The sequence below is a fragment of the Enterobacter sp. UPMP701 genome, from assembly GCF_053709515.1.
Genome location: NZ_JBSKJN010000006.1, coordinates 1 through 226,114 on the forward strand (window position 1 = coordinate 1; position 226,114 = coordinate 226,114).

The 226,114-nt window shown below is 56.0% G+C and carries 228 protein-coding genes, 8 tRNA genes, 1 other RNA gene, 3 pseudogenes and 1 other annotated feature (1 of these 241 cut by a window edge); of the genes and pseudogenes, 97 read left to right on the plus strand and 143 right to left on the minus strand.

Annotated elements, in window-relative coordinates:
* Positions 1 to 138 precede the first annotated feature (138 nt).
* The 3 genes from clpB to rluD form a co-directional block, all read right to left on the minus strand.
* Positions 139 to 2,712, minus strand: coding sequence for an ATP-dependent chaperone ClpB (gene clpB / locus ACWKXT_RS14260; protein ID WP_454532688.1), 2,574 nt, complete (start codon positions 2,710 to 2,712; stop codon positions 139 to 141).
* A 129-nt stretch (positions 2,713 to 2,841) separates the two neighbouring features.
* Complete coding sequence (gene yfiH, locus ACWKXT_RS14265) at positions 2,842 to 3,573, minus strand: purine nucleoside phosphorylase YfiH (protein ID WP_454532689.1); 732 nt, start codon at positions 3,571 to 3,573, stop codon at positions 2,842 to 2,844.
* Entirely contained in the window at positions 3,570 to 4,550 is a 981-nt protein-coding gene (rluD, locus tag ACWKXT_RS14270) for a 23S rRNA pseudouridine(1911/1915/1917) synthase RluD (RefSeq protein WP_454532690.1), read from the minus strand. The genes yfiH and rluD overlap by 4 nt, the downstream gene beginning before the upstream one ends.
* Positions 4,551 to 4,681: 131 nt before the next feature.
* On the opposite strand from rluD, the gene bamD reads away from it, so the two are divergent.
* From bamD to pheA, 4 genes are all read left to right on the plus strand, one after another.
* Complete coding sequence (gene bamD, locus ACWKXT_RS14275; RefSeq protein ID WP_454532691.1) at positions 4,682 to 5,419, plus strand: outer membrane protein assembly factor BamD; 738 nt, start codon at positions 4,682 to 4,684, stop codon at positions 5,417 to 5,419.
* Positions 5,420 to 5,687: 268 nt separating this feature from the next.
* Entirely contained in the window at positions 5,688 to 6,029 is a 342-nt protein-coding gene (raiA, locus tag ACWKXT_RS14280) for a ribosome-associated translation inhibitor RaiA (protein ID WP_008502470.1), read from the plus strand.
* 110 nt (positions 6,030 to 6,139) lie between these two features.
* Positions 6,140 to 6,265 (plus strand) — a sequence feature (Phe leader region).
* The gene (gene pheL, locus ACWKXT_RS14285; RefSeq protein ID WP_100249759.1) at positions 6,141 to 6,188 is read left to right on the plus strand and encodes a pheA operon leader peptide PheL; all 48 of its coding nucleotides are present in this window, start codon (positions 6,141 to 6,143) and stop codon (positions 6,186 to 6,188) included. Its footprint overlaps the feature before it by 48 nt.
* Before the next feature lie 30 nt (positions 6,266 to 6,295).
* Positions 6,296 to 7,456, plus strand: coding sequence for a bifunctional chorismate mutase/prephenate dehydratase (pheA, locus tag ACWKXT_RS14290; protein WP_454532692.1), 1,161 nt, complete (start codon positions 6,296 to 6,298; stop codon positions 7,454 to 7,456).
* On the opposite strand, the gene ACWKXT_RS14295 is transcribed toward pheA, so the two are convergent.
* The 3 genes from ACWKXT_RS14295 to aroF are packed head-to-tail and all read right to left on the minus strand — an operon-like array spanning position 7,453 to position 10,588.
* Positions 7,453 to 8,325: an SMP-30/gluconolactonase/LRE family protein gene (locus ACWKXT_RS14295; RefSeq protein WP_454529086.1), complete on the minus strand. Its 873-nt coding sequence runs from the start codon at positions 8,323 to 8,325 to the stop codon at positions 7,453 to 7,455. The genes pheA and ACWKXT_RS14295 overlap by 4 nt on opposite strands.
* 60 nt (positions 8,326 to 8,385) lie before the next feature.
* Positions 8,386 to 9,507, minus strand: coding sequence for a bifunctional chorismate mutase/prephenate dehydrogenase (tyrA, locus tag ACWKXT_RS14300; protein WP_454532693.1), 1,122 nt, complete (start codon positions 9,505 to 9,507; stop codon positions 8,386 to 8,388).
* 10 nt (positions 9,508 to 9,517) lie between these two features.
* Positions 9,518 to 10,588: a 3-deoxy-7-phosphoheptulonate synthase AroF gene (gene aroF / locus ACWKXT_RS14305; RefSeq protein ID WP_008502474.1), complete on the minus strand. Its 1,071-nt coding sequence runs from the start codon at positions 10,586 to 10,588 to the stop codon at positions 9,518 to 9,520.
* Between the two features lie 215 nt (positions 10,589 to 10,803).
* Between aroF and ACWKXT_RS14310 the strand changes: the two genes are divergently transcribed.
* The 4 genes from ACWKXT_RS14310 (at position 10,804) to ACWKXT_RS14325 (ending at position 13,579) form a co-directional block, all read left to right on the plus strand.
* Complete coding sequence (locus tag ACWKXT_RS14310) at positions 10,804 to 11,178, plus strand: DUF2799 domain-containing protein (protein WP_454532694.1); 375 nt, start codon at positions 10,804 to 10,806, stop codon at positions 11,176 to 11,178.
* A 153-nt stretch (positions 11,179 to 11,331) separates the two neighbouring features.
* Complete coding sequence (locus ACWKXT_RS14315) at positions 11,332 to 11,868, plus strand: YfiR family protein (RefSeq protein ID WP_454532695.1); 537 nt, start codon at positions 11,332 to 11,334, stop codon at positions 11,866 to 11,868.
* On the plus strand, positions 11,861 to 13,081 hold the full coding sequence (gene dgcN, locus ACWKXT_RS14320; RefSeq protein ID WP_454529120.1) for a diguanylate cyclase DgcN: 1,221 nt from the start codon (positions 11,861 to 11,863) through the stop codon (positions 13,079 to 13,081). Before ACWKXT_RS14315 ends, dgcN begins: the two co-directional genes overlap by 8 nt.
* A gap of 12 nt (positions 13,082 to 13,093) precedes the next feature.
* Positions 13,094 to 13,579, plus strand: coding sequence for an OmpA family protein (locus tag ACWKXT_RS14325; RefSeq protein WP_454529121.1), 486 nt, complete (start codon positions 13,094 to 13,096; stop codon positions 13,577 to 13,579).
* Positions 13,580 to 13,582: 3 nt separating this feature from the next.
* Here ACWKXT_RS14325 and ACWKXT_RS14330 read toward each other — a convergent pair whose 3' ends face one another.
* From ACWKXT_RS14330 to ffh, 7 genes are all read right to left on the minus strand, one after another.
* Positions 13,583 to 14,953 carry a PepSY-associated TM helix domain-containing protein gene (locus tag ACWKXT_RS14330; protein ID WP_454532696.1) on the minus strand — a complete coding sequence of 457 codons (1,371 nt, stop codon included), beginning with the start codon at positions 14,951 to 14,953 and terminating at the stop codon, positions 13,583 to 13,585.
* 39 nt (positions 14,954 to 14,992) lie between these two features.
* Positions 14,993 to 15,397, minus strand: a complete 405-nt coding sequence (locus ACWKXT_RS14335; RefSeq protein ID WP_454532697.1) for a DUF2946 domain-containing protein — start codon at positions 15,395 to 15,397, stop codon at positions 14,993 to 14,995.
* A gap of 131 nt (positions 15,398 to 15,528) precedes the next feature.
* Positions 15,529 to 15,876 carry a 50S ribosomal protein L19 gene (gene rplS, locus ACWKXT_RS14340; RefSeq protein WP_002914145.1) on the minus strand — a complete coding sequence of 116 codons (348 nt, stop codon included), beginning with the start codon at positions 15,874 to 15,876 and terminating at the stop codon, positions 15,529 to 15,531.
* Between the two features lie 43 nt (positions 15,877 to 15,919).
* Positions 15,920 to 16,687 carry a tRNA (guanosine(37)-N1)-methyltransferase TrmD gene (gene trmD, locus ACWKXT_RS14345; protein WP_003863138.1) on the minus strand — a complete coding sequence of 256 codons (768 nt, stop codon included), beginning with the start codon at positions 16,685 to 16,687 and terminating at the stop codon, positions 15,920 to 15,922.
* Positions 16,688 to 16,718: 31 nt separating this feature from the next.
* Positions 16,719 to 17,258: a ribosome maturation factor RimM gene (gene rimM, locus ACWKXT_RS14350; protein ID WP_454532698.1), complete on the minus strand. Its 540-nt coding sequence runs from the start codon at positions 17,256 to 17,258 to the stop codon at positions 16,719 to 16,721.
* Between the two features lie 15 nt (positions 17,259 to 17,273).
* A complete protein-coding gene (gene rpsP, locus ACWKXT_RS14355) occupies positions 17,274 to 17,522 on the minus strand; it encodes a 30S ribosomal protein S16 (RefSeq protein ID WP_022649067.1) in 249 nt (82 codons plus the stop codon).
* A 116-nt stretch (positions 17,523 to 17,638) separates the two neighbouring features.
* Positions 17,639 to 19,000, minus strand: coding sequence for a signal recognition particle protein (gene ffh / locus ACWKXT_RS14360; protein WP_014884878.1), 1,362 nt, complete (start codon positions 18,998 to 19,000; stop codon positions 17,639 to 17,641).
* A gap of 166 nt (positions 19,001 to 19,166) precedes the next feature.
* Here ffh and ACWKXT_RS14365 point away from each other — a divergent pair, with 166 nt between their 5' ends.
* Together ACWKXT_RS14365 and ACWKXT_RS14370 are read left to right on the plus strand one after the other, a co-directional pair.
* Positions 19,167 to 19,958: a cytochrome C assembly family protein gene (locus tag ACWKXT_RS14365; RefSeq protein WP_014884879.1), complete on the plus strand. Its 792-nt coding sequence runs from the start codon at positions 19,167 to 19,169 to the stop codon at positions 19,956 to 19,958.
* A gap of 19 nt (positions 19,959 to 19,977) precedes the next feature.
* Entirely contained in the window at positions 19,978 to 21,264 is a 1,287-nt protein-coding gene (locus tag ACWKXT_RS14370; RefSeq protein ID WP_032644905.1) for an HlyC/CorC family transporter, read from the plus strand.
* Positions 21,265 to 21,314: 50 nt separating this feature from the next.
* Here ACWKXT_RS14370 and grpE read toward each other — a convergent pair whose 3' ends face one another.
* Positions 21,315 to 21,908, minus strand: coding sequence for a nucleotide exchange factor GrpE (grpE, locus tag ACWKXT_RS14375; protein ID WP_008502499.1), 594 nt, complete (start codon positions 21,906 to 21,908; stop codon positions 21,315 to 21,317).
* Between the two features lie 122 nt (positions 21,909 to 22,030).
* On the opposite strand from grpE, the gene nadK reads away from it, so the two are divergent.
* The 3 genes from nadK (at position 22,031) to bamE (ending at position 25,133) form a co-directional block, all read left to right on the plus strand.
* On the plus strand, positions 22,031 to 22,909 hold the full coding sequence (gene nadK, locus ACWKXT_RS14380; protein WP_008502500.1) for an NAD(+) kinase: 879 nt from the start codon (positions 22,031 to 22,033) through the stop codon (positions 22,907 to 22,909).
* Between the two features lie 85 nt (positions 22,910 to 22,994).
* Complete coding sequence (gene recN, locus ACWKXT_RS14385) at positions 22,995 to 24,656, plus strand: DNA repair protein RecN (RefSeq protein WP_454532699.1); 1,662 nt, start codon at positions 22,995 to 22,997, stop codon at positions 24,654 to 24,656.
* A gap of 138 nt (positions 24,657 to 24,794) precedes the next feature.
* Complete coding sequence (bamE, locus tag ACWKXT_RS14390) at positions 24,795 to 25,133, plus strand: outer membrane protein assembly factor BamE (RefSeq protein WP_008502502.1); 339 nt, start codon at positions 24,795 to 24,797, stop codon at positions 25,131 to 25,133.
* A 95-nt stretch (positions 25,134 to 25,228) separates the two neighbouring features.
* Here the strand turns inward: bamE and ACWKXT_RS14395 are convergent, their stop codons facing one another.
* Positions 25,229 to 25,516: an RnfH family protein gene (locus tag ACWKXT_RS14395; protein WP_454529128.1), complete on the minus strand. Its 288-nt coding sequence runs from the start codon at positions 25,514 to 25,516 to the stop codon at positions 25,229 to 25,231.
* Positions 25,506 to 25,943 (minus strand): type II toxin-antitoxin system RatA family toxin, encoded by a 438-nt coding sequence (locus ACWKXT_RS14400; RefSeq protein WP_205626239.1) that lies wholly within the window; start codon positions 25,941 to 25,943, stop codon positions 25,506 to 25,508. Before ACWKXT_RS14400 ends, ACWKXT_RS14395 begins: the two co-directional genes overlap by 11 nt.
* 156 nt (positions 25,944 to 26,099) lie before the next feature.
* Here ACWKXT_RS14400 and smpB point away from each other — a divergent pair, with 156 nt between their 5' ends.
* The 8 genes from smpB to ACWKXT_RS14440 all read left to right on the plus strand — a co-directional run bounded on the left by smpB (position 26,100) and on the right by ACWKXT_RS14440 (position 31,811).
* Positions 26,100 to 26,582, plus strand: a complete 483-nt coding sequence (gene smpB, locus ACWKXT_RS14405; protein ID WP_008502505.1) for an SsrA-binding protein SmpB — start codon at positions 26,100 to 26,102, stop codon at positions 26,580 to 26,582.
* 89 nt (positions 26,583 to 26,671) lie between these two features.
* Positions 26,672 to 27,035, plus strand: a transfer-messenger RNA (tmRNA) gene (gene ssrA / locus ACWKXT_RS14410).
* 270 nt (positions 27,036 to 27,305) lie between these two features.
* Complete coding sequence (locus ACWKXT_RS14415; RefSeq protein ID WP_454532700.1) at positions 27,306 to 27,545, plus strand: DinI family protein; 240 nt, start codon at positions 27,306 to 27,308, stop codon at positions 27,543 to 27,545.
* A gap of 478 nt (positions 27,546 to 28,023) precedes the next feature.
* Entirely contained in the window at positions 28,024 to 29,556 is a 1,533-nt protein-coding gene (locus ACWKXT_RS14420) for a flagellin N-terminal helical domain-containing protein (protein ID WP_454532701.1), read from the plus strand.
* Between the two features lie 226 nt (positions 29,557 to 29,782).
* Positions 29,783 to 29,890, plus strand: a complete 108-nt coding sequence (locus ACWKXT_RS14425; RefSeq protein ID WP_454532808.1) for a YnaM/YnfT family protein — start codon at positions 29,783 to 29,785, stop codon at positions 29,888 to 29,890.
* A 236-nt stretch (positions 29,891 to 30,126) separates the two neighbouring features.
* Entirely contained in the window at positions 30,127 to 30,306 is a 180-nt protein-coding gene (locus tag ACWKXT_RS14430; protein WP_012906750.1) for a type II toxin-antitoxin system HicA family toxin, read from the plus strand.
* 21 nt (positions 30,307 to 30,327) lie between these two features.
* Positions 30,328 to 30,738, plus strand: a complete 411-nt coding sequence (locus ACWKXT_RS14435; RefSeq protein WP_454532702.1) for a type II toxin-antitoxin system HicB family antitoxin — start codon at positions 30,328 to 30,330, stop codon at positions 30,736 to 30,738.
* 113 nt (positions 30,739 to 30,851) lie between these two features.
* Positions 30,852 to 31,811, plus strand: a complete 960-nt coding sequence (locus ACWKXT_RS14440) for a glycosyltransferase family 2 protein (RefSeq protein WP_454532703.1) — start codon at positions 30,852 to 30,854, stop codon at positions 31,809 to 31,811.
* Positions 31,812 to 31,818: 7 nt separating this feature from the next.
* On the opposite strand, the gene ACWKXT_RS14445 is transcribed toward ACWKXT_RS14440, so the two are convergent.
* From ACWKXT_RS14445 to ACWKXT_RS14550, 22 genes are all read right to left on the minus strand, one after another.
* Positions 31,819 to 32,421 carry a tail fiber assembly protein gene (locus tag ACWKXT_RS14445; RefSeq protein WP_454532704.1) on the minus strand — a complete coding sequence of 201 codons (603 nt, stop codon included), beginning with the start codon at positions 32,419 to 32,421 and terminating at the stop codon, positions 31,819 to 31,821.
* Positions 32,421 to 33,971, minus strand: coding sequence for a phage tail protein (locus ACWKXT_RS14450; protein ID WP_454532705.1), 1,551 nt, complete (start codon positions 33,969 to 33,971; stop codon positions 32,421 to 32,423). The genes ACWKXT_RS14445 and ACWKXT_RS14450 overlap by 1 nt, the downstream gene beginning before the upstream one ends.
* Before the next feature lie 2 nt (positions 33,972 to 33,973).
* Entirely contained in the window at positions 33,974 to 34,528 is a 555-nt protein-coding gene (locus tag ACWKXT_RS14455; RefSeq protein ID WP_454532706.1) for a phage tail protein I, read from the minus strand.
* Entirely contained in the window at positions 34,518 to 35,435 is a 918-nt protein-coding gene (locus ACWKXT_RS14460) for a baseplate assembly protein (RefSeq protein WP_454532707.1), read from the minus strand. The genes ACWKXT_RS14455 and ACWKXT_RS14460 overlap by 11 nt, the downstream gene beginning before the upstream one ends.
* Positions 35,410 to 35,772 (minus strand): GPW/gp25 family protein, encoded by a 363-nt coding sequence (locus ACWKXT_RS14465; protein WP_454532708.1) that lies wholly within the window; start codon positions 35,770 to 35,772, stop codon positions 35,410 to 35,412. Before ACWKXT_RS14465 ends, ACWKXT_RS14460 begins: the two co-directional genes overlap by 26 nt.
* A 38-nt stretch (positions 35,773 to 35,810) precedes the next feature.
* Positions 35,811 to 36,923, minus strand: coding sequence for a contractile injection system protein, VgrG/Pvc8 family (locus ACWKXT_RS14470; protein ID WP_454532709.1), 1,113 nt, complete (start codon positions 36,921 to 36,923; stop codon positions 35,811 to 35,813).
* A 1-nt stretch (position 36,924) separates the two neighbouring features.
* On the minus strand, positions 36,925 to 37,140 hold the full coding sequence (locus ACWKXT_RS14475) for a tail protein X (protein WP_368525051.1): 216 nt from the start codon (positions 37,138 to 37,140) through the stop codon (positions 36,925 to 36,927).
* The gene (locus ACWKXT_RS14480; RefSeq protein WP_454532809.1) at positions 37,115 to 37,576 is read right to left on the minus strand and encodes a phage tail protein; all 462 of its coding nucleotides are present in this window, start codon (positions 37,574 to 37,576) and stop codon (positions 37,115 to 37,117) included. Before ACWKXT_RS14480 ends, ACWKXT_RS14475 begins: the two co-directional genes overlap by 26 nt.
* A 5-nt stretch (positions 37,577 to 37,581) precedes the next feature.
* Positions 37,582 to 39,300 carry a hypothetical protein gene (locus ACWKXT_RS14485; protein ID WP_454532710.1) on the minus strand — a complete coding sequence of 573 codons (1,719 nt, stop codon included), beginning with the start codon at positions 39,298 to 39,300 and terminating at the stop codon, positions 37,582 to 37,584.
* Positions 39,301 to 39,414: 114 nt separating this feature from the next.
* Positions 39,415 to 39,702, minus strand: coding sequence for a phage tail assembly protein (locus ACWKXT_RS14490; protein ID WP_454532711.1), 288 nt, complete (start codon positions 39,700 to 39,702; stop codon positions 39,415 to 39,417).
* A gap of 64 nt (positions 39,703 to 39,766) precedes the next feature.
* Positions 39,767 to 40,273 carry a phage major tail tube protein gene (locus tag ACWKXT_RS14495; RefSeq protein WP_194386659.1) on the minus strand — a complete coding sequence of 169 codons (507 nt, stop codon included), beginning with the start codon at positions 40,271 to 40,273 and terminating at the stop codon, positions 39,767 to 39,769.
* Complete coding sequence (locus ACWKXT_RS14500) at positions 40,270 to 41,739, minus strand: phage tail sheath family protein (RefSeq protein ID WP_454532712.1); 1,470 nt, start codon at positions 41,737 to 41,739, stop codon at positions 40,270 to 40,272. Before ACWKXT_RS14500 ends, ACWKXT_RS14495 begins: the two co-directional genes overlap by 4 nt.
* Before the next feature lie 38 nt (positions 41,740 to 41,777).
* Positions 41,778 to 42,401: a phage baseplate assembly protein V gene (locus ACWKXT_RS14505; RefSeq protein ID WP_454532713.1), complete on the minus strand. Its 624-nt coding sequence runs from the start codon at positions 42,399 to 42,401 to the stop codon at positions 41,778 to 41,780.
* Complete coding sequence (locus ACWKXT_RS14510; RefSeq protein WP_454532714.1) at positions 42,394 to 42,948, minus strand: hypothetical protein; 555 nt, start codon at positions 42,946 to 42,948, stop codon at positions 42,394 to 42,396. Before ACWKXT_RS14510 ends, ACWKXT_RS14505 begins: the two co-directional genes overlap by 8 nt.
* A gap of 8 nt (positions 42,949 to 42,956) precedes the next feature.
* On the minus strand, positions 42,957 to 43,619 hold the full coding sequence (locus ACWKXT_RS14515; RefSeq protein ID WP_454532715.1) for a hypothetical protein: 663 nt from the start codon (positions 43,617 to 43,619) through the stop codon (positions 42,957 to 42,959).
* Position 43,620: 1 nt separating this feature from the next.
* Positions 43,621 to 43,977, minus strand: coding sequence for a head-tail joining protein (locus ACWKXT_RS14520; protein ID WP_454532716.1), 357 nt, complete (start codon positions 43,975 to 43,977; stop codon positions 43,621 to 43,623).
* Positions 43,977 to 44,315, minus strand: coding sequence for a DUF2190 family protein (locus tag ACWKXT_RS14525; RefSeq protein WP_454532717.1), 339 nt, complete (start codon positions 44,313 to 44,315; stop codon positions 43,977 to 43,979). The genes ACWKXT_RS14520 and ACWKXT_RS14525 overlap by 1 nt, the downstream gene beginning before the upstream one ends.
* 72 nt (positions 44,316 to 44,387) lie before the next feature.
* Entirely contained in the window at positions 44,388 to 46,508 is a 2,121-nt protein-coding gene (locus ACWKXT_RS14530) for a ClpP-like prohead protease/major capsid protein fusion protein (protein ID WP_454532718.1), read from the minus strand.
* Positions 46,456 to 47,976 (minus strand): phage portal protein, encoded by a 1,521-nt coding sequence (locus ACWKXT_RS14535; RefSeq protein ID WP_454532719.1) that lies wholly within the window; start codon positions 47,974 to 47,976, stop codon positions 46,456 to 46,458. The genes ACWKXT_RS14530 and ACWKXT_RS14535 overlap by 53 nt, the downstream gene beginning before the upstream one ends.
* 8 nt (positions 47,977 to 47,984) lie before the next feature.
* A complete protein-coding gene (locus ACWKXT_RS14540; protein WP_048221188.1) occupies positions 47,985 to 48,200 on the minus strand; it encodes a hypothetical protein in 216 nt (71 codons plus the stop codon).
* On the minus strand, positions 48,197 to 50,314 hold the full coding sequence (locus ACWKXT_RS14545; protein WP_454532720.1) for a phage terminase large subunit family protein: 2,118 nt from the start codon (positions 50,312 to 50,314) through the stop codon (positions 48,197 to 48,199). The genes ACWKXT_RS14540 and ACWKXT_RS14545 overlap by 4 nt, the downstream gene beginning before the upstream one ends.
* A gap of 3 nt (positions 50,315 to 50,317) precedes the next feature.
* Positions 50,318 to 50,821, minus strand: coding sequence for a DUF1441 family protein (locus tag ACWKXT_RS14550; protein ID WP_194386679.1), 504 nt, complete (start codon positions 50,819 to 50,821; stop codon positions 50,318 to 50,320).
* Between the two features lie 764 nt (positions 50,822 to 51,585).
* Here ACWKXT_RS14550 and ACWKXT_RS14555 point away from each other — a divergent pair.
* On the plus strand, positions 51,586 to 52,080 hold the full coding sequence (locus tag ACWKXT_RS14555; protein WP_454532721.1) for a hypothetical protein: 495 nt from the start codon (positions 51,586 to 51,588) through the stop codon (positions 52,078 to 52,080).
* A gap of 62 nt (positions 52,081 to 52,142) precedes the next feature.
* Here ACWKXT_RS14555 and ACWKXT_RS14560 read toward each other — a convergent pair whose 3' ends face one another.
* From ACWKXT_RS14560 to ACWKXT_RS14610, 11 genes and pseudogenes are all read right to left on the minus strand, one after another.
* Complete coding sequence (locus ACWKXT_RS14560; RefSeq protein WP_454532722.1) at positions 52,143 to 52,928, minus strand: lytic polysaccharide monooxygenase; 786 nt, start codon at positions 52,926 to 52,928, stop codon at positions 52,143 to 52,145.
* A 154-nt stretch (positions 52,929 to 53,082) separates the two neighbouring features.
* Positions 53,083 to 53,619 (minus strand): hypothetical protein, encoded by a 537-nt coding sequence (locus ACWKXT_RS14565; RefSeq protein WP_454532723.1) that lies wholly within the window; start codon positions 53,617 to 53,619, stop codon positions 53,083 to 53,085.
* Positions 53,620 to 53,632: 13 nt separating this feature from the next.
* A complete protein-coding gene (locus ACWKXT_RS14570) occupies positions 53,633 to 54,262 on the minus strand; it encodes a glycoside hydrolase family 19 protein (protein WP_454532724.1) in 630 nt (209 codons plus the stop codon).
* Positions 54,259 to 54,555: a phage holin family protein gene (locus ACWKXT_RS14575; protein ID WP_148576951.1), complete on the minus strand. Its 297-nt coding sequence runs from the start codon at positions 54,553 to 54,555 to the stop codon at positions 54,259 to 54,261. Before ACWKXT_RS14575 ends, ACWKXT_RS14570 begins: the two co-directional genes overlap by 4 nt.
* Entirely contained in the window at positions 54,552 to 54,956 is a 405-nt protein-coding gene (locus ACWKXT_RS14580; RefSeq protein ID WP_454532725.1) for a putative holin, read from the minus strand. Before ACWKXT_RS14580 ends, ACWKXT_RS14575 begins: the two co-directional genes overlap by 4 nt.
* 159 nt (positions 54,957 to 55,115) lie before the next feature.
* Positions 55,116 to 55,754: a hypothetical protein gene (locus tag ACWKXT_RS14585; protein WP_454532726.1), complete on the minus strand. Its 639-nt coding sequence runs from the start codon at positions 55,752 to 55,754 to the stop codon at positions 55,116 to 55,118.
* Positions 55,755 to 55,773: 19 nt separating this feature from the next.
* Positions 55,774 to 56,119: pseudogene (locus ACWKXT_RS14590) on the minus strand (phage holin, lambda family).
* Between the two features lie 137 nt (positions 56,120 to 56,256).
* Entirely contained in the window at positions 56,257 to 56,523 is a 267-nt protein-coding gene (locus tag ACWKXT_RS14595; RefSeq protein WP_454532727.1) for a hypothetical protein, read from the minus strand.
* A gap of 351 nt (positions 56,524 to 56,874) precedes the next feature.
* Positions 56,875 to 56,949, minus strand: a tRNA-Gly gene (locus ACWKXT_RS14600).
* Positions 56,950 to 56,953: 4 nt separating this feature from the next.
* Positions 56,954 to 57,029 (minus strand) — tRNA-Thr (locus ACWKXT_RS14605).
* Positions 57,030 to 57,107: 78 nt separating this feature from the next.
* Positions 57,108 to 57,184, minus strand: a tRNA-Leu gene (locus ACWKXT_RS14610).
* Positions 57,185 to 57,300: 116 nt separating this feature from the next.
* Here ACWKXT_RS14610 and ACWKXT_RS14615 point away from each other — a divergent pair.
* Complete coding sequence (locus ACWKXT_RS14615; protein ID WP_454532728.1) at positions 57,301 to 58,104, plus strand: DUF3800 domain-containing protein; 804 nt, start codon at positions 57,301 to 57,303, stop codon at positions 58,102 to 58,104.
* 299 nt (positions 58,105 to 58,403) lie between these two features.
* Here ACWKXT_RS14615 and ACWKXT_RS14620 read toward each other — a convergent pair whose 3' ends face one another.
* The 5 genes from ACWKXT_RS14620 to ACWKXT_RS14640 all read right to left on the minus strand — a co-directional run bounded on the left by ACWKXT_RS14620 (position 58,404) and on the right by ACWKXT_RS14640 (position 62,720).
* Complete coding sequence (locus ACWKXT_RS14620) at positions 58,404 to 59,186, minus strand: antitermination protein Q (RefSeq protein WP_454532729.1); 783 nt, start codon at positions 59,184 to 59,186, stop codon at positions 58,404 to 58,406.
* Complete coding sequence (locus ACWKXT_RS14625; RefSeq protein ID WP_454532730.1) at positions 59,183 to 60,154, minus strand: toprim domain-containing protein; 972 nt, start codon at positions 60,152 to 60,154, stop codon at positions 59,183 to 59,185. The genes ACWKXT_RS14620 and ACWKXT_RS14625 overlap by 4 nt, the downstream gene beginning before the upstream one ends.
* The gene (locus tag ACWKXT_RS14630; RefSeq protein ID WP_454532731.1) at positions 60,151 to 61,770 is read right to left on the minus strand and encodes a DEAD/DEAH box helicase; all 1,620 of its coding nucleotides are present in this window, start codon (positions 61,768 to 61,770) and stop codon (positions 60,151 to 60,153) included. Before ACWKXT_RS14630 ends, ACWKXT_RS14625 begins: the two co-directional genes overlap by 4 nt.
* A gap of 427 nt (positions 61,771 to 62,197) precedes the next feature.
* Entirely contained in the window at positions 62,198 to 62,491 is a 294-nt protein-coding gene (locus ACWKXT_RS14635; RefSeq protein ID WP_454532732.1) for a hypothetical protein, read from the minus strand.
* 1 nt (position 62,492) lies between these two features.
* Positions 62,493 to 62,720, minus strand: a complete 228-nt coding sequence (locus ACWKXT_RS14640) for a transcriptional regulator (RefSeq protein WP_047345111.1) — start codon at positions 62,718 to 62,720, stop codon at positions 62,493 to 62,495.
* A gap of 124 nt (positions 62,721 to 62,844) precedes the next feature.
* Here ACWKXT_RS14640 and ACWKXT_RS14645 point away from each other — a divergent pair, with 124 nt between their 5' ends.
* From ACWKXT_RS14645 to ACWKXT_RS14700, 12 genes are all read left to right on the plus strand, one after another.
* Positions 62,845 to 63,546 carry an XRE family transcriptional regulator gene (locus ACWKXT_RS14645; RefSeq protein ID WP_454532733.1) on the plus strand — a complete coding sequence of 234 codons (702 nt, stop codon included), beginning with the start codon at positions 62,845 to 62,847 and terminating at the stop codon, positions 63,544 to 63,546.
* A 191-nt stretch (positions 63,547 to 63,737) separates the two neighbouring features.
* Complete coding sequence (locus ACWKXT_RS14650) at positions 63,738 to 63,959, plus strand: hypothetical protein (protein ID WP_230278572.1); 222 nt, start codon at positions 63,738 to 63,740, stop codon at positions 63,957 to 63,959.
* A gap of 60 nt (positions 63,960 to 64,019) precedes the next feature.
* The gene (locus ACWKXT_RS14655; protein ID WP_454532734.1) at positions 64,020 to 64,286 is read left to right on the plus strand and encodes a hypothetical protein; all 267 of its coding nucleotides are present in this window, start codon (positions 64,020 to 64,022) and stop codon (positions 64,284 to 64,286) included.
* Positions 64,287 to 64,772: 486 nt separating this feature from the next.
* Positions 64,773 to 64,991, plus strand: coding sequence for a hypothetical protein (locus ACWKXT_RS14660; protein WP_454542697.1), 219 nt, complete (start codon positions 64,773 to 64,775; stop codon positions 64,989 to 64,991).
* Positions 64,984 to 65,349 (plus strand): hypothetical protein, encoded by a 366-nt coding sequence (locus tag ACWKXT_RS14665; RefSeq protein WP_454532810.1) that lies wholly within the window; start codon positions 64,984 to 64,986, stop codon positions 65,347 to 65,349. Before ACWKXT_RS14660 ends, ACWKXT_RS14665 begins: the two co-directional genes overlap by 8 nt.
* On the plus strand, positions 65,342 to 65,596 hold the full coding sequence (locus tag ACWKXT_RS14670) for a hypothetical protein (protein ID WP_454532736.1): 255 nt from the start codon (positions 65,342 to 65,344) through the stop codon (positions 65,594 to 65,596). The genes ACWKXT_RS14665 and ACWKXT_RS14670 overlap by 8 nt, the downstream gene beginning before the upstream one ends.
* Complete coding sequence (locus ACWKXT_RS14675) at positions 65,568 to 65,789, plus strand: ParE family toxin-like protein (RefSeq protein ID WP_023332562.1); 222 nt, start codon at positions 65,568 to 65,570, stop codon at positions 65,787 to 65,789. The genes ACWKXT_RS14670 and ACWKXT_RS14675 overlap by 29 nt, the downstream gene beginning before the upstream one ends.
* Complete coding sequence (locus tag ACWKXT_RS14680; RefSeq protein ID WP_454532737.1) at positions 65,786 to 66,199, plus strand: hypothetical protein; 414 nt, start codon at positions 65,786 to 65,788, stop codon at positions 66,197 to 66,199. Before ACWKXT_RS14675 ends, ACWKXT_RS14680 begins: the two co-directional genes overlap by 4 nt.
* A 59-nt stretch (positions 66,200 to 66,258) precedes the next feature.
* On the plus strand, positions 66,259 to 66,777 hold the full coding sequence (locus ACWKXT_RS14685; RefSeq protein WP_454532811.1) for a hypothetical protein: 519 nt from the start codon (positions 66,259 to 66,261) through the stop codon (positions 66,775 to 66,777).
* Between the two features lie 115 nt (positions 66,778 to 66,892).
* On the plus strand, positions 66,893 to 67,204 hold the full coding sequence (locus ACWKXT_RS14690) for a hypothetical protein (RefSeq protein WP_454532738.1): 312 nt from the start codon (positions 66,893 to 66,895) through the stop codon (positions 67,202 to 67,204).
* A complete protein-coding gene (locus tag ACWKXT_RS14695) occupies positions 67,194 to 67,403 on the plus strand; it encodes a hypothetical protein (protein ID WP_000050710.1) in 210 nt (69 codons plus the stop codon). The genes ACWKXT_RS14690 and ACWKXT_RS14695 overlap by 11 nt, the downstream gene beginning before the upstream one ends.
* Positions 67,358 to 68,530 (plus strand): Arm DNA-binding domain-containing protein, encoded by a 1,173-nt coding sequence (locus ACWKXT_RS14700; protein ID WP_454532739.1) that lies wholly within the window; start codon positions 67,358 to 67,360, stop codon positions 68,528 to 68,530. Before ACWKXT_RS14695 ends, ACWKXT_RS14700 begins: the two co-directional genes overlap by 46 nt.
* 35 nt (positions 68,531 to 68,565) lie before the next feature.
* Here ACWKXT_RS14700 and ACWKXT_RS14705 read toward each other — a convergent pair whose 3' ends face one another.
* From ACWKXT_RS14705 to ACWKXT_RS14730, 6 genes and pseudogenes are all read right to left on the minus strand, one after another.
* Entirely contained in the window at positions 68,566 to 69,033 is a 468-nt protein-coding gene (locus ACWKXT_RS14705) for a hypothetical protein (protein WP_046387562.1), read from the minus strand.
* Position 69,034: 1 nt separating this feature from the next.
* Positions 69,035 to 69,574, minus strand: coding sequence for a Panacea domain-containing protein (locus tag ACWKXT_RS14710; protein WP_033146325.1), 540 nt, complete (start codon positions 69,572 to 69,574; stop codon positions 69,035 to 69,037).
* A gap of 604 nt (positions 69,575 to 70,178) precedes the next feature.
* Positions 70,179 to 70,466, minus strand: a pseudogene (locus tag ACWKXT_RS14715) (P2 family phage major capsid protein); the annotation flags it as partial.
* Positions 70,463 to 70,694: pseudogene (locus tag ACWKXT_RS14720) on the minus strand (phage regulatory CII family protein); the annotation flags it as partial. The pseudogenes ACWKXT_RS14715 and ACWKXT_RS14720, both read right to left, overlap by 4 nt.
* A gap of 45 nt (positions 70,695 to 70,739) precedes the next feature.
* Complete coding sequence (locus ACWKXT_RS14725; protein ID WP_024908330.1) at positions 70,740 to 71,054, minus strand: DUF1493 family protein; 315 nt, start codon at positions 71,052 to 71,054, stop codon at positions 70,740 to 70,742.
* Complete coding sequence (locus tag ACWKXT_RS14730; protein ID WP_454529131.1) at positions 71,054 to 71,500, minus strand: STM2901 family protein; 447 nt, start codon at positions 71,498 to 71,500, stop codon at positions 71,054 to 71,056. Before ACWKXT_RS14730 ends, ACWKXT_RS14725 begins: the two co-directional genes overlap by 1 nt.
* Before the next feature lie 309 nt (positions 71,501 to 71,809).
* Between ACWKXT_RS14730 and ACWKXT_RS14735 the strand changes: the two genes are divergently transcribed.
* From ACWKXT_RS14735 to ACWKXT_RS14770, 8 genes are all read left to right on the plus strand, one after another.
* Positions 71,810 to 72,277: a hypothetical protein gene (locus tag ACWKXT_RS14735; RefSeq protein WP_454532740.1), complete on the plus strand. Its 468-nt coding sequence runs from the start codon at positions 71,810 to 71,812 to the stop codon at positions 72,275 to 72,277.
* Positions 72,278 to 72,766: 489 nt separating this feature from the next.
* The gene (locus ACWKXT_RS14740) at positions 72,767 to 73,123 is read left to right on the plus strand and encodes a hypothetical protein (RefSeq protein ID WP_028014145.1); all 357 of its coding nucleotides are present in this window, start codon (positions 72,767 to 72,769) and stop codon (positions 73,121 to 73,123) included.
* A 969-nt stretch (positions 73,124 to 74,092) separates the two neighbouring features.
* The gene (locus ACWKXT_RS14745) at positions 74,093 to 84,187 is read left to right on the plus strand and encodes a BapA/Bap/LapF family large adhesin (protein ID WP_454532741.1); all 10,095 of its coding nucleotides are present in this window, start codon (positions 74,093 to 74,095) and stop codon (positions 84,185 to 84,187) included.
* An 80-nt stretch (positions 84,188 to 84,267) separates the two neighbouring features.
* A complete protein-coding gene (locus ACWKXT_RS14750) occupies positions 84,268 to 85,671 on the plus strand; it encodes a TolC family outer membrane protein (protein WP_454532742.1) in 1,404 nt (467 codons plus the stop codon).
* Positions 85,668 to 87,863, plus strand: coding sequence for a type I secretion system permease/ATPase (locus ACWKXT_RS14755; RefSeq protein WP_454532743.1), 2,196 nt, complete (start codon positions 85,668 to 85,670; stop codon positions 87,861 to 87,863). The genes ACWKXT_RS14750 and ACWKXT_RS14755 overlap by 4 nt, the downstream gene beginning before the upstream one ends.
* Positions 87,864 to 87,873: 10 nt before the next feature.
* Positions 87,874 to 89,043, plus strand: coding sequence for an HlyD family efflux transporter periplasmic adaptor subunit (locus ACWKXT_RS14760; RefSeq protein WP_454529182.1), 1,170 nt, complete (start codon positions 87,874 to 87,876; stop codon positions 89,041 to 89,043).
* Positions 89,044 to 89,294: 251 nt separating this feature from the next.
* A complete protein-coding gene (locus ACWKXT_RS14765) occupies positions 89,295 to 89,594 on the plus strand; it encodes a type II toxin-antitoxin system RelE/ParE family toxin (protein WP_063408809.1) in 300 nt (99 codons plus the stop codon).
* 10 nt (positions 89,595 to 89,604) lie between these two features.
* The gene (locus tag ACWKXT_RS14770) at positions 89,605 to 89,952 is read left to right on the plus strand and encodes a HigA family addiction module antitoxin (RefSeq protein WP_454532744.1); all 348 of its coding nucleotides are present in this window, start codon (positions 89,605 to 89,607) and stop codon (positions 89,950 to 89,952) included.
* A 1-nt stretch (position 89,953) separates the two neighbouring features.
* Here ACWKXT_RS14770 and ACWKXT_RS14775 read toward each other — a convergent pair whose 3' ends face one another.
* Positions 89,954 to 90,685 (minus strand): helix-turn-helix domain-containing protein, encoded by a 732-nt coding sequence (locus tag ACWKXT_RS14775; RefSeq protein WP_454532745.1) that lies wholly within the window; start codon positions 90,683 to 90,685, stop codon positions 89,954 to 89,956.
* A gap of 97 nt (positions 90,686 to 90,782) precedes the next feature.
* Here ACWKXT_RS14775 and ACWKXT_RS14780 point away from each other — a divergent pair, with 97 nt between their 5' ends.
* Positions 90,783 to 91,202 (plus strand): nuclear transport factor 2 family protein, encoded by a 420-nt coding sequence (locus ACWKXT_RS14780; RefSeq protein WP_454532746.1) that lies wholly within the window; start codon positions 90,783 to 90,785, stop codon positions 91,200 to 91,202.
* A gap of 45 nt (positions 91,203 to 91,247) precedes the next feature.
* On the opposite strand, the gene ACWKXT_RS14785 is transcribed toward ACWKXT_RS14780, so the two are convergent.
* The gene (locus tag ACWKXT_RS14785) at positions 91,248 to 92,429 is read right to left on the minus strand and encodes an aminotransferase-like domain-containing protein (protein WP_454532747.1); all 1,182 of its coding nucleotides are present in this window, start codon (positions 92,427 to 92,429) and stop codon (positions 91,248 to 91,250) included.
* Positions 92,430 to 92,448: 19 nt separating this feature from the next.
* The gene (locus tag ACWKXT_RS14790; RefSeq protein ID WP_454529141.1) at positions 92,449 to 93,336 is read right to left on the minus strand and encodes a LysR substrate-binding domain-containing protein; all 888 of its coding nucleotides are present in this window, start codon (positions 93,334 to 93,336) and stop codon (positions 92,449 to 92,451) included.
* A 68-nt stretch (positions 93,337 to 93,404) separates the two neighbouring features.
* Between ACWKXT_RS14790 and ACWKXT_RS14795 the strand changes: the two genes are divergently transcribed.
* On the plus strand, positions 93,405 to 94,037 hold the full coding sequence (locus ACWKXT_RS14795; protein WP_454529142.1) for a short chain dehydrogenase: 633 nt from the start codon (positions 93,405 to 93,407) through the stop codon (positions 94,035 to 94,037).
* Here ACWKXT_RS14795 and ACWKXT_RS14800 read toward each other — a convergent pair.
* The 7 genes from ACWKXT_RS14800 to ACWKXT_RS14830 form a co-directional block, all read right to left on the minus strand.
* Complete coding sequence (locus ACWKXT_RS14800; protein ID WP_454529143.1) at positions 94,031 to 94,765, minus strand: class I SAM-dependent methyltransferase; 735 nt, start codon at positions 94,763 to 94,765, stop codon at positions 94,031 to 94,033. The genes ACWKXT_RS14795 and ACWKXT_RS14800 overlap by 7 nt on opposite strands.
* 102 nt (positions 94,766 to 94,867) lie before the next feature.
* Entirely contained in the window at positions 94,868 to 96,247 is a 1,380-nt protein-coding gene (locus ACWKXT_RS14805; RefSeq protein WP_454532748.1) for an amidohydrolase family protein, read from the minus strand.
* A complete protein-coding gene (locus tag ACWKXT_RS14810) occupies positions 96,240 to 97,205 on the minus strand; it encodes a carbamate kinase family protein (protein ID WP_454532749.1) in 966 nt (321 codons plus the stop codon). The genes ACWKXT_RS14805 and ACWKXT_RS14810 overlap by 8 nt, the downstream gene beginning before the upstream one ends.
* The gene (locus tag ACWKXT_RS14815) at positions 97,202 to 98,752 is read right to left on the minus strand and encodes a xanthine permease (RefSeq protein ID WP_454532750.1); all 1,551 of its coding nucleotides are present in this window, start codon (positions 98,750 to 98,752) and stop codon (positions 97,202 to 97,204) included. Before ACWKXT_RS14815 ends, ACWKXT_RS14810 begins: the two co-directional genes overlap by 4 nt.
* Before the next feature lie 11 nt (positions 98,753 to 98,763).
* Complete coding sequence (locus ACWKXT_RS14820; RefSeq protein WP_454532751.1) at positions 98,764 to 100,179, minus strand: oxamate carbamoyltransferase subunit AllG family protein; 1,416 nt, start codon at positions 100,177 to 100,179, stop codon at positions 98,764 to 98,766.
* Positions 100,179 to 101,720: an acyl-CoA synthetase FdrA gene (gene fdrA, locus ACWKXT_RS14825; protein ID WP_454532752.1), complete on the minus strand. Its 1,542-nt coding sequence runs from the start codon at positions 101,718 to 101,720 to the stop codon at positions 100,179 to 100,181. Before fdrA ends, ACWKXT_RS14820 begins: the two co-directional genes overlap by 1 nt.
* A gap of 107 nt (positions 101,721 to 101,827) precedes the next feature.
* Positions 101,828 to 102,433, minus strand: a complete 606-nt coding sequence (locus ACWKXT_RS14830) for an ankyrin repeat domain-containing protein (RefSeq protein ID WP_454529149.1) — start codon at positions 102,431 to 102,433, stop codon at positions 101,828 to 101,830.
* A 320-nt stretch (positions 102,434 to 102,753) separates the two neighbouring features.
* On the opposite strand from ACWKXT_RS14830, the gene ACWKXT_RS14835 reads away from it, so the two are divergent.
* Positions 102,754 to 103,683 carry a LysR substrate-binding domain-containing protein gene (locus tag ACWKXT_RS14835; protein ID WP_217480492.1) on the plus strand — a complete coding sequence of 310 codons (930 nt, stop codon included), beginning with the start codon at positions 102,754 to 102,756 and terminating at the stop codon, positions 103,681 to 103,683.
* Here the strand turns inward: ACWKXT_RS14835 and ACWKXT_RS14840 are convergent.
* Positions 103,680 to 103,838: a YqaE/Pmp3 family membrane protein gene (locus tag ACWKXT_RS14840; RefSeq protein ID WP_014884952.1), complete on the minus strand. Its 159-nt coding sequence runs from the start codon at positions 103,836 to 103,838 to the stop codon at positions 103,680 to 103,682. The genes ACWKXT_RS14835 and ACWKXT_RS14840 overlap by 4 nt on opposite strands.
* A 178-nt stretch (positions 103,839 to 104,016) precedes the next feature.
* Between ACWKXT_RS14840 and ACWKXT_RS14845 the strand changes: the two genes are divergently transcribed.
* From ACWKXT_RS14845 to ACWKXT_RS14855, 3 genes are all read left to right on the plus strand, one after another.
* A complete protein-coding gene (locus ACWKXT_RS14845; RefSeq protein WP_080330201.1) occupies positions 104,017 to 104,316 on the plus strand; it encodes an ArsR/SmtB family transcription factor in 300 nt (99 codons plus the stop codon).
* 9 nt (positions 104,317 to 104,325) lie between these two features.
* Positions 104,326 to 104,847: a rhodanese family protein gene (locus ACWKXT_RS14850; protein WP_454532753.1), complete on the plus strand. Its 522-nt coding sequence runs from the start codon at positions 104,326 to 104,328 to the stop codon at positions 104,845 to 104,847.
* A gap of 79 nt (positions 104,848 to 104,926) precedes the next feature.
* Positions 104,927 to 105,106 carry a hypothetical protein gene (locus ACWKXT_RS14855; RefSeq protein ID WP_454529151.1) on the plus strand — a complete coding sequence of 60 codons (180 nt, stop codon included), beginning with the start codon at positions 104,927 to 104,929 and terminating at the stop codon, positions 105,104 to 105,106.
* Between the two features lie 38 nt (positions 105,107 to 105,144).
* Here the strand turns inward: ACWKXT_RS14855 and stpA are convergent, their stop codons facing one another.
* On the minus strand, positions 105,145 to 105,549 hold the full coding sequence (gene stpA, locus ACWKXT_RS14860; RefSeq protein ID WP_454532754.1) for a DNA-binding protein StpA: 405 nt from the start codon (positions 105,547 to 105,549) through the stop codon (positions 105,145 to 105,147).
* Between the two features lie 495 nt (positions 105,550 to 106,044).
* Between stpA and alaE the strand changes: the two genes are divergently transcribed.
* Entirely contained in the window at positions 106,045 to 106,494 is a 450-nt protein-coding gene (gene alaE / locus ACWKXT_RS14865) for an L-alanine exporter AlaE (RefSeq protein ID WP_454529153.1), read from the plus strand.
* A gap of 32 nt (positions 106,495 to 106,526) precedes the next feature.
* Here alaE and ACWKXT_RS14870 read toward each other — a convergent pair whose 3' ends face one another.
* On the minus strand, positions 106,527 to 106,871 hold the full coding sequence (locus ACWKXT_RS14870) for a DUF2002 family protein (RefSeq protein ID WP_023308923.1): 345 nt from the start codon (positions 106,869 to 106,871) through the stop codon (positions 106,527 to 106,529).
* A gap of 160 nt (positions 106,872 to 107,031) precedes the next feature.
* On the opposite strand from ACWKXT_RS14870, the gene ACWKXT_RS14875 reads away from it, so the two are divergent.
* The 13 genes from ACWKXT_RS14875 (at position 107,032) to leuA (ending at position 121,784) form a co-directional block, all read left to right on the plus strand.
* Positions 107,032 to 107,358, plus strand: a complete 327-nt coding sequence (locus tag ACWKXT_RS14875) for a DUF883 domain-containing protein (RefSeq protein WP_023308924.1) — start codon at positions 107,032 to 107,034, stop codon at positions 107,356 to 107,358.
* A 242-nt stretch (positions 107,359 to 107,600) separates the two neighbouring features.
* Positions 107,601 to 107,840: a glutaredoxin-like protein NrdH gene (nrdH, locus tag ACWKXT_RS14880; RefSeq protein ID WP_454532755.1), complete on the plus strand. Its 240-nt coding sequence runs from the start codon at positions 107,601 to 107,603 to the stop codon at positions 107,838 to 107,840.
* Entirely contained in the window at positions 107,837 to 108,247 is a 411-nt protein-coding gene (nrdI, locus tag ACWKXT_RS14885; protein WP_454532756.1) for a class Ib ribonucleoside-diphosphate reductase assembly flavoprotein NrdI, read from the plus strand. The genes nrdH and nrdI overlap by 4 nt, the downstream gene beginning before the upstream one ends.
* Entirely contained in the window at positions 108,220 to 110,364 is a 2,145-nt protein-coding gene (gene nrdE, locus ACWKXT_RS14890) for a class 1b ribonucleoside-diphosphate reductase subunit alpha (protein ID WP_454532757.1), read from the plus strand. Before nrdI ends, nrdE begins: the two co-directional genes overlap by 28 nt.
* 9 nt (positions 110,365 to 110,373) lie before the next feature.
* Entirely contained in the window at positions 110,374 to 111,333 is a 960-nt protein-coding gene (nrdF, locus tag ACWKXT_RS14895; protein ID WP_454529156.1) for a class 1b ribonucleoside-diphosphate reductase subunit beta, read from the plus strand.
* 333 nt (positions 111,334 to 111,666) lie between these two features.
* Positions 111,667 to 112,878 (plus strand): glycine betaine/L-proline ABC transporter ATP-binding protein ProV, encoded by a 1,212-nt coding sequence (proV, locus tag ACWKXT_RS14900; protein WP_454532758.1) that lies wholly within the window; start codon positions 111,667 to 111,669, stop codon positions 112,876 to 112,878.
* A complete protein-coding gene (gene proW, locus ACWKXT_RS14905; protein ID WP_454529157.1) occupies positions 112,862 to 113,926 on the plus strand; it encodes a glycine betaine/L-proline ABC transporter permease ProW in 1,065 nt (354 codons plus the stop codon). Before proV ends, proW begins: the two co-directional genes overlap by 17 nt.
* A 9-nt stretch (positions 113,927 to 113,935) precedes the next feature.
* Positions 113,936 to 114,931, plus strand: a complete 996-nt coding sequence (proX, locus tag ACWKXT_RS14910) for a glycine betaine/L-proline ABC transporter substrate-binding protein ProX (protein WP_454532759.1) — start codon at positions 113,936 to 113,938, stop codon at positions 114,929 to 114,931.
* Positions 114,932 to 115,137: 206 nt separating this feature from the next.
* Positions 115,138 to 116,322, plus strand: coding sequence for an MFS transporter (locus ACWKXT_RS14915; RefSeq protein WP_080330192.1), 1,185 nt, complete (start codon positions 115,138 to 115,140; stop codon positions 116,320 to 116,322).
* Positions 116,323 to 116,637: 315 nt separating this feature from the next.
* The gene (mprA, locus tag ACWKXT_RS14920) at positions 116,638 to 117,168 is read left to right on the plus strand and encodes a transcriptional repressor MprA (protein ID WP_429057692.1); all 531 of its coding nucleotides are present in this window, start codon (positions 116,638 to 116,640) and stop codon (positions 117,166 to 117,168) included.
* 127 nt (positions 117,169 to 117,295) lie between these two features.
* Positions 117,296 to 118,468, plus strand: a complete 1,173-nt coding sequence (gene emrA / locus ACWKXT_RS14925) for a multidrug efflux MFS transporter periplasmic adaptor subunit EmrA (RefSeq protein ID WP_045909303.1) — start codon at positions 117,296 to 117,298, stop codon at positions 118,466 to 118,468.
* 16 nt (positions 118,469 to 118,484) lie between these two features.
* Positions 118,485 to 120,032: a multidrug efflux MFS transporter permease subunit EmrB gene (gene emrB / locus ACWKXT_RS14930; RefSeq protein WP_454532760.1), complete on the plus strand. Its 1,548-nt coding sequence runs from the start codon at positions 118,485 to 118,487 to the stop codon at positions 120,030 to 120,032.
* A gap of 96 nt (positions 120,033 to 120,128) precedes the next feature.
* The gene (gene leuA / locus ACWKXT_RS14935; RefSeq protein WP_454532761.1) at positions 120,129 to 121,784 is read left to right on the plus strand and encodes a 2-isopropylmalate synthase; all 1,656 of its coding nucleotides are present in this window, start codon (positions 120,129 to 120,131) and stop codon (positions 121,782 to 121,784) included.
* Here leuA and ACWKXT_RS14940 read toward each other — a convergent pair.
* The 19 genes from ACWKXT_RS14940 to mltB form a co-directional block, all read right to left on the minus strand.
* Positions 121,771 to 122,535 (minus strand): AraC family transcriptional regulator, encoded by a 765-nt coding sequence (locus ACWKXT_RS14940; protein WP_454532762.1) that lies wholly within the window; start codon positions 122,533 to 122,535, stop codon positions 121,771 to 121,773. The two genes, leuA and ACWKXT_RS14940, sit on opposite strands and share 14 nt — an antisense overlap.
* A 54-nt stretch (positions 122,536 to 122,589) precedes the next feature.
* Positions 122,590 to 123,105 (minus strand): S-ribosylhomocysteine lyase, encoded by a 516-nt coding sequence (gene luxS, locus ACWKXT_RS14945; RefSeq protein ID WP_454532763.1) that lies wholly within the window; start codon positions 123,103 to 123,105, stop codon positions 122,590 to 122,592.
* A gap of 153 nt (positions 123,106 to 123,258) precedes the next feature.
* Positions 123,259 to 124,803, minus strand: a complete 1,545-nt coding sequence (gene gshA / locus ACWKXT_RS14950) for a glutamate--cysteine ligase (protein ID WP_454532764.1) — start codon at positions 124,801 to 124,803, stop codon at positions 123,259 to 123,261.
* 83 nt (positions 124,804 to 124,886) lie between these two features.
* A complete protein-coding gene (locus tag ACWKXT_RS14955; RefSeq protein WP_008499541.1) occupies positions 124,887 to 125,315 on the minus strand; it encodes a YqaA family protein in 429 nt (142 codons plus the stop codon).
* Positions 125,312 to 125,878, minus strand: coding sequence for a fructose-1-phosphate/6-phosphogluconate phosphatase (gene yqaB / locus ACWKXT_RS14960; protein WP_252034207.1), 567 nt, complete (start codon positions 125,876 to 125,878; stop codon positions 125,312 to 125,314). The genes ACWKXT_RS14955 and yqaB overlap by 4 nt, the downstream gene beginning before the upstream one ends.
* 126 nt (positions 125,879 to 126,004) lie before the next feature.
* A tRNA-Arg gene (locus tag ACWKXT_RS14965) sits at positions 126,005 to 126,081 on the minus strand.
* 29 nt (positions 126,082 to 126,110) lie between these two features.
* Positions 126,111 to 126,187 (minus strand) — tRNA-Arg (locus ACWKXT_RS14970).
* Positions 126,188 to 126,216: 29 nt separating this feature from the next.
* Positions 126,217 to 126,293: transfer RNA gene (locus ACWKXT_RS14975), tRNA-Arg, on the minus strand.
* Positions 126,294 to 126,357: 64 nt separating this feature from the next.
* Positions 126,358 to 126,434: transfer RNA gene (locus ACWKXT_RS14980), tRNA-Arg, on the minus strand.
* A gap of 4 nt (positions 126,435 to 126,438) precedes the next feature.
* Positions 126,439 to 126,531, minus strand: a tRNA-Ser gene (locus ACWKXT_RS14985).
* A gap of 342 nt (positions 126,532 to 126,873) precedes the next feature.
* A complete protein-coding gene (gene csrA, locus ACWKXT_RS14990) occupies positions 126,874 to 127,059 on the minus strand; it encodes a carbon storage regulator CsrA (protein WP_000906486.1) in 186 nt (61 codons plus the stop codon).
* Between the two features lie 241 nt (positions 127,060 to 127,300).
* On the minus strand, positions 127,301 to 129,928 hold the full coding sequence (gene alaS, locus ACWKXT_RS14995) for an alanine--tRNA ligase (protein WP_454532765.1): 2,628 nt from the start codon (positions 129,926 to 129,928) through the stop codon (positions 127,301 to 127,303).
* Between the two features lie 131 nt (positions 129,929 to 130,059).
* A complete protein-coding gene (recX, locus tag ACWKXT_RS15000; RefSeq protein WP_454529165.1) occupies positions 130,060 to 130,560 on the minus strand; it encodes a recombination regulator RecX in 501 nt (166 codons plus the stop codon).
* Positions 130,561 to 130,628: 68 nt separating this feature from the next.
* Complete coding sequence (gene recA, locus ACWKXT_RS15005) at positions 130,629 to 131,687, minus strand: recombinase RecA (RefSeq protein ID WP_028014189.1); 1,059 nt, start codon at positions 131,685 to 131,687, stop codon at positions 130,629 to 130,631.
* 89 nt (positions 131,688 to 131,776) lie between these two features.
* Entirely contained in the window at positions 131,777 to 132,274 is a 498-nt protein-coding gene (gene pncC / locus ACWKXT_RS15010) for a nicotinamide-nucleotide amidase (protein WP_454532766.1), read from the minus strand.
* 129 nt (positions 132,275 to 132,403) lie between these two features.
* A complete protein-coding gene (locus ACWKXT_RS15015) occupies positions 132,404 to 133,282 on the minus strand; it encodes a metal ABC transporter substrate-binding protein (RefSeq protein WP_454532767.1) in 879 nt (292 codons plus the stop codon).
* A gap of 14 nt (positions 133,283 to 133,296) precedes the next feature.
* A complete protein-coding gene (locus ACWKXT_RS15020; RefSeq protein WP_454532768.1) occupies positions 133,297 to 134,157 on the minus strand; it encodes a metal ABC transporter permease in 861 nt (286 codons plus the stop codon).
* Positions 134,154 to 134,807, minus strand: a complete 654-nt coding sequence (locus ACWKXT_RS15025; protein WP_454529169.1) for a metal ABC transporter ATP-binding protein — start codon at positions 134,805 to 134,807, stop codon at positions 134,154 to 134,156. The genes ACWKXT_RS15020 and ACWKXT_RS15025 overlap by 4 nt, the downstream gene beginning before the upstream one ends.
* Before the next feature lie 257 nt (positions 134,808 to 135,064).
* Positions 135,065 to 136,165, minus strand: coding sequence for a lytic murein transglycosylase B (gene mltB, locus ACWKXT_RS15030; protein ID WP_200882512.1), 1,101 nt, complete (start codon positions 136,163 to 136,165; stop codon positions 135,065 to 135,067).
* Positions 136,166 to 136,418: 253 nt separating this feature from the next.
* Here mltB and srlA point away from each other — a divergent pair, with 253 nt between their 5' ends.
* From srlA to gutQ, 7 genes are all read left to right on the plus strand, one after another.
* Complete coding sequence (gene srlA / locus ACWKXT_RS15035; protein ID WP_454532769.1) at positions 136,419 to 136,982, plus strand: PTS glucitol/sorbitol transporter subunit IIC; 564 nt, start codon at positions 136,419 to 136,421, stop codon at positions 136,980 to 136,982.
* A complete protein-coding gene (gene srlE, locus ACWKXT_RS15040; protein ID WP_454532770.1) occupies positions 136,979 to 137,938 on the plus strand; it encodes a PTS glucitol/sorbitol transporter subunit IIB in 960 nt (319 codons plus the stop codon). Before srlA ends, srlE begins: the two co-directional genes overlap by 4 nt.
* A 12-nt stretch (positions 137,939 to 137,950) precedes the next feature.
* Entirely contained in the window at positions 137,951 to 138,313 is a 363-nt protein-coding gene (gene srlB / locus ACWKXT_RS15045) for a PTS glucitol/sorbitol transporter subunit IIA (RefSeq protein WP_023308951.1), read from the plus strand.
* Positions 138,314 to 138,327: 14 nt separating this feature from the next.
* Positions 138,328 to 139,107: a sorbitol-6-phosphate dehydrogenase gene (gene srlD / locus ACWKXT_RS15050; RefSeq protein ID WP_454529171.1), complete on the plus strand. Its 780-nt coding sequence runs from the start codon at positions 138,328 to 138,330 to the stop codon at positions 139,105 to 139,107.
* 67 nt (positions 139,108 to 139,174) lie between these two features.
* A complete protein-coding gene (gene gutM / locus ACWKXT_RS15055; protein ID WP_454532771.1) occupies positions 139,175 to 139,534 on the plus strand; it encodes a transcriptional regulator GutM in 360 nt (119 codons plus the stop codon).
* Between the two features lie 63 nt (positions 139,535 to 139,597).
* Positions 139,598 to 140,371, plus strand: coding sequence for a glucitol operon DNA-binding transcriptional repressor SrlR (srlR, locus tag ACWKXT_RS15060; protein ID WP_023333192.1), 774 nt, complete (start codon positions 139,598 to 139,600; stop codon positions 140,369 to 140,371).
* A complete protein-coding gene (gene gutQ / locus ACWKXT_RS15065) occupies positions 140,364 to 141,329 on the plus strand; it encodes an arabinose-5-phosphate isomerase GutQ (protein ID WP_454529173.1) in 966 nt (321 codons plus the stop codon). Before srlR ends, gutQ begins: the two co-directional genes overlap by 8 nt.
* On the opposite strand, the gene norR is transcribed toward gutQ, so the two are convergent.
* Positions 141,326 to 142,840 carry a nitric oxide reductase transcriptional regulator NorR gene (gene norR / locus ACWKXT_RS15070; protein ID WP_454532772.1) on the minus strand — a complete coding sequence of 505 codons (1,515 nt, stop codon included), beginning with the start codon at positions 142,838 to 142,840 and terminating at the stop codon, positions 141,326 to 141,328. The two genes, gutQ and norR, sit on opposite strands and share 4 nt — an antisense overlap.
* Before the next feature lie 187 nt (positions 142,841 to 143,027).
* Here norR and norV point away from each other — a divergent pair, with 187 nt between their 5' ends.
* Together norV and norW are read left to right on the plus strand one after the other, a co-directional pair.
* Positions 143,028 to 144,476, plus strand: a complete 1,449-nt coding sequence (gene norV / locus ACWKXT_RS15075) for an anaerobic nitric oxide reductase flavorubredoxin (protein WP_454532773.1) — start codon at positions 143,028 to 143,030, stop codon at positions 144,474 to 144,476.
* Complete coding sequence (gene norW / locus ACWKXT_RS15080; RefSeq protein WP_454532774.1) at positions 144,473 to 145,606, plus strand: NADH:flavorubredoxin reductase NorW; 1,134 nt, start codon at positions 144,473 to 144,475, stop codon at positions 145,604 to 145,606. The genes norV and norW overlap by 4 nt, the downstream gene beginning before the upstream one ends.
* A gap of 77 nt (positions 145,607 to 145,683) precedes the next feature.
* On the opposite strand, the gene ACWKXT_RS15085 is transcribed toward norW, so the two are convergent.
* The 4 genes from ACWKXT_RS15085 to ACWKXT_RS15100 all read right to left on the minus strand — a co-directional run bounded on the left by ACWKXT_RS15085 (position 145,684) and on the right by ACWKXT_RS15100 (position 150,623).
* Positions 145,684 to 146,706 carry a HoxN/HupN/NixA family nickel/cobalt transporter gene (locus ACWKXT_RS15085; RefSeq protein WP_454529177.1) on the minus strand — a complete coding sequence of 341 codons (1,023 nt, stop codon included), beginning with the start codon at positions 146,704 to 146,706 and terminating at the stop codon, positions 145,684 to 145,686.
* 1 nt (position 146,707) lies between these two features.
* Positions 146,708 to 148,924: a carbamoyltransferase HypF gene (hypF, locus tag ACWKXT_RS15090; RefSeq protein WP_454532775.1), complete on the minus strand. Its 2,217-nt coding sequence runs from the start codon at positions 148,922 to 148,924 to the stop codon at positions 146,708 to 146,710.
* Between the two features lie 6 nt (positions 148,925 to 148,930).
* Positions 148,931 to 149,476 carry an electron transport protein HydN gene (hydN, locus tag ACWKXT_RS15095; RefSeq protein ID WP_008499565.1) on the minus strand — a complete coding sequence of 182 codons (546 nt, stop codon included), beginning with the start codon at positions 149,474 to 149,476 and terminating at the stop codon, positions 148,931 to 148,933.
* A 133-nt stretch (positions 149,477 to 149,609) separates the two neighbouring features.
* Positions 149,610 to 150,623, minus strand: coding sequence for a LacI family DNA-binding transcriptional regulator (locus ACWKXT_RS15100; protein ID WP_454529179.1), 1,014 nt, complete (start codon positions 150,621 to 150,623; stop codon positions 149,610 to 149,612).
* Between the two features lie 213 nt (positions 150,624 to 150,836).
* On the opposite strand from ACWKXT_RS15100, the gene ascF reads away from it, so the two are divergent.
* Together ascF and ACWKXT_RS15110 are read left to right on the plus strand one after the other, a co-directional pair.
* Positions 150,837 to 152,288: a PTS cellobiose/arbutin/salicin transporter subunit IIBC gene (gene ascF / locus ACWKXT_RS15105; RefSeq protein WP_454532776.1), complete on the plus strand. Its 1,452-nt coding sequence runs from the start codon at positions 150,837 to 150,839 to the stop codon at positions 152,286 to 152,288.
* Between the two features lie 18 nt (positions 152,289 to 152,306).
* Entirely contained in the window at positions 152,307 to 153,731 is a 1,425-nt protein-coding gene (locus ACWKXT_RS15110; RefSeq protein WP_454532777.1) for a 6-phospho-beta-glucosidase, read from the plus strand.
* Positions 153,732 to 153,797: 66 nt separating this feature from the next.
* Here ACWKXT_RS15110 and hycI read toward each other — a convergent pair whose 3' ends face one another.
* The 9 genes from hycI to hycA form a co-directional block, all read right to left on the minus strand.
* The gene (gene hycI, locus ACWKXT_RS15115; RefSeq protein WP_454532778.1) at positions 153,798 to 154,271 is read right to left on the minus strand and encodes a hydrogenase maturation peptidase HycI; all 474 of its coding nucleotides are present in this window, start codon (positions 154,269 to 154,271) and stop codon (positions 153,798 to 153,800) included.
* Positions 154,264 to 154,674, minus strand: coding sequence for a formate hydrogenlyase maturation HycH family protein (locus tag ACWKXT_RS15120; protein WP_454532779.1), 411 nt, complete (start codon positions 154,672 to 154,674; stop codon positions 154,264 to 154,266). The genes hycI and ACWKXT_RS15120 overlap by 8 nt, the downstream gene beginning before the upstream one ends.
* Entirely contained in the window at positions 154,671 to 155,438 is a 768-nt protein-coding gene (locus ACWKXT_RS15125) for an NADH-quinone oxidoreductase subunit B family protein (protein ID WP_454529650.1), read from the minus strand. Before ACWKXT_RS15125 ends, ACWKXT_RS15120 begins: the two co-directional genes overlap by 4 nt.
* Positions 155,438 to 155,980, minus strand: a complete 543-nt coding sequence (locus tag ACWKXT_RS15130) for a formate hydrogenlyase complex iron-sulfur subunit (RefSeq protein ID WP_454532780.1) — start codon at positions 155,978 to 155,980, stop codon at positions 155,438 to 155,440. The genes ACWKXT_RS15125 and ACWKXT_RS15130 overlap by 1 nt, the downstream gene beginning before the upstream one ends.
* Before the next feature lie 133 nt (positions 155,981 to 156,113).
* A complete protein-coding gene (gene hycE / locus ACWKXT_RS15135) occupies positions 156,114 to 157,823 on the minus strand; it encodes a formate hydrogenlyase subunit HycE (protein ID WP_014885003.1) in 1,710 nt (569 codons plus the stop codon).
* Between the two features lie 15 nt (positions 157,824 to 157,838).
* Positions 157,839 to 158,762, minus strand: a complete 924-nt coding sequence (locus tag ACWKXT_RS15140; RefSeq protein ID WP_454529648.1) for a respiratory chain complex I subunit 1 family protein — start codon at positions 158,760 to 158,762, stop codon at positions 157,839 to 157,841.
* A 1-nt stretch (position 158,763) separates the two neighbouring features.
* Positions 158,764 to 160,578, minus strand: coding sequence for a formate hydrogenlyase subunit 3 (hycC, locus tag ACWKXT_RS15145; RefSeq protein ID WP_454532781.1), 1,815 nt, complete (start codon positions 160,576 to 160,578; stop codon positions 158,764 to 158,766).
* A complete protein-coding gene (locus ACWKXT_RS15150; RefSeq protein ID WP_151412407.1) occupies positions 160,575 to 161,183 on the minus strand; it encodes a 4Fe-4S binding protein in 609 nt (202 codons plus the stop codon). The genes hycC and ACWKXT_RS15150 overlap by 4 nt, the downstream gene beginning before the upstream one ends.
* Before the next feature lie 70 nt (positions 161,184 to 161,253).
* A complete protein-coding gene (hycA, locus tag ACWKXT_RS15155) occupies positions 161,254 to 161,721 on the minus strand; it encodes a formate hydrogenlyase regulator HycA (protein WP_454529646.1) in 468 nt (155 codons plus the stop codon).
* A gap of 211 nt (positions 161,722 to 161,932) precedes the next feature.
* On the opposite strand from hycA, the gene hypA reads away from it, so the two are divergent.
* The 10 genes from hypA to ACWKXT_RS15205 all read left to right on the plus strand — a co-directional run bounded on the left by hypA (position 161,933) and on the right by ACWKXT_RS15205 (position 171,866).
* Positions 161,933 to 162,283, plus strand: a complete 351-nt coding sequence (gene hypA, locus ACWKXT_RS15160; RefSeq protein WP_454529645.1) for a hydrogenase maturation nickel metallochaperone HypA — start codon at positions 161,933 to 161,935, stop codon at positions 162,281 to 162,283.
* Between the two features lie 3 nt (positions 162,284 to 162,286).
* Positions 162,287 to 163,150: a hydrogenase nickel incorporation protein HypB gene (gene hypB, locus ACWKXT_RS15165; RefSeq protein ID WP_454532782.1), complete on the plus strand. Its 864-nt coding sequence runs from the start codon at positions 162,287 to 162,289 to the stop codon at positions 163,148 to 163,150.
* Entirely contained in the window at positions 163,141 to 163,413 is a 273-nt protein-coding gene (locus ACWKXT_RS15170; RefSeq protein WP_061097260.1) for a HypC/HybG/HupF family hydrogenase formation chaperone, read from the plus strand. Before hypB ends, ACWKXT_RS15170 begins: the two co-directional genes overlap by 10 nt.
* Before the next feature lie 3 nt (positions 163,414 to 163,416).
* Positions 163,417 to 164,538: a hydrogenase formation protein HypD gene (gene hypD, locus ACWKXT_RS15175; protein WP_454532783.1), complete on the plus strand. Its 1,122-nt coding sequence runs from the start codon at positions 163,417 to 163,419 to the stop codon at positions 164,536 to 164,538.
* Positions 164,535 to 165,545: a hydrogenase expression/formation protein HypE gene (gene hypE / locus ACWKXT_RS15180; RefSeq protein ID WP_454532784.1), complete on the plus strand. Its 1,011-nt coding sequence runs from the start codon at positions 164,535 to 164,537 to the stop codon at positions 165,543 to 165,545. Before hypD ends, hypE begins: the two co-directional genes overlap by 4 nt.
* 64 nt (positions 165,546 to 165,609) lie before the next feature.
* Positions 165,610 to 167,682 carry a formate hydrogenlyase transcriptional activator FlhA gene (flhA, locus tag ACWKXT_RS15185; RefSeq protein ID WP_454529640.1) on the plus strand — a complete coding sequence of 691 codons (2,073 nt, stop codon included), beginning with the start codon at positions 165,610 to 165,612 and terminating at the stop codon, positions 167,680 to 167,682.
* Between the two features lie 151 nt (positions 167,683 to 167,833).
* Positions 167,834 to 168,832 carry an ABC transporter substrate-binding protein gene (locus tag ACWKXT_RS15190; RefSeq protein ID WP_454532785.1) on the plus strand — a complete coding sequence of 333 codons (999 nt, stop codon included), beginning with the start codon at positions 167,834 to 167,836 and terminating at the stop codon, positions 168,830 to 168,832.
* A complete protein-coding gene (locus ACWKXT_RS15195) occupies positions 168,832 to 169,869 on the plus strand; it encodes a FecCD family ABC transporter permease (protein ID WP_039274321.1) in 1,038 nt (345 codons plus the stop codon). Before ACWKXT_RS15190 ends, ACWKXT_RS15195 begins: the two co-directional genes overlap by 1 nt.
* Entirely contained in the window at positions 169,869 to 170,630 is a 762-nt protein-coding gene (locus ACWKXT_RS15200) for an ABC transporter ATP-binding protein (protein ID WP_454529638.1), read from the plus strand. Before ACWKXT_RS15195 ends, ACWKXT_RS15200 begins: the two co-directional genes overlap by 1 nt.
* 15 nt (positions 170,631 to 170,645) lie before the next feature.
* Positions 170,646 to 171,866 carry an MDR family MFS transporter gene (locus ACWKXT_RS15205; RefSeq protein WP_454529637.1) on the plus strand — a complete coding sequence of 407 codons (1,221 nt, stop codon included), beginning with the start codon at positions 170,646 to 170,648 and terminating at the stop codon, positions 171,864 to 171,866.
* A gap of 5 nt (positions 171,867 to 171,871) precedes the next feature.
* Here ACWKXT_RS15205 and ACWKXT_RS15210 read toward each other — a convergent pair whose 3' ends face one another.
* Positions 171,872 to 172,216, minus strand: coding sequence for a nitrous oxide-stimulated promoter family protein (locus ACWKXT_RS15210; RefSeq protein ID WP_454529636.1), 345 nt, complete (start codon positions 172,214 to 172,216; stop codon positions 171,872 to 171,874).
* Between the two features lie 175 nt (positions 172,217 to 172,391).
* Between ACWKXT_RS15210 and ACWKXT_RS15215 the strand changes: the two genes are divergently transcribed.
* A complete protein-coding gene (locus ACWKXT_RS15215) occupies positions 172,392 to 172,622 on the plus strand; it encodes a SymE family type I addiction module toxin (protein ID WP_454529635.1) in 231 nt (76 codons plus the stop codon).
* 113 nt (positions 172,623 to 172,735) lie between these two features.
* Positions 172,736 to 175,297: a DNA mismatch repair protein MutS gene (mutS, locus tag ACWKXT_RS15220; protein ID WP_454532786.1), complete on the plus strand. Its 2,562-nt coding sequence runs from the start codon at positions 172,736 to 172,738 to the stop codon at positions 175,295 to 175,297.
* Positions 175,298 to 175,392: 95 nt separating this feature from the next.
* Here mutS and ACWKXT_RS15225 read toward each other — a convergent pair whose 3' ends face one another.
* From ACWKXT_RS15225 to ACWKXT_RS15235, 3 genes are read right to left on the minus strand one after another with little or no spacing between them, the layout of a single operon-like run.
* A complete protein-coding gene (locus ACWKXT_RS15225; RefSeq protein ID WP_058686071.1) occupies positions 175,393 to 175,614 on the minus strand; it encodes a non-oxidative hydroxyarylic acid decarboxylases subunit D in 222 nt (73 codons plus the stop codon).
* 10 nt (positions 175,615 to 175,624) lie between these two features.
* Entirely contained in the window at positions 175,625 to 177,052 is a 1,428-nt protein-coding gene (locus ACWKXT_RS15230) for a non-oxidative hydroxyarylic acid decarboxylases subunit C (protein ID WP_454532787.1), read from the minus strand.
* Positions 177,042 to 177,644: a non-oxidative hydroxyarylic acid decarboxylases subunit B gene (locus ACWKXT_RS15235; RefSeq protein WP_454527382.1), complete on the minus strand. Its 603-nt coding sequence runs from the start codon at positions 177,642 to 177,644 to the stop codon at positions 177,042 to 177,044. Before ACWKXT_RS15235 ends, ACWKXT_RS15230 begins: the two co-directional genes overlap by 11 nt.
* Before the next feature lie 171 nt (positions 177,645 to 177,815).
* On the opposite strand from ACWKXT_RS15235, the gene ACWKXT_RS15240 reads away from it, so the two are divergent.
* Complete coding sequence (locus ACWKXT_RS15240) at positions 177,816 to 178,223, plus strand: MarR family winged helix-turn-helix transcriptional regulator (protein ID WP_023308984.1); 408 nt, start codon at positions 177,816 to 177,818, stop codon at positions 178,221 to 178,223.
* Here the strand turns inward: ACWKXT_RS15240 and ACWKXT_RS15245 are convergent.
* Positions 178,220 to 179,107, minus strand: coding sequence for a LysR family transcriptional regulator (locus tag ACWKXT_RS15245; RefSeq protein ID WP_454532812.1), 888 nt, complete (start codon positions 179,105 to 179,107; stop codon positions 178,220 to 178,222). The genes ACWKXT_RS15240 and ACWKXT_RS15245 overlap by 4 nt on opposite strands.
* 108 nt (positions 179,108 to 179,215) lie before the next feature.
* Here ACWKXT_RS15245 and ACWKXT_RS15250 point away from each other — a divergent pair, with 108 nt between their 5' ends.
* Both ACWKXT_RS15250 and ACWKXT_RS15255 read left to right on the plus strand, forming a co-directional pair.
* Entirely contained in the window at positions 179,216 to 180,418 is a 1,203-nt protein-coding gene (locus tag ACWKXT_RS15250) for an MFS transporter (protein ID WP_454532788.1), read from the plus strand.
* Positions 180,415 to 180,792 carry a DUF4440 domain-containing protein gene (locus ACWKXT_RS15255; protein ID WP_454532789.1) on the plus strand — a complete coding sequence of 126 codons (378 nt, stop codon included), beginning with the start codon at positions 180,415 to 180,417 and terminating at the stop codon, positions 180,790 to 180,792. The genes ACWKXT_RS15250 and ACWKXT_RS15255 overlap by 4 nt, the downstream gene beginning before the upstream one ends.
* 52 nt (positions 180,793 to 180,844) lie before the next feature.
* Here ACWKXT_RS15255 and rpoS read toward each other — a convergent pair whose 3' ends face one another.
* From rpoS to cysG, 13 genes are all read right to left on the minus strand, one after another.
* Positions 180,845 to 181,837 carry an RNA polymerase sigma factor RpoS gene (gene rpoS / locus ACWKXT_RS15260; protein WP_008499600.1) on the minus strand — a complete coding sequence of 331 codons (993 nt, stop codon included), beginning with the start codon at positions 181,835 to 181,837 and terminating at the stop codon, positions 180,845 to 180,847.
* 59 nt (positions 181,838 to 181,896) lie between these two features.
* Entirely contained in the window at positions 181,897 to 183,021 is a 1,125-nt protein-coding gene (gene nlpD / locus ACWKXT_RS15265) for a murein hydrolase activator NlpD (RefSeq protein ID WP_454532790.1), read from the minus strand.
* A gap of 116 nt (positions 183,022 to 183,137) precedes the next feature.
* Positions 183,138 to 183,764: a protein-L-isoaspartate(D-aspartate) O-methyltransferase gene (locus tag ACWKXT_RS15270; RefSeq protein WP_028014237.1), complete on the minus strand. Its 627-nt coding sequence runs from the start codon at positions 183,762 to 183,764 to the stop codon at positions 183,138 to 183,140.
* Complete coding sequence (surE, locus tag ACWKXT_RS15275; protein ID WP_028014238.1) at positions 183,758 to 184,519, minus strand: 5'/3'-nucleotidase SurE; 762 nt, start codon at positions 184,517 to 184,519, stop codon at positions 183,758 to 183,760. The genes ACWKXT_RS15270 and surE overlap by 7 nt, the downstream gene beginning before the upstream one ends.
* Positions 184,500 to 185,549 carry a tRNA pseudouridine(13) synthase TruD gene (gene truD, locus ACWKXT_RS15280; protein WP_454532791.1) on the minus strand — a complete coding sequence of 350 codons (1,050 nt, stop codon included), beginning with the start codon at positions 185,547 to 185,549 and terminating at the stop codon, positions 184,500 to 184,502. Before truD ends, surE begins: the two co-directional genes overlap by 20 nt.
* Entirely contained in the window at positions 185,546 to 186,025 is a 480-nt protein-coding gene (ispF, locus tag ACWKXT_RS15285; protein ID WP_043956768.1) for a 2-C-methyl-D-erythritol 2,4-cyclodiphosphate synthase, read from the minus strand. Before ispF ends, truD begins: the two co-directional genes overlap by 4 nt.
* Positions 186,025 to 186,735, minus strand: coding sequence for a 2-C-methyl-D-erythritol 4-phosphate cytidylyltransferase (gene ispD / locus ACWKXT_RS15290; RefSeq protein ID WP_454532792.1), 711 nt, complete (start codon positions 186,733 to 186,735; stop codon positions 186,025 to 186,027). Before ispD ends, ispF begins: the two co-directional genes overlap by 1 nt.
* Before the next feature lie 19 nt (positions 186,736 to 186,754).
* The gene (gene ftsB, locus ACWKXT_RS15295) at positions 186,755 to 187,066 is read right to left on the minus strand and encodes a cell division protein FtsB (RefSeq protein WP_003862095.1); all 312 of its coding nucleotides are present in this window, start codon (positions 187,064 to 187,066) and stop codon (positions 186,755 to 186,757) included.
* Between the two features lie 79 nt (positions 187,067 to 187,145).
* On the minus strand, positions 187,146 to 187,472 hold the full coding sequence (locus ACWKXT_RS15300) for a DUF3561 family protein (RefSeq protein ID WP_080330142.1): 327 nt from the start codon (positions 187,470 to 187,472) through the stop codon (positions 187,146 to 187,148).
* 58 nt (positions 187,473 to 187,530) lie between these two features.
* Positions 187,531 to 188,136, minus strand: a complete 606-nt coding sequence (gene cysC / locus ACWKXT_RS15305) for an adenylyl-sulfate kinase (RefSeq protein WP_080330141.1) — start codon at positions 188,134 to 188,136, stop codon at positions 187,531 to 187,533.
* Positions 188,136 to 189,560, minus strand: coding sequence for a sulfate adenylyltransferase subunit CysN (gene cysN / locus ACWKXT_RS15310; RefSeq protein WP_454532793.1), 1,425 nt, complete (start codon positions 189,558 to 189,560; stop codon positions 188,136 to 188,138). The genes cysC and cysN overlap by 1 nt, the downstream gene beginning before the upstream one ends.
* Positions 189,561 to 189,569: 9 nt before the next feature.
* The gene (gene cysD / locus ACWKXT_RS15315; protein ID WP_006811770.1) at positions 189,570 to 190,478 is read right to left on the minus strand and encodes a sulfate adenylyltransferase subunit CysD; all 909 of its coding nucleotides are present in this window, start codon (positions 190,476 to 190,478) and stop codon (positions 189,570 to 189,572) included.
* 9 nt (positions 190,479 to 190,487) lie between these two features.
* Positions 190,488 to 191,837: a siroheme synthase CysG gene (cysG, locus tag ACWKXT_RS15320; RefSeq protein ID WP_454532813.1), complete on the minus strand. Its 1,350-nt coding sequence runs from the start codon at positions 191,835 to 191,837 to the stop codon at positions 190,488 to 190,490.
* 246 nt (positions 191,838 to 192,083) lie between these two features.
* On the opposite strand from cysG, the gene ACWKXT_RS15325 reads away from it, so the two are divergent.
* Complete coding sequence (locus ACWKXT_RS15325) at positions 192,084 to 193,127, plus strand: aminopeptidase (protein ID WP_454527389.1); 1,044 nt, start codon at positions 192,084 to 192,086, stop codon at positions 193,125 to 193,127.
* Between the two features lie 71 nt (positions 193,128 to 193,198).
* On the opposite strand, the gene cysH is transcribed toward ACWKXT_RS15325, so the two are convergent.
* Genes cysH through cysJ form a run of 3 tightly spaced genes read right to left on the minus strand, consistent with a single transcriptional unit; the run spans position 193,199 to position 197,466 of the window.
* Positions 193,199 to 193,933, minus strand: a complete 735-nt coding sequence (gene cysH, locus ACWKXT_RS15330; RefSeq protein ID WP_032675427.1) for a phosphoadenosine phosphosulfate reductase — start codon at positions 193,931 to 193,933, stop codon at positions 193,199 to 193,201.
* A 15-nt stretch (positions 193,934 to 193,948) separates the two neighbouring features.
* A complete protein-coding gene (gene cysI, locus ACWKXT_RS15335; RefSeq protein ID WP_454527390.1) occupies positions 193,949 to 195,661 on the minus strand; it encodes an assimilatory sulfite reductase (NADPH) hemoprotein subunit in 1,713 nt (570 codons plus the stop codon).
* Positions 195,661 to 197,466, minus strand: coding sequence for an NADPH-dependent assimilatory sulfite reductase flavoprotein subunit (gene cysJ / locus ACWKXT_RS15340; protein WP_454527391.1), 1,806 nt, complete (start codon positions 197,464 to 197,466; stop codon positions 195,661 to 195,663). The genes cysI and cysJ overlap by 1 nt, the downstream gene beginning before the upstream one ends.
* A 306-nt stretch (positions 197,467 to 197,772) precedes the next feature.
* Between cysJ and queD the strand changes: the two genes are divergently transcribed.
* A complete protein-coding gene (gene queD / locus ACWKXT_RS15345) occupies positions 197,773 to 198,135 on the plus strand; it encodes a 6-carboxytetrahydropterin synthase QueD (RefSeq protein WP_010434567.1) in 363 nt (120 codons plus the stop codon).
* A gap of 30 nt (positions 198,136 to 198,165) precedes the next feature.
* On the opposite strand, the gene queE is transcribed toward queD, so the two are convergent.
* Genes queE through ACWKXT_RS15360 form a run of 3 tightly spaced genes read right to left on the minus strand, consistent with a single transcriptional unit; the run spans position 198,166 to position 201,158 of the window.
* Entirely contained in the window at positions 198,166 to 198,837 is a 672-nt protein-coding gene (queE, locus tag ACWKXT_RS15350) for a 7-carboxy-7-deazaguanine synthase QueE (RefSeq protein WP_023333236.1), read from the minus strand.
* 54 nt (positions 198,838 to 198,891) lie between these two features.
* Positions 198,892 to 199,599 (minus strand): N-acetylmannosamine-6-phosphate 2-epimerase, encoded by a 708-nt coding sequence (locus ACWKXT_RS15355; protein ID WP_454527393.1) that lies wholly within the window; start codon positions 199,597 to 199,599, stop codon positions 198,892 to 198,894.
* The gene (locus ACWKXT_RS15360) at positions 199,599 to 201,158 is read right to left on the minus strand and encodes a PTS transporter subunit EIIC (RefSeq protein ID WP_454532794.1); all 1,560 of its coding nucleotides are present in this window, start codon (positions 201,156 to 201,158) and stop codon (positions 199,599 to 199,601) included. The genes ACWKXT_RS15355 and ACWKXT_RS15360 overlap by 1 nt, the downstream gene beginning before the upstream one ends.
* A 165-nt stretch (positions 201,159 to 201,323) precedes the next feature.
* Between ACWKXT_RS15360 and ACWKXT_RS15365 the strand changes: the two genes are divergently transcribed.
* Positions 201,324 to 202,148, plus strand: coding sequence for a MurR/RpiR family transcriptional regulator (locus ACWKXT_RS15365; RefSeq protein WP_454532795.1), 825 nt, complete (start codon positions 201,324 to 201,326; stop codon positions 202,146 to 202,148).
* A 357-nt stretch (positions 202,149 to 202,505) separates the two neighbouring features.
* Positions 202,506 to 203,615 carry an SDR family oxidoreductase gene (locus tag ACWKXT_RS15370; RefSeq protein WP_454527396.1) on the plus strand — a complete coding sequence of 370 codons (1,110 nt, stop codon included), beginning with the start codon at positions 202,506 to 202,508 and terminating at the stop codon, positions 203,613 to 203,615.
* Positions 203,616 to 203,668: 53 nt separating this feature from the next.
* On the opposite strand, the gene eno is transcribed toward ACWKXT_RS15370, so the two are convergent.
* The 5 genes from eno to rlmD form a co-directional block, all read right to left on the minus strand.
* On the minus strand, positions 203,669 to 204,967 hold the full coding sequence (gene eno, locus ACWKXT_RS15375) for a phosphopyruvate hydratase (protein ID WP_006811784.1): 1,299 nt from the start codon (positions 204,965 to 204,967) through the stop codon (positions 203,669 to 203,671).
* An 82-nt stretch (positions 204,968 to 205,049) separates the two neighbouring features.
* The gene (gene pyrG, locus ACWKXT_RS15380) at positions 205,050 to 206,687 is read right to left on the minus strand and encodes a glutamine hydrolyzing CTP synthase (RefSeq protein ID WP_028014254.1); all 1,638 of its coding nucleotides are present in this window, start codon (positions 206,685 to 206,687) and stop codon (positions 205,050 to 205,052) included.
* A gap of 223 nt (positions 206,688 to 206,910) precedes the next feature.
* A complete protein-coding gene (gene mazG / locus ACWKXT_RS15385) occupies positions 206,911 to 207,702 on the minus strand; it encodes a nucleoside triphosphate pyrophosphohydrolase (protein WP_454527397.1) in 792 nt (263 codons plus the stop codon).
* A gap of 66 nt (positions 207,703 to 207,768) precedes the next feature.
* The gene (relA, locus tag ACWKXT_RS15390) at positions 207,769 to 210,000 is read right to left on the minus strand and encodes a GTP diphosphokinase (RefSeq protein WP_008499628.1); all 2,232 of its coding nucleotides are present in this window, start codon (positions 209,998 to 210,000) and stop codon (positions 207,769 to 207,771) included.
* A gap of 51 nt (positions 210,001 to 210,051) precedes the next feature.
* Positions 210,052 to 211,350 carry a 23S rRNA (uracil(1939)-C(5))-methyltransferase RlmD gene (gene rlmD, locus ACWKXT_RS15395; RefSeq protein ID WP_454527398.1) on the minus strand — a complete coding sequence of 433 codons (1,299 nt, stop codon included), beginning with the start codon at positions 211,348 to 211,350 and terminating at the stop codon, positions 210,052 to 210,054.
* A gap of 57 nt (positions 211,351 to 211,407) precedes the next feature.
* Here rlmD and barA point away from each other — a divergent pair, with 57 nt between their 5' ends.
* Positions 211,408 to 214,167 carry a two-component sensor histidine kinase BarA gene (gene barA / locus ACWKXT_RS15400; protein ID WP_454527399.1) on the plus strand — a complete coding sequence of 920 codons (2,760 nt, stop codon included), beginning with the start codon at positions 211,408 to 211,410 and terminating at the stop codon, positions 214,165 to 214,167.
* 48 nt (positions 214,168 to 214,215) lie between these two features.
* Here the strand turns inward: barA and ACWKXT_RS15405 are convergent, their stop codons facing one another.
* From ACWKXT_RS15405 to syd, 8 genes are all read right to left on the minus strand, one after another.
* Entirely contained in the window at positions 214,216 to 215,355 is a 1,140-nt protein-coding gene (locus tag ACWKXT_RS15405) for a glycerate kinase (protein ID WP_454532796.1), read from the minus strand.
* 77 nt (positions 215,356 to 215,432) lie between these two features.
* Complete coding sequence (gudD, locus tag ACWKXT_RS15410; RefSeq protein WP_454527401.1) at positions 215,433 to 216,770, minus strand: glucarate dehydratase; 1,338 nt, start codon at positions 216,768 to 216,770, stop codon at positions 215,433 to 215,435.
* 15 nt (positions 216,771 to 216,785) lie between these two features.
* Entirely contained in the window at positions 216,786 to 218,126 is a 1,341-nt protein-coding gene (locus tag ACWKXT_RS15415) for an enolase C-terminal domain-like protein (protein WP_454527402.1), read from the minus strand.
* On the minus strand, positions 218,126 to 219,481 hold the full coding sequence (gudP, locus tag ACWKXT_RS15420; RefSeq protein WP_454527403.1) for a galactarate/glucarate/glycerate transporter GudP: 1,356 nt from the start codon (positions 219,479 to 219,481) through the stop codon (positions 218,126 to 218,128). The genes ACWKXT_RS15415 and gudP overlap by 1 nt, the downstream gene beginning before the upstream one ends.
* 293 nt (positions 219,482 to 219,774) lie before the next feature.
* Positions 219,775 to 220,224 (minus strand): flavodoxin, encoded by a 450-nt coding sequence (locus tag ACWKXT_RS15425; RefSeq protein WP_454527404.1) that lies wholly within the window; start codon positions 220,222 to 220,224, stop codon positions 219,775 to 219,777.
* Positions 220,225 to 220,248: 24 nt separating this feature from the next.
* Positions 220,249 to 221,025 (minus strand): tRNA pseudouridine(65) synthase TruC, encoded by a 777-nt coding sequence (truC, locus tag ACWKXT_RS15430; protein ID WP_454527405.1) that lies wholly within the window; start codon positions 221,023 to 221,025, stop codon positions 220,249 to 220,251.
* Positions 221,022 to 221,351 carry a YqcC family protein gene (locus ACWKXT_RS15435; RefSeq protein WP_023309024.1) on the minus strand — a complete coding sequence of 110 codons (330 nt, stop codon included), beginning with the start codon at positions 221,349 to 221,351 and terminating at the stop codon, positions 221,022 to 221,024. Before ACWKXT_RS15435 ends, truC begins: the two co-directional genes overlap by 4 nt.
* A 631-nt stretch (positions 221,352 to 221,982) precedes the next feature.
* Positions 221,983 to 222,528 carry a SecY-interacting protein gene (gene syd, locus ACWKXT_RS15440; protein WP_454532797.1) on the minus strand — a complete coding sequence of 182 codons (546 nt, stop codon included), beginning with the start codon at positions 222,526 to 222,528 and terminating at the stop codon, positions 221,983 to 221,985.
* Positions 222,529 to 222,597: 69 nt separating this feature from the next.
* On the opposite strand from syd, the gene queF reads away from it, so the two are divergent.
* The 3 genes from queF to ACWKXT_RS15455 form a co-directional block, all read left to right on the plus strand.
* Positions 222,598 to 223,440, plus strand: a complete 843-nt coding sequence (gene queF / locus ACWKXT_RS15445; protein ID WP_454527407.1) for an NADPH-dependent 7-cyano-7-deazaguanine reductase QueF — start codon at positions 222,598 to 222,600, stop codon at positions 223,438 to 223,440.
* Between the two features lie 115 nt (positions 223,441 to 223,555).
* Complete coding sequence (ppnN, locus tag ACWKXT_RS15450) at positions 223,556 to 224,920, plus strand: nucleotide 5'-monophosphate nucleosidase PpnN (RefSeq protein ID WP_454527408.1); 1,365 nt, start codon at positions 223,556 to 223,558, stop codon at positions 224,918 to 224,920.
* A 514-nt stretch (positions 224,921 to 225,434) separates the two neighbouring features.
* On the plus strand, positions 225,435 to 226,114 hold the 5' portion of the coding sequence (locus ACWKXT_RS15455; protein WP_080330115.1) for an HAAAP family serine/threonine permease. 616 nt of this gene lie beyond the right edge of the window; 680 of the gene's 1,296 nt are visible here — the first part of the coding sequence; its start codon is at positions 225,435 to 225,437; its stop codon lies beyond the right edge, outside the window.

Genomic DNA, 226,114 nt, shown 5'->3' on the forward strand with positions numbered 1-226,114 from the left:
ATTCTGAGGCTGCAAGAATAAAGTGAAAATTATTTACTGACTGCTCATTTTCCAGGCAAATCACATCCCAGACCTCAATTCTCGCCTGGTTTTTAAACAAAAACGAGCCGCAAGCGGCTCGTTTTTGCGTTTTGTGACTTACTGCACTGCCACAATGCGATCGTCGTTGGCTTCCAGACGGATAACTTTGCCTGGGATCAGCTCTCCGGAGAGAATCTGCTGCGCCAGCGGGTTTTCGATCTGCTGCTGGATAGCACGTTTCAATGGACGCGCACCGTATACCGGATCGTAACCATTCGCGCTCAGCAGCTTCAGCGCCTCGTCGGAGATATGGATTTCATATCCACGCTCTTCCAGACGTTTGTACAGACGTTGCAGCTGAATCTGCGCAATAGACGCGATGTGTTTCTCACCCAGAGGATGGAATACCACCACTTCATCAATACGGTTGATGAACTCCGGACGGAAGTTATGGCTCACCACACCCAACACCAGATCTTTCATATGGCTATAGTCCAGTTCACCGAAACGTTCCTGAATCAAATCGGAACCCAGGTTCGAGGTCATGATGACTACCGTATTACGGAAGTCGACCGTTCTCCCCTGCCCATCGGTCAGACGACCATCATCCAGGACCTGAAGCAGGATGTTGAACACATCAGGGTGCGCTTTTTCCACCTCATCCAGCAGGATGACGGAATAAGGACGACGGCGCACCGCTTCCGTCAGGTAACCGCCTTCTTCATAACCGACATATCCCGGAGGCGCACCGACCAGACGCGAGACGGAGTGTTTTTCCATAAACTCGGACATATCGATACGCACCATCGCGTCATCGCTGTCGAACATAAAGTTAGCCAGCGCTTTACACAGTTCTGTTTTACCGACGCCGGTTGGCCCCAGGAACAGGAACGAACCAATCGGGCGATTAGGATCGGAAAGCCCTGCGCGGCTACGACGAATAGCGTTGGAAACCGCTTCAACCGCTTCGTTCTGGCCAATAACGCGATTATGCAGATCCTGCTCCATGCGCAGCAGTTTTTCACGTTCCCCTTCCAGCATGCGCGCCACGGGAATACCGGTCCAGCGAGCAAGCACTTCGGCAATTTCCGCATCTGTCACTTTATTACGTAACAAACGCATCGTTTTGCCTTCAGACTGCGTCGCGATCTCAAGCTGTTTCTCCAGCTCAGGGATTTTGCCGTACTGCAGTTCAGACATACGTGCCAGGTCACCGACACGACGCGCCTGCTCAATAGCAATCTTTGCCTGTTCCAGTTCTGCTTTGATCGTCTGGGTGCCGGAAAGGGAAGCTTTCTCGGCTTTCCACTCTTCTTCCAGCTCAGAATACTGGCGCTCTTTATCGTCCAGCTCTTCGTTAAGCATATCCAGGCGTTTCTTACTCGCCTCATCAGACTCTTTCTTCAGCGCCTGCTGTTCCAGCTTGAGCTGAATGATGCGGCGGTCGAGTCGGTCCAGCTCTTCCGGCTTCGAGTCAATCTGCATACGAATGCTCGAAGCCGCTTCATCAATCAGGTCGATCGCTTTATCCGGCAGCTGGCGGTCAGCGATATAACGATGAGAAAGCGTCGCCGCGGCAACGATGGCCGGGTCAGTAATCTGCACGTGGTGGTGCAGCTCATAGCGCTCTTTCAGACCACGCAGGATCGCGATGGTATCTTCAACGCTTGGCTCGGCAACAAACACTTTCTGGAAACGACGTTCAAGAGCGGCATCTTTCTCAATATACTGGCGATACTCATCAAGCGTAGTGGCGCCGACACAGTGAAGTTCACCACGCGCCAGCGCAGGTTTCAGCATGTTCCCGGCATCCATCGCGCCGTCCGCTTTACCGGCTCCAACCATGGTATGCAGTTCGTCGATAAACAGGATGACGTTGCCTTCCTGTTTCGCCAGGTCGTTAAGCACGCCTTTGAGACGCTCTTCGAACTCACCGCGGTATTTCGCACCGGCCACCAGCGCGCCCATGTCCAGCGCCAGCACGCGGCGGCCTTTCAGGCCTTCCGGCACTTCGCCGTTCACGATTCGCTGCGCCAGCCCTTCAACGATGGCGGTTTTACCGACACCAGGCTCACCAATCAGTACCGGGTTGTTTTTGGTACGACGCTGCAGCACCTGAATCGTACGGCGGATCTCTTCGTCACGGCCGATAACCGGATCAAGCTTGCCCTGTTCGGCACGCTCGGTCAGATCGACCGTAAATTTCTTCAAGGCCTGACGTTGGTCTTCGGCTCCCTGATCGTTCACGCTTTCACCTCCACGCATTTTCTCAATCGCCTGAGTCACATTGGCGGTGGTTGCACCGGCAGATTTCAGCAGGTCGGTCAAGGTACCGCGTGATTCAAGCGCCGCCAGAACAAACAGCTCTGACGAAATAAAGTTGTCCCGACGTTTTTGCGCCAGCTTGTCGCAAAGGTTCAACACGCGTACCAGATCCTGCGACGGTTGCACGTCGCCGCCGGTACCTTCTACCTGTGGTAAACGGCTCAGCGCCTGATCGATAGCGGTGCGTAACTGGCCAGCATTAATGCCAGCGGACGTTAATAAAGGACGTACCGATCCCCCTTCCTGATTCAGCAAGGCACTCATTAAATGAAGAGGTTCGATAAATTGGTTGTCGTGCCCCAGTGCGAGGGACTGGGCATCGGCGAGAGCAAGCTGGAATTTATTAGTAAGACGATCCAGACGCATAACTCCTCCCATAACAGGTCAAATTTGCTACTGGAGATTAAATGAGGTCATCCCTCAATTATTCAAGGTTAATGACCTGAATTATGTGAAAAGAAAACGGCACGTGCCGGATCGTCTTGATTCTTTAGGTTATATCAGCCAAATGAAACTTGCCATACGCCCCGTCGTCTTGTCGCGGCGATAAGAGAAAAAATCATCCTTTTCGGTGAAGGTACAGCGATCTCCGCCGAAGATCTGGGTCACGCCAGTATTATTCAGGCGCTGGCGGGCAAGCTGATAAATATCGGCCAGATATTTATCTCCCGAGGGCAGGAAAGCTTCCACTGCTTGCGGATCTTTTTCCATGAATGCTTCACGAACCTCTGGCCCCACTTCAAAAGCACGAGGGCCAATGGCCGGGCCAAGCCAGGCCATGATATTGGCTGGCTCATCATTAAAGCAGGCAATGGTCTCTTCCAGCACACCTTCACACAGGCCACGCCAGCCCGCGTGCGCTGCTGCCACCTCCGTACCAGCACGGTTACAAAACAGCACTGGCAGACAATCGGCGGTCATCACCGCACAAACGGTTCCCGGCGTATTACTGTACGAGGCATCAGCGCGTTTAAAAGCATAGGGCTCCCCCGTCAACTTCAGCACTGCTTTACCATGAACCTGTTCCAGCCAGACCGGTTTCGACGGCAGGTTACCCGCAGCAAACAGACGCTTACGGTTCTCTTCAACGTGTTCCAGGTTGTCGCCGCAGTGCGCACCGAGGTTCAAAGACGCCCACGCGTCCTGGCTTACGCCACCGATACGGGTTGAACTGCAGGCAGCCACGCTCTCAGGCAGTGGCCACGCCGGGACAATCAGTTTGGTCATAACCAGTCCACTTGATCCTTATGTTCTTCAAAATCAGCACGCATGGCGTCAATAAGTTCCACCATATCCTGCGGGATAGGCGCATGCCATTCCATCTGAATTCCTGTAATCGGATGATACAGACGCAGCATGGTCGCGTGCAGTGCCTGACGATCGAATTTACGCAGTACGCTGATGAACTCATCCGACGCGCCTTTTGGCGGACGCGGACGACCGCCGTACACCTGGTCCCCCACCAGCGGATGGGTAATGTGCGCCATGTGCACGCGGATCTGGTGAGTACGACCGGTTTCCAGGCGCAGGCGCAGGCGCGTATGAATACGGAAGTGCTCCATAATGCGATAGTGCGTTACCGCCGGTTTACCCATCGGATGCACCGACATATGGGTACGTTTCGTCGGGTGACGGCTGATTGGCTCTTCTACCGTGCCGCCAGCGGTCATGTGCCCAATCGCCACCGCTTCATATTCGCGGGTGATTTCACGCAGCTGCAGCGATTCCACCAGACGGGTCTGAGCAGGAACCGTTTTCGCCACCACCATCAAACCGGTGGTGTCTTTATCCAGACGGTGAACGATGCCGGCGCGCGGGACATCCGCGATCGGCGGATAATAATGGAGAAGTGCGTTAAGCACCGTACCGTCAGGATTTCCCGCGCCCGGATGAACAACCAGATCGCGCGGCTTGTTGATCACCAGAATGTCATCATCTTCATAGACGATGTCCAGTGGGATATCCTGCGGCTCGAAGCGGATTTCCTCTTCGATTTCAGCATTGATGGCAACTGCTTCCCCACCAAACACTTTCTCTTTTGGTTTGTCCCAGATCTTGCCGTTTACCAGCACGCGCTGGTCAAGGATCCATTCTTTTATGCGTGAACGCGAATAATCAGGGAACAATTCGGCCAAAGCCTGATCTAAGCGTTGACCGAGCTGATTTTCGGAGACTGTTGCGGTGAGTTGTACTCGTTGTGCCATAAACTGCTTCTTTGTTTAACGTTGGGTTTTACGGCTTTGCCGTTTAATATAGTGTGCTATTGTAGCTGGTCTTAATCGGGAGCAGGAACAGAGTTTCTCCCGGACAAACATTTGAGGAAAGTCAAAACGTCATGACGCGCATGAAATATCTGGTGGCAGCGGCCACGTTGAGCCTGGCTTTGGTGGGCTGCTCCGGTTCGAATGAACAGGTCCCTGACAATCCGCCGAATGAAATCTATGCGACTGCACAACAAAAGTTGCAGGACGGTAACTGGAAACAGGCGATAACGCAACTGGAAGCGTTGGATAATCGCTATCCATTTGGTCCGTATTCGCAGCAGGTACAGTTAGATCTTATCTACGCCTACTATAAAAATGCCGACCTGCCGCTGGCTCAGGCAACTATCGATCGTTTCATGCGTCTGAACCCGACTCATCCTAACATCGACTATGTGGTGTACATGCGCGGCCTCACCAACATGGCGCTGGACGACAGTGCTCTGCAGGGCTTCTTCGGCGTGGATCGTTCCGACCGTGATCCGCAGCACGCGCGTGATGCCTTCAATGACTTCTCCAAACTGGTGCGCGGCTATCCGAACAGTCAGTACGTGACCGACGCCACCAAACGTCTGGTGTTCCTGAAAGATCGTCTGGCGAAATATGAATACTCCGTTGCGGAATACTATACCCGCCGCGGCGCATGGGTTGCCGTGGTTAACCGCGTAGAAGGTATGCTGCGTGATTATCCGGATACTCAGGCTACGCGTGACGGCCTGAAGCTGATGGAAAATGCTTACCGTCAGATGCAGATGACCGCTCAGGCTGAAAAAGTGGCGAAAATCATCGCCGCCAACAGCAGCAACACCTGATATTACCTCAAGGCAAAACGGCAGCCCGAAAGCTGCCGTTTTTTTATTCATTTCAGAGCGTCGCTGAAGCGCTTTAGCCTCAACACATCCAGTCAACTATGGCCCCAATTTTTGCCTTCGACAAGGTAAATCTCACCTCTTCCTGTCCTGCCTCACAAAAAAGATTCCCTGACAAAAACCGACAAAATAACGTGATCTAAATCACACATTTTGACATTGGGTCGGGTATGCTGGAATCACCAAGACGGAAAGACAAGAGGTAAAATTTATGACAATGAACATTACCAGTAAACAAATGGAAATTACTCCGGCAATTCGCCAGCACGTCGCAGACCGTCTCGCCAAACTGGATAAATGGCAAACACATTTGATTAATCCACATATCATCCTGTCCAAGGAGCCGCAGGGTTTCATCGCTGACGCAACTATCAATACTCCAAACGGCCATCTGGTCGCCAGCGCAAAACATGAGGATATGTACACCGCTATTAACGATTTGATCAACAAGCTGGAACGGCAGCTCAATAAAGTGCAACACAAAGGCGAAGCCCGTCGCGCCACTACATCGGTGAAAGACGCAAGCTTTGCGGAAGAAGTTGAAGAAGAGTAATCCTTTAAATTGAGTGTACCGCCAACGCGCCTTCGGGCGCGTTTTTTGTTTTTTATTGACAGGGTGAAAACAGTGCGGGTACCTTAACGGTATCAATCACAGGATGACTTTATGAAACTCACGCCGTTCTTCTTCGCATTCTTTTTTACCTTCCCCTGAACGGGAGGCGTTTCGTCGTGTGATAAAGAATGCGAAGACGAACAACAAGGCCTCCCACACCGGGGGGCCTTTTTTATTGATAACGATAAAATGAGACAGGCAACACTATGACACCGGAAAACCCGTTACTGGATTTGCGCGTAAAAATCAGCGCGCTGGACGAGAAATTACTGGCGCTGCTGGCCGAACGCCGCGCACTCGCCATCGAAGTGGGCAAAGCCAAGCTGGACTCCCATCGTCCGGTACGTGATATCGACCGCGAGCGCGATCTGCTGGAGCGTCTGATCCAGCTCGGTAAAGCGCATCACCTCGATGCCCACTACATCACCCGGTTGTTCCAGCTCATCATTGAAGATTCCGTTCTCACCCAGCAAGCGTTGCTCCAGCAGCATCTGAACAAAACCAACCCGCACTCTGCACGCATCGCCTTCCTCGGGCCAAAAGGCTCCTACTCCCATCTCGCAGCGCGCCAGTACGCAGCCCGCCATTTCGAAGAGTTTATTGAAAGCGGCTGTGCGAAGTTTGCCGACATTTTCAATCAGGTTGAGACCGGCCAGGCGGATTACGCCGTCGTACCTATTGAAAACACCAGTTCCGGCGCGATTAATGACGTCTACGATCTGCTCCAGCACACCAGCCTGTCGCTGGTCGGCGAGCTGACGATCCCTATCGATCACTGCGTGCTGGTCTCCGGCTCAACCGACCTGAGCAAGATCGAAACGGTATACAGCCATCCACAGCCGTTCCAGCAGTGCAGCCAGTTCCTGAACCGTTATCCGAACTGGAAAATTGAGTACACCGAAAGCACCTCGGCGGCGATGGAAAAAGTGGCGCAGGCTAACTCCCCAACCGTCGCTGCGCTCGGCAGCGAAGCGGGCGGCGCGCTGTATGGTTTACAGGTGCTGGAACGCAACCTGGCAAACCAGACGCAAAACATCACCCGCTTCGTGGTGCTGGCCCGCAAGGCAATCAACGTGTCAGACCAGGTGCCAGCGAAAACCACGCTGCTGATGGCCACCGGCCAACAGGCCGGTGCGCTGGTTGAAGCCCTGCTGGTACTGCGTAATCACAACCTGATCATGACGAAGCTGGAATCACGCCCAATCCACGGTAACCCGTGGGAAGAGATGTTCTATCTTGATATTCAGGCCAACCTGGAGTCTGCCTCCATGCAAAAAGCCCTGCGCGAGCTGGGCGAGATCACACGCTCCATGAAAGTGCTGGGCTGCTATCCGAGCGAAAACGTCGTACCGGTCGATCCGAGCTAACGTTCGAAGAAGCGGCTTTTCTTCATCCCTGCCACACTCACCGGCAGGGTGAAGATGGCGCCAGAGAGCGGGTACTTCGCCACCTCCTCCGCGTCCATATTTTCCCGCGTGGTAGTAATGAACAGCGTTTTCATATCATCGCCGCCAAAGCAGACCATCGTCGGGCAGCGTACCGGCAGTCGATACTCTTCCAGTTGCTCCCCTTGCGGTGAAAAACGTGCGATACGCCAGCCGTCAAACAGTGCGCTCCAGTAACAGCCTTCCACATCCATCGCCGCACCATCCGGTATCCCTTCCCCCTCTTTAAACTGACGAAACACCTCGCGCCTGCCGGGTTCGCCCTGCTCATCAAGCGGCGTACGATAGATCACACCGTTTGGCGTATCTGAGGTAAACATCCACTGCTTATCCGGGCTAAACGCTAAGCCATTATGCCCGTGGATATCACACTGGATCACTTTCGGCGTCAGGTCGTTATCAATACGCATCAGCAGGGCACCGTTGTAATCCCCCGGCCCCCAGAACGTACCCGCATAGAACCGCCCCTGATGGTCAGTGCCTCCATCGTTAAAACGGGCTAACTGCGGGTTAGAGGGGTTATCGCATACCTTGCGCTGCAGGAGACCATGCTTATCGGCAAGCCAGATACCGTTGCGCATGGCGACGATAAAGCCGCCACGCTCTCTCAGAGCAAAGCAGCCTACCTCTTCATGGAAGGACAGCACGGTATGTTCCTCCGCCGGCAGATGGTAGCGGTGGATCTCTCCTTCCAGAATATCGGCCCAGTAGAGCGCCTGCTCTTCGGCGCTCCACGTCGGGCATTCGGGCAGATGCCCGGTGTAATTCAACAGCAGCTGCGGTTCGGCCATGACAGTTCCCCAAAATGAAAAAAGCCAGCATTGCTGGCTTTCAGTATATACATCATCGCATTACTGGCGACTGTCATTTGCCTGGCGCAACAGCGTCCGGCTCTCACTCTGGAAACGCTGCGCGTAATCGCCAAACCAGTGCTCGACCTTGCGGAAGCTGTCGATAAACGCCTGCTTGTTTCCGTGCTCCAGCAGCGTAATGGCTTCGCCAAATCGCTGATAGTAGCGCTTGATCAGCGCCAGGTTGTTTTCGGAAGACATAATAATGTCGGCATAAAGCTGTGGATCCTGCGCAAACAGACGACCGACCATCGCCAGCTCCAGACGATAGATAGGTGAAGAGAGCGCCAGAAGCTGTTCAAGCTGCACGTTCTCTTCCGCCAGATGCAGGCCGTAGGCAAACGTCGCAAAGTGGCGCAGCGCCTGAATGAACGCCATGTTCTGATCGTGCTCGACCGCGCTAATGCGATGCAGCCTCGCGCCCCAGACCTGAATCTGCTCCAGGAACCACTGGTAGGCTTCCGGCTGACGACCGTCGCAGTAAACCACCACCTGCTTCGCCAGGCTACCGCTGTCCGGGCCAAACATCGGGTGCAGACCCAGCACCGGGCCGGTATGCGCAGCCAGCATCGCCTGCAGCGGACCATTTTTGACGGAGGCCAGATCCACCAGGATGCAATCTTTCGGTAAAGGAGGAAGCTTCCCGACGATCTGCTCCGTCACGTGGATGGGCACGCTGACGATAACCATCCCGGCATCTTTCATCAGTTCCGGTGCTCGCGCCCAATCCTCTTTTTCCAGAATGCGCACCTGATAGCCAGAAAGCGTCAGCATTTTCTCGAACAGGCGCCCCATCTGTCCTGCCCCGCCGACAATGACTACCGGACGCAGGGACGGACAGAGGGTTTTGAAGCCCTTGTCGTTTTCACTGGAATAGGACTCCCGCATCACGCGACGCAGAACATCCTCAATCAAGTCCGGCGAAACGCCCAGCGCCTGCGCCTCTTTACGGCGGGAGGCGAGCATAGAGGCCTCACGCTCCGGAACGTAAATCGGCAGGCCGTATTTACTTTTAACCTCGCCGACCTCAGCAACCAGGGCCATGCGGCGCGCCAGCAGATCCAGCAGCGCCTTATCCACTTCATCAATTTGATCGCGCAGTGCGGTCAATTCAGCAACCATAACTACCCTCTTAAGCCAGACGCGTCGCCAGCTGGCCGCTTAAATCTTTATGGATCTCTCGCAGCAGCGCATCGGTGGTTTCCCAGCTGATGCAGGCATCCGTCACGGAGACGCCGTGCTTCATCGCGCTGCGCGGCTGTTCAGATGACTGATTGCCTTCATGAATATTGCTCTCAATCATCAGCCCGATAATAGAACGGTTGCCGTCTTTGATCTGCGCGACCACGGATTCCGCAACCGCAGGCTGGCGACGGTAATCTTTATTCGAATTACCATGACTGCAATCTACCATCAGTGCCGGGCGCAGTCCCGCCTGCTCCATCTCTTTTTCACACTGCGCCACGTCCGCCGGACTGTAGTTAGGTGCTTTCCCGCCGCGCAGGATCACGTGACCGTCCGGGTTGCCCTGCGTTTGCAGCAGGCAAACCTGGCCCGCCTGGTTGATACCGACGAAACGGTGCGGCATGGCGGCGGCGCGCATGGCGTTGATGGCGGTAGCCAGGCTGCCATCGGTGCCGTTTTTAAAGCCAACCGGCATCGACAGGCCAGACGCCATCTCGCGGTGGGTTTGCGACTCAGTGGTACGCGCACCAATTGCAGACCAGCTGAACAGATCGCCCAGGTACTGCGGGCTGTTTGGATCCAGCGCTTCGGTTGCCAGCGGCAGCCCCATGCTGACCAGCTCCACCAGCAGACGACGCGCAATCTTCAGGCCAGCTTCCACATCAAACGAGCCATCCATGTGCGGATCGTTAATCAATCCTTTCCAGCCAACGGTCGTACGTGGCTTCTCAAAATAGACGCGCATTACCAGGTAGAGGCTATCGCTGACCTCCTCCGCTAATGCTTTAAATCGACGGGCGTACTCAATGGCGGTTTCAGGATCGTGAATGGAACAAGGCCCACAGACCACCAGCAGACGCGGATCGCGGCCGGCGATGATGTCAGAAATGGTCTGGCGTGAGTGCTCAATCTGAGCCTCCTGCGCGACGCTCAGCGGAAATTCTGCTTTCAGTTGATCCGGGGTAATCAAAACCTGTTCGTCAGTGATATGTACGTTGTTCAGCGCGTCTTTTTGCATGATAGCGATCCTGTAAAGCTCGTTTGCGATAGTTGTTTTCCTCAATGAGGTGAAGCAACGATACCATAACAAGTAAAGATTTCAATCCAAAATACGTAAATATTACTTTACACCTCTCAATTTAAAGCAAAAACAGACCGCCATATATGTAAAGTTTAAATTACACAGCGGTTTTTCAAGCGCCAGGCTATGCTGAAGAAAAAAGGAGAATGGCTATGCGCTCAATTGCTCTCGTGCTGTTGTCGCTGTTTTTATCGGGCTGCCAGATTAATCCTTACACATTCCAGCCCGACTGGACGAGCCCTGACTGGTTCAGTACGGGTAAAGAAGACGCAATGAATGGTTCGCCGGTTAAAGATAACCAGACCCTGGCCGATAGTTTTAACGACCCCCACGTTGATCGTAGTGAATATCTTCGCGGCTATGCTGATGGCCAGCAGAAAGTGTGTGAAGAAGGTTTTATTCATGCCTGGGGATTAGCGGGCAAATCTTTTCCCGCCAGTTGTGATACCGTTGAAAATGCAGCGAAACTGCATGATTCATGGCAAAAAGGATTAGATGAAAGCATGCGTTCCAGCAGGCTTAATTAAGTCTTTTTTTATTCGCCATGAAATAAACAACTGTAGGATTTAGCTTAGGTCAGCATTACGCTATTTCTGACATAATGACGGCTTTGATAAACAATGGTATTCTGCCCGCAACTCTTATGGACATCTATTTCCGGAGCGACGTGGCGGATTCTGGTGAGAAATTCATACTTGATCTCTTTTTTCCGACTCACTCTGGTGCTATTGCTGTTCCTTATGGTGGGCCCTGCCGCGGCAGGCACACTTACGGAAACGGATAAATCGATACGTTCGATTGTCTCAGGGATTGTGAGCTACACGCGATGGCCGTCACTCACTGGGCAGCCTAAACTCTGCATCTATGCCTCTTCTCATTACACGCATGCGCTCAGCAGCAAGGATGGGCAAAACGAGTTACCTTATACGCCCGTTATTGTTCGTAACGATCGGGAAGCTCTGGCCGCGACGTGCGATGCTGTTTATTTCGGGGCGGAACCACCTGCAAAACAACTTGAATTAATAAGTCAATATCAGGGCAGAGCATTGCTATTAATCTCAGAGCAAAATCCGGAATGTGTTATTGGCAGTGCCTTTTGCCTGATAATCGATCGCGGCCAGGTACGGTTCTCCGTCAACCTGGATGCATTGACGCGCAGTGGTGTAAGAGTCAATCCGGATGTATTAATGCTTGCACGGAATAAGCAGCATGGATAAAGATTTCACGACGACACCGCGTCCAACGTTTAAAAGAACGCTCAGACGAATCAACATGATAAGCGTCATCATCACGATGACGTTAATATGGCTGCTGCTCTGTTTTGCCTCCGTCGTAACATTAAAACAATATGCGCAAAAGAATCTAGAATTAACCGGCGCCACAATGAGCCACAGCCTGGAAGCCTCGCTGGTGTTCAACGACTCGCTGGCGGCCAACGAAACGCTCGCCGCCCTGGGTAAGCAGGGACAGTTCGCCGTGGCGGAAGTCATCAACGTGCATAATAAGCGTTTTGCTTTCTGGTCCTGGAACCCGAAGGATAATAACGACACGCTGGGGGCGCTGGTCAGCCGCTGGCTTTTCCCCGTTCCTGTTTCACAGCCCATCCTGCACAATGGCGCGAAGATCGGTGAAATTCGTCTTACCGCGCGTGACAGCCTTATCAGCCATTTCATCTGGATGTCGTTCGCCGTTCTCACCGGCTGTATTCTTTTTGCTACCGTCGTCGCACTTACCATTACTCAGTCTCTGCATCGCGGCATGGTCACGGCGCTGCAAAATATCACCGACGTTGTGCATGACGTCCGCACAAACCGCAACTTCTCCCGCCGGGTGAAAGATGGGCGCATTGAAGAATTCCATCAGTTTGGAGAAGACTTCAACAGCCTGCTGGACGAGATGGAGGAGTGGCAGCTAAAGCTCCAGGCGAAAAACGCCCAGCTGCTTCGTACCGCCATGCACGACCCGCTCACCGGTCTTGCTAACCGCGCTGCGTTTCGTAACAGCATTGCGGCATTAATGAATGACCCCTCGGCAAAAACAAACACTGCCCTGCTCTTCCTTGACGGTGATAATTTTAAGTTTATTAACGACACCTGGGGACACGCGGCAGGCGACTGCGTGCTGATTGAAGTCGCCAGCAGGATGATGGAGTTTGGCGACAAACGTCATCAGTCATATCGCCTTGGCGGTGACGAATTCGCCATGGTGCTGTATGGCGTGCATTCTGAACCAGAGGTTCAACACATTTGTGCTGCGTTAGCGCGGCAGTTTATCCGTCCGTTTGATCTGCATAACGGACAAAAAGCATCGATGTCACTCAGCATTGGCTTTGCTCTGGCGTGGGAAAATGCCTCCGTGGAAGCTTTACTGGAGAAAGCCGACCGCAATATGTACCAGGTGAAAAACCAGCGTACAAAAACAATAAGTTAGAAAGGAAATTCTATGTTAAAACGATACTTCGCGCCGTTAGTCCTGGCCTCAATGGTTCTGGCAGGCTGTCAGTCGCCTCCTCAAGGCAAATTTACTCCTGAGCAAATCGCGGCGATGAAGTCATACGGTTTTAACGAACTGAACGGCGACTGGTCGCTTGGTATGTCGGACACTATCCTCTTTGATAAGAATGACGCCAGACTGCGCCCGGAAAGTGAAAAACAGATCCAGTCCATGGCTTCTCGCCTGGCACAAACCGGCCTGAACCACGCTCGAATGGACGGACACACGGATAATTACGGGGAAGCAAGCTACAACGAAGCGCTGTCATTAAAACGCGCCAATGCCGTGGCCGACGCCTGGGCGAAAGGGGCGAATATCCCGCGCAGTAATCTCACCACGCAGGGATTAGGTCAAAAATACCCGGTTGCGAGCAACAGCACCCCGCAAGGGCGCGCTGAAAACCGCCGCGTCGCAGTGGTTATCAGCACGCCATAGGGGTTATTTAGCGGATGTTTCGGCGAGCGCCACCCTGGTTGCCGCTCGCCAGCGCAGCCAGTCCACCAGAACAAACAGCGCCAGGCTCACGCCCATGACCGGCAAAGCCAGCCCCAGCAGTACGCTGATTATCACCGTAACGGCTCTCCCCCATCCTGACAGCGCCAGCCAGCTCTGACAAAGCGTCTGCACCGGGTTCACTGCAGACTGCGCCGGACGACGCATCCACCACATCCGGTATCCCCAGATGATAAGCACACACAGGGCAAGACCGAACGCAATGAGCAGCAGCTGATTCACCAGCCCGAATAAGATCCCCATATGGAAATCCACACCCCAGCGGGTCAGCTTTGCCATTAGCGGGAAATCCTCGAATCGGGTGCTGTCCAGCACCTGCATCGTAGTGGGATCAACCGCAACGGCGTCCACCTGAGTCGGCCAGCTGCGGTCGATTTCCGTCACCGTCCAGGCGCGATCCATTGTTTTCGCCGGGCGGATCTCCAGCCGGTTGGCATCGATTCCCGCCTGACGCGCCGCGCTTAATACGCCATCAAACTGCGTCAGATCCATCGCCATTTCTGGCATCATCATTCCGCCGTGATGGCCTCGGTGTTCGGCGTGTTCATCCATTATTTCCGGCGCACCGGAAAGGGTGGTATTTACCTGCGGCGTCAGCCAGTTCATCTCAGCGCGCAGCTTATCTACGTTCCCCCCAGCCCATTGAGACCAGGTCAGGCCGGTTGCAGAAAACAGCAGCATGCCTCCCAGTAATATCCAGCCCAGGGTGACATGCACCCGACGACGGTTCTGGAAGCGATTGTTGATCCGCCGTTTTGGTCGGGTATAAAACCACAGGGCAATACCGCCCAGTGCGGCAACCCACATCCAGGAAGCGGCCAGTTCGCTATAGAGCCGCCCGATATCGCCCAGCATCAGAGAGGTATGCAGATAATCAATGGTCTGACGCAGCGGTAAAATCCCGCTGGTGCCGTATACCGTCATATCACCCAGCACCGCCAGGCTTACCGGATCGATAAAGATCGCCCGGTTTTCCGAGGGCCCAAGCGCAGGGTCAGCAAACATCACGCGGGTGGTTTCACCTTCAGCCAGCCCCGGGCGAACCGCGTGTAAGCGCGCATTTGAACCAACGGCTTTTTCTGCCACGGCAATTTGTTCTGCCAGCGGCTTCGGCTCACCCACGGAATTCGTGTGGAGCGCGTGGCGGTAGAGCGCATTCTCCAGCTGTGGAGTCGCCACATACAGCGTACCGGTCAGCGCGGCAAAGAAGATAAACGGGCCGACAAACAACCCGATGTAGAAATGGAGGCGACGCAGCAGGTTTCCCCATGCCGCGCGCGGCGTGCAGGTAGTCATACTTTTCCTTTTTAAGGCAAAAAGTTATCGATTTCGTTTTTAAAGGGAAAAAGCAGACTGCCGCGGCGGCGCGCGGGTATCAGGGTAAAGCCAGGGGAAAAAGTGCCAGTGGCTGACCACCTGGCGCGGTGGCTTAATGCGAAACCTCTGCAGCACCACGCAGAGCAGGACGATCAGCGCCAGCATCACGCCAGGGACATGCGCTAACAGGACGCAATAGCCGCACGCTTCCGCATGGTCGACAGGCATCGTGTGCGGCATATCGCTATGATGCTCATCCATCGACATCATACTCATGTCATGGTGCATGCCCGGCATGGCGCTCATGGGATCTTTTTGCAGCGAGACGGAGATAAGCGGCGCCACCACGATCAGCAGGATCGCAAACAGCGCGGTCAATGCCGCTGCGCGTTTCCATTTATGCTGATGCAGTACGTTATCCACTTACCCTCCACCTGAGAGGCGAACATTGTAAATGATTTATGACGGAAGGGTTAACACGAGCGGTGCGATGGGATAAAAAAGGGCCAGCCTTTCGGCCAGCCCTTTCTAACAGGATGTCGCTTAAGCGAATCTTAGTTCAGACGCTCTTTAATACGAGCAGACTTACCAGTACGCTCACGCAGGTAGTACAGTTTAGCTTTACGTACAGCACCACGACGTTTAACAGCAATGCTGTCAACTACCGGAGAGTGAGTCTGGAAGACACGCTCAACGCCTTCGCCGTTGGAAATTTTACGAACAGTGAATGCAGAGTGCAGACCGCGGTTACGAATAGCGATAACCACGCCCTCGAATGCCTGCAGACGTTTTTTGGAACCTTCAACAACCCATACTTTCACTTCCACGGTGTCACCTGGACGGAAGGAAGGTACGTCCTGCTTCATCTGCTCTTGTTCAAGTTGCTTAATAATGTTGCTCATAATTTAATCTCTTATCCTGGGTAAACTGATATTCGGGAGCGTATTACGCTTTCCCATCATGTTCATGCTGCTGGTGCGCGTGTTCAGTTTTGAACTCGGCCAGCAACTTTGCTTGCTCTTCAGTCAGAGCCAGGTTTTCCAGAAGTTCAGGTCTTCTAAGCCAGGTTCGGCCCAGCGACTGCTTCAAACGCCAGCGACGTATCTCGGCATGGTTTCCAGACAGTAACACCGCCGGTACTTCCATCCCTTCTAACACTTCAGGACGAGTATAGTGTGGACAGTCCAGCAATCCATCGGCAAAGGAATCTTCCGTTGCCGAAGCTTCATGGCCCAGTACCCCCGGAATGAACCGGGCGACGGAGTCAATCAGCGTCATTGCGGGTAACTCACCACCGCTGAGAACGTAATCGCCGATAGACCATTCTTCGTCAATCTCGGTTTGAATTACGCGCTCATCTATCCCTTCGTAGCGACCACAGACCAGAATCAGCTTTTGATTCGTCGCCAGTTCGCTCACGCCCGCTTGATCAAGCTTGCGTCCCTGAGGTGACAGATAAATCACCTTTGCGCCTTCACCTGCCGCGGCTTTTGCTGTGTGAATGGCGTCCCGCAAGGGTTGCACCATCATTAGCATCCCCGGTCCGCCGCCGTAAGGACGATCGTCCACGGTACGGTGCCGGTCATGAGTAAAGTCACGAGGACTCCAGCTCTGGATGCTCAGCAGGCCATTCTTTACTGCCCGGCCAGTTACCCCGTAATCGGTAATCGCGCGGAACATTTCAGGAAACAGGCTAATTATGCCAATCCACATAGCGCCGTCTTTTACCGTTTATCCGGAGAATTTAAAAACCAGGATCCCAATCTACTTCAATCGTTTGAGTAGTGAGATCGACTTTCTTGATAACCTGTCCATCGAGGAACGGAACCAACCGCTCCTTGATGCCAAATGCATCTTTCAGGTTTGCCTTAATGACGAGAACGTCATTTGACCCGGTTTCCATCATATCGATGACTTTCCCCAGGCTGTAACCTTCAGTGGTGACTACCTGGCAACCCATAAGGTCTTTCCAGTAGTAGTCGCCTTCTTCCAGCTGTGGCAACTGCGACGAATTCACGACAATTTCACAATTAGTCAGCGCATTCGCGGCATCACGATCGTCAATGCCTTTCAGCTTGATGATGATGTCCTGATTGTGGTGACGCCAGCTTTCCAGCTCGACCTCTTCCCACTTACCGGCTTTCTGGATAAACCAGGGCTGGTAATCAAAAATGCTATCAGCGTCTTCAGTGGAGGAAAACACTCTGAGCCAACCACGGATACCGTAGCAAGAACCCATTTTTCCCAATACGATCGGTTCAACAGGTGCTTTATTGCTCATCATGACCACCGTGACAGATTAAGCTGCTTTGTTTGCTGCTTTGATCAGCGTAGCAACGCGATCGGAAACAGTAGCGCCCTGGCCAACCCAGTGAGCGATACGATCCAGATCCAGACGAGTTTCTTCTTCTGCGCCAGAGGCCAGTGGGTTGAAGAAACCAACGCGCTCGATGAAGCGACCGTTGCGTGCATTACGGCTGTCAGTCACAACAACCTGGTAGAACGGACGCTTTTTAGCGCCGTGACGTGCTAAACGAATAGTTACCATAACATCCTCTTGTGTGAATAAAACAACCGGGCCCCATCGAGGAACGGAGCCCGGGTGTCATATTAAAAGCCCGAAAATTTTACTCATTTTCGGGCAAAAAGCAATCTCAAAAGCGATTAACGCCCTGGAAAACCGGGAGGCATCATCCCTTTCATGCCGCGCATCATCTTCGCCATGCCGCCTTTCTTCATTTTCTTCATCATGCGCTGCATGTCGTCGAACTGTTTCAGAAGGCGGTTAACGTCCTGCACCTGCATGCCGCAACCGGCTGCGATACGGCGTTTACGGGAACCTTTGATGATGTCCGGGTTAGCGCGCTCTTTCAGCGTCATCGAGTTGATGATCGCCTCCATACGCACCAGCACCTTGTCATCCATCTGCGCTTTCACGTTGTCAGGGATCTGGCCCATGCCCGGCAGCTTGCCCATCAGGCTGGCCATGCCGCCCATGTTTTTCATCTGACGCAGCTGCTCAAGGAAGTCAGTCAGATCGAAACCGTCGCCTTTTTTCAGCTTGCTGGCGAGCTTTTCAGCCTGCGCGCGGTCAACCTTGCTCTCGATATCTTCGATCAGCGACAGCACGTCGCCCATGCCGAGGATACGCGAGGCGATACGGTCCGGGTGGAACGGTTCGAGCGCTTCAGTTTTCTCGCCCACGCCGAGGAATTTAATCGGCTTACCGGTGATGTGACGAATGGAGAGCGCCGCACCGCCGCGGGCGTCACCGTCTACTTTGGTCAGCACCACGCCGGTTAATGGCAGCGCTTCGTTAAACGCTTTCGCGGTATTCGCCGCATCCTGACCGGTCATGGCATCGACAACGAACAGGGTCTCTACCGGGTTGATAGAGGCATGCACCTGTTTGATCTCGTCCATCATCGCTTCGTCAACGTGCAGACGACCGGCGGTATCCACCAGCAGCACGTCGTAGAACTTCAGCTTCGCCTCTTTCAGCGCGGCGTTAACGATGTCAACAGGCTTCTGGGCCACATCGGACGGGAAGAAATCCACGCCGACCTGCTCGGCCAGCGTTTCCAGCTGTTTGATTGCCGCCGGGCGATAGACGTCCGCCGAAACAACCAGCACTTTTTTCTTGTGCTTTTCTCGCAGGAATTTACCCAGCTTACCGACGCTGGTGGTTTTACCCGCGCCCTGCAGACCCGCCATCAGCACCACGGCCGGTGGTTGAGCTGCCAGGTTAAGCACCTGATTCTCTTCGCCCATCGCCGAAACCAGTTCATTACGAACGATTTTGACGAACTCCTGACCCGGCGTCAGGCTCTTGTTAACTTCATGACCAACCGCCTTCTCTTTAACGCGGTTGATAAAATCACGAACAACCGGCAACGCCACGTCTGCTTCCAGCAGCGCCATGCGCACTTCGCGCAGCGTTTCCTTGATGTTCTCTTCAGTAAGGCGTCCGCGGCCGCTGATGTTGCGCAGCGTGCGCGACAAACGATCGGTTAAATTATCAAACATTGTCTCTCGCCTGAGTAGAAACGTTGGGTCGCATCGAGCGACACATACACAGAATTTTGCCGGAGTATAACATGAAGGCGCCTTTGTTGTTATGCAACGGTTGGAGCAGGCGTCACGTAACGTTATACTGCTTCTCTTTCTTATTAAGACAACTGTCGATGCCTATATGCCTGTTTTCGCACTGATCGCCCTTGTTGCCTACTCTGTCAGCCTTGCGCTGATCGTTCCTGGACTGCTGCAAAAAAACAGCGGCTGGCGACGTATGGCTATTCTTTCGGCGGTTATCGCACTGATAAGCCACGCGTTTGCGCTGGAATCACGCATCATCCCCGGCGACGGCAGCGTGCAAAATCTGAGCGTCCTCAACGTCGGCTCGCTGGTCAGCCTGATGATCTGTACGGTAATGACCATCGTCGCGTCTAAAAATCGCGGCTGGCTGCTGCTGCCGATTGTCTATACCTTCGCGCTGATCAATCTGGCTCTCGCTACCTTTATGCCTAATGAATTCATTACGCATCTGGAAGCTACTCCGGGGATGCTGGTGCATATCGGCCTGTCGCTCTTTGCCTATGCGACGCTGATTATTGCGGCGCTTTACGCCATGCAGCTCGCCTGGATTGACTACCAGCTGAAGAATAAAAAACTGGCGTTTAACCATGAAATGCCGCCGCTGATGGTCATCGAGCGTAAGATGTTCCACATCACCCAGGTGGGCGTGGTGCTGCTGACGTTAACCCTCTGCACCGGCCTGTTCTACATGAAGAACCTGTTCAGCGTGGAGAATATCGATAAAGCCGTGCTCTCAATCATCGCGTGGTTTGTCTATATTGTCCTGTTATGGGGCCATTATCATGAAGGCTGGCGCGGTCGCCGCGTGGTCTGGTTCAACGTCGCGGGTGCGGGCATTCTCACCCTTGCCTATTTTGGCAGCCGCTTCATACAGCAATTTGCTGGCTAAGTAACAAAAGGAGTTCCCCCTGGAACACATCTCTACCACCACGCTGATCGTTATCCTGATCGTCATGGTGGTCATCTCCGCCTATTTCTCCGGCTCGGAAACCGGCATGATGACCTTAAACCGCTACCGGTTACGTCATCGTGCTAAACAGGGTAACCGTGCCGCCCGTCGTGTTGAAAAACTGCTCCGCAAGCCGGATCGGCTGATAAGCCTGGTACTTATCGGCAACAACCTTGTCAACATTCTGGCCTCTGCCCTCGGCACTATCGTCGGGATGCGCCTGTATGGCAACGCTGGGGTCGCGATTGCCACCGGCGTGCTGACGTTTGTGGTGCTGGTGTTTGCCGAAGTGCTGCCGAAAACCATCGCAGCGCTTTACCCGGAAAAGGTGGCCTACCCGAGCAGCTTCCTGCTGGCGCCGCTGCAGATCCTGATGATGCCGCTGGTCTGGCTACTGAACATGGTGACGCGCGTTTTGATGCGGATGGTAGGAATTAAAGCGGATGTCACTATCAGCAGTGCGCTCAGTAAAGAGGAACTGCGCACCATCGTGAACGAATCCCGCTCGCAGATCTCCCGGCGCAATCAGGACATGCTCCTGTCGGTGCTGGATCTGGAGAAGGTGAGCGTTAATGACATCATGGTACCGCGCAATGAAATCGTCGGGATTGATATTAACGACGACTGGAAAGCCATCGTCCGTCAACTGACGCACTCCCCGCACGGGCGCATCGTGCTCTATCGCGACTCGCTGGATGACGCCATCAGCATGCTGCGCGTTCGCGAAGCCTACCGTCTGATGACCGAGAAAAAAGAGTTCACTAAAGAGGTGATGCTGCGCGCCGCCGACGAAATTTACTACGTACCGGAAGGAACACCGCTCAGCACGCAGCTGGTGAAATTCCAGCGCAACAAGAAGAAGGTCGGACTGGTAGTCAATGAGTACGGCGATATTCAGGGCCTGGTGACGGTCGAAGATATTCTGGAAGAGATTGTCGGAGACTTTACCACGTCAATGTCGCCTTCCCTCGCGGAAGAGGTCACCCCGCAAAACGACGGTTCGGTGCTGATTGACGGTAGCGCAAACATCCGTGAACTCAACAAAGCCTTTAACTGGCATTTGCCGGAAGATGAAGCTCGTACCATGAACGGGATGATTCTGGAAGCGCTGGAAGAGATCCCGGCGGCGGGCACGCGGGTGCGCATTGAGCAGTACGATATTGATATCCTGGACGTGCAGGACAATATGATCAAGCAGGTGAAGGTGCTGCCCGTCACGCCACTTCGGGAAAGTATTGCCGAATAAAATGTAGGCCGGGTAAGGCGAACGCCGCCACCCGGCCTACAGGTAGCAAATTAGGCTTTCGCTTTCGCCACGGTCACCATTGCAGCGCGAATGGTACGGCCGTTCAGGGTATAACCTTTCTGCATCACGCCCAGCACTTTACCGGCTTCAATCTCTTCAGATTCCACCATCGCAATGGCCTGGTGAACGTTTGGATCCAGCGGGACGTCGGTATCAGCAATCACTTCCACGCCAAACTTACGCACCACGTCGAGCATGGATTTCAGCGTCAGTTCGATACCTTCGATCATCGCCGCGTTGTCCGGATTCGCTTTGTCAGCGACTTCCAGCGCGCGATCGAGGCTGTCGATGACCGGCAGCAGTTCGTTGACGAATTTCTCCAGCGCAAATTTATGCGCCTTCTCAACGTCCTGCTCGGTGCGACGACGCAGGTTTTCCATCTCCGCCTTGATGCGCAGAACACTGTCGCGTTCGCGATTCTGTGCTTCTACCAGTTGGGCTTCCAGATTCGCAATTTTTTCATCGCGCGGGTCCACCTGCTCAGCAGATGCGTCTGGCTCTACAGCCTCAACTTCATCGTGCTGTTCCGTGATAATTTCTTCAGGGGCTTGCCCCTCAGGCGTTTTCTGTTCTTTACTACTCATGAATTTCTCCGCGTTTTTCTGCATTCATCTCGCTAACTTCGCTTATTATGGGGATCAGTTTCCTGGATTCAAGGGAACAAGAGAGATTGTCATCATTCATCAGGCACAAGGACCTCCAGAAAATGAATAATCATTTCAGGTGTATTGGGATCGTCGGGCATCCGCGTCACCCTACCGCATTGACGACACATGAAATGTTGTATCGCTGGTTGTGTAGCAAAGGCTATGAAGTGATGGTCGAGCAGCAGATTGCGCAGGAGCTGCAGCTGAAGAGCGTCAAAACCGGCACGCTGGCGGAAATTGGCCAGCAGGCCGATCTCGCCGTGGTGGTGGGCGGCGACGGCAACATGCTCGGCGCGGCGCGCACGCTGGCGCGTTATGACATCAAGGTCATCGGCATCAACCGTGGCAATCTCGGCTTTTTAACCGACCTCGACCCGGACAACGCGCAGCAACAGCTGGCCGATGTGCTGGAAGGTCACTATATCAGCGAAAAACGCTTTTTACTGGAAGCGCAGGTGTGCCAGCAGGACTGTCAGAAGCGCATCAGCACCGCGATTAACGAGGTGGTGCTTCATCCCGGTAAAGTGGCGCACATGATTGAGTTTGAAGTTTATATCGACGAAATCTTTGCCTTCTCCCAGCGTTCTGACGGGCTGATTATCTCCACCCCAACCGGCTCAACCGCCTACTCGCTTTCTGCGGGCGGCCCGATCCTGACGCCCTCTCTGGATGCAATTACCCTGGTGCCGATGTTCCCGCACACGCTCTCCGCCCGCCCGCTGGTGATAAACGGCGACAGTACGATACGCCTGCGCTTCTCGCACCGCCGTAACGACCTGGAGATCAGCTGCGACAGCCAGATTGCGCTGCCGATCCAGGAAGGTGAAGATGTTCTTATTCGCCGGTGTGATTACCACCTGAATTTGATTCACCCGAAAGATTACAGCTATTTCAATACATTAAGCTCGAAGCTTGGCTGGTCAAAAAAATTGTTCTGATTTTGCATCCAGGACTTTACTGTATAAAAAACCAGTTTATACTGTATGAAAACACAGTCATGGTTTTTCATACAGGAAAACAATTATGCTGGCACAACTGACCATCAGCAACTTTGCCATTGTTCGTGAGCTTGAGATCGATTTCCACAGCGGCATGACGGCGATCACCGGGGAAACCGGTGCGGGTAAATCCATTGCCATTGATGCCCTCGGCTTGTGCCTTGGCGGCCGTGCAGAGGGCGACATGGTGCGCATGGGCGCAAACCGTGCTGACCTGTGCGCGCGTTTCTCTCTGAAAGACACCCCTGCGGCCCAGCGCTGGCTGGAACAGAATCAGCTCGAAGATGGACGTGAGTGTTTACTTCGCCGCGTGATCAGCAGCGACGGACGCTCGCGTGGCTTTATCAACGGCACGGCAGTCCCGCTCTCTCAGCTCCGCGAACTCGGCCAGCTGCTTATCCAAATTCACGGTCAGCACGCGCACCAGCAATTAGTCAAACCAGAACAGCAGAAAGCGCTGCTTGATGGCTATGCGGGTGAGTACGCACTTACTCAGCTTATGGCGGAGCACTATCGCCAGTGGCATCAGAGCTGCCGCGAGCTCGCCCAGCATCAGCAGCAAAGCCAGGAACGCGCCGCGCGTGCAGAGCTACTGGCGTACCAGCTTAAAGAGCTGAACGAATTCAACCCACAGGCGGGTGAGTTTGAACAAATTGACGAAGAGTACAAGCGCCTCGCCAACAGCGGCCACCTGCTCTCAACCAGCCAGAATGCCCTCAGCATGCTGGCAGATGGCGAAGACGTTAACCTTCAGAGCCAGCTGTATAACGTCCGCCAGCTGGTCACCGAACTGGTCGGCATGGACAGTAAGGTTTCTGGCGTCCTGGATATGCTGGAAGAAGCGGCGATTCAGATCTCCGAAGCCAGTGACGAACTGCGCCACTACTGTGAACGTCTGGATCTCGACCCGAACCGTCTGTTTGAGCTGGAACAGCGCATTTCCCGTCAGATCTCACTGGCGCGCAAACACCATGTTACGCCGGAAGAACTGCCAGGCTTCTACCAGTCTCTGCTGGAAGAACAGCAGCAGCTTGACGATCAGGCGGACTCACAGGAAACCCTCTCTCTGGCCGTGAATCTGCATCATCAGCAGGCGCTGACCACTGCGAAGAAACTGCATGAGATCCGTCAGCATTACGCTCAGGAACTCAGCCAGCACATCACCGACAGCATGCATACGCTGGCGATGCCGCACGGTGTGTTCACTATTGATGTTCGCTTTGAAGAGAACCACCTGACGGCAGAAGGTGCGGATCGCATCGAGTTCCGCGTTACCACCAACCCGGGGCAGCCGCTGCAGGCTATTTCTAAAGTTGCCTCAGGCGGTGAACTGTCGCGTATTGCACTGGCGATTCAGGTGATCACCGCGCGTAAAATGGAAACCCCGGCGCTGATTTTCGATGAAGTGGATGTCGGCATCAGCGGCCCAACGGCGGCGGTGGTGGGTAAACTGCTGCGCCAGCTGGGCGAATCAACGCAGGTGATGTGTGTCACCCACCTGCCTCAGGTTGCGGGCTGTGGTCATCATCACTTTATCGTCAGCAAAGAAACCGATGGCGAAATGACCGAAACGCACATGAGGCCGCTGGATAAACGCGCGCGCCTGCAGGAGTTGGCACGCCTGCTCGGTGGTAGCGAAGTCACGCGTAATACACTTGCGAACGCGAAAGAACTGCTGGCGGCGTAAACTTTTTCGGGATCTCAGAGTCATACAGAACAACAAAAACGCCGCCAGACCGGTTTCAAAGTGGGGCAAGGTCTATTATCATCGGCATATTACATATGAGCCGCGTTCTGCTCGGGCCCGAAAAGGAATCAAATCACTATGCGTTGTAAAATGCTGACCGCTGCTGCAGCGGTTCTTCTGATGTTGACCGCAGGCTGTTCCACTCTGGAGAAAGTGGTTTACCGTCCTGACATCAACCAGGGGAACTACCTTACCCCTAACGATGTGTCCAAAATCCGCGTGGGGATGACACAACAGCAGGTCGCTTATGCACTGGGAACCCCGATGATGTCCGATCCGTTCGGCACTAACACCTGGTTCTATGTATTCCGTCAGAAGCCGGGCCACGAAGATGCGACCCAGCAGACCCTGACTCTGACCTTCAGCAGCGCTGGTGTGTTGACTAACATCGACAATAAACCCGCCCTGACCAAGTAATCAGAAGTCAGAAATGCAAAAAGGTGCTCAATGAGCACCTTTTTTGTTTTCTTTATCCCCTCGCCCCTTTGGGGACAGGGTGAGGGGAAAACTCGCTACTTAGCCGATTTCTCCGCGCGCTGACGACGCAGCTCTTTCGGGTCTGCAATCAGCGGACGATAAATCTCCACCCGGTCGCCCTCTTTCAGCACGTCGCCAGGCTTCACCGGACGGCTGTAAATCCCGACCTTATTTTTCGCCAGGTCGATTTCGCTGCGAAGCTCAAGGATGCCGGACGCGCGGATAGCCGCTTCTACGGTCGCCCCCTCTTCCAGCGTCACGCGCTGCAGATACTGCTTCTCCGGCAACGCGTACACCACTTCCACAGCGATCTTATGCGACACTGTAAACCTCTTTGGCGCGAGTCGTGAACGCCTGAACCATATTCGACGCCAGCTCTTTAAAGATGCGGCCAAACGCCAGCTCAATCAGCTTATTGGTAAATTCAAAGTCCAGATGGAACTCAATGCGGCAGGCGTCTGCACTCAGGGGCGTAAATTTCCAGCCACCCATCAGTGATTTAAAAGGACCATCCACCAGATGCATCAAAATACTCTGATTGTTGGTCAGCGTATTGCGGGTGGTGAACGTCTTGCTGATCCCCGCTTTGGAGACATCCACCGCCGCGGTCATCTGCGTCGGGCCAGACTCCAGAACGCGGCTCCCGGTACATCCCGGAATAAACTCTGGATAAGACTGAACGTCGTTCACTAACTGATACATTTGTTCCGCGCTGTAGGGAACAAGCGCAGTACGGCTAATCTGAGGCATAGCATTTTCCATGGTCACACAACGGACAAATAATAACATTTATCACCTGTTAAAAAAACGCTAAGCCTCATCTCGTGCTAAGATAGCGCGTTAGACCTCACAGGACGCAATGAGGTGACTTTTTGAAATCAGATTACCGACGGCTTTACGACACTTATGACGAAGAAAAAAGCACATAAACCAGGCTCGGCGACCATTGCGCTCAACAAGCGTGCTCGCCACGAGTATTTTATTGAAGAAGAATTCGAAGCTGGCCTTGCGCTGCAGGGCTGGGAAGTCAAATCGCTGCGCGCCGGGAAAGCCAACATCGGCGACAGCTACGTGATCCTGAAAGATGGCGAAGCCTTCCTGTTCGGCGCGAACTTTACGCCGCTGACCGTCGCCTCGTCACACTACGTATGTGACCCAACGCGCACCCGCAAACTGCTGCTGAACAAGCGCGAGCTGGAATCCCTCTACGGACGCATTAACCGTGAAGGTTTCACCGTGGTCGCCCTGTCGCTGTACTGGAAAAACGCCTGGTGCAAAGTGAAAGTTGGCGTCGCGAAGGGTAAAAAACAGCACGACAAGCGCACTGACCTGAAAGAGCGCGAGTGGCAGCTCGACAAAGCGCGCATCATGAAAAATGCAGGACGTTGATTCTGCGCACTTATTGTACTATTCAATAAGTTAGCGTTCCGGGCTGGTATCCAGGAGGAGAAATCTGGTATACTTAGCTCAACACTATTGGGGCTGATTCTGGATTCGACGGGATTTGCGAAACCCAAGGTGCATGCCGAGGGGCGGTTTGCCTCGTTAAAAGCCGCAAAAAAATAGTCGCAAACGACGAAAACTACGCTTTAGCAGCTTAATAACCTGCTCTGAGCCCTCTCTCCCTAGCTTCCGCTCTTAAGACGGGGATCAAAGAGAGGTCAAACCCAAAAGAGATCGCGTGGAAGCCCTGCCTGGGGTTGAAGCGTTAAAACTAATCAGGCTAGTTCGTTAGTGGCGTGTCTGTCCGCAGCTGGCGTGCGAATGTAAAGACAAACTAAGCATGTAGTACCGAGGATGTAGAAATTTCGGACGCGGGTTCAACTCCCGCCAGCTCCACCACTTTTGACAGGACTGCAACCGGACAGTGGCAATAAAAACAGCCACTTACGGACACTGACCAGACAGTGCGCAGACCGAGAAAAGACAAAAATATGCACGTGAAATGCACGTGCACTTTAAATGAACCCCAGATCTCACGGTCTGGGGTTTTTCTATTTGTAACTAAGGGTAACAAAAAACCCTACCCCTTTCGCGCTCCGCTCACCTTGACACTGTTTATTTTTACAGTAAAAATACTGTATACAACCACAGTGGTTTTCAGGAGGCTTTATGTTCGTTGAACTGGTTTATGACAAACGCAATGTAGAGGGGCTTGAAGGGGCCAGAGAGATTATCCTGGCAGAGCTGACGAAGCGAGTGCACCAGATTTTTCCTGGCGCTGAAGTGAAGGTGAAGCCGATGCAGGCGAACGCTTTAAATAGCGACGCCAGCAAAAGCGATCGGGAAAAGTTGAACCGCATGCTGGAGGAAATGTTTGATGAGGCTGATATGTGGCTGGTCAGTGATTAACAAGACATTTAATCGCGTATAAAGCTTAAATAATAAAAAAATGCCTGCACCAACGCAGTGACAGGCAGGATATAACTAAGGCTAGTTCATCACTTATCTACAGGCAGACCGATGATGTGCTTCGCATTTCTTTTTGTGCGTATATATCAACCTCCAACGACAGAGGTGCAAACACTAACATTTTATAGGTTACATTATTCATTGAACGGTGCAATATTTAATCCACACATCTAACCCTTGAATAGGATTAATGTTCATGCATTTTCCTCAGCTTAGCCTTTGTCATATCAGATTCCATGCCACCCTCACAATCAAAACCAAGTTATAACGACAAAAATAGTTTCATTTCCCAGTTTTAAATAAATGCAAAAAAAATTTTAGTGATTCTTCCATCCCTCCGATTGATAAGTTATGCGCATTTTGAAACGCATAACCCTTGCAACTGCTTTGCAGAATTTTCAATTTTCAGGAGATTATTATGGCCCAGGTCATTAATACCAACGCACTGAGCTTGATGGCTCAGAACAATCTGAACAAATCCCAGTCATCTCTGGGTACCGCTATTCAGCGTCTCTCTTCCGGGATGCGTATTAACAGTGCAAAAGACGATGCAGCAGGTCTGGCGATTTCTAACCGCTTCACCTCTTCTATTCGCGGTATGACCCAGGCGGCGCGTAACGCCAACGACGGTATCTCCCTGGCGCAGACCACCGAAGGCGCTCTGGAAGAAGTGACCGAAAACATGCAGCGTATCCGCGAGCTGACCGTGCAGGCGAAAAACGGCACTAACTCCGCAAGCGACCTGGACTCTATCAAGAAAGAGATTGGTACCCGTCTGGAAGAGATCAGCCGAGTGGCGGAAACCACCAACTTCAATGGCGTGAAAGTCTTTGACGGTTCTAAAGAAAAAATCACGATTCAGATCGGTGATAAAGATGCAGACACGATCGATATCAATCTGAGCAAGTTGGATATGGAAACCCTGGGCCTGGACGAGTTCATGGCTGACTTCGCTGGAATTGGTATTACGGTGGATGGCGCAGGTATTACAGCAGCGAGCCAGTTTGAAGGCAAGGGAACCGACGCCCCGGCAAACACTGAATATGGTGCCGATAAAATTGGCGTTACTGATCCAGCTGTTGCAAGTAAAAATTATAAATTAATTACTGCTGACCGCGACGCAATGATTACCACGGCGACTGGTGTTACTGGTAACCTCTCAGATAAACAAGTTCTCACGTACGAAGACAAAGACACTGGTCTGACACGTTTCTTTGTAGCAAACAAAGTGACTGGCGAGGCACAGGAAGTCGATATTACCTTCAAGGTTACCGGTGCTGCCGGGGCCGAGGAAATTGAAAAAGATGCTATTACCGCAGGTGGCGTGCTGAATGCTGCTGATACCGACATGCTGCTGGATGGTCCGACGAAACTGGGCACTGCTACGCGCGTTAAAGCCGGTGATACTATTAATTCAAATGGAACTGACATTACTCTTGATAAGGACATGCTGGAAGCCATTTCAACCGAGGTGTTTGGTGAAGACATGGTAACCTCCGGCATGCGCATGTTCTCTGTTGAAGGCGCTGATCCAAATACTTTCTATGCCATCAACAAAGCGGGCGAAGTCAAAGTATTCGAACTGGATGCTGATGGGTCAGTGACTACGGGCAGTGTTGACGATGCTCGATATGCTGATGCTGATCAAATTGCTAAAGAATCCAGCCGTCTCGCTTCTGAAGATCTGCTGGGGCGAATGGATGATGCTCTGACTACCGTTGCAGATTTCCGTGCCGACCTGGGTGCCGTTCAGAACCGCTTCAGCTCCATCATTGCGAACCTGAATACCAACATCATCAACACCACCGAAGCGCGCTCCCGTATTCAGGACGCTGACTTCTCCGTGGAAGTGTCCGCCATGAGCCGTGCAAACATCCTGCAGCAGGCAGGTGTGTCCGTACTGGCCCAGGCTAACCAGGTTCCGCAGAACGTGCTGTCCCTGCTGCGTTAATCCGTAACAAACCACCTTACATTGTCATTACGCGCGTGCCTCACGCGCGGTTGCCCTCCTCCCCCGGAGGGCTTTTTTATTAGTTATCAAGCATTTTGTAGTTATATATATCTGCATACATTGACATCCCATATCATCCCGCTTTCTTTCGGAAATTTATTTTTAGTCAGGAACGTTTGTGACCCCAGGCAGTCTAAATAAGCACACTTATCAAAAAGGATTAACCATGACAGCATTCATAATTACTTCTATCGTGGCAGTAGTTCTTGGGTTGATGATATTGAGTCTCATCAAAGTCGGCATTATTACATCGAATAACCCTGATAACTTTTAATCTTTTTATCTATCAATACTGTCTTTTAGGACAGAGAAATTCTTATTAAGGATGCAGACAGCAAGATTGCCAATGCATTCTATGCACCACATATCTAGGTAAAATGTCTTCACCCTCAATTGCTGCTTACACTTCTCTTCTGCCGTTTGCATTTAATAACCCCAATAACCCCGCATTGACACTCAATCAATACGGGGTTATTATAACTCCATCAAGACAACACAGAGATCCGGAGGATGGATAGCAGGAATGCAATAGCAATGATTGAAGCCGACGGGTGGTATCTGGTGAGAGTTAAAGGCAGTCATCACCAGTTCAAACACCCAACGAAAAAGGGGCTGGTTACGGTAAAGCATCCACAGAAAGACATCCCGTTACCAACACTGAAAAGCATCAAAAAACAGGCGGGGCTCTGAGCCCCCCTACTGGAGGTTTGCATGTTGTACCCTGTTGCTATTGATAAAGGCGATTCATCCTTCGGCGTTCGCGTACCTGATATTCCTGGCTGCTTCTCTGGCGGTGATGATTATCAGGACGCGATTGAAAGCGTGCGCGAGGCGATAGAAGCTCACATTGAATTACTGGTTGAGGACGGCGAAAGCGTACCTGAGGCAACTACAGTAGAAAACTGGTTATCCGATCCTGAATACTCCGGTGTGGTATGGGCTTTGGTTGAAGTAGACATTACACGCCTGATGGGCAAAGCGGAAAAAATAAATGTCACGCTTCCCTCATTGCTGATCCGTCGTATCGATCAGTTCGTGGCCGCGCATCCGGAATACGGGAGCCGTTCTGGTTTCCTCTCCCGCGTCGCAGCGGATAAAGTAATTAGTCGAGACAAACATTAAGCCTCGAGTGAGGCTTTTAATTTATTTGCTTACGAGGCTGCTCAGTTAGCATTAAGTAATGAAGCACTGGCGAATATTCTGCAATAATGCGTGAATTTGGAGCAAAATTTAGAATGGATAAGATTAAGTTAAGCGTTATAGTACCATGTTATAATTCACGTGATTTCATTGCTGAATGCCTTCAGTCGATTCTTCCTTTTTTGTCGAATGCGGTTGAACTAATTGTTGTTAATGATGGTTCTACTGACGACAGCGCTAATATCATTGAGCGCACTATACAAACATATAAAGATAAACTCATCACAATTATTCATCAAGATAATGCAGGTATTTCCGCCGCAAGGAACGCAGGGATAGAAATTGCGAAAGGTGAATATATAGCCTTGTTAGATTCCGATGATTTTTTTCACTCTGATTTCTGGTCTGAAGTGTTGCCTTTGATAAATGACTCAACCATCGATATAGTAGAGTTCAATGCTGAACAATTCGATGGTGAAATAACCAATGTAGTTGAACATATTGACTGTTCAGTTTTCACAGGAAGAGTTGATATCGCTTCTGTAACAGAATTATCTCCAGCATTCAAAAGATCCAAATGGTACCCTTGGGCAAGGGTTTATAAAACTGCATTATTCCATGAATTTGATATTAAATTTCCCACAGGCCGACTCTATGAAGATATGAGCACAGTCCCGGCTATTTATTTGCATAGCAAAGTTATTTATGGCCTTAACAAATCCTTAATCTGGTATCGCTATCATAAAAAGAGTATAACCCAAACTTTCAGACAGAAAGATATAGTTGATTTAGTTTACGCAGTAAAATTACTTTCATTGCAGGCAAAAGATAATGCAGAGATAAAACGAGCCCTTTTCCCTACCGTGCAAAGAATATTCAATCTTCTTAAATACATGTTGGTAAAAAACAAAGGCGCAAGACTTCCTTTCGCAGAACAGAAAGCCCTGCGCCGTGCTTTGCTAAGCTTTATTGGAAACTTTAAGGTATCTCGTAAAGTTCAAATATTAATATTGCCGTTGTACCTAAATACGATTATGCGCTTTAGGAAAAAATAGCATTCATTCATTGGGTTGGTTTTAACGGCCAGTCAGGTTCGTTTGGGTTAACCCTATTTAATAGCACTCTGTATTTTCTCCACTCATCAAGACTAGAGACTTCTTCTTCGGTAGCCATATCTAGTTCTATCGCATCCTGAAGCAATGAGATCACATTGCTTGCCTGCGATAACAATTCCATTTTTTTGTGAAGTGCTACTTCGAAAACATCAACTTGTGCAGGCGTGATTTTACCGCCTTCCAGAATGAAGGCCCCACCTAATGCATTTTCACCTGCGTCTAAAAATTCAATTGGCACATCTTCAGGTGCAATTTCCTGAACGACCTGGTTGATAGGAAAAATTGCACTCGCATCGTATGAAAAATGAATAATTTCCTTTGTGTCTGGATTATATGAGACCTTGAGGTTTTTGTCAGAAAGACTTTTTAACCAGTCATACCAATCATTACCGTCATCATCCTTTAGGAATACAATATTAAACCCCGGACATTTTGCTAAAAAGTACCGTTCCATTTCAGCTTGTGGCAGTTCGGCAATCTCATCTGCCGTATATCTTTCAAACTCTACCAAAGGGTCGTATTTTTTAAATATACTTGATTGCTTTGTCATTAAACCACCTGCGCTGTATACCAATTGCCGTTGATGTTGTATTGAAGATAACGATATTGAACCGCTGTATAATTTGATTGTTGCTGCACAGCAGTAACGACTGCACCATTCGGTGCATACGCAAAGTTATTATCGTTATTACCATTATTTGCTGTTCCTGGTGAAGCCAGCCGGATCCCTCCTTGCAAGAAATTGGCAGCAACCCATGCAGACGGAGCATAAGGGCTTAAGTCCTGCTGTGGTGGAGGGTTGTTAGGTGAAAACACGCGCACACCAGGCGTATCGTAAACACCCCCACTAGCAACAACTGCATTAGGCCCAACAAGTGTTCCATCAGGTTGAAGATAAAGTGCGTTGCCTCCGCCAGCACGTATGCGGAGGGTTTTATCATCGCCAACATAAATAAGCCCTGCCTCTGTATTATCCGAGTTGAAAAACCACAGATGCTTATTCCCTGAGCCTCGAATGTAGATTGCATTTTGACTAAGTTCTGTAGAGCCGTTATATGCCTTTATAGAGCTGGGCGCTGTAATTGTATTACTTCCGGAATCGTACTGGACAACTCTAAAATACCGCCACCCAATGTTTACTCCATCGTCTTCGCGTATGCCGACAAATGTTGTTGAATTTGTATAGCTTACAAATTGGATTAATGGTCTGTTTACCCTTCCACCCTGTGCTGGACTGGTGGCACAAACAACATCGATATAATAATAATCCTGATTCAGAAACGGAGGGTTATTGGTGCATCCTCGCGTGTCGATAAACAATGATTCTCCAACTACAAACGGATAAGTCGCAAAATCAATCGCACCATGATTTGCTTCGGATTTAAAATTGCCCTTGTAACCAACCGGCACCAGAGCATTATTGTTGCTGTTATCTGCCGTGTTACGTGTTGCCGCCGTTCCCAGCTCCAGATTCGCGCGCGCCAGTTCTTTATCCACCACATCAGAAAGATTATTTTCTTTTTGCAGGGCATTAACGATACGAGGGTCATCCCCGGCGGCGACAGTGTTCTTCTCTGTGCCGACATCCAGAACAGCGGCCCCTTTCAACCCAATATTTTTCCGTGATTCACCGGCGTCATTCACATCACCCAGGTTCGCATCCTGGCGAAGGAACAATCCATCTCCGGTGGCAACCTTGAGCTCGATATCTGCCGTTTCCGATACGGCAAGCCTGAACTGCAGTCTGACGCTGATGCCGCTTGCCGGCTTCTCAATCGCAGCACAGTTCGCCACGGCATAGAGTTCGCCCGCATCAGTCAGCAGACCAACCTCGCGGACCACAAAGCCTCCCACACCCGCAGGCAGCACAAGCTGCGCAATAAACTGGTTTGCCTGGTCAGGTGAGACCTGCAATGCTGAAATCGCCGCCCGATAAACTTCATGGACAAGAGTGGTTAACGCCGGATCAGGTTTGACCGCCTGGCCGTTACCGTCGCCCACAACAAAATCTTTAATAATGACGGGTTTCCCGGTCGCTGAAGACTGCGCCTCCAGTTCCTTGCCCCTGTTGGTCAGAATACTGTAATACTTCTCAGCCATCGCTAAGCTCCTGCCTCAATCTCAACATCGATCCAGGCGGTGACAGCACCGCCCGTATAATAAGTTCCCTTTGCGCCAAGGTCCGCAATCACGTCTATGGTGGTCAGCAGACTGCGCAGGTTTTTGGCTTTATCAACCTGGCGCCGTATACGCTGATACAGCGCATCATCAATTTCCTGAATGCTGTAAACCTCGACACGGAATGTGTAAGGGGCTTTGCGGGGTTCGTCCTCCCACCACTCCACGACGGTCGTCGGCAGGCTGACGGCGCTCAGTGAACGCCTGACCGCGCCGGCGGTACCACGGTGCTGATGAACGTACGCGGCATCCTTAATCACCTGACGCTTCTCAGCCTCGCTCCAGGCGTCTTCCCACGAGTCCACCGCAAATTCCCAGGCCAGCCAGGGCAGCAGATGCGCCGGACAGGTGTCGGGATTTTTCACCTTGCGTACCATACTGGTGTCCAGCGCCACGATCTGCTCTGTGCTGGCCTGCTCCTGTGCCCGTTCGGGGTAAAGTGCTGAAGGAGGAAGCAGGGATCGGAATTTATCCTCCATGATTAGCTCCCTGACGTGTGACGTTTATCGCGCTGCACCAGGGAGCCTGCCCCGGTACCGCTTCAAGATCCGCCGCCGGACTCACCAGCCTGACTCTGGACACGCCGGGCTGCTGAAGTGCTGCGTAGATAGCGGATAGCGGCACGATGGCATTTATGCGATGGGAAAGCTGTGTATAGCTCGTCAGCGCGCTGATGGCATTTTCCAGTACCGTCTGCGCATCCGGTCCGTCAGGTATATCGAGTTCTGCCGTTACCGCATAACCGGCAATGGTGGCACTTTTGACACTGACATAGTCAGTCAGCGGTCTGACCTCATCAGCACTCAGTTTATTCATTACTGTTTCAATCAGGATAAGACCGGCCTCCCCGTTCCCGGTTCGGGAGAGGACATAGACATCCACCTCCCCGGGGCGGTTATGGGTCTCTGGGCCGTAGGCGTCCGCGTCAAGCACATCGTTGTCTGCGGACTTGGCATGAAAACGGTACGCGTTACGTGCACCTGCCGTATTGAGCTGCGCCCAAGAAAGCTGTATGCGCTCGCGGAAAGCATCATCGCTTTCATAAACAGGCTCAACGGGGGGAACGGCCTCCGGATCGCCGGGGTCAATGACCAGGCGTGAAACGTTAAAGGCCGCGCCTATCTGGTCGAGATCGTTCCCTCTGGCGCTGGCAAGGAAAACGGCCCGCACCGCATCATTAACGCGCTGAAAGGCCAGCGTCAGCTGATAGGCGTTGACCTCCCCCTGCTTATATGCCGGGTCGGATTCAACCAGCGCATCAAACTCCGGATCCAGTTCACGCAACCGCGCCAGCCAGCGGGTAAAAATATCACCGGCATCCGGTACCACAATGGCATCCGGGACCGCCAGCGCGGAAAGGTTAATTACGTCGTAACTGTTTGCCATAAATTGGTATACCTCCGGTGCTGACGGGAAGATTATTCTCTTTGTTGATCCCCTCAATATCCACAACACACCCCGTTTCCTCTGCCGGGAAAGTGACCATCACCCGCGTGACCCGCAGGCGTGGTTCCCAGCGGGCCAGGGCAGAAGCCGTCGCCGCGATAATGCGCAGACGGGTCAGATCGTCACGGGGATTGTCCACCAGCGAAAACAGGTCGCTGCCGTAATCACGCACCAGGACACGGCTGCCGAGAGGTGTGGAGAGGATATCGCTGACCGACTGGCGCAGATGATCGCTGCCGGACAGGCGCTTACCCGTCCGGCTGTTTACACCGTTCATATCTTTTTTCCGTATCAGGACCGCCGTGCGGCGGAGAATTAACCGAAGTAGTCCGGGCCCGTTTTATCCTTGCCGGATTTTTTAGAAGATTTGGGTTTGTGAATATCAACCACAAGGTTGTAGGTGTAGCTGAACCCGGCAGCCGTCAGGGAAAAGGCGAGAGATTCAACCACCCAGGCGCGATCTTCCCGTTCGCCAAAGCCGGACGTGGCCACGCCGGATTCTGCCGTGAGGGGAACATGTTTCGGTCGGCACGGGCCGGTAACCGTCATCTTCTGCTCATTGCGGCGGGCCTGCGTCTTTCTGGATTTTGCCTGCTGGTCGGCGGTTGCCTTTGCCGGCTGGGTATACGGATTCGCCATCGAGGGGCCGTCATGGTCAACGGTGGTGGTTTTGGTCTTTCCGTCCACTTCATCGTAATACCGGACACCGATTTTTCCCGATGACTTACCCTCTTTGCCGGAAGCTTTCCCCGTCGAGCTGCCCCGCTCTCCCTCACTGTATGACCAGTTCGAGACTTCGTCCGGTGTGATAACCAGTGTGCCGGTTTGCCTGCCGGATGCGTTCGCCGTCGCCCCCTGGCGGAGAAAGAGCCAGTAACCGCCGGAAGGTTTGCTGACTGCATTCCAGGTCCGGGCAAGCCGGGTCAGCAGGTTCGCATCCGATTCTGCCACCTGGTCAACATGGTCAATATGGATATCGGCGAGCTCCGCGGCTACTTTTGACTTCAGCCCGTTTTCCGTGGCGATGGTCCTGACCAGATCCGCCAGACGAATGTTATCCCAGCTGCGTGTTTTCTGGCTGAGCACATCACCGGGCTGTTTTTGCGCGTTCATAGGTGCGGCGGTGGCATAAATCTCGATACGCCGCGGCGGACCGCTGCTGCTGACGCCCGAGACCACGAACCAGCCCTTATCCACCAGCTGGTCGTTAAACCCCAGCGCCACGCGCAGCCGTGCCCCTTTAACAGGCAGAGGCAACGTTTCGGACAGCAGCGTGATCTTCAGCTCATCCGCCTTTGCCGTGGCGCCGCCGTAATCCGTCAGTGTCAGCTCTGCCAGGCTTTGCTGCAGTGCGCGGGTAATATCTTTCCCCTCGGCGCTGACGCTGAAAGCAGGTGCATATTCCGGTTTAACAATCTGTTCAGTCATATTAATCCCACAGGCTGAAAGCGGACGCCTGAACCGGCGGAGCCAGGTCAGGCAGGGTGATAAAGAGACCTGACGGGTAAACCGCACCGATGTCTGCCAGCCCTGGATTTGCTTCAAGCACCTGCGTCACACTGTAAGAAAGGTTTTCCGTGCCGTAATGCGTCGCGCAGACTGCATCAAGCACATCACCGTCACGGGTTTGATATGTCGTCGGCATAATGTTTCAGCGTCATCGTCCAGTTTTTATTTCGGTGGCCACCGCCTGGCAGGAAACGGCTGGTCGTGTCGGAGAAGTCGATAACCACCCACCAGCCCAGCACATCCCCTTCGCCGCTGACCAGCTGCTGCGGCTTATTCTGATCCGCAAGGTCGAAGAGGTCGTTGACGGCATCCACCCCCTTTCGAAAGAAGGCATGCGACTCACCTTCGAGCCGGACCGTACGCCCGGGCTTGCCGGTATACTGCAGTATATCCTGTTTACCGATCCGCTCCTGCTCGCTCCAGCGCCAGCTGGCCTCCCGGGTCAGCTGGCTGTACGCCGTGGTATCAATGGAGAAGGCAAAATCGCCCAGCATCATCATTACCCGGGCGGCCTGGGCACCACGCGCCGCGCTGGCCCCTGCCTGCCCGAAATCCTCAAAAACAGGAATGATTTCACTCACCAGATCTGCCCTCCGTCCAGCAAGCTGTTGTTACCATTAAAAGCCGGGCTGCTTTTCGTCATACCCTCGACCTCATCAGCAATCGCACGCTCGTCCTGCCCGGGTGCACCATGAATTTCAAACCGGTATTCAAAGCGGCGATTATCTGTCAGCTGTCGGGGTGCGGCGGGAGCATCTGCTGAATCCAGCTTCTGCAGCAACATATCCCAGCGGTCTTCAGCCTCTGAAACGCCACTCCCCTGCCGGTCCTGCGGTGCAGTCACTGCAGGAGGGGAAACCTGCTCTGGGGTCATAAAGCCATTCTGGCCGAACAGCGCCCCGCTGTTCTCCGGTGGAAGATACTTATCAAGGGCGGTATTGAAAGTGTCCTCGTCGTCACGGATAAAGCCCCGGGTATCACGGTACGATTTTTTCACATCGTCCGGCAGATCCGGCTTTTCTTTAAGCTGCTGTTCGAACCACTCTCCCTGGCCGTTGCGCTGCGCCGTCATGCGGGCGATATCGACCGAGCCGGTCATGGCCAGCGATTTGAGCACATCCCGCTGATCGCTTCGCTCATCCGGCAGCAACCAGGACAGTTTTTTCGCCAGCGCATACGCCACTTTTCCGACGAAAACGATCCCCTGCCCGAACGTCAGCACGCCGGGGTAGAGGTCATTACGCAGAAAACTGACGATGCGCTTGATCCCCCCGCCTTTAAACCACTCCGCCATATCGTCAGTCAGACGGCGGATATCCGGCGCCAGTTCATTACCGAGCTGGCCGGAGATTTCCGCCAGCGCAGAAGAGAAGACGGTCTGCAGAATGGTAATAGCGCGGTTGCCCTCCATCGCACCTTCAGCCCCCTCTTTCGTGACGAGGTTATACCGGCGCTGCTCGTCCATCAGATCGCGGTAACTCTTCCCGGACTGCTTCAGCAGCATCAGGAGTTTGCTGGCCTCGCCGCCAAACAGCGAATCCAGCGCAAATGAAGCTTTCGACTCATCCTGCAGGCTGAGCGCGCGCTCAACGATTTTTTCAAACTGTGCCATATCGCTGAGCCCGGCCAAATCCCCCGCCTTAAACCCGAGCGTCTCAAATGCGTCCTGCAGCGAGCCCTGCTTACCGTTCTGCTTGTATTCCCCCGCCTTGTGCAGATACTCCTCAAACAGATCGCCGATATTCTCGCCGTTCATGTCGTACTGTTTTGCGAGGGTGTCCCAGGCATCAAAAGTCGGGATGTCCACGCCATAGCTTTTCGCCACGCCCGCACGCCGGGCCGTCTCCGCATTGGTGGCCGCCGGAGCTATCAGGGTGCCCAGCGCGGAAGCCACCACCCCACCGCCGCCGATCGCCAGCCCCGGCGCCACCATGCCGCCCAACTGTCCGGCAATCCCCAGCCCGCGGCGAAACAGGCCTTTACCGGCCCCCTTAAATGCTGCCAGCCGCTGCGCCTTCTGCATCTGCTGGTTCAGCTTCTGCTGTTCGGCTTCGGTTTTACGGATTTCACGGGACACATCGCTGTAACGCCGTTTAAGATCGCCCAGGCTTTGTCCGGCCAGCTTTGCCCGTTTGATTTCCGCCGCCAGCTTTGCCTGGTCTTTGGTCAGTTTTTCTGACTGCTTTCCGACGTCCTTCAGGCTCTTTTGCAGGCCGTTCGCTGAACGATTCCATGAGCTGTCGATATTGCCGCCAAACGTAATGACGGCCTTAAGGTTCTGGCTTAGTCCGGCCACGATTTACCGCCTCCACTTCGTCGGTGAGAAAATCAGAAAACACGCTGAACGGCATATCCAGGTATTCCGTCATGGGAAAATGCAGGCGCCGCCCGAGAAAGCGTATCGCCCGGATCAGGCTTCTTTCGGTCGCTCCCCGGGCGGGAGCATAAAAACATTAAATGCGTCCAGCAGCTGCGCATAATCTGCCGCCGTCAGCTGCCAGATATCCTGCTCACTGAGGTTGCACAGCAGCGCAATCATCCGCGCCTCTTTTTCTTCTTCGCTGCCCCGATCCTTGGAAAAAGCAATGCGATCGCGCACCAGCGGCTCGCGCAGCGTCACCTGTTCGAGCTGACTGCCGTTATCGAGCGACACGGGGGAATACAGTCTGATAACACGTGTTTCACCAGGAAAACTCATAACACACTCCAGAAAGTAAAAACGGCCCGCAGGCCGTTACAGAGTTATATAAAAGAAGAAAGGCTCAGAGACGGACTTTCGCCGCCAGGCCGGACAGCACATCCACGCCATTCACCCGGCGCGAGAAGCGCTCCGTATCAATTTCAAAGAGCTCGCGGCCGTCTTTGGTCTGGCGGTAATAGCTCACGGCGATGTCCACTGTGACGGCATTTTCGGACAGGCTGTCCTTGCCCCGCGCATCCGGCGTGACGGACTGTACAAAGCCCTCGATCTCCTCGATAGTGCCCAGCGCGGTGCCATTCGCCAGATAGCCCTGATAGGCCGTAAAGCGCGGGCGACTCCCACTGACAAAACCAAAGGCGGTCACCATGTCCACGTCAACACCGTAAAACTTCAGCTGGCAGGTCAGCGCCTCCATGCCGTCATCCACGGGAGAGGGGGCGTCCTGTGCGCCGGTGCGCAAATCGGTTTTGACGATGGACAATGCCGGCGGCGTGAATTCATGTGCGCCCTGAATGCGGATCCCCTGCCGGAAGAAGGTCCAGACGCGTAACGTGTTTTTTTCGCTCATGCTGCCAGCATCTCCTCAAGCGCATAGTTGTTATTCACCCGGACGCGCAGGCTGATAAGCTCAGTCGGCGATTTCGGACCAAAGTCATAGTTGATGTACAGCACACCCGCCGCCATGCTCTCCGCGGTGTTAAGCTCCTCATCCAGCCAGGCACGACCGCCGAAAATGGCACCGAGGCCGATCAGCTGACGCATATAGGCGTTGATGGTGCCGATGATGTCGTCGGCGTTTTCCCGGTCGAGCGGGCGGTCAACGTATTCCAGCATTGTTTCCTGAATGCTGTCCTCGATGACGTCTGCAGTGCGGCGAACAGATTCAAAGCGCCACTGGGGATTGGTTCCGCACAGGCGGTTACCCCAGTGCTTAAACCCGGCACGGCGGATAATAGTGGAGACGTTCTGCATGTTGAGCAGGTTCGCATCGCAGTTTTCATCGCCGAGAATGAACTCGTCGACCTGCTCCACGCCGAGGATATTGTTGATGTCCTGGTTGGATTTGCTCCACCACCAGCCCTTCTCAAAGTCGATACGGGCGCGCAGTCCCGCCGCAAACGCTGAATACGGGCGGTAGACCAGCTGGCCGTCGGCATTGCTGACCTGAACGCGCGGGCGCAGCAGCTCAGTGCGCATGCCATAGGACTGACGCCTCTGGACCACTTCCTGCAGCGTGGCACCAGACGCACAGTCAACATACGCCACCGCCCGTAGCTTGCCGGCAACGGTTTCCAGCGCCTTGCCCACGGCATCATCTTCACTGAAGCCCGGCGCGATGACGATACGGGGCTGGTACGTTGTGACCGATTTCGCCGATGACAGCGCGCCTATACCTGCCAGCACCGCAGCCCGCTGTTTCGCGGCGTCAGCGTCTTCAGCTACACGCACCACTACCGTCAGGGCATTGCGCTGATCGTTGATTTCGGTCAGCGCTTGTTTCAGCGAGCCCTTCTCACCCAGGCGGGAGAGCATCGTGGTACCGACAATTGCCACCGGCGTATTCAGCGGGAACGGCTCATCCTCGCCACCGGACAGCTGCAGGCTGAACGGCGTGACAATACCGCTGCCGGTACCCTTCGCGGTCACTTTCACATCCGCCACCGCGCTCACGGCCGTGACCACCTCTGCTGGCGTTGCCTTCAGCTTGCCGGATTCATCACAGCCCAGTGTGATGGTCAGCTTTAAAGAGGTCGCATCCCAGACAGCTGACGTCGCCACCTCAGCAGGATTTCCCGCATCAGGGACGCCGGCTACCGCGTCAACCACCACGACATTGCCCGCCCTGCCTTTAACCGTCGCAGCAAAATCCACAACGTTATCCAGGATGGGTGTTCCGACGGTACCGCCTGCCGGAATACCCGCTGATGCATCCGGCGCGGTACCCACCAGGCCAATAATCGCCGTCTGGATCGTCGTGACCGCGACCGTACCGGATGTTAGTTCGATCGTTTCCACACCATGTAAATTCGCCATTCATTTTCTCCAGGCATAAAAAAACCTGCCGCGGCAGGTCACATTTTTTGATTGGGGGGATTCGTGGTACCGCCGCCGTCACCATTTTCTTTATGGTCATGGCCATTGTAAGTTTCGCGGATCCCGCTCATTTTCCCGGTACCGTCTGAAATCTCCTGTGTCGCACCGATATTTCCGGCCACGTTCGTGTCGGCGTTTATCTGCGTTTTCCCCTGTACCGTCAGGGTGTCGGTGATTTCCACCGGGCCGTCCAGCGTACCTTTCCCGATGATTTTGTAGGTGCCACCCTCCGCCAGGGTAATGGTCAGGGCATGCGCGTCACGGTCATAGCGAATCTCGGTACCGTCGCCGTATCGGGTGATATGTTCGCTGTCACTGCCCTCCGGTACCGGCAGCGCGCCGGTATTCCATCCGGGAAACACCCGGCCATTATTCAGCTCCCCCGCCTCCGAGAGCACCGTGACCGCGTCCCCCACCGCATACGGATTGGAGTCAGCCCGGTTTGCACCAGAAAATCCCTGACAGAGCGGCAGCCAGGTGGTAACGATGTCGCCCAGATCTATCCGGCATTTCGGAATACCGTCGTGTTTCACCGAATGAATAACCCCGCGCCGGACGATATTCGCCAGGCGGCGCTGTAAATCGCCCTCAATATCACTCATCGGGTTTCGCCTCGTAAATCAGCTGATAATCGTCCACATGCGCGCGACCGATTTCCGGAGCCTTACCCAGCCAGGCCGCTTTCAGCGGGGCATTCAGCTGTGCAAACGGATCCGCACCAAAGGCGGCTGACTGTGTGAAGGAGATTCGCCAGACCAGGTAATCATCCATGCGCGGATCAAACTCATCGCGTGCCGCATCAATAAAGACGGCTGGATCCAGATGGGTCAGGCCAAACTGCTGGCCGTCAATCCACTGCGTGATATCTGCGGCCGCCGTGCGCAGGAAAATTTCCGGGCGACTGACACCTGCCCCGGCTGCATCCACCACCACGAACAAATCGCAGGACAGATTCACGTTGAGCTGCCCTTCATTGCCGCCGCCCTGCTCCCAGCCGTTAATGGAGAAATAGACCGCCGGGGTGGTCAGTCCGGTAAATCGGGGGACATTTTTTTCCGGATAGGCATCGGCGTCGCGCACCCAGTCAATTTTTTTCAGCGCGCCGGTGACAGCATCGTGATACTGCCCCAGCAGCAATGGCTCAGCCATGGTTCACCTCAGACAGAAATACGGGCTTTCACACGCCCGCGCAGATCGGTTTCAAAGTGATGCATAAAAATCTCCATCGCCTCCGCAAAGGCGTTATCCTCGATGTAGTTCAGCATCGGCTCATAAATATCAATTTCCGCTTCGCGGGTCCGTCGGGTGTCAGGATCGCGAATGACCACCGTGCGCCTGTTCTCCCGACGGGAGCGTGCCACTTCACCGTTTTCATACGTGCGCGGTGAAAGCAGACTCCCTTTTGGGGCAAAACCCGCGTTTTCCGCCTGGCGCCGCGCCTTAATAAACCGTCCGGTGGATTTATCCCGCCGGGTATGGTGTGGCCTCAACCGCCCGTTAATCCGGCCTTTCAGGTCTTTTACCTTGATGGCATTGAGACCAAACCAGAGACGAAAATTATCCAGTTGTGACTGAGAGCTGCGATCAAGACGAAAGGAAAGCAGACGCCGGCGCACCAGCTCCAGACTGCGGGGGGCCAGCCCGTCTTTCAGGTCTGCCATCGCTTTTTTACGCAAGGTGGCGGCGGTACGTTTCAGGGCGCGAGAGTACGCCGCCCGAAACTGTTTATGGGTGGCACCGATGTGCTCCGCTATCCGCCAGATGGCATCCACATCGATATCGACAGGCAAATCCCGTCGCAGTCTGGACTCACGCGCCATGTCAGCTCCACTTATTGATGTCCGGCTGCACCTTACCCGGTGCGCCATACGCCAGCGTGACGCGGGTGCGGCCTTCTTCATCAGCCCCGACGTGCGTCACACGATAAGCCGTGCCGTTGATCTCAACGCTGTGATGCTTCTCAAGCCCCGCGATATCGGCGGTCATCGCGCTGAAGGCCGGAGAGCGATCCTGAATTTGCCCCCCGCCGGGCACATCAACCGGGGCATCAGGCGTCTCGAAAATCACGGTAACAGGACGCAACTCAGCGTCGACAGACAGGACGGCGGGCACCTCTTCGGCAAATGCCCGGGAGATCCGGGCATCTGCTTTTAACAGGCGTTGACGAAATCGGTTCATCAGAACCCCAGACGCACGCGGGTTTCGGTTTCGCCGGGGTTGTTGGTGATCCACGCCGTGCCCGCCACCACCAGCGCATCGTCGGCAGGCTTCACCGCCGTCAGCAGCCCGACATCGTTAAGGTACAGTTTTGTGCCACGCGGCCAGGTTTCGTCCGCCACTTTAGGCAGCACAAAGACCCCCGTGGTATGCAGAACGCCTTCCCCGCCATCCGGGATATCCCCGTGCGCCACGCCCATAAACTGCCCGACCGCCACCGGATCGCCGGATTTCACGTCCTTACCCGTGCTGTTACTCCAGTCCATCGTGGTGCCGTCCTGATAATAATTTGTCGCCATCGTTATTCTCCGCAAAGCTACGGGGCGACACACGCCGCCCCCGGATATAAAAAAACCGTCAGAAGACGGTTGTTATTTTTTGGTCACTTTCACCATGCCGCGGTGATCAAGCGCGGCCACCCCGGCATCGATGCGCACCTTGAAGGCGGCACCGTCAACGGTGAAGCCCTGCTGCTGCTCCAGATACGGGGTGTCGATGCCGTCGAGATAGGCTACCTCAATGGTGTCGCGTCCCTTCGCAGCCGCCAGGTAGTAATCCGTCGGGCTGCTGTCATCCAGTCGCGCCTCAGAAAGTACCGTGGCGAAGTTCTGGATCGGGTTGGAAATGCCGCTGTTGGCATCCGCACCCGGCACGCTGGCCGATTTGATCAACTGATTCGCGCGTGACTCAATCGCCACCGGCGTCAGCATAAAGGCCGGGCGAATGTTCAGGCGGCGATCACCGGATTTCTGCAGCAACATCGCCTGGCGTGCAGAATCCAGCCCTTCGATACTCAGGTCAGCTGCCACCAGGTTGCCGTGATCGGCATGGAACAGCGGCTTGCCGTCCGACATTTTCGGGTTGCTGGTCAGCACCGCCCATACCAGATCGCCGATGGTGGCACGCGCCGCGCCGCCCATCGCCATTGGAATGCGGGTCAGCATGTCCAGGTCATCGTTGATGATGGTCTGGCGGTCAAGGCTGAACAGTTCGCCGTAGGTTGCCAGGGCAATCGGTTCGCCGCGATCCTTCAGGGTGACATATTTATATTCCGCCCCGGCACGCACCTTACGCAGGGTCGGGAAGGCTTCCAGGCCGACGCGATGCGCGGTTTTGAAATCGGTCAGCGTGCCCTTGCGTGTCCACTGGTCAAAGGTTTCACTGGCTTCATCCCAGCCCATCAGCGCCGCCTTGTGCGCCACATCCATCAGGATATTGCCGAAATCGCTGCTGCTGTGGGTGAACGCCAGGCCGACCATCGCCAGCGGCGCCGCATGACCGGAAATGCCAATTCCACGATCCACCAGGGAGGCGCGAGCCAGCTCACGCAGGGTATAGCCGTTGTAGGCGTTATCTTTTTCAGCCTGCGCATAACCCGCACGGGTCATGATAGCCGCGCGGATGGAGTCACCGACCAGATTACCGTTACCGGCGTGGAGGTGAATGGCACCCGGACCGGCGCTCGGGGTGGTGCCCGCCGCCAGCGCCTGCAGCAGTTTATCGCGGGCCTTTTCGGCGTTGCAGGTGAAGTCGGCAATACACTCCGCCTTCAGCGTCGCGAAGGCCGGGAACGCCTCAAACACGGCAGAGACGGAATTCACACGCTCCGCGTTCGCCGTCTGCATCTGCTGCTGCAGCTGCTGGGCCAGCGCGGTGATATCGATGTTTGCCATCTGAGGGGCGGGCTGTTGTGGTGCTGGCGGGTTAAGGTTCGCCTGTACCGGCGCGGGCTGCTGTACCGGAGCCGGCTGCTGTGGCTGATTCACCGGAGCTTCGGCGCGCGGCGCAAAAAGGGATTTAATCTGTTCTGGCATATTCTGGTAATCCTTCAGTTTATTTTCATTCACACAGGCCGCGGCCTGCAGTTCAGGTTCGAGGGTGTCGGCAAAGCCTTTTTCCACCGCCTCGGCACCGTTAAGCCAGGTCTCCGCTTTCAGCATCGCTTCCAGCTCCTCCTGCCCCAGTCCGGTTTTGTTCATGTAGGCGCTGAGCATCAGTGCTTCATTCCGGTCAAGCCAGTCGGCATAGTCGCGCATGTCGTCAGAATCCCCGGCGATGCCGCCCCAGGGTTTGTGGACCATGATCCAGGCATTTTCCGGCATGTGCACCGTGGCGCCGGGCAGACAGACAATCATCGAGGCCATACTGGCCGCCACGCCGTCCACCCAGATATCCACCTTTGCCTTCAGCCGCGACAGGGTGTTGTAGATGGCAAAGCCCTGCATCACATCACCGCCGGGGCTGTGGATATGCAAATCCACCGCGCTGGCCTCAAACACCCCCGCCTCCTTACAGTCAGAGACGAACTGCTGGGCAGTAATGCCCCATCCGCCAATCACGTCATAAAGGAATATTTCGACGCGACCGGCAGACAGCGCGCGGATTTCATACCAGCACTGACCATTTGCCGCATCAACACCCGCCAGGCTGGCGTGAGGGTTAATCATCATCGACCGGCTCACGCCGGGTATCGCTTGTTTTTGCCGTTGCATCTGGCATCGCTCCTTTGTCGTTGGCGGCGTCGGAATCAAACACCAGCCCGTGTTCACGGTTAAATTCAGTTTCACGCAGTCGCTGGCGCTTAACCTCCTGCGGATTTTTACCCCGGGCCCGTGCCCATTCCGCTTCAGTACCCGCGCCGCCACGAACAATGGCTTTCCACGCGTTGGCCTCTTTACCTGGATCAATCCAGGGCATCACCGGCCCGAGATAAAGCGCGTTATAGAGAGAATTCGGATCCACATCCGGCGGGACTTTGATACCGCTCAGTAACGCCATCGCCAGCCATGCGCGGTAAACGGGGCGGCTGTGCTGACCGACAAACCACTGCTGCAGAACGTTGTACCCTTCGAAGCTCTCCACCAGCTCCTGGCGCTGGGAGCTGTAGGTGCCGTTGTAATCCCGGGCAATGCTGGAATAGCTGCCGCGCGTACCTGCGGCCACGGCCCGCATCTGCCCGTTGCGGAATTCGTACAGGTGAACGTTCGGGCGGTTTGACTCCACCATGCCCAGGTCTTCGCCGGGACGGAGTTCGTCGTAGATCATGCCCGGCGCGATATCGTAGTGACGCTGACCCCCGGGCGTTGAAAACTCACTTTCATCCCCGAGAGACTGCGCATCGCCACGCTTGATATAGAACCCCAGCGCGGCGGCAATACGTGCCGCAACACGCTCGCTCTCTTCATAATCCTTGATGTCCGAAAGACGGGTAATAACCCCGTGGATAAGGCTGATACCACGCAGCTGGTGCAGGCGCTTGCGCTGCGCCAGGTGAAGCATGTTGTCAGCGGAGACAGTTTTCAGGTCGGCGCTGAACCGCGTCATGTTTGCCGGGTGATATTTGTAAACCCGGTACCCCACAGGACGCCCCCACTCGTTCACGATGATGCCCTGGCGAACCTGCTGGCCTGCGGTGCTGTTAAGGTTGAACGGCACAAAATCCGCCTCCAGCATTTCCAGAGAAAACGGTACCGACGTGGCATGCTGCAGACCCGGCACATTCCCCCTGACCAGTTGCGTGAACACTTCCCCGTCGCGCAGCGCAGAACGCAGCAACAGACGTTCGGCCTCCGGGCGGGTAAACATGCCGGTGACCTCAGGACGCACAGACCATTCCGCCCAGAGCGCCGAAAGCTGCCCGGCGAAATCGGAATGGAGATTGCCCTCCAGATCGAGTGGCTGCGGCTCAACATGGATGCCGTGAGCACCAATCACCCTGTCTTCCATTTTGTCGAACAGGCCGATGACCAGATCGTGGTTTTCATCGAGCCACCTGGCCTGCTCCCGCAGGGACTGGCCTGCAGCAAACACAGAGGTGTCCGCTGACTGGCTTTGTTTTTTCGCCTTGTGCAGGCGGGACGCACTTGCCGCTTCATACGCATTGAGCCGGAGACGATCCCGCGCGCGTGCCGCCGCCCACCCCGGCGCCAGCGCACCCAGTGTTTTTTCAAGAATGCCCATAGAACGCCTTACAGAAAGTTAGCGAGTTTGTACGAACCACCACGGCTGTTGACCGCCCGCCAGCGACGCTCCCAGTATTCGAGCTCGTCGCGCAGCGCTTTCGGGTCGTGGTTGGTAATGGCACGACCGTTTACGCCGGTAAAGGAGATACTCTTGCCGTCCAGCGAATCCTGGTAGGCCTGGCGCACCATCAGCAGCGTTCTCCAGATGTCGTCTTTCGTCACAGCCAGCCTCCCTTACCGGAAGATCCCAGCCAGCTGCCGGACAGTCCGGCGCCCTTTTCAGGTTCAGCCTGGACAGGCGACTGAACAGGTTTTGTTTTTTTCACGGTTATCTCCCGGGGGCGTTCCCCTTCATAAATATTTGGATTGAGATCCTGCGGCTCCGCCCATGCAGGTGGCTTTTCCCAGTCCCGGATTTTTTCGTAGCCGCGCAGAACCGCAACGGCATGGGCATAACAGAACAGGTCAAAGGCTTCGTTGGCGCCCTTGCCGGGCTTGCGCCATTTGCCGTCCACACCGCGCTCTTCGTAGGTCAGTTCCTCGTAGAACCACTCCCCCAGCCAGTCGGGGAAATGGATATAGCCCGCACCTGGCGTTTCGCGATCGAGGTTGTTGCTGAGCTGGTCCTTGAGCAGGTCGGTCTGCAGCAGATACACCGGCACCTCACCGCGCGCATCAGCACGACGGTCGCTGCGTTCGGTATTATTCGGGTGAGTTTTGGTGATAATTTTCTGGCGCTTTGTGCTGTCGCCCTTGACCAGGTAAACACGTTTACCCAGGCCGTCACGGCGGCACTGTCGCCAGAATTTATAGGCGTTATCGGTCACGCCTTCTTCACCGCCGCTGTCGACGGCCATTGCCAGCACCGGCATACGCCGCGTCGGGTCAGACTGCAGCGCATACGTTTTTTCCAGCACATCGGAAACCAGCAGCTGCCAGTCCTCCGGATACGCGCCGGGGTGAATCGGCTCCGCCTCGCCATGCTCATTGCAGCGCAGCGACTGGCGGATGTTGTAGCGATCCACCAGCCAGCGTTCACCGTTTTCGCCATAGCCGATAATCTGCACGACGAAACGGCGTTTTTTTCCGCCCTGGACGTCAACGGCCGCCAGCAGGAAACGCACCTTAGGCGGGACCAGGCGTTTACCGTAATCCTCCGCACGCAGCATCAGCGCATCGGCGCGTCGCTGTTCGCTGGCCGATCGCGGCAGATACGGTAGCCCCCAGTCGGTATTGATCACCGCCTTGAGGGTTTCTTCGCTGCCGGTGGCCTCATACTCCTGCTCAGCTGTCAGCAGCTTGTACACCAGCTGCGCCCAGGTCTGATACGCAGCTGCGGGTCCTTCCATCCAGAACGATGCAATGCGCGAACGGCGTGGCTCACCGGAAATATTGCCGTCACGGTCAATACTCTGACCTTCACGCAGCCAGACGCCCACCCCGTTAAGCTCGCGCTTTTTATCTGCGGTGATAACGCTGCTGCAGTGCGGGCAAAGCAGATGAGCCGACTCACTGGCTTTTACCGGATCCGGTTCATCGCGATAGCCGGTCATCGCCTCCATCGCGGGCTGGAAATACTCACCACAGTGCGGGCACGGCCAGTACCACCGACGGCGATCACCACGGTTGTACAGAGAAAGTGCACCAGTCGTTGGTGGCGCTTCATGGGGAGATTTACGGCGCCATTTACTGTCGCGAATGTCCCGGCCTGGCGAACACTCCACCAGCGTCATCCCGGCGGACATAAAGGTCGTGGTACGTTTGGAAGCCAGGGTAAAACCGTCACCCTCGCCGTCGATATCCTCAGGGAAGCGGTCATAGTCCGTGAGCGCCACACATTTGAAATCTGACGAGGACATGATGTTGATGGAAGGCCAGCCAATCTTGAGATAGTTCCCCGCCAGAAAGGTACGATCATGCACGTTGTTGTCGTTTCGCAACGGGCTCAGGCGCTTCGCCACCTCAGGACTGACACGGAAGGTTCGCGCCAGGCGCTTTTTCGAGTGTTCCCGGGCTTTCTCTTCGGTCATCTGAACGACCAGCATATCGGACGGGTCACAGACAATGTTGTAGACCACCCACCCATCCACCAGTCCTATCGTTTTCCCCGTACGTGCCGGACCAACAAACACCACCGCATCGTATTCACGCATAGCGAGACAGTTCATCGGCTCAATCACATAAGGAGCGACAGCAGGATCCCACGGTACCGAGTTACCAGCCCCCATCGGGACACGCATAAATTTCTGAACCGCCTCAGCCACAGGCATACGGCGCGGGGCTTTGAGAATGGCGGAAGCGTTACGCCTGACTTCCGCTGCCGTGGCCTGTCGCATGACTTACTCCTCTTCTGGCATATCCTCCTGTTCCGGTGAGTCGGCCTGCTCAACTTTGAGGGCTATCTGATCGCGCAGATCGTCAATAACCTGCTGAACCCTGACAACTGCTGACGGGGTCATAGCGCAATCTCGCTCAAGAATATCGGGTAACGTCTCCAGCACCTGAACCATCGCTTTCGCCATGGAGGAAAACTCTCGGGTGACTTCGGATGCCGGGATCAGCTCCCCGGTTTCCTGCTGAAACTTGAGCCTTTCGCGCTCTGACTGAAACCAGGCTTTACGATCCGGGGGAAGCATTTTGTCGACGTCCACCAGCTCGGACGGTGTGGTGCTTGTCAGCAGCTCCCGCAAAATATCGGTGATGGCATAAAGCTTAAGTTTCGGATTGCTGCCGGGGGCGGGTTGCACATTTGCCAGCTTGCCTGCGACCGTCTGACGGTGCAGATCGGTAATGGCTGCCAGCTGAGTAATATTCAACCGGAAATTTTTCAGTTCGTTATCCATGATGGTGAACAAAAAATAGTCGTTTCGACATCCTGCTAATGCTCAGGACTGAAATATCAACAGGTTAAAGGGATGATGATGAAACCCATAAAATGCAAAAAACTAGCCGTTTTCCGCGTGTCCGCGCCCCCTCGGTGTTCAGAATCGCCAGGAGTACCTTTTATAAATGAGAGCGACTATCAAAGAGCGGATATAAAAAAGGCCGCACGAAGCAACCTTTAAAAACGATATTCTTTACAACTACTCTTCTTCATCTTCCTCATCGGATATACTTTTTTTCTCTTCGGAAACATATTTTTGTTCCACTGGGACTTCTTCTTTTTCTGGGTATGGGGTCTTTTCAATGTCAGCCATAGCATCTACTCCGCTCTGTTGTTGGAAATTTGAGCATAGGATAGATTCTGGCCAACTGACAAATTCGAGGCGCCTTAGCATCTCAATAACTCAGTCCAGATAGAAATCGTCATTAAGACGACGCCGGTTAGCGCTGCTGGCGTTGCGCGGGCAGGAGTTAGAATTGTGACCAGCTGCGCCGCAGTAGCTACAGCGAAAATTGACCCGACGAGCGCAGCCACTCCATGTAAGCGGGCAATTATCACGGGTGTGTAAACCCGAACCACAAAAGGTGCATCGAGTGTAATTCATAGCCTCTCCTTCTGGCAGTTCGCCTGCCGTCTCCTTTCGATTCCCTTGATAACAAAAACTGGCGTACCGTGAGTGCTCTTCTAAACTTTTATCTTCATTCAACAGAAGGAGCACGCCATATGATTGGAAATACTCTGCAACTGCCCGGTAAATCGGTTAACTCTCTGACAGCCAAAGTTAACGGCGCTAACTTTGCTGCCACAATAATCGGCGGTCGTTATGATGAAGGTCCAGGGGGTGTTCCAGAATGGATCAGGCGTTCCTGGGGAAGAGGACCATTACACCCGGAAGATAAAACACACGTGCTGGTATTTATTTCCATCAACTGGGATATCTCAGGCGAACAAACCTATAACCTCGCAGATAGCAATCTTCCGGTAAGCATTGGTTTTACTAATCTTTTCCCTGCAGATGACGGTGATGAAAACCAATATCTGGTTTATGCGAAGAAAGGCACATTAACCATAACCCACAGCAAAGTTACATTCATCGCAGAGGGTAGCTTTGACTTTGAAGTAGATATCCCAAACCAACCTGATGGTTCAACTCTCAGCTTCAGGATCACTGACGGCAAGTTCTATGTTGGACCAAGTGATAAACTAATCAGTAGATAAAACCTGAAACTGGTGGGAATATTTCCCACCAGACACTTCATGCTGCAGCAATACAAATAAAATTACTTAATATTTATATCACTGCAGCTATAAAACCCCTCCCCGGCAGGATCTACACGCTGCCAGCGCACAAAGAGCACTCTTTTACCTTTAGCGTTATTCACCGGCACCGAGAGTTTATAGTTATCTCCCTCCAGGGTTGGCTTATCGTCCTTTTTAAGTAAAGTTAAATCACTCCATTTTAAAGGCCGTTCACTGGCATCATAACCCTCGTTGGAAATGTATACTTCGAAGAAACTAGGATCATGAGTGGCCGTCGCATGCCATGTGACATTCAACTCTCCTTTATCATTTAAAGTTACATCGCTGGCTGTCCATGGCGCAGCGACATCAATGCCAGATTTATCGTTATATAGATAGGGTTTTTTACTGTCTTTTTCTGTTCCGACATTACCACCAGAACAAAGCTGTCCATCAGGAATGGCCTTCTTCACCTTTTCAGGGTCATTATAATCTGGTTCAGGTATTAACTTCGCAAACTCATCTTTCTGTATAAAAGGATAGTTTGACTGTTCAATTAATTTCTGCTCATTTTCTGAACCTGAAAATTCAGGCTTATCCTTATATTTATTGTAATTATTTTGATAAGCTATTTTGCAGGCTGCATTTTTTATATCACCACCATCAACCGGCCAGTGGTAATCCTGCCCGTCAAAGCACAATTGCTGGCGTGAAATCGGCTCTGATACAGTGCCATGGCGCGGCGACTTGCTTCCCTCTCCTTGAGACCAAGATACAGCAGGAATAGACATACTCAGAATTGCGACGCAGAGTAACTTTCTTTTCATATTGAGTTCCTTATCACTTTAATTAGCAATCCTGATGATTGCGAACAAAGCTTAGTCAAACATTCTTATAAACAGCAAATAACAAACCGTTGATATATTATGCATTATATAGTTATTGTTTTAATCTATTGCACCAACCTGTTTTATCTGGCTCTCATTGCTCAACAGTACGAGCATTTTCACGATCCTGCTCAGCTTTACGAATGCCAGCAAAATTATTGTTTCCCTTCTCTATCACAGCCAGCAGCGGCTTAATCCACAAAACAGCCTGGCAGTATGTCATTGAGCTGGTGGCAGCGGCACGATCATCGGCTGTGTCAGGTCTGTTGGTATCGGTGTGCATGGCGCTGGCACGTAAACGGTACGCGTATTCGAGCAACCCACCAGCGATATCAGCAGGAACAGGCAGATCACATGTTTTTTCACGGCGGAGAATCTCCCGGTATTCGATTACAGTTTCTTCGGTGCCGGTGTCTATCAGGGAGTTAAGCTTGTTGGCATGCTCTGCAACCTGATTGAACCGATTGAAGTTGAAAGCCTGAGTGGCGATCACCTGCTCCTGCAAAGCGTTATCACTCCGCAGAACGTCGTTATCGCTCTGTATGCTGCTGGCGTATGAACAACTTTTAATGAGAGCGATTGATAGACCTGCAATGATTACTACTACTATTGGAAAAGTCGTCAATTTCACAGGACATTCAACCTCACACCAATACAGATTTCGCCAGATTAAATAACACGCGACGTTTATCCAGGCCGTTACTACCGCCGTTAATAAGCAGCGTCACACGCTCCACGTCGCCAGAGTGAAGCAGGCAACCCCGTGAGACATAGAACCATGCAGCGGAGCGGGCTGCATATTCATCCTGCTCCAGCAGTTCCGGCTGCGTTACCAGGTCCAACTTCAGAGCGTGGCTACAGCTGCGGTAATTGCTTAGCCCGGTGATTTGCTTCAGGCCGCGACCTCGATATTTCCAGCCATCACCAGCTGCCTGGTTGCCCAGGTTCTTTTTGCCCCACTCACCGCCATAAACCAGATTGGCTATCGCTTTCTCATTTGCCGGTTGCGTTGCCGTTCTACCGAGTGCGGCGGCCTGCTGGTGTGTAATGCGGTGACTGCCGAAGTTGGGGACAAGGTTTTCCGCCGCATAGTTCAGGCTTTCCACCAGCCGGGTGTACCCGCCTGACTCATGCCCCATCTGTGCGATGAACATGGCCTGATCGAGCGGTGCCGTGATACCGAATTCCTTCATTGCAGCATCGATATGTGAAAACCAGCGCGCGGCTAGTCCGGCGCTTATACCTGCCGCCCTCTGAAATTGTGTTTGGTTCACGTTGTGCTCTCTCCCGTAATACGAGCGATATTGCCGCCCGCACGCCAGATAGCGACGCAGACAACAACGTTGATGAGTATTTCTCCATAATCGACCTGGACATAATCACCGTGCCAGATCCGAAAGGCTGTATAGGCTGGCGCCAGTATGAGACCGTAGGCCACGAACTCCATGATTCGGCGGCGGCGCATGCTCCGTTTACGGAAGAACATCAGGCGACCTGAGATCATGATGCAGGCCAGTGCATTAAGGTGAAGCAGCAACCAGGGATAGTTCTGCAGTAGCCACGTCATTCTTCCCCCTTCACGCCGGGTAGATTGCCTGTTTTTGAGCGGGCAAGAATGCGCAGCAGAATAGTCACGGAAACCGTAGAGGCAGCCAGCGCGCCAATCGCCGGGGAAACCTTGATGGTGACAGACGGGCTAAGCTGGTTGAGCCCGGCGTTTATCAGGGCGGCGATAATCTCCGAGGCAGTTCCGGCACAGTAAATTCCGCCAATGAACGAAATTAATGCGAAGAGTATCTGCTTCCAGATTTTGTGGTCTTCGGAACTGAGGATGTACAACGCCGCCCCGGCGAGTGAGCAGACCATTACTGCAGGTGTGGCTTCAGGAAATAACGTGGCGAAGGTAATTCCGGTAGTCCCGGCGGCCACGCCTGCCGTTACCGTTGCAGATATTGGTTCTGCGGACATTTTGCCCCCTCTTTTTGCTGTGGATCCTCTCAGAAAATTGAGGGGAAAGAAAAAAGGCCACCAGATGGTGGCCTATAAATAGAAAATCCAAGTTTAATTTAAAACATTGAGTGATTATATAAAGCAATAACTAAATGGATATAATGTGCAGGTAAGCAATCAAGTAATCTGTACTAACCCATTATCAGACAAAAAATTGATAATCCCCCATGATTTTTTTATCACATCATCTTCATATTCGTCATCATGGTTTTTAGATATTGATAAATCTGGACATTTCTCTGCTACTGCAGACTCAAAGACAGCCCTTAACTTGGCAACTGACTCAGTTTCAGGATAATGCTCAAAAGACTGTTCCAAAAAAGAAACATCTTCAATAATAACAGGATTATATTCCAAATCATGCCTACGAATTAAAACATGTTTAGAACCAATAATGTTCCCTTCCCAGATAACAATCTCACCGAATTCCATAATATAATTAGCAATGCCATGATTATACACTTCGTCAGGTCTGGTCTTATTTATCACATCAGCGTACAAAGTTAGCTTTGTAACATTATTTAAGGTGAGAAACGAGGCTTTACCTGTCCCCTGAGCCATACCACCACTCATTTCCCCCTGAAAAAGACTCGCAGATTTAATTTTAATTAAACCATCACGGCAAAAGGTAATGGTATCCCCGGTAGAAAAAAAATTTTTTTGTGTATCAGAAAAAAGACCCGGAGATTTAATCAAATATACAGTATCAGAATCATTATGAACCCAATCACTCTGCTTACATCCCAAATCTGACATAAAGATATCCTCACGCTGGTTAGTGGTTCTCTGGTGGCATTTTGAATTGACGCAAGATAAAGAATAAATTAAGTTTCAAAAAACGCAACTGCTCAACGCCGATAAAGCCAATCCCACCACCAATGGCAATCGACAGCGACTTTGTCCGTTCAATGTATTCCAGCCCGGAGGCGACCGTCAGGGTCGACGCCCCGCACAGAAGACCTTCGAGCAGTATCTTTTTCCAGCCCCCCCGTGTATGCGATTCGAAGCGCGGCCATGATGAATGCCATCAGTACGGCACCCAGCGGCGTTTCTCCGCGCTACCAGCTCTGCAAAAGCTCGAGCCAGGCAGGCCAGTTGTATGGATTGTGTGGCATTTTCATCGTCTCTCACCTCGCTGTGGGCGGGTGCTTTTTGGAGGAAATATAAAAGGCCGCCGATTGGCAGCCTAGGGATAAATTCTTTAGTTAAATATATTCAATAACATCATAGTGAAGTTATTTGTTTCATATATAACTTTTTAGTACCCTTTCATATTTAAGGCTAGGTAAACATAAACTTCACCTGAATAATAGAAAAAAGGTGCGATTGGAAGTAATTCTCTACCGAACTTTTTTTCCAGATCCTGATGAAATAAAATCAGTTGAGAAGCATCCTCAGTGGATACTTCTTTCTCAGGTTCGTTAAAGATTTTGGTGTCGTCAGTAATATCCGCATCCAATACGAAGTGCTCTCTGAGAAGAGCATCCACTTTGTTTTTTTCTTCATCGGTAATTCTTCGGATCATGGCAAACCTCACTGTGTTGGATAACAACAACAGTGTAGTTCGTTTTTCAACAATTTCATGGGTCGGATCGACGTAGTGAACGGCGTAAAAAGGATAGCTACGACGAATACTTCTATCGTATCATCGGAAAACAAAAAGCCCCACCGAAGCGAGGCTATTTGAATTTGAGGCACCTCATCCAACAAACCACCCGAGGTTAACTGGATTTTGACGAGATGCTTTTGGATGAGCGCTGAACCCAAAGGTCAGTATTTTCACACAGCAATGTTGCAAAAAGCAGCGCCCATTCAAAACCGGGGCGCTTTTCAGTCACTCCGGGAAACCCATCATTGCAGACCGAAAAGCTTAAACTGGAGCGGGCAGCGGGAATCGAACCCGCATCATCAGCTTGGAAGGCTGAGGTAATAGCCATTATACGATGCCCGCATTATGGTGCCGACTACCGGAATCGAACTGGTGACCTACTGATTACAAGTCAGTTGCTCTACCTACTGAGCTAAGTCGGCGTTGGTCCGCCACCGGAGCCTCGGGCTCCGTACCAAAACACCTGGGTTGCTGCTCTTCCCGATGAGCTAGTGGCGGTATGGTGGCCCTTACTGAAATTGAACCATCGATCAATCAGTTTTGAACCGAATGCTCCAGCCAACTGAGCTAAAGGGCCGAGAAATGAAGCATACATAAACGTAGCCGCCAAGCACAGGATAAAACGATCTTTATCAATACGTTACATTTGTGATTAAATATTACGCTTCACTGTAACCATGTGGCATCTACTCTATGGCTGAGAATGAAAATCCAGGAAAATTGATTTGGCATATTGCTTGTGACGAATCAGGAATTGATGGCCAGCGATTCTATGGCTTTGGGAGTCTTTGGATGAAGTATCAACGACGTGGTGATTTTGCGCAATTAATCCGGAGCCTACGAGAAAAACATGCGTTTTATGAAGAAATTAAATGGCAAAAAGCGTCTTCTAAGCGTTACGCCGCTTTTTATCACGAACTAATTGACGTCTTCTTCAGGGCTCCATGGCTAGCTTTCCACTGTATAGTTGTTGAAAAGTCAATGGTTAATAAGTCATTTCACAATGGGGATTATGACTTAGCCCGGAGAAAGCATTTCACTAATCTCATATCGACCAAAATTGGCTCCGTTATCTCAGCCCATCCAGAACGGGACAGTTACTTCAGGATCGAAGTAGACCCAATAGCATCTCGCTACAAAAAAGCAGATGAAGAATTCCATGTTATAGCTAACAACGTGCTAAATATTAAATTTGGTCGTCAAGGGATTATCAGTAGCGTTGTGACAAAGGACTCCAAAGCATCTGAAAATATCCAAATGGCCGACTTTTTCCTCGGAGCTGTCATGTGTGCTTATCAAGGAAAAGCATCTTCGGAGGCAAAGCTTAAGGTGTCAAATAACGTTGCGTCTTACTTAGGATGGGAGCATTTGCAACATGACACATGGCATACAGAAAGGAAGTTCAATATTTGGTACTTTTATGACAAAAACAGAGGGCCTAGAGATATTGAAACAAAATCAGTGAAGCTAAAACATCCATTGCCGAAAAAGAAATAAATGCCGACCTCTCAGCCGACATGGTTGGAGTCCCAGACCAATTATCGAGTCGAAGTTACCAACTTGGCGGTTAACTTTTGGGAGCCGCCTCTTCATTCCCAAATTCTTAGATGGTTAAAATTTACATGGGGATACCTGATGGTGTCAACGATTACCAACAATAAAAAACCCGCAACGTGGCGGGCTTTTCGAGATTAATTATCTACAGGCGTTATACTCCATAATTAGAAGCATACAGGGCAACTTTATGCAAAGTCAATACTAACATGCAAAAAATGTCGCAATTTGCTCCGATCATATTAATAAGTTGAAGCCTTCTCGAATTCTACAGCCGCGTGACGCTCTCCCTGGCGCAGAGTGTCCACCAGCATTTCATAGAAGGGTTTCCAGTTGCGTGACCATGAGGACTGATGGAGGTCCGGGAGACGCTTCAGAATGGCACGGTGTACCGTCGCCGAGGAGATAACAGAGAAGCCATTACCAGAGCAACGTTCACACGTTTTGAAAACCGGTGCGCCGCGGTCTTTAGTCGCTTTGCGGTCCAACACTTCGCCTTTACCGCCACACCTGCACCGGGCAAGGATCACTTTCTTTCCTCCGCATGTTCCGCAAACCCTATTCACCAGCTCATTTTTAATCTTCGGGGCCACCACTACGGCACCGTCGGCGTCGAAAATACCGGGATGTTTAACCACATCCTCATTCCCGGAGATAAACCCGGTACCACTGCAGCTGTGACACGTCACGCTGGTAGCCGCCGAACGGGAGTAATCAGCAAAGGCAAATTGTGCCAACATCTGCATACACCATCCGAACTGCCCACCAGCTGCTTTGCGAACATTCTTCGGTGCGGCATCCATCGCATATCGCGCCAGCGCCTGAACTGCGAGCTGTTCATCCGTTTTGCTGATTCCCGCTTTACCGAAGAACGCCGCCAGGCCGAAGCGCGCACGGCTGCTGGTGGTACCAATGGCCGCCATAACATCAGTACCGGTGAGACGATCCGGAGAGGTTCCTTTCACGTCGTCGCTGATGTGCATGCCCTGAGGACTAAAATGTTTGAGTGATGCTTCCAGTTTCATGCGGCCACCTGCTGTTTTTTATAGAAAACCATTTCACGAACCTGATCGCCGTTCATGAGCATGTCGTTAAAATCACCGTTATCCGGGTAGTAGATGCTGATTTTTTGCAGGTCATTTTTTGCCATTAAGTTGGCATGAGCGCATTCCGTGGCCGCAGCCAATCCGGTGGCGCTGTTTACGTCTCGATCTGCAAAAATAATCAAATTCTTCACGCCTGCAGGAACACGGAATTTCTTCATGAATCCGCTTGTCATGGTGGCCCAGGTATTCACCTTGTAAATTTGATGAGCAGACAAGGCGGTTTCGATTCCTTCTGCGATGCCCAGCGTGCTGGCGACTGGGAACATACGGATCGCAACTGAGCGAGCGTGATCAAGATAGTTATCTTCCTGCAGTGATTTCTGCCGCTTGGCGCTGGCCCCGATGTCAGCCTTTTTTGCACCATCCAATAACGTCTGATGGAGGTAACACAGCTCGCCTTTATCATCTGTTGCCAGTGAATAAATAGACTGGTACACCCGTCCGTTATGCCGTTGCTTGGGATTAAGCCGCACGGACTCAGCCGGAAGCTGATAAATACCCCGTGAGTTAAGGTATTCAGCGGCGCATGTACCGCGCAGGGGTGACATTTTTGCAAAATTACTGAGCACCTTTTTCCGCAGCTTGGAAGCGTCGCTAGTCTCGGGAATTTTGTCACGCCTGAACGTATTGCCGATAAGTGCATCGATTTCGCGGCAAACCTCGTTAAATGGTTTGCCCTGGGTTTTGGTAACCAAGTCCATTCCCGTACCGCTGCCGCAGGTGCAGATCCATGTTCCTGCACCGTCGCGGTCGTCGATGCGGAATTTGCCAACCGAATCACACAGCGGGCATTTCCCTCTAAAGTGGTTTTTACCGGTGATAGGCGGCAGTCCGTAATGCTCAAAAATCATGGCCCACTGGCCTTTTGCTGCTTCTACCGTTTTCATGCTCGTTTTCCTAACTGCTGTCTGATATCACTGACGCGATTAAGCGCCTGCTGAATTCTTTCCTGGGTAGGCAGCTCTTCTGCCTTTGCCTGCTGGCGCTGCTCTTTTTCGATTCGTCTGGCGAAGCTGATCCGCTTGTGCTTAATGAAGTTTGAAACTGTTGGCGTGATGTCCATCGGGTAATCGCTCAGTCCGTTCGGCCATTCGCCAAAACGTTCGCGGAAGGTGTGAGCACACCAGGCATCGCTGACAGGCTTTTTCCCCAGCGATACGCGCTGGCGCTGATAGAATTTGATCTGACTCCACCAGGCTTGTTTCTCTGCTTTCGTCGGCTGGCGCTGCTCGCCCCCAAGTTTTTTGAGTTTTCGCCCGGTGTCGGTATCAATGTCCTCACCGGCCAGCGGCTTGTGGCCACATTTAGGGCAGACATAGACGCCAGCAGGCTTCATGAAGTGGCATTGCGAGCATTCGTGAGGCAGCTTCTCTGCTCGTTCCTCAGCTGCGCGGCGCGCGCCCTCCTCCATCCCGTCTGATTTACCCAGAAGATCGTCATATTCGATAGAGTCCGGATAACCCAAGCGGTGCACGGTTCCGCTGTGATCGAAGATGAGGCAGGACTCTTTACCCGGAGCGGTGCGCAAGCCACGCCCGAGCGCCTGCAGCCAGCGAATTTCGCTCTTAGTTGGCCTGGCGTAGATGATGCAGCGAACATCGCTGTCGAACCCGGCAACCAGCACCCCTACACTGACGATGATTTTTGTGGCGCCAGTTTCGAAGCGGTGAATGATGGTTTGGCGTTCTTCCGCAGGCGTATCTGCAGTCATAACCTCTGCATTTACGCCAGCCTGGTTAAACTGAATAGTCAGAAAATTAGCGTGGTCTACGTTGACGCAGAACGCGATTGTCGGCAGGTCCCGGCCGTTCTCCAGCCAGTTTTGAACGATATCGCCCACCAGCGTGGAACCGCACATGATCTCCGCCAGCTGCGCCTCGTTGTAGTCGGTACCGTACTGCAGGGACGGAGAGGTTTTAACCCCTTTCAGATCCGGCTTTGTGGGCGCGTAAAATTCGTATTTGCTCAGGTCGCCGCGCTGGATCAGCTCGCCGATGGTGGTTGGCTTAATCAGTCGGTCATAGTATTTGCCCAGGAACGGGGAAAACGGTGTACCCGACAGGCCGATCACTTTCACGCCTTTTTCACGCAGGCGTTCGATATCCTGCAGGATGCGTTTTTTGCGCAGGTGCGCTTCGTCGATAATCAGCAGATCGATATTGTCAGGGAACACGCGACGAATAAGCGTATCGGCGCTGGCGATTTGTATTTTGAGGGTAGGATCGTAGTTTGGGTGATCCGCCCAGACATAGCCGATTTCATCACCCGGCAACCCATACTCCACAAAACGATTTGCTGTTTGGGTAATGAGGATCTGGTAAGGCGCGCAAAACATTACCCGCATGCCACGACTGACGAACCCCGCAACGATGAAGGCGGCCAGTCCTGTTTTACCGCTGCCCGTCGGCGAGTACACCATGAAGGTTTCCGTATCCTTCCAGTTACGGCGCAGCTGGTTAAGTGCTCGTTCCTGTGCAAAATTCGGTGTGATCGTCAGCTGCATTGTGCGGACCCCGCGGTGATGAGATAATAATTCTGTGATGTGGTTTTCATGGATTCCCCCTCACATGGCTGGTGGCCTCCCCAAAGGCTGCCAGCCTCCCTTCTGATTCAGCTCCCCTGAAAAATCACTCTTCCAGAAAGAACCCTTTTTGTTTCTCAGCGCCAGAGCGCTTTGTACTGGTTTGCTGATACGGGCGTTTTTTTAATTGCGCCCTTAAGACAGTGATCTACTTAACCAATGGATCTCTCCTGTTGGAAAAGACCCTATTCCTACCCCTACACCCAATCCCCCCTTACCCCCCTTTCCCTCTTCCCCATAAAAACGTACTACTTACCTAGTACACACAGGGAATTGAGTTAGTGGGTTGCCAACCTAAACAGGCACCTTTAAGCCTGCTTTTGTCCGGGTACCTTTAAACCCGCAACAATCAGGAACGCGGTGGCGTTCCGGCCAGGGGAGGTTCGGCGGTATACCCCTGTAAAGCCCTGCCGTGATTTCTCACAAACAGGCGAAGCCGCATATTTGCTTCATGCCTTGCCCGGTTCTCCTTGCGGTATGAAACGGGCTCGGCTTCGAACGATTCCTGATACACAGCTGCATAACGCAGAATGGCTTTTTGTCGTGCTGATGGCGTCAGGCTCAGTAACTGCTGCTTGATCCAATCGGCATCGGTCTGGCTAAAAGCCACGGGCATGTCAACCGGTTGATAATCAAGTGTCATATCACTGCTCTTTCTCTGGCTTTGGGAATAGCTCCGGCAAGTCAGGTCTGATTTGATATGCAGCTACTTGACCACTGGCCGCAGCCACAATTTTCAATACATGCTCGGCCTTAACTTTTTTCCCATGACGCCATTTCCAGACCGTTGCTTGCGATACACCACACTGCTTTGCAAGCGCGCCCTGGCTTCCGGCACATCTGATTGCTATATCGATAGGCTCTGAAATCATAAAACCCCCTTAGTAATTTAATATTACTTTAGCGATTAAGGCAATTACTTGCAAGGATGCCAATTACTTTTTGACTTGATTCTTCATTTGGTCTAAATTTTTAACAACTTTTGGAGTAATCATTATGTCGAACAACACTTTTGCAGATAGGCTTACGGAAGCCATGAGAGCGGCGGGAATGACTCAAGCATCCCTGGCTAAATTGGTTGGGATGTCGCAATCAAGTATTTGGAAGTTAACGTCAGGCAATGCCTCTGGCTCGCGCAGAACAGTAGAGCTAGCAAAAGCTCTGAATGTTCGACCTGAATGGCTTGCTTCAGGTGAAATGCCCGTAACCGATCAATCTTCTGAGCTGTTGCCCATGAAGGTAGTGGAGCCTGTTAGCACTGGCGCTTACAGGGTTGACCTGCTGGATATACAGGCGAGCGCAGGACCCGGCACATTTTTATCCTCTGAGTTTATCGAAACCATTCGCGCCATTGAGTTCACAGAGGAGCATGCCAGAAGCATGTTTGGTAACCGGCCTGCTTCCTCAATAAAAGTGATTACAGTCAGGGGCGACAGCATGGAAGGAACCATTGATCCAGGTGACTTTATCTTTGTTGACACAACGGTTAATTACTTCGAAGGCGACGGAATTTATGTGTTTGTGTTCGGTAAAACCATCCATATAAAACGACTACAGATGCAGAAGAACAGCTTGGTTGTCCTATCAGATAACAAGCTGTATAGCTCTTGGCAAATTGATGCCGCTGATGAAGATCAGTTCCACGTTTTAGCGAAGGTATTAGTTAAGCAATCTGCTGCGATCAAGCGCTTTGCCTAACCTCTCCAATTTATCGAATCAGACCGCTTAGGCGGTCTTTTTTTTGCTTATCAAACAATAAATTACTTTACTCATTAAAAATAAAATCACTTTAGTGGTTGACCTTTTCCGTTTAACGATCCATCCTTACTACAACTTAAGTAATTAAACGACAATCTTAATTACTTAACTCACTTACTGTAGGAGGCAGCATGGAAACCAAGAAAACAGTTCAATTAGACCGCCTTGAAACAAGCGATATGCTCATGAACTGGTCACATGATTTGCGCTGTTGCTCTGCTTCTTTATGGCTATTACTTGAAACGATGGTCAGCCAGGAAGAAGAACGTGAGCATGCTCTTATAACTCTGGTCGTTAAAACACTGGAAGAAGTTAACGACAGAATTGCAGATTTCGATACAAATAAGCTTTGAAATTATTTTATCAATAAACGCCTTTACTAGTGCTAACAAACTCACCTTGAGAAATATTTTATGAAAACTAATAAAGTTATCCAGTTGTCTGAATTTAACCACACATATCGCAATCCAGCCGATCTCTATATTGATGACGCAGCAAAAACCGCAGAAGCTGCAAATAAGTATGCTCAGGAATTGCGCGCAGAGTTTATAGAATTACTCATGCCAGCCATAACACGTACCGACGTACGAGTTGCTGGGCGCTTTACATCCCTCATTAATGAACTGTGCACCATGACTTACATGACAAATAAAAACCTACATAAGAGAAAGCAGCCATGACACTTTCCATGTCTATGCAAAGAAATGTTGCCGTGAATTAAAAGATATTGAGGCAAAACTAAGCTCACAACGGTGAAATCATGCATCATAAAACATTACCAGTAGACGCTATGAGTAGAAATTCAAAGTACGATCTACATACTGATTTAAGAGATATGAATAACATTACTTACAGTCTTTATAAAAGAACTGGTGAAATAATGATACTTGTCGATACTTTCACTATTTATAAAAAGGCAAACAAAGAAGCGCAGCAAATAATCTCAAAATATGAGAGCTTAAAATTTCTCATAACATAATAGCGTATAAAGGCAATAATATTTTAATGCGGCAATAAATGCTGGGGATAAACACGCACATAATTCAACAAGGTGAGTATATGACTTTTATTATTGACCAATCATCGTATCAAACAGCGCTTCTCTATGCCGCCAGTGGTTACGAGATAATTGCGCGCCTGTATCTTAAAAAGGCATACGGAGTCAAATGATGGGCAAGAGAATCCCAACAACAGTAAATGCTCGCAACTGGACAACGCAGGAAATGAGTGTACATGCCGAGCAGTTGTATTACTTGCTTCAAACAATTTCTGAGAATTTTGTAAAAATGGAAGATGCCCAGCGATTCGCATTGATTGAAATGGCTTGGAATCACTCATCGGATATTAACGCATGGTTTTGGGCGAATGAAAATAATGATGGATAATATAATCAACACCTACCGACGCAGAATTTTAAAAGCAGCGTTATTACGCCACCAGCGCAAAACAGGCAGTAACTGCCTTGTTATTAATCTTCCTAAAGGCGGGATTAATACTGTCGAGCTAACAGAGATTCTCATGGATGGCCTGTTAAGAAGATTCGAAAAAATGACTCTCGGTGAGTACGGAAATATCGAAGGCGTAAAAATCATCAGATGGATATACAGCAGCGCTGTAGATGTTAACGGCAGCGGAGAGTTTCTGACAGAAAGCGGAAAGGTACTCGTCGACGATCTTATTTCTGAGCTGGTCGAGTTTGCCAAGAAACAAAAACCAGCTACCCCGGAGGCCAGTCATGAATAACCAGCAAACAATGCTCTATCAGGGTGTGCTGATTCCCCGTCCCGTTTTGAACGTGGATCTGCATGTCCTCCCTAATTTTACCGGGCGGGTAGTCCTGTACATCGAGAACGGGAGGGTGATATGCGACCGCCAGCTGTTCGACGACGAGCACATTTGCTCACTGGCCACGTTTATCGAAATGGCGCGCGAAATGGAGCTGAGATTTGAGGAGGTAGCTGGTGGCACTGACAGCGATAAGAATTCCTGAGTGGGTTCACCTCAAAGCAGCACACGTTTTAAGCCAGTTCAGAGCAAGGCGCATTCACCCCTGCCGTATGCACGGCTCCGGTAATTTGAGCCTCAAGGTTAATCACCGCTGGCGGCTACTCTCCCGCGATGGCGGAAAGAACTGGGAAGTAATGAGTCACGAACGATACAGCAAAGTTAAGGACCGGAAATGAACGATAAACGCACCGTAAGCATGATTGACCTGGCATTACAGAAACACGATACGCCAGTTGGCCCACTGTTCGTGGCAGTACGCCACGGTCGTATCAAAAAATGCTTCACGCGAGATACGGCGATCCGCTATCTGGCTTTCTTCATGACCACCGAGGCTTTTGAGCGTTCAGGTTTTCCGCAGCGTCACCCGCGGGTGCGTATTGTTCGCGATGACAGGGAAGTATGGCGAGACGGGGAAACAAAGGCTGAGTATCTGGCAGCCCACCAGCGTTGTGTTCGCCGTTTGCGTCGCATCCTGGCGCGCAAGCGAGAAATGGAGAAATGGTGTGAGAAATGGGACGCGATGCATGACCGATTCGTTAAAGAGGTTGATGCACTGCAGGCCATCAAACCAGCAGGAGTGCATTGATGCTTAATTCAACATTCAAACCAGAACCGACATCAACCGGCATCCGCCTTGGGAATCGAATTATTGGATATTCCGCCGCCGTAAGGCAACTCGACAATGGTCACTATGACAAACAGATTCCAGATGGAATGGAATTGTTGGCTTGCATTATGGAAGCGGTTGAAAGTGGCTGGTTCGTACCAAGCGAAGAAAAGCTGCTGATTTTATGGCGTTGGCTCGTGGTCGCCGTTTTCATAACCGAACAACTACAAAAGAACGGCACTGTTGACGTTCCGAATAACGATGGGGGTGTTGATACCGCTGTTATTTACTCCAGCGATAGCGGCTCGATCAGCGTTTACCCAGGACCGGAACGATTCGCCCTTGCGAGTTACCTTGAAGGTGGAGCTATAGAGAAATACGGGACGGAGCTAGGCCAGCAGATGGCGCTTGGTATGTATAGAGACATGGTTGAAATGGACGCTGAACACGGGCTCAGGTTATCGATTTTCGGCCGTGATGGTTTCGGTCTGCTTCATGACAGCTTCATAGAGCAGATTCAGGCAGAGGGTATGCCAGCCAATCCTGTTATTCACTGATGGGAGCGTTGATGAAAAGGTTAATCGTGAGTTTCATATTTTCTGTGCTGCTGGCAGCCACCGTTATCGGCGCGCTGATTGAATATAAATTTTTGGTGAAGTAGCGAGGCACTCCATGAATAAGCCAGTTTTAGAAGTTATTAAGCGTTGGAGCCGTTTAGCAACGGAGGCCAAGCAGCTGGGGCTTACCACCATCCCCATCGACCCGGAAAATATGTTGATGGTGCTGGGTGTACTGCCGGACAGTTCGGCGGACTTTTCCGCCGATTACCAGAATGACTATCAGGTTGCGATCGACATTCTGCGCAAGAGAGCGGCCAGCGAACTTGATGGCGGTTTTAGAGCGCACCACAACGCACTTATCTATGCGGCAAATGAACTGGAAAATGCCCAGGCATTTGGGCGGGAGGTCGGTCATGAGTCTTGATTGCGTACCACTTTCAACCTACTGCCGGGACGCCGGAGAAACGGTTGAAGCCGTTAACAAACGGATACAAAGGGGGTTATGGAAAGAGGGAGTCCATGTATTAAAAGTCGATGGCGTTAAAGAACGCTGGATAGACTTAACGGAGGTTTCAAAGTGGGCAAGAAAGAACAAGGATCATTATCTCTCCCAAGAGGAGTAACCATTCGCCAGCATAAAACTGGCGATACCCTGGTGATCACATTCACCTACAAGGGGGTTCTTTGCCGGGAGCCCCTTTCCAGAATGGAAGCAAACGCGCGCGGCGTGAAGTATGCCGAGCGCCTGCTGGGGGAGATACAGAACCAGATAGCCGGCGGCACATTCGATTATGCGAAATACTTCCCCACCTCCAAAAAACTGGAGCTGTTCGGGGTAGTGAAGAAAACCAAAAATATTAAGTCCTACCTGGACGAGTATCTGAAAATCTGCCAGAACCGCAACCTGTCCCCGTCGACTATCAACGGTTATGAAAAATGCCTGTCGGCGCTGTCAGCTTTGCATAAACTCCACGTGTCAGAACTGACGCCAGCGGTTCTTAAAAACTGGATAGCCAGCCGGAAAACAAAGCTGAAAACGACCAGGAATAACCTTTCGTTTCTGCGCAGCGCCATTGATGAAGCTGTTACGGATGGCCTGCTGACCATTAACCCGGTAACACTCGTCAGCGCCAGCCGGTACCACGTGATCAACAGCAACCCAAGCGCCGACGATTACGAGGTGGACCCGTTCACGCCAGCGGAAACCCTCGCTATTTACCAGAGCTGCAGGTACCCGGAATGGGAAAACCTATTCCGCTTTGCTTTCAATACCGGTCTGCGGAGTTCCGAACTGTGCGCGCTGCGCTGGCCTGATCTCGACACCATAGCGAACACAGCTCACGTACAGGCGGCCAGTGTCGTAGGGGTACTCAAAGGAACCAAGACAAAAGCTGGCACCCGTAAGGTTGAGCTTAACAGTGAGGCGCTGGCTGCCCTGCAGGCGCAGAAGCAATACACCTTTATGAAAAGTGAGTTCATATTCAGCGATCCAAAAACGGGAGAACCCTGGGCGAACGCCGACGCTATTCGTAAAAAAGCATGGGTGCCGACCCTGAAAAAAGCTGGCGTGCGCTACCGTAACCCTTACCAGACGCGGCACACATTCGCCACCAAGCATATTAGCCAGGGTGTTAACCTCTTCTGGCTTGCCGGACAGATGGGCCACAAAGGGCCGGAAATGATATTCCGCAATTACGGTAAATATCTGGCTGAATATGACGGTAAAACCGCAAAAGAGGCAATTAGGTAAAATGTGAAGGACAAAAAACCCGGTGTTGACTGGGTTTAAACATATTGTTGCATCGACTCAAGAATCAATCGTTTGTGTCTACGGAGCATCGTTTCAGATAGCTCAACAGCTTCATAAATTGATCGCAGACAATAGCCAGCAACACGTCCTTTATATGTCTGCGTATAGTTCGAAGTTATCTGCTCCTTGACTACTTCCAGATCAAACGCTTGATGGGCTTCTATACAATTTACGAACGAATCCCATTCAAGGAAGGGATGATCTGCTTCAAGCAAATCAACTTGGCACTGAAGCAAATGGGGGCGAGCAAGGATGTACTCGCTAATATCTGAATTGATAAGCAAAACGAGAAGAGGTTCACAGCAGCAAACCACCATGTATTTATGCTTCTCTGGAGTTGTAAAATCGCAGAAGAGATAAATCACATCACCAACAGAAAGTTGATGATGTGACGCAAAAGTTTGGGCAAAATTTGAAGGGAACATGTCCCCTAAATTAGGCATTCTATCTTCCGCTGAAAAGATGGGAAATCAGTAAGTCAGCATCTTTACAGCTTCCGGCGATAACTTCCAGAGGGATTTCACCATTCTCGTTTGCCGAAGACCAAACTTCATCGTGACTCATTTCACGAATCTGACCAAATGATAGCTTGCCAATCATCTCGATTGCCTCGTCAATACATTTAAGATCAGAATCACTGAAAACATCATCATCAACAGGGCGCAAAGGCTCTACACGGTAGTTATGCGATTTCTCATATACCCGAAGCGCTGACTTTATGTCTTCAACTTCGATTCCATTTGGAATGAAGCGTCCCTTACCTTGGGCAATTTTGATGATGTCATAGGTGTTCTCTGCGACTGGGCCATCTTTCATAGCCTTATACTCATCGCCGGTAATGAGACGACCATAACGCTCCAGGTGAGCACGATCGGCGTAGTAAAGGATTTTCCCGACATGATAAATGTCAGGCACGGGTGCTTTAGAGGCTACATACAGAATGGCCTCTAAAGCCTTTTCTGAATCGAACCGAATCTTAAGCATCTCGACACCTTTCATACATATGGCTTTATGAAGTAACAACTATATAGGAGGACATTTTGTCCTACCTAGGCACAGTTTATAGCCAGCTATAATGAATAAGCAACCATAGATTGATCATTTTAGAGGCATGATTAGAGTCATTTCACGCCAACATTTTACACGATACCCGCAAGTTCAGCGCATTTACCCCAAAGGTAATGGCACATTGTTAGACAATCCTTACATTGTAAAGAGTTGCGCTCTCGCGAGAGTTTTCATTGACAAAGCAACCAATAGCACTTTTTGCACAGGTTATATAGCGGAGTTTACTAAGGCTTGATAACGCGGGAAATATTTCAAAATGTTGGACTGGATCAGGACGTTAGACAGACCTCAATATGCACGTAAAATGCACTTGATATATGCCATAGATAAATAGTTATTTACTTTCAATTAGTTAGTAGTATTTCGGACGCGAGTTCAACTCCCGCCAGCTCCACCAAATAAAACAAGGGGTTACGTGAAAACGTAGCCCCTTTTTTTGTCCATGTCCACTTTACGTCCACCCAGCAAAAACTTGTCCAGCACTAACCCCAGCTTTTACTTTTGTCCATCCAGTGCCCATACCCGACATGAACGGCGGAATGATTGCCGGACGACCAGCAATAGTGCTTCCCAGCATCTGCGCCGCGATTTTCTCCGTTGGGCGATCAGCGGCCTGATACAGTCGTTACTGTACGGCGGCCACCAGGTCAGCACCTACCAGCACTACCAGGCGCGGGTCATTACGGAACTGTGCCGGGATTTTGGCGTTAATCAGATCGGAGGCCATCGCATCCAGCGATTTGTAATCCCCCGCTTCATCCAGAACGACCGGATCGGTCATAATCTGATTGCCACCCAACAGCGTTTTCCCAGCGATCGCACCCACGTTTGCGGTGGCGCTTAATGCGCAAAACTGCATGTTCGCTTCAGTGGCGTTATTGACCGGAACGGACGGGAGGCAGTTAATCTGCCCCAGCATCCCATCCAGCAAACGGGCATCTTCCGTGTAAACGGTGATAGCCAGCAGCTCGTCACAGGTCAGGCGGTGTGGTTGAATCGGGTTCAACTTATTGCGCAGGATCTGCGGACGCATCCCCCCCCCGAAAGGGTTGATAATGACACGGACTTATCTGTCTTACCGTTAAAAAAGCCAGCGACCAGCATTTGCCGATTCAATAAGCATCCTTACTGTCAACGGCTCGGGCGCATGATGATCGGTTCTAAGATAGCGGGGCAATATAGCATTTGGCAGGAAGCGAATCCCCTCGTTTGGGAAGTAACGATTAAAGACGAAGCCAGACATATCCACATCCAGACTTTCTGAATATTCCTCAAGAAAATCAGTCATATCTTCCGGCAGTACACTTTGTTTCCCTGTACTTACAGAGGTATCGTCCGACATTTCCCAGAAGTGTTTTTTAATGAGTTCCCTGACGAGTGCGGCTTTGTCTGTCATTACCTTTCTCCTGGCCCAACGATAAGCTGATAACGGTGGATAACATTATGGGTGATCATGGCAAGGTTATAGGCCGTCAGTACGGCACCAACCCAAGGGAGCCATCTCCCGATGTATGCCCCTATACTGGTTGTGTATGCCCATTCGCCACGCAAGAGTTTTGCCCAGGTGATGGTTCTACGGCCCTGCTTAAAACGCTGTCGAATAAGGGTTCGAAGCCCAAGAGAAAGCGGACTTGTTCCCCTGGTTGCAGCACCTGCTCCCAATTTCCCGCTAACAGGGATAACCGGCAAGCTGACCAACATGGAAGCAATTGCTAGTAAATCAATCACATCACTAAACTGCTTTTTAAATTCATCCAGAATAAGCCAGTAAAGTAGCTCCTCTTTGTCGACGCTCATTCCCTCAAAGAAGTATGTTCCGTTTAACAGTTCGGTCGTATCCATAGTCTTTCCCTGTATAAACTGACGAACTAAATCCTAATACTGGCCTTTGGCATCGTCCAGAATATACACCACAACGTTATCCTAAATTTGGATTTAGATGTTGCCGTTACAAGGAATATTGGGGAAGGATGTAAACCAAGTTCCCGGTATGAACAACTTTGCGCGTCTTCAGGCTTCAATGGATACCAGAAATTGCCAGACGGCCTTAACATTCCATAGGAGGCGTTGGCACAAGTGGTACACAACTATCGGTGGCTTCGTCGGCAGTGCTTTTGCTGCATGGTAAACAGGACGTTTGTGGAATTGATTATGCAACAGGTTAATTCAATATCATTGGTTAAAGTTCGCGAAGCTACCGATGTATCCCAGGCTCGATCTGACGTTGTACTCAATGGTAAAAGCACAGGCATTATTGTACCGGGACAAGTGCTTGAAGCAGCGGTCCAGGTTAATGAGCTACGTTACATCCTGTTTCTAACGGATGACATTATTTTCGAGGAATCCCTGACGATTGCCCTTATTGACGTTCATGACGGGCTTAAAGAAATTGTTCGTTTAGGAAATGAGTACTCAACAGGGAGTTTTGCGGATCTCCAGGTCACTGACGATAGCGTGGATTTCAGGTTTATTGGGGATTATATCTGGACACTGAAAGTATCAGATTCACCTCGCCTGCGGCTTCCTTTTGTTTCCGATCCAAAAGGTGTTAAACGGGAGTCTGGTCAGAAAAAGTACATAACGGTTTCTGCCACACCGGCGTCGGTAAACGTAAGCTGAAGCCATGATTTAACAGAATGAAAAGGCTTTCCCCTGAGCTGGATAAATGCACCTGAGAATTATGCAGCCCCAGATAGCCAACCAGAATATCCATCAGTAATAACCCTATTCATCTGATGAAATCCTGAAAGCCCGCACGGTATATCCCCCTCGGGCTTTTTTGTGCCCATGCCCACGGCCTTTGACAAACATCAACACCCTCTCCCCTACTCCTGTGCAAAATTACTCACACCACCCAGCGCTACGGATTAGCCGCCCTAACCCGGAAGGAACCCCAACATGCACAGACCCATCGTCGTCATTATCTTTATTCTCCTGACCCTCGCCGCTCTCGCTGAAATAGGCTATTTATCCTTTGGATAATCCTCATGCGAAATACCTCCTCATCAGGGCACATTGATCTCATTACAGTTTTTTCCTAAAGCCTTCCCGCTTCGCCTGTGCCATGCTGAATCACGCTCATAACCGATAACGTTAAATGAGGATATTATGAAAAAAACAATTATCGCATTATCTGCCGTTCTGCTGGCTTCCCCAGTATTTGCTGCGACCACACATGCAACTGACGATACCGTCGCTGCGGCGAACGCAAACGCCAACGAAGCGAAGCAAAAACTGCACGAAGAGCAGAACAAAGGTGAAGAGCTGAAGCTGAAACAGCAGCATGCTGCGGAAGGTAAGAGCGAAAGCTTTGGCAGCAAGGTCAGCGAAGATTCCCAGAAGGCCTGGCATAAAACCAAAGAAGGCACCGAGAAAGGGTGGGATGCCACCAAAGAAGGCGCTGAGAAAGGCTGGAACAAAACCAAAGAAGGTGCCAGCGAGCTGGAAAAGAAAGTCACTGAGTAACCCCTTTGAAAGGCCGCACACGCGGCCTTTTTTATTACCTGCCGCATTGAAGCCAAAAAGATCCCAGAGGTGGTGCGGCCGGAAAGGTCTTCGTCATTTCTCAATTGTTCTTCAAATTGCTGCGCGTCGGCGCGGAACATCTCGCCGTCAATTCATTCCACGATGGCTTCATCGCTGTAGGGCGGTGTAGAGAGAGGATATTCATACAGGACTCCCCGTTAAGAGGGAATGACGTCAGTAAACGTCCGGTGCCCCTGTTTTATTCATCCTGCAGATCATTTTTTTTCGTTCTCTGCATCAGACGAATGCATGAACCGTACTGAAAATAAAGCAGGTTATTATATGCCTGCTCTTTCTTTATTATTTTTAGCTCGCTATAGCAGAGTTTTAACTGAGCATCAGAATATATTTCAAATCACTTTCAATATAATATATCCTACATCAAGAATGTTACCCTAACTTAAACACACATTTAGCAGGATTAAACAACGACGCTTTTTATTGCGTCAAAAATCTGTCCTACCAATTATTACAGCACGCATAACTCACAAATAAAAAACGCAATCAAAAAATAAAAACAAATTAAAAAACAAGGTGATAGATAAATTTGTTTATAACACACTTCAATGAATTAATCCCCCCTTCACCGTTTACCCCTTTATTTACGGAAGCTTAATTTGCACATTCAGAGTTTTCTGGCTATATCATTTTTATATCCTCAAAACCAAATCCTCTATTAATTACAGGGTTTTATAAGGCGCAAAACACGCATAGCAAACATTCTGTCTCATAAGTAATTAGATTCGCTCTGATGTTGCCACTCTGAATTCTGGCGGGCATCGTTCGCTCTAAAAAAGACGGTGAGTACTGTGTAATGAACAGTCACTCCGCCGGGGGCGCCCTTTACCTTATCCAGAGATGGCTCGTCTTGCTCGTCGTTCACGATAACTCTGCTGGAGTAATACCTAAATGAGCCAAATCTCTGTTATTTCAAAACTCACTGGCGTGGAAACGACTACGGAAGGCACACAGGTTACGCTGAGCCATTCCTCTATCGTTGAGCTTCATGTAGAGCGTGCTGATGTCTCCCACTTCGCGCGAAGTGGTAACGATCTGGTGGTGACGCTGCACTCCGGGGAAGTGATCACCCTTAAGAATTTCTACGTCACGGACGCGCAGGGCGTGAGCCAGCTGGTATTGCAGGAAAGTGACGGCGCGTTATGGTGGATAGAAGATCCTGCCGGGGCCGCCACGTACGAATCTATCGCCTCTACGGACGTGTTGCTTGCAGCGTCCGGTAGTGATGCCGGTGGCGCAGCCATCTGGCCGTGGGCGCTGGGTGGCATTGTCGCGGCAGGCGCCATCGCGGCGGCGGCAAGCTCCGGCGGTGGCGGCGGTGGGGATGACGATGATGGGAATAACAACAATCCTAACCCCAACACACCAGTCGATCCGTCCAACCCGGATACGACACCGCCGAATGCGCCAACCAGCCTTCAGTTCTCGGGAGACGGTAAAAGCGTCACCGGTACCGCCGAGCCCGGCAGTACCATCACCCTGAAAGACGCGAACGGCAACGTCATCGGCACGGGCAAAACCGGCAGTGACGGCAACTTTACCGTGTCTCTCGGCACTCCACTGACCAACGGCGAACAGGTGACCGCTACCGCGACGGATGCGGCCGGGAATACCAGCCAGGGCACCACGATTACTGCGCCGGATCTCACCGCACCCGATGCCCCAACTATCGGTAGCGTGACGGACGATGTTGATCCTCAAACGGGGTCGGTCACAAACGGCGGCAGCACCAACGATCCACGCCCGCAGCTCAGCGGCACCGCGGAGGCGGGCTCCACCGTGACCATCTATGACGGCGGAGTCGCGATTGGCACAGCGGTTGTCGCCAGCAACGGCACCTGGACATTTACCCCGTCAGTTGACCTGAGTGAAAGCACCCACCAGATTACCGTGCAGGCAACCGACGCCGCCGGAAACATCGGACCGGCCTCTCCGGTATTTACCCTCACCGTGGATCTTACCCCGCCGACCACGCCGACCGCGATTGTGCTGACCGACGACACGGGCGTTATCAGAGGGACCATTACCGCAGGCACCCCTACCGATGCTTCACAGCCGATCCTGGCGGGAACGGGCGAGCCCGGTGGCACAATCACTATCTACGATAACGGCGTGGCGGTAGGAACCACAACGGTGCTGCCGAACGGCACCTGGAGCGTCACGCCGAACGGCCCACTCCCGGACGGAACGCACTCAATAACCGTCGTTGAAACCGATGCAGCCGGAAACCAGAGTGCGGCCTCAGAGCCTATCATCTTCACCGTGGACACCACGCCGCCGCTGGCCCCCGGCGACCTCGTCGTTTCGAATGATGGCGGCACCATCACCGGCACCGCCGAACCAGGCAGCACGGTGACCATCCGTGAGGGCGACGCTATCCTCGGCACGCCGGTAGCCGACAGCGAGGGTAACTTTAGCCTGACGCTGACCCCTCCTAAGCTCAACGGTGAAATTCTGACCGCAGACGCCACCGACGCTGCGGGCAATACGGGGCCAGCGACCTCCGCAGCGGCACCGGATGTTACCCCACCGCAAACCCCGGTTATCGTGTCGGTGATTGATGATGTTCAGGCGACGGTCGGTCCCGTGGGCCAGAATGGGCTGACTAACGACCGGGCACCGACGCTGAACGGCACGGGCGAGCCCGGATCGACCATCACGATCTCCAACGGAAGCGATATTATCGGCACGGTGGAAGTTCCCTCATCCGGGCTGTGGAGCTTCACGCCGCCCTCTCCGCTGGTCGATGGCACCTACGTGCTGACGGCGACGGCGACGGATGCAGCCGGTAACCCGAGCGGCCAGTCAAACGCGTGGACGATTATCGTTGACGGTACTGCGCCAGCCGCCCCGGCGATTACGCAGGTCATTGACGATGTGCCCGGACGCACCGGCTCGCTCGACCTCAATGAGACCACCAACGATTCAACCCCGACGCTCAGCGGTACCGCCGCGGCCAACGCTACCGTCACTATCCGCGTGGATGGGGTTGATGTTGGTACCACCGTCGCCGATGGCCTCGGCGCGTGGATCTTTACCCCAGACACCCCGATCGCTGAGGGTCCACATACCCTGACCGCCGTCGCAACTGACGCGGCGGGCAACATCAGCGATGTCTCCAACAGCTGGGGCATTACCATTGACAGCGTGGCCCCGGATGCGCCAGTCATTACCCAGGTGGTGGATGACGTGCCAGAGCGCCTCGGCGCGCTCAATTCTGGCGACAGCACCAACGACACCACGCCAACGCTCAGCGGCACCGCGGAGCCGGGCTCAACCGTCACCATCCGCCAGGACGGCGTCGATCTTACAACGATTTTGATCGACAGCAGCGGCACGTGGACCTATACCCCGACCACGCCGCTTGTTAACGGCACCTATACCTTTACCGCCGTCACCACCGATGGGGCGGGGAACACCAGCCAGCCGTCAGGCGGCTTCACCCTGACCGTCGATACCACGCCGCCAGCGGCGGCCACCATCGCCACCGTGACCGATGATGTCGGCGGCGTTAACGGGCCGCTCACCAGCGGTGACACCACCGACGACACCCAGCCGCTGCTGCAGGGCACCGCGCCAGCAGATGCGGTGATCACCGTCTATGACGGCACCACCCTGCTCGGCACTGCCGTTCTTGACGGCAGCGGCGGCTGGAGCTTTACGCCCGTTACCCCGCTCACCGACGGTCCTCATACGCTAACGGTGCATGCCACGGATGCCGCGGGCAATACCACCATCTCAACGCCGTTCGAACTGACGGTGGATACCGTCGCGCCTGCCACGCCGGATATTCCGGCAATCACCGTCAATCCTGACGGCACAGAAACGCCGCTGAACCCGGGAGAAACCACCCGCGACACCACGCCGACCCTGAGTGGTACCGGCAATCCGGGCGATACCGTGACGATCTACAACGGCGGCGTCAAACTTGATGATGTGCTGGTGGACGGCACCGGCAACTGGACCTGGACGCCCGCCACCCCGCTGCCTAACGGCACCTATGACATTACCCTGACCGTGACTAACACGGACGGCACGGGCAACGAAAGCGCCCCGTCACAGCCGGTCACCATCACCATTGACACCGACGCGCCGGCTACGCCTGCGGCACCGGTAATTACCGACAGCGTCAGCCAGATAACCGGCCCCGTTCCCGATGGCGGAACCACCAACGATCCGCGCCCGGTCCTGAGCGGCACCGGTACGGCAAACGACGTTATCAACATCACTGACACCGTCAACGGTACACCGACCGTCGTGGGCACCGTGACGGTAGACAGCAACGGCAACTGGAGCTGGCGTCCTGAAAGTGATATTAGCGAGGGCAACCACGTTTATACCGCCACCGCCACCGACGAAGCGGGCAACGTCTCGGCCCCGTCGCCAGCGATTACGATTACCGTAGATACCGTAGCACCGGATGTTCCGGTATTTGACGCCGTCGGGGGCCAGCCGAATGGAGGCTTTATCACCGATGCGACGCCAACCGTCGGCGGTACCGGTGTTAACGGTGAGACGGTCATCGTTTACAACAACGGCGTCGAGGTAGGACGTGTTGATGTCGTTAACGGAGAATGGAGCTTTGTCCTGCCACAACAACCGGACGGCCTGCTGAACATCACCGTTGCGGGAGTTGATGCCGCGGGTAACGTCAGCGCGCTGAGCCCGGTCGTTTCCGTGACGCTTGATACCGTTGCGCCAGAGATCCCCGTCATTAGCGCCGTAGCTGACAGCCAGCTGTCCAATAACGTGCTCTACACGAAAGACGGCACGCCGACGCTCACCGGAACCAGCGAACCCGGCACTACCGTTATCGTCTCCGTCGACGGTAACCCGTCTGGCGTGCCGGTGACGATACAGCCGGACGGCAGCTGGAGCTGGACTGCCGGTACAACATTGCCGGATGGTCCGCATACGTTCACCGTCTCGTCTGTCGATCCTGCCGGTAACACGTCAGGGAATTCAGCACCGCTGAGCGTGACGGTCGATACCGTCGCCCCGGCAGATCCGGGCAACATGAGCCTGCCTGAGACAGGAACACCGCTGACCGGTAACGCCGAGGCAGGAAGTACCATTACCGTGAAAGACAGCGGGGGTACCGTCATTGGTACCGGCGTTGTCGGCAGCGACGGCAGCTTCTCCATTGCGCTGAGTCCGGCGCAGCTGGATCCGACCACGCTAACCGTAAGTGCTACCGATGCCGCAGGGAATGCCAGCCCCGGCACGCCATTCATTGTCACCGATTCACAGCTTGAGCTGCCGCAGGTACCCGTCATTACGGCAATCGTCGATGATGTGGACCCGGTCATCGGCGATGTGAAAGGCAAAACCACCAACGACACCACGCCCACGCTTACCGGTACGGCCGAAGCGGGCAGCGTAATTACCATCTATCAGGACGGTAGCACGACGCCATTGACAACGGTGACCGCCGACGGCAGCGGCAACTGGAGCTATACGCCAGCCGCGCTTGATGAGGGACTGCACACCTTCGAGGTGACCGCGACCCTCAACGGTGCCACCAGCGGCCGTTCTCCGGCGGCCAGCGTGACCGTCGATCTGACCGCCCCGGGCACGCCTTCCATTGGCTCGGTCATTGACGATGTTGGTCCCGTCACCGGTCCGCTGACCAGCGGCCAGACCACCAACGACAACCAGCCGACCCTCACCGGCACCGGCGCGGTGGGTGATACCATCTCCATCTATAACAACGGCGTGCTGCTGGACAGCGTGGTGGTCGGTAATACCGGTACCTGGAGCTACACCACCCCCGTCCTGCCAGAAGGCAATAACGTCCTGACCATCCGCGAGACCGATCCAGCGGGGAATCAGAGCGGTCCTTCGGCGGACTTCACCCTCGTGGTGGATACCCTTTCCACCACGCCGGTCATCACCAACGTAACGGATAATGTGGGCAATGCTGCCACTCCGATCGTCAGTGGCAGCGAAACGAACGACGCCACGCCAACGCTTACAGGGACCGCGGACGCAAACAGCGTGGTGACCATTTTCGACGGCGGCACCCAGATTGCCGTAGTAACGGCTGATGGCACCGGCGCGTGGACGTTTACTCCTGATACGGCACTCGTCGAAGGCTCTCACAGCTTCACCGTCCAGGCGACCGACCCGCAGGGCAACGTCAGCGAAGTCTCAGCCCCGTGGAGCGTGGTGGTTGACCTGACGGCACCAACGGTTCCTACGCTGGATACGGTGAACGACAACGTCCCTGGCGGCGTCACGGGCAACCTCACCAGCGGGCAGACCACCAACGACAACACCCCAACGATTAGCGGTACCGGGCAGGCGGGCAGCACCATTCACATCATGAATAACGGCACGCAGATCGGTACGGCGACCGTCGACGGAACCGGGAGCTGGTCCTTCACCCCGACCACGCCTCTGGACGACGGCGGCTACAGCCTGCGCGTCTATGCAACGGACGCCGCAGGCAACGCCTCGGCAAACTCCTCGGTGTTCGCCTTTACCGTCGATACCGCAGCCCCTGGCGTGCCGCTGGTGACCAGCGTCATTGACGATGTCGCGCCGGTCACCGGTACGCTCACGTCGGGCAGCACCACCAACGACGCGCGCCCAACCTTCAACGGCACGGGCGACGTGGGCTCCACCGTGCATGTGATTGTTGATGGCAACGAAATTGGCACCGCCGTGGTGAATGCCCAGGGCGGCTGGACCTTCACGCCGGGTGCCGATCTGCCCGACGGGTCACACGTCATCACCTTCAACGCTACCGACGCGGCGGGTAACGCGGGCACCGCAACAGCACCGTTTAACCTGACGGTAGATACGGGCGTGCCGTCTGCACCGGTCATTTCGACTGCGGCAGACAACGCGGGCAGCGTTCAGGCTCCGCTCACTTCCGGGCAGAGTACCGACGACACCACGCCAACGCTGAACGGCACCGCGACGGCCAATGCCACGGTCACTATCTATGAAAACGGGCAGCCGGTCGGCACCGCGCTGGCAGACGGTACCGGCGCATGGAGCTTTACGCCGTCAGCGCCGCTGACCGCTGGCAGCCACACCTGGACCGCCACGGTCACCGATGCCGCAGGGAACATCAGCCCCGCCTCGCCAGACTTCACGCTGGTGGTTGATATCACGGCACCCGCCGCGCCGGTTATCAGCCAGGCGATTGACGATGTGGGGAGCATTACCGGGCCAATCTCGTCCGGGCAAACAACCGACGACACCGTACCGCGGCTTGTCGGGACCAGCGAACCGTTTGCCACCGTCAATATCTATGAAGGCACCACGCTGGTCGGGACAGGTACCGCTGACGGCAGCGGCAGCTGGAATATCCTGCTCAATACCACGCTGACGTCCGGCCCGCACAGCTTCACCGCGCAGGCCACCGATGCCGCAGGCAACACCAGCGTATCGTCAGCCAGCTTCAGTCTGACGATTGACACCGCGCCGCCTGCGCTGCCGGTGCTCACCAGCATTCTGGATGATGTGGGCAATGCGGCGACGCCAGTGGCGAACGGAGGAATAACCAACGACGCACAGCCAACCCTCAGCGGGACGGCGGAAGCGGGTTCTACAGTGAAAATCTTCGATAACGGCGTGCAGATTGGCAGCGTGACCGCCACCGGTGGGGCGTGGAGCTATACGCCTTCTCCGGCGCTCAGCAACGGTTCGCACACGTTGACGTTTACCGCCACCGATGCCGCAGGCAACGCCAGCGCGCCAACCGCCGGATATACGATTAACGTTGATACCCTTGCCCCGGCCGCGCCAGTTATCAGCTCGGTAATTGATGATGTCGGCAGCGTCATCGGCCCGGTGACCGGCACCAACCCGACCAACGACACGCGTCCGGCACTGAGCGGGACCGCGGAAGCGAATGCAACGGTACGGATCTACGACGGCATTACGCTGGTGGGCACCGTCACCGCCGACGCCAGCGGCAACTGGACGCTGCCAGAAACCACCACGCTGACGCAAGGCACCCATAACTTCACCGCCACGGCCACCGATGCCGCAGGCAACACCAGCCCGGCATCGGCCGTGACGACGATTATCGTCGATCTGACCGCGCCAACGGCCCCAACCGGAACCTTCAACGCCGACGGTAGCGTATTAACCGGCAATGCCGAAGCTGGCAGCACCGTCACCATCCGTCTCGCGGACGGCTCGACGGTGACCACCACCGCGGGCAGCAACGGCACGTACAGCTACACCTTCATTAACAAACAGACCGAAGGCCAGACGCTGCAAATCACCGCCACCGACGCGGCAGGCAACACCTCGCAGCCCGGCTCGGTCCTCGCGCCGGTGGTGCCGCTCTCCGCCAGCAATAACGTCGAAGAGCTGGATCTCAGCACCACGGCCACCGTCACCAACAGTCAGTACAGCGACTACGGCTTCCTGCTGGTCGGTGCGGTGGGCAACGTCCTGACGCTGCTGGGGAATGACACCGCCCAGGTCAACTTCACGGTGGGCAGCGGCGGCAGTGCCGATATCGTGGTGAACGCCAACGCCACGGGTGCGGTGCTCTCTCTGCTCAACACCCTTGAGCTGGTGGTTCAGCATTACGTCAACGGCGCCTGGACCACCGTGGTGGATACCGGCCAGCCGCAGTTTGCTGACCTGCTGACCCTCGGTGCAACCGGCGTATCGCTGAACCTGACCGGGCTGGCGGACGGCGACTATCGCGTGCTCAGCTATAACACCAACCTGCTGGCGACCGGCTCCTACACCAGCCTCGATGTGGCGGTGAAAGAGACCGGCCCGGGTACCGTCACGGGCGACACCAGCCTGGACGGTAACGTGATCACCGACGTTGACCCGACCGCAGGCAGCGATAACGCCCCGGCAGGCGCGACGGTCACGGCCGTCACCAACGCACAGGGCGCCACCACCAACATCACGGCTGACGGCACGGTAATTCAGGGCCAGTACGGCACGCTGACCATTAACCGCGACGGCAGCTACACCTACAACCTGACCGACACCAGCGCGGCGGTCATTGGCCGGACGGAGAGCTTCACCTACACCATCACCTATAACGGCGCCAGCGCGTCGGCGAACCTGGTGCTGTCGCTGGGTGCCGGTACGGTCAACGGTATTGTGGCGGTGGACGACACGGCTTCGCTGACCTTTGACACTACCGTGAATGAAATTAATAACGGTACCTCGTCTCAGGGCGGCTTCACCCTGGTGGGCATTAATCTCGGCAACACGCTGGGGCTTAACCTGCTGGACGATATGACCAACCCGATTATCTACAATGTTGAGGAAGGTACCACCCGCACCATGACCATCCAGGCCTCCGTGGGCGGCGTGGCGCTGGCGTCGGTGTTCGATCTGTACGTCTATAAGTTCAACAACGCGACCCAGACCTTCGAGCAGGTACGCGTCGAGTCGGGCTGGCTCCGCGCCCCTCTGCTGGGCGGCACGTCACCGCAGCTGACGCTGCAGCTGCCTGCCGGGGAGTACCTGTTCCTGCTGAATACCGCGTCCGGGATCACCGCCCTGACGGCCTACACGCTGAGCGTCCTGCAGGATCATGTTTACAGCGTGGCGAGCATCAGCGAGACGACCACGGGCGACGTGCTGGCGAATGACCCGGTTCCAACGGGTACGGTAGTCAGCGAGGTCAACGGCGTGACGGTTAACAGCAGTGGCACAACCGACATTCAGGGGGAATACGGCACGCTGACCATTAATTCGTCCGGCCAGTACACCTATACCCTGAGGAGCGGTGTCGGCGTGGACCATATCAGCACGCCGGATACCTTCGTCTACACCATTACCGCGCCAGACGGCACGAAAGACACGGCATCGCTCAACATCACCCCAACCGCGCAGGCGATGAATGCGGTGAACGATGTCAGCGCCGTGATGGATGTGACGTCAGTGCATCACACGTCGGTCTACTCCGATACCACCGTCGGCAGTGCCAGCTGGACGACGGCGCTGTTCTCATCAACTCAGGGCTCCGGCAGCGGAACCTTCGTGGTGGATCCGAACACCGCACTGCATAACGCCTCGCTCCACTTTAACGTGGCCTCGCTGCTGGCGCTGGGCGGGCTGACGGTGAACTGGACAATCAGCGACAGCACGGGCGTGATCCGCACCGGCTCCTTTAGCGGTGGCTCGCTGCTGGGTGGCAATATTGACGTCCCGCTGACCGGGCTGGATCTGAACGCCGGTACCTATACGCTGAGCTATACCGGCAGCGTACCGGGGCTGAGCGTCGGGACCATCACCATCACCCCAAGCGTCAACGGCACCACCTACTCGCTGAGTGATTTCGACGCCACGGGCACCCACACCGTCAACGGCAATATCTTTGACGGTACCGACTCTGGCGGCGTGCTGGATCAGCTGCACTCGGTGGATACACGCGTCAGCATTACCGACTTCAACGGCGTTACCACCACGCTGGATCCGTACACCGGCAGCGCCACCGTGAACATCACGGGTCATTACGGCACCCTGGCGATTGCCGCTGACGGGCATTACACCTATACCCTCAACAGCGGGGTATCGCTCTCAACCATGACGTCGAAGGAGACCTTCAACTACACCCTCACCGATGCCAACGGCAACACGGATACCGCGTCGCTAACCATCAACATGGCGCCGAAATTTATCAGTTCGGAGCATAACGATGTGATTAGCGGTACGGCCTACGGCGATACGCTGATCTATCAGGTGCTGAACAGCACGGTGGGCAACGCCACGGCGGGTAACGTCAGCAGTACCGCGGGCGATCACTGGAACGGCTTCTCGCTGGCGCAGGGAGACAAGATCGACATTGGCGACCTGCTGGTGGGCTGGGACGGGAATACCTCTTCGTTGGGGAATTATATCCATGTCACACAAAGCGGTAGCAACACTGTGATCTCCATCGACCGTGACGGTACAGGGAGCACCTACACTAATACTGCACTCGTTACGCTTGATAACGTTCAGACCACCTACGACGAGCTTGTAAACCAGCAGCACATCATTACCTGATAGCACCTGCAAGAGATGACCCGGGCGCACAGCGCCCGGGCATAAATAATAAAGCTGTACTTTTTTATTAGGGACATGACATGGGAATAAAGATGCCTTACTGGTGGCTCTCGTGCTGCCTGATATCTGTGCCCGCCATCGCGGCAAACCCTGCGGCGATGATTAATACCGGACAACTCCGCGAAACGCAGGAACTTCCCTCACTGAATGGCCGCGTCGCCCCGGTGTCAGGCAAAGCCGCCCCCGGCTCATTACAGCTTGGCGAGGCCGTCAACCGTGCCGTCACCTGGCATCCGGCAATCGCTGAAGCCGTGGGCAAACTCTACGAACAGAACGAGGAGGTCGACGTCGCCAAATCGAAATACTATCCGCAGATCAACGCCGGCATGGACAACGGATATTCCCACGACGGCGACCAGAACGGCTTTACGCCGTCGCTGGTGCTCTCTCTTTCACAGATGCTTTACGACTTCGGCAAAGTGGCAAGCCAGGTGCGGGCCGAAAACGCCGGGGTCGCCCAGCAGCAGGCCAACGTGCTGGTCAGCATCGACACCATTGCCCACGATACCGCTATCGCCATGGTGCAGGTGCAAACCTGGCAGCAGATGGTCGACACCGCCAAAGAGCAGCTTGACGCCCTCTCCTCTATAGGCACGCTGACCCGCCAGCGTAACGACGAAGGGGCCACGTCGCTCTCTGACGTGGTGCAGACCGACGCGCGCATTGAAGGGGCGCGCGCCCAGCTGATGCAGTACCAGGCCAACCTCGACAGCGCCCGCGCCACGCTGATGAGCTTTCTCGGCTGGAACAGCCTGAACGATATCAGCAATGATTTTCCGCAAAAGCTGGCCCGCAGCTGCGATATCGCCGAGCCGGACGATCGTCTGGTGCCTGCGGTCCTTGCCGCCTGGGCACAGGCGAACGTCGCTCAGGCTAACCTTGACTACGCCGATGCCCAGATGACGCCAACCGTCTCGCTGGAGCCGGAAGTCCGTCACTACCTGAACGATCGCTACGCGGGTAACGAAACGCGGGACCGCACCCAATATTCCGCCTGGGTGAAAGTGCAGATGCCGCTCTATCAGGGCGGCGGACTCACCGCCCGACGTAACGCCGCCGGACACGCGGTGGAAGCGGCGCAGTCCACCATTCAGCGCACGCGCCTTGATGTTCGTCAGAAACTGCTGGAGGCCCGCAGCCAGGTGATGAGCCTGCAAAGCACGCTGCAAATTCAGGGTCGCCAGGAGGCGCTGAGCGCCCGCACCCGCGAACTTTACCAGCAGCAGTATCTCGATCTCGGCTCGCGCCCCCTGCTGGACGTGCTCAACGCCGAGCAGGAGGTCTATCAGGCGCGCTTTACCCAGCAGCAGACCCTCGGACAACTTCACCAGCTGCAGCTCAACTGCCTGTATAACACCGGGCAATTGCGTCATGCGTTCGATCTTGATAACCGCACCATTCAGACCGTGGAGATCCAGCCATGAAGCAACGCGACATCCCCCAGGGTGACACCATGACGGACGCGTCGCTGGAACAGTGGGCGCAGGCTTTTGGCTACGTTGCCACGCGCTACCGCGTCGCCTGCTCGCCCGGCTCGCTCATCGCAGGCGCACCATGGCTGAAGGGCAAACCGATGGTGCCCGCGCTGACTCAGCTTGCCCGTGAAGCCGGGCTGACGTTCCAGCTGCTGACGGCCGATCAGCAGTCGATCAACAGCTGGCGTCTACCGGTGGTGGTGGAGCTGAGCGACGGCAAAATCGGCGTGATCGACAATTTTGACGGCGAGGATACGCTCGAGGTCACCTTTTTCGATAACGAGACGTACACCAACCGCCTGTCGATGAGCGCGATGTTGCCCGCCATTCGCCACGTGATCGCCCTGCGTCCGCTGGCCGCGCTGAAAGACAGCCGCGTGGATGCCTACATCTCAAAATACCGCCCGGACTGGCTCTACCGGCTGGTGATGCGCGACCTGCGCCCCTACAGCTGGGTCATGCTCGCCGCGCTGTTTATCAACATTCTGTCGCTCTCGGGAATTGTCTTCTCCATGCAGGTGTATGACCGGGTGATCCCCGCCCAGTCCTACCCGACGCTCTATGTGCTGACCATCGGAGTGCTGATCGCCACCCTGTTTGGCTTTGTGCTGCGCGTCGCGCGCGGTCACATTATGGATCTGCTCGGCAAGCGCTCGGATCTGCGCGTCTCGGATCGCGTGTTCGGTCACGCGTTACGGCTGCGCCACAGCGCCATTCCACGATCCACCGGCAGCTTTATCTCCCAGCTGCGCGAGCTGGAGCAGATCCGCGAGATGGTCACCTCTTCCACCATCTCGACGATTGTCGATCTGCCCTTCTTCTTCCTGTTTGTGGTGGTGCTGGCGATCATCGCCCCGCAGCTGGCGTGGATCGCCCCGGTGGCGGCGGTGATCATGGTGCTGCCGGGCCTGCTGCTACAAAAGAAGCTGGCGGAGCTGGCGAAACAGTCGGCCCATGAATCGACCCTGCGCAACGCTGTGCTGGTGGAGAGCGTGCAGGGGCTGGAAGACATCAAGCTGATGCAGGCGGAGAACCGCTTTTTGCAGCAGTGGAACAGCTATATCCAGATCACCGCGGAATCGGGCCTGCGCACTCGCGAGCTGACGCAGAACCTGATCAGCTGGGGGATGACCGTCCAGAGCCTGGTTTACGCCGCCGTGATCGTGGTCGGCGCGCCGATGGTGATCGACGGCACGCTGACCACCGGCTCGGTAGTAGCCGCCTCGATGCTGGCGTCCCGGATGATCGCCCCGATGGCGACGCTGTGCGGCGTGCTCGCCCGCTGGCAGCAGGTGAAAGCCGCTAAAGAAGGGCTGGACAGCATTATGCAGCTGCCGACCGAGAACCAGCGTGAAGAGACGCCGATCCGCCAGGACGTGCTGCGCGGACACTATCTTTTCGAGCAGGCGCAGTTCCGCTATCAGCCGGAAGATCCGCGTATGGCGCTACGCATTAACCGTCTGGAGATCAGGCCGGGCGAGAAAGTGGCGATCCTCGGGCGTAACGGTGCGGGCAAATCCACCCTTCTGCAGGCGATGGCGGGCGGAATGGATCTGGCGGCTGGCGAGCTGCGGCTCGATAACTTCAGCCTGCCGCATCTGGACGTGGCGGACGTGCGGCGAAACGTCGGCTTTATGACCCAGAACGCACGGCTGTTTTACGGCACCCTGCGCGAGAACATCACGCTCGGCATGCCGCGCGCCACCGATGAAGAGATTTTCGAGGTGCTGGAGATGTGCGGCGCGGCCAGCTTTGTCCAGAAGCTGCCGAAGGGGCTGGACTACCCGATTATGGAAAACGGCGTGGGGCTCTCCGGCGGGCAGCGGCAGTCGATTCTGCTGGCGCGTATGCTGCTGCGCGACCCGAATATCGTGCTGATGGACGAGCCGACCGCTTCCCTTGACGAGCACACCGAGCGGGAGTTTATCCAGCGTCTCGGGGCGTGGCTCGGCAACCGCACGCTGGTTGTCGCGACCCATCGCGTGCCGGTGCTGGAGCTGGTGGAGCGCGTGGTCGTGCTTAAAGATGGAATGCTGGTCATGGACGCGCCAAAAGCGCAGGCGCTGAGCAACAGCCGCATGCAGCAACAGCAGCAGGCAGCAACCGGACGGGAGTGGAAAAATGAAAATCAGTCAGCGTGACGTGGCGGCAATGGACGATCTTGATAACGCGCTCGACTCCGAGAGCGGCTACACCGGTGCGCGGCGGATCGTCATCTTCTCGCTGCTGATGTTTGTGGCGCTGGGCGTCTGGGCGTGGTTTGGCATGCTGGATGAGGTCTCAACCGGCTCGGGGAAAGTGATCCCCAGCTCGCGCGAGCAGGTATTACAGTCTCTCGACGGCGGGATCCTCACCGAGCTGAACGTCCACGAGGGCGATCAGGTTCAGGCCGGGCAGGTGCTGGCGCGGCTTGACCCAACCCGTTCTGAATCGAACGTCGGTGAAAGCGCAGCGCGCTACCGGGCTTCACTGGCCTCCAGCGCCCGCCTGTACGCCGAGGTGAACGACCTCCCGCTAAAATTCCCCCCTTCTCTGGCAAAGTGGCCGGATCTGATTGCCGCCGAAACGCGGCTCTTCAACTCGCGCCGCGCCCAGCTGGAGGACACGCAGCGTGAACTGCGTTCGGCGTTAGATCTTGCGAACAAAGAGCTGGCGATCACCCAGCGGCTGGTAAAAACCGGCGCCGCCAGCCACGTGGAAGTGCTGCGCCTGCAGCGGCAGAAAAGCGACCTGGAGCTGAAGCTCACCGACGTGCGCTCGCAGTACTACGTTCAGGCGCGCGAGGCGTTATCCAAGGCCAACGCCGAGGTGGATATGGTCTCGGCGATCCTGAAAGGCCGTGAGGACTCCGTCACCCGCCTGACGGTAAAATCCCCGGTCCGCGGGATCGTGAAAAACATCAAGGTCACCACCATCGGCGGCGTGATCCCACCCAACGGCGAGCTGATGGAGATTGTGCCGGTGGACGATCATCTGCTGATTGAAACCCGCCTGTCGCCGCGCGATATCGCCTTTATCCACCCGAACCAGGAGGCGCTGGTGAAGATCACCGCCTACGATTACGCCATCTACGGCGGGCTGCACGGGGTGGTGGAGACCATCTCCCCGGACACCATCCAGGACGAGGCCAAGCCGGAGGTGTTCTATTACCGCGTGTTTATCCGCACCAGTCAGGATTACCTGGTGAATAAGGCGGGCAGGCACTTCTCGATCGTGCCGGGGATGATTGCTACGGTGGACATCAAGACCGGAGAAAAAACGGTGCTGGATTATCTGATCAAGCCGTTTAACCGGGCGAAGGAGGCGCTGAGGGAGCGATAGTCAATCGCCGGGCGGCGGCTCCGCCTTACCCGGCCTGTATACCTGTAGGCCCGTGCAAGCGTAGCGCCGCAGGGCATTACACCGCACGCCAGAACTGGAATCCACCTCGGAGTATTAATCTTTAGTCATGCATCCCACTTCCCTTCAGCCATCGCCCAGGTAATATTAACCGCAGACAAAAATGCACTTGCGCACAGTGCGGGAGTGCATTACCATTCAATCAGCTTCATGGACTGGAGCTCGGCAGCATTATGATTAGTTATTTTCGGGATCAATGGCTTGAGGATTTTTTTCTTTACGGCAGATCGAGCAACGTTATTCCTTCAAATCTGGAAACAGCACTTGCGAGAAAGCTCGATATCATCAGGGCAGCAACCTCGCACAGGGATTTGCGATCGCCACCGGGCAATATGTATGAAGCATTGAATCCTCCGCTGAAGGGATATTCCTCAATCCGGGTAAACAGGCAATACAGGCTCGTATTTCGCTGGACAGAGGGTAAAGCTGAAGATCTCTACCTCTCTCCACACAAGTACACGCAACACAAGTGAGGCATCACCCATGACACTTCAACAGGCACTCCGCAAACCTACCACGCCGGGCGACGTGTTGCAGTATGAGTATCTTGAACCGCTCAATCTGAAAATCAGCGATCTGGCGGAGATGCTCAATGTTCACCGCAACACCATCAGCGCGCTGGTCAATAACAATCGCAAGCTTACTGCCGATATGGCGATCAAACTGGCAAAAGCCTTTGATACCACGATTGAATTTTGGCTTAACTTACAGCTGAACGTCGATATCTGGGAAGCCCAATCTAACTCCAGGACGCAGGAGGAGTTGAGCCGTATAAAAACGATTGCAGAAATCATGGCAAAAAGGAAATCAGGCCAGCCGGATGTGGCCTGAATCAAACCGGCTCTACAGCGCCACCTTTAATCCCCCACTGCCCCGGCGTTTTACCGGTCCACATTTTGAAAACCTCAATAAATGCGCTGACGCTGCTGTAGCCGCAGGACAGCGCAATCCACCCTACCGGCTTCCCCGCCGCCAGCCACTCCATAGCCTGCATGACGCGCGCCAGCTGCCGCCAGTTAACGAAGTTCATTCCGGTCTGGGCGCTAAACCGACGGTTAAACGTACGTACGCTCATCCCGGCATGGCTGGCATGACTCTCGACCGTCTGGTTATCATCGACAAACTGCAGCAAGCGGCTGACCACGTTCTTCAGACGCGGATCCGTCGGTACGGGCAGAGAAAAGTGAACCTGGGGCGTCAGGGCAAGCTCATCCAGCAGTAAAGTCAGCTTTCGCGGATCGTACTCGCTCTCTGCATTACATAAACGGGAAAACAGTGCATGAGTGAGATCGTCCGGCTCGAACAGCGCGGGGGCATCGGGAAGCATTGCACAGCAAGCAGGGTCAAGATAGATAGCGCAGCCTTCTATCGCGCTTTCAGAAAAGGCGGCGTGCTGCTGGCCCGGCGGGATCCAGCCGATATGTTTTGCCGGCACGACCGAGCGCGCCTGCTGCGTCTCAATGACCAGCAGCCCCGTTGTAATGCGCCACAACTGGCCGGTGCGATGGCTGTGCCACGGCGTTCGGTACCCGCCGGGATGAAGGAGCGCTTCAATACTGATCATACCATTTTGACCGAAAATCGTTATTCATCGACGTATTACAGAAACTGCGTCTTCGGCTGTCAAGGATAATGGTGGCTCAACATCACGAGGAGCTAACATGACCATCATCACATCCCTGATAAACCAGCCCGACAACACCGCGCAGCGCACGCAAATGGCCTGCCTGTTAACCCGCTTGTTCAATGGCAATTTAGATCCGGCAGAGGTATTTACGCCCGACTACCAGCAGGTTACGGACGGCCACATTCTTGATTATCAGGGATTTCTGCAACACCTGAACCATGTGCGTGCGCAGATCCGCGAGATTACGTTTACCGTTGAAGCGTTGTGTTGCCATGACGAATGTGTGGCAGACCGGCACAGAGTGGCCGTGACGTATCCGGATGGTCGCCAGGCGGAGTTAGAGGTGTATATGTTTGCCGCGCTGCGCGAGGGGAAAATCTGTCGTATCCATGAAGTGACGCAGACGATCGGCGGCGATGCTTCAGACCGCGCGCTCGCCCACGCCACGCAATAAGCTCACCCTGCGCGCACAACGGCAACTGCCGTTATGCGCGATCTGTTACAGCGAGATCTTCAGGCGTCGAACCGCTTCTATCAACTGCTCATCCGTTGGGGTAACGAATGACATGCGCAGCGTTGTCTGGTCCGGCGCGTTGCAGTAGAAGAACTCACCCGGAACAAACACCACGCCGTTGCTTAAGGTTTTTTCCAGCCAGCGCGTGGTATTCATGCCGTTGTTCATTTTCGCCCACAGGAACATACCGCCTTTTGGCTTGTGGAACGACATCACATCGCCCAGCCCGGCTTCCAGTTCCGTTGCAAACGTCTGATATTTCTGGCGATAGGCTTCGCGGATCATTTTAATCTGGTTCGCCAGACGCCCGGTTTTCAGGTACTCATACGTCATCAGCTGCGACAGCGTGCTGGTGTGCAGATCGGTGGTTTGCTTGAGGTTCACCACCGCGCGCTTCAGCCACTCCGGCACCAGTACCCACCCTACTCGGGTACCCGGCGCAAGAATTTTTGAGAAGGTGGAGGTGTAGACCACATTATCTTCATTACCGATATCTTTGGCATGGGCAATCAGCGGGCGGAAGACTTCATCGGTATAGTTAATTTCGCTGTACGGATCGTCTTCGATAATCACGAAATCATAGCGCTTCGAGAGTTCCACCAGCTGTTTGCGGCGCGCTTCAGAAAGCGTTACGCCGCCAGGGTTACCAAAAGTTGGAACGATATAAACCGCCTTGATGGTTTTCTTTGCCACCAGTGCTTCAAGCTCATCGACCTTCATGCCGTCACCGTCGGTACCGACGGATTCAAAATTCGCCTGCGCCAGGCCAAAGACCTGCAGCGCGGCGAGATAGGTAGGACGCTCAACGACAACCGTATCGCCCGGGTTAATTAACGCGCGCGCCAGCACGTCCAGAGATTGTTGAGAGCCGGAAGTAATAACGACATCATCAGCCTTACAGGCGATGCCGCGTCCCTCGCAGATGCGTTTAATTTCCTCGCGCAGCCCCGGTACGCCTTCCGTCAGGCCATACTGGAACGCCTCGCCAAAATGCTGCGATAAGACGGCATCAGCGGCAATTTTCAGACCTTCGTGATCGAATAAATCGGGATTGGGAATACCACCACCCAGCGAAATCACACCCGCCATTTTACTGTGTTTTAATAATTCACGGATGGCAGATGATTGCAGGCCCTGCGCGCTGCTGGCGAGTTTGTTTGCAGACATTCTTTGATTACCTTCTTTTTTATATTGTGCCCAATCTTAGCAGAATATGAGCAATAAATTCCGTTAGCTTAGGCAGCGGCCGCAAATCCTGACGCCACAGTAAATGCACCGGCCTTGGCGCGGGCGTGAACGGCTCCAGCACCCGCACCAGCCTGCCGCTTGCCAGCTCTTCCGCTACCAGTACCTCCGGTTGCAGCAACAACCCCGCCCCGGCTCGCGCCGCCATACGTAAGCCGTAGCCGTCGTTGCATCGTAAGATCGCATCCCGCTTCCAGCGCACCTCCCCTTCCACGCCCGGCAGCCGCCATTCGTTGCGCGCGGTCCACACCGTGTGCGACAGACACAGATGATCCACCAGATCGGCGGGCGTCTGCGGCGTGCCGTGTCGCGCCAGATAATCCGGCGCGGCACAGATCACCATGTTGTAGGGGCACAGATATTTCGCCACCAGATCGTCATTACGAATATCGCCAATGCGAATAGCCAGATCGACGCCTTCCTCCACCAGATCCACCATCCGGTTAGTGAGATCCAGCTCGATACGCACTTCCGGGTAGCGCTGCAAAAAACTGGCCGTCAGAGGGGCGATCGCGCAGCCGCCAAACGACGTGGGGGCCGTGACGCGCAGGGTGCCGGCGGGTGCCGCGCGCAGGCGCTCCACCGCGCTTTCGGCAATCGAGACCTGCTCCAGCACGCGCCTGGCCTCTTCGACATACACGCGTCCGGCGTCGGTCAGGCTCTGGCGACGGGTATTGCGCTCCAGCAGCCGCGTACCGAGCTGCGATTCCAGCAGCGCTATATATTTCCCGACCATTACCGCCGACATCTCAAGCCGTGCTGCCGCGCCGGTAAAGCTGCCGCTTTCTACCACCGCGATAAACGTCTCCATGCCGCGAAGCTTATCCATATTCCGAACCTCTGGTTAGTAATCATCTAACTTTAGCCCAGTTTATCTGAGTTTTTATTTATTAAAGAATGAAGGCTCACAACATTAAGGAGTCTGCTATGAAAATCGTCATTATTGGTGCCAGCGGTACGGTCGGTCGTGCTGTGACAGAAGAGTTAAGCCGTCGTCATGAGACGATCCGCGTAGGTCGCACGCAGGGCGACTATCAGGTGGATATCACCTCGCAGGCGAGCGTGCAGGCGCTGTTTGAGAAAATCGGTCCGGTGGATGCCATTGTCTCTGCCAGCGGCGGGCTGCACTTCGGCCCGCTCGCGACAATGAAAGACAGCGATTTCAACCAGGGTCTGCAGGACAAGCTGCTGGGGCAGGTGCGTCTGGCGCTGACCGGCCAGCACTACCTGAACGAAGGCGGCTCGATTACGCTGATAAGCGGCATTGTGGCGCACGAGCCGATCGCTCAGGGGGTTAACGCCACCACGGTAAACGCGGCGCTGGAAGGGTTTGTTCGCGCCGCAGCATGTGAACTGCCGCGCGGGATCCGCATTAACCTGATTAGCCCGACGGTACTGACGGAATCCGCCGAAGCGTATGACGGATTCTTCCCCGGATTCGAAAGCGTTCCCGCCGCGACCGTGGCCCAGGCCTACCGCCGAAGCGTGGAAGGGGTGCAGAGCGGGAGGGTGTATAAGGTGGGTTACTGAGCCTTACGGGCGGCGATCAGCACCAGCATGGGGCGCTCCGCCTCTTCAGCCAATGCAGGCCAGGCGTCAATTTGCGCCTGCGTTGGTCCCCACTCATTGACTTCGCTTATCGTTAACCCGGCCTTGATCAGCGCGTTAAGCGTAGTGCCCAGCGTGCGGTGGTATTTAATCACCCCATCTGCCAGCCAGTTGCTGACGCGCTGGCTTTCGTCCTGATAATGGTTCACGCCCCAGAAGCGCTCGCCGCTGTCGTCCGTCAGCCAGCCCTGACGGGTGGCGCAGGTGTAAATCGGGTGCTCCATTGAGAACACCAGGCTACCGCCGGGTTTGAGCGCGCGCTGAACGCGGGCGAATAGCGTATCCAGCTCCGGCAGGTAGTGCAGCGCCAGCGAGCTGTAGACCAGATCGAGGCTGTTCTCGTTGAGCCTGAGAGATTCCAGATCGCTACGCTGATAGTGAATCTGTGGATCGACGGTAAGCTCCGCTGCGCGGGCGAGCATCTTTTCTGAGATATCGACCCCCGTGACGTCAGCAGCGCCCAGCTCACGCGCCCCGCGACAGAACCAGCCGTAGCCGCAGCCGAGATCGACGACCGATTTGCCGGTTAAATCCGGCAGCATGGCCTTGAGCGCGGGCCACTCCGGCGCGCCGTCCAGCCCCTGCACCGAGCGCGGAAGCCGGGCGTAGCCTTCGAAAAACGCCGGGTTGTCGTAGATGTTTTGTGCCATAGCAGATCCCTCTTTAAGAATGTGACTCCCAGTATATAGCATTGCCTGCGGCCTGATGCCCTCACCCCACCCCTCTCCCACAGGGAGAGGGAGAAATGCACGTCAACCCACCGAGCCCCAGACCAGATTTCCCTTATGGAACGTCGCGGTACGCGGCGAAATGCGCGCCACGGCCTCGGCGGAACAGGAGGCATCCACCAGCACAAAGCTGGCGTCGTCCTGCGCTTTCGGCCACACGCGCTCGCCTTTGTCGTTCAGCGGCAGCACGTCGCCGGTGGCGATACCGAGCGCGCGGGAGAGCGTCTGCTCGTTCGGGCGGATGTAGAGCTGCGCGTAAAGATTCGCTTTTTCCAGCATGTCCCCCAGGCCGTACGGCGACCAGTGGTCGATCACGCTGTCGGTGCCCGTCATCACAAACACACCTTTATCACGCAGCTGCTTCAGCGGCATGTGCAGAGTGCCAATCGGCACGGTGGAAGCGATGGTCACCTGCTGCGCCGCCATGCGGGTGGCGATCTCATCCACCTGCTGCTCGTTGAGCGTCGCCAGCGCGAAGGCGTGACTGATGGTCAGCTTGCCCTTCAGTGCCGGCGTTTTCTCCACGGTTTCCACCATATAGTTCACCGCCGCCACGCCCGCCGGGCTGGTTTCGTGCAGGTGAATGTCCACCCCTTTGTCATAATCCAGCGCAATCTGGAACATGGTGTCGAGGGATTTCTCCATCGCGCCGTCAACGCTGGTCGGATCCAGTCCGCCCACGTAGTGCGCCCCGGCCTGCATCGCCTCGCGCATCAGCTTTTCAGAGTTGGACAGCAGCAGGCCGTGCTGCGGAAAGGCAACGATTTCACAGTCAAAACCCGCTTTGCGGCGCGCCAGCACCGCCTGCAAATTTTCCAGGTTTTTCAGGCCAGAAACCGGCTCTATGTTGCAGTGGCTCCGGGCGATAGTTGACCCTTTCGACTGGATCAGGTCGATAAGCGCCTCCGCGCGTTCTTGCGTGTAGGGCTGTAGCTCCGGCAGCAGCTTCTGCTCAAGGCGGATCATGTCCTGAATGGTAGTGCCCGCCGGGCGATTCAGGGAGCGCCACGGACCGCCGTAGAAGGTTTTATCCAGGTGAATGTGCATGTCGCGCATCGCCGGAAGCATCAGCTTTTTACCCGCGTCGTAGTGTGGCAGGGTTGCGTCGGCGTGGCTGTTGTTGTCGCGAAGGGCGATGATTTTTCCGTCCTTGATCTCCAGCGTTTTCAGCTCGGTGCGGGTGCTCGTCGCCACGCTGCCGTCGAAGTTGAACCCGGCCTCCAACAGCACGTTGTCGAGGTAATAGTGTTTTGCGGTGATGCTCATCGGTTTGCCCGTCTCGCAGGTTGGCTTTGCGTTATCCGCAGCATACGCGACGGAGCCAGTCGCGCCAAACAGCGCGCAGGCGGTAACCATTTTTCCGCTCTGGCTAATAAATTCGCGGCGGCTTTTGTTTTCACTCATCTTTTCTTCCTTCATTAATAATATGGGTGCCCGTTTCCCCGCGCAGCGCCGCGGCAAGGCAGTCTGGCGAGGTAATGACCACGCGCTTGCCACCGTGTTTTAAAAATGCCAGCGAGGCGACGATTTTGGGCAGCATGCTGCCCGCCGGGAAGTGGCCTTCGTCCATGTAGCGCGTCATCTGCGCCACGTTTACGGTGTCCAGCGCCTGCTGATTCGGCTTGCCGAAGTGAACGCACACCTTCTCCACGCCGGTGGTGATCACCAGCACGTCGGCGTGGATCTCGCGTGCCAGCAGCGCGGTGGAGAGATCTTTATCAATCACTGCGTCGACGCTCTGATAATCTCCCTCTTCGCTGCGCACGACCGGGATACCGCCCCCACCCGCGCCGATCACCACGTACCCTTTTTGGGTCAGCGTCTTGATGGCATCCGCCTCGACAATTCGACGCGGCTGCGGCGACGCTACCACGCGGCGATAGCCCCGGCCGGAATCCTCGACAAAATGCCAGTCCGGGTGCGCGCGCTGCAGCTCGTCACGCTGCGCCTCGCTGAAGAACGCGCCGATCGGTTTCGTCGGATGCGTAAAGCCGGGATCGTTTTTATCCACCTCAACCTGGGTGACGACCGTGACCGCTTTTTGCTCCCCGCGCGCGGCCAGACGGTTGTTAAGCGCCTGCTGGATCAGGTAGCCGATCCCGCCCTGGGTATCCGCCACGCAGTTCGCCAGCGGGGTCAGCGGCAGCCCTTCCCGCTCGTGGGCAATTTCGGCGCGGCGCAAATCCAGCCCCACCTGCGGGCCGTTGCCGTGGGTGAGCACGATGTCATAGTCGGAGGCCAGCATATCCAGCACCGACTCGGCCACCGCTTTCACCGCCTGCGCCTGATGCTCAACCGACTGGCTGGCGTTGTCTTTGATAATGCTGTTGCCGCCGATGGCGACGACCATAAGCTCTTTCATACGTGTTCCTTCGCAACAGTAATTTCAGCGCTCGCAACTTCCCGGCTATCGAGAAAATGCTTCACCACAAACATGCCGCCCATCATCAGGTAGGCCGTGACGAACATCAGCGAACTGCCCTCGGCAAAGCCCACCACCGGGGCGTGGATCACCCCAAACAGCGCCAGTAACGCTCCGCCCGCCGCCGCAACGGCCCCGCGCAGCGGCTTGTTGATGATGGCGAAGATGGCGATACAGCCCCAGAGCATGCTGGCAAGCGGCGCGCCGTTGCCAAGATGCACTAACCCCTCGTAGTAAATGCCCTTGCTGTGCAGCACGTCGCTGCCGATTTTCGCCGCGCTGGTGCCTGCCGCCCCCATCACGCTGTTCATCATGGTTAGCGCCCAGTTAGCGATCCACGGGAACAGGCAGATGAAGATAACGGGCACCTCCACTTTCGGCGTCTCCCTCACCACCTGGTTGGCGGTGACGATGCCGATAAACACCAGAATCGGCACGATGGCGGTCATTGGAATGATGGCGAGCATAAACGCCCCCAACCCGAACAGCGGCACGATGAACATGGTCACGCCGGAGGCCAGCGTGTAGCCGATGCTGGCGCCCATCGCTTTCCAGCCTGGGTGGCCGACGTAGACCGTGACCGGGAACGGGTTGCCCATCAGGCAACCGAGCATGGAGGCCAGACCGTTCGCCAGCATCACCTTGCGGGTCGGGTATTCATCCCCTGCCGCGTGGGCGCTTTCGATGTTCTCGAGGTCAAAGATGTAGTTCGCCAGCCCCAACGGTACGGCAGAAGCAAGATACGGCAGCGCGTGCGGCAGCCCCTGCATAAAGCTGTCCACATGCACTTCCGGCGGGTTAAAGCCGAAGGATGACATGGACGCTTTAATCGCTTCCGGGCTTTGCAGACCCGAGAGCCACGCTAGCGCCGTTCCGGCAACCAGCAACAGCAGACCGGTCGGGATTTTGGCGAAAATCGGCTTTTTACCGAACCAGTTAATAAAGATCAGCAGCAGGACGATGAACGACACGGTCGGCGCTTCGAACGCCTGCAGCATCGGGTTCATCGCCAGCAGCAGCAGGCCCAAACCGGAGAGGCACGACAGCAGCACGGTACGCGGGATCATCTTGCGGATGGTTTCCCCTAAAAACGAACCGCCCGCGAGGATCATCGCTTCTACGAAACACCACACCAGGCCAATCTGAATGGCGAACTCCGCATCGCCCGTTTGCTGATACACCGGCATCAGCACCAGGAAGGTCACGGTAAAAATTGACGGCGCGCTGGGGCCGGACGGCAGCGCGGTGACGTCCGTTCGCCCGGTGGCGCGCGCCATTTGCATGCCAAACCAGGCGTAGCAGAGGCTCGCCACCAGTACCGCCAGCCCGAAGGCCGGCGCGATGCGTCCATAAACAATCTCCTTCGGGATGCCGACGACAAAAATGAGCAACCCCATCATGGTCAGCAAATTGGTCAGGTTGTTGGTCATCAACCCGAAATACGCCGCCCAGTCACCTCTTTTCCACTCCAGTTTCATGTTTTTCATGGATGCATGCCTTATAAAAAGTAGCGATCGCGGAAGGTCAACAGCGCCTTTTCAAAACAGCTAAACGGCGGGTGAACGATGCCCGCCCCAATCATGCCGATGCCCGCGTCTTTGTGGGCAATGGCGGTGTTAATGACCGGCAGAATGCCGCTACCCGCGACTCTGGTGATGTCGATGGCGGTCGGGATGCCCATAAACGAGAGCAGCGGAATGGTGACGTTCGGGTTTTCGCCGAGGGTGATTTCGCGCATCTGGCGAGAAAAATCGATGGCTTCCTCCACCGTGCCGCCCACCAGCGCAACGATGGCCGGGGCCGTCGCCATCGCAAAGCCGCCGATGCCATAGGTTTCGGTGATGGCGCTGTCGCCGATGTCCAGCCCGGAATCTTCCGGCTTGTAACCTGCGAACATCGGACCGATCACCTGCTGCGCCGGGCCGGTGAACCATTGTCCCGACAGGCCAGAAATGCGCAGGCCGAACTCATAGCCGTTGCGCGCCATGGTGGTGACGACGGTGCTGTACTCAATGCCATGGGCGGCGTCCAGCGCGGCCTTACACATTGCCATCCACGTCGGGCCGGAGAAGTAGTCGCTGCTGGCGACAAACTCAAATACCTCGCGCTGCTGCTCCACCGGATAGCCCGCCTGAATCAGCCCCGGCGTCAGCGCCTGGATCAGCAGCGTGGTGCCCGCGTTGTTGCGGTTGTGGCACTCGTCGCCCATGTGCAGCGCCTGCGCCAGCATCAGGCGCAGGTCGATTTCGCCGATAATCTTCATCGCGTCGCGCAGCATCGGGCCGAGCACGTCGCGCATCCAGTTCAGGCGGTCGATCACGCTCTGGTCGTTGGCCCCCATGCGCAGGATCTTCGCCATCTGCTCGCTGAGGTTGGTGAACGCGCGGTTGCCGTAGGTTTTGTTCTCCACGATGTGCATAAACATCGACGCGGAGGTGACGCCCGCCATCGAGCCCACGCAGTCGTGCTCGTGGCACGGCGAGAACGTAATATCTCCCGAGGCGGCGAGCCTTGCCGCGTCGTCCAGGTCTTTCGCCAGCCCTTCAAACACCAGCGCCCCGGTGACCGCCCCCTTCATCGCCCCGCACATGTTTTCCCAGGAAACCGGCGGACCAGCATGCAAAATGGTGGTGCGGGTCATGCCCGGCACAACGTTAATGGCCTGATCAAAACCTACCAGCACCGGATGGGACTGAATAATGCGCTCAAGGGCGATGTGGTTGGCGGCGGCGATTTTCTCCGCCAGCGGTTTTTCCGCCAGCTGGTCGAGCGCCTCCACGACCTGCATATTGCCCTGCCCCGGCGGCGTCCAGTCGAGCTGGGTGACAGGAACGTGCTGTTTTTTGAGATCGTCGCTGAACATCGCAATGCCGACGTTAATCACGTTCAGCGGCTGGTTGAATAAGGTGGTCATTATGCTTTCTCCCCTTTGCAGACAAATTCGCGCGCCAGTAATCCGGTATTGGTGCTGCTGCTGGCCCAGATGACGCCTGCGTCAGTCAGCAGCTGGCACTGCTGCGCCAGCGACTGCGGATCCTGATCGGTGCCGAGCACGTAGCCGAGAATTTCCAGCGGACGGTTATCGGCCTTCGCGATGGCCTGCGCCTCTTTGATGGCATCGATCATCACGCCGACCGGATCCTCGTGCGCGCCGAAGCCCAGCACGAAATCCATCACGATGACGCCCACCTCAGGATCGCGCGCCTCCTGCAGCAGGCGGCTGATGCGGTTGGTCGGGTCGATCATCGGGTGCGGCTTGCCGTTGGTGAAGTCGTCGTCGCCGAAGTCGAGGAAGGTGTGGGCTTTACTGGCATTGATGTCGCTCAGGCGCTTAGCCGGATCCGGCTGGATGTTGCTGTAAACATCGTCAAATTTCTCCAGCGCGGCAAACATCGCTTCGTCGCACAGGGTGCCGCCGCAGAACAGGCCGCGAATATACTTCTGCTGCGGCGTCAGGCGGGCGCGTACCTCTTCAATCAGCGGCCAGTTGAGCGGATGCAGGTCAAGGGACTCTTTTTTGATGCCGGTAAGCAAGACCGTCTTCAGAGCCGCCTCTTTGGTACCGCGGGCAAACTGCAGGCCGTCTTCATCGGCGGGCGGTTCGCTGCGGCCGAGGAAGCAGACAACCACCGGCTTGCGGCAGGCACGCGCGCGGGCCAGCACCTTTTCTGCCACGGCAGGAGCCGCTGGTTTGGAGATCAGCGCAATCACCTGGGTCGCGTCGTCCGCTTCCAGCATGTCGATGGCGTCGAGCATCATCAGGCCGCCGATTTTCTCGCTGAGATCGCGCCCGCCAGTGCCAATCAGCTGCGACACGCCGCCGCCGAATTCGTGAATGCGCACGCTCAGCTCCTGGCTCCCGGTGCCGGAGGCGCCGACGATGCCAATCGAGCCGCGGCGCACCGCGTTAGCAAAGCACAGCCCCGCGCCGTTGATGATGGCAGTGCCGCAGTCCGGCCCCATCATCAGCAATCCTTTCTGGTGCGCCAGCTGCTTCAGCGCCAGCTCGTCGTCGAGCGACACGTTATCGGAAAAGAGCATGACGTTAAGATCGTTTTCCAGCGCCTGCCGCGCTTCGCGGGCGGCGAAGGTGCCGTTGACGGAAATCACCGCGAGGTTGCTGTCCGGACGATGGGTTTTGGCGCTGGCAATTGTGGCGTAGCGCGCTTCATGGGAACCCGTGCTCTCTTTACGCGTGAATAACGCTTCAATAGCGGCCAGGGTTTCATCATTCGCCGCGTCGCCTTTAATCACGATCATCAGGTCGCCGTTTTTGGCGTCCGATAATTCCGGCGTCAGCAGCCCGAGATTTTTTAATACGCCTTTATTCATTTCCGTCGCCATCGCCACAAACGCCTGCTCGACGCCCGGTAATTTATTGGCTTTGGTAGAAACCGACATCAATGACACCGAATCAAAATATGTATTCTTTTTTATGACGATTTTCGTTGGCATTATTTTCTCCTGAACGCGGATAAAAGGGGGCCGCCGTCGTGCAGAATGCACGTCGGTAAAAATACTGTTTGAATTAACGGCCAGCCGGAAGTGGCTGGCCGAATGCGTTATGCGCCCGCCGCCAGCAGCAGGTCAGCTATTGCATCGAAACCTTTTTCCCGCGCCAGTTCGAGCGGGGTTTTGCCATATTTATCGGTCATGTGCGGGTTCGCGCCGTGGTCCAGCAACAGCTTCACAATTTCCTGCTGCTTCGCGCCGCCGTCGTTGAGCACGATGGCTTCCAGCAGCGGCGTCCAGCCGACAAAGTTGGTGTGGTTAACGTTGATATCGGTTTTTTCCAGCAGCTCGCGGACGATCTCAACGTGACCCTTTTCACTGGCAGGGGTAATGCCCACGCCGCCGAAGCGCGTCAGACGGTCAAGATCCGGATTCGCCGGAAGGACAATACGCAGCAGGGTTAAATCGTTAGTCAGGCAGCTGATGAGGAAAGGGTTAAAGCAGGTCTGATCCTGTTTATCAATATCCGCCCCGGCGGCGATTAATAACTCTACGCAGGAATAATGCTTTTTCAGGCTGGCAATAATAACCGCCGTTCTTTTCTGGCGGTTGGTGGCGTTAATATCCACGCCTTTCTCCAGACAGGCTTTTAGCGCATCGCTATTGCCCTCTTCTGCCGCCAGCAGAAATTCAGTAACGAGTTCAGTTGCAGACATATTCAGACTCCTGATGTTTGTATTTCTGTTGACCTGAGAATAGCAACAGCCTGGTCATAAAAGAATCCGCTTAAAAAGGATTCATCGACAGTCAATTCATTGTTGAGGTAAATTCAACAGTCCGGCTAAAACGTGCGTCTGTGCAACCTTTTTCTTATGTTTCACCGCTTTTTAGCGCGCCAGCCTGCATTATGCTTATGTCTGATGAAGCCTTGCCGAGTGCGGACTTCGGCAAATAGTCAGAACTGTGATCGGCTTCAAATGCGTTGTAACAGCGTTGTTAAAATATGTTCAAAACTGATGGCTGAAGGGAGTGAGATATGAATTCCATCTTTACCGAAGAAAATCTGCTGGCCTTCACCACCGCGGCGCGCTTCGGCAGCTTCAGCAAAGCCGCCGCCGAACTGGGCGTGACGACCTCTGCCATCAGTTACACCATTAAGCGCATGGAGACCGGGCTGGACGTGGTGCTGTTTGTACGCAACACGCGCAGCATTGAGCTGACCGAATCCGGGTTTTACTTTTACCGTAAGGCCACCGACCTGCTGAATGACTTCCACGCCATCAAGCGCGGGATTGATACCATTTCACAGGGCATTGAGGCGCGGGTGCGCATCTGTATTAATCAGCTTTTGTATACCCCGCGCCACACCGCCAGGCTGCTGCAGGTGCTAAAAAAACAGTTTCCCACCTGCCAGATTACGGTGACGACCGAGGTCTACAACGGCGTCTGGGATTCGATCATCAACAATCAGGCCAATATCGCGATTGGCGCGCCGGATACCCTGCTCGACGGCGGCGGGATTGATTACACCGAGATCGGCGCCATTCGCTGGGTCTTTGCCATCGCGCCGGAACATCCCCTCGCCTTTGTTCCCGAACCGATAGCGGAGAGCCAGCTGCGCCTGTACCCCAACATCATGGTGGAAGATACTGCGCATACCATTAACAAGAAGGTCGGCTGGCTGCTGCACGGACAGGAGGCCATTCTGGTGCCGGATTTCAACACCAAGTGCCAGTGTCAGATCCTGGGTGAAGGGATTGGCTTTTTGCCGGAATACATGGCGAGGGAGGCGGTGGAGGATGGGCTACTGATAACGCGGCGCATCAACAACCCGCGTCAGGACTCGCGCATGCTGCTTGCCACGCAGCATGCGGCGACCGGCCAGGTGACGCGCTGGATCAAACAGCAGTTTGGTCCAGCGGGCGTGCTGACGAGCATCTATAGCGATTTACTGTGGCGCGCTTAGCTTTTGGTTTGGACCCAAAACGCGTGGATAAGACCGGGAATATAGCCCAGTAAGGTCAGAAGAATATTCAGGATAAACGCCCAGCCAAACCCTTTACCAAGCAGCACGCCCAGTGGAGGAAGAATAATCGTAAAAACAATACGCCAAAAACCCATAAAGTCTCCCTGCAAGCTAACCAGTTGAAAATAAAAAGAGTATCTACTCTAAGCGTAGCCAGTTTATCGGCTTATGCCATAGTGCTCCCTCCCTTTTACCCTCTTTTACGCTTTTGACACTGGTTTAACAGGACCATTTAGTTTAGCATTTACTTAATTAAGAAAACACTAAACTAATATGACCGAACTCGAACAACTTCAGGCCAGCGCAGGGCAGGCCGCCGCGCTTTTGAAAGCGATGAGCAATCCGCGTCGGCTGCTGATCCTGTGCACATTATGTGGCGCACCAGGCACCAGCGCGGGCGATCTGGCGCGCGCCACAGGGCTTAGCCCCTCCGCCACATCGCAGCATCTGGCGCGTATGCGTGAGGAAGGGCTTATCGACAGCACCCGCGAGGCGCAGCGCATTCTCTATTTCATTAAAAACGATGCGGTGCATCAGCTCATCAGCACCCTGAAAACCCTTTATTGCCCGTAAGGAGCCGCTATGTCACTTCCACTGATTACCCCGCAACAGGCCAACGCCCGCGTGGCTGAGGGGGCGAGACTGATCGATATTCGTGATGCCGACGAATATGCCCGCGAGCATATTTCCGGGGCACAGTCGGTGCCGCTGGATACGCTACCCGGCGGGCTTAACGCGCGGGCAGGTGAAACGGTGATTTTCCACTGCCAGTCCGGCGCCCGTACCGCAGGGAACGCTGTCCGCCTTGCGCAGGCCGCCGGGCCCGCTCAGGCATTTGTTGTCGAGGGTGGCATTCAGGGCTGGAAACAGGCGGGCCTGCAGACCATCGAAGATAAAGCCCAGCCGCTCCCGCTGATGCGTCAGGTGCAAATTGCCGCCGGGCTATTGATTCTCTGCGGCGTGGTGCTGGGCTACAGCGTCTCTGAGGGCTTTTTCCTGCTTAGCGGTTTTGTGGGTGCCGGGCTGCTGTTCGCAGGTCTGACGGGATTTTGCGGCATGGCGCGGCTGTTAAAGGTGATGCCATGGAACCGGCGTACCTCATAAGCAGTAATCAATGAATTACGCTGTACCCGCCGCCAGACGTGGGCTAAGGTGAAGATCGCTAAAACAATGAGGAGGTCATATGTTTTCTGTTGGTGATTATGTGCAGCCGCGTAAAGGCGGTCCAAAGCTGAAGGTGCTTGAAGTAGATGGTGAAAGCGTGGTGGCGGTACAGGCCAGCAATGAACAGGGTGAGAAATATACCCTCAAGGCCGCAGACCTGGCGCTCTATACCGAAGAAGGCGATTTCGGCGTCTGCTGAACAGATAACCGGGCGGACTCTTCCGCCCGGCCTGCGGATTAGATCAGAAAATCATCCAGTGATTTACCGTTTGCCAGCGCGCTGGCAATAGGTTTCGGCGTGCGGCCCTGACCGGTCCACGTTTTTTCTTCACCGTTCTGGTCGATAAAACGGTATTTCGCTTCACGCGGCTTGCGCTTTTTCACCGGCTTACCCGCCTGCGCCAGTTCTGAACCCAGCAGGTCGGTCGGAGAAATACCATCGGCTTTCATCAGTTCCAGCAGAGCATTAATTTTTTCCTGCTGTTCAGCGCGCTGCTGCTCTAATTCCGCCAGCTCATTGCGTTTCTCTTCAGTAACGACCCTGACTTTTCCCAGCATTTCCTCAAGAACGTCCAGGGATAATTCACGCGCCATCGCGCGCAGAGTTCGGATATTATTAAGATTCTGTAACGTCAAAGACATATTATTTGAAAACCTTTTCTTTGGGGTAAATAGATAAATCGGGCACAGAATAATTCATTTCAGTTGAAATATCTACCCAGGGGTCTGTGCGGGCATAAGTGTAAATATATTTAAATATCACCGTTAATAATAGCGCATAACGTTTGTGGGAAACCGGCAGCTCCAATCACCGAATCAATATAAATGGTCAACTTTAATCCAAATCTCAGCATACTGCGCTCCCGTCAGGAGAGCGGATTTATGCCTCAGAAGCAAAAAACATTAACATATTGATTTATAAAGATAATATCTTGAATAAGACAGATTATAACGAACCAGACAAAAAACAACCAATTTTAGAGAATTTTGTGGTCAAAAGACGATTAAATAAAAATTAATCACTAGTTGTTAGTTCAAACGTAGAGATATACGCTATACACGTCAAACAAACCAACCTAAAGCACTAATCGCTGAAGGAAAACCGATTCCACTGCGTTCTTCTCAAGGAGTTCAGACATGTTCTCGCCGCAATCTCGCCTGCGCCACGCGGTGGCGGATACTTTCGCGATGGTTGTCTACTGTTCCGTTGTGAACATGCTGATTGAAATATTCCTCTCCGGAATGACCTTCGAGCAGTCACTTTCGTCTCGCCTGGTGGCGATCCCGGTCAATATTATTATCGCCTGGCCTTACGGGTTATACCGCGATGCGGTCATGCGTTTCGCGCGCCGTATTAGCCCGGCTGGCTGGATGAAAAACCTTGCCGACGTGCTGGCGTACGTCACGTTCCAGTCTCCGGTCTACGTGGCTATTTTGCTGACAGTGGGCGCGGACTGGCACCAGATCGCCGCAGCGGTCAGTTCAAATATCGTGGTATCCATGCTGATGGGTGCGGTATACGGCTATTTCCTCGACTACTGCCGCCGCCTGTTTAAGGTCAGCCAGTACAGCCAGGCAAAAGCGTGATGTGAAGCGACTGGCGAAAGCCAGTCGCAGCTTTACTGTACGTCGCCAAACAGTCCCTTCAGAAACCGCTCCAGCGCCATACGCGAACTAAAACCGTGCGGAATACCATAATGTTCATGCCGTTCACCGCCTAAATAGAGCGGAAATTGCTGATAGTGATCGCAGGTTTTAATATCCGAGGCAGGCTCAGCAAATGACAGACTTCTGTCTTTCAGCGTCGGGTGAATAATGAGAGCGGTACGTCCCATCCTGGCTTCACGATTAACATAAACATAATTCTCGCCGCGGCGATATCCATACGCTTTTGGCGTCACCTCATCCATGGTGAATCCCTCTTTTTCAAGAACGCGTGCCACCTCGTCAGGTCGTAAATACATATCTTTTCCTCGTTATCTTTTCCTGCCCGGCAACCTTACAGTAATCAGCATTAGCAGGGCTTTCAGAATAGTCCATAAACTGGCTGATAACGCGTGACGCGCTTCAGGTATTAAATTTCTGAACTAAACTAAACGGGAACACAAAATTACGGAGGATCGTATGTTTAACAGACCGAACCGAAACGATATTAACGACGACGCGCAGGATATTCGTAATGATGTCAGCCAATTAGCGGACACGCTGGAGGAAGTGCTGAAATCCTGGGGCTCCGATGCGAAGGATGAAGCAGATGCCGCGAAACGTAAGGCTCAGTCTCTGCTCCGTGAAACCCGCGCCCGTATGAACGGACGTTCACGCGCCACGCAGGCTGCCTGCGACATGGCCAGCTGTGCAACCACCTTCGTGCGCGAAAAACCACTTTGTACGCTGGGAACGGTGGCGGCGGTCGGCATTTTTGTCGGAGCCCTGCTCAGCCTGCGTAAGTAAGCCCCGTTCTCAACCCCGGTAGCCTCAGGCGCCGGGGCTTTTTTATGCCTGCAAGCCTGAGAAACCCGTACAGCCCGCCCTGCCCCGCTGTGCTCATCACTCAGGCAATATCAATCTAAATTTCCCATATCTTGTATGGTTGAATCTTTTATCAACTACATCTAGTATTCCTTTTAGAAAGACACACAACCTATGACGCGTTAACTCGCGCCGTTTTCTCATTCTAAATGGAAATACGAATCATGAGCATTATTATTTACACTCGTAACAATTGTGTTCAGTGTCACGCCACCAAACGGGCGATGGAGAGCCGAGGCGTGGCGTTTGAGATGGTGAATATCGACCTGGTGCCCGATGCCGCAGATACCCTGCGCGCACGGGGTTTCCGCCAGCTTCCGGTAGTGATTGCCGGGGAGACAAGCTGGTCTGGCTTTCGCCCGGACATGATTAACCGCCTGAGCGCGCAGGCCACGCGTGCATGAGCAGTCTGGTCTACTTTTCCAGCAGCTCGGAAAACACGCTTCGGTTTATGGAGCGTCTCGGGCTGCCCGCGGTACGCATTCCGCTCAACGAGTGGGAGCGTATTCAGGTAGACGAACCTTACATTCTGGTGGTGCCCAGCTATGGCGGGGGCGGTACGGCGGGAGCGGTGCCTCGCCAGGTGATCCGCTTTCTGAACGATCCTCATAACCGGGAGCTGATTCGGGGCGTGATCGCGGCGGGGAATCGTAATTTCGGCGATGCCTTCGGCCGTGCCGGGGATGTTATCTCTCAAAAATGCGGCGTGCCGTATCTCTATCGTTTTGAACTGATGGGGACACAGCAGGACGTAGAAAACGTGCGTAAAGGAGTGAACGAATTTTGGCAACGACAACCGCAGAACGGGTGATTCAGGCGACGCCGGACTACCACGCATTAAACGCCATGCTTAACCTCTATGACCGGGAGGGGCGCATCCAGTTTGGCAAAGATCACGAGGCGGTGGACGCCTTTTTTGCTGCCCACGTACGCCCGAACAGCGTGACCTTCGCGAGCCAGAATGAGCGTCTCGACTATCTGGTTAACGAGGGTTACTACGAGGAGCGCGTCCTGGCCCGCTACGATCGCCCCTTCGTGGTAAAACTGTTTGAACGCGCCCACGCCAGCGGTTTTCGTTTTCAGACCTTCCTCGGCGCGTGGAAGTACTACACCAGCTACACCCTGAAAACCTTCGACGGCAAACGCTACCTGGAAAGCTTTGAAGATCGCACCGTGATGGTGGCGCTGACGCTGGCCCAGGGTGATGAAGCGCTGGCGGAACAGCTAACCGACGAGATCCTCTCTGGCCGCTTCCAGCCCGCCACGCCGACCTTTCTCAACTGCGGAAAAGCCCAGCGTGGCGAGCTGGTCTCCTGCTTCCTGCTGCGTATTGAAGACAATATGGAGTCGATTGGCCGTGCGGTGAATTCGGCGCTACAGCTGTCGAAACGCGGCGGCGGCGTGGCGTTTCTGCTCTCGAACCTGCGGGAGGCAGGCGCGCCGATTAAGCGCATCGAAAACCAGTCCTCCGGCGTCATCCCGGTGATGAAGATGCTGGAAGATGCCTTCTCATACGCCAACCAGCTTGGCGCACGTCAGGGCGCGGGCGCGGTTTATCTGCACGCGCACCACCCGGACATTCTGCGTTTTCTGGATACCAAACGTGAAAACGCCGACGAAAAGATCCGCATCAAAACCCTGTCGCTCGGCGTGGTGATCCCGGATATCACGTTTAAGCTGGCTAAAGAGAATGCCGACATGGCGCTCTTCTCACCGTATGACGTTGAGCGGATTTACGGCAAAGCCTTTGGCGACGTGGCGATAAGCGAGCTGTACGACGAGCTGGTGGCCGACGATCGCATTCGCAAAAAATACCTCAACGCCCGCGATTTCTTCCAGACGCTGGCCGAAATTCAGTTTGAATCCGGCTATCCGTACATCATGTTTGAGGACACGGTGAACCGCGCCAACCCGATTGCCGGGCGCATCAACATGAGCAACCTGTGCTCGGAGATTTTGCAGGTCAACAGCGCGTCCAGCTTCGACGAGAACCTGGACTATGCGGAGATCGGCAAAGATATCTCCTGCAACCTTGGTTCGCTGAATATTGCCCACACCATGGATTCGCCGGATTTTGGCCGCACGGTAGAAACCGCCATTCGCGGGCTGACGGCGGTCTCCGACATGAGCCACATCCGCAGCGTGCCGTCCATTGAGGCGGGCAACGCCGCGTCGCATGCCATCGGCCTTGGGCAGATGAACCTGCACGGCTATCTGGCGCGGGAAGGCATCGCCTACGGCAGCCCGGAGGGGCTGGATTTCACCAATCTCTATTTCTACACCGTCACCTGGCACGCGCTGCATACGTCGATGCTGCTGGCGCGCGAGCGCAGCCAGCGGTTCGCGGGTTTTGAGCAGTCGCGCTACGCCAGCGGAGAGTATTTCAGCCAGTATCTGGAAGGCGACTGGCAGCCGAAAACCGAAAAAGTGCGCGAACTGTTCACCCGCGCGGGGATTACCCTGCCGACGCGCGAGATGTGGCAGCAGTTACGTGACGACGTGATGCGCTACGGCATTTATAACCAGAACCTGCAGGCCGTGCCGCCGACCGGTTCGATTTCCTACATCAACCACGCCACGTCGAGCATTCACCCGATCGTGTCGAAAATTGAAATCCGCAAGGAAGGCAAAACCGGGCGCGTTTACTACCCTGCACCGTTTATGACCAACGAGAACCTGGCGCTCTATCAGGACGCGTACGAAATCGGCCCGGAAAAAATCATCGATACCTACGCCGAGGCCACGAAGCATGTGGACCAGGGGCTGTCGCTGACGCTCTTCTTCCCGGACACCGCCACCACGCGGGATATCAACAAAGCGCAGATCTACGCCTGGAAGAAAGGCATCAAAACGCTGTACTACATTCGCCTGCGCCAGCTTGCGCTGGAAGGCACCGAAATCGAAGGCTGCGTGTCCTGCGCGCTGTAAGGAGAAAGGATGAAACTGTCACGCGTGAGTGCCGTTAACTGGAACAAAATCCAGGACGATAAAGACCTGGAAGTATGGAACCGCCTGACCAGCAACTTCTGGCTGCCGGAAAAGGTGCCGCTCTCCAACGATATTCCGGCCTGGCAGACGCTGAGCCACGCCGAACAGCAGCTGACGATCCGCGTCTTTACCGGCCTGACGCTGCTGGACACCATTCAGAATACCGTGGGGGCCCCCGCACTGATGAGCGACGCGCTGACGCCGCATGAAGAGGCAGTGATGTCGAACATCAGCTTTATGGAAGCGGTGCATGCCCGCTCTTACAGCTCGATTTTCTCCACCCTCTGCCAGACCAAAGACGTGGACGCTGCCTACGCCTGGAGCGAAGAGAGCGCGTCGTTGCAGCGCAAGGCGGAGCTGGTGCTGGAATATTACCGCGCCGACGAGCCGCTGAAGAAGAAGATCGCCAGCGTGTTTCTGGAATCTTTCCTCTTCTATTCCGGCTTCTGGCTGCCGATGTACTGGTCGAGCCGGGGCAAGCTCACCAACACCGCCGACCTGATCCGCCTCATCATTCGTGATGAAGCGGTGCACGGGTATTACATCGGCTATAAATATCAGAAAGGGCTGGAGAAAGTCAGCCCGGAAAAACGCGACGAACTCAACGATTTTGCCCTCGATTTGCTGATGGATCTGTACGATAACGAGCTGAGCTATACCGAAGAGCTGTACGCCGGAACAGGCTGGGAAGAGGACGTAAAAGCGTTCCTCTGCTACAACGCCAACAAGGCGCTGATGAACCTGGGCTACGAGGCGCTTTTCCCGCCGGAGATGGCGGAGGTAAACCCGGCAATCCTCGCGGCGCTGTCGCCGAATGCCGACGAAAACCACGATTTCTTCTCCGGGTCTGGCTCGTCGTACGTAATGGGAAAAGCGGTGGAGACGGAAGATGAGGACTGGGATTTTTAATATAATGAATTAACGTTCATTAATTAAATATAATCGCATTATTTTCACACTACAATTTCACCAGACACTACACTGTAATTTCCCCGTCATATTCGCCTGAATCACACCGATTCAGGCGAAATTTCCCGATGCAGCAGCAAAAAAATGAGAAAAATTCAACGTACCCCCAGCCCTTTATTCATGGGAAATGCAGCCGTTTCGCTTGTGGCAAAATTCGCGCTTACGGCGGACTCAGGGTTGTCTCAGATTCTCAGTATGTTAGGGTTATGCCCGTTAACAATTTACCATGGTAATCATATCGACATAAACAAATAACAGGACACTCTCTATTGCATGGCAATTAAATTAGAAGTGAAAAATCTTTATAAAGTATTTGGCGAGCATCCGCAGCGCGCATTCAAATATATTGAGAAAGGCCTTTCGAAAGAGCAAATTCTGGAAAAAACCGGGCTATCGCTTGGCGTTAAAGACGCCAGTCTGGCCATTGAAGAAGGCGAGATTTTTGTCATCATGGGGTTATCCGGTTCGGGTAAATCCACTATGGTTCGCCTTCTCAATCGCCTGATTGAACCCACCCGCGGGCAGGTGCTGATTGACGGCGTGGATATCGCCAGAATATCAGACGCAGAGCTTCGCGAGGTGCGCAGAAAGAAGATCGCAATGGTGTTCCAGTCATTCGCGCTGATGCCGCATATGACGGTGCTGGATAATACCGCCTTTGGCATGGAATTAGCCGGTACGCCCGCTCAGGAACGTCAGGAAAAAGCCCTGGACGCCCTGCGTCAGGTTGGGCTTGAGAATTATGCGCATGCGTACCCGGATGAACTTTCTGGCGGGATGCGTCAGCGCGTGGGATTAGCCCGCGCATTAGCCATTAATCCAGACATATTATTAATGGATGAAGCCTTCTCCGCGCTCGATCCGTTAATTCGCACCGAGATGCAGGATGAGCTGGTAAAATTACAGGCCAGACATCAGCGCACGATCGTTTTTATTTCCCATGATTTAGATGAAGCCATGCGTATTGGCGACCGAATTGCGATTATGCAAAATGGGGAAGTGGTGCAGGTCGGCACGCCAGATGAAATTCTAAATAATCCGGCAAATGATTATGTCCGCACCTTCTTCCGCGGCGTGGATATTAGTCAGGTCTTTAGCGCTAAAGATATTGCTCGCCGAACCCCGAACGGCATTATCCGCAAAACGCCAGGCTTCGGCCCGCGATCCGCGCTGAAGCTGCTGCAGGACGAAGACCATGAATACGGTTATCTGGTTGAACGCGGCAATAAATTTGTCGGCGTTGTCTCCATCGACTCCCTGAAAACCGCACTCAGCGAAAACCAGGGAATCGATGCGGCGTTGATTGACGCTCCGCTTGCCGTGGACGCTGAAACGCCGCTCAGCGAGTTGCTCTCCCACGTGGGTCAGGCGCCGTGCGCCGTGCCGGTCGTCGGTGAGGAACAACAGTACGTCGGCATCATCTCAAAACGGATGCTGCTGCAGGCTTTAGATCGCGAGGGGGCAAACAATGACCGATCAAACTAACCCGTGGGGCACCACAGAAGCTGCGGACAACGCTGCGCAATCCGCCGACGCGTGGGGCTCCACGCCAGCACCTGCCGACGGTGGCGGTACGGCGGACTGGCTGAACAGCGCACCCGCGCCTGCGCCGGAGCACTTCAATATTATGGATCCGTTCCATAAGACGCTGATCCCTCTGGACAGCTGGGTCACGGAAGGGATCGACTGGGTGGTCACCCACTTCCGTCCGGTCTTTCAGGGTATCCGCGTCCCGGTGGATTACATCCTGAATGGCTTCCAGCAGCTGATGCTGGGCATGCCAGCGCCCGTAGCGATTATCCTGTTCTCGCTGATCGCCTGGCAGTTCGGTAGCGCGGGTATGGGAGTCGCCACGCTGATCTCCCTGATTGCCATCGGCGCGATTGGCGCCTGGTCACAGGCGATGATCACCCTGGCGCTGGTGCTGACCGCCCTGCTCTTTTGCATTGTCATCGGGCTACCGATGGGGATCTGGCTGGCACGCAGCCCACGGGCGGCGAAGATTATTCGTCCCCTGCTGGATGCGATGCAGACCACCCCGGCGTTCGTTTACCTGGTGCCTATCGTAATGCTGTTCGGCATCGGTAACGTGCCAGGCGTGGTGGTGACCATTATCTTCGCCCTGCCGCCGATTATCCGTCTGACCATTCTGGGCATTAACCAGGTGCCGGCGGATCTGATTGAGGCATCGCGTTCGTTCGGCGCCAGCCCGCGCCAGATGCTGTTTAAGGTTCAACTCCCGCTGGCGATGCCGACCATTATGGCAGGCGTTAACCAGACGCTGATGCTGGCCCTGTCGATGGTCGTCATTGCCTCGATGATCGCCGTTGGCGGTCTCGGCCAGATGGTGCTGCGCGGTATTGGTCGTCTCGATATGGGGCTGGCCACCGTCGGCGGCGTCGGGATTGTGATCCTCGCCATTATTCTTGACCGCCTGACCCAGGCTGTCGGTCGTGATTCCCGCAGTCGCGGCAACCGTCGCTGGTACACCACCGGCCCTGTCGGGTTACTCGCCCGCCCATTTATAAAATAAGGAACAACGATGCGACATAGCGTACTTTTTGCCTCAGCGTTTGCCACCCTTGTCTCCACCAGCGCGTTTGCCGCTGACCTGCCGGGCAAAGGCATTACCGTGCAGCCGGTGCAGAGCACCATTTCGGAAGAGAGCTTCCAGACCCTGATCGTCAGCCGCGCGCTGGAGAAGCTGGGCTATACGGTCAACACGCCGAGCGAAGTGGATTACAACGTGGGCTATACCTCGATTGCCTCCGGTGACGCCACCTTTACCGCGGTGAACTGGCAGCCGCTACATGACGACATGTATGCCGCCGCCGGTGGCGACAAAAAATTCTACCGCGAAGGCACCTTTGTGACCGGTGCTGCGCAGGGATACCTGATTGATAAGAAAACCGCCGATAAGTACCACATCACCAACATTGAACAGCTGAAAGATCCGAGGATCGCCAGACTGTTCGACACCAACGGTGACGGTAAAGCCGACATGATGGGCTGCTCGCCGGGCTGGGGCTGTGAAGCGGTGATTAACCACCAGAACAAAGCGTTCGATCTGGCAAAAACGGTCGACGTGAGCCACGGCAACTACTCGGCGATGATGGCCGACACCATTGCCCGCTTTAAAGAAGGCAAGCCGGTGATCTACTACACCTGGACGCCGTACTGGGTGAGCGACGTGCTGAAGCCGGGCAAAGACGTGGTGTGGCTGCAGGTGCCGTTCTCCGCCCTGCCGGGCGAGCAGAAAAATATCGACACCAAACTGCCGAACGGCATGAACTACGGCTTCCCGGTGAACACCATGCACATCGTGGCTAACAAAGCCTGGGCGGAGAAAAACCCGGCGGCGGCGAAGCTGTTCTCGGTGATGAAGCTCCCGCTGGCGGACATCAATGCCCAGAACGCGATGATGCATGCGGGCAAATCCTCTGAGGCCGATGTGAAAGGCCACGTGGACGGCTGGATCAAAGCCCACCAGCAGCAGTTTGATGGCTGGGTGAAAGAGGCGCTGGACGCGCAGAAGTAAAAAATACAACACAACCTAACCCCTCACCCTAACCCTCTCCCCAAAGGGGAGAGGGGACTTTATACACCCTCTCCCCTTTGGGGAGAGGGCTGGGGTGAGGGGGCTTAACCGCACAAACACACACATAACAATCCCCCAACATTCACAATCATTAGCTATTATGGTTCCCGGAAAAATAATCACTTAACTCACGATCCCTGAACCTAATGACTAAAACAACTCAAGGGCTTAGCCCCGCACTTATCCTTTTAATGTCCGTGGCAACAGGTCTGGCGGTCGCTAGCAACTATTACGCTCAGCCTCTGCTCGACACCATCGCTCGCGCATTCAATCTCTCAGCCAGCTCAGCGGGCTTCATCGTGACGGCAGCACAGCTTGGCTACGCCGCCGGGCTGCTGTTCCTGGTGCCGCTCGGCGATATGTTTGAGCGCCGGATGCTGATCGTCTCAATGACCCTGCTGGCAGCAGGCGGCATGTTGATCACCGCCAGCAGCCAGTCGCTGACGATGATGATCGTCGGTACCGCGCTAACGGGGCTGTTCTCCGTGGTGGCGCAAATTCTGGTCCCCCTCGCCGCCACGCTCGCCTCGCCGGAAAAACGCGGCAAAGTGGTCGGCACCATCATGAGCGGCCTGCTACTCGGAATTCTGCTGGCGCGAACCGTTGCCGGGCTGCTGGCAAGCCTCGGCGGCTGGCGCACCGTATACTGGGTGGCGAGCGTGTTGATGGTCATCATGGCGCTGGCGCTGTGGCGCGGGCTGCCGAAGGTAAAGCAGGAGAACCACCTGAATTACCCGCAGCTGCTGGCCTCCGTTTTCAGCCTGTTCACCCAGGATAAACTGCTGCGCACCCGCGCTCTGCTGGGGTGTTTCACCTTCGCCAACTTCAGTATTCTGTGGACGTCGATGGCCTTTCTGTTGGCCGCACCGCCGTTTAACTATTCCGAAGGGGTGATTGGTCTGTTCGGCCTGGCCGGTGCCGCAGGCGCACTGGGCGCGCGTCCCGCAGGCGGACTGGCCGACAAGGGCAAATCCCACCTGACCACCTCTGCAGGGCTGGTTTTACTCCTGCTCTCCTGGGCGGCCATCTGGTATGGACACGTCTCGGTACTGGCGCTGATCGTCGGTATTCTGGTGCTCGACCTGACCGTGCAGGGCGTGCATATCACCAACCAGACCGTGATTTACCGCGTGAAGCCCGAGGCGCGTAACCGCCTGACGGCCGGATACATGACCAGCTACTTCATTGGTGGTGCGGCGGGTTCGTTAATTTCAGCGTCGGCGTGGCAGCATGCTGGCTGGTCAGGCGTGTGTGGGATAGGGGCAATCGTCGCCGCGCTTAACCTGCTTGTATGGTGGCGCGGCTACCATCGCCAGGAGGCGATTCACTAAGTTTTACATTGCTTTGGGCCTCTTAGGGTGTAAAGGGGCCCTGCAGTCTGTTAATGTAAACGTAATCATTTATCCCAGAAATTTTAATGTGGGTGACATATCTACAATTGGCATGAATAGTTCAGACCCCCGTCCCCACATCCTCTCTTCAGCGGGTTTATACCCTACGCTTTCTGTGCTCACCGGGTCACGGATTTACCCGGCGCTCTCTGATGGTGACATAAATTTGGCGGATATAACCGCACAAATAATTCATTTACATTATTTGTCACCGTCGTTACTATATCGGCTGTAATTAATGAGGTTATGCCCAAAATGGATAGTTCGTTTACGCCCATTGAACAAATGCTTAAATTCCGCGCCAGTCGTCATGAGGACTTCCCGTATCAGGAAATCCTGCTGACCCGCCTGTGCATGCACATGCAGGGTAAGCTGCTGGAAAATCGTAATAAAATGCTGAAAGCTCAAGGGATTAACGAGACGTTGTTTATGGCGTTGATTACGCTGGAGTCTCAGGAAAATCACAGCATTCAGCCTTCTGAGCTGAGCTGCGCGCTGGGATCGTCACGTACCAACGCGACCCGTATTGCCGATGAGCTGGAAAAGCGCGGCTGGATTGAACGCCGCGAGAGCGATAACGATCGCCGCTGCCTGCATCTGCAACTGACCGATAAAGGTCACCAGTTCCTGCGCGAGGTGTTGCCACCTCAGCACAATTGCCTGCACAAACTGTGGTCTGCCCTCAGCCCTGCCGAGCGCGACCAGCTTGAGCACATCACTCGCAAGCTGCTTACTCGTCTGGATCAGATGGATGAAGACGGCGCCGTTCTTGAGGCGCTGCGCTAACGCGACGACACGCTCAAAATCCAGATTTAAAAAAGAAAACCGACAGGCCAGCACGTCACACTGCTGGCCTTTCTGACAACAGGTCGGCTCAGCCGATGTGAAAATAAGAAGATCGTGGAGAACAACAATGAGCGCAAATGCGGAGAGCACTACCCCGCAGCAACCGGCCAACAAGAAAGGCAAACGTAAGAGCGCCCTTCTTCTGTTGACCTTGCTCTTTATTATTATTGCCGTGGCATATGGGATCTATTGGTTTTTAGTATTGCGTCATGCAGAAGAGACTGACGACGCATACGTGGCAGGGAACCAGGTTCAGATTATGGCGCAGGTGTCGGGCAGCGTGACGAAAGTCTGGGCTGACAATACCGACTTTGTGCAAAAAGGCGATGTGTTGGTGACCCTCGATCCAACCGACGCCCAGCAGGCCTTTGAGAAAGCCCAGACCGCGCTGGCCTCCAGCGTTCGTCAGACCCGCCAGCTGATGATCAACAGTAAACAGCTACAGGCCAACATCGATGTGCAAAAAACCGCACTCGCGCAGGCGCAGAGCGACCTGAACCGCCGTGTACCGCTCGGCACCGCCAACCTGATTGGCCGTGAAGAGCTGCAACACGCGCGCGACGCGGTTGCCAGTGCCCAGGCGCAGCTGGATGTGGCGATTCAACAGTACAACGCCAACCAGGCGATGGTGCTTGGTACCAGCCTCGAAAACCAGCCCGCCGTACAGCAGGCGGCGACCGAAGTGCGCAACGCGTGGCTTGCCCTGCAGCGTACCAAAATCGTCAGCCCGATGACCGGCTACGTCTCCCGTCGCTCCGTCCAGCCGGGGGCGCAGATTAGCCCGACCACGCCGCTGATGGCGGTGGTGCCGGCAGACAACCTGTGGGTAGACGCCAACTTTAAAGAGACGCAGCTTGCCCATATGCGTATCGGCCAGACCGCGACGGTCGTCAGCGACATCTACGGCGATGACGTGAAGTACACCGGGAAAGTGGTCGGTCTGGATATGGGGACCGGCAGCGCCTTCTCCCTGCTGCCTGCGCAAAACGCCACCGGTAACTGGATCAAAGTGGTTCAGCGTCTGCCTGTGCGTATTGAGCTGGATGCCAAACAGCTGGCGGATCACCCGCTGCGTATCGGCCTCTCTACGCTGGTGACGGTCGACACCGCCAACCGCGACGGTCAGATCCTGGCAAGCCAGGTTCGCAGCAGCCCGGCTTATGAAAGTAACGCCCGTGAAATTAGCCTCGATCCGGTCAACAAGCTGATCGATGACATCGTGAAGGCAAACGCCGGTTAATCCGAAGGTGAGCGTTATGCAACAGCAAAAGCCGCAAAAACCGCTGGAAGGCGCGCAGCTGGTCATCATGACCATTGCGCTGTCGCTGGCGACATTCATGCAGGTGCTGGACTCCACCATCGCAAACGTGGCGATCCCAACCATCGCCGGTAACCTTGGCTCATCCCTGAGCCAGGGGACCTGGGTCATTACCTCGTTCGGGGTGGCAAACGCCATCTCCATTCCGATCACCGGCTGGCTGGCGAAGCGCGTCGGTGAGGTGAAGCTGTTCCTCTGGTCGACGATCCTGTTCGTGCTGGCCTCCTGGGCGTGCGGCATGTCCAGCAGCCTGACGATGCTGATCTTCTTCCGCGTCATTCAGGGGATTGTGGCCGGGCCGCTGATCCCGCTTTCCCAGAGTTTGCTGCTGAACAACTACCCGCCCGCCAAACGCTCCATTGCGCTGGCGCTGTGGTCAATGACCGTAATTGTCGCGCCGATTTGCGGACCGATTCTCGGTGGCTACATCAGCGATAACTACCACTGGGGCTGGATCTTCTTTATCAACGTACCGATTGGTGCGCTGGTCGTGTTGATGACCCTGCAGTCTCTGCGCGGTCGCGAAACGCGTACCGAGCAGCGGCGAATTGATGGCGTGGGGCTGGCGCTGCTGGTCGTCGGCATTGGTAGCCTGCAGATCATGCTCGACCGGGGTAAAGAGCTGGACTGGTTTGCCTCGTCGGAAATCATCGTCCTCACGGTCGTTGCCGTGGTTGCCATCAGCTTCCTGATTGTCTGGGAGCTGACGGACGATAATCCGATAGTCGATCTCTCGCTGTTCAAATCGCGAAACTTCACCATCGGCTGTCTGTGTATCAGCCTCGCCTATATGCTCTACTTCGGCGCGATTGTGCTGCTGCCGCAGCTGCTGCAGGAGGTTTACGGTTATACCGCAACCTGGGCGGGTCTGGCGTCTGCGCCTGTGGGGTTAATACCGGTTCTGCTGTCGCCGATTATTGGCCGCTTTGCCCATAAGCTCGATATGCGCAGGCTGGTGACGTTCAGCTTCATCATGTACGCCGTGTGCTTCTACTGGCGCGCGTATACGTTCGAACCGGGAATGGACTTTGGCGCCTCCGCGTGGCCACAGTTTATTCAGGGCTTTGCCGTGGCGTGCTTCTTTATGCCGCTGACCACCATTACGCTCTCCGGCTTGCCGCCTGAGCGCATGGCGGCGGCATCAAGCCTGTCGAACTTTACGCGAACGCTGGCAGGCTCGATTGGTACGTCGATCACCACCACGCTGTGGACGAACCGTGAATCGATGCACCATGCGCAGCTGACCGAAGCGGTGAACCCGTTCAACCCTAACGCTCAGCAGATGTACAGCCAGCTTGAGGGGATGGGGATGACGGAGCAGCAGGCGTCCGGCTGGATTGCCCAGCAGATCACCAACCAGGGGCTGATTATCTCGGCGAACGAGATTTTCTGGATTTCGGCGGGGATCTTCATCGTCCTGCTGGGGCTGGTGTGGTTTGCCAGACCGCCGTTTGGCGCCGGTGGCGGCGGCGGAGGGGCGCACTAATTCGCGTTGTCCAGAACGCGACAGCGATTGTCAGTTTCGATAAAGCAGCGCTCCTGAAATCAATTCACGATAGTGAAAAGACAACAGGAGCGCATCATGCTGAACACACCCGCCGACAAATACCAGCCTTATCCCACCGTTTCATTGCCCGACCGCCGCTGGCCGGAGCAGACCATCACCCGCGCGCCGCGCTGGCTCTCGACCGACTTACGCGACGGCAACCAGGCGCTTGCCGAGCCGATGGACAGCGCCCGCAAACTGCAGTTCTGGGAGCTGCTGCTGGGCTGCGGATTCAAAGAGATTGAGGTCGCCTTCCCGTCCGCCTCGCAGACCGACTTCAACTTTGTCCGCCAGCTTATCGAAGAGAATCGCATCCCCGATGACGTCACCATTCAGGTATTAACTCAGGCGCGGGAAGATCTCATCCGTCGCACTTTTGAATCCCTGCGCGGCGCGAAGCAGGCCACCGTTCATCTCTATAACGCCACCGCCCCGCTGTTCCGCCGTCTGGTATTCGGCATGGAAAAAGCGCAAATCGTCGAGCTGGCGACGCGCGCCACCCACCTGATTCGTCAGCTGTGTGAAGAGAACCCTGACACCCGCTGGCAGTACGAATACTCCCCGGAAACGTTTTGCTTTACCGAGCCGGAGTTTGCGCTGGAGATTTGTGAAGCCGTGGCGGAGATCTGGCAGCCGTGCGAGGCGCGTCCGATGATCATTAACTTACCGGCCACCGTCGAAGTGAATACGCCGAACGTCTATGCCGATCAGATCGAGTATTTCTGTCGCCACTTCAGCCGTCGCCACGACGTTTGCATCAGCGTGCATCCGCATAACGATCGCGGTACCGGCGTCGCCAGCGCGGAGCTGGCGGTGATGGCCGGGGCAGACCGCGTGGAGGGCTGCCTGTTTGGCAACGGCGAGCGCACGGGCAACGTCTGTCTGGTGACGCTGGCGATGAATCTTTACAGCCAGGGCGTTAGCCCGAACCTGGACTTCAGCGACATGAATCGGGTGGTGGAAGTGGTGGAAGCCTGCAACCAGCTGCCGGTGCACCCACGCCATCCCTGGGCGGGTCGGCTGGCGTACACCGCCTTCTCCGGCTCGCACCAGGATGCCATCAAGAAAGGCTTTGATGCCCGTAAGCCTGGCGATCGCTGGGAGATGCCGTATCTGCCTGTCGATCCGCAGGATATCGGCTGCACCTATGAAGCGGTGATCCGCGTGAACAGCCAGTCAGGAAAAAGCGGAAGCGCGTGGCTCATTGAACAGAACCACGGCCTGAAATTGCCTCGCGCCCTGCAGCAGGATTTTAGCCAGCACGTGCAGCAGGAAACGGATCGCCACGGGAAAGAGATGACGCAGAACGCGCTGTGGCAGCTGTTCCGCACCCGCTACGGGCTGGTAACGACGCCGCAATTTGCGCTGCAATCGTACCGCAGCGACAGCCAGCAGGACGGCCAGCTGCGGCTGACGGCAAGCGTCGTCACGCAGGGGGGAACGCGCCAGCTGGAGGGTCAGGGAAACGGTTTGCTCTCTGCCGCCGCGCAGGGCTTAAGCCGCTGGGTTAACGCGCCGTTTGTGATAAAGGATTATCACGAACATACGTTAGGCGAACGCAGCGACAGCCGCTCGGTGGCTTATATCCGCTGCCTGTTCCAGGACGGCAGCAGCCACTGGGGCGTGGGCATCGACAGCGACGTGGCGCGCGCGTCGATTCAGGCGCTGTTTAACGCGGTTAGTCGTTCTTAAAGTAATCGCTGGGTGAGAGACCCATCACCCGGCGAAACATTGCCGTAAAGGCGCTGTGGCTGCCATAACCCAGATCCAGCGCCACGCGTAATACCGGCTGGCCCTGCGCCAGCCGCACTAAAGCTTCCAGCAGTCGCGCCCTTCTCACCCACTCACCGTAGCTCACGCCCGTCTGCTGCTGAAAATGGCGGTTCAGGGTACGCTCGCTCATCCCTACCATGCTCGCGGCCTGCGCGCTGCTCCAGCTTTCCCCCGCGTTTTGCCGGATTTGCAGACACAGATGGCGTAATGCCTCACTTTCTGGCTCCGGCAGATAAAACGGCAATGCCGGCATCATGCGGATTTCATCGAGGATCAGCTCATAGACCCGTTCATCGCGGCTGCCGGGTGAGTACGATTCAGGTAAAGCAAGGGAAACGAGGATCAGCTCGCGCAACAGCGGCGTGATCTGCACGATCTGGCAGGTGGCCGGGAGATCGGCGCGCGCCAGCGGATCGATAAACAGCGTGCGGGCTGCGACATTGCCGGTGATTCGAAGAGAGTGCTGTGTCCCCGCAGGGAGCCAGACGCCGCGACCGGGCGGCACCACCCAGCAGCCGGATGCGGTATCGACCCGCACCACGCCAGTCAGGCTGTGCAACAGCTGAGCGCAGTCGTGCTGGTGCCACGGCTCGCTGTCGCCGTGAACGTAATCATGGGCAAACGGAACGAGGGGGCGATGGGCAAAGGAGAAGGTTGCGGTTGTGGTCATGAGGTTAAACCACCCTCACCCTACCCTCTCCCTGAGGGAGAGGGAAAAGGTGCACTAGATGTGCAGTTCCTGCAGTTTTTCTTTTGGCAGGGCCAGCTCTTCGTTGCTGTTCACGCGAACGTCGCGTTCGATGATGTGGCGCGCGATTTCCTGCGCTTCTTCCAGAGAGTGCATCTGGTAAGTCCCGCACTGGTAAACGTTCAGCTCAGGGATCTGGTTCTGCTCTTTCACCTTCAGCACGTCTTCCATCGCCGCTTTCCACGCATCTGCAACGCGCGTCTCGTCAGGCACACCAATCAGGCTCATGTAGAAACCGGTACGGCAGCCCATCGGAGAGATATCGATGATCTCAACGCCGTTGCCGTTCAGATGGTCACGCATGAAACCCGCGAACAGGTGCTCCAGGGTATGAATGCCTTTCTCTGGCATCACTTCTTTATTCGGCACGCAGAAACGCAGATCGAAGACGGTGATCGTGTCGCCGTGCGGGGTGTGCATGGTCTTCGCCACGCGAACTGCAGGTGCTTCCATACGGGTATGGTCGACAGTAAAGCTATCTAATAACGGCATACGTCACCTCCGACAGTGATTTTTTTTAAAATAAACTGAACTCTTCTACAGAATGCACGTCTGAGTATATGAAAGACGCGCATTTGTTATCATCATCCCTGAATTCAGAGATGTATATTTTGGCCACAGCGATGTGGCCTTTTTCTTTTCTGCTTAAGCCTGCTTCGCCAGAAACGTCTCAAACGACTCCGTATCCGCCGCTTCTACCTCTTTCTGACGCACCACGGACGCCTCGCGTTCCGCGACAAAATCCGCCTCGCTCAGGATCGCTAACGGCTCGTGCATCAGCATCTCACGGTACTCCGCTGAGAGGGAACGTCCCGTACCGCCAATCCCCTGCTCAATCATGGAGCGCAGAATACGCGCTGAGAACGTCAGTTCCGGGTTATCGAAGCATTCCACCAGCTGATCGCAAATCTGTTGATATGCGTCACCGCCGTCGATGCTGTCCATTGTCCGGGCAACACGCTTCAGGTCGTGGAACAGATCTTTACCCACCTTAGCCAGCGGGAACTGCGCCGTTTCGCAACCAATGCCTAACGTCAGGCCAGGCTTGCGCCCTTCCAGAATCACGCGGTTCCAGTTGGCGCGCGTACAGAGCAGTTCGTCTGAACTCATTTCCGGCGCATCCGCCAGCGCGCACCAGACCATAAACAGATCCAGGAAGCGTACCTGCTGCTCGTCAACGCCAATCGGCGAGAACGGGTTGATATCCAGCGAGCGCACTTCAATATATTCAATACCGCCGCGCTGCAGCGCATCCGACGGCGTTTCACCGCTGCGCGTCACGCGCTTCGGACGAATTGGCGCATACAGCTCATTTTCAATCTGCAGCACATTGCTGTTGATTTGCAGGCGCTTGCCGTCTTTTTCGAGGCCGATTTTCTCGTACTCTTCCGACGGGGTTTTGATCGCCCGCTTCAATCCTGCCACATATTCGTGCAATTCGTTAAACGTAATACCGAGATTGCTTTGCGATTTATTGGTATAGCCGAGATCGCTCATGCGCAGAGAGGTCGCATACGGGAGATAGTACATTCCGCACTCGGTTTTTTCGAACGGCAGCGTGGTCGGTTTCCCCTGCAGGAACGATGAGCAGATTGCCGGAGACGCGCCAAACAGGTACGGAATCACCCAGCCGAAACGGTAATAGTTGCGGATCAAACGGAAATATCCCGCGGAGATCGCTTCTTTATCCGTATCGCCCCCTTTCGCCTGCCAGAACGCCATCGGCAAAGAGAAATTGTAGTGCACGCCAGAGATCGTCTGCATCAGTGCGCCGTAGCGATTTTTCAGACCTTCGCGATAGAGCGTTTTCAGCCGGCCAATGTTTGATGTGCCGTACTGCGCCAGTTCTATCTCCTGGCCCTGCTCGATATAACACGGCATGCTGAGCGGCCACATACGCTCATCGCCGAGATTGCGCGCGGTGTAGCGATGGATGTCGCGCATAATCGTCAGCATATGATCAATATCGCCGTCCACCGGCGTGATGAACTCCAGCAGCGCTTCAGCGAAATCGGTTGTGATCCATTTATGTGTCAGCGCCGAGCCTAACGCCTTCGGGTGACCCGTCGTCGCTAAGCTACCGTCCGCGTTAACGCGCAGCGTTTCACGCTCGAGACCACGCTGAATACCCTTCAGAGCCTGAGGGTGGTTTTCCAGCCAGGCCAGCGCCTGAGATACGTCCGGGATCAAATTGACCTCCCGCCTGTCAAAGTAATGTTACTCAGCATAATTGTAATGGTTGACGATTGAAGGTCGCGTATTCATTCCACCAATTAGTGCCACCACGTCATACCCTGAAGCGTTGCCCATGCCACGAGAACATAGCGCAACGCCTTGCCAAGGCACAAAAAAAAGAGCACCGGTCCCCAGGAGATGCGCATCCATCCCGCCAGCAGACACAGTAAATCGCCTATTACAGGCATCCAGCTTAATAACAGCGTGGCAGCGCCATAGCGTTTTAGCCAGCCGACTGCCTTTTCCTGCCAGCGCGATTTTTCGCGCAATGGAAAGAAACGCCCAAGAATAACGTTAGTCAGCCCTCCAAGGCTATTACCCATTGTTGCTATTAATACCAATAGCCAGGGCTGACTCACGCCGGACAACAGCATCGCCACCAGCACCACTTCCGAATTTCCCGGTAACAGCGTGGCGCTTAAAAAACTGCTGGCGAATAATGAGGCAAGTGACAGCGCGTCACTCACAGTAAGCGCACATCCACCGCCGCCATTCCGGCATCACGCGCGGCCTGAATACCGAAGTCGGCGTCTTCAAACACGACGCATTTTGCTGCCGGGACGCCCATTAATTCTGCGCAGAGCAGGAAGGTGTCCGGTGCGGGCTTGTGATGTTTAACATGATCGGCGGCGACCACGGCAGAAAAATAGTGGCGCAGGCCAAGATGGTTGAGTAATGCCTCAGCAATCGCACTTTCGCTGCCTGTTCCGACCGACATCGGGCGACGCCCGTGCCACTCTTTTACCACATCAATCAGCGGCAGAGGGCGTACGGTATCTAAAAGCATGGCTTTTACCGCATCGGTTTTTTCGCGCGCGAGCAGGTGCGGGTCGAGATCGGCCTGATTCAGTTCAATCACGGCCTGTGCAATACGCCAGGTGGGGGATCCGTTGAGGGCAATCATCGCCTGAAGATCGAAACGCATACCGTAACGGCCCAGGACATCAGTCCAGGCTTGACGATGCGTGGGTTCGGTATCCAGGAGAGTGCCGTCCATATCGAAGATCAAACCGTCATACTGTGCGTACATCGTGCTCTCGCTAAACGATTAACAAAGCATTACTTTATCGTAAATGGTGGTTTTTGTCGCTGATTGCGAAGTGATAACAATGAGAGTGATTAAGAACTAAACATCGAAGGGGATCACAAGAAGAGATGGTGCATCCGGGAGGATTCGAACCTCCGACCGCTCGGTTCGTAGCCGAGTACTCTATCCAGCTGAGCTACGGATGCATCGGGGAAATGCTTTTAGAAACAGTAAATGGTGCATCCGGGAGGATTCGAACCTCCGACCGCTCGGTTCGTAGCCGAGTACTCTATCCAGCTGAGCTACGGATGCATCAGGGAACTGCTTTAAGAAATAGTAAATGGTGCATCCGGGAGGATTCGAACCTCCGACCGCTCGGTTCGTAGCCGAGTACTCTATCCAGCTGAGCTACGGATGCATCGGGATTTACTACTGTACTGCTCGATATTCATATCACTTCGAAAGCAATATGAAGTAATAGATGGTGCATCCGGGAGGATTCGAACCTCCGACCGCTCGGTTCGTAGCCGAGTACTCTATCCAGCTGAGCTACGGATGCAAAATGGCGGTGAGGCGGGGATTCGAACCCCGGATGCAGCTTTTGACCGCATACTCCCTTAGCAGGGGAGCGCCTTCAGCCTCTCGGCCACCTCACCACACAACGCCTCTTTCGAGTGCTTCGAGTCACTCGTTAAGAGCTTCTCGTCGCTGCGTGGCGCATATATTACTTTCTGGGACTTATAAGTCAAACAATTTTCCAAAAGCTTTTATCGTTTGCACAAATCGCACGCAATTCGCATGTAAAAGCCGCAAAGAGGGTGTTTTATAAGCGAATTTTGCAGGCATCTTCACAGAAAACATCTGCCGAAATGGCGGTGTTGAGACGAGTTAAGGCTAACCGAGTGGTCAAAAAGAGAGCGTTTGAAATTAAACGGTAACGTTGAGCAGGAAAAATAGCGGGAGGGTTGCGTCTCGCCCGACAGCGAGACGCGACAATATCAGTAACTGGACTGCTGGGATTTTTCAGCCTGGATACGCTGGTAGATCTCTTCACGGTGGACAGATACTTCTTTAGGAGCGTTAACACCAATACGTACCTGGTTACCCTTTACCCCTAAAACTGTCACGGTGACCTCATCCCCAATCATGAGGGTCTCACCAACTCGACGAGTCAGAATCAGCATTCTTTGCTCCTTGAAAGATTAAAAGAGTCGGGTCTCTTGTATCCCGGCATTATCCATCATATAACGCCAAAAAGTAAGCGATGACAAACACGTAATGTGTAAGCAGTCACGGCATCACATTCTGTTAAACGTAAGTTTAGCCGATATACACAAACTCAACCTGACTTTATCGTTATCGATAGCGCAGTGAGCAAGACGCCATAACGTTACCGTTATGGCGTCTGCTTGTGCTTTGTAGTTATTACAGTTTCGCGCTCACCCAGCTTTCTACGCTGGCCAAAGCTTGCGGAAGTGCCGCCGCATCCGTACCACCGGCTTGCGCCATGTCCGGACGACCGCCCCCCTTACCGCCCACCTGCTGGGCGACCATACCAATCAGTTCCCCTGCTTTAACGCGGTCGGTCACATCCTTAGAGACGCCCGCAATCAGAGAAACCTTACCTTCTGCCACCGTCGCCAGCACGATAACTGTAGAACCAAGCTGGTTTTTCAGATCGTCGACCATAGTACGCAGCATCTTAGGCTCCACGCCCGCCAGATCGCTGACCAGCAGTTTGACGCCCTTAATGTCTACCGCTTTGCTGGAGAGGTTTGCACTCTCCTGCGCCGCAGCCTGTTCTTTCAGCTGCTGAAGTTCTTTTTCCAGCTGACGGGTACGATCCAGCGCAACGCGCACTTTCTCGCCCAGATTCTGGCTATCGCCTTTCAGCAGCTGCGCGATGTCGTGCAGCTGATCGCTCTGCGCATGCAGGCTGGCGATTGCGCCTTCACCGGTCACCGCTTCAATACGACGCACACCTGCCGCCGTACCGGATTCAGAAACGATGCGGAACAGGCCGATGTCACCAGTGCGCGAGGCGTGAGTACCACCGCACAGCTCGGTAGAGAAGTCGCCCATGCTCAGCACGCGTACGCGCTCGTCATATTTCTCGCCAAACAGCGCCATCGCACCTTTTTTCTTCGCGTCCTCAAGATCCATGATATGGGTCTCGATTGGCAGGTTACGACGGATCTGCGCGTTCACCAGATCTTCCACCGCGCGGATTTCAGACGGCTTCATCGCTTCAAAATGCGAGAAGTCGAAGCGCAGAACTTTATCGTTAACCAGAGAACCTTTCTGTGCAACGTGAGTGCCCAGCACGTCGCGCAGGGCTGCGTGCATCAGGTGGGTTGCCGAGTGGTTCAGACGAATGCGCGCGCGGCGAGCTTCGTCAACGTTGGCCTGAACGCCCTCGCCCACTTTCAGAGAGCCGGAAACCAATTTGCCCTGGTGACCAATCGCCTGACCGTATTTCTGGGTATCGCTTACGCTGAAGCTGAAGCCATTGCCTTTCAGTTCGCCTTTATCGCCAACCTGGCCGCCGGATTCCGCATAGAACGGCGTTTTGTCCAGAATGACAACCGCGTCCTGACCCGCGCTGATGCTGTCTACGGCTTTACCGTCAACAAACAGGGCGGTCACTTTGCCGGTCAGTTCCAGCGCTTCATAACCTTTGAATTCAGACGCGCCATCAACGCGGATCATCGCGTTGTAGTCTGCACCGAAACCGCTGGATTCACGCGCACGACGACGCTGCTCTTCCATCGCGGCTTCAAAGCCTGCTTCATCAACTTTGATATTGCGCTCGCGGCAGACGTCTGCCGTCAGGTCAACCGGGAAGCCGTAGGTATCGTACAGGCGGAAAGCGGTTTCGCCATCCAGCGTGTCGCCCTTAAGCTTCGCCAGCTCTTCGTCCAGCAGCGCCAGACCGCGCTCCAGCGTACGCGCAAACTGCTCTTCTTCGGTTTTCAGAACCTGTTCAACCTGCGCCTGCTGGCGTTTCAGCTCGTCGCCGGCAGAACCCATTACGCCAATCAGTGGCCCAACGAGTTTATAGAAGAAGGTGTCCTTCGCGCCCAGCATGTTGCCGTGACGGATAGCACGACGAATGATGCGACGCAGCACGTAGCCACGGTTTTCATTCGACGGAATAACGCCGTCGGCAATCAGGAACGCACAGGAACGAATATGATCTGCGATAACACGCAGCGATTTGTTGTTCAGATCGGTCGCGCCGGTCACTTCTGCAACGGCTTTGATCAGGGTGCTGAACAGGTCAATTTCGTAGTTGGAGTTAACGTGCTGCAGTACTGCGGCAATACGCTCCAGACCCATACCGGTATCAACGGACGGCTTCGGCAGCGGCTCCATGGTGCCATCTGCCTGACGGTTAAACTGCATGAAGACGATGTTCCAGATCTCAATATAGCGATCGCCGTCTTCTTCCGGGCTTCCCGGAGGGCCACCCCAGATGTGGTCGCCGTGATCGTAGAAGATCTCGGTGCACGGACCGCAAGGACCGGTGTCACCCATCTGCCAGAAGTTATCAGACGCGTATGGCGCGCCTTTGTTATCACCGATGCGAATAATACGTTCGCGCGGGATACCGACTTCTTTTTCCCAGATTTCGAACGCTTCGTCATCGGTTTCGTAAACGGTAACCCACAGACGCTCTTTCGGCAGGTTGAACCAGTTTTCACCGGTCAACAGTTCCCATGCGTACTGGATAGCATCGTGTTTAAAGTAGTCGCCGAAGCTGAAGTTACCCAGCATTTCGAAGAAAGTATGGTGACGCGCGGTGTAACCGACGTTTTCCAGGTCGTTGTGTTTACCGCCCGCACGCACGCAACGCTGTGAGGTTGTGGCGCGGGAATAATTACGCTTGTCGAGACCAAGGAACACATCCTTGAACTGGTTCATCCCGGCGTTGGTAAACAGTAAAGTCGGGTCGTTGTTCGGTACCAGGGAGCTGCTGGCAACAACCTGGTGTCCCTTACTATGGAAAAAATCGAGAAACGCCTGACGGATCTCAGCGGTGCTCTTGCTCATAATTATCCTGAAATCAAGCTAACGAAATGTCGTAGCCAGCCTGTATCGGTAAGCCGTTGGACAGACCAGCTACTGGAAAAAGTGGGAATAAGATAAGTTTTCTTGGGTGGGAAGTAAAATCCCGCATGCGTTCAATCGGTAAAATTACGCCAGATATCCTGAATATCTTCCATCAGAAAGCCGCGGTAGAGCAAAAAGCGCTGGATTTTAACTTTTTCTGAAAATTCACGCGGCAGTGGTTCACCGTATTTACGAATAGCCTGCTCTTTTGCCCGCTCGCACCAGTCGGTGTCGCTTTCTCGCATCGCTTTTTCAATGGATTCTCGAGCGACGCCTTTCTGGTTCAGCTCCTGGCGGATACGCGCAGGGCCGTAGCCCTTGCGACCGCGGCTGGCGAGAAAACGGGAAGCAAAGCGATCGTCATCCAGGTAATGATGCTCATAGCACCAGGCCACCACGCGGTCGTAGTCTTCCGCAGTGGCATCAATCTCTTCCGGTCCGTTTTTGCCCATGACGGGCGCTGACAACTTCCGCCGTAGCTCCTGTTCGCTATGGTCGCGCACGGCGAGAATGCGTACCGCACGGTCCAGCAAGCGCGCGTAGGCGGGTCGGCGTGATGTCGGTTCACTCATAAAAAAACCTGCAGATTCAGAAATGCAAAAGGGCCGCGTCAGCAGCCCTTCATTTTTATACGAGAGACTTAAAAGTCTTCGTTGGTTTCTTCAGCATCCGCGGCATCCACCACGAAATCAGGTTTAGAGTCCTGGTTGTTCAGCAGAAGCTCGCGCACCTTCTTCTCAATCTCTTTCGCCGCAGCCGGGTTCTCTTTCAGCCAGGAGATCGCATTCGCTTTACCCTGACCAATCTTGTCACCGTTGTAGCTGTACCAGGCGCCCGCTTTTTCAATCAGCTTCTCTTTCACGCCCAGGTCAACCAGCTCGCCGAGGAAGTTGATACCTTCGCCGTAGAGGATCTGGAATTCAGCCTGTTTGAATGGTGCTGCGATTTTGTTCTTCACAACCTTCACGCGGGTTTCGCTACCGACCACGTTCTCGCCCTCTTTTACCGCGCCGATACGGCGGATATCCAGACGGACAGAGGCGTAGAATTTCAGCGCGTTACCACCGGTAGTGGTTTCCGGGTTACCGAACATCACACCAATTTTCATACGGATCTGGTTGATGAAGATCAGCAGCGTGTTGGACTGCTTCAGGTTACCGGCCAGCTTACGCATTGCCTGGCTCATCATACGTGCCGCGAGGCCCATGTGAGAGTCACCGATTTCACCTTCGATTTCCGCTTTTGGCGTCAGCGCCGCAACAGAGTCGACGATGATCACGTCAACCGCACCGGAGCGTGCCAGCGCGTCACAAATTTCCAGCGCCTGCTCGCCGGTGTCCGGCTGGGAACACAGCAGGTTGTCGATATCAACACCCAGTTTACGGGCATACACCGGATCCAGCGCGTGCTCGGCATCGATAAACGCACAGGTTTTACCTTCGCGCTGCGCCGCTGCAACAACCTGCAGGGTCAGAGTCGTTTTACCTGAGGATTCCGGCCCGTAGATTTCTACGATACGGCCCATTGGCAAACCGCCAGCGCCCAGTGCGATATCAAGAGAAAGCGAACCGGTGGAGATAGTTTCCACATCCATGGAACGGTCTTCACCCAGGCGCATGATGGAGCCTTTACCGAATTGCTTTTCGATCTGGCCCAGTGCTGCCGCCAACGCTTTCTGTTTGTTTTCGTCGATAGCCATTATTACTCCTGTCATGCCGGGAGAAGCAACTGCGCTTCACCATGGACTTCTGTTCTGTTGAGGCAATTATACTGTATAGTCATACAGTATCAAGTATTTTGTAGAAATTGTTGCCAGAGCGTTTTTAACGCATAAACGGTAGCCTGACGGCGCACGCTTTCGCGGTCGCCGCTGAAGCACTCCCGGCGGGTGATCCCCTCACCTTTAGAGGTGGCAAAGCCAAACCAGACGGTGCCGACAGGCTTCACGTCGCTGCCGCCGTCCGGCCCCGCGATGCCGCTGATGGAAATAGCGTAATCAGCCCGCGCTTCTTTCTGCGCGCCAATCGCCATTTCGATCACCACCGGTTCGCTGACCGCGCCGTGCTGTTCAAGCGTGGATTCACGCACGCCGATCATTTGCGCTTTAGCTTCGTTACTGTAGGTCACAAAACCGCGTTCAAACCAGGCGGAACTGCCGGCAATATCGGTAATGACTTTCGCCACCCAGCCGCCGGTACAGGATTCTGCGGTCGTGATTGTCGCGCCACGCTGCTTCAGCGCCAGCCCGACAACCTCGCTAAGCTGCATCATTTCATGGTCAGTCATTCTCGCTCCAGGCTACATAAAAACGTGCAGCACAAGATAGCACTTTCTCGTCAGATATGGGGATGCGCTTCAGGTTTTACGAGGGGGCTTCAGAAAAAAGCCGATGCGGGCGCACCGGCTGTGGACAGGTTATTTCATGCTGTTCGCAATCGTATCGACATTGTGACGAAAGGCCTTAACGTAGGTGTCTGCCACCCCACCTTTGCCCGACAGCGCTTCCGGGTAAAGTTCGCCCCCAGGCTGTGCGCCCGTCGCCGACGCAATCTGCTTCACCAGACGCGGGTCAAGCTGGTTTTCCATAAACCAGGTTTTTACGCCGTCGGCTTTAATCTGATTGATAATCTCCGCCACCTGCGCCGCGCTGGCCTCGCTCTCTGACGACAGCCCCTGCGGGGCCATAAACGTTACTCCGTAGGCGCGGCTGAAATAGCCGAAGGCGTCATGGCTGGTCAGTACCTTGCGCTTTTCCTTAGGGATCGCGCTAAAACGCGTTTTGGCCCAGCTATCCAGCTGGTTAAGCTGCGCGATATACGTTTTTCCGGAGGCTTCCAGCGCGGCCTTATCTGCCGGGTCGGCTTTCACCAGACCGTCCAGAATATTTTGCGCATACAGCGCGCCGTTCGCCGCGCTGTTCCACGCATGTGGGTCGGTGACCGTGTGACCATCCTCTTCCAGGGTGTGCGTTTTCACACCGGACGAGGCCACCACCAGTTGCCCCTTAAATCCGGAGGCCTTCACCAGACGATCGAGCCAGCCCTCCAGCCCCAGACCGTTGACCACGACCACGTCAGCCTTGCTCAGCGCCGCGCTGTCTTTTGGTGACGGTTCGAAGGTATGCGGATCGCCGTCCGGCCCCACCAGCGTCGTCACGTTCACACGATCGACCCCCACCTCCTGTGCGATATCCCCCAGTATTGAAAAGCTGGCGACCACATTCAGCGTTTTCGCCATCACGCTATGCGACATCATCCCCAGCGCTAGCGCCATGATTAATCCTGTACGTTTCATCGTTTCCCCTTGCGTTAAAAAAGCGCCCGCAGGCTGCCAGCCAGCCTGCTTCGCGTACCAAATAAAACAGAGATAAAAAACAGCGCGCTGGCGGTGAGTACGATGGACGGCCCCGCCGGTAAACTCGCTGCCCAGGAGAGGCTTAGCCCGAGCCACGCGCAGATAACGCCGCTGATACCTGCCATCAACAGCAAGCCGGGCAAGGTGCGCGCCCAGCAGCGCGCCGCCACCGCCGGGAGCATCATCAGCCCGACGGCCATCAGCGTGCCGAGCACCTGAAAACCGGCCACCAGGTTAAGCACCAGCAGCGCCAGAAACAGGCCGTGCAATACGCCGGGTAGCCAGCGGGCATTCACCTGCAGCCAGGCAGTATCAAACGCCTCCGTTACCAGCCCGCGATAGAAGAGCGCCAGTGTCGCCAGCGTGAAGATACACACGCCCGTGACAAACAGCGCGGCGTCGTTGTCCACCGCGAGGATGGAGCCAAACAGCAGGTGCAGCAGATCGACATTCGAGCCGCGCAGCGAGACCAGCGTGACGCCCAGCGCCAGCGAGCCAAGATAGAACCCGGCAAAGCTGGCATCTTCCTGGAGCGGCGTGCGGCGGCTGACCAGACCGGCCACCAGCGCCACGACGATGCCGGCAATAAAGCCGCCGAGGCTCATCGCCAGTAGCGACATACCGCTGAGCAAATACCCCACGGCGACGCCCGGTAAAATGGCGTGAGAAAGGGCGTCGCCCATCAGGCTCATCCGACGCAGCTGAAGGAATACGCCCAGCGCGGTGGTGCTAACGGAGAGCGCCAGGCAAACCACCAGCGCGCGGCGCATAAAGCCGAATTCAATAAACGGCTGGAAGAATGTATGCCAGATCATGCCACCCTCACCCGCTCGGTTTTCCACTGGGGAACGTCAGCATCCAGCCGCAGCGTCTGCGGGAAATGGCGCGCCACGCGCTCGCTATCGTGCAGTACCGCGAGCAGGGTTTGCCCCTGCATATACATCTCCAGCATCAAATCCATCAGCACGTTGCAGGTGGCCTCATCGACGCCGGTAAAGGGTTCATCCAGCATCACCAGCGGCGCCTGCTGTACTAACACGCGGGCAAACAACATGCGCTGAAACTGGCCGCCGGAAAGCTCATCAATGGTGGATAACGCCATGGACTCCAGCCCCACGCGCTCAAGCGCGCCACTTATGCGCAGACGCGCTTCGCGGCGGAAACCGGCGAAAAGCGAAATTCCGGGCCAGCAGCCCATGCTCACCACGTCCTGTACGGTCAGCGGAAACTGTGCCTCCAGCGCATGACGCTGCGCCAGCCAGCCGATTACCGGGCGCTTTCCCTGCCAGCGGAAGCAGCCGCTCACAGGCGGGATAAACCCGGCGAGGGTTTTCAGCAGCGTGGATTTGCCGCAGCCGTTAGCACCCACAATGGCGGTCATGCTGCCGCGTTCTATGACGCCAGAAAGCGGGCGCGTAACGGGCTGGCGGTCATAGCCCGCAACCAGTGCGTTCATTACGATCATGGCAGCGCCACCGCCCAGCGCACGGCCAGCCCGAGAAACAGAATGAGCACCATCGCCAGCAGCAGCCGAACCGGGGATGAGAGAGAAAACAGGGACATGAACATTTCAACTCAATAATAATGTTATAACATAACAATAATAAAAGACGATGAAAATGTAAACGGCGGGAATGAAATGGGTGTGTGGCGAAATGTTTCTGCGGGAAAGAGGTGCGGGCGGATGCCCTCTCCCACCGGGAGAGGGAGGTATAAGGCGACTTACTGACTAAACGGCGACGCAGCCGGGACGCGTGCCTGAGACACCGCCAGCCCCAGTTGCCACACCGCCATTGCATAGTGGGTGCTGTGGTTGTAGCGGGTGATAGTGTAGAAGTTCGGCATGCCGTACCAGTACTGGTAGCCGGTTCCCACGTCCAGACGCAGCAGGCTCACCTGGTCAACGTTACCCAGCGGCTGGGTTGGCGTTAAGCCTGCCGCCGTCAGCTGTGCAACGCTGTATTTGGTTTTAAAACCGTTTTCCAGACCAAACGCTTCGCCGTTCGCCTGCACAGCAACCTGGCCGCCCGGCGTCCAGCCGTGCGCTTTGAAGTAGTTCGCCACGCTGCCGATGGCATCCACCGGATCCCACAGGTTAATGTGACCGTCCCCGTTAAAGTCGACGGCATACTGCTTATAGGAGGACGGCATAAACTGGCCGTAGCCCATCGCACCGGCAAACGACCCTTTCAGATCGAGCGGGTCGTCCTGCTCGTTGCGCGCCATCAGCAGGAAGGTTTCCAGCTCGGAAGAGAAATACTCCGCGCGGCGCGGATAGTTAAAGGAGAGCGTCGCCAGTGCATCGAGGATGCGGGTTTTGCCCATCACGCGGCCCCAGCGGGTCTCTACGCCGATAATCCCGACAATGATTTCCGGCGGTACGCCGTACACCTGCCACGCGCGGTTGAGCGCATCTTCATACTGATTCCAGAACACCACGCCGTTTTGCACGTTGTCCGGGGTAATAAACTGTTTGCGGTAGCGCAGCCACGCGCCGTTCGGCCCGCTCGGCACCTGTGCCGTCGGCGCCTGCCTGTCCATCAGGCGCAGCACGTAGTCCAGACGCTTCGCCTGAGACAAAATTTCGTGCAGCTGCTGGCGGTCGAAACCGTGTTTGCTCACCATTTTATCGATGAACTGCTCGGCCGCCGGGTTATTCGCGAAGTCGCCCCCCATCTGCATCATATTGTGCTGCGGCTCCAGCAGGAATCCTCCGGAAGGCGCGCCCGCCGTTTGCTGAACGGCTTCGGTCTTAGGTTTGCTGCTACAGGCGGACAGCAGGATAAGCGCAGGCAACAGCGCTGCATAACGACGCTTGAACATGAGACATCCATTTAACGGGTTCGATAAGAACCCAGTATGGTAAAGCATCCGCAACACCTCAAGGAAGCGGTACGCACCTCCCCCATGCAAATCCGCGCTTTTTTCCACCGAAAACCATTCACCCCATCAATTAACTTTCAAAATAATACATTTTTCTTTCATTGTGAGATCTAACTAACACTTTAAAACCTTTCGAAGTGATTATTATTAGCCGCAGTTATACAAAAACAAAAAAGCCCCACAGGAGAGAAGAATGATAGAGACCATCACCCACGGCGCCGAGTGGTTCATCGGGCTGTTTCAGAAAGGCGGAGAAGTGTTCACCGGCATGGTGACCGGGATCCTGCCCCTGCTGATCAGCCTGCTGGTGATCATGAACACGCTGATCAACTTTATCGGCCAGCAGCGCATTGAACGCTTCGCCCAGCGCTGCGCCGGTAACCCGCTGTCCCGCTACCTGGTACTGCCGTTCATCGGCACCTTCGTGTTCTGTAACCCGATGACCTTAAGCCTCGGTCGCTTCATGCCGGAAAAGTACAAGCCGAGCTACTACGCCGCCGCCTCCTACAGCTGCCACTCGATGAACGGCCTGTTCCCGCACATCAACCCCGGCGAGCTGTTTGTCTACCTCGGGATCGCCAGCGGCCTTACCACGCTTGGCCTGCCGCTCGGCCCGCTGGCGGTGAGCTACCTGCTGGTTGGCCTGGTGACCAACTTCTTCCGCGGCTGGGTGACGGACCTCACCACCGCCATTTTTGAGAAAAAAATGGGCATCCAGCTTGAACAGAAAGTCCATCTTTCAGGAGCCACAGCATGAACCGGATCCGCATTGAGAAAGGCACGGGCGGCTGGGGCGGCCCGCTGGAGTTCGACGCCACTGAAGGCAAAAAGATCGTCTACATCACCGCAGGCACGCGCCCGGCGATCGTCGACAAACTGCGCGCTCTGACCGGCTGGGAAGCGGTCGACGGCTTTAAAGAGGGTGAGCCGCCGGAAGCGGAAATCGGCGTGGCGGTGATCGACTGCGGCGGCACCCTGCGCTGCGGCATCTATCCGAAGCGCCGCATTCCGACGGTGAATATTCACTCCACCGGAAAATCCGGCCCGCTGGCGCAGTACATCCTTGAGGATATTTATGTCTCGGGCGTGAAGGAGGACAACATCACGCTGGTGAATGGCACTCCCGCGCCGCAAAAAGCGGCCCCGCGCGAGTACGACACCAGTAAGAAAATCACCGAGCAGAGCGACGGCCTGCTGGCGAAGGTCGGGATGGGGATGGGCTCCGCCGTGGCGGTGCTGTTCCAGTCCGGGCGCGACACCATCGACACGGTGCTGAAAACGATTCTGCCGTTTATGGCGTTCGTCTCGGCGCTGATCGGCATCATCATGGCGTCCGGCCTGGGCGACTGGATTGCCCACGGCCTCGCCCCGCTCGCCAGTCACCCGCTCGGGCTGGTGACGCTGGCGCTGATCTGCTCCTTCCCGCTGCTGTCGCCGTTCCTCGGCCCGGGCGCGGTGATTGCCCAGGTCATCGGCGTGCTGATTGGCGTGCAGATTGGTCTGGGGAACATCCCTCCGCACCTCGCCCTGCCCGCCCTGTTTGCCATTAACGCCCAGGCGGCGTGCGACTTCATCCCCGTGGGGCTGTCGCTGGCCGAAGCGCGCCAGGACACCGTGCGCGTGGGCGTCCCGTCCGTGCTGGTGAGCCGCTTCCTGACGGGCGCGCCGACGGTGCTGATTGCCTGGTTTGTCTCCGGCTTTATTTATCAATAAGAGGTTCCTGCGATGACCGTCATTTACCAGACCACCATTACCCGCATCGGCCAGAGCGCCGCCGACGCGCTGAGCGACCAGATGCTGATCACCTTCCGCGAAGGCGCCCCGGCGGATATCGAAGAGTTTTGCTTTATCCACTGTCACGGCGAGCTGAAGGGCGAGCTGAAGGCCGGGAGCCAGCTGGAGCTGGGCGAGGCGCGCTATGCCGTGACCGCCGTCGGCGACGTGGCCGAGCAAAACCTGCGCGAGCTGGGGCACATCACCCTGCGTTTCGACGGCCAGCCGCAGGCCGAGTATCCCGGTACGGTTCACGTGGCGGGCCCGGTTCCGCAGGCTGTCACCCCAGGCTGCACGTTAAAATTTGTTGCGTAATTAAGGAGAATCACATGAGTCAGGTTGCCGTTGTCATTGGTGGGGGACAAACCTTAGGCGAGTTCCTCTGCCGTGGGCTTGCCGCAGAGGGTTACCGCGTGGCGGTAGTAGACATTCAGAGTGAAAAAGCCGCCCGCGTGGCGGACGCCATCAATACCGAGTTTGGCGAAGGAATGGCGTACGGGTTTGGTGCCGACGCCACCAGCGAGCAGAGCGTGATGGCGCTGGCCCGCGGCGTGGACGAAATTTTTGGCCGTACCGACCTGCTGGTCTACAGCGCGGGGATCGCAAAAGCGGCGTTTATCAGCGATTTCGAACTGGGGGATTTTGATCGTTCGCTGCAGGTAAATCTGGTGGGCTATTTCCTCTGCGCCCGCGAGTTTTCCCGTCTGATGATCCGTGACGGGATTCAGGGGCGCATCATTCAGATCAACTCGAAATCCGGGAAAGTGGGCAGCAAGCATAACTCCGGCTACAGCGCGGCGAAGTTTGGCGGCGTGGGGCTGACGCAGTCTCTGGCGCTGGATTTGGCCGAATACGGCATTACCGTTCACTCGCTGATGCTGGGCAACCTGCTGAAATCACCGATGTTCCAGTCCCTGCTGCCGCAGTACGCCACTAAGCTTGGCATCAAGGCTGAGGAAGTGGAGCAGTATTACATCGATAAAGTGCCGCTCAGGCGCGGGTGTGACTATCAGGACGTGCTGAACATGCTGCTGTTTTACGCCAGTCCGAAGGCGTCTTACTGCACCGGACAGTCGATTAACGTTACCGGTGGGCAGGTGATGTTCTGATCGAGCGGCCTGATGCCCTCACCCTAACCCTCTTCCACGGGGAGAGGGAACAAAACAAGGAGCCGATATGGTCACCGCACCCATCACCGTCGCCACCCTCGCCTGGATCTGCCAGATGGCGTTTGGCGGCTGGCAGATCCACCAGTTTAACCGCGCGTTTGACGCCCTGTGCCAGAAGGGCCGCGTGGGTGTCGGGCGTTCCGGCGGACGCTTCAAACCGCGCGTCGTCGTCGCCGTTGCGCTGGACGAGCATGACCGGGTATGCGATTCCCTGATCATGCGCGGTATGACGGTGTTTGCCCGACCGGCCAAAATCCAGGCAATCAACGGCATCCCGCTGCAGGAATTGCAGCCCGATGTGATCTTTCCCCATGATTCACTCTGTCAGAATGCACTATCATTAGCGCTTAATCTGAAACATGGATAATTTCGTTGTGAAAGTTATAGACTTGCGAAATTATCATTTCGCAACCTAAGGAACGAAGCGCCTATGAAACCACGTCAGCGGCAGGCGGCCATTCTCGAGCATCTGCAAAAGCAGGGAAAATGCTCGGTTGAGGATCTGGCCCACTACTTTGACACCACCGGCACGACAATACGCAAGGATCTGGTATTGCTCGAAAACTCTGGCGCCGTCATTCGTACCTACGGCGGCGTGGTGCTCAACAAGGACGAAGCGGACCCGCCTATCGATCACAAAACGCTGATCAATACGCACCAGAAAGCGCTTATTGCCGAAGCCGCCGTCAAATTTATCCAGGACGGCGATTCCATCATCCTCGACGCTGGCAGTACCGTCCTGCAGATGATCCCGCTGCTCAGCCGCTTTAATAACATCACCGTGATGACCAACAGCCTGCACATCGTCAACGCCCTGTCGGAGTTCGACAGCGAGCAGACCATCCTGATGCCCGGCGGCACCTTCCGCAAAAAATCGGCGTCGTTTCACGGCCAGCTGGCGGAGAATGCCTTTGACCACTTCAGCTTCGATAAACTGTTTATGGGCACCGATGGCATCGACCTGAACGCAGGCGTCACGACGTTCAACGAGGTGTTCAGCGTCAGTAAGGCGATGTGCAACGCCGCGCGGGAAGTGATTTTAATGGCCGACTCGTCGAAGTTTGGCCGCAAAAGCCCCAACATTGTCTGTAGCCTTGAAAGCGTTGATAAGCTGATTACCGACGCGGGTATCGACCCGGCGTTCAGGAAAGCGCTGGAAGAAAAAGGCATCGACGTGATCGTAACCGGAGAAAGAGATGAGTGATTTTCTGTTAGAAACGGGCCGCCAGACGCTGATGCTGGAGCTGCAGGAAGCCAGCCGCCTGCCGGAACGTCTGGGCGAGGATTTTGTCCGCGCCGCCAACACCATTATCCACTGCGAAGGCAAAGTGATTGTGGCGGGCATCGGTAAATCCGGCCATATCGGCAAAAAGATTGCCGCGACGCTCGCCAGCACCGGCACCCCGGCGTTCTTTGTGCATCCGGCAGAAGCGCTGCACGGCGATCTCGGGATGATTGAAAGCCGCGACGTGATGCTGTTTATCTCCTACTCCGGTTCAGCCAAAGAGCTTGATCTCATCATCCCTCGCCTGCAGGAAAAATCAGTCGCCCTGCTGGCGATGACCGGGAAGCCCCGCTCGCCGCTGGCGCTGGCCGCCAAGGCGACGCTGGATATTTCCGTTGAGCGTGAAGCCTGCCCGATGCACCTCGCCCCCACTTCCAGCACCGTTAACACCCTGATGATGGGCGACGCGCTGGCGATGGCGGTAATGCAGGCGCGTGGCTTTAACGAAGAAGATTTCGCCCGTTCGCATCCGGCAGGTGCGCTCGGCGCACGCCTGCTCAACAAGGTTCACCACCTGATGCGCACCGACGATGCCATTCCGCAGGTTAAACTCGATACCAGCGTGATGGACGCGATGCTGGAGCTGAGCCGCACCGGTCTGGGACTGGTGGCGGTGTGTGATGACGGCGGAAACGTGAAGGGCGTGTTCACCGACGGCGACCTGCGCCGCTGGCTGGTGGGCGGTGGCAGGCTGGAAACAAACGTGTCGGAAGCCATGACCAAAGGCGGGCTGACACTCAACGCCGACAGCCGCGCCATTGAAGCCAAAGAGGTGCTGATGAAGCGCAAAATCACCGCCGCACCGGTGGTGGACGAGCACGGCAGGCTGTGCGGCGCCATCAACCTGCAGGACTTCTACCAGGCAGGGATAATTTAACCCTTCAGCCCAAGACGCTTCGCCAGCCGGTGCAGGTTGGCGACGTCCATCTCCAGCGCCCGGGCACATGCCGCCCAGCTGCGGTTGTTCTGCTCCAGCGCGCGGGTAATCATCTGACGCTGGAACGCTTCCGTCGCCTCGCGCAGGTTCTCGTTGACGCTCTCAGGCGCAGCAGCCTTCACAGTTGGGGCACTTTCCTCATGCAGCGCAAAATGCCGGGCGTGAATCACCACTTCATCCCCCGAGCGCGTCGCCCGCGCCAGCACCACCGCCCGGTGGATCGCATGCTCCAGCTCGCGCACATTGCCCGGCCAGCCGTAGCTCAGCAGATGCGCCCTCGCCCCCGGGCTCAGCACCACGCGGGAAAGCCCCATCCTGAGCCGGCACTGCTCGCAGAAAAAGCCCGCCAGCAGCAGCACGTCGTCCCCGCGCTCGCGCAGCGGCGGCACGGTTAGCGGGAATACGCTCAGGCGGTGGAACAGATCGGCGCGGAAATTCCCCGCCAGCACCTCTTCGCGCAGATCGCGGTTCGTCGCCGCCAGCACGCGCACGTCCACGCGCAGGCTGCGATCGTCTCCCACGCGTTGAATATCGCCGTACTGCAGCACGCGCAGCAGCTTGGCCTGTAACGACAGCGACAGCTCACCAATCTCATCAAGAAACAGCGTGCCGTTATCGGCCATTTCAAACTTGCCGCTGCGGTTGCTGATGGCCCCGGTAAACGCCCCTTTAACGTGACCAAACAGCTCGCTTTCCGCCACGCTTTCTGGCAACGCCGCGCAGTTGAGATAGACCAGCGGATTCACCGCACGGGGCGAGGCTTCGTGGATCGCTTTTGCCACCAGCTCTTTACCGGTGCCGGTCTCCCCGAAGATCAGCACGTTCAAATCGGAGGCGGCAACAATCTCAATCTCTTTTTTGAGCTGCGCCATGCCCGGAGAAAGGCCGATCATCTCCGTGTGGGTGACCTGCTCAAACGCCGCCGGGCTGCCAGGAAGGATATTCTGGCTCTCCAGCTGTTCAATCAGCAGGGCGTTGTTCAGCGCCCCGGCGGCCAGGGCGGCAATCAGGCGCAGCTCTTCGTCGCTGAAGGTGTCGAACTGGTCCGGCGACATGCCGTCGAGCGTTAATGCGCCAATCAGGTTTTGTCCGGCAAACAGCGGCAGACCGATGCAGGCGTGCACCTTCAGGCTCTCCTGTCCGGGAATAAGGCCGTCGTACGGGTCGGGCAAATCGCTGTCCGCCGGGAAGCGCACCACGTCACCCGCGCGGGCGATGGTTTCCAGACGCGGATGACCTTCAAGGGTAAAGCGCCGTCCGAGCACGTCCTTCGCCAGCCCGTCGATAGCCAGCGGAATAAACTGCCGCCCCTCGTAGCGCAGCAGCGCGGACGCATCGCACTCAAGCACGTGGCGCAGCGTGGAGATCAGGCGCTGAAAGCGGTCCTGATGGCCGATACCGGTTTGCAGCTCAATGGCGATCTTCGCCAGCACGTCTACGGAAAAGCTCATGTCAGCCTCACAGTCATTTTGACAATACATAATGTCATATTGACTCTTTTTGAGATAGTCATAATGACTACTCATTACGGAGCATCACATTATAACTTATTGAATTTTAATAACTTAAAAAGTTGGCACGCAACTTGATATAAGCAAAACATCTTATTTGAAAACGCTGTATTATGCTGAGGTTGCTATGTCTATTCTGGTTAAAAATAACATTCATTGGGTTGGTCAACGTGACTGGGAAGTGCGCGATTTCCACGGGACGGAATACAAAACGCTGCGCGGCAGCAGCTACAACAGCTATCTCATTCGTGAAGGTAAAAACGTGCTGATCGATACCGTCGATCACAAATTCAGCCGCGAGTTCGTGCAGAACCTGCGCAGTGAAATCGATCTGAACGACATCGACTACATCATCATCAACCACGCGGAAGAGGATCACGCCGGGGCGCTGACCGAGCTGATGTCCCACATTCCGGATACCCCGATCTACTGCACCACCAACGCCATTGACTCCATCAACGGTCATCACCACCATCCGGAGTGGAACTTCCACACCGTGAAAACCGGCGACACGCTGGATATCGGCAACGGTAAACAGCTGATCTTCGTCGAAACCCCGATGCTGCACTGGCCGGACAGCATGATGACCTACATGACCGGCGACGCGGTGCTGTTCAGCAACGACGCCTTCGGCCAGCATTACTGCGACGAGCGCCTGTTTAATGACGAAGTGGATCAGACCGAGCTGTTCGAACAGTGCCAGCGCTACTACGCCAACATCCTGACGCCGTTCAGCCGCCTGGTGACGCCAAAAATCACCGAAATCCTCGGTTTTAACCTGCCGGTGGATATGATTGCCACCTCCCACGGCGTGGTGTGGCGTGAAAATCCAACCCAGATCGTCGAGCTGTACCTGAAGTGGGCAGCGGACTATCAGGAAGACCGCATCACGATTTTTTACGACACCATGTCCAACAACACCCGCATGATGGCGGACGCCATTGCCCAGGGCATCAACGAAGTGGACCCGAACGTGGCGGTGAAAATCTTCAACGTGGCGCGCAGCGATAAGAATGAGGTACTGACCAACGTCTTCCGCTCCAAAGGCGTGCTGGTGGGTACCTCCACCATGAATAACGTGATGATGCCGAAAATTGCTGGCCTCGTGGAAGAGATGACCGGTCTGCGCTTTCGCAACAAGCGCGCCAGCGCCTTTGGCTCTCACGGCTGGAGCGGCGGCGCGGTAGACCGTCTTTCCACCCGTTTACAGGATGCCGGTTTTGAGATGTCCCTGAGCCTGAAGGCGAAATGGCGTCCGGATCTCGACGCGCTGGAAATCTGCCGCCAGCATGGCCGTGACATCGCCCGCCAGTGGGCGCTTGCGCCGCTGCCGGAAATCGCACCCGCCGCGGCGGTTACGCCGGAAGCCGTAGCAGAAGCCGTTCCTGCCGCTGCCGACCTCGGCCCTTGCATGCAATGCAGCGTCTGCCAATGGATTTACGATCCTGAGCTGGGCGAGCCGTTGCAGGATGTCGCCCCGGGTACGCCGTGGCGCGAGGTGCCGGACAACTTCCTCTGCCCGGAATGTTCCCTCGGTAAAGACGTCTTTGATGAACTGGCTACGGAGGCAAAATGAGTAACGGTATCGTCATCATCGGCTCGGGCTTTGCCGCCCGCCAGCTGGTGAAAAACATTCGCAAGCAGGACGCTAACGTGCCGCTGACGCTGATCGCCGCCGACAGCATGGACGAGTACAACAAGCCTGATTTAAGCCACGTCATTAGCCAGAATCAGCGCGCCGAAGACCTCACCCGCCAGACGGCGGGGGAGTTCGCGGAGCAGTTTAACCTGCGTCTGTTCCCGTACACCTGGGTCACCGACATCGACGCCGACGCCCACGTGGTGAAAGCGAAAGAGAAGACCTGGCGGTACGACAAGCTGGTGCTGGCCACGGGTGCCTCTGCGTTTGTGCCGCCGGTTGAGGGCCGCGAGCTGATGATCACGCTCAACAGCCAGCAGGAGTATCAGGCCAGCGAAACGCTGCTGCGTGACGCACAGCGCGTGATGATTGTCGGCGGCGGGCTGATTGGCACCGAGCTGGCGATGGATTTCTGCCGGGCGGGGAAATCCGTCACCCTCGTTGACCATGCGGCGAGCATTCTGTCGGCGCTGATGCCCGCAGAAGTCAGCAGCCGCTTACAGCATCGCCTGACCGACATGGGGGTGCATCTGCTGTTGAAATCGCAGCTGCAAAGCCTGAGCAAAACCGAAGGCGGCATTCGTGCATCGCTTGACCGCAGCCGCAGCGTTGAAGTGGATGTGGTTATCGCGGCGACGGGCCTGCGCCCCGAAACCGCGCTGGCGCATCGCGCGGGTGCCGAAACAGGTCGTGGCGTGAAGGTAAATAGCTACCTGCAAACCACACAGCCGGATATTTACGCGCTGGGCGACTGCGCAGAAATTAACGGCCAGGTGCTGCCCTTCCTGCAGCCGATACAGTTAAGCGCCATGTATCTGGCGAAAAACCTGCTCGGCGGCAGCGCGCCCCTAAAATTACCCGCGATGCTGGTGAAGGTCAAAACGCCGGAATTGCCGCTGCATCTTGCGGGCGAAACACAGCGTCAGGATCTGAACTGGGAGATTGCCCTTTCGCCTCAGGGCATGGTGGCACGGGGCACCGATACTGACGGTCAGATACGCGCCTTTGTCGTCAGCGAAGACAGAATGAAGGAAGCCTTCGCTCTGCTGAAATCGCTACCTGCTTAACCCTCGTCATGCCACGTTTACTTAACCTTTGGATTATGTTGTCCGCAGCCCCGATGTCCCGGGGCTTTTTTTCAGGCTCAGGACCGCACCACCAGCGCGTCATAGCCACGCCAGCGGTAGTTCGCCATAGAGATCAGCCAGCAGGCGACAAACAGTCCGACCACCACAAACCCGGCATCGCCCAGGTTATCGTTCACCGCGCCAATCAGATCCCACAGGCCGCCGCTGAGGGCGAATTTATCCATCAGCAGACCCAGCGCCTCCAGCCCGCCGATAAACAGCGCCACCACAACCGAAGTGCCGGTGATGGTCATGTTGTAGTAAAGCTTGCGCTGCGGTTTATTAAACGCCCAGCCGTAGGCACCGACCATCAGCAGGTTGTCGAGGGTATCCACCAGCGCCATGCCGCTGGCGAAGAGCGCAGGGAAGATCATGATTGACCACACCGACATCCCGTTTGACGCGCTGGCGGCGGAGATCCCCAGCACGCCAATCTCGGTGGCCGTGTCAAAGCCGAGGCCAAACAGAAAGCCCACCAGATACATCTGCCAGCTCCTGTTGACGAGGCGGAAGGTTTTGCCGAACAGCCAGTTCATAACCCCCCCCTGCGCAGGCAGCGTGATGTCGCCCTGCACGGGCCTGCCGTTTTTCAGCGCCTGGAAACTGCGCCAGACGCCGCGCAGGATCACCATGTTCACCAGCGCCATCGCCAGCAGGAAGGTGGCGGAAACGGCGGTGCCAATGACGCTTCCGGTTTCGTGGAACCAGTCCATGTTTTTCTGAAACGCCGTGGCGGTCACGGCAATGGCAATGGAGGCCAGCACCACAATGGTGGAGTGCCCCAGCGAGAACCACGCCCCCACGCCGGACGGGCGCTTACCCTGCTGCATCATCTTACGCGTCACGGTATCGATGGCCGCGATGTGATCGGCGTCCACCGCATGACGCAGCCCGTAGCACCACGCCAGCAGGCTGGCGGCCATCAGCGCCGTACTACCGCTAAAGGTGTGCCATGCCCATCCCCAGGCCAGCAGGTTTGCCATTACCAGAGCCAGCAGCAGAAGCGCGGCGCGAGGTTCATTGTGTAAGCGTCGTAACATTTTAAGTCCTTTGTGAGCATGACCGGGCGGCGGCCACCACCGCCTGCCCGAAGGAGATCGCTCCGTCACCTGCGGGCAGGCGCGAAGGAAAAAGAAGCGTAAAGTCAGAAAGATAGTGGCGCAGGCGCGCGCGCAGCAGACGGTTGTGCAACACGCCGCCGCTGAGGCTGATTGTTGACAGCGATAAGCGTCGGGCATGGAACGCGGCGAGTTCCGCCAGCCCTTTTGCCAGCGCATCGTGAAACACCCACGCGCGCTCACAGGGCTCCGCCTGCCAGGCCAGCCACTGCTGCCAGAAAAGCGCGAGGTCATCCGCGTTCAGCGTCACCGGATGATCGACCCCCGCGCACTGCGAGGCCAGCGCTTCCAGCCTGCAGGCGGCTTCACCCTCCCAGGACTGCGCGTCTATACCGAGCGCGCATGCGACGGCATCAAACAAACGACCGCAGGACGAAGCCTGCGGCGCATTGATACCACGCGCGATCGCCGTTGCCAGCAGCGGCCAGTTTTGACGCTGCACTGCCCGTGTTTCCGGATACTGCTGCCAGTCAGGAACAAACGCCAGGCAGTGGGCAAGCAAACTACGCCACGGTTGCCGCGCCACCAGATCGCCGCCCGGCAGCGCAACGGCTGGCAGACCGCCCAGCCGCTCGCACGCGAGATAGTTGACCCGCAGGCACTCCCCGCCCCATAGCGCACCGTTCTCGCCCATGCCGATGCCGTCCAGCGTCAGGGCGATAACGTCTCCGCCGTCGAGCGGCCAGCCGTTTTCCGCCAGGCACGCCGCCGCGTGGGCATGATGGTGCAGCACGGTGTCGACGGACAGCCCCTGCGCCTGCGCCCACTGGCGGGCGCGATAACCCGGATGGGCGTCGCATACCACGCGCTCAGGCTGGAAGGCGTAGATGTTCTGCATCGTCGAGAGCGCGCTGCGCCACTGCGTCTCTACGCCCTCTTCGCTCAGATCGCCAAAATGCTGGCTCAGCACCGCCTGGTTCCCGCGCACCAGACAGAAGGTGCTTTTCATCTCCGCGCCGGTGCACAGCATGGCGGGGATATTCTCAAAACCAGCGGGCAACGTAACGGCATCCGGTACAAAACCGCGCGCGCGGCGAAGCATCGCGCCGTCCCGATCCAGCACTGAATCATCCATGCGTTGCAGGATGTCCCGGTTGTGCAGCAGGAAGCCGTCCGCGATGTCGCTGAGATCCTGCAGCGCCTGCGCGTTGGTGATGGCGGGCGGTCTGCCGCTGAGGTTGCCGGAAGTCATCACCAGCGGCCGCTGGCAGTCCAACATCAAAAGATGCTGGAGCGGGTTTGCGGGCAACATCACGCCAACGCAGTCGAGCCCCGGCGCAATTTCCACAGGAAACGCGGGAAGCGAAGCTTTTGGCGTTAACACAATCGGTGCCGCGGGTGAGCGTAACAGCGTCTGTATCGTCTCCGGCAGATCGTCCGCATCCGGTAGCATCACCGCCAGCGGCTTCGTCGGGCGCTGCTTGCGTGCCCGCAGCGTCGCCACTGCCTGCGGGTTAAGCGCGTCGCAGACCAGGTGAAAACCGCCCAGCCCTTTCACCGCGACAATACCGCCGCCTTTCAGCATCGCCACCGCCGCGCTTAACGCCGATTCGCGTGTGGCAACAGCCTCTCCGGCTCGCCATTCCAGCTGCGGTCCGCAGTCCGGGCAGGCGACTGGCTGGGCGTGAAAACGTCGGTCAGCCGGGTTGCGGTATTCCGTCTCACACGGCACGCAGAGGGGAAACGCGGCCATCGAGGTCGCCGGGCGGTCATAGGGCATGGCGCGGATAATGGTGAAACGCGGCCCGCAATGGGTGCAGTTGATAAACGGGTAACGGTAACGGCGCTCGCGCGGATCGCGCATTTCCGCCAGGCACGCGGGACAGGTGGCGGCATCCGGCACAATTTGCGTGTCCATCGCCCCGCCCGCGCTGTGGCGGATGGTAAAGTCCTCCGGCAGGTGTGCCCAGGTAAACGGCTGCGTTTCAACGTGGTCAATGCGCGCCAACGGTGGGCAGTCCTGGCGCAGTCTCGCGGTAAAGTCCCCCCCATTGCCCGCGAGACGCACCAGGACACCCTCTCCGTCGTTGCACACGTCGCCCGCCAGCCCCAGCCGGTGCGCAAGCTGCCAGACAAAGGGACGAAACCCCACCCCCTGCACTTTGCCGCGCACCCGAAGCTGTACGCCGTTAACGCTCATCGCAATTTAAAACAGCAGCGATGACGAGGTGTCGAACGCCGCGCGACGGCGCTTTTCAGCGCTCATCTGCTCAAGCTTGTCGCGATCCACGCAGACCAGCGCATGCGTCGGACAGGCTTCCATACACGCCGGACCTGCTTCGCGGTGGTAGCAGAGGTCACATTTGTTGGCTTCGGCTTTCTCCGCGCGCACGCTCAGCCCCATACCGCTGTTGCGCACGACCGGGCGGACAACCACCTCCATCGCGCCATACGGACACGCCACCACGCAGGTTTTGCAGCCAATGCAGCGCTCCTGCATCACGTGCACAAAGCCTTTCTCGCGCTTAATCGCCCCGTTCGGACAGACGTTCGCGCACGGCGCGTCTTCGCACTGGCGGCAGATGGCGGCGGTGGAAATATTCACGCCTTTAATGACGTGAATGCGCGGCAGGAAGGTGTCGGGGGTGAGAGAGGCGCAATCCTGCTCCGCCTGATGGGAAACCACGCACGCCACTTCACAGGTACGGCAACCAATGCATTTGCTGGCATCGGCCATAATAAAACGGTTCATCTGCTTCTCCGGCATAACTGTTATGCGCGAAGCTATTCATAAACCGTGCCAATATTTAATCCATTGATTTTATAGGGAAATTAAAAAGAGAAGGATCTGTCATCGTCATTAGTGACGATGACAGATGTCGACGTCAGCGATGCGGGCCGTCAATGACGGAGCCGCGCAGGATAAGCTCGCCGGAAAAGGTTTGCTGATATTTAAACTCGCCGCCGTCGAGCATGAAGATCAGGCGGCTGATGGTCTCCTGGATCATCTCCGTCACCGGAACACGCACGCTGGACAGGGACGGCACGATGTAGGGCGCGATCGCCACATCGTCAAAGCCAATGACGGACACCGCACCCGGCGTGGCAACACCGCTCTCATGCAGCTGCCTGATGGCGCCAATCGCCATATCGTCGTTACTCGCCACCAGCGCGGTAAAGGGTTCGCCGCGGGAAAGCAGCTGAGTGACCGCCGCCGCGCCGCTGGCCGGGTTCCACTTCCCTTCGGCGATAAGCGCGTCGCGAACTGCAATGCCGTGCTGCGCCAGCGCGTCCCTGTAACCGGAAAGACGCTCAACACCGGTGGGGGAATCCAGTGAACCGGTGATAAACGCAATCTCCCGGTGCCCTTTCTCAATCAGCTGCGACACCGCGTCCTGACACGAGGCTTTATGATCGGACCAGACGCTGTGGCTGCTGTTTTTCCGCAGGCGGCGGTTAAGCACCATAATCGGCTGTTCGCATTTCTCGACGAGCGCGTCCAGTTCTTCCACGTTCAGAAAACGCGGGTAGATAATCACCGCATCACAGCGCATGTCGAGCAGATACTGGATCGCCTCACGCTCCTCCCCGGCGCTGTGTTTGCCGTCCGCGAGGATCAACTGCCGCCCTTTTTCTTCTGTCATCCGCGCGGCGTTAAACAGCAGTTCGCTAAAGTAAACGCCGTGATACAGGGTGTTGGTTACCACCAGCCCCAGCGTCTGCGTGCGTTTGGTCGCCAGGTTGCGCGCCAGCAAATTCGGGCGATACCCGCTCTCTTCAATGGCCTGAAAAACCCGGTCTTTGGTCTCCTGGCTAACGTAGCCGTTGCCCGACAAGACCCGGGATACCGTCGCTTTCGAAACGCCTGCCCGCTTCGCCACTTCCAGCATCGTGGTCATATTATTTTTCCATCCGAAACTCATGCGGGCAGTGTACTGCACCGCAGAAAAATTGTCGCAGCGACGACGTCACGCTTTCGACGCCTCATTGCGACCTTCATCACGAAATGAAAAAATGGTCAAAAAGCGATCTTGTTTCATTCATAGAAAGTCATGATGATTATGTGGAACCGGTTTCCTACATTTCTCACAACGATAACAGGATCACATCCGATGGCCAAAAATTACGCAGCGCTGGCGAACGACGTTGTCAGCGCGCTGGGCGGCAAAGAGAACATCGTCGCCGTCACCCACTGCATGACGCGACTGCGTTTCGTTCTGAAAGACGAAACGCTCACCGACGCCGCGCGCCTGAAAAGCATCAGCGGCGTGCTTGGCGTGGTGCGCAACGACAACCAGTGCCAGGTGATTATTGGCAACACGGTTTCACAGGCGTACCGCGAAGTGGTAAGCCTGCTGCCTGCGGACCTGCAGCCCGCCGTGCCGGAAGGCCCGCAGAAGCTGACGTTACGCCGCATTGGCGCCGGGATCCTCGACGCGCTGATCGGCACCATGTCGCCGCTGATCCCGGCGATCATCGGCGGTTCGATGGTCAAGCTGCTGGCGATGATCCTTGAGATGACCGGCGTGCTGGGCAAAGGCGATCCGACGCTGACGATCCTGACCGTTATCGGCGACGGCGCGTTCTTCTTCCTGCCGCTGATGGTGGCGGCGTCCGCAGCGGTGAAGTTTAAAACCAACATGTCGCTGGCGATTGCCATCGCGGGCGTGCTGGTGCACCCGAGCTTTATCGAGCTGATGGCGAAAGCCGCGCAGGGCGAGCACGTTGAGTTCGCCTTTATTCCGGTGACGGCGGTGAAATACACCTACACCGTTATCCCAGCGCTGGTGATGACCTGGTGCCTGTCATATATCGAACGCTGGGTGGATCGCATTACCCCGGCGGTAACCAAAAACTTCCTCAAGCCGATGCTGATCGTGCTGATTGCCGCCCCGCTCGCCATCGTGCTGATTGGCCCGCTCGGGATCTGGATCGGTAGCGCCATCTCCGCGCTGGTCTACACCATTCACGGCTACCTGGGCTGGCTCTCCGTCGCCATCATGGGTGCGCTGTGGCCGCTGCTGGTGATGACCGGGATGCACCGCGTGTTTACGCCGACCATCATCCAGACCATTGCCGAAACGGGCAAAGAAGGGATGGTGATGCCGTCGGAGATCGGCGCCAACCTGTCGCTCGGCGGCTCGTCGCTGGCGGTGGCGTGGAAAACGAAAAACCCAGAGCTGCGCCAGACGGCGCTGGCCGCGGCGGCCTCCGCCATCATGGCAGGGATCTCTGAACCGGCGCTGTACGGCGTAGCGGTACGCCTGAAACGTCCGCTGATTGCGAGCCTGATCAGCGGCTTTATCTGCGGCGCGGTGGCAGGAATGGCTGGTCTTGCCAGCCATTCGATGGCGGCGCCGGGGCTGTTCACCAGCGTGCAGTTCTTCGACCCGGCCAACCCGATGACCATCGTCTGGGTGTTTGGCGTGATGGGTCTGGCAGTTGTGCTGTCGTTTGTTCTGACCCTGCTTTTAGGGTTTGAGGATATCCCGGTCGAAGACGAGGCCGAAAAAGCACGCGCCCTGCAAAACGCACCGGTACAGAACAACGCAGCAAAAGCATAAATTGAAAGCGAGGTAAGAATGTCTGTTTTTCCACAAGGATTTTTATGGGGCGGCGCGCTTGCCGCCAACCAGAGTGAAGGTGCTTACCGTGAAGGCGGCAAGGGACTGACGACGGTCGATATGATCCCCCACGGCGCACATCGCCTGCCGGTGAAGGTCGGTAAGGAAAAGCGTTTTTCGCTGCGTGACGACGAGTTCTACCCGAGCCATGAGGCGATTGATTTTTACCATCGCTATAAAGAAGATATCGCCCTGATGGCGGAGATGGGCTTTACGGTGTTCCGCACCTCGATTGCCTGGAGCCGCCTCTACCCGAACGGCGACGAGCCGATGCCGAATCAGGAAGGCATTGCCTTCTACCGCGCGGTGTTCGAGGAGTGCAAAAAGTACAACATCGAGCCGCTGGTAACGCTCTGCCACTTCGACGTGCCGATGCACCTGGTCACGGAATACGGCTCCTGGCGCAACCGTAAGATGGTCGATTTCTTCGCCCGCTACGCTCGCACCTGCTTTGAAGAATTTAACGGGCTGGTGAAATACTGGCTCACCTTCAATGAAATCAACATCATGCTGCATAGCCCGTTCTCCGGCGCGGGGCTGGTGTTTGAGGAAGGTGAAAACGAAGATCAGGTGAAATACCAGGCCGCGCACCACGAGCTGGTGGCGAGCGCGCTGGCGACCAAAATCGCCCACGAGGTAAACCCGGAAAACCAGGTCGGCTGCATGCTGGCGGGCGGTAACTTTTATCCGTACTCCTGCAAGCCGGAAGACGTGTGGATGGCGCTGGAGAAAGACCGCGAGAACCTGTTCTTTATCGACGTGCAGGCGCGCGGCAGCTATCCGGCTTACTCTGCCCGCGTGTTCCGCGAGAAAGGCGTGGTGATTGTGAAAGATCCCGGCGACGACGAACTGCTGAAAAACACCGTCGACTTTGTCTCGTTCAGCTATTACGCCTCGCGCTGCGCGTCGGCGGACATGAACGCGGGCAACACCAGCGCGGCGAACATCGTGAAGTCCCTTCGCAACCCGCATATTCAGGTGAGCGAGTGGGGCTGGGGAATCGACCCGCTCGGCCTGCGCATCACCATGAACATGATGTACGACCGTTACCAGAAGCCGCTGTTCCTGGTGGAAAACGGCCTCGGGGCGAAGGACGTTATTGATGAAAACGGCGAGATCAACGACGACTACCGCATCAGCTATCTGCGCGAGCACATCCGCGCGATGAGCGACGCGATTGAGGACGGCGTCCCGCTGATGGGCTACACCACCTGGGGCTGCATTGACCTGGTATCGGCCTCAACGGGCGAGATGAGCAAGCGCTACGGGTTTGTTTACGTTGACCGCGATGACGCGGGCAACGGCACCCTGAACCGCAAGCGCAAGAAATCGTTCTGGTGGTATAAGAAGGTGATTGCGAGTAACGGAGGGGATCTGGAGTAGCCAGTCCTTACCCCTCACCCTAACCCTCTCCCCACAGGGGAGAGGGGACAAAACACACCCTCTCCCCTATGGGGAGAGGGCCGGGGTGAGGGGTTCAAACCCACCGTCCCCAACCCACTCCGCAAGCCGTGAATACACCACTTCCACCGCCTCTTTCACTGGCGGCGTCATCGGATAATAAAACCCGACAATATCCGGCTGAATCCCCAGAAACAGCACCTCGCCCACGTCGTCTTTAATCTGATCGACCAGGTAGTTCAGCGGCATATTGTGCGTCGTCATCATAAACATCTCGGCGATGTCGTCCGGGTCAATCAGGCGGATCTCGCCGGGGTTCAGCCCCATATCGGTGGCATCGACGATTAACAGCCTGTCCGGATGCAGTTCTCGAATGGCGACCACGTCGTTTTCCGGCGCGCTGCCGCCGTCAATCACTACCCAGCTGCCCTGCGGGTTCGCGGCGCACATCTCTGCCAGCAGCGGGCCCGCGCCGTCGTCGCCCATCATGCTGTTGCCGACACACAGTAAAACGTCAGTCACGTAATCTCCTCACCATCAGGTAGATGGCGCTCTCCTGATGAATATCGTGCAGCATGCCGAGCAGCGTTTTGCTCCACGCCTGCTGCTCGGGGGTTTGCCTGCTCAGCGCCGCGTCAAAGGCGTTAGCGAGCATCGTGATGTGGTTGGCGTCGATGACGATCTCGCCGTATTTCGGCACGCCTTCCATTTTGCGCCGCGCCGTGCTGCCCTCCTCCAGCGTGGCGATCCACGTCAGGTACTCGGGCCATGGGCAGCTCAGCGCCGCCTCCAGGCAGTCGATCACCCCGAGGTGGTGCCCAATCGCCAGGCTGTAATAGACCACCTGCTGCGCCGCATCCGGCGTGGCGTCGTTCTCATCAATAAACTTACGGCTCAGCTGGCTGAACACCACCGTCTCACTCATCGGATACGCGCCTCATCCACAATGCTGTTCAGGTTCGCCACGATCTCATTGAGGCGCGGATCGTTTTCGGCCTCCAGCCAGCGCGCCACCTGATGGTCGCCCTGGCTCAGCAGGCGCAGATAATCGTCGGCGATCTGGCGGCCATAGCGGTAGCCCGCCAGCCTCCGCGCCGTGCGGTCGACCTTCACCCGCAGCGGCTGCACCATATCCGGGTGCAGGATAGTGGCTGGCTGGTTGTCCAGCTCGCCCGGCTCGCGGGCATGGATCTTCTGCTCCAGCAGGCCGAGCGCCATGGCAAAACCGTACAGCGTGGCGGCGGGCGTCGGCGGGCAGCCCGGTATGTAAACATCCACCGGCACGATTTTGTCGGTGCCGCCCCAGACGCAGTAAAGGTCGTGGAAAATACCACCGCTGTTGCCGCAGGCGCCGTAGGAGATGCAGATTTTCGGATCGGGCGAGGACTGCCAGGCGCGCAGCGCGGGCGAGCGCATGGCGCGGGTGACCGCGCCGGTGAACAGCAGGATATCCGCGTGGCGCGGGGACGGCACCACTTTGATGCCGAAGCGCTCGGCGTCAAACAGCGGCGACAGGGTGGCGAAGATCTCGATCTCGCAGCCGTTGCAGCCGCCGCAGTCCACGCGGTAGACGTAGGCCGAGCGTTTGATTTTTTTCAGCAGCGACGCCTTCATGCTGGCGATGGACTCCTCCACCGTCATCGGCACCGGAATGCCGTTAGCGTCGCGCGGGCCCAGTAGGTTTTCCATCAGCTGGCCTCTCTCATATGACGGGTGATATCAATGCGGTCGGACGGCAGCAGGCACTTCTGCCGCTTGCACTCCGGGCAGGTTTCGAAGCTTTCACGATGCTGTTCCGCGCGGGCGTCACCGTTGTGCTTCAGCAGCGCGATGGCGTAGTCGATCTCTTTTTGCACGGCGAACGGACGCTTGCAGACGCGGCAGCTGCACAGGTCAAAGCGCGACTGCTGCAGGAAATCCTCTTTCTTCCATACCGCCAGCTCGTACTCCTGAGACAGACGAATGGCGACCGTCGGGCAGACCTCCTCGCAGCGGCCGCAGAAGATGCAGCGCCCGAGGTTAAACTGCCAGGCCAGCTCGCCGGTTTTGAGATCCGTTTCCACCGTTAAGGCGTTCGACGGGCAGGCGTTGATGCAGGCCGCGCAGCCGATGCACTGCTGCGGGTTGTGCTCCGGCTTGCCGCGAAAGTTTTTATCTACCGGCATCGGCTCCAGCGGATAACTGCTGGTCTGCGTGCCGGTTTTGATCGCTTTTTTGATAAAGGTAAACATTTTTACTCCTGCTTTCGTGCGGTTTTCTGACCCTCACCCTAGCCCTCTCCCTGAAAGGGAGAGGGAACCGTTCACCCCCTCGCCCCTCTGGGGAGAGGGCCGGGGTGAGGGGTTACAGACCGCACAACATCAACTATTTCAGCGGCGAGTTCTTACGCTCGATGCTGTAGCGCTCAAGCTCTTTGTATGGCACCACCTGGCTTTTCTTCTTGCGCACGTCGACCACGGTCATGCGGTCGGTGCAGGAGTAGCACGGGTCGAGGCTTCCGATGATCAGCGGCGCGTCAGAGACAGTGTTGCCGCGCAGCATATAGCGCAGGGTTGGCCAGTTGGCGTAGGTCGCCGCGCGGCAGCGCCAGCGGTAAAGCTTCTGGTTGTCGCCGGTCATGCTCCAGTGGATGTCGTCCCCGCGCGGCGCTTCGGCAAAGCCGAGGGCAAAGCGGTTCGGAATGTAGGTGAAGCCCTCCACCATCAGCGGGCCGCCCGGCAGGTTATCGAGACCGAAGTCGATCATGTTCAGGGCGGTGAACACCTCGTTGATGCGCACCTTCAGGCGGGAGATGACGTCGCAGCCCTGCTCGCTGTGCACGGTCATCGGCAGCAGGCCGTAGCCGACGAACGGATGATCGGCGCGGGTGTCGCGGGCATGGCCGCTGGCTCGCACCATCGGGCCGACGTTGCTGAAGTCGCGGGCGATCTCCGGGTCAAGACGGCCGATGCCGACGGTGCGCTGCTCGATGTTTGGCGTGCTGAGCAGCATGTCCACCAGCTCCTGCACGTCCCGGCGCATCTGCTGCGCCAGCTGGCGGGTCTGGATCATGTCGTCTTTCAGCAGGTCGCGGCGGATCCCGCCGATCAGGTTCAGGCCGTAGGTTTTACGCGCCCCGGTGAGGATCTCCGCCATCTTCATTGACGCTTCACGCACGCGGAAGAACTGCATAAACCCGGAGTCAAAGCCGACGAAGTGGCAGGCCAGGCCGAGGTTGAGCAGGTGCGAGTGCAGGCGCTCCACCTCCAGCAGAATGGCGCGGATCATCTGCGCGCGTTCCGGCACCACGATCCCCATGCCGTTTTCCACCGAGGTGGTGTAGGCGGTGCTGTGGGCGAAGCCGCAGATGCCGCACACGCGGTCAGAGAGGAACGTCACTTCGTTGTAACCCATGCGGGTTTCCGCCAGCTTTTCCATGCCGCGGTGGACGTAGAACAGGCGGTAGTCGGCGTCGATGATGTTCTCGCCGTCGACGAACAGGCGGAAGTGGCCCGGTTCGTCGGAGGTGACGTGCAGCGGACCGATCGGCACCACGTTGTTCTTCTTGCTGCCCAGCTCGTTGATGAACTCATAGGTTTCGCTGTCGGTGGTCGGCGCCGGGCGCTGGCGGTAGTCCATGCTGTCTTTGCGCAGCGGATAGAGTTCATCCGGCCAGTCGTCCGGCAGCACCAGGCGGCGCTCGTCAGGCAGGCCAACCGGCACCAGGCCGTACATGTCTCGCACTTCGCGCTCGCCCCAGACGGCGGCAGGCACGCGCGGCGTGACGGACGGGTATTCCGGCTTATTCGGGTCGACTTCGACGCGCACGGTGAGCCAGCACTTTTCGCCCTGCTCCATCGACATCACGTAGTACACCGCATAGTTGCCGCACAGCTGGCGCTCGTCGTTGCCGAACAGTACCGACAGCCAGCCGCCCTGCTGGTAGTAGAGAAACTCCACCACTTCCGGCAGATAGTTCACCTTAATGGTGACGGTGATCTGGTCTTTGGTTTGCCAGGACTCCTCCAGCACCACGCCCGGGAAAGCCTGATGCAACGCGGCGAGATACTGCTGACCTTTCTTTTCTTCAGACATAAACACTCTCTTTAATCACGCCACCAGCAAGGAGACGAACGCTAAAAATGCAAAACCAAAACCAGCCCAGGTGATGCGTGACGTTTCGACAAAACGCAGGCGCGCCATGCTGTTTTCAAACAGGGCAATGACCAGCACGCCGACCAGCAGCTTGAGGGCGGCCACCACCATGGCCAGCACCAGACCGCCTGCGGAGAAGTGCGTCATCTGCCCCCACGGGAAGAAGACGCCGACAAACATCTGCAGCACCACCAGCTGTTTGAGGCTGATACCCCACTTCAGCACCGCAAAGCCGTAGCCGCTGTACTCGGTGAGCGGCCCTTCCTGCAGCTCCTGCTCCGCTTCCGCGAGATCGAACGGCAGCTTGCCCATCTCGATAAAGGTGGCGAACGCGCAGGCGCACAGCGCCAGCACCAGCGGGAGAGAACGTGAAACCGGCCAGTGGTAAATGGTACTGGTGATGAAACTGATGTGGGTCGAGCCCGCTACCTGCGCGGCCACCCACAGTCCCAGCAGCAGGATCGGCTCCACCAGCACGCCCAGCATCGCCTCGCGGCTGGCGCCGATGCCGGTAAAGGGGCTGCCGGTGTCCAGACCCGCAATCGCAAAGAAGAAACGGGCGATGGCGAAGAGGTAGATCAGCGTAATCAGATCGCCCAGCACCGGCAGCGGCGAGCCCACCGTCACCACCGGCAGCGCGGTGGCGATGGTCAGCATGACGCCCACCATCACGAACGGCGTCAGGCGGAACACCCAGCCTGCGGCGTCCGGCGCGACGCTCTGACGGGAAAGCAGTTTGAAGAGATCGCGGTACTCCTGGAGCACGCCAGGCCCGCGACGGTTGTGCATTCGGGCGCGCGCCACGCGCGTGATGCCCGACAGCAGCGGCGCGACGGCGAACAGCACCAGCGCCTGAAGAATTGCCAGAAACAGACTCATGTCAGGCTCCTCGTGAAATCACAATAACCACCAGCACCACCAGTTCGATCAGCGCCAGACGGCGGAACAACAGCGGCACGGCGGCGCTCTGCCAGCCAGGGACCCAGCCAACCGGGTTCAGCCAGTGGCGCAGCTTCAGCACGGCGGCGAAGTTCTCCTTCACCGGCATGGCGAAACCGTGGGCGGTGATGACCATCGACTGCTCGTGTTCGTAGCCGCAGGCCCACGCCGCACCGCGTGAGCGGGAGGCAAGACGGTCGCGTTTAAAGAACAGCATCAGCACAAACGGCAGCAGCGGCGCGGCAATCAGCAGCAGCGCCATCATCGGCTGGGAAACGGCGGTATGCGCCGTCGCCAGCGGCAGCGGAATGGCATGGCCCAGCAGCGGCAGCAGCCACGGCGCGGCCACCCCGCCCGCAATGCAGCACACCGCCAGCGCGACCACGCTGGCCCCCATCAGTACCGGCGCGCAGCAGGCGTTTTCCGCTTCACGGGTGCGCGGCGCGCCCAGGAAGGTGACGCCGTAAACTTTCGCCATGCACATCACCGCCAGCGCGCCGGTGATCGCCAGGCCCACCGCCAGCAGCGGGCCGAGTAAACGCCCAATAAACGCCTCGCTCTGACCGAGCGCGAAGAAGGACTGATAGATAACCCACTCTCCGGCAAAGCCGTTCAGCGGCGGCAGCGCGGCCATCGCCATCAGCCCGACCAGCATCGCCAGCGAAATGACGGGCATTTTTTTGCCGATCCCGCCGAGCTTTTCGATATCCCGATGACCGGTGCGGAACCAGACGCTGCCCGCGCCGAGGAACAGGGTGCTTTTAAACAGGCTGTGGTTGATAAGGTGATACAGGCCGCCGATAAACCCGGCGGCAATCAGCGCCGGCTGGTTGAGCGCCAGCCCGGTGACGCCCGCGCCCATGCCGAGCAGGATGATGCCGATGTTTTCCAGGGTGTGGTACGCCAGCAGGCGCTGGATGTTGTGCTCCATCAGGGCGTACAGGCCGCCGACAAATGCGGTGATCATCCCCGCAATCAGCAGCGCCACGCCCCACCACAGCGGCGGCTGACCGCCCGTCAGGGTTATCGTCAGGATGCCGAACAGACCGACCTTCATGACCACCACAGAAAACAGCGCGGCGGCGGGGGCAGAGGCATTGGCATGCGCCTGCGGCACCCAGCCGTGCAGCGGGATAATCCCGGCCAGCAGGCCAAAACCGGCTACTCCCAGCAGCCAGACGTCATTGCCCAGCGGCTGACCGTTAAGCGCGGCGAAATCCAGCGTGCCGAAACGCTGCCACACCAGCCAGCAGGCCAGCGCCAGTAGCAGCGTGCCGAGGCGACCGAGCGCAAACCACAGCTTGCCGGAGGCGCTGCATCCGGTCAGGAACACGCCGCACAGGGCCATGATTTCGGCCATCACCACCAGCGCGCCGAGGTTGCTGGCGATAACGGTACAGACTGCCGTCGCCATCAGCAGGTTCACCAGCAGGCCGTTGGTTTTAGTTTGCGGATGGCGGTGCCAGTCGATATTGAACAGGCTGATAAACAGCCCACACAGGCCAAAGGTCACCAGCCAGATGGCGTTTAGCGGCGTAATAGCAACGGAGTGGCGGATCAGCGGCATGAGGGTTTCCACGGATTGCCCGCCGAGCAGAACCACGCTGCCCGCGGCCAGCGTCATCAGGCTGCCGACCGCGCTGCCGATACCGGCTATCCAGCCGCTCAGGGTTTTATGGAAAGAGAACACCAGCGCCAGCACGGCGGCAGCGGCAAAGTACGCCACGGCGCTGTTAATCATAAATATCGCGTTCATTTCGCCCCCTCGTTAAGCGCCTGCAGAAGCGAAAGATCGCCGACGTCGGTATTAATGGTCAGCTCGCGCTTGCGTCTGCTGGTACGGGCGATATCGCGGATGTTAACCAGGATCAGCGCTTTGGTCGGGCAGGTCCGCACGCAGGCCGGGCCCTGTTCGTCAAAGCTGCACAGGTCGCACTTCACCGCAACAGCGCGAATGCCGGGTACCCAGTCCAGCAGCGTGCTGACCTTCGCCGGAGCGGGTGGCGCAGGCGGCGCTTTCGGGGTATTGGCGTTCGCCGGGATATGCAGCGGGCGGCTGCCGGAAAATTCAATCGCGCCGAACGGACAGGCGATGCCGCACAGCTTGCAGCTGACGCACAGGCTTTCATTCAGTTGTACCGCGCCGTCCACGCGGGTGATGGCGTTAACCGGGCACACGCCCGCACACGGGGCATCTTCACAGTGGTGGCAGAGCTGCGGGGCAGACTCTTTTTCATTACGCATGACGCGCAGGCGCGGCATGGACTGTAGCCCGTGCAGGCGGTGCGTTTCCGAACACGCCGCCTCACAGGTTCGACAGCCAATACAGACCGTCGAGTCAGCAATTACAAAACGGTTCACCGGGCAATCCTCAGGTGATGGTCATTTTTGACGACGAAAAACTGTCTCATCGACACTTTTCGACACGCGATTATCGGGCAGGATTGGCGGAGGCGTTTCCCGCAATCAGCTGTTTCAGATCAACCGGCAAGTCGTGCTCAACTGCGGTGTAGAGACCGTTGTAAACCGGCGCGATTTTCTCCAGATAGTGCTCCAGCACCTGCTGGCGATCGCGGTTGCTGACGTGACCGTCCACCATGCCGTCGGCCATCAGCTGAGCTTTCGCAATACACTGTTTTTCACCCTCTTTTGTCTCAACGTAATACTCAATGGTGTGGCTGTTGAAGCTCTCCGCCAGGGTGACAAAAATCGTGAAATGACCAAATAACACAAAGCGCATGTCTCCCTGCGCTGCGCAGCTCATGGCGTGGTGCAGACGGGCTTTTGACAGGGTGATCCCCTGAACCAGAGAGTTGCAGTAAAGGTGCCACTGATCCTGAAGCTGCTGGTGGCGCTGCGCGATGTAATCCGCTTTTTCGCTAATTTCCCAAATAGTCATAAAAGGTATCCGGTTAATGGAGATAGCGGCTGTTAAGCAGAATCCATGCCAGTTTTTAATTATCTGATTTATATGATTTTTGTCGAAAGACTCACTGTCAACAATGCCGTGTCGACGTGTCATTTCGACAGCGTTGACATCGTCACGCCGTAACGCAAATCAAGCTGGCACCGTTATTGCATTTACTGGCGCAAATCATTGAGGAGGCGTCATGCACGAAATCACCCTCTGCCAGCGGGCTCTGGAACTTATTGAACAGCAGGCAGTGCAAAACCGCGCGAAGCGCGTCACCGGCGTCTGGCTGAAAGTCGGGGCGTTTTCCTGCGTCGAGACCAGCGCCCTTACCTTCTGCTTTGAGCTGGTGTGCCGCGGTACGCTGGCGGAAGGCTGCGCATTGCATATTGACGAGCAGCAGGCGGAGTGCTGGTGCGAGCAGTGCCAGCAGTACGTCACCCTGCTCTCATCAAAGGTTCAGCGCTGCCCGCAGTGCCAGAGCACCGGACTGCGCATCGTGGCGGATGACGGTATGCAGATCCAACGTCTCGAGATCGAGAAGGAGTAATGTATGTGTAGTACCTGCGGTTGCGCCGAAGGCAACCTGTATATAGAAGGGGATGAACACCGTCCCCACTCCGCGTTTCGCTCCGCGCCCTTTTCGCCAGCTCCGCGTCCTGCGGCGGCACTGACCGGCATCACCTTTGCGCCGCAGCGTTCCGACACGGGCGACCTGCACTACGGCCACGGCGAGGCGGGCACCCACGCGCCGGGCATCAGCCAGCGCCAGATGCTGGAGGTGGAGATCGACGTGCTGGATAAAAATAACCAGATCGCCGCCCGCAACCGCGCCCGCTTTGCCGCGCGCGAACAGTTGGTGCTGAACCTGGTCTCCAGCCCCGGCTCCGGCAAAACCACGTTGCTGACGGAAACCCTCAAGCGCCTGAACGAACGCGTCTCCTGCGCCGTTATCGAAGGCGATCAGCAAACCGTTAACGATGCGGCGCGCATCCGTGAAACCGGCACTCCGGCAATTCAGGTCAACACTGGTAAGGGCTGCCACCTGGACGCGCAGATGATCGCCGATGCCGCCCCGCGCCTGCCGCTGGCGAATAACGGCATCCTGTTTATTGAAAACGTCGGCAACCTGGTGTGTCCGGCGAGCTTCGACCTTGGGGAACGATATAAAGTCGCGGTGCTTTCGGTCACCGAAGGGGAAGACAAGCCGCTGAAGTACCCGCACATGTTCGCCGCCGCCTCCCTCATGCTGCTGAACAAAATCGACCTGCTGCCGTATCTGAATTTCGATGTGGATAAGTGCGTGGCTTACGCCCGGGAAGTGAACCCGGACATTGAGATCCTGCTGGTTTCCGCGACGCGCGGCGACGGGATGGACGCCTGGCTGGACTGGCTGGAGAGTGAACGATGTGCATAGGCGTACCCGGACAAATCCACTCCATCGACGGCAATCAGGCCAAAGTCGAGGTCTGCGGCATCCTGCGCGACGTCGACCTGACGCTGGTGGGCAGCACCGATGAAACGGGCGCCTCGCGACTCGGCCAGTGGGTGCTGGTCCACGTGGGGTTTGCCATGAGCGTGATTAACGAAGCGGAAGCCCGCGACACGCTCGACGCCCTGCAAAACATGTTTGACGTGGAGCCGGACGTGGGCGCGCTCCTGTACGGCGAGGAGCGATAGCAAATGCGTTACGTTGATGAATACCGCGCGCCGGAGCAGGTGATGCAGCTTATCGGGCACCTGAAAACGCGCGCCGCGCTGCTGGACTACACGAGAGAAAAACCGCTGCGGATCATGGAGGTGTGCGGCGGGCACACGCACGCCATCTTCAAGTTTGGCCTTGACCAGCTGCTGCCGGAGAACATCGAGTTTATCCACGGTCCCGGCTGCCCGGTATGCGTCCTGCCAATGGGGCGCATCGACAGCTGCATTGAAATGGCCCGCCATCCCGACGTTATCTTCTGCACCTTTGGCGACGCGATGCGCGTGCCGGGGAAGAGCGGCTCGCTGCTGCAGGCGAAGGCGCGCGGCGCGGACGTGCGGATCGTTTACTCACCGATGGATGCCCTGACGCTGGCGATGAATAACCCTGAGCGCAAGGTTGTCTTTTTTGGACTGGGTTTTGAAACCACCATGCCCGCCACCGCCATCACCCTGCAGCAGGCGAAAGCCCGCGGCGTCGATAACTTTTTCTTTTTCTGTCAGCACATCACGCTTATCCCCACGCTGCGCAGCCTGCTGGAAGCGCCGGATAATGGCATCGACGCGTTTCTGGCGCCGGGTCACGTCAGCATGGTGATTGGCACAGACGCCTACGGTTTTATCGCTGAACAGTACAATCGTCCGTTAGTGGTGTCTGGTTTCGAACCGCTTGATCTACTGCAAGGCGTGGCCATGCTGGTTGAGCAGAAAATAGCGGCCCTGAGCGCGGTGGAGAATCAGTATCGCCGGGTGGTGCCGGATGCGGGAAATGAACGGGCGCAGCAGGCGATTGCCGACGTGTTTAGCGTTGAGGGTGATAGCGAATGGCGCGGCCTGGGGCTGATTGCTGAATCCGGCGTGCGGCTGACGCCCGCGTATCGCGCCTTTGATGCCGAAGCGCATTTTCGCCCGCAGCCCCAGCAGGTGTGTGACGATCCCCGCGCACGCTGTGGCGATGTGCTCACAGGCAAATGCAAACCTCATCACTGCCCGTTATTTGGCAACACCTGTAACCCGCAAACGGCGTTTGGCGCGCTGATGGTCTCTTCCGAAGGGGCATGCGCCGCGTGGTATCACTATCGCAACCAGGAGTGTGAAGCATGAACACGGTGGAAATGGCGCACGGAAGCGGAGGACAGGCGATGCAGCAGCTGATTAACCGGCTGTTCATGGAAGCCTTTAATAACCCCTGGCTCGCCGAGCAGGAAGATCAGGCGCGTATTGACCTCGCGACGCTGACTGCCCACGGCGACAGGCTGGCATTCTCCACCGACAGCTACGTGATTGACCCGCTGTTCTTCCCGGGCGGCGATATCGGCAAGCTCGCCGTCTGCGGTACGGCCAACGACGTCGCCGTCAGCGGTGCCCTTCCGCGCTACCTCTCCTGCGGGTTTATCCTCGAAGAAGGTCTACCGATGGAGACCCTCACGGCGGTGGTCAATAGCATGGCGCACACCGCGCGCGAGGCGGGTATCGCTATCGTCACCGGGGATACCAAGGTGGTGCAGCGCGGCGCGGCGGATAAGCTTTTCATCAACACCGCCGGTATGGGGGCGATCCCCGCCGACGTTCACTGGGGTGCGCAGCAGCTTACTGTGGGCGACGTGCTGATTGTCAGCGGCACGCTGGGCTGCCACGGGGCAACCATCCTGAACCTGCGCGAAGGCCTGGGGCTGGATGGGGAACTTCGCAGTGACTGTGCGGTACTCACGCCGCTGATCCAGACACTGCGCGACATGCCGGGCGTAAAAGCCCTGCGCGACGCCACGCGGGGCGGCGTGAATGCCGTCGTGCACGAGTTCGCGGCAAGCTGCGGCTGCGGGATTGAGCTGACCGAGCGCGGCCTGCCCGTTAAGCCTGCCGTGCGCGGGCTATGCGAACTCTTAGGGCTTGACCCGCTTAACTTTGCCAACGAGGGCAAGCTGGTGATCGGCGTGGAACGCACGGCGGCGGAGGCCGTTCTTGAACAGCTGAGAGCGCATCCTTTAGGGAAAGACGCGGCCATCATCGGCGACGTGGTTGAGCGCAAAGGGGTGCGCCTGGCCGGGCTGTATGGCGTTAAACGCACGCTGGATCTGCCGCACGCTGAACCGTTACCCCGAATTTGCTAGAACCGCGCCATAAGCGGTCAGCGCTGAACGTCTCTTTTTTGCCAGTTTCTATTGGAAAGCAATAATGCCGTATACACCGATGAGCGATCTTGGACAGCAGGGCCTGTTTGACATCACGCGAACACTTTTACAGCAGCCCGATCTTGGCGCGCTGAGCGATGCCCTGACCCGGCTGGTCAGGCAATCTGCACTGGCTGACAGCGCCGCGATAGTGCTCTGGCATAGCGGAACGCACCGCGCGAGCTACTACTCAACGCGTGATAATGGCAAAGCCTTTGAGTACGAAGACGAAACGTACCTTGCGCACGGCCCGGTGCGCCGCATTCTCTCCCGGCCCGAAGTGCTGCACTGCAATTTTGAAGAGTTCCGGATGGCGTGGCCGAGGCTGGCCCAGAGCAATCTCTATCAGCCTTTCGGTCATTACGGCATGTTGCCGCTGGCGGCAGAGGGCCAGATTTTTGGCGGCTGCGAGTTCATCCGCAACACCGACCAGCCCTGGAGCGAGGCGGAGTACGAACGCCTGCACACCTTTACCCAGATTGTGGCCGTCGTCGCGGAGCAGATCCAAAGCCGCGTCACCAATAACGTCGATTACGACCTGCTGAGCCGCGAGCGCGACAACTTCCGCATTCTGGTCGCCATCACCAATGCCGTGCTCTCAAGGCTCGACATGGATGAGCTGGTCAGCGAAGTGTCAAAAGAGATCCACCACTATTTCAAAATCGACGCCATCAGCATTGCGCTGCGCGGGCATCGCAAGGGCAAGCTGAACATCTACTCCACCCATTATCTCGATGAGGCCAACCCGGCGCACGAGCAGAGCGAAGTGGATGAAGCGGGTACCCTCTCTGAACGGGTGTTTAAAAGCAAAGAGATCCTGCTGCTGAATCTCAGTGAACAGGATCCGGTCGCGCCGTATGAACGGATGCTGTTCAACACCTGGGGCAACAAAATTCAGACCCTGTGCCTGCTGCCGCTGATGTCCGGCAACACCATGCTGGGCGTGCTGAAGCTGGCGCAGTGTGAGGAAGGTGTGTTCACCACCGCCAACCTGAAGCTGCTGCGCCAGATTGCCGAGCGCATCTCTATTGCGCTGGATAACGCCCTCGCCTATCAGGAGATCCACCGCCTGAAGGAGCGGCTGGTGGACGAAAACCTCGCCCTGACCGAGCAGCTCAACAACGTTGACAGCGAGTTTGGCGAAATCATCGGGCGCAGCGACGCCATGTACAGCGTGCTTAAGCAGGTCGAGATGGTGGCGCAAAGCGACAGCACGGTGCTGATCCTCGGCGAAACCGGCACCGGCAAGGAGCTGATCGCCCGGGCGATCCACAACCTGAGCAACCGCAACAGCCGCCGGATGGTGAAGATGAACTGCGCGGCAATGCCTGCAGGCTTGCTGGAAAGCGACCTGTTCGGCCACGAGCGCGGGGCATTTACCGGGGCCAGCAGCCAGCGGCTGGGGCGTTTTGAACTGGCGGATAAAAGCTCGTTGTTCCTCGACGAAGTGGGCGATATGCCGCTGGAGCTTCAGCCTAAGCTGCTGCGCGTCCTGCAGGAGCAGGAGTTCGAGCGCCTCGGCAGCAACAAGCTAATCCAGACCGACGTGCGTCTGATTGCCGCCACCAACCGCGACCTGAAAAAAATGGTCGCCGACCGCGAATTCAGAAGCGATCTCTACTATCGCCTGAACGTCTTCCCGATCTTCCTGCCGCCGCTGCGCGAGCGCCCGGAAGATATCCCGCTGCTGGTGAAGGCTTTTACCGCCAAGATTGCGCGTCGGATGGGACGAAACATCGACAGCATTCCCGCCGAAACGCTGCGCACCCTCTCGTCAATGGAGTGGCCGGGCAACGTGCGCGAGCTGGAAAACGTCATCGAGCGCGCGGTCCTGCTGACGCGCGGAAACGTGCTGCAGCTTTCCCTGCCTGAAATCTCCCTGCCGGAACATCCCACCGTTACGGCAGAAGTGGCGCAGGAAGGCGAAGATGAATATCAGCTCATTATGCGCGTACTGAAAGAGACCAACGGCGTGGTCGCCGGACCGAAAGGTGCGGCGCAACGGCTGGGGCTGAAACGCACTACCCTGCTCTCCCGTATGAAGCGCCTGGGAATCGATAAAGAGAGCCTGCTTTAACCCGTCATTCCGGCGCCGCTTATGGCGCCGCCTTTCGTTGCCCTGCGCAATTGTCCCTCATTGACACAAAATCGTTTCCTCTGTATAAAATTCCGCCTTAATAATGCGTTTCATTTGCATCAAAAATAATTTTAATGAAGGGTAGCGTTTAATGAAAAAGGTTCTCTGCGCGTTAGGCCTGGCGGTTGCTTCGATGAGTGCGGCTCTGGCTACCACGTACCCACTCACCATAGAAAACTGCGGGTATAAAGAGACCTTCACCAAAGCGCCGGAACGCGTCGTGGCCCTGGGTCAGAATACCGTCGAGATCCTGCTTCTGCTGGGTCTGGAAGATAAGGTCAAAGCCAGCGCCTTCTGGCCGACCAAAGTGCTGCCGCAGCTGGCTGAGCAAAACGCCAAAATCAAAACGCTGACCGTCGAAATTCCGACGCTTGAATCCATCCTTGCGCAAAACCCCGATTTTGTTCCTGCCCAGCTTCCGCTGCTGCTCGGGCCGGAGAGTAAGGTCGCAAAACGTGAAGATCTGGCCACCGTCGGCGTGAACAGCTATTTATCACCGGGCATGTGCGCTACCAAAAAGGCCGCAGGCGATATGTACGGCAGCCGCCACACGCTGTGGGATATGACGTACCTTTATAAAGAGATTGAAGATTTCGCGAAGATTTTCAACGTTGAAGCGCGCGGCCAGGCCGTTATCGCGGATTTCAAAAAACGCGAGGCCGACCTGCGTCAGGAATTTGGTAAAAACAAAAAAGACCTCTCCTTTGTTTTCTGGTTCTCAAGCGCCTCGCCTTCGGCGGATGCCTATGTCGGCGGGAAAAACAGCGCCTCCGGTTTTATTGCCAACGTGCTGGGCGGCCATAACGCCATTACCGCTGAGTCTGAATGGCCGACCGTCGGCTGGGAAAGCATTATCGCCGCGAACCCGGATGTGATTGTCGTCTCCAGTCTGGACCGCAACCGCTGGGCGCTGGATAACGCGGAAGAGAAAATCAAATTCCTGAAAAGCGATCCTGCCGTCAGCCAGTTGGACGCGGTGAAGAAGGGTCATATTGTGGTGATGGACGGCCAGGCCATGAACCCGACGATTCGCACGATTTACGGCGCTGAACAGGTCGGCGAACAGCTCAGAAAACTGGGGCTGAACTGATGACCGCAGCCGTACTTCAGGCCCGACAGGGTCTGTTTCTGACCACGTCTGCTCTGCTTGCCGTCGTCCTGCTGTTTTTGGTGATTGCTCTCGGCGTCAGCGTCGGTGAACTGTCGATTCCGCTGTCCAACGTCTTTTACGCTATTGGCAATAAGCTGGGGCTGACAGACGTTCCGCTCAACCGCATCTATGAGAGCGTGATCTGGGACTTTCGCCTGAGCCGCGCGCTGGTGGCGGCCTGCTGCGGCGCGGGGTTAGCCATCTGCGGCGCCGTGCTGCAAAGCCTGCTGAAGAACGCGCTGGCGGAACCCTACGTGCTCGGTGTATCGGCGGGTGCCTCAACCGGGGCGGTGTCGGTCGTCGTATTGGGGATTGGCACCGGCGCGGTGTCGCTCTCTGCGGGCGCGTTTGCCGGGGCGTTTGCCGCCTTTGCGTTTGTCGCCTTCCTGACGAACGGCGCGCGTGGCGGCAATGAACGCACCATTCTGGCGGGCGTTGCCGCCTCACAGCTGTTCAACGCCATTACCGCCTATACCATCAGCACCTCCGCCAGCGCGCAGCAGGCGCGCGACGTGATGTTCTGGCTGCTGGGCAGCTTCAGCGGCGTGCGCTGGCCGGAATTCCAGCTGGCATTAGTGGTCGTGCTGGCGGGTCTTGCCGTCTGTCTTTACTATTCCCGGGCGCTGGACGCCTTTACGTTCGGTGATGACGCCGCCGCCTCGTTAGGCATTGCCGTACCCTGGGTGCGTCTTGCCTTGTTCACCACCACTGCACTGATTACCGCGACCATCGTCAGCATGGCAGGCTCAATTGGCTTTGTAGGGCTGGTGGTGCCGCACGTCATGCGCTTCCTGTTCGGCCCCCTGCACCGCACGCTGCTGATTGCCAGCGCGCTGGCGGGCGCGATCCTGATGGTGCTGGCTGATATCGCCTCGCGCATGCTGATTGCCCCGCAGAGCCTGCCCGTCGGCGTCGTCACCGCGCTGGTGGGCGTGCCGTTCTTTGCCGTGATCATCTACCGCTCAAGGAATAAGTGATGAGTATCTGCGCTGAAAATATTACCTGGACGGTAGGCAAAAAGGTCATCGTCAATGACGTCTCGCTGAAGGTTTCACGCGGCGAAACGGTAGGACTGCTCGGCCCTAACGGCTGCGGCAAATCGTCGCTTTTGCGCATTCTGGCAGGCCTGCGTCGCCCGGACAGCGGCAGCGTTACCCTGGACGGTCAGGACATCTCCCGCATTGCCAAAAAGCAGCTGGCGCGGCGCGTGGCGTTCGTTGAGCAGCACGGCATGACCGACGCCAACATGCGCGTGCGCGACGTCGTCAAACTGGGGCGTATTCCGCACCATTCTCCCTTCTCGAACTGGAGCACGCAGGATGACGAAACCGTCACCGCGGCTCTGCAGCGTGTCGATATGCTGGACCGCAGCGAGCAGGGCTGGCTGAGCCTGTCCGGCGGCGAGCGTCAGCGGGTACATATCGCCCGCGCGCTGGCGCAAACGCCAACCGAAATCCTGCTGGACGAGCCGACCAACCACCTCGACATTCATCATCAGATGCAGCTGATGCAGTTGATCAGCGAATTACCGGTCACCAGCATCGTCGCCATCCACGATCTTAACCACGCCTCAATGTTCTGCGATTCGCTGATTGTGATGCAGAAAGGGCAAATTGTGGCGACGGGAACACCGCAGGAAATCCTGTCCGAAGAGTTGCTCTGGGACGTTTTCCGGGTGAAAACCAAAATTGAGATCTCACCGTTCCATGGTAAAAAACATATCCATTTCATGGTGTAGGGGCGAATAAACCGTATGCCTTTGCGCCCCGCCACCGCGCTCTGGCCGCCCGTTTTACTGGGCAGCCAGTTTGTGTTTAACATTGGCTTTTACGCCGTCGTCCCCTTCCTGGCGATATTTCTGCGCGATGATATGCTGCTCTCCGGCGGGCTTATCGGGCTGATCCTGGGCCTGCGCACGTTCTCACAGCAGGGGATGTTTATCGTTGGCGGTGCGCTCTCGGACCGGTTTGGCGCGAAAGTCATTATCCTCAGCGGCTGTATTGTTCGTGTTTCAGGCTATCTGCTGCTGGCCTTCGGGGGATCGCTGTGGCCGATTATTCTGGGCGCGTGTCTGACGGGCGTCGGCGGCGCGTTATTTTCTCCGTCTATTGAGGCATTGCTGGCGAAAGCGGGGACGAACAGCGAGGCGAAAGGGAAACGAAGCCGGGCGGAGTGGTTTGCGCTCTTTGCCGTCTGCGGGGAACTCGGCGCGGTACTGGGCCCGGTTGCGGGCGCCCTGCTCACCGGGCTGGGCTTTCGTCAGGTGGCGCTGGCAGGCGCAGGCGTCTTTGTCATTGCGTTAGTGGTGCTCTATTTCTGCCTTCCAGCTGCTGCCCACCGTCCACAGACGCTAAAAATAGTGCCCTGGTGGACGACGTTTCGTCAGCCGCGCTTTGTCGCCTTTATCATTGCCTACAGTTCATGGCTGTTAAGCTATAACCAGCTCTATCTGGCGCTGCCGGTGGAGATACAGCGCTCCGGCGGTAACGAAAAAGATCTCGGCCCGCTTTTTATGCTGGCCTCCGTTCTGATCATCACGTTACAGCTGCCGCTGGCGCGCTTTGCCCGACGCGTGGGCGCGGTGAGGATCCTGCCGGTGGGCTTTTTGCTCCTCTCTGCCGCCTTCGCAAGCGTGGCGATGTTTGCGGCAACGCAACCGCCTGAGGGCTGGCTGCGGCTTCTGCCCTCGGTCTGTTTTGTGACGCTGCTGACGCTGGGACAGATGCTGCTGGTGCCCTCGGCAAAAGATCTCATTCCACGGTTCGCCGGGGAATCAACGCTGGGGGCGCACTACGGCGCGCTCTCTACCGCCGGAGGCATCGCGGTCCTGGCCGGAAATTTGTTGTTTGGCAGCCTGCTGGATCGCGCACTGGTGCCTTCAACGCAGGCGATTTACCCCTGGCTGCTGCTGGCCCTCTTCCCGCTCTGCAGCGCGCTGGCCCTGAATGTGATTTGCCGCCCGCTACGAAGCTGAACGGTTCACTTTTTCGGGCGGTATTTTTCCGGTAATTCCGGCACCGGACGACGGTCATCAATCAGATGGCGGATGGTCAGAATGGGGTGTCGCCATAACATACGCGGGCCTGCCCAGCGCATAATATGCTTCATCTCTTCACGTCTGGCGGGCTGGTAGCAGTGCACCGGGCACTGCTTACAGGCGGGCTTTTCCTCACCAAAAACGCACTTATCCAGGCGTTTATGCGCATAAGCCTTCAGCGCCTGATAATGCCCCTCATCCTGAGCAGCCTGTGGACACTGTTTCTCGTACAACGCGATCATCTTCGCGATGGTCTCTTTTTCTCGTGATATGCGTTTACCGGTCATGGTGACTTACCGAACAATAAGATGCATAAATAATACACCTTTAAGCATTGAATTTCAGTTGTTGCATTTCGTTTCCTGAAGCCTGATTCCAGTATTAACCCTGCGCCACCTGAAAATCACTGGTATTTTATACAGGCATCAGGAATGACCGTTGTCCGTATAGTCTGGAGACCCTATGAAAGAGATCGCGATCGGCCAACCCTACCGCCATTTAAAAGTGGGATATTTCAGAAAACGTCACGAGGATCGAAAAACGAAGATACCAAAGCGGTACAGCGTGCATGCGGCGCTGAGCTTAAAAGGAGACTGGCTTGAAAAAGCGGGCTTTACCACCAACTCCCAGGTCAGAGTGGGCGTGGAGCATGGAAAAATCGTCATTGAGTTAATGTCGGAAGGCACCTCGTAAAGCCGCGACATTTTTCTGCGCCGTACCTTTTTTTCATGCGACAATAGAAGGAACAAACGGCCACTGTGCCGCTCAAAACGTAATATTTTCAAAGAAATGGACATCATAACTCCATGAGCACAATCGACAATTTCGACGCACATACGCCCATGATGCAGCAGTATCTGAAGCTGAAGGCACAGCATCCGGAAATCCTGCTGTTTTACCGTATGGGCGATTTTTACGAGCTGTTTTATGACGATGCTAAACGTGCGTCGCAGTTGCTCGACATCTCGCTGACCAAACGTGGCGCATCCGCAGGCGAGCCGATTCCAATGGCTGGCATCCCGCACCACGCGGTTGAAAACTACCTGGCGAAACTGGTGAATCAGGGGGAGTCCGTCGCTATCTGCGAGCAGATCGGCGATCCGGCAACGTCAAAAGGCCCGGTTGAGCGCAAAGTCGTGCGCATCGTCACGCCGGGCACTATCAGTGATGAAGCCCTGCTTCAGGAGCGCCAGGATAACCTTCTGGCGGCGCTGTGGCAGGACGGCAAGGGTTTTGGCTACGCCACGCTGGACATCAGCTCCGGGCGTTTTCGACTGAGTGAACCGGCTGACCGCGAAACAATGGCTGCCGAACTGCAGCGTACTAACCCGGCAGAGCTGCTCTATGCCGAAGATTTCGCCGAAATGGCGCTTATCGAAGGCCGTCGCGGGTTGCGCCGTCGTCCGCTGTGGGAATTCGAAATTGATACCGCACGCCAGCAGCTGAACCTGCAGTTTGGCACCCGCGACCTGATTGGCTTTGGCGTGGAAAACGCCCCGCGCGGGCTATGTGCCGCAGGTTGTCTCCTGCAATACGTGAAAGACACCCAGCGCACCGCCCTGCCACATATTCGCTCTATCACCATGGAGCGCCAGCAGGACAGTATCATCATGGACGCCGCCACGCGCCGTAACCTGGAAATTACCCAGAACCTGGCGGGCGGCGTGGAAAACACGCTTGCGTCGGTCCTCGACAATACGGTGACGCCAATGGGCAGCCGTATGCTAAAACGCTGGCTGCATATGCCGGTTCGCGATACGAATACGCTGGTTTGCCGTCAGCAGACGATTGCCGCGTTGCAGGATCGCTATAGCGAGCTGCAGCCGGTTCTGCGCCAGGTGGGCGATCTGGAGCGTATCCTTGCTCGTCTGGCACTGCGCACAGCGCGGCCACGCGACCTCGCGCGCATGCGTCATGCTTTCCAGCAGTTGCCGGAACTGCGTGCGCAGCTGAGTGACGTTGACAGCGCGCCGGTGCAGAAACTCCGCGAAACCATGGGCGAATTTACCGAGCTTCGCGAGCTGCTGGAGCGCGCCATCATTGATGCCCCTCCGGTTCTGGTGCGCGATGGCGGCGTGATTGCCCCTGGCTACAACGAAGAGCTGGACGAATGGCGCGCACTGGCCGACGGCGCGACGGACTACCTCGATAAGCTGGAAATCCGTGAACGCGAGCGTCTTGGGCTCGACACGTTGAAAGTGGGATATAACGCGGTACACGGTTACTACATTCAAATCAGCCGTGGCCAGAGCCACCTCGCACCGATCCACTACGTACGTCGCCAGACGTTGAAAAACGCCGAACGCTACATTATTCCCGAGCTGAAAGAGTACGAGGACAAAGTCCTCACCTCGAAAGGCAAAGCGCTGGCCCTGGAAAAACAGCTGTATGACGAGCTGTTCGACATGCTGATGCCGCACCTGGCCGACCTGCAGCTCAGCGCCAGCGCGCTGGCGGAGCTGGACGTACTGGTGAACCTGGCAGAACGCGCGGAAACGCTGAACTATACCTGCCCGACCTTTACCGACAAGCCCGGCATTCGTATTACGGAAGGCCGTCACCCGGTCGTTGAGCAGGTGCTGAACGAACCGTTCATCGCTAACCCGCTGAGCCTGTCACCGCAGAGAAGAATGCTGATCATTACCGGTCCGAACATGGGCGGTAAGAGCACCTATATGCGCCAGACCGCACTCATCGCACTACTGGCGTATATCGGCAGCTACGTCCCGGCGCAGAAAGTGGAAATTGGGCCAATCGACCGCATCTTTACCCGCGTCGGGGCGGCGGACGATCTGGCGAGCGGCCGCTCAACCTTTATGGTCGAGATGACCGAAACGGCAAACATTCTGCATAACGCGACGGAGCATAGCCTGGTGCTGATGGACGAAGTGGGACGCGGAACGTCAACCTACGATGGCCTGTCTCTTGCCTGGGCCTGTGCCGAAAGCCTGGCAAATAAAATCAAGGCATTGACGCTGTTTGCCACCCACTACTTCGAACTGACGCAGCTGCCGGAGAAAATGGAGGGCGTTACCAACGTCCACCTGGATGCGCTGGAACACGGCGACACAATTGCCTTTATGCACACGGTGCAGGACGGCGCAGCGAGCAAGAGCTATGGCCTGGCCGTAGCGGCGCTGGCAGGTGTGCCAAAAGAGGTGATTAAACGCGCGCGTCAGAAGCTGCGGGAGCTGGAAAGCCTGTCGCCGAACGCGGCAGCCACGCAGATTGACGGTACGCAGATGTCGTTGCTGGCACCAGCGGAAGAGACGTCACCAGCGGTGGAAGCGCTGGAAAACCTCGATCCGGACTCCCTGACGCCGCGTCAGGCGCTGGAATGGATTTATCGGCTGAAGAGTCTGGTTTAGTATTCTGCGGTCTGTTTTGTCGGGTGGCGGCTTCGCCTTACCCGACCTACAAAACCCGTAGGCCCGGTAAGGCGAAGCCGCCACCGGGCTTTTTTTTACAACAACGGCGGGATCGTCGGCACCTGCGGCGCCTCGTCAATATCCTTCTGCGTCATGCGGAACGCTTCAGGGTAATGCTCGCGGCTGGTACGGCGCAGCGGTTCGGTATCGCGCCAGGTATACAAACAATGCTGGCACTGGTAAACGGTCCAGACCCCTTTTACGGGCGACGTCGCCATCACTTCAATATGGTCATCGGCACAACGTGGACAAATCATCTTTTCCTCCTTATTGGCGTGCTGCCAGCATCGCGGTCAGTTTTTCGGCCCAGGCTTTGGTTTCAGGCAGATCCTGTACCGGCTGGCTGTAGTGACCACGGGTGTCCGGCGCGACAGGTGTGGTGGCATCGATAATCAGTTTGTCGGTAATGCCCGCCGGGCTGGATCCAGGGTCAAGCTCAAGGACCGACATGTTCGGCAGTTGCACCAGATCCCCTGCCGGGTTCACTTTTGACGACAGTGCCCACATTACCTGCGGGAGGTTGAACGGATCGACATCCTCATCCACCATGATGACCATCTTCACGTAGCCCAGACCGTGCGGCGTGGTCATGGCGCGTAAACCGACCGCGCGGGCAAAACCGCCGTAGCGTTTTTTGGTGGAGATAATCGCCAGCAGGCCGTGGGTGTACATCGCGTTCACCGCCTGCACTTCCGGGAATTCCGCTTTCAGCTGCTGGTAGAGCGGCACGCAGGTAGCCGGTCCCATCAGATAGTCAATCTCGGTCCACGGCATGCCGAGGTAGAGGGATTCGAAAATCGGCTTGGTGCGGTAAGAGACTTTGTCGATACGGACCACCGTCATGTTGCGGCCACCGGAATAGTGTCCGGTAAACTCGCCGAACGGCCCTTCGATTTCACGCTTGCGGCCCTCAATCACCCCTTCCAGGATCACTTCAGAACCCCAGGGCACATCAAAGCCGGTCATCGGCGCGGTGGCAATCGGGTACGGGCTTTCACGCAGCGCGCCGGCCATTTCATACTCGGACTGATCGTATTTCAGCGGCGTGGCGCCCATCAGGGTGATGATTGGGTCGTTGCCGAGGGTTATCGCAATCGGCAGGTCTTCACCGCGCTCTTCCGCTTTATGCAGATGCAGGGCGATATCGTGCATCGGAACCGGCTGGAGGCCGAGCTTGCGTTTGCCCTTCACTTCCATACGGTAGATCCCGACGTTCTGCTTGCCGAAGTGGTCCGGGTCGAGCGGATCGCGCGAGACAACGCACGCTTTATCGAGATAAAAACCGCCGTCACCGTCGTTCAGGCGAAACAGCGGCAGGATATCGAACAGGTTAATGTCTTCGCCGTCCACCGTATTCTGCGCCCAGGCCGGGTTGGCGCGGCGCTCCGGCGTGACGGGGAATTTATCCCAGCGGCGGATAAACTCGTCGATCTGTTTTTTTACCGGGGTATTCGCCGGCAGCCCCATCGAAATGGCGTGGTTCTGCCAGGAGCCGATGGTGTTCATCACCACGCGGGCATCGGTAAAGCCACGAATGTTGTCGAACCACAGCGCGGGCGCGCCGTCGCCAATGCGGCCGGTCGCGTTGGCTGCCGCCGCCAGATCCGGCTCGGCGTTAACCTCTTCCTCAATTTTCAGCAGCTGCCCTTGCTCATCGAGCGCCTGCAGGAAGCTTCTCAAATCATCAAATGCCATCTTTATTCTCCTGTGAAAAATGTTTCGCCTCCCGCAAACCGTTCCAGCGGCGCGCCTTTTTATGCTCCAGACCGAACTGGTCGAGCACGCGGGTCACAATATGCTGGGTAATGTCATCGGCGGTTTGCGGGTGGTTGTAATACGCAGGCATGGGCGGCACCATCGCCACGCCCATGTGTGAAAGTGCAAGCATATTCTCAAGATGAATGGTGCTGAGCGGCGTTTCACGGGGAACCAGCACCAGCTTGCGCCCTTCTTTCAGCACCACGTCTGCCGCACGTCCCACCAGCCCCTCGGCGTAACCGGCGCGGATACCCGCCAGCGTTTTCATGCTGCAGGGAATGACGATCATGCCTTCGGTGCGAAACGAGCCGGAGGAGATGGTGGCGGCCTGGTCAGCCGGACTGTGGACAACGTCAGCCAGCGCAGCAACGTCCTGCGCGGTGTAAGGCGTTTCCAGCTCAATGGTGGTTTTTGCCCACTTTGACATGACCAGATGCGTCTCCACCTCCGGCATTTCCCGCAGCGCCTGCAGCAGCGCCACGCCCAGCGGCGCGCCTGTTGCTCCCGTCATTCCTACTATCAATCTCATTCATCACCTCAATAACTTGTTCGTACACGAACATTATAGGTAAGCTACTCCAGGATTTTTTTCATGACAAGATCGTTCGCATACGATCACACGAATGGCTAAAAAATGCCGCGTTAAAATTGAGAGCAATAGCGGCTATCATAGAGGGAGATTTTTTTCGTCGGAGTGTTCATGGAACTAAGACAAGAGGCGTTCCACCTGTTACGTCAGCTTTTTCAACAGCATACCGCGCAGTGGCAACATGCCTTACCGGAACTGACCAAGCCACAGTATGCGGTGATGCGCTCCATTGCCGAGCATCCGGGTATTGAACAGGTGGCATTGACCGAAGTGGCGGTCAGCACGAAAGCGACCCTGGCGGAGATGCTCAGCCGCATGGAGGCGCGCGGGCTGGTCAAACGCGAGCACGATCCTGCCGATAAGCGCCGCCGGTTTGTCTTCCTGACGCCAGAAGGCGAAGCCCTGCTTGCAGGCTGTAAACCGGTTGGCAACGAGGTGGATGAGGCGTTTTTAGGACGTCTTAACAAGGCCGAGCGGGAGCAGTTCTCTGCGCTCATCAAAAAGATGATGCACGATTAATTCACGCTGGTGCGCATAAAATTAATAAAGGTGCGCACTTTCGCTGACACATGCCGGGCATCGGGATAAACCGCATAGATACCCTGCTGCGCAAAGGTATATCCCGGTAAAACCGGAACCAGTTTTCCCGCATCAAGCGCATCGCGCACCAGCCATTCCGGCAGTAACGCCACGCCACCGCCTGCGAGTGCAAAGGCCATCAGAGCCTGAGCGCTGTCGGCAAACAAACGCGGCGCTTTTATTATCTCCAGCGTTTCAGGCACACCGTTGGCATCTTTTACCTGCCAGTGCAGCGGCGAAGATAAGCGCTCATGAATAATCCAGTCGGCATGCGCCAGCTGCTCAAGCGATTCAACCGGATGGTTAGCCAGCCACTCGGGCGTCGCGACGGGCAGGATGGAGAAGTATGAAATCAACGCGGCGTGGTAGCGCGAATCAGCAAGCGTCCCCAGGCGAATGGCGACGTCAAAGCGCTCCGAGATCAGATCGGCATGCAGCGATGATGAAACATGACGCACGCGAAGATCCGGATGCTGCTGGCTAAACCTGGCAAGCAACGGCACCACAACCTGTGAACCGTACTCGGGCGTGGTGGTAATCCGCAATTCTCCCGTGAGCCCCGCATGATTCGCACGGACATCATCCTGCAGCTGTTCCGCCGCCTTCAGAAGCGCGACGCTACGCTGGTGAAAAAGCGTGCCCGCCTCGGTTAACGTCAGACGGCGGGTGGATCGCAGCAGCAATGTCACCCCCAGCTCCGCTTCGAGCTGACGAATGTTAAAGCTGACCACGGCTTTTGTCAGGCCCATCGCATCAGCAGCGGCAGTAAAGCTGCCGGTGTCGGCCACCGCGATAAACATCGCCGTGCGCTGTAAGTTAATCATCATCTCTCATTTTACTGTCAAAATATTTTTGACAGTATATCGTGCTTTGTCGCGTTTATCCGTGCTTCAACGGCCGATACGATATGCCACCTCACCGGAGGAACCATCATGACGTATCGCAGCAAAGTCGCCGCTGTCTATCTGCTGGGCTTTTTTCTTGATCTGATTAACATGTTTATCGCCAGCGTCGCCTTTCCGGCAATGGCTCACACCTTTAACGCCACGCCTTCAGCGCTTGCCTGGGTCAGCAACGGGTACATTGCCGGCCTGACGCTGGTGATCCCTTTCAGCAGCGTACTGACGCGGCGCATTGGGCCAAAGCGCGTTATCCTGCTCTCGCTTTTTCTGTTCAGCGTGGCCTCTGCTGCGGCAGGCTTGTCTGCAACACTGGAAAGTCTGATTGCCTGGCGAGTACTGCAGGGCGTGGGAGGTGGCTTATTGATCCCCGTCGGACAGGCGCTCACCTGGCAACAGTTTCAGCCTCATGAGCGAGCCAGACTCTCGTCAGCGGTCATGCTGGTGGCGTTACTTGCTCCCGCTTGTTCCCCTGCGCTCGGAGGCGTGCTGGTAGAGGCGCTGAGCTGGCGATGGATATTTTTCGTCACGCTCCCGGTGGCCATCGTGACCTTTGTGCTGGCCTCCCAGTGGCTTAAACACGAAATATCGCCGATAAAAACAAGCAGGCTGCTAAACCTGTCTTTACTGGTGGATCCGCTTTTGCGGTTTTCCATGCTCGTCTATTTATGCGTTCCTGGCGTGTTTATTGGGGTCAACGTCACGGGTATGTTTTATCTTCAGCACGTGGCAAACATAACCCCAGCCGCTACGGGAATGCTCATGCTGCCGTGGTCCGTGGCATCGTTTATCGCCATCACAACAACGGGACGCTATTTTAACCGTATCGGCCCCCGACCGCTGATTGTTATCGGCTGCCTGTTGCAGGCGACGGGTATTCTGCTTTTGATTAACGCCAGTTCGGCTACGCTGCTACCTGCCGCTGCGTTTACCCTGATGGGCGCGGGGGGAAGCCTGTGCAGCAGCACGGCGCAGAGCAGCGCTTTTCTGACCACGCGCCGTGAAGAGATGCCGGATGCCAGCGCGCTGTGGAATCTTAATCGTCAGTTTAGCTTTTTTGCCGGCGCCCTGCTGCTGGCGGAGGCGCTGAACCTGGCGCAGAACTATCTGCCACCGCTCGCCGCCTGGCACGGGATGTTTCTTTTTGCCACAGGCATGACCTTGCTGCCTGTCCTGTACGTTTTTCGTCTTAACAATACGCAGGTGCTCACCCAGCTGCGACAGGAGAATCCATGACGCCTTTTGAACATGAAATTATCGACCTCCACATTGCGCTTGAAAACTGGTTAGGCAAAGGCGAAGGCGAGCTCCACGCTCTTCTCGCCCGCTTCCATCCAGATTTTCTGATGATCCCGCCGGGCGGTGTTCATATCGACTATGTCGGTCTTGTCAGTTTTCTGGAAAACCAGCGCGGAAGCCGTCCCGGACTGAAAATCGTCCTTGACGAATTATCCACGATCCAGCGCTGGGATCACGGCGCGGTACTTCACTACCGGGAGACGCAAACCCGGCCGGACCTGCCCGTCAACGTGCGCTGGTCAACCGCAGTGCTTAATCAGGAAGGCGGCAGGATTACATGGCGACTGCTGCACGAAACGGCACAGCCGTAACACAAAAGAAAAAGGCCCGTCTCACGACGGGCCTTTTTTGACGAAAGGATGCTTATTCGCGGAACAGCGCTTCGATATTCAGACCTTGCCCCTGCAGGATTTCACGCAGGCGACGCAGACCTTCTACCTGAATCTGACGAACACGTTCACGGGTCAGGCCAATCTCACGGCCGACATCTTCCAGTGTCGCAGCTTCATACCCCAGTAAACCGAAACGACGTGCCAGCACTTCACGCTGTTTGGCGTTCAGTTCGAACAGCCATTTGACGATGCTCTGTTTCATGTCATCGTCCTGCGTGGTGTCTTCCGGACCGTTGTCTTTTTCATCGGCCAGGATGTCCAGCAGCGCTTTTTCGGAGTCGCCACCCAGCGGGGTGTCAACCGAGGTAATGCGCTCGTTGAGACGCAGCATACGGCTTACGTCATCAACCGGTTTGTCGAGTTGCTCTGCAATCTCTTCCGCACTTGGCTCGTGGTCCAGCTTATGGGACAACTCGCGCGCAGTACGCAGATAAACATTCAACTCTTTGACGATGTGAATCGGCAGTCGAATCGTACGGGTCTGGTTCATAATAGCCCGTTCGATGGTCTGACGAATCCACCAGGTCGCGTAGGTTGAGAAACGGAACCCGCGTTCCGGGTCAAACTTCTCAACTGCGCGGATGAGACCTAAGTTGCCCTCTTCAATCAGATCCAGCAGAGCCAGACCACGATTGCCGTAACGGCGGGCAATTTTCACGACCAGTCGCAGGTTACTTTCAATCATGCGACGACGCGAGGCAACATCACCACGCAAAGCACGACGTGCGAAATAGACTTCTTCTTCGGCCGTTAGCAGTGGGGAGTAACCAATCTCCCCAAGGTAAAGCTGAGTCGCGTCCAGTACACGCTGTGTGGCGCCCTGCGATAACAGCTCTTCTTCAGCCAAATCGTTATCACTGGGTTCCTCTTCTACTAAGGCTTTTTCGTCAAAAGCCTCTACTCCGTTCTCATCAAATTCCGCGTCTTCATTTAAATCATGAACTTTCAGCGTATTCTGACTCATAAGGTGGCTCCTACCCGTGATCCCTGAACGAGACACCCTGGCTGGCATGCCCCGTCAATTTATCGCTGCGGCAAGTACTGCAGCGGGTTTACGGATTTCCCCTTGTAACGAATTTCAAAATGCAAGCGTGTAGAACTGGTTCCGGTGCTACCCATGGTAGCGATTTTTTGCCCCGCCTTAACTTCTTGTTGTTCCCGGACCAGCATTGTGTCGTTATGGGCGTAGGCACTCAGGTAATCATCGTTATGTTTGATGATAATGAGATTACCGTAACCGCGCAGTGCGTTACCGGCATACACAACGCGTCCGTCTGCGGTCGCGATGATAGCCTGTCCTTTACTGCCTGCGATATCGATCCCTTTGTTGCCACCCTCAGAGGTTGCGAAGTTCTCGATAATCTTGCCGTCAGTTGGCCAGCGCCAGGTGGTGATTGACGAGCTGGCATTCTGACTGCTTGCAGTCGGTTCAGTAGAGCTAACCACAGGTGCCGTAACCGGTGCTGTGACAACAGTCGCAGTCCCTTTATTATTCGGCAACATTTTGTTAGCAGTCTGATCACCTGAATCCTCAGAATACGTAATTACCGGTTGTGAAGCAACCACCGTGGTGGATTTTTGTGCAGGCTTAACGCTGTTATTTTGCGCAGTCACATCGGCCGCTGAAACCGTGTTGCCAGGCGTCAGTGGCGTACCCGTTGCGTTGCCTACCTGGAGCGTTTGCCCGACTTCCAGACCATACGGGGCCTGGACGTTGTTACGCTGCGCGAGGTCACGGAAGTCGTTCCCGGTGATCCACGCAATATAGAACAGCGTATCACCGCGTTTCACGGTATAGGTGCTGCCGCCGGTATAGCTGCCTTTCGGAATGTTCCCATACTGACGGTTATAGACTATGCGGCCATTTTGGGTCTGAACAGGTTGTTCCACTGGCTGAATCTGCGTTGGCTGCGTCGTTGGACGCTGAATCGGCTGGATTGGCGGATTTTGTTGCGCTGTGGCAGTCCCCATTTTAGGCGGCGGCGTGATCAACATTCCGCTGGACGTGTTACCCGAGCCGCTGTTTCCGCCAACGGAACTGACGGGCGCAGGCGCATTGTCAGAACTTGTACAGCCTGCCAGCCAGAGCGAAACCAGTGATAATGCCGCAACACGGCTGATGGTGAATTTAGGGCTTCCCGCGCTCATTTATCCCCCAGGAATGTGTTAACTACCAGTGACTTAAAATTAACCGTGATGACACGAGTCTTTCGCGCCACACCATACGCTGAATTTGCCTTAATAACCCTGGATAATTCCGAGTCTCAGGCCAACTCCCCCTTCACCAGAGGCACAAAGCGTACGGCTTCCACGGTGTCGATAATATACTCGCCGCCGCGCCGACGAACGCGCTTTAAAAGCTGCTGCTCGTCCCCGACGGGCAGAACAAGAATGCCCCCCTCATCCAGCTGCGACAACAGTGCAGCGGGAATTTCAGGCGGAGCCGCCGTCACGATGATAGCGTCAAACGGGGCGCGAGCCTGCCAACCCTGCCATCCATCACCGTGGCGTGTCGAAACATTATGTAAATCAAGTTGTTTCAGGCGACGACGCGCCTGCCACTGCAGACCTTTGATCCGCTCTACGGAACAGACATGGTGAACCAGATGCGCCAGGATCGCGGTTTGATACCCCGACCCGGTGCCAATCTCCAGCACGCGCGAGTCGGGCGTGAGCTCAAGCAGCTCCGTCATGCGCGCCACCATGTAAGGCTGTGAAATCGTCTGGCCTTGCCCGATAGGCAGCGCCACGTTTTCCCACGCTTTGTGTTCAAACGCCTCGTCTACAAATTTCTCACGCGGAACCTGAGCAAGCGCCTCAAGCACGTGCTCGTCGCGGATCCCCTGTGCGCGAAGTTGTTCCAGAAGAGTTTGTACACGTTTGCTTACCATTGCGCGTTCACTCCTGCGCGATCCAGCCAGCCCGACACCACATCATGCGCGCTATACGCGGTTAAATCTACGTGCAGCGGAGTCACCGAGACATAGCCTTCATCCACGGCGGCGAAGTCGGTATCCGGACCCGCATCGCACTTATCGCCAGGAGGGCCGATCCAGTAAAGCGTATTGCCGCGAGGATCCTGCTGCGGGATCACCTGATCCGCCGGGTGCCGGCTTCCACAACGCGTAACGCGAATGCCCTTAATCTCATTGAGAGGAAGATCCGGCACGTTGATGTTGAGAATGCGCCCGGTACGCAGCGGCTCGCGGCCAAGCGCCCGCAGGATCGAGCAGGTCACCGCGGCGGCGGTGTCGTAGTGCGTGTGGCCGTTTAACGAGACCGCCAGCGCCGGAAACCCGAGATGACGCCCTTCCATTGCGGCCGCCACGGTGCCGGAGTAAATCACATCATCGCCGAGGTTAGGCCCGGCGTTAATGCCGGAGACGACGATATCCGGACGCGGGCGCATCAGGGCGTTCACGCCCAGAAACACACAGTCCGTCGGCGTGCCCATCTGGACGGCAATATCGCCATTTTCAAAAGTAAAGGTGCGAAGCGACGACTCCAGCGTCAGTGAGTTAGACGCTCCACTGCGGTTACGATCGGGAGCCACAACCTGCACATCCGCAAATTCGCGGAGGTGCTTCGCCAGGGTCTGAATGCCTGGCGCGTGGATCCCGTCATCGTTACTCAGCAATATTCGCATAATCACCCGAGGTGTTGATAAGTTCCCTGACAACACTGGTGGCGAAGCTACCTGCCGGCAGCCAGAAGCGTAACTCGACGGTTACGTCATCCCACCAGTTCCAGCTTAACTGCTGCGGATAGAGCAGCATCGCGCGGCGTGCTGCTTCGACTTTTTCCCGCACCAGCAAGGATTGTAATTCCGGCGCATCCGCCACGGCGGACTGTTCAGCAACCAACGCATCGCCCTGCGTCCCCCAGTCGCCCGTACCGGGCAACGCGGCGGTAATCATCAGCGCTTTGGCGTCCACGCGCGACTGAACATCGGCCATTTCTTCGGCCGTAGCCACAAACCAGCTTCCGCGTCCCGCTAATTGTAGCGCATCGCCAACAACAACTTGATTCGCGTCCGATTTTTTCAGCCGTTCGCTCACAATCTGATTAAACAACGCGCTGCGGGCCGCCGACAACCAAAAACTGCGTTTATTCCTGTCGCGCACCGGCGCATCGCTTTGCGCCCAGCGCAACGCACCCTGCAGGTTGCTGCCGCCAATGCCAAAGCGCTGCGCGCCAAAGTAGTTCGGGACGCCGCGTTCATTAATGGCATTCAGGCGCGTTTCAACGTCTTCGCGGCTGGTCACTTCACGCAGTACCAGCGTGAAATGGTTGCCTTTTAAGGCTCCCAGTCGCAATTTGCGCTTGTGGCGGGCGTACTCCAGTACCTTACAGCCCTCAAGCTCAAATTTGCTTAAATCAGGCATCGCATTGCCGGGCACGCGCGCGCAGAGCCACTGTTCAGTGACGGCATGTTTATCTTTCTGCCCGGCAAAGCTCACTTCCCGGGCATGAATTTTGAGGAATTTTGCCAGCGCGTCGGCCACAAAGCGGGTGTTGCAGCCGTTTTTCAGAATGCGCACCAGGATATGTTCGCCTTCGCCATCGGGCTCAAAGCCCAAATCCTCGACCACGAGGAAATCTTCCGGGCTGGCTTTCAGCACCCCGTTCCCCTGCGGTTTACCGTGCAGGTATGTCAGGTTGTCAAAGTCCGTCATTTTGCCGCCTTCACCAGCAGCGCCACGGCTTCACAGGCAATCCCTTCGCCACGACCGGTAAAGCCCAGTTTCTCCGTGGTGGTGGCTTTGACGTTCACGTCGTCCATATGGCAGCCCAAATCTTCGGCAATAAACACGCGCATCTGCGGAATGTGCGGCAGCATCTTCGGTGCCTGAGCAATGATTGTCACATCAACGTTGCCGAGGGTGTAGCCTTTCGCCTGAATGCGGCGCCACGCTTCGCGCAGCAGCGCGCGGCTGTCTGCTCCTTTAAAGGCCGGGTCGGTGTCCGGGAACAGCTTACCGATATCGCCCAGCGCGGCAGCGCCCAGCAGCGCGTCGGTCAGCGCATGCAACGCCACGTCGCCATCAGAATGCGCCAGCAGCCCTTTTTCGTAAGGAATACGTACGCCGCCAATGATAATTGGGCCTTCTCCGCCAAAGGCGTGTACATCAAAACCGTGTCCAATTCGCATTATGCCTTCTCCTGATGGGTCGAACGGGTAAGATAAAATTCCGCGAGATGTAAATCTTCCGGGCGCGTCACTTTTATATTATCAGCGCGCCCTTCAACAAGCTCAGGGTGAAAACCGCAATACTCCAGCGCGGAGGCTTCATCCGTGATGGTCGCCCCTTCGTTAAGCGCACGCGTTAAGCAGTCATGGAGCAGTTCGCGGGGGAAAAATTGCGGCGTCAGCGCGTGCCATAAATCGACGCGCTCTACGGTGTGGGCGATAGCCTGCTGGCCCGGCTCGGCGCGCTTCATAGTGTCGCGCACCGGAGCGGCCAGAATCCCCCCCACTTTGCTGGTTTCGCTCAGCGCCAGCAGGCGCGCAAGATCGTCCTGATGCAGGCACGGACGCGCCGCGTCATGCACCAGAACCCACCGCGCGTTTCCGGCAGCCTGAATGCCAGCCAGCACGGAATCTGCGCGCTCGGCACCGCCATCAACAACGGTAATCTGTGGGTGGTTCGCCAGCGGTAGCTGCGCAAAGCGCGCATCGCCTTGGCTGATGGCGATGACCACGTGCGTCACCCGCGGGTGCGCCAGCAGCGCCGCCACGGCGTGCTCGAGGATCGTTTTATCGCCAATTGAGAGGTACTGCTTGGGACATTCTGTCTGCATGCGCCGGCCAAAACCTGCGGCCGGCACCACGGCACATACGTCCGAAAAAGTTGCTGCCATGTCGTAATCCTGGGCCTGATTATCGATTGTTTTGTGCTGAGCCCTGATTGCGTTTAGACGCATCCGGAACCAGACGATAAAAGGTTTCGCCCGGCTTAGTCATACTGAGTTCATTGCGCGCGCGTTCCTCAATCGCTTCCTGGCCACCATTGAGGTCATCAATTTCAGCAAAGAGTTGATCGTTTCGCGCCTTAAGTTTGGCATTTGTTGCCTGCTGAGCCGCGACGTCATCGCTCACCCGGCTGTAGTCGTGCAGTCCGTTTTTACCGAACCACAGCGAATATTGCAGCCAGACCAGCAAAGCCAGCAACAGCAGCGTTAGTTTACCCATCCTGCCCCCTGAAAAAACGGCATCATCATCCCATAACTTTCCGCTGGACTCTACTGCGGGGTTTTAATTATGTCGTAAGTTAGCCCATCAGCCATAAAAACAGCAGGCCAAAGATGACGACAACGGTGGCAATCGTGATAACCGTACTGTACAGAAGTTTGCCGTTGAAAAGAGAGTGCAGCGCAACGCCCACAACGACCGCAACGGGCATCAGCGCCAGGAAGAAGGGCCAGGTGTAGAGGAAGAAGAAAAGGGTGTTACCACCGTAGATCAAAAACGGGATACCCAGCGCCAGTAACCACGACGCGAAGCCGACTATCGCCCCAGGAAAGGACCAGGTCGTCTCGTCATCGGTGGTTAACGGTTCCGACCCGGTGGTGATAATGTAGTTTTCGCTGTTGCGCATAGCTAATCCTGTGACCGTGACTCATCGTTCGGGAAGACAGCTCCCGAACGATACCGCCTCAGGATCTGATAATATCGTCCCGTCTGAGCAGGTCTAATAATTGGCTTACTAAATTTGTTACCAATTGTTGACCCTTCAGGTGAATCTCAGGCGATTCAGGCGCTTCGTAAACCGAGTCAATTCCCGTGAAGTTTCGCAGTTCACCGGCCCGCGCTTTTTTGTACAGCCCTTTCGGATCGCGCGCTTCGCAAATCTCCAGCGGCGTATCGACAAACACTTCAATAAAGCGATCCTGGCCCACGCGCTCGCGCACCATCTGGCGCTCGGCGCGGTGCGGCGAGATAAACGCGGTCAGCACCACCAGCCCGGCATCCGCCATCAGGCTGGCGACTTCTCCCACCCGGCGGATGTTCTCTTTGCGGTCGTCGTCGCTAAACCCCAAATCGCTGCACAGGCCGTGACGCACGTTGTCGCCATCCAGCAGATACGTGCTTACGCCCTGCTGATGCAACGCTTCTTCCAGCGCGCCCGCTACCGTGGATTTACCCGAGCCGGACAGCCCGGTAAACCACAGCACAACCCCACGGTGACCGTGGAGCTGTTCGCGCTGGGCGACGGTGACCGGATGAGGATGCCACACGACGTTCTCATCATGGGCGGCCATTACTTGCCTCCCAGCAGATCGCGTGCGCCCCAGTGCGGGAAGTGCTTACGCACCAGCGCGTTAAGCTCCAGCTCGAAGGCGCTGAATTCAGAGGTCACGCTTGCCTGCGCGTTAGGCTCGCGCACCATCCCCGCACCAACGGTAACGTTGGTCAACCTGTCGATAAAGATCAGCCCGCCCGTTACCGGGTTCTGCTGATATGGATCCAGCACCAGCGGCTCGTCGAAGGTCAGATCAACCAGACCGATCCCGTTCAGCGGCAACTCGCTGACGTCACGGTGGGTCAGGTTATTGATGTCCACCTGGAACTGAATACCGTCCACGCGGGCGCGGGTTTTCTTGCCCGCAATTTTGATGTCGTAGCTCTGGCCGGCGGTCAGCGGCTGTTCGGCCATCCACACCACATCCACGGAGGCGCCCTGCACCGCCGCCAGCGTTTCCTGCGCGTCGACCAGCAGGTCGCCGCGGCTGATATCAATTTCGTCTTTGAGCACCAGCGTGACCGCTTCACCCGCACCGGCCTCAGGCAGATCGCCGTCGAAGGTCACGATACGCGCAATCGCTGACTCCACGCCGGATGGCAGCACCTTCACGCGCTGTCCCACCTTCACGGCACCAGAGGCGATAGTGCCGGAGAAGCCGCGGAAATCGAGGTTAGGGCGGTTCACGTACTGCACCGGGAAGCGCATCGGCTGGGTGTCGACCACGCGTTGAATTTCAACGGTTTCGAGCACTTCCAGCAGCGTCGGGCCGCTGTACCACGGCATGTTCGCGCTCTGGGAGGCGACGTTATCCCCTTCCAGCGCCGAGAGCGGCACAAAGCGAATATCGAGGTTGCCCGGCAGCTGTTCGGCAAAGGTCAGGTAGCTCTGGCGGATCCCCTCGAATTTCTCTTCGCTGAAGTTCACCAGATCCATCTTGTTGACCGCCACCACCAGGTGTTTGATCCCAAGCAGCGTGGAGATAAAGCTGTGGCGACGGGTTTGATCCAGCACGCCTTTACGGGCGTCCATCAGCAGGATCGCCAGGTCGCAGGTGGACGCGCCAGTCGCCATATTGCGGGTGTACTGCTCGTGCCCCGGGGTGTCGGCGATAATAAATTTGCGCTTCTCGGTAGAGAAGTAGCGGTAGGCCACGTCGATGGTGATGCCCTGCTCGCGCTCCGCCTGCAGGCCGTCGACCAGCAGCGCCAGGTCGAGTTTTTCACCCTGGGTGCCGTGGCGTTTACTGTCATTGTGCAGGGAAGAGAGCTGATCTTCGTAAATCTGCCGCGTGTCGTGCAGCAGGCGGCCAATCAGGGTACTTTTCCCGTCATCCACGCTGCCGCAGGTCAGAAAGCGCAGCAGGCTTTTGTGCTGTTGGGCGTGCAGATACGCTTCTACGCCGCCTTCGTTGGCAATTTGTTGAGCAATAGTGGTGTTCATGGCGGCTCCTTAGAAATAACCCTGACGTTTCTTCAGCTCCATGGAGCCTGCCTGGTCGCGGTCAATCACGCGCCCCTGTCGCTCACTGGTGGTGGACACCAGCATCTCTTCGATGATCTCCGGCAGCGTCTGCGCGCTGGATTCCACCGCGCCGGTCAGCGGCCAGCAGCCGAGGGTGCGGAAACGGACCATCTGTTTTTTGATCACTTCACCCGGCTGCAGGTCGATGCGATCGTCGTCGATCATCATCAGCATGCCGTCGCGCTCCAGCACCGGGCGCTCGGCGGCCAGATACAGCGGAACGATCTCAATATTTTCCAGATAGATGTACTGCCAGATATCCAGCTCGGTCCAGTTAGAGAGCGGGAAGACGCGAATGCTTTCGCCTTTGTTAATCTGGCCATTGTAGTTATGCCACAGCTCCGGGCGCTGGTTTTTCGGGTCCCAGCGGTGGAAGCGGTCGCGGAAGGAGTAGATACGCTCTTTGGCGCGGGATTTCTCCTCGTCACGGCGCGCGCCGCCGAAGGCCGCGTCAAAACCGTATTTGTTCAGCGCCTGCTTCAGCCCTTCGGTTTTCATGATGTCGGTGTGTTTGGCGCTGCCGTGAACGAACGGGTTAATGCCCATCGCCACCCCTTCCGGGTTTTTGTGCACCAGCAGCTCGCAGCCGTAGGCCTTCGCGGTACGGTCGCGGAACTCGTACATTTCGCGGAATTTCCAGCCGGTATCCACGTGCAGCAGCGGGAACGGCAGCGTACCCGGATAAAACGCTTTACGCGCCAGGTGCAGCATGACGCTGGAATCTTTACCGATGGAGTACATCATCACCGGGTTAGAAAACTCGGCGGCCACTTCGCGGATAATATGGATACTTTCCGCTTCAAGCTGCCGCAGGTGAGTAAGTCGTTTTTGGTCCATAACCGTTCCTTAAGCCAAATTTACAACAGAAGCGCCGAAGCCTTCTGTATCGGTTGTGTGCTGAAACCAGGCGAGCGTGCTGTGCAGTTGCACCACCTCTCCCACCACGATCAGGGCGGGCATCGGGGCGTCTTTCGCCAGGGTTGCAAGATGTTCCAGCGTGCCCGTCGCAACGTGCTGTTCGACGCGCGTGCCGCGAGAAATCACGGCGACGGGCGTGGTCGCCTCGCGACCGTGCTGAATAAGCTGTTCGCTGATGTCTGCCGCCTTCATCGTGCCCATGTAAATCGCCAGCGTCTGGCGGCTCTGGGCGAGATGCGACCAGTCGAACGGCGTGCTGTCGGCCTTGTAGTGGCCGGTCACAAAGGTGACGCTCTGAGCATAATCGCGATGGGTCAGCGGAATACCGGCGTAGGCCGTCACCGCAGAGGCCGCCGTGATGCCGGGCACCACCTGGAACGGGACGCCCGCTTCGGCTGCCGCCTGCAGTTCTTCACCGCCGCGCCCGAAGATAAACGGATCGCCCCCTTTCAGGCGCACCACGGTCTTGCCCGCTTTCGCGGCGTCAATCAGCATCTGATTGGTTTCATGCTGCGGGACGGAGTGCTCGCCCGCCCGTTTGCCGACGCAGATTTGCTCCGCGTCGCGACGGATCAACTCGCGCACGCCGTCGGTGACCAGATGGTCGTAGAACACCACGTCCGCATCCTGAAGAACCTGGAGGCCACGCAGCGTCAGCAAACCGGCATCGCCCGGACCCGCGCCCACCAGAATGATCTCCCCGCCCGTACTGCCGGGGTTATCCAGTTCGTCTTCGAGTATTTTCTGTGCTGCCGTCTCGTTACCTGCCTGCATCAGGCTGGCAAAACGGCCGCGAAACACGCGCTCCCAGAAGCGACGACGTTCCGCCACGCTGGTCAAACGTGTTTTAAGATGATTTCGCCAGTAGCTCGCTTTCTCCGCCATGCGTCCGAGACTGGTCGGCAGCAGCGCTTCGATTTTTTCCCGCAGCACGCGCGCCAGTACCGGTGCGGTGCCGCCGGAAGAGATCGCCACCAGCAGCGGCGAGCGGTCAACGATTGACGGGAAGATAAACGAGCATAACGGCTGGTCGTCCACCACGTTCACCAGACGGTGACGGGCCTGGGCCGCGTCGGAAACCCGCCGGTTAAGTTCGCGATTTTCAGTAGCCGCAATTACCAGCACCACGCTGTCGATCTGCGACTCGTCAAAATCCGCCTCTGCAACGATCCGCACCTGCGCCCCCGCGCGCTGCAAAAAGGCGATTTTGCGATCTGCAATTTCACCCGTGCCGACAACCAGTACCGGTCGGTCTTTTAAGGCGGCAAAAAGGGGCAGATAGTCCACAGGCAACAACTCACTAACAACGAGGAATAGAGGGACTATAGGGGGCGGCTTAGATCGAATGAAATTACGAATTGGAATGAGTAGTTACTCAATGGAATAACGCCGTGAAAAAGCAAATACCAAAAAGTGCTTAACACGCGAAATTTCGGGCATTTAAGAGCAATTCAAATTGTGTATGGACGATCACAGTTTCATACTAGGCGGGTTATTATTTTGCTCTGTTTTTAAGGACTCACTATGTTTTCCGCAACGCGCCACCGTATTGCTGCCCTGGCGCTCGGCGTTTGCTTTATCCTTCCGGCTCAGGCAAAAAATCAACCTTATGGTGAAATCGCCAATATGCAGGCGCGGCATATTGCCACCGTCTTCCCTGGCCGCATGACCGGCTCACCCGCGGAGATGCTCTCCGCCGACTATATTCGCCAGCAGTTTGCCGATATGGGCTACCAGAGTGATATCCGCTCGTTTCACAGCCGCTACGTTTATACCTCACGCAATAAAACAAAAAACTGGCATAACGTGACCGGCAGTACGGTGATTGCCGCGCACGAAGGTCGCGCGGCTGAACAAATCATTATTATGGCCCACCTTGATACCTACGCCCCGTTGAGCGATGCCGATACCGATAACAACCTCGGCGGGCTGACGCTGCAGGGCATGGACGACAACGCAGCGGGCCTCGGCGTGATGCTTGAACTGGCTGAACGCCTTAAAAATATCCCGACGAAATACGGTATTCGCTTTGTGGCGACCAGCGGTGAAGAAGAAGGGAAACTCGGTGCTGAGAATCTCCTTAAACGGATGAGCGCTGAGGAGAAGAAAAATACGCTGCTGGTGATTAACCTCGATAACCTGATTGTCGGCGATAAGCTGTATTTCAATAGCGGACAGAGTACGCCGGGTACCGTGCGTAAGCTGACGCGCGACCGGGCGCTGGCGATTGCCCGCAGCCATGGGGTTTATGCCACCAGTAATCCCGGCGGAAATCCGGCTTATCCACGTGGAACGGGCTGCTGTAACGACGGCGAAGTGTTCGATAAAGCGGGCATTCCGGTGCTGTACGTGGAAGCAACAAACTGGACGTTGGGGGAAAAAGATGGCTACCAGCAGCGGGCCAAATCGAAGGCCTTCCCGGACGGAACGAGCTGGCATAACGTGATGCTGGATAATCAGCAGCATATCGATCGCGCCCTGCCGCAGCGGATTGAACACCGCAGCCGTGACGTGGTGAAGGTAATGCTGCCGCTGGTGAAGGAGCTGGCGAAAGCGGGGAAAGCCTGAGGTTTTTGAACGCCGTGCGGCCTGATGCCCTCACCCCAACCCTCTCCCACAGGGAGAGGGAGTTAATGAAATTACCCTTCGTGCAGCCCGCACTCACGCTTCAGCCCAAAGAATCGCGTCTCTTCTTCCGCCATTCCCGGTTCCCACTTACGCGTGGTGTGGGTATCGCCCACCGACAGATAGCCCTGGTCCCACAGCGGATGGTATTTCAGCCCGTGCTTTTGCAGGTACTGATACACCGTCCGGTTATCCCAGTCGATAATCGGCAGCACTTTGAACACGCCGCGCTGGACCGCCAGCACCGGTAAAGTTGCCCGGCTCCCGGACTGCTCGCGGCGCAGACCGGCAAACCACGTCTGCGCGTTAAGCTCTTTTAGCGCCCGGTTCATCGGCTCAACTTTGTTGATCTCATTGTATTTCTCAATGCCCTCAACGCCCTGCTCCCACAGCTTGCCGTAGCGCGCCTCCTGCCAGGCCGCGCTTTCTGTCGCGCGGTAGACTTTGAGGTTCAGCCTGAGCTTGTCCGTCAGCTCGTCAATAAACTGGTAGGTTTCCGGGAACAGATAGCCGGTATCTGTGAGGATCACCGGAATGTCCGGACGGATCTGATTCACCAGATGCAGGCTGACCGCCGCCTGAATACCAAAGCTCGACGAAAGCACATAGTCTCCCGGCAGGTTTTCCAGCGCCCACGCCACGCGCCCTTCGGCGTCCAGCTTTTCAAGGTGGGCATTGGTTTCTGCCAGCGCCAGAATGCGTTCGACTTTTGGCAGGTCATTAAGGGCGTTTAGATCGAGTACGGACATAATTACCTCTCGTGGTTACTCCCAGAAATCCCTTGCGGGATCGAGCACCGGGCGAATGATGCCCGCACGCACCGTAAAGTCGCCGAAGCCTTCACCCGCTTCGCGCTCTTTCGCCCAGCGCCCGACAAGCTCGTCGATGGAATCAAGAATTTCCGGCTCGGTGATGTTCTCGCGGTACATACGCGGAATGCGCGTCCCAATACGGTTACCGCCCAGGTGCAGGTTGTAGCGACCCGGCGCTTTCCCTACCAGACCCAGCTCGGCCAGCATCGCGCGGCCGCAGCCGTTCGGGCAGCCCGTCACGCGCATAACAATATGCTCGTCCGGAATACCGTGTTTTTCCAGAATCGCTTCCACTTTGTCAGTAAATGACGGCAGGAAACGCTCGGCTTCCGCCATCGCCAGCGGACAGGTCGGGAATGACACGCAGGCCATCGAGTTTTCACGCTGTGGCTTCACCGCATCCATCAACCCGTGATCGCGTGCCAGCTTCTCGATCTTCGCCTTCTGGCTCTCGGGCACACCGGCGATAATCAGATTCTGGTTAGCGGTAATGCGGAACTCGCCTTTGTGGATCTTCGCAATTTCCAGCAGACCGGTTTTCAGCGGACGGCCCGGATAGTCCAGAATACGGCCGTTTTCGATAAACAGCGTCAGGTGCCATTTATTGTCGATCCCTTTCACCCAGCCGATACGATCGCCGCGACCGGTGAATTCGTAAGGGCGGATCGGCTCAAACTTGATCCCCGCGCGACGCTCCACTTCCTCTTTGAACGTTTCAACGCCCACGCGCTCCAGGGTGTACTTGGTTTTCGCGTTCTTACGGTCGGTACGGTTACCCCAGTCGCGCTGGGTAGTGACCACCGCTTCCGCCACGGCCAGCGTGTGCTCCAGCGGCAGGAAGCCGAACTCGCTCGCAGTGCGGGCATAGGTTTTTTTGTTACCGTGTTCAATGGACAGGCCGCCGCCCACCAGCAGGTTAAAGCCAATCAGCTTGCCGTTTTCGGCAATCGCCACGAAGTTCATGTCGTTGGCGTGCAGATCGATATCATTCTGCGGTGGGATCACCACCGTAGTTTTAAACTTACGCGGCAGATAGGTCTGGCCGAGGATCGGTTCTTCGTCAGTGGTGGCGACTTTCTCCTGATCGAGCCAGATCTCTGCATAGGCGCGGGTGCGCGGCAGCAGGTGCTCGGAGATCTTCTTCGCCCACTCATACGCCTCGGCATGCAGCTCAGACTCATACGGGTTCGAGGTGCAGAGCACGTTACGGTTCATGTCGTTGGCGGTCGCCAGCGCGTCCAGCCCGACGGAGTGGAGCATCTGATGCACCGGCTTCACGTTCTTCTTCAGAATGCCGTGGAACTGGAAGGTCTGACGGTTGGTCAGGCGGATGCTGCCGTAAATCGTGTTTTCACCGGCAAATTTGTCGATCGCCTGCCACTGTTTGGTGGTGATCACCCCACCCGGCAGACGGCAGCGCAGCAGCATCGCGTGACGCGGCTCCAGCTTCTGTTCGGCACGTTCGGCGCGGATATCGCGGTCGTCCTGCTGATACATACCGTGGAAACGGATCAGCAGGAAGTTGTCGCCTTTGAAGCCGCCGGTAAGACCGTCATTTAAATCTTCGGCAATGGTACCGCGCAGGTAGTTACTCTCTACCTTCATGCGCTCGGCATCAGACAGTTTGCCTTCGACCACCAGTGGGCCAGGATGTTTTTCGCTCATTAGTAGACATCTCGCTGATAACGGCGCTCTACGCGCAGCTCACTTAAAAATTCATCCGCCGCTTCGGCATCCATACCGCCGAATTCGGCAATCACTTCCAGCAGTGCTTTTTCGACATCCGCAGCCATGCGCCTGGCGTCGCCGCAGACATAAATGTGGGCACCGTCATTGATCCAGCGCCACAGCTCTGCGCCCTGTTCGCGCAGTTTGTCTTGTACGTATACTTTTTCTTTCTGATCGCGGGACCAGGCCAGATCGATGCGGGTCAGTACGCCTTCTTTCACATAGCGCTGCCACTCAACCTGGTAGAGGAAATCTTCGGTAAAGTGCGGGTTGCCGAAGAACAGCCAGTTTTTACCCGGCGCGTTGTCCGCGGCGCGCTGCTGCATAAAGGCGCGGAACGGCGCGATGCCGGTGCCCGGGCCAATCATAATGACCGGGGTCTCCGGGTTCGATGGCAGGCGGAAGTTGTCGTTGTGCTCGATAAAGACGCGCACTTCGCCCTCTTCTTCCACGCGATCCGCCAGGAAACTTGATGCCCCACCCGCGCGGGCGCGGCCTTCGATGTCGTAGCGCACTACGCCAACGGTAACATGCACTTCACTTTCCACTTCGGCCTGCGAAGAGGCGATGGAGTACAGGCGCGGGGTCAGCGGACGCAGCAGACCAACCAGCGCATCGGCATCCAGCTGCGCCGGAGAGAAGCGCACCATATCGACAATCGGCGTCGTCGCGGCGTAATGCTGCAGCTTCGCTTTGTCACCCACCATCGGCAGCAGGGATTCGCTGCGCGTTAAGGTGGCGTAATTTTCGACGATATTCGGCGTGTTCACCGTCAGCTCAAAATGCCACTGCAGCGCTTCGGAGAGCGGCAGGGTTTTGCCGTCAACGGTGACGGGCTCGTCACCTTTCAGCCACAGCAGCTCGACCAGCTCTTTCACCAGCGCCGGATCGTTCTGATACCAGACGCCCAGAGCATCGCCGGGCTGATAGCGCAGGCCGGAGTCGCCAAGATCGATTTCAATATGACGCACGTCTTTTTCCGAGTCGCGGCCGGTGATTTTCTGATTCACCGACAGGCTCGCCGTCAGCGGCGACTCTTTGGTGTACGGGCTGGTGTGGATTTCATTGACGCTGCCCGCTGCGGTCACGGCGGCCTGCGCTGGCGTCTCTTTCGGGACGCGGGCTTTCAGCACTTCAACGATGCGCGCACGCCATTCTGCAGCAGCGGTCTGGTATTCCACATCCGCATCTACGCGGTCCAGCAGGCGCTCCGCGCCCAGCTCCGCCAGCCTGCTGTCGAAATCTTTACCGGACTGGCAGAAGAATTCATAGGACGTATCGCCAAGGCCAAACACAGCAAACGCCGTGCCATCCAGCTTCGGCGCTTTTTTCGAGAACAGAAACTTGTGCAACGCCACCGCTTCTTCAGCGGGTTCACCTTCGCCCTGCGTTGAGGCCACAACCACCAGGAGTTTTTCTGACGCGATTTGCTTGAATTTATAATCCCCGGCGTTAACCAGGTTCACGTTCAGTTTGGCGGCGAGCAGGTCATCACGCAGCGCTTCGGCCACGCGGCGGGCGTTGCCCGTCTGCGAGGCGCTGATCAGCGTAATGGCAGGAATTTCCACGGCCGTTGCCGGTGCGCCAGCCACAGCGCCAGGCTGCTGGTTGAGCATACCCCAGAAATAACCGGAGACCCAGGCAAGCTGAGTGGGAGAAAAATCAGAGGTGGCAGCCTGAAGGCGCGCCAGTTGCTCCGGGTTCAGGGGAAGCAAATTTGAAGGTGGGGCCTGTGTTGTCATGCGTCGTTATGTTCCAGTAGCCAAGCGGACTTTAAGCGAATAAATCCAAACTGAAGATAAGGTTAACGGCGTGGATAATAACAATTAAAGAAGGGATGGAAATAATAAATAACCAAATGGACTAACCTGTTTTAGTTATCGTTCTTAGCGATAAAAACGATTGAATAACCATTTGAAATACAAGAACAAAAACAAATAATCACCCTGAATACCAGGCGTCCACCGTTCAGAGCCGTTTTAGTTAATGCTAAAAATTGTGCTTTCCGGTACTATGCGGCGGTTTTTTCCGCATTACTGAGAGCGATCATGTCCACCACACTGTTTAAAGATTTCACCTTCGAAGCCGCCCACCACCTTCCGCATGTTCCTGAAGGACATAAATGCGGCCGTCTGCACGGGCATTCGTTTATGGTGCGTCTTGAGATCACCGGTGAAGTTGATCCGCATACCGGATGGATCATGGATTTTGCCGAACTGAAGGCCGCGTTTAAGCCAACCTACGATCGTCTGGATCACTACTATCTCAATGATATTCCGGGTCTGGAAAACCCGACCAGTGAAGTGCTGGCAAAATGGATTTGGGATCAGATGAAGCCGCTGGTGCCGCTGCTGAGCGCGGTGATGATCAAAGAGACCTGCACGGCAGGCTGCGTGTATCGCGGAGAGTAAAAAAATAGCCCGGCAAAACCGGGCTATTTTTTAGGCTATATTCAGGTACTTGTGCGTCTGCATCGACAGGCGCCAGTTGCGCGCAATGCAGGTTTCAATGCACAGACGCGTCGCATCGTCTTTCTGGCTGATCGGCTGCAGCGCGATAACCCGCTGCTTTTCATCCGTCAGCGTCGCCAGCAGTTCGTCCAGCGCTTCGATATCACGCACGCGTCCTACCGGGTGCTTAATCTCATCAGCACGCTCCAGCGCCTGAGAGAGTACGTCGTATCCGCCGCGCATATTCACTTTTGGCGATACCGTCACCCAGGTGGTGTGCGAGCAGCGCACTTCATGGGTGCCGCTGGTTTCAATCTGGCAGCTGTAGCCGTTCTTTTCGAGCAGCTCGGTCAGCGGCGTCAGATCGTGGATGCAGGGTTCGCCGCCGGTGATCACCACGTGGCGCGCCGTCCAGCCCTGACGACCAATAATGGCCAGCAGATCTTCTGAACTGCCCGCGCCCCACTTATCGCTCTCTTTGGTTTTCGCCAGAATGCTAAACAGCGACACTTCCCGATCTGCGAGCTTATCCCACGTATGTTTGGTATCACACCAGGCACAGCCAACCGGGCATCCCTGTAAACGAATGAAAATAGCGGGAACACCGGTAAAGTAACCCTCGCCTTGCAGGGTCTGGAACATCTCGTTAATCGGGTACTGCATAGTCATCTCAGTAAAGGGGATAAACGATAAGTATCGCAGATCCCCGCCAGATGGTCATGCTCCATCGGTGCTTTGCGCGCTAATCGCCGCCATAAACCGTTCTGTAATTTGCTGTGGGCGGGTGATCGCCCCACCGACCACGACCGTATGCGCGCCCAGCGCCAGACACCGGGCCGCGCGCTCGGGGGTATCCACGTTGCCTTCGGCAATCACGGGAACCGTCACGGCCGCCAGCACTGCCTTCAGGAACGCACAGTCATTTTCCGGAAGCGTATGGCCTGCCGTTTCCGCCGTATAGCCGTAAAGCGTGGTGCCGACGCAGTCAAAGCCAAGCGCCTGCGCCGTCACGGCTTCACTCACGGTGGAAATATCCGCCATCAGCAGTACCGAGGGGTAACGTGAGCGGATGCGCTTCACCAGGGTTTCCAGGGATTCACCGCCAGGACGTTCCCGCGCCGTCGCATCAAGAGCAATGATTTCCGGCGAGACGGTCATGAGCTCATCCACCTCTTTCATCGTGGCGGTGATAAACACTTCGCTCCCGGAATAATCCCGTTTGATGATGCCGATAATCGGCAATGACACCTGCTGCTTGATGGCCTCAATATCCACCACGCTGTTGGCGCGGATGGCGGCAGCCCCGCCCTGTGCCGCTGCCAGCGCCATCCGCGACATAATAAACGGGCTGTGCAGCGGTTCATTTTCCAGGGCCTGACAGGAGACGACCAGTTTTCCCTTCAGGTTATCCAGTACAGTTTTCATTACGATAAGATCTCTTCCACTTCGTTTTTGATAATCGTGACGTGCGGGCCATAAATGACCTGAACCCCGTTACCGCGCACGATAACGCCGCGCGCGCCGGTGGCTTTCAGCGCCGCGTCATTCACTTTGCTGCCGTCCTTCACCGTGACGCGAAGCCGCGTGGCGCAGCAGTCCACCTCTTCCAGATTCTCTTTTCCGCCTAATCCAGCGATCACCGCAACGGCGCGCTCGCTCTGCGAGAAGGTCACTTCATTGGCCATCGCCTCCTTTTCCCGACCCGGCGTGGCGAAATCAAAGCGGTTAATCAGGTAGCGGAAGGTGAAGTAGTAGAGGAAGAACCACGGCACGCCGACCAACGGAACGAACATCCAGTTGGTTTTGGCCTCCCCCTGCAAAATGCCGAACAGCACGAAGTCAATAAAACCGCCAGAGAAGGTCTGCCCGATGGTGATGTGCAGCATGTGCGCGAGCATAAACGCCAGCCCGTCAAACAGCGCGTGAATGACGTACAGTATCGGGGCAATAAACAGGAAGGAGAACTCTATCGGCTCGGTAATTCCCGTCAGGAATGAGGTTAACGCCGCAGAGAGCAGCAACCCGGCAACCCGCTTTTTGTTCTCCGGTTTCGCCGTGTGGTACATCGCCAGACACGCGCCGAGCAGGCCAAACATCATCGTGATAAAACGCCCGGACATGAAGCGCGATGTGCCTTCGTAAAACTGACGCGTGGAAGGATCGGCCAGTTGGGCGAAGAAGATTCGCTGCGTGCCCTCAACGAGGTGACCGTTAACAATCTCGCTGCCGCCAAGCGCGGTGGTCCAGAACGGCAGATAGAAGATGTGGTGTAACCCGAACGGGCCCAGCATGCGTAAAATGAAGCCGTACAGTAGGGTACCCAGATAACCGGTGGCATCCACCAGCCCGCCCAGACCAAAAATCAGCTTCTGAAAATGCGGCCAGACCACGGTCATGATCGCGCCAACGAGTATCGCCGCGAGCGAGCTGATAATGGGGACAAAACGCGAGCCGCCAAAGAAGCCCAGGAACTGCGGAAGCGCAATCTTGTTAAAACGATGGTGCAGCGCGCAGGTCACCAGCCCAATCACCACGCCGCCAAACACGCCGGTTTCCAGCGTCTGAATGCCGAGGGTCATGCCCTGCCCCACCGCACCCGGGTTTTCATGCGCCAGTTTGCCGGTGAGGATTAGCAGCGCGTTGATGGTGGCGTTCATCACCAGAAACGCAAGTAACGCCGCCAGCCCAGCCGTGCCCTTATCGCTTTTTGCCAGCCCGACGGCAACCCCAACCGCAAACAGCACCGAGAGATTCGCAAACACAATTGAACCGGCGCTACTCATGATGGTGAAAATGGCCTGCAGCCAGCTCACATCTAAGAACGGATAGGCCGCCAGCGTATTGGGATTTGATAACGCCCCGCCGATACCGAGCAGCAGACCCGCAGCGGGCAACACGGAGATAGGCAACATAAAGGATTTGCCAAAGCGCTGCGCTTTTTCAAACCATCCCCCGGAAGAAGCCCCACTGAATATTTGCATCATATTTTCATCCCCTCACATAATGATGAAAATTTTTACCACATAAATATCATACAATGAAAATTACCTTCAAAAACCAGGAGGACGGTCATACTTTTTTAAAATGACTGGCATCTTTCCCCTGCTTTCCGCCACACTAGTCGCAGTGAAACACATTAAGGACGTGGCATGTCGGACCATGAAAACCTGCTGCTGAAGCTCCGCCAGGAGGCTTCCGGGTACAGCCCAACGCAACAAAAACTCGGCGAGTTTGTCCTCAGCGACCCTGCCCGGGTGCTCTACCTGACGATCACCGAACTGGCGCGCGAGAGCCACACCAGTGAAGCGAGCGTGACGCGTCTTTGCCGGACGTTGGGCTGCAAGGGTTATAACGAATTCAAAATGGCACTAGCTCTGGATATTCAGCAGGGCCAGCCCGCGCGTGAGACCGGGGATGAAATTGATACCGTAGTGGATGAGTCGGTGCAGGCTCTGCAGGATACCGCCAGGCTCCTTGACCGGTCACTGCTTGAGAAAGCCGCACTGGCGCTGCATCAGGCGCAGTCCGTGCAGATTTATGGCGTTGCGGCCAGCGCGATCCTCGGCGAGTATCTGCATTACAAGTTATTGCGCTTAGGCAAGCCCGCGCAGCTGTTTAGCGATATGCACCGCGCAGCCATGAACGCGACAACGCTTTCGAAAGAAACGCTGGTCGTGGCCATCTCCAGCTCCGGTTCAACGCGGGATCTCCTGCACGTTGTTAAACTTGCCCGCAAGCGCGGCGTGAAGGTTCTGGCGCTCAGCAATACCCCGCGTAGCCCTCTCGCCTCCCTTAGCGATATGCTGCTGGTGGCCGCCAAGCCAGAAGGCCCGCTTAGCGCAGGCGCGCTCAATGCCAAAGTTGGGGTGATGCTGCTGGTTGAATTACTGACTACTTCCCTGATTGCGCGAGATAGCCATTACGCAGACGTCAGCCAGCAAACCGCCAGCGCGACGCTTCCTCTGTTGCTCTGAAAACATTCGCAGGCTAAATATAATAGCCTGCGTTTAATCGCACCCGATTTCACTTTAGTGGGATTTGATTCATTTATCGCATAAATGATTGGTGTAACAAAGTGTTTTATTAATTACATTTTGAATTACAGTCGCCGCCCTGAAAGTAAATAAAAAATTCAAATAAATTCAATAAGTTGAAATATAATATTTAATAAATTGAATTTTTTCAGTTTCCGCAATGTCGAATATCTCCACCTGATTTTCTTTCCTTAAAATAAGCTTAAGACGCGGTCTGTGCCGGCGTTTTATTATTTAAATGCCGTTTACTTTTGCGCGCCTACAATCCGCCTCATCAATCATAATGAGACGGTATTAATGAAGATGTTATTGATTACAGGCGTGACCGGTTTTCTGGGCGGTGCAGTACTTGAAAAAATCCTGACCAGCGATCGACCCGTAAAACTCCTTTTGCTTGCCCGTGCCGACGATCCGCAGGGCGGGCTGGCGCGCGTGCAGGAAAACATGCGTAAGTTCAACGTTCCCGAGGAGAAACTGGCCTCCCTGAGCGTGGACAATATCCTCATCGGCGACCTCAGCCAGCCGGAGGCTTTTCTGAACGATCCGCGACTGGACGAGGTCACGCATGTCGTAAACTGTGCGGCTGTCGCATCATTTGGCAATAACCCTCTGATCTGGAAGGTCAACGTCGAAGGCACCCTTGCGCTGGCGCGCCGCATGGAGCAGGTTGCGGGGCTGGAGCGTTTCCTGCACGTAGGCACCGCAATGTCATGCACGCCGGAGCAGGATTCGCTGGTCGCCGAAAGTGCGGAATTCAGAGAAAACGCTGAGCACCTGGTGGAATACACCAGGTCGAAGTCAACCATAGAACAGCTTATGCGCCAGGAGTGTCCAAATCTGCCGCTGCTCATCGCACGTCCATCCATCGTCGTCGGCCATACCCGTCACGGCTGCACACCGTCGAGCAGTATCTTCTGGGTCTTTAGCATGGGCCTGATGCTGCAGAAATTTATGTGTGCAATGGAAGACCGGATCGATGTTGTCCCGGTGGATTATTGCGCCGACGCGCTGCTAATGCTGCTGAGCAGCAACGCACGTCCGGGAGAAGTGGTCCACATTTCCGCCGGGGAAGAGAACAGCGTTCGCTTCGCGGATATCGATCAGGCGATGGCGCAGGCGCTGGAGAAAGCCCCCGTCGGGGATAAATATGCGCAGGTGAGCTACGAAACGCTGGTCAGAATGCGTCGTGAACTGAAGTCTATTTTTGGCCCGTGCAATGAACGACTGATGCTGAGAGCGATGCGTTTATACGGTGCCTTTGCCACGCTGAACGTGCGCTTCAGCAACGATAAACTGCTCAGCATGGGGATGCCGAAGCCACCTCGTTTTACGGATTACATCGCCCGCTGCGTGCAAACCACCCGGGGACTGAGTATCCCGGAACAGATGGCGGTCGATTTTAAATAGCCAAAAAAAATGCCAGTCATTCGACTGGCATTTTCATTTTAAGGCTTAAGCAATTATGCCTGGCCTTTGATCTCTTTACGACCGTTGTATGGTGCTTTTTCACCCAGCGCTTCTTCGATACGAATCAGCTGGTTGTATTTAGCAACACGGTCAGAACGGCTCATAGAACCGGTTTTGATCTGGCCAGCAGCGGTACCAACAGCCAGGTCAGCGATGGTAGCGTCTTCAGTTTCGCCAGAGCGGTGAGAGATAACAGCGGTGTAGCCAGCGTCTTTCGCCATTTTGATCGCAGCCAGCGTTTCGGTCAGAGAACCGATCTGGTTGAATTTGATCAGGATGGAGTTAACGATGCCTTTCTCGATGCCTTCTTTCAGGATCTTGGTGTTGGTTACGAACAGATCGTCACCAACCAGCTGGATTTTGTCGCCCAGTACTTTGGTCTGGTATGCGAAACCATCCCAGTCAGACTCGTCCAGACCGTCTTCGATAGACACGATTGGGTACTGTTTGGTCAGGTCTTCCAGGAAGTGAGTGAACTCTTCGGAGGTGAACGCTTTGTTGCCTTCGCCAGCCAGAACGTATTTACCGTCTTTGTAGAATTCAGATGCTGCACAGTCCATCGCCAGAGTGATGTCTTTGCCCAGCTCGTAGCCTGCAGCTTTAACCGCTTCAGCGATAACAGCCAGTGCTTCTGCGTTAGAACCCAGGTTTGGCGCGTAGCCACCTTCGTCACCAACAGCAGTGTTCATACCTTTAGCTTTCAGAACTTTAGCCAGGTTGTGGAACACTTCAGAACCCATACGAACCGCTTCTTTCAGGGTTTTCGCGCCAACTGGCTGAATCATGAATTCCTGAATATCAACGTTGTTGTCTGCGTGCTCACCACCGTTGATGATGTTCATCATTGGTACAGGCATAGAGTATTTGCCTGGGGTGCCGTTCAGTTCAGCGATGTGCTCGAACAGAGGCATACCTTTAGCAGCAGCTGCCGCTTTGGCGTTCGCCAGGGAAACGGCCAGGATTGCGTTCGCACCGAAGTTAGATTTGTTTTCAGTACCGTCCAGATCGATCATGATCTTGTCGATGCCAGCCTGATCTTTGGCATCTTTGCCAACGATAGCCTGAGCAATAGGACCGTTAACAGCGCCAACCGCTTTCAGTACGCCTTTGCCCATGAAACGGGATTTGTCGCCATCACGCAGTTCCAGCGCTTCGCGGGAACCCGTAGAAGCACCTGATGGAGCCGCTGCCATACCGACGAAACCACCTTCCAGATGAACTTCGGCTTCAACGGTCGGGTTACCACGGGAGTCGATGATTTCACGACCGATGACTTTAACGATTTTGGACATTAGATTTTCCTCAGTACAAGTTAAACTAAAACTCCAGACAAACAACGCGTACCAAAGGTACGCGTTGCCGTTCTAACTTTTTTTACTTCGCCTGACGCTTCTGGTACTCACTGGCGGCTTTCACAAAGCCTGCAAACAGCGGATGTCCATCACGCGGCGTTGAAGTAAATTCCGGGTGGAACTGGCAGGCAACAAACCACGGATGGTTTGGCACTTCGATGATCTCGACTAACTGATCATCCCCGGAGCGACCCGCAACACGCAGGCCCGCAGCTTCAATTTGTTTCAACAACATGTTGTTGACTTCATAGCGGTGACGATGGCGCTCGGTGATGACCGGCTCGCCGTACAGCTTGCGAACCACGCTATCGTCGGACAGCTGGCAGGCCTGTGCGCCAAGACGCATAGTGCCACCCAGATCGCTCTTCTCGGTACGGACTTCGACGTTACCGTCTTCGTCACGCCATTCCGTAATCAGCGCCACTACAGGGTACTTACAGTCTGGCACAAATTCCGTAGAGTTCGCGTTTTCCATTCCCGCTACGTTGCGCGCAAATTCGATCAGCGCAACCTGCATACCCAGGCAGATGCCGAGGTATGGAATATTGTTTTCACGCGCATAGCGTGCAGTGGCGATCTTACCTTCAACACCACGGTAGCCGAAGCCGCCAGGGATGAGGATAGCATCCAGATCTTTCAGAATTTCAACGCCACGTGTTTCAACATCCTGCGAATCAATCAGCTTGATGTTCACAGAGACGCGGTTCTTCAGACCACCGTGCTTCAGCGCTTCGATAACGGACTTATAGGCGTCCGGCAGTTCGATGTACTTGCCGACCATACCGATAGTCACTTCGCCCGCCGGGTTCGCTTCTTCGTAAATAACCTGTTCCCATTCAGACAGGTTAGCTTCCGGACAGTTCAAGCTGAATCGTTTACAAATATAATCGTCCAGACCCTGTGATTTCAACAGGCCCGGGATTTTATAAATGGAATCGACATCTTTCATTGAAATAACGGCTTTTTCAGGCACGTTACAGAACAATGCAATTTTCGCACGTTCGTTCGCCGGAATGGCGCGATCGGAACGGCAAACCAGGATGTCAGGCTGAATACCAATCGAGAGCAGCTCTTTAACGGAGTGCTGGGTCGGTTTGGTTTTCACTTCACCTGCTGCCGCCATGTAAGGCACCAGCGTCAGGTGCATGAACAGCGCGTGTTCACGACCAATGTCTACCGCCAGCTGACGAATCGCTTCGAGGAACGGCAGGGATTCGATATCACCCACGGTACCGCCGATTTCAACCAGCACCACGTCATGCCCTTCGCCACCGGCAAGGACACGCTCTTTAATGGCGTTAGTGATGTGTGGGATAACCTGCACGGTCGCGCCCAGGTAGTCACCGCGGCGCTCTTTACGCAGAACGTCAGAGTAGATGCGGCCAGTCGTAAAGTTGTTACGACGGGTCATTTTGGTACGAATGAAACGCTCGTAGTGGCCAAGATCCAGATCGGTTTCAGCGCCGTCTTCAGTAACGAACACTTCCCCGTGTTGGGTTGGGCTCATGGTGCCAGGATCGACGTTGATGTACGGATCCAGTTTCATCATGGTCACATTGAGGCCACGGGCTTCAAGAATGGCTGCGAGGGAGGCTGCGGCAATGCCTTTACCCAGAGAGGATACGACCCCGCCGGTCACAAAAATATAGTTCGTTGTCATGCTGAACCTGAGAAGTTAGGGTGAAACGATGGAATAACCAGGACGGGAAAGTAGTATACCCGAACACGGCGAGCGCCACAAACTTTCATTCTCCGTCTCCATTCCAGGCCATGACAAACATAAGGAGTGAGAAAATAGCCCCTTTTGGGTAAATGTTTTTGACGCAAATCAAGCGCTTGTCATTTAAAAAATCACACAAATTGCGCTTGATCGCAAAATTCCGTTAGAGATCATGTTCCTGGCGTTTTACTTCCTGCCAGACTTCTTCCATCGCATCAAGGTCAATACCGCTCATTTCCAGGCCGCGCGAGGCCACAATCCGCTCAACTTCACGGAAGCGCCGCTCGAATTTCAGGTTGGCTTTTTGCAGGGCGGTTTCCGCTTTTACACCCAGGTGGCGTGAAAGGTTGACGGTGGCGAACAGCAGATCGCCCATCTCTTCCTCCAGCCTGGCTTCATCCACAACCGCCTGCTGCGCTTCGTGCATCACCTCATCAATCTCCTCATGCACTTTATCCAGCACCGGGCCCAGGGAGGTCCAGTCAAACCCCACAGCAGAGCAGCGTTTCTGGATTTTATGCGCGCGCATCAGCGCGGGCAGGCTCAGCGGAATGTCATCCAGCGCCGAATGCTGGGATTTCTCCGCGCGCTCGGCGCTTTTTATCTGCTCCCAGCGGGCCAGTACCTCTGCGCTGTTCCCTGCGGTGGCATCGCCAAAGATATGCGGATGGCGACGCTCCAGCTTGTCGCTGATGGCGGCACAGATATCGTCAAAGTTAAAGCGTCCCTCTTCCTGCGCCATCTGGGCGTAGAACACCACCTGGAACAGAAGGTCGCCGAGTTCACCGCGCAGATCGTCAAAATCTTCACGGGAAATGGCGTCCAGCACTTCGTAGGTCTCTTCAAGGGTGTAAGGGGCGATGGTGGCGAAAGTCTGCTCTTTGTCCCACGGGCAGCCGTTTTCCGGGTCGCGCAGGCGTTTCATGATGCCGAGCAGGCGGTCGATTTGTGTCATGGTTATGTCCTGATAAAAAAATGCCGGGTGGCGGCGTCGCCTTACCCGGCCTACAGAAGAGTGTGTTTAACCACCGTGCAGACGACGCGCGTCAATCACATCCGGCACCTGGTTCAGTTTGCCCAGCACGCGGCCGAGTACCTGCAGGTTGTAGATTTCGATGGTCATATCGATGGTGGCAAGCTGCTCGCGGGTATCGCTGCGGCTGGCAACGCCCAGCACGTTGACCTTCTCGTTGGCGAGAATGGTGGTGATGTCGCGCAGCAGGCCGCTGCGATCGTTGGCGGTAACACGCACCACCAGAGAGTAGCCGGCGGAGTAGCTTTCACCCCAGACGGCTTCCACGATACGTTCCGGCGCATGAGACTGCAGCTCAGCAAGCTGGTCGCAGTCGGAGCGGTGGATGGAAATCCCGCGCCCCTGGGTGATAAAGCCGACGATGTCGTCGCCCGGGATCGGCTGGCAGCAGCGGGCAATGTGGTGCATCAGGTTGCCTACCCCTTCGACCACCACGCGGCCATTGTCTTTGCTGCGCTGCTGCGGCGCATAGGTTTTCTGCTGTAGCTGCTTCAGCGCCGCCGCGTCCTGCTCTTCCGCGCTAGGCTTATTGAACTGCGCCTGCAGGAAGTTCACCATCTGATTCAGACGAATATCACCGCCGCCAATGGCCGCCAGCAGCTCGTCAAGCTCGTTGAAGTTGTAGCGCGGCAGCAGGAATTTCTCGGCCTCTTTCAGGCTTATCCCGATATGCTCCAGCTCGTCGTCGAGGATCTGGCGACCGGCAAGGATGTTCTTGTCACGATCCTGCTTGCGGAACCAGGCGTGAATTTTCGAGCGCCCGCGGCTAGTGGTGACGTAGCCCAGGTTAGGGTTAAGCCAGTCGCGGCTCGGGTTAGGCTGCTTCTGGGTGATGATTTCAATCTGATCGCCCATCTGCAGCTGGTAGGTGAACGGCACGATACGCCCGCCAATTTTCGCCCCGATGCAGCGATGCCCCACGTCACTGTGGATGTGGTAGGCAAAATCGAGCGGCGTAGAGCCCGCAGGCAGGTCGACAACGTCCCCTTTCGGGGTAAAGACGTAGACGCGGTCGTCAAAGACCTGGCTGCGCACCTCGTCGAGCATTTCGCCGGAATCGGCCATCTCTTCCTGCCACGCAATCAGCTTGCGCAGCCAGGCGATACGGTCTTCATGGCCGGAGCGTGCCCCGCCGGAGGTGCCCTCTTTGTACTTCCAGTGCGCGGCCACGCCAAGCTCGGCGTCTTCATGCATCTGTTTGGTGCGGATCTGAATCTCGACCGTTTTGCCGCCGGGGCCAAGCACCACGGTATGAATAGACTGGTAGCCGTTTGGTTTGGGGTTGGCGACGTAGTCATCGAACTCATCCGGCAGGTGGCGGAAGTGAGTATGTACTATACCCAGCGCGGCGTAGCAGTCCTGGAGTCGCTCCGCCACGATACGCACGGCGCGCACGTCAAACAGCTCGTCAAAGGCGAGGTGTTTCTTCTGCATTTTGCGCCAGATGCTGTAGATGTGCTTTGGTCGGCCATAAACTTCAGCGCGCACGTTCTCTTCTTTCATCGCCTGGCGCAGGCCGCCGACAAATTCCTCGATATAGTGCTCGCGGTCGATACGGCGCTCATGAAGAAGTTTGGCGATGCGCTTGTATTCTGCCGGATGCAGGTAGCGGAAGCAGTAATCTTCCAGCTCCCATTTCAGTTGACCAATGCCTAAGCGGTTCGCCAGCGGCGCATAGATGTTTGTACACTCTTTGGCGGCAAGTACGCGCTCATCTTCCGGCGCATCTTTCACTTCACGCAGGTGGGCAATACGCTCGGCAAGCTTGATGACCACGCAGCGGAAATCATCCACCATGGCCAGCAGCATCCGGCGAACGTTATCGACCTGTTCGGAGGAGACGGAATCGGTGTGCGCGGCTTTAAGCTGGCGAATGGCCGCCATATCGCGCACGCCGTGGATCAGCGCCACGACGGATTTCCCGACGCTGTCGCGCAGCACATCTTCGCTGACCACGTCCGCATCCGCGAGGGGGAAGAGAAGCGCGGCCTGCAGCGTTTCGATGTCCATGTTCAGCATGGATAAGATTTCCACCATCTCCACGCCGCGCCAGAGGAGAAGATCGGCATCCGGATGCCCCTGCGTGGTGCGCAGACAATAGGCCCAGGTTTCGGTTAAGCGTTCACACGACTGCTGGCTGGAAATTCCCAGACTTGCGATCCATTTTTGTGGGTCAAATTCCCCAGCTTTATTGAGATGTGCACTTCTTACCGCAACCATTGTCCTCTCCTTTAGGGACCAGGGCCTGTCGAAGTCGACAAGCCAAACAAATTAGATGTGCTCGAACAACACCATCGATTCCAGATGTCCAGTGTGCGGGAACATGTCCAGCATTGCCAGACGCCGAATCTGGTAACCCCCGCTTAATAATGCTTCACTGTCCCGGGCAAGCGTCGCCGGGTTACAGGAAACATAGACCACACGCTCAGGTGCGAGTTTAATAATATGCTGCATCACGCCCGGTGCGCCTGCGCGCGCCGGGTCGAGAAGAATTTTGTCAAAGCCCTGCTTTGCCCACGGCTGCCGGGTAACATCTTCCTCAAGATTTTGATGAAAGAATGTCACATTTTGCAAGCCGTTCTGTTGGGCGTTCTCCTGGCCTTTGGCTACCAGCGCCTCAACGCCTTCCACCCCGACCACGCTTGCTGCTCTGCGCGCCAGCGGCAGGGTAAAGTTACCCATGCCGCAGAACAGATCGAGCACCCGGTCAGCGGGCTTTACGTCAAGCCATGCCAGAGCCTTCGCCACCATCTGCTGGTTTACGCCGTCGTTGACCTGGATAAAATCACGCGGACTGAACGTTAAGCGTAGCCCGTCAGACGCATACCAGGGAGCTTCGCCCGTTACCTGTTCAAGTATCTCGCTTTGCGGCGCGAGGAAAAGCGCAAGCTCATGAGAATGCGAAAAGCGTTCCAGTTTTTCGCGATCTTTCTTCGACAGCGGCGCGGTGTGGCGCAGCACCATCAGCGGGCCGTTGTTTGCCAGCACCAGTTCAATATGGCCCAATGCGCGCACCCCATCCAGCGATGCAAGACAACGGTGCACGTCAGGAAGCAATGCTTCAAGCTGGGGCACCATAATGGGGCACTGCTTTACATCAACAATTTCGCTGGAGGCCGCTTTGCGAAAACCCATCTCCAGCCGCTCCGTTTTGGGCTGATAGCTCAGGCTAAGGCGCGCGCGGCGACGATATCCCCAGGGTTCATCAGCGATAATCTCGTCAACTTCGTGTTTGAGGAGACGCGCCAGCGCGCGGCTTTTACTTTTTTGCTGTAATTCTGTGCTCACATGCTGTTGCTGGCAGCCTCCGCACACGCCAAAATGTGGACAACGGGGCTCCACGCGCTCCGGGCTATCGTTGAGGCGACGCTTCACCTGCCCGCGCGCGTACTGGCGTTTGTCTTCCGTCAGCGTAATTTCTGCTCGTTCTCCTGGCAGCAAACCTGTTATAAACAGAGTCTTACCATTGTGACGAGCCACTCCCTGACCAAAAGGATCGAGGTCCGTGGCTTCAACAGTAATGATTTGACGCGTCGTCACGCGTCGCTTTGCAGAGTAGAATTGCGCCATCGCCGAGATTTTTCTCACATAAACATAATTATCTTAATTGTCCCATAACGGAACGCCATGACCAACTACAGCCTGCGCGCGCGCATGATGATTTTGATCCTCGCCCCCACCGTTCTCATCGGTTTGCTGCTGAGCATCTTCTTTGTGGTGCACCGCTATAACGATTTGCAGCGGCAGCTTGAGGATGCAGGCGCCAGCATCATCGAACCGCTCGCCGTCTCCAGCGAGTACGGGATGAACCTGCAAAACCGCGAATCCATTGGGCAGTTGATCAGCGTGCTCCACCGGCGCCACTCGGATATCGTCCGCGCCATTTCCGTCTACGACGAACATAACCGCCTGTTTGTCACCTCGAATTTTCATCTCGATCCGGCGGCTTTGAAGATCCCGGACGGTACGCCCTTCCCACGCCATCTCACCGTCTTGCGGCGCGGCGATATCATGATCCTGCGTACGCCGATCGTGTCGGAAAGCTATTCACCCGATGAGTCTGCGCAATCCGACGCTAAATCCAGCGATAACATGCTGGGATATGTGGCGCTGGAGCTGGATCTCAAGTCGGTACGGCTTCAGCAATACAAAGAAATCTTCATCTCTGGCGTGATGATGCTGTTCTGCATTGGTATCGCGCTGATCTTCGGCTGGCGTCTGATGCGCGACGTCACGGGCCCTATCCGCAACATGGTTAATACCGTTGACCGCATCCGCCGTGGGCAGCTCGACAGCCGGGTGGAAGGGTTTATGCTGGGCGAGCTGGATATGCTGAAGAACGGCATCAACTCGATGGCGATGTCGCTGGCGGCCTACCATGAAGAGATGCAGCATAACGTTGACCAGGCCACCTCCGACCTGCGCGAAACGCTGGAGCAGATGGAGATCCAGAACGTTGAGCTGGATTTGGCGAAGAAACGTGCCCAGGAGGCGGCGCGTATCAAGTCGGAATTCCTTGCAAACATGTCGCACGAGCTGCGTACGCCGCTCAATGGCGTGATCGGCTTCACCCGCCTGACGCTCAAAAGCGAGCTTAACCCCACCCAGCGCGATCACCTGCACACCATTGAACGCTCGGCCAATAACCTGCTGGCGATCATTAACGACGTGCTGGACTTCTCCAAACTGGAGGCCGGCAAGCTGATCCTGGAGAGCATTCCCTTCCCGCTGCGCAGTACGCTGGATGAGGTGGTGACGCTGCTCGCGCACTCGTCGCACGACAAAGGTCTTGAGCTGACGCTCAACATTAAAAATGACGTGCCGGATAACGTCATTGGCGATCCGCTGCGCCTGCAGCAGGTCATTACCAACCTTGTCGGGAATGCGATTAAATTCACCGAAAGTGGCAACATCGACATTCTGGTAGAAAAACGCGCGATCAGTAATAACAAGGTACAGATTGAAGTTCAGATCCGCGATACCGGCATCGGTATTCCTGAGCGCGATCAGTCGCGTCTGTTCCAGGCGTTCCGCCAGGCTGACGCCAGTATTTCCCGCCGTCATGGCGGTACCGGCCTGGGGCTGGTGATCACGCAAAGGCTGGTAAACGAGATGGGCGGCGATATCTCTTTCCACAGCCAGCCAAACCGTGGCTCAACCTTCTGGTTCCATATTAACCTCGACCTCAATCCGAACGTGCTGACCGACGGCCCGGTGACCGACTGTCTGAAAGGTAAGCGTCTTGCCTACGTCGAACCTAACGCGGCGGCGGCACAGTGCGCGCTGGATATCCTCAGCACCACGCCGCTGGAGGTGGTCTACAGCCCCACCTTCTCTGCACTTGCCGTTGAGCACTACGACATTCTGCTGATGGGGATCCCGGTCACCTTCACCGGAGAACTGACTATGCAGCAGGAGCGGCTGGCGAAAGCCGCGTCAATGACAGACTATCTGCTGCTGGCGCTGCCCTGCCATGCCCAGCTCAATGCGGAGGAGTTGAAGAATGACGGAGCGGCCGCGTGTCTGCTGAAACCGCTCACGGCAACCCGCCTGCTGCCCGCGCTCACCGAGTTTTGCCTGCTGAGCCAGCATGCCCTGCCGCTGGTTAACGATGAGCAAAAACTGCCGATGAGCGTGATGGCGGTGGATGATAATCCGGCAAACCTGAAGCTCATTGGCGCGTTGCTTGAAGACCAGGTTCAGCATGTTGAGCTCTGTACCAGCGGCGCGCAGGCGGTGGAGCAGGCTAAACAGATGCAGTTCGATTTAATCCTGATGGATATTCAGATGCCAGGTATGGACGGCATTCGTGCCTGCGAGCTGATCCACCAGCTTCCGCATCAACAGCAGACCCCGGTGATTGCGGTCACCGCGCATGCAATGGCCGGTCAGAAAGAGAAGTTGCTGAGCGCCGGGATGAATGATTATCTGGCGAAGCCAATCGACGAAGAAAAGCTTCATAACCTGCTGTTACGCTATAAGCCGGGACATATTGGCGGGACGTACACGGTGTCCAGCGAGCCGGTTGAGCTCAGCGTCAATCAGAACGCAACCTTTGACTGGCAGCTTGCCCTGCGCCAGGCGGCCGGTAAAGCCGATTTAGCCCGTGACATGCTGCAGATGCTGGTCGCGTTTCTGCCGGAAATTCGTAATAAGGTGGAAGAGCAGCTGGTGGGCGAGAACCCGGAAGAACTGGTGGACGCTATCCACAAACTGCACGGCAGCTGCGGCTACAGCGGCGTACCGCGGCTGAAAAATCTCTGCCAGCTGCTGGAACAGCAGCTGCGTGCGGGTACGCCGGAATCGGAGCTTGAGCCGGAGTTCCTGGAGCTGCTGGATGAGATGGATAACGTGACGCGGGAAGCGATGAAGGTGTTGGGGAGCTGAGGTAAAAGCCCCTCGCCCCTTTGGGGAGAGGGTTAGGGAGAGGGAGAACTACATTCCCTGCCCTATTTTCAGCACCGCCGCGATATTCCTTGCGGCCATCTGTACATTCGCGCTGGCATTTTCCAGTGCGTCCTCCAGCGAGCAGATGGTGTAGATCACGCTAAACACCGCGTCTAAGCCGTGATCGTGTACCACGCCAACATCCGCCGTCAGGCTGCCCGCAATGCCGATAACGGGTTTGTTAAAGCGTTTCGCCACTTTCGCCACGCCCACAGGAACTTTGCCGTGGATCGTCTGACTGTCGATACGACCTTCCCCCGTGATCACCAGATCCGCATCGGCCACCTGATCGGCCAGGCGAAGCGCATCGGTCACGATCTCAATGCCCTGGCGCAGCTGCGCGCCGCAGAAGGCGTACAGCGCCGCTCCCATGCCTCCCGCCGCGCCGCCGCCAGCAAGGTTCAGCACATCGATATCCAGATCCCGGGCAATGATCCGCGCATACTGCGCAAGCGCGTTGTCCAGGGTGACGATCATCTCGGGTGTGGCCCCCTTTTGCGGGCCAAAAACGGCTGATGCGCCTTCCTTGCCGGTGAGCGGATTCGTCACATCACAGGCGACTTCAATCCGGCACTCCGCCAGCCGCGTGTCCAGCTCGCTCAGGTCGATACGCGCAAGTTTTCCCAGCTCGCCCCCGCCCTGCTTCAGAGGCTGTTCACTGGCATCCAGCAGCTTCGCCCCCAGCGCCTGCACCATACCGGCGCCGCCGTCATTGGTGGCGCTGCCGCCGATACCGATGATGATATGCTTAACGCCCGCATCCAGCGCGTGGCGGATAAGTTCACCGGTGCCCCACGAGGTAGTTTTCAGGGGGTCACGCTGCGAAGGTGCAACCAGCTCCAGACCGCTTGCCGCCGCCATTTCGATAAAGGCGCTTTGCTCGTCACCGGATATCCCATAAAACCCGTCCACGCGCTCGCCGAGGGGACCGGTCACCGGGACATGTACAATTCGCCCGCGGGTTGCCGCGATCATTGCCTCAACCGTGCCTTCACCACCATCTGCAACCGGCAGTTTGACGTACTCCGCCTCGGGAAAAATCTCGCGGAAACCACGCTCTATCGCTGTCGCAACCTCAAGCGCACTCAAACTTTCCTTATACGAGTCCGGTGCGATAACAATTTTCATAAGCCATCCTTACGCATAGTCGTTACGTTAAGCATACACCACGTAGAGAACCGCTCATGGGAGCGGTCCCAATGCGTTTATCGTACCATGCACGGACGTTTATTGTCGAATGTCCAGTCCGGGATCAGATACTGCATTGCCATCGCGTCGTCGCGCGCGCCCAGACCGTGTTTCTGATACAGCTCATGTGCTTTCATTACCTGGTCCATATCCAGCTCAACGCCCAGCCCCGGCGTGGACGGCACCTGCACCATGCCACCTTTGATCTCAAACGGCTGTTTAGTCAGGCGCTGGTTACCCTCCTGCCAGATCCAGTGCGTATCGATTGCAGTAATCGTGCCTGGCGCAGCAGCGGCAACGTGCGTGAACATCGCCAGCGACACGTCGAAGTGGTTGTTAGAGTGTGAGCCCCAGGTCAGGCCAAACTCGTGGCACATTTGCGCCACACGAACCGATCCCTGCATCGTCCAGAAGTGCGGATCCGCCAGCGGAATGTCGACGGACTGGAGGGATAAGGTATGTCCCATCTGACGCCAGTCAGTGGCGATCATATTCGTCGCGGTCGGCAGCCCTGTGGCGCGACGGAATTCCGCCATCACTTCACGACCGGAAAAACCTTGCTCAGCCCCGCACGGATCTTCGGCGTAGGCCAGTACACCCTTGAGCTGCTTACCAATTTTGATCGCCTCATCAAGCGACCACGCGCCGTTTGGATCCAGCGTGACGCGCGCCTGTGGGAAACGTTTTGCCAGCGCGGTAATGGCTTCCGCCTCTTCTTCTCCCGCCAGCACGCCGCCTTTCAGTTTGAAATCATTAAAGCCATATTTTTCGTACGCGGCTTCCGCCAGGCGCACCACCGCATCCGGATTCATGGCTTCATCGTGACGAATACGATACCAGTCGCATGATTCATCCGGCTGGCTCTGGTACGGCAGCGGCGTCAGCTTGCGGTTGCCGACAAAGAACAGGTAGCCCAGCATTTCCACTTCCGTGCGCTGCTGTCCCTCGCCCAGCAGCGACGCAACGTTCACACCCAGGTGCTGGCCCAGCAGATCGAGCATCGCGGCTTCAATGCCGGTAACCACGTGAATAGTGGTGCGCAAGTCGAAAGTTTGCAGACCCCGGCCGGCCGCATCGCGATCGGCAAAAGTATTGCGCACGGCGTTGAGGATATTTTTGTATTCACCCAGCGTTTTGCCCACTACCAACGGAACAGCATCTTCCAGCGTTTTGCGGATCTTCTCCCCGCCCGGAATTTCACCCACGCCGGTATGGCCGGAATTGTCTTTGATAATGACGATATTGCGGGTAAAGAACGGCGCATGCGCGCCGCTCAGGTTCATCAGCATGCTGTCATGACCCGCGACCGGAATGATTTGCATGGAGGTGACGACAGGGGTCGTAAAAGTACTCATCGTGTAATCCTTTTATCAGTGACGTCCAAAAACAGGGCGCTTACGGTCAAATGTCCAGCCGGGGATAAGGTACTGCATCGGGCCCGCGTCGTTACGCGCGCCGCCAGGTAGCTTTTTATACGCCTCATGCGCTTTATGGATCTGATCCCAGTCAAGCTCCACGCCCAGCCCCGGCGCATCCGGTACGGCAATGTTGCCGTTTTTGATCTCCAGCGGATTTTTCGTCAGGCGGGCTTCGCCTTCCTGCCAAATCCAGTGGGTGTCGATGGCGGTCGGGTTACCCGGCGCCGCCGCGCCAACGTGGGTAAACATCGCCAGCGAGATATCGAAATGGTTATTGGAGTGGCAGCCCCAGGTCAGGCCCCAGTCATCGCACAGCTGCGCCACGCGCACCGCGCCGGAGAGCGTCCAGAAATGCGGGTCTGCCAGCGGAATGTCGACGGCGTTCAGCATCACCGCGTGGCCCATTTCGCGCCAGTTGGTGGCGATCATATTGGTCGCAACCGGCAGCCCGGTAGCGCGGCGGAATTCGGCCATCACCTCGCGGCCAGAAAAGCCCTGCTCGGCGCCGCACGGGTCCTCCGCGTAGGTCAGCACGTCTCCCAGCCCTTTACACAGGGCGATCGCTTCATCCAGCAGCCATGCGCCGTTCGGGTCAACGGTGATGCGCGCCTCCGGGAAGCGTTTTTTCAGCATCCGTGCCGTTTCAATCTCCTGCTCGCCGGGCAGCACGCCACCTTTTAGTTTGAAATCCTTAAAGCCGTAGCGATCCTGTGCGGCTTCCGCCAGGCGCACAACCGCTTCGCTGGACAGCGCCTCCTGGTGGCGCAGCTGATACCAGTCGTGATCGCCCGTGGTTCGAGCCAGATACGGGAGGTCGGTTTTATTGCGATCGCCAACGTAGAACAGATAGCCCAGCACGGTGACCGCATCACGCTGTTTACCCGGCCCCAGCAGCTCGCAGACAGGCACATTCAGGGCTTTACCGAGCAGGTCCAGCAGAGCCGCCTCCAGCGCAGCAACGGCGTTGACGCGCAGTTCAAACGTCCAGGCACCTTTTCCAAACGTATCAAAATCAGCAGACTGGTTACCCTTATGAACCCGCTGAACCACCTTGTTCAGACGCGCCACTTCCTGGCCCACGACCTGCGGAATAGCGTCTACCAGCGTCTGGTAGATCACTTCCCCGCCGGGCGCTTCCCCCACCCCGGTATGCCCGGCGCTGTCGGTCAGCACCACAATATTGCGGGTAAACCATGCGTTATGCGCGCCGCCAATGTTGAGCAGCATGCTGTCCTGCCCGGCCACAGGGATAACTTTCATTTCCGTGACGATGGGGCTTGATTGCGTTGTCATTATCCGCGCTCCACAACAGGTTTAAGTTCGACGCGTTTGATATCGCCCACCAGCACCAGGTAGCTCAGCACCGCCACCAGAGCATGCACACCTACGTAGATCAGTGCGCCATTGAAAGAGCCGGTGGTGCCGACGATGTAGCCGATAGCGATAGGCGTAACAATTCCGGAAACGTTGCCGAACATATTGAACAGACCGCCGCTCAGGCCGCTGATCTCTTTTGGCGCCGTGTCCGCCATCACCGCCCAGCCCAGTGCGCCAATCCCTTTGCCGAAGAAGGCCATCGCCATAAAGCCGATAATCATCCACTCGGCGCTGACGTAGTTACAGAACACCATGGTCATGGAGAGCAGCATGCCGAGCACAATCGGCGTTTTACGCGCGATATTCAGCGAGCCCGTGCGACGCATCAGCCAGTCGGAAATCACCCCGCCGAGCACGCCGCCGATGAAGCCGCAGATTGCCGGGACCGAGGCGACAAACCCTGCTTTCAGGATCGACATGCCGCGCGCCTGCACCAGGTACACCGGGAACCAGGTGATAAAGAAATAGGTTAAGGCGTTGATACAGTACTGGCCGAGATAGATCCCGATCATCATCCGCGAGCCAACGAGCTGTTTGATCTGCGCCCATTTCTGGCTAAACGGAACTTTTACTTTCTCGGATTTCTGATCCATGTTGATCAGCGCCCCGCCCTCGGCAATGTACTCCAGCTCCTTTTTGTTCACGCCCGGGTGTTGGTTTGGTTCATGGATCACTTTCAGCCAGATAAAGCTGATGACAATCCCAAGCCCGCCCATGAAGAAGAAGACGTGCGACCAGCCCACCTCATGCGTCAACCAGCCCATGATTGGCGCGAAGATGACCGTTGCAAAGTATTGTGCAGAGTTAAAAATCGCCACCGCGGTTCCCCTCTCCTGCGCCGGGAACCAGGCCGCGACAATGCGGCTGTTGCCCGGGAAGGAAGGTGCTTCCGCCAGGCCCACCAGGAAGCGCAGCGTAAAGAGCGCCACGATGATGCCAAAGCCGTTGAAGATATCGACGAAGCCCTGCAAAAGGGTAAAAGCAGACCAGATAAAAATGGACCAGAAATAGACGCGTTTAGAGCCAAAGCGGTCCAGCAGCCAACCGCCTGGAATTTGCCCGATGACGTAGGCCCATGAGAATGCAGAGAAAACGTAACCCATGCCCACCGGATCAAGGCCGATATCTTTTGCCATTTCTGAACCGGCAATCGACAGCGTGGCGCGGTCACCATAGTTAAAGGATGTGACGATAAACAGCATCACCACTATCCAGTAGCGGGCATTGGTGCGCTTTTCAGCGCTGCTCGCTGCGTGGCTTAATGTACTCATTGTTGCACTCCTGAAACATAGCTTTCGCCTGGTTCATTCTGTACAGCACCGGTAGGGTAATCAGAATGAGATTAGTTTTGTCGTTTTGGTACGGCCTGAAGCCGTTTTATAGTGACCGGAAAAGTATATGAAGGAGTGACGCGTTCTCTCACCGTGCAAATACACAGTATTAAAGGGCATGTGAGAGGTTGTTTATGGCATAAGCCCAGGTGAGTGGAAGGTGGTTCACGGAATTGGCGTTTGGTGCAGAGTGTACTGCCGGGTGGCAGCTACGCCTTACCCGGCCTAAGAAACTATTTAAGGAGCGTTGCCCACTGTTCAACCCACGGGTTCGACTCGCTTTCGGGTTCAGGATGCTCACCGGCATCAATCAGCAGCATCTCGCCGACGCGCTGGGCGCTCTGTTCCTGAAGAAGCGCATCGAACTGTTTGCCGCCGCCGCAGAAGTTGGCGTAAGAGCTGTCGCCCAGGGCAATGATGCCGTAGCGAACGTCCGGCTGGTAGCCAAGCTGGTCTTTAATGCCCTGGAAAAGCGGGACGATGCTGTCCGGGAGATCGCCCTGCCCGGTGGTGGAGGTCACCACCAGAATGTATTTATCCTTATACTTTTCCCAGTCAGCCAGCTCCGGGTCTTCATAGACCGTAGCTTTATGGCCCTGACCTGCCAGTATCGCCTTAGCCTCTTCCGCTACCAGCAGCGAGTTGCCGTACATCGTGCCGACAAAAATGCCTACTTCAGCCATGCTTTGCTCCCGTAATTATTGCGCTTACCGTTCATCCTGAACGTTGCCTGTTACAAACTCAACCCTTTCATTTTCGGGGAGTTGTCCCAGCCAGCCAAACTGTGACAGCGCCTGCATCCAGACGTCATCCAGCCCCGCACGGATAGTCAGAGGTTCACCGGTAAACGGGTGCGTCAGGCTAAGCTCGCTGGCGTGCAGCATCAGCCGGTTACAGCCGAAGTGTTCTGCCGCGCTGCGGTTCTGGCGCAGATCGCCGTGCTTGCTGTCGCCAATAATCGGATGGCGCAGGTGCGCAAGGTGGCGGCGAAGCTGGTGTTTACGCCCGGTTTTGGGCAAAAGCTCAACCAGGCTGTAGCGCGTGGTGGGGAATTTGCTGGTTGCTACCGGCATTTCCGTGGTCGCCATGCCGCGATAATCCGTCACCGCGGGCTGCGGGCCTTTGTCATCGCGGGCAAATTTATCGGCAATTTTGTCCAGCTCTTCCACCAGCGGATAGTCCAGCGTGGCGGATTCGGTCAGCCAGCCACGAACGATCGCGTGGTAGCGCTTCTGGATCTGGTGCTGTTCGAATTGCTGCGCCAGCAGGCGGCCAGCTTCGCTGGAAAGCCCCATCAGCAGCACGCCGGAAGTGGGCCTGTCGAGACGATGGGCGGTAAAAACATGCTGACCAATCTGGTCGCGCACGGTTTGCATCACTACCACTTTCTCGTCGCGATCCAGCCAGCTGCGGTGCACCAGCCAGCCAGACGGTTTATTCACCGCCACCAGCCACTCGTCCTGATAGAGGATCTCAAGCGTCATGCATCTTCACCGGCAAACAGCGCGTCCAGTTTTTCCAGCTCAACCAACATCACATCGCGCGCAGGGTGAGTCGCCTCAAGCGCCATTTCATAATAGGGAGAGACAGCAAACGCCTGCGGCAGCGGGTGGCCCCCTTCCAGCAGGGCGTGCATGCGCGGAATTAATACCCACTGGAGCCACTCGAACGGTGCCAGCGTGTCCAGGCAGAATGGCTGGGTACTGGCGAACGCTTCCGGCTGCGGCGCGGTCTCCTGCCACAGCTGATGCTGGCGCAAAAGGGCTTCGATGGCGTGCAACTGAGCACGAACGCTATCGTGTTGCGTCATAGTAACCTCAACTGAAAAAGTGAACGGCGCGCAGCATAGCATTGCGGAAGGCAGAAATAAAAAAAGGGAGCACTGTAAAAACAGTGCTCCCGGTTCGTTTCGCAGCATTCCAGCTACAATTCGTGCTCCCTGCTCATCCGTGACAACTTTTCCTGATGCCCGAAGGCCTGGTCATCCGTCTACCTTTTGCATCCTGCACACATCTTCCTGACGTGTTTGTTTCATCCTGAAACGTCCTGGCCTTCCTGACCCACCGACCATCCTGTTCGGTTCTCGTTCTCCTTCCTGGAGGTGTCCCTTACGCATCCTGCGTTATCCTTTTGCTTCATCCTGAAGCCTTCCTGCAGCGCCATCCTGACGTGTCCTGAGTAAGAAACGCCATCATCCTGATGTTCGTTTCTCGTGTCGGCGTCCTGTCGACGGAGATAGAATCCGCTATTCCGCTTCGTCTTACAACCCACCCTGCGAGCACTGTAAGCCGTAAGAAATCCCTAAAAAAGATGACATAAACAACTAATTCATTGAAAAACAGAGTGATATTAATCTGAATTAAATAAGGTAATACTGAATGTTCCAGCGATCTCTCACAAACTGTGTAAGAGATCTCTCACACGCGCCGTAGCATCCTGGATTACAGAAGTGGCTCAAGTCGGGTAAGGAAATCCGCAAGGGAGGGGGCGAGAGTGTCGCGATTGCGGGTGCCGAGAGTCTCTTTAATCACTTCCCCGGACAGGTTGCAGACTGATATCACATCCAGTTCGCTGTCCAGCGTGGCGATAAAGAGCGTCGGAGAAAGCTTAAGGCGCTTTTGCGTGACCAGATGACCAATGAGGTTTTCCTGAACACGCTGCAGATCGTCTTCGCTCCAGGTCTGCAACAGCGTCAGCGTCATATCAGCAAAGCGCGCAGGCATATCCCCTGCCAGCTGCGTGGTATAAAACGCATGAACCGCTGGTTGTACCACAATGTCCATCGCCCGTTCAACCGCATTTACATTCTGCTCGCCGGCGAAAGGTTTTGGCTGCCAGATGACATAATCGTCAACTGAAGAAATAATGCATGGCGATGGGACGCCGTATAATTCAGCGCTTTGCGGCCATGTGCCGTGCTTTTCATGCCATGCGTCGCAATAACGGGTGGTGAAGGAAGTAATGGCATTTGCGGTTTCGATGTCCACCGATTTCTCTCTTCTTGTAAGACAGGATAAACTCAGCCCATAAGTGTACCTGTAAAGTGGCTATGAAACATGTCTTACGAAAATCATCAGGCGTTAACCGGCTTAACGCTGGGTAAATCGACCGATTACCGCGACACCTACGATGCAAGCCTGCTGCAGGGTGTGCCGCGCAGCCTGAATCGCGATCCGCTGGGACTGCACGCGGACGCGCTGCCGTTCGTGGGCGGCGATATCTGGACGCTGTATGAACTCTCGTGGCTCAACGCGCGCGGCCTGCCGCAGGTAGCGGTCGGCCACGTTGAGCTGGATTACGCCAGCCAGAATCTGGTGGAATCCAAAAGCTTCAAGCTTTATCTCAACAGCTTTAACCAGACCAAATTCAACAGCTGGGACGATGTTCAGCAGACGCTGGAGCGCGATTTAGCCGCCTGTGCACAAGGCAAGGTGAGCGTTTCGCTGTATCGCCTGCACGAACTGGAGGGGCAGCCGATTGCCCACTTCCACGGAACCTGCATCGACGATCAGGACATCGAGGTGGAGAATTATGAATTCAGCGCGGATTACCTTGAAAACGCGGCGAGCGGAAAGGTCGTCGAAGAGACGCTGGTCAGCCATCTCCTGAAATCCAACTGCCTGATCACCCACCAGCCGGACTGGGGTTCGGTGCAAATCCAGTATCGCGGCCCGAAAATCGATCGGGAAAAGCTGCTGCGCTATCTGGTGTCGTTCCGCCATCACAACGAATTCCACGAGCAGTGCGTGGAGCGCATTTTTAACGATATTCAGCGTTTCTGCCAGCCAGAAACGCTGAGCGTTTACGCGCGCTACACCCGCCGCGGCGGGCTGGACATTAACCCGTGGCGCACCAACACCGATTTTATGCCCGCAACGGGACGGCTGGTGCGTCAATAATATAAATATTTTCACAATATGCGCGGTATCTTCCGCGCTTTAGGTTGTGAAACGTCATACGGCAGGGCTATTGTAATCAAAGGGAATGACGATAATCGTCCCATAAGGAGCTCACTTGATTACACATATTAGCCCGCTTGGCTCAATGGATATGTTGTCGCAGCTGGAAGTGGACATGCTTAAACGCACGGCCAGCAGCGATCTTTATCAACTGTTTCGTAACTGTTCACTTGCCGTCCTGAACTCCGGAAGCCTGACCGATAACAGTAAAGAACTGCTGTCCCGCTTCGAAAGCTTCGATATCAACGTGCTGCGCCGCGAGCGTGGCGTGAAACTGGAAGTGATCAACCCGCCGGAAGAGGCCTTTGTCGACGGGCGTATTATTCGCTCCCTGCAAGCCAACCTGTTTGCCGTCCTGCGCGACATTCTGTTTGTTAACGGGCAGATCCACAACGCGGGCCGCTTCCAGCATCTCGATCTTGAAAGCTCCGTTCATATCACCAACCTGGTGTTCTCCATTTTGCGTAACGCCCGCGCTCTGCATGTTGGCGAGGCACCGAACATGGTGGTCTGCTGGGGCGGCCACTCCATTAACGAAACCGAATACCTCTATGCCCGCCGGGTGGGGAACCAGCTCGGCCTGCGTGAGCTGAACATCTGTACCGGGTGCGGTCCGGGTGCGATGGAAGCGCCAATGAAAGGTGCGGCAGTCGGTCACGCGCAGCAGCGTTACAAAGAGGGACGGTTTATCGGCATGACCGAGCCGTCCATCATCGCCGCTGAACCACCCAACCCGCTGGTTAACGAGCTGATTATCATGCCGGATATCGAAAAGCGCCTCGAAGCGTTTGTCCGTATCGCTCATGGCATCATCATCTTCCCTGGCGGCGTGGGGACGGCGGAAGAGCTGCTCTATCTGCTGGGTATTCTGATGAACCCGGCCAACAAAGATCAGGTTCTGCCGCTGATCCTCACCGGGCCGAAAGAGAGCGCCGACTACTTCCGCGTGCTGGACGAGTTTATCGTGCATACGCTGGGGGAAAACGCGCGTCGCCATTACCGCATCATCATTGATGACGCGGCGGAAGTGGCACGTCAGATGAAAAAAGCGATGCCGCTGGTGAAAGAGAACCGTCGTGATACCGGCGATGCTTACAGCTTCAACTGGTCAATCCGTATTGCGCCTGACCTGCAGATCCCGTTCGAGCCTACCCATGAAAATATGGCGAACCTCAAGCTTTACCCGGACCAGCCGGTGGAAGTGCTGGCCGCCGACCTGCGCCGCGCCTTCTCCGGGATTGTGGCGGGGAACGTGAAGGAGATGGGCATCCGCGCAATCGAACAGTATGGTCCGTACAAGATCCACGGCGACCCGGAGATGATGCGCCGCATGGACGACATGCTGCAGGGCTTTGTCGCACAACACCGTATGAAGCTTCCAGGTTCAGCCTACATTCCGTGCTACGAAATCTGCACGTAACGCTCCGCTTCCTCTCTTCTAAGCCGGGTAACGCTGTTGTGCGTCCCGGCTTTTTTATTAACGAATCAATTCATAGATATTGCTTATGTCTTTTACAATTTCGCCCCGAACGCAAACGATTACTTCTATTTTACAACCGTAAATTATCAGCCTTAATCTAAATTACCCGCCAGAAAATCCTAAAAAGCCATTTCTTTACAGCGAAAGACACCTATCTCACAGGCCACTCTTTTAGCTCACATGTCGTTGGTGGTAGCCTTCGCGCCCGTAAATTCTCTTTGATGTTTTTTTAACAGATAAATGGTCTAAAGATGCCCACTTCATAAGTGGATTATTGCATTTGGGATCACGATCACTGATAGATTCATAACTAGAATGTATCTTTCCGCCCGCCAATAGTTACGGGCGAAAATTATTAAAAAACCGTCACTGAACGAATTTCATATTACCGTCAGGCGTTTTTTCATCGGATTTGACTAGAAACCTGACAATTTGCTTCCTCCAGGAGATACAGATGGAAACCACTCAAACCAGCACCGTTGCTTCGATTGAATCCCGAAGTGGTTGGCGCAAAACGGATACCATGTGGATGCTTGGCCTTTACGGCACGGCAATCGGCGCTGGTGTACTGTTCCTTCCTATCAACGCAGGCGTCGGCGGTCTGATTCCGCTGATCATCATGGCCATCATCGCTTTCCCGATGACCTTCTTTGCACACCGCGGTCTGACCCGCTTCGTGCTTTCCGGTAAAAATCCGGGCGAAGACATCACCGAAGTGGTTGAAGAACATTTCGGTGTTGGCGCAGGTAAACTGATTACCCTGCTCTACTTCTTTGCGATTTACCCAATCCTGCTGGTTTACAGCGTGGCGATCACCAACACCGTTGAAAGCTTCATGACGCACCAGCTGCACATGACGCCGCCACCGCGTGCCATTCTGTCTCTGATCCTGATCGTGGGCATGATGACCATCGTGCGCTTCGGCGAGCAGATGATTGTTAAAGCCATGAGCGTGCTGGTCTTCCCGTTTGTGGCCGCGCTGATGCTGCTGGCCTGCTACCTGATCCCACAGTGGAACGGCGCAGCGCTGGAAACCCTGTCCCTGAGCAGCGCGTCCGCGACCGGTAACGGCCTGCTGATGACCCTGTGGCTGGCAATTCCGGTAATGGTGTTCTCCTTCAACCACTCCCCAAT

Coding starts and splice junctions, on each gene's coding strand:
- ACWKXT_RS14750 (WP_454532742.1), top strand. CDS start 84,268: ATGGGAATAAAGATGCCTTACTGGTGGCTCTCGTGCTGCCTGATATCT.
- ACWKXT_RS15205 (WP_454529637.1), top strand. CDS start 170,646: ATGCCTTTGCGCCCCGCCACCGCGCTCTGGCCGCCCGTTTTACTGGGC.
- mprA (WP_429057692.1), top strand. CDS start 116,638: ATGGATAGTTCGTTTACGCCCATTGAACAAATGCTTAAATTCCGCGCC.
- ACWKXT_RS15240 (WP_023308984.1), top strand. CDS start 177,816: ATGGAACTAAGACAAGAGGCGTTCCACCTGTTACGTCAGCTTTTTCAA.
- ACWKXT_RS14940 (WP_454532762.1), bottom strand. CDS start 122,535: ATGACCACAACCGCAACCTTCTCCTTTGCCCATCGCCCCCTCGTTCCG.
- ACWKXT_RS14915 (WP_080330192.1), top strand. CDS start 115,138: ATGACTAAAACAACTCAAGGGCTTAGCCCCGCACTTATCCTTTTAATG.
- ACWKXT_RS15130 (WP_454532780.1), bottom strand. CDS start 155,980: ATGTTTACCTTTATCAAAAAAGCGATCAAAACCGGCACGCAGACCAGC.
- ACWKXT_RS15370 (WP_454527396.1), top strand. CDS start 202,506: ATGAAGATGTTATTGATTACAGGCGTGACCGGTTTTCTGGGCGGTGCA.
- ACWKXT_RS14655 (WP_454532734.1), top strand. CDS start 64,020: ATGAAAACTAATAAAGTTATCCAGTTGTCTGAATTTAACCACACATAT.
- ispD (WP_454532792.1), bottom strand. CDS start 186,735: ATGGCAGCAACTTTTTCGGACGTATGTGCCGTGGTGCCGGCCGCAGGT.
- alaS (WP_454532765.1), bottom strand. CDS start 129,928: ATGAGCAAGAGCACCGCTGAGATCCGTCAGGCGTTTCTCGATTTTTTC.
- relA (WP_008499628.1), bottom strand. CDS start 210,000: ATGGTTGCGGTAAGAAGTGCACATCTCAATAAAGCTGGGGAATTTGAC.
- cysH (WP_032675427.1), bottom strand. CDS start 193,933: ATGTCCGTACTCGATCTAAACGCCCTTAATGACCTGCCAAAAGTCGAA.
- ACWKXT_RS14575 (WP_148576951.1), bottom strand. CDS start 54,555: ATGACGTGGCTACTGCAGAACTATCCCTGGTTGCTGCTTCACCTTAAT.
- cysD (WP_006811770.1), bottom strand. CDS start 190,478: ATGGACCAAAAACGACTTACTCACCTGCGGCAGCTTGAAGCGGAAAGT.
- ACWKXT_RS15360 (WP_454532794.1), bottom strand. CDS start 201,158: ATGATGCAAATATTCAGTGGGGCTTCTTCCGGGGGATGGTTTGAAAAA.
- raiA (WP_008502470.1), top strand. CDS start 5,688: ATGACAATGAACATTACCAGTAAACAAATGGAAATTACTCCGGCAATT.
- hypB (WP_454532782.1), top strand. CDS start 162,287: ATGTGTAGTACCTGCGGTTGCGCCGAAGGCAACCTGTATATAGAAGGG.
- nadK (WP_008502500.1), top strand. CDS start 22,031: ATGAATAATCATTTCAGGTGTATTGGGATCGTCGGGCATCCGCGTCAC.
- queD (WP_010434567.1), top strand. CDS start 197,773: ATGTCCACCACACTGTTTAAAGATTTCACCTTCGAAGCCGCCCACCAC.
- ACWKXT_RS14580 (WP_454532725.1), bottom strand. CDS start 54,956: ATGTCCGCAGAACCAATATCTGCAACGGTAACGGCAGGCGTGGCCGCC.
- proW (WP_454529157.1), top strand. CDS start 112,862: ATGACCGATCAAACTAACCCGTGGGGCACCACAGAAGCTGCGGACAAC.
- srlR (WP_023333192.1), top strand. CDS start 139,598: ATGAAACCACGTCAGCGGCAGGCGGCCATTCTCGAGCATCTGCAAAAG.
- eno (WP_006811784.1), bottom strand. CDS start 204,967: ATGTCCAAAATCGTTAAAGTCATCGGTCGTGAAATCATCGACTCCCGT.
- ACWKXT_RS14505 (WP_454532713.1), bottom strand. CDS start 42,401: ATGAGTGATATTGAGGGCGATTTACAGCGCCGCCTGGCGAATATCGTC.
- queE (WP_023333236.1), bottom strand. CDS start 198,837: ATGCAGTACCCGATTAACGAGATGTTCCAGACCCTGCAAGGCGAGGGT.
- ACWKXT_RS15270 (WP_028014237.1), bottom strand. CDS start 183,764: ATGGTAAGCAAACGTGTACAAACTCTTCTGGAACAACTTCGCGCACAG.
- rimM (WP_454532698.1), bottom strand. CDS start 17,258: ATGATGAGCAATAAAGCACCTGTTGAACCGATCGTATTGGGAAAAATG.
- ACWKXT_RS15140 (WP_454529648.1), bottom strand. CDS start 158,762: ATGAGTCTGTTTCTGGCAATTCTTCAGGCGCTGGTGCTGTTCGCCGTC.
- cysN (WP_454532793.1), bottom strand. CDS start 189,560: ATGAACACCACTATTGCTCAACAAATTGCCAACGAAGGCGGCGTAGAA.
- ACWKXT_RS15355 (WP_454527393.1), bottom strand. CDS start 199,599: ATGAAAACTGTACTGGATAACCTGAAGGGAAAACTGGTCGTCTCCTGT.
- nrdF (WP_454529156.1), top strand. CDS start 110,374: ATGAAACTGTCACGCGTGAGTGCCGTTAACTGGAACAAAATCCAGGAC.
- ACWKXT_RS14650 (WP_230278572.1), top strand. CDS start 63,738: ATGGAAACCAAGAAAACAGTTCAATTAGACCGCCTTGAAACAAGCGAT.
- ACWKXT_RS14635 (WP_454532732.1), bottom strand. CDS start 62,491: ATGACACTTGATTATCAACCGGTTGACATGCCCGTGGCTTTTAGCCAG.
- ACWKXT_RS14830 (WP_454529149.1), bottom strand. CDS start 102,433: ATGTCTGCAACTGAACTCGTTACTGAATTTCTGCTGGCGGCAGAAGAG.
- ACWKXT_RS14665 (WP_454532810.1), top strand. CDS start 64,984: ATGGATAATATAATCAACACCTACCGACGCAGAATTTTAAAAGCAGCG.
- ACWKXT_RS14755 (WP_454532743.1), top strand. CDS start 85,668: ATGAAGCAACGCGACATCCCCCAGGGTGACACCATGACGGACGCGTCG.
- srlE (WP_454532770.1), top strand. CDS start 136,979: ATGAACCGGATCCGCATTGAGAAAGGCACGGGCGGCTGGGGCGGCCCG.
- ACWKXT_RS14760 (WP_454529182.1), top strand. CDS start 87,874: ATGGACGATCTTGATAACGCGCTCGACTCCGAGAGCGGCTACACCGGT.
- ACWKXT_RS14460 (WP_454532707.1), bottom strand. CDS start 35,435: ATGGCAAACAGTTACGACGTAATTAACCTTTCCGCGCTGGCGGTCCCG.
- luxS (WP_454532763.1), bottom strand. CDS start 123,105: ATGCCGTTATTAGATAGCTTTACTGTCGACCATACCCGTATGGAAGCA.
- ACWKXT_RS14515 (WP_454532715.1), bottom strand. CDS start 43,619: ATGGCGCGTGAGTCCAGACTGCGACGGGATTTGCCTGTCGATATCGAT.
- tyrA (WP_454532693.1), bottom strand. CDS start 9,507: ATGGTTGCTGAATTGACCGCACTGCGCGATCAAATTGATGAAGTGGAT.
- truC (WP_454527405.1), bottom strand. CDS start 221,025: ATGACGCTTGAGATCCTCTATCAGGACGAGTGGCTGGTGGCGGTGAAT.
- ACWKXT_RS14365 (WP_014884879.1), top strand. CDS start 19,167: ATGCCTGTTTTCGCACTGATCGCCCTTGTTGCCTACTCTGTCAGCCTT.
- hycC (WP_454532781.1), bottom strand. CDS start 160,578: ATGAACGCGATATTTATGATTAACAGCGCCGTGGCGTACTTTGCCGCT.
- norV (WP_454532773.1), top strand. CDS start 143,028: ATGTCTATTCTGGTTAAAAATAACATTCATTGGGTTGGTCAACGTGAC.
- ACWKXT_RS15250 (WP_454532788.1), top strand. CDS start 179,216: ATGACGTATCGCAGCAAAGTCGCCGCTGTCTATCTGCTGGGCTTTTTT.
- ACWKXT_RS14730 (WP_454529131.1), bottom strand. CDS start 71,500: ATGGATACGACCGAACTGTTAAACGGAACATACTTCTTTGAGGGAATG.
- recX (WP_454529165.1), bottom strand. CDS start 130,560: ATGAGTGAACCGACATCACGCCGACCCGCCTACGCGCGCTTGCTGGAC.
- ACWKXT_RS14545 (WP_454532720.1), bottom strand. CDS start 50,314: ATGCGACAGGCCACGGCAGCGGAAGTCAGGCGTAACGCTTCCGCCATT.
- ACWKXT_RS14495 (WP_194386659.1), bottom strand. CDS start 40,273: ATGAGCGAAAAAAACACGTTACGCGTCTGGACCTTCTTCCGGCAGGGG.
- rpoS (WP_008499600.1), bottom strand. CDS start 181,837: ATGAGTCAGAATACGCTGAAAGTTCATGATTTAAATGAAGACGCGGAA.
- gudD (WP_454527401.1), bottom strand. CDS start 216,770: ATGAGTACTTTTACGACCCCTGTCGTCACCTCCATGCAAATCATTCCG.
- ACWKXT_RS14815 (WP_454532750.1), bottom strand. CDS start 98,752: ATGAAAAACATGAAACTGGAGTGGAAAAGAGGTGACTGGGCGGCGTAT.
- ACWKXT_RS14625 (WP_454532730.1), bottom strand. CDS start 60,154: ATGAAAACGGTAGAAGCAGCAAAAGGCCAGTGGGCCATGATTTTTGAG.
- gutM (WP_454532771.1), top strand. CDS start 139,175: ATGGTCACCGCACCCATCACCGTCGCCACCCTCGCCTGGATCTGCCAG.
- hypA (WP_454529645.1), top strand. CDS start 161,933: ATGCACGAAATCACCCTCTGCCAGCGGGCTCTGGAACTTATTGAACAG.
- proX (WP_454532759.1), top strand. CDS start 113,936: ATGCGACATAGCGTACTTTTTGCCTCAGCGTTTGCCACCCTTGTCTCC.
- ACWKXT_RS15245 (WP_454532812.1), bottom strand. CDS start 179,107: ATGATTAACTTACAGCGCACGGCGATGTTTATCGCGGTGGCCGACACC.
- emrA (WP_045909303.1), top strand. CDS start 117,296: ATGAGCGCAAATGCGGAGAGCACTACCCCGCAGCAACCGGCCAACAAG.
- ACWKXT_RS14435 (WP_454532702.1), top strand. CDS start 30,328: ATGTTGTACCCTGTTGCTATTGATAAAGGCGATTCATCCTTCGGCGTT.
- rplS (WP_002914145.1), bottom strand. CDS start 15,876: ATGAGCAACATTATTAAGCAACTTGAACAAGAGCAGATGAAGCAGGAC.
- ACWKXT_RS14500 (WP_454532712.1), bottom strand. CDS start 41,739: ATGGCGAATTTACATGGTGTGGAAACGATCGAACTAACATCCGGTACG.
- proV (WP_454532758.1), top strand. CDS start 111,667: ATGGCAATTAAATTAGAAGTGAAAAATCTTTATAAAGTATTTGGCGAG.
- ACWKXT_RS14785 (WP_454532747.1), bottom strand. CDS start 92,429: ATGTCTGCAAACAAACTCGCCAGCAGCGCGCAGGGCCTGCAATCATCT.
- ACWKXT_RS14440 (WP_454532703.1), top strand. CDS start 30,852: ATGGATAAGATTAAGTTAAGCGTTATAGTACCATGTTATAATTCACGT.
- ACWKXT_RS14415 (WP_454532700.1), top strand. CDS start 27,306: ATGTTCGTTGAACTGGTTTATGACAAACGCAATGTAGAGGGGCTTGAA.
- csrA (WP_000906486.1), bottom strand. CDS start 127,059: ATGCTGATTCTGACTCGTCGAGTTGGTGAGACCCTCATGATTGGGGAT.
- mltB (WP_200882512.1), bottom strand. CDS start 136,165: ATGTTCAAGCGTCGTTATGCAGCGCTGTTGCCTGCGCTTATCCTGCTG.
- ACWKXT_RS14445 (WP_454532704.1), bottom strand. CDS start 32,421: ATGACAAAGCAATCAAGTATATTTAAAAAATACGACCCTTTGGTAGAG.
- trmD (WP_003863138.1), bottom strand. CDS start 16,687: ATGTGGATTGGCATAATTAGCCTGTTTCCTGAAATGTTCCGCGCGATT.
- pheA (WP_454532692.1), top strand. CDS start 6,296: ATGACACCGGAAAACCCGTTACTGGATTTGCGCGTAAAAATCAGCGCG.
- ACWKXT_RS15100 (WP_454529179.1), bottom strand. CDS start 150,623: ATGACCACGATGCTGGAAGTGGCGAAGCGGGCAGGCGTTTCGAAAGCG.
- ACWKXT_RS14710 (WP_033146325.1), bottom strand. CDS start 69,574: ATGCTTAAGATTCGGTTCGATTCAGAAAAGGCTTTAGAGGCCATTCTG.
- yfiH (WP_454532689.1), bottom strand. CDS start 3,573: ATGACCAAACTGATTGTCCCGGCGTGGCCACTGCCTGAGAGCGTGGCT.
- gudP (WP_454527403.1), bottom strand. CDS start 219,481: ATGAGTACATTAAGCCACGCAGCGAGCAGCGCTGAAAAGCGCACCAAT.
- hycE (WP_014885003.1), bottom strand. CDS start 157,823: ATGTCTGAAGAAAAGAAAGGTCAGCAGTATCTCGCCGCGTTGCATCAG.
- ACWKXT_RS14780 (WP_454532746.1), top strand. CDS start 90,783: ATGACCATCATCACATCCCTGATAAACCAGCCCGACAACACCGCGCAG.
- ACWKXT_RS14770 (WP_454532744.1), top strand. CDS start 89,605: ATGACACTTCAACAGGCACTCCGCAAACCTACCACGCCGGGCGACGTG.
- ACWKXT_RS15365 (WP_454532795.1), top strand. CDS start 201,324: ATGTCGGACCATGAAAACCTGCTGCTGAAGCTCCGCCAGGAGGCTTCC.
- ACWKXT_RS14775 (WP_454532745.1), bottom strand. CDS start 90,685: ATGATCAGTATTGAAGCGCTCCTTCATCCCGGCGGGTACCGAACGCCG.
- cysI (WP_454527390.1), bottom strand. CDS start 195,661: ATGAGCGAAAAACATCCTGGCCCACTGGTGGTCGAAGGCAAACTGTCT.
- ACWKXT_RS14725 (WP_024908330.1), bottom strand. CDS start 71,054: ATGACAGACAAAGCCGCACTCGTCAGGGAACTCATTAAAAAACACTTC.
- clpB (WP_454532688.1), bottom strand. CDS start 2,712: ATGCGTCTGGATCGTCTTACTAATAAATTCCAGCTTGCTCTCGCCGAT.
- pyrG (WP_028014254.1), bottom strand. CDS start 206,687: ATGACAACGAACTATATTTTTGTGACCGGCGGGGTCGTATCCTCTCTG.
- ACWKXT_RS15210 (WP_454529636.1), bottom strand. CDS start 172,216: ATGACCGGTAAACGCATATCACGAGAAAAAGAGACCATCGCGAAGATG.
- hypD (WP_454532783.1), top strand. CDS start 163,417: ATGCGTTACGTTGATGAATACCGCGCGCCGGAGCAGGTGATGCAGCTT.
- ACWKXT_RS14690 (WP_454532738.1), top strand. CDS start 66,893: ATGAATAAGCCAGTTTTAGAAGTTATTAAGCGTTGGAGCCGTTTAGCA.
- ACWKXT_RS14630 (WP_454532731.1), bottom strand. CDS start 61,770: ATGCAGCTGACGATCACACCGAATTTTGCACAGGAACGAGCACTTAAC.
- ACWKXT_RS15015 (WP_454532767.1), bottom strand. CDS start 133,282: ATGAAACGTACAGGATTAATCATGGCGCTAGCGCTGGGGATGATGTCG.
- ACWKXT_RS14765 (WP_063408809.1), top strand. CDS start 89,295: ATGATTAGTTATTTTCGGGATCAATGGCTTGAGGATTTTTTTCTTTAC.
- ACWKXT_RS14615 (WP_454532728.1), top strand. CDS start 57,301: ATGGCTGAGAATGAAAATCCAGGAAAATTGATTTGGCATATTGCTTGT.
- ACWKXT_RS14295 (WP_454529086.1), bottom strand. CDS start 8,325: ATGGCCGAACCGCAGCTGCTGTTGAATTACACCGGGCATCTGCCCGAA.
- ACWKXT_RS15405 (WP_454532796.1), bottom strand. CDS start 215,355: ATGAAAATTGTTATCGCACCGGACTCGTATAAGGAAAGTTTGAGTGCG.
- emrB (WP_454532760.1), top strand. CDS start 118,485: ATGCAACAGCAAAAGCCGCAAAAACCGCTGGAAGGCGCGCAGCTGGTC.
- ftsB (WP_003862095.1), bottom strand. CDS start 187,066: ATGGGTAAACTAACGCTGCTGTTGCTGGCTTTGCTGGTCTGGCTGCAA.
- ACWKXT_RS14400 (WP_205626239.1), bottom strand. CDS start 25,943: ATGCCTCAGATTAGCCGTACTGCGCTTGTTCCCTACAGCGCGGAACAA.
- bamD (WP_454532691.1), top strand. CDS start 4,682: ATGACGCGCATGAAATATCTGGTGGCAGCGGCCACGTTGAGCCTGGCT.
- ACWKXT_RS14855 (WP_454529151.1), top strand. CDS start 104,927: ATGTTTTCTGTTGGTGATTATGTGCAGCCGCGTAAAGGCGGTCCAAAG.
- ACWKXT_RS14595 (WP_454532727.1), bottom strand. CDS start 56,523: ATGATCCGAAGAATTACCGATGAAGAAAAAAACAAAGTGGATGCTCTT.
- norW (WP_454532774.1), top strand. CDS start 144,473: ATGAGTAACGGTATCGTCATCATCGGCTCGGGCTTTGCCGCCCGCCAG.
- ACWKXT_RS14325 (WP_454529121.1), top strand. CDS start 13,094: ATGTTAAAACGATACTTCGCGCCGTTAGTCCTGGCCTCAATGGTTCTG.
- ACWKXT_RS14525 (WP_454532717.1), bottom strand. CDS start 44,315: ATGGCGACAAATTATTATCAGGACGGCACCACGATGGACTGGAGTAAC.
- stpA (WP_454532754.1), bottom strand. CDS start 105,549: ATGTCTTTGACGTTACAGAATCTTAATAATATCCGAACTCTGCGCGCG.
- ACWKXT_RS15225 (WP_058686071.1), bottom strand. CDS start 175,614: ATGATTTGTCCACGTTGTGCCGATGACCATATTGAAGTGATGGCGACG.
- ACWKXT_RS15120 (WP_454532779.1), bottom strand. CDS start 154,674: ATGAGTGAGACGGTGGTGTTCAGCCAGCTGAGCCGTAAGTTTATTGAT.
- ACWKXT_RS14840 (WP_014884952.1), bottom strand. CDS start 103,838: ATGGGTTTTTGGCGTATTGTTTTTACGATTATTCTTCCTCCACTGGGC.
- ACWKXT_RS15025 (WP_454529169.1), bottom strand. CDS start 134,807: ATGATCGTAATGAACGCACTGGTTGCGGGCTATGACCGCCAGCCCGTT.
- yqaB (WP_252034207.1), bottom strand. CDS start 125,878: ATGTACGCACAGTATGACGGTTTGATCTTCGATATGGACGGCACTCTC.
- srlD (WP_454529171.1), top strand. CDS start 138,328: ATGAGTCAGGTTGCCGTTGTCATTGGTGGGGGACAAACCTTAGGCGAG.
- pncC (WP_454532766.1), bottom strand. CDS start 132,274: ATGACTGACCATGAAATGATGCAGCTTAGCGAGGTTGTCGGGCTGGCG.
- ACWKXT_RS15425 (WP_454527404.1), bottom strand. CDS start 220,224: ATGGCTGAAGTAGGCATTTTTGTCGGCACGATGTACGGCAACTCGCTG.
- ACWKXT_RS14800 (WP_454529143.1), bottom strand. CDS start 94,765: ATGGCACAAAACATCTACGACAACCCGGCGTTTTTCGAAGGCTACGCC.
- srlB (WP_023308951.1), top strand. CDS start 137,951: ATGACCGTCATTTACCAGACCACCATTACCCGCATCGGCCAGAGCGCC.
- aroF (WP_008502474.1), bottom strand. CDS start 10,588: ATGCAAAAAGACGCGCTGAACAACGTACATATCACTGACGAACAGGTT.
- ACWKXT_RS15020 (WP_454532768.1), bottom strand. CDS start 134,157: ATGATCTGGCATACATTCTTCCAGCCGTTTATTGAATTCGGCTTTATG.
- ACWKXT_RS14470 (WP_454532709.1), bottom strand. CDS start 36,923: ATGACTGAACAGATTGTTAAACCGGAATATGCACCTGCTTTCAGCGTC.
- ACWKXT_RS15110 (WP_454532777.1), top strand. CDS start 152,307: ATGTCTGTTTTTCCACAAGGATTTTTATGGGGCGGCGCGCTTGCCGCC.
- dgcN (WP_454529120.1), top strand. CDS start 11,861: ATGGATAAAGATTTCACGACGACACCGCGTCCAACGTTTAAAAGAACG.
- rlmD (WP_454527398.1), bottom strand. CDS start 211,350: ATGGCGCAATTCTACTCTGCAAAGCGACGCGTGACGACGCGTCAAATC.
- ACWKXT_RS15195 (WP_039274321.1), top strand. CDS start 168,832: ATGACCGCAGCCGTACTTCAGGCCCGACAGGGTCTGTTTCTGACCACG.
- ACWKXT_RS14530 (WP_454532718.1), bottom strand. CDS start 46,508: ATGCAACGGCAAAAACAAGCGATACCCGGCGTGAGCCGGTCGATGATG.
- ACWKXT_RS14455 (WP_454532706.1), bottom strand. CDS start 34,528: ATGGAGGATAAATTCCGATCCCTGCTTCCTCCTTCAGCACTTTACCCC.
- barA (WP_454527399.1), top strand. CDS start 211,408: ATGACCAACTACAGCCTGCGCGCGCGCATGATGATTTTGATCCTCGCC.
- cysJ (WP_454527391.1), bottom strand. CDS start 197,466: ATGACAACACAGGCCCCACCTTCAAATTTGCTTCCCCTGAACCCGGAG.
- ACWKXT_RS14795 (WP_454529142.1), top strand. CDS start 93,405: ATGAAGGCTCACAACATTAAGGAGTCTGCTATGAAAATCGTCATTATT.
- ACWKXT_RS14555 (WP_454532721.1), top strand. CDS start 51,586: ATGATTGGAAATACTCTGCAACTGCCCGGTAAATCGGTTAACTCTCTG.
- ACWKXT_RS14640 (WP_047345111.1), bottom strand. CDS start 62,720: ATGATTTCAGAGCCTATCGATATAGCAATCAGATGTGCCGGAAGCCAG.
- queF (WP_454527407.1), top strand. CDS start 222,598: ATGTCTTACGAAAATCATCAGGCGTTAACCGGCTTAACGCTGGGTAAA.
- ACWKXT_RS14820 (WP_454532751.1), bottom strand. CDS start 100,179: ATGACCACCTTATTCAACCAGCCGCTGAACGTGATTAACGTCGGCATT.
- ispF (WP_043956768.1), bottom strand. CDS start 186,025: ATGCGAATTGGACACGGTTTTGATGTACACGCCTTTGGCGGAGAAGGC.
- ACWKXT_RS15085 (WP_454529177.1), bottom strand. CDS start 146,706: ATGTTACGACGCTTACACAATGAACCTCGCGCCGCGCTTCTGCTGCTG.
- ACWKXT_RS14850 (WP_454532753.1), top strand. CDS start 104,326: ATGTCACTTCCACTGATTACCCCGCAACAGGCCAACGCCCGCGTGGCT.
- nrdI (WP_454532756.1), top strand. CDS start 107,837: ATGAGCAGTCTGGTCTACTTTTCCAGCAGCTCGGAAAACACGCTTCGG.
- ACWKXT_RS14425 (WP_454532808.1), top strand. CDS start 29,783: ATGACAGCATTCATAATTACTTCTATCGTGGCAGTAGTTCTTGGGTTG.
- ACWKXT_RS14845 (WP_080330201.1), top strand. CDS start 104,017: ATGACCGAACTCGAACAACTTCAGGCCAGCGCAGGGCAGGCCGCCGCG.
- nlpD (WP_454532790.1), bottom strand. CDS start 183,021: ATGAGCGCGGGAAGCCCTAAATTCACCATCAGCCGTGTTGCGGCATTA.
- ACWKXT_RS14535 (WP_454532719.1), bottom strand. CDS start 47,976: ATGGGCATTCTTGAAAAAACACTGGGTGCGCTGGCGCCGGGGTGGGCG.
- ACWKXT_RS15235 (WP_454527382.1), bottom strand. CDS start 177,644: ATGAGATTGATAGTAGGAATGACGGGAGCAACAGGCGCGCCGCTGGGC.
- recA (WP_028014189.1), bottom strand. CDS start 131,687: ATGGCTATCGACGAAAACAAACAGAAAGCGTTGGCGGCAGCACTGGGC.
- hydN (WP_008499565.1), bottom strand. CDS start 149,476: ATGAACCGTTTTATTATGGCCGATGCCAGCAAATGCATTGGTTGCCGT.
- ACWKXT_RS14490 (WP_454532711.1), bottom strand. CDS start 39,702: ATGAGTTTTCCTGGTGAAACACGTGTTATCAGACTGTATTCCCCCGTG.
- mazG (WP_454527397.1), bottom strand. CDS start 207,702: ATGACACAAATCGACCGCCTGCTCGGCATCATGAAACGCCTGCGCGAC.
- smpB (WP_008502505.1), top strand. CDS start 26,100: ATGACGAAGAAAAAAGCACATAAACCAGGCTCGGCGACCATTGCGCTC.
- ACWKXT_RS15125 (WP_454529650.1), bottom strand. CDS start 155,438: ATGGAAAACCTACTGGGCCCGCGCGACGCTAACGGCATTCCGGTGCCG.
- bamE (WP_008502502.1), top strand. CDS start 24,795: ATGCGTTGTAAAATGCTGACCGCTGCTGCAGCGGTTCTTCTGATGTTG.
- leuA (WP_454532761.1), top strand. CDS start 120,129: ATGCTGAACACACCCGCCGACAAATACCAGCCTTATCCCACCGTTTCA.
- ACWKXT_RS14585 (WP_454532726.1), bottom strand. CDS start 55,754: ATGTCAGATTTGGGATGTAAGCAGAGTGATTGGGTTCATAATGATTCT.
- ACWKXT_RS14620 (WP_454532729.1), bottom strand. CDS start 59,186: ATGAAACTGGAAGCATCACTCAAACATTTTAGTCCTCAGGGCATGCAC.
- nrdH (WP_454532755.1), top strand. CDS start 107,601: ATGAGCATTATTATTTACACTCGTAACAATTGTGTTCAGTGTCACGCC.
- hypF (WP_454532775.1), bottom strand. CDS start 148,924: ATGAGCGTTAACGGCGTACAGCTTCGGGTGCGCGGCAAAGTGCAGGGG.
- ascF (WP_454532776.1), top strand. CDS start 150,837: ATGGCCAAAAATTACGCAGCGCTGGCGAACGACGTTGTCAGCGCGCTG.
- ACWKXT_RS14740 (WP_028014145.1), top strand. CDS start 72,767: ATGAAAAAAACAATTATCGCATTATCTGCCGTTCTGCTGGCTTCCCCA.
- ACWKXT_RS14560 (WP_454532722.1), bottom strand. CDS start 52,928: ATGAAAAGAAAGTTACTCTGCGTCGCAATTCTGAGTATGTCTATTCCT.
- ACWKXT_RS15415 (WP_454527402.1), bottom strand. CDS start 218,126: ATGACAACGCAATCAAGCCCCATCGTCACGGAAATGAAAGTTATCCCT.
- ACWKXT_RS15300 (WP_080330142.1), bottom strand. CDS start 187,472: ATGCGCAACAGCGAAAACTACATTATCACCACCGGGTCGGAACCGTTA.
- srlA (WP_454532769.1), top strand. CDS start 136,419: ATGATAGAGACCATCACCCACGGCGCCGAGTGGTTCATCGGGCTGTTT.
- ACWKXT_RS14430 (WP_012906750.1), top strand. CDS start 30,127: ATGGATAGCAGGAATGCAATAGCAATGATTGAAGCCGACGGGTGGTAT.
- ACWKXT_RS14805 (WP_454532748.1), bottom strand. CDS start 96,247: ATGAGTGAAAACAAAAGCCGCCGCGAATTTATTAGCCAGAGCGGAAAA.
- ACWKXT_RS14870 (WP_023308923.1), bottom strand. CDS start 106,871: ATGTATTTACGACCTGACGAGGTGGCACGCGTTCTTGAAAAAGAGGGA.
- grpE (WP_008502499.1), bottom strand. CDS start 21,908: ATGAGTAGTAAAGAACAGAAAACGCCTGAGGGGCAAGCCCCTGAAGAA.
- ACWKXT_RS15215 (WP_454529635.1), top strand. CDS start 172,392: ATGAAAGAGATCGCGATCGGCCAACCCTACCGCCATTTAAAAGTGGGA.
- ACWKXT_RS14695 (WP_000050710.1), top strand. CDS start 67,194: ATGAGTCTTGATTGCGTACCACTTTCAACCTACTGCCGGGACGCCGGA.
- mutS (WP_454532786.1), top strand. CDS start 172,736: ATGAGCACAATCGACAATTTCGACGCACATACGCCCATGATGCAGCAG.
- ffh (WP_014884878.1), bottom strand. CDS start 19,000: ATGTTTGATAATTTAACCGATCGTTTGTCGCGCACGCTGCGCAACATC.
- ACWKXT_RS15325 (WP_454527389.1), top strand. CDS start 192,084: ATGTTTTCCGCAACGCGCCACCGTATTGCTGCCCTGGCGCTCGGCGTT.
- flhA (WP_454529640.1), top strand. CDS start 165,610: ATGCCGTATACACCGATGAGCGATCTTGGACAGCAGGGCCTGTTTGAC.
- ACWKXT_RS14670 (WP_454532736.1), top strand. CDS start 65,342: ATGAATAACCAGCAAACAATGCTCTATCAGGGTGTGCTGATTCCCCGT.
- ACWKXT_RS14735 (WP_454532740.1), top strand. CDS start 71,810: ATGCAACAGGTTAATTCAATATCATTGGTTAAAGTTCGCGAAGCTACC.
- ACWKXT_RS14810 (WP_454532749.1), bottom strand. CDS start 97,205: ATGAAAGAGCTTATGGTCGTCGCCATCGGCGGCAACAGCATTATCAAA.
- hycA (WP_454529646.1), bottom strand. CDS start 161,721: ATGACTATTTGGGAAATTAGCGAAAAAGCGGATTACATCGCGCAGCGC.
- surE (WP_028014238.1), bottom strand. CDS start 184,519: ATGCGAATATTGCTGAGTAACGATGACGGGATCCACGCGCCAGGCATT.
- ACWKXT_RS14520 (WP_454532716.1), bottom strand. CDS start 43,977: ATGAACCGATTTCGTCAACGCCTGTTAAAAGCAGATGCCCGGATCTCC.
- ACWKXT_RS14790 (WP_454529141.1), bottom strand. CDS start 93,336: ATGGATAAGCTTCGCGGCATGGAGACGTTTATCGCGGTGGTAGAAAGC.
- cysC (WP_080330141.1), bottom strand. CDS start 188,136: ATGGCCGCCCATGATGAGAACGTCGTGTGGCATCCTCATCCGGTCACC.
- truD (WP_454532791.1), bottom strand. CDS start 185,549: ATGACGGACTTTGACAACCTGACATACCTGCACGGTAAACCGCAGGGG.
- ACWKXT_RS15255 (WP_454532789.1), top strand. CDS start 180,415: ATGACGCCTTTTGAACATGAAATTATCGACCTCCACATTGCGCTTGAA.
- ACWKXT_RS15200 (WP_454529638.1), top strand. CDS start 169,869: ATGAGTATCTGCGCTGAAAATATTACCTGGACGGTAGGCAAAAAGGTC.
- recN (WP_454532699.1), top strand. CDS start 22,995: ATGCTGGCACAACTGACCATCAGCAACTTTGCCATTGTTCGTGAGCTT.
- ACWKXT_RS14875 (WP_023308924.1), top strand. CDS start 107,032: ATGTTTAACAGACCGAACCGAAACGATATTAACGACGACGCGCAGGAT.
- ACWKXT_RS15435 (WP_023309024.1), bottom strand. CDS start 221,351: ATGACGCAACACGATAGCGTTCGTGCTCAGTTGCACGCCATCGAAGCC.
- ACWKXT_RS14510 (WP_454532714.1), bottom strand. CDS start 42,948: ATGGCTGAGCCATTGCTGCTGGGGCAGTATCACGATGCTGTCACCGGC.
- ACWKXT_RS14645 (WP_454532733.1), top strand. CDS start 62,845: ATGTCGAACAACACTTTTGCAGATAGGCTTACGGAAGCCATGAGAGCG.
- ACWKXT_RS15230 (WP_454532787.1), bottom strand. CDS start 177,052: ATGGCATTTGATGATTTGAGAAGCTTCCTGCAGGCGCTCGATGAGCAA.
- ACWKXT_RS14330 (WP_454532696.1), bottom strand. CDS start 14,953: ATGACTACCTGCACGCCGCGCGCGGCATGGGGAAACCTGCTGCGTCGC.
- ACWKXT_RS14705 (WP_046387562.1), bottom strand. CDS start 69,033: ATGCCTAATTTAGGGGACATGTTCCCTTCAAATTTTGCCCAAACTTTT.
- ACWKXT_RS14310 (WP_454532694.1), top strand. CDS start 10,804: ATGCGCTCAATTGCTCTCGTGCTGTTGTCGCTGTTTTTATCGGGCTGC.
- ACWKXT_RS14475 (WP_368525051.1), bottom strand. CDS start 37,140: ATGCCGACGACATATCAAACCCGTGACGGTGATGTGCTTGATGCAGTC.
- ACWKXT_RS14550 (WP_194386679.1), bottom strand. CDS start 50,821: ATGGATAACGAACTGAAAAATTTCCGGTTGAATATTACTCAGCTGGCA.
- ACWKXT_RS15190 (WP_454532785.1), top strand. CDS start 167,834: ATGAAAAAGGTTCTCTGCGCGTTAGGCCTGGCGGTTGCTTCGATGAGT.
- ACWKXT_RS14680 (WP_454532737.1), top strand. CDS start 65,786: ATGAACGATAAACGCACCGTAAGCATGATTGACCTGGCATTACAGAAA.
- gutQ (WP_454529173.1), top strand. CDS start 140,364: ATGAGTGATTTTCTGTTAGAAACGGGCCGCCAGACGCTGATGCTGGAG.
- fdrA (WP_454532752.1), bottom strand. CDS start 101,720: ATGCCAACGAAAATCGTCATAAAAAAGAATACATATTTTGATTCGGTG.
- ACWKXT_RS14465 (WP_454532708.1), bottom strand. CDS start 35,772: ATGAACGGTGTAAACAGCCGGACGGGTAAGCGCCTGTCCGGCAGCGAT.
- ACWKXT_RS14660 (WP_454542697.1), top strand. CDS start 64,773: ATGATGGGCAAGAGAATCCCAACAACAGTAAATGCTCGCAACTGGACA.
- rluD (WP_454532690.1), bottom strand. CDS start 4,550: ATGGCACAACGAGTACAACTCACCGCAACAGTCTCCGAAAATCAGCTC.
- hypE (WP_454532784.1), top strand. CDS start 164,535: ATGAACACGGTGGAAATGGCGCACGGAAGCGGAGGACAGGCGATGCAG.
- ACWKXT_RS14420 (WP_454532701.1), top strand. CDS start 28,024: ATGGCCCAGGTCATTAATACCAACGCACTGAGCTTGATGGCTCAGAAC.
- ACWKXT_RS14450 (WP_454532705.1), bottom strand. CDS start 33,971: ATGGCTGAGAAGTATTACAGTATTCTGACCAACAGGGGCAAGGAACTG.
- ACWKXT_RS14835 (WP_217480492.1), top strand. CDS start 102,754: ATGAATTCCATCTTTACCGAAGAAAATCTGCTGGCCTTCACCACCGCG.
- alaE (WP_454529153.1), top strand. CDS start 106,045: ATGTTCTCGCCGCAATCTCGCCTGCGCCACGCGGTGGCGGATACTTTC.
- rpsP (WP_022649067.1), bottom strand. CDS start 17,522: ATGGTAACTATTCGTTTAGCACGTCACGGCGCTAAAAAGCGTCCGTTC.
- norR (WP_454532772.1), bottom strand. CDS start 142,840: ATGAGCTTTTCCGTAGACGTGCTGGCGAAGATCGCCATTGAGCTGCAA.
- ACWKXT_RS15170 (WP_061097260.1), top strand. CDS start 163,141: ATGTGCATAGGCGTACCCGGACAAATCCACTCCATCGACGGCAATCAG.
- ACWKXT_RS14745 (WP_454532741.1), top strand. CDS start 74,093: ATGAGCCAAATCTCTGTTATTTCAAAACTCACTGGCGTGGAAACGACT.